This is a genomic window from Hydrocarboniphaga sp. (assembly GCF_965279055.1).
Classification (GTDB): domain Bacteria; phylum Pseudomonadota; class Gammaproteobacteria; order Nevskiales; family Nevskiaceae; genus Hydrocarboniphaga.
Genome location: NZ_OZ257125.1, coordinates 2,675,613 through 2,906,298, shown reverse-complemented (window position 1 = coordinate 2,906,298; position 230,686 = coordinate 2,675,613). Strand labels below are relative to the sequence as shown.

Annotated in this window: 206 protein-coding genes, 4 tRNA genes, 1 other RNA gene and 1 pseudogene (2 of these 212 only partly in view); 120 read left to right on the top strand and 92 right to left on the bottom strand. The window is 65.8% G+C overall.

Annotated elements, in window-relative coordinates; translation table 11 throughout:
* Positions 1-1,164, bottom strand: partial view of a tetratricopeptide repeat protein gene (locus tag ACQZF9_RS13115; RefSeq protein WP_428309418.1) — the 5' portion only. Its footprint begins 576 nt before the window's first position; only the first 1,164 of its 1,740 coding nucleotides appear in the window; it begins with the start codon at positions 1,162-1,164; its stop codon lies off the left edge, out of view.
* A 239-nt stretch (positions 1,165-1,403) separates the two neighbouring features.
* Between ACQZF9_RS13115 and hemA the strand changes: the two genes are divergently transcribed.
* The 6 genes from hemA to ACQZF9_RS13085 all read left to right on the top strand — a co-directional run bounded on the left by hemA (position 1,404) and on the right by ACQZF9_RS13085 (position 7,088).
* The gene (gene hemA, locus ACQZF9_RS13110; RefSeq protein ID WP_428309417.1) at positions 1,404-2,666 is read left to right on the top strand and encodes a glutamyl-tRNA reductase; all 1,263 of its coding nucleotides are present in this window, start codon (positions 1,404-1,406) and stop codon (positions 2,664-2,666) included.
* A gap of 149 nt (positions 2,667-2,815) precedes the next feature.
* Positions 2,816-3,898: a peptide chain release factor 1 gene (gene prfA / locus ACQZF9_RS13105; RefSeq protein WP_428309416.1), complete on the top strand. Its 1,083-nt coding sequence runs from the start codon at positions 2,816-2,818 to the stop codon at positions 3,896-3,898.
* The gene (prmC, locus tag ACQZF9_RS13100; RefSeq protein WP_428309415.1) at positions 3,895-4,722 is read left to right on the top strand and encodes a peptide chain release factor N(5)-glutamine methyltransferase; all 828 of its coding nucleotides are present in this window, start codon (positions 3,895-3,897) and stop codon (positions 4,720-4,722) included. Before prfA ends, prmC begins: the two co-directional genes overlap by 4 nt.
* Positions 4,719-5,462, top strand: coding sequence for a HesA/MoeB/ThiF family protein (locus ACQZF9_RS13095; RefSeq protein WP_428309414.1), 744 nt, complete (start codon positions 4,719-4,721; stop codon positions 5,460-5,462). The genes prmC and ACQZF9_RS13095 overlap by 4 nt, the downstream gene beginning before the upstream one ends.
* A gap of 73 nt (positions 5,463-5,535) precedes the next feature.
* A complete protein-coding gene (locus ACQZF9_RS13090; RefSeq protein ID WP_428309413.1) occupies positions 5,536-5,880 on the top strand; it encodes a hypothetical protein in 345 nt (114 codons plus the stop codon).
* A gap of 119 nt (positions 5,881-5,999) precedes the next feature.
* A complete protein-coding gene (locus tag ACQZF9_RS13085; RefSeq protein WP_428309412.1) occupies positions 6,000-7,088 on the top strand; it encodes a hybrid sensor histidine kinase/response regulator in 1,089 nt (362 codons plus the stop codon).
* 88 nt (positions 7,089-7,176) lie between these two features.
* Here ACQZF9_RS13085 and ACQZF9_RS13080 read toward each other — a convergent pair whose 3' ends face one another.
* The 13 genes from ACQZF9_RS13080 to ACQZF9_RS13020 all read right to left on the bottom strand — a co-directional run bounded on the left by ACQZF9_RS13080 (position 7,177) and on the right by ACQZF9_RS13020 (position 19,324).
* Positions 7,177-8,217 (bottom strand): ATP-binding protein, encoded by a 1,041-nt coding sequence (locus tag ACQZF9_RS13080; RefSeq protein WP_428309411.1) that lies wholly within the window; start codon positions 8,215-8,217, stop codon positions 7,177-7,179.
* Positions 8,218-8,224: 7 nt separating this feature from the next.
* Positions 8,225-9,802 (bottom strand): bifunctional phosphoribosylaminoimidazolecarboxamide formyltransferase/IMP cyclohydrolase, encoded by a 1,578-nt coding sequence (gene purH / locus ACQZF9_RS13075; RefSeq protein ID WP_428309410.1) that lies wholly within the window; start codon positions 9,800-9,802, stop codon positions 8,225-8,227.
* Positions 9,799-10,068: a helix-turn-helix domain-containing protein gene (locus ACQZF9_RS13070; RefSeq protein ID WP_428309409.1), complete on the bottom strand. Its 270-nt coding sequence runs from the start codon at positions 10,066-10,068 to the stop codon at positions 9,799-9,801. The genes purH and ACQZF9_RS13070 overlap by 4 nt, the downstream gene beginning before the upstream one ends.
* 263 nt (positions 10,069-10,331) lie before the next feature.
* A complete protein-coding gene (prmA, locus tag ACQZF9_RS13065; RefSeq protein ID WP_428309408.1) occupies positions 10,332-11,207 on the bottom strand; it encodes a 50S ribosomal protein L11 methyltransferase in 876 nt (291 codons plus the stop codon).
* A gap of 67 nt (positions 11,208-11,274) precedes the next feature.
* Positions 11,275-12,633: an acetyl-CoA carboxylase biotin carboxylase subunit gene (accC, locus tag ACQZF9_RS13060; protein ID WP_428309407.1), complete on the bottom strand. Its 1,359-nt coding sequence runs from the start codon at positions 12,631-12,633 to the stop codon at positions 11,275-11,277.
* 10 nt (positions 12,634-12,643) lie between these two features.
* A complete protein-coding gene (gene accB / locus ACQZF9_RS13055; protein ID WP_428309406.1) occupies positions 12,644-13,105 on the bottom strand; it encodes an acetyl-CoA carboxylase biotin carboxyl carrier protein in 462 nt (153 codons plus the stop codon).
* A gap of 21 nt (positions 13,106-13,126) precedes the next feature.
* A complete protein-coding gene (aroQ, locus tag ACQZF9_RS13050) occupies positions 13,127-13,570 on the bottom strand; it encodes a type II 3-dehydroquinate dehydratase (RefSeq protein ID WP_428309405.1) in 444 nt (147 codons plus the stop codon).
* Positions 13,571-13,722: 152 nt separating this feature from the next.
* Complete coding sequence (locus tag ACQZF9_RS13045; RefSeq protein ID WP_428309404.1) at positions 13,723-14,262, bottom strand: TlpA family protein disulfide reductase; 540 nt, start codon at positions 14,260-14,262, stop codon at positions 13,723-13,725.
* On the bottom strand, positions 14,262-14,729 hold the full coding sequence (locus ACQZF9_RS13040; protein WP_428309403.1) for a protein-disulfide reductase DsbD N-terminal domain-containing protein: 468 nt from the start codon (positions 14,727-14,729) through the stop codon (positions 14,262-14,264). Before ACQZF9_RS13040 ends, ACQZF9_RS13045 begins: the two co-directional genes overlap by 1 nt.
* Positions 14,726-15,052 carry a divalent-cation tolerance protein CutA gene (gene cutA / locus ACQZF9_RS13035; RefSeq protein ID WP_428309402.1) on the bottom strand — a complete coding sequence of 109 codons (327 nt, stop codon included), beginning with the start codon at positions 15,050-15,052 and terminating at the stop codon, positions 14,726-14,728. Before cutA ends, ACQZF9_RS13040 begins: the two co-directional genes overlap by 4 nt.
* Before the next feature lie 105 nt (positions 15,053-15,157).
* Complete coding sequence (locus tag ACQZF9_RS13030; RefSeq protein ID WP_428309401.1) at positions 15,158-16,483, bottom strand: UDP-glucose dehydrogenase family protein; 1,326 nt, start codon at positions 16,481-16,483, stop codon at positions 15,158-15,160.
* Positions 16,484-16,582: 99 nt separating this feature from the next.
* Positions 16,583-17,773 (bottom strand): hypothetical protein, encoded by a 1,191-nt coding sequence (locus ACQZF9_RS13025; protein WP_428309400.1) that lies wholly within the window; start codon positions 17,771-17,773, stop codon positions 16,583-16,585.
* Between the two features lie 309 nt (positions 17,774-18,082).
* Entirely contained in the window at positions 18,083-19,324 is a 1,242-nt protein-coding gene (locus ACQZF9_RS13020; protein WP_428309399.1) for a sulfotransferase family protein, read from the bottom strand.
* A gap of 96 nt (positions 19,325-19,420) precedes the next feature.
* Here ACQZF9_RS13020 and putA point away from each other — a divergent pair, with 96 nt between their 5' ends.
* Entirely contained in the window at positions 19,421-22,600 is a 3,180-nt protein-coding gene (putA, locus tag ACQZF9_RS13015; protein ID WP_428309398.1) for a bifunctional proline dehydrogenase/L-glutamate gamma-semialdehyde dehydrogenase PutA, read from the top strand.
* A 55-nt stretch (positions 22,601-22,655) separates the two neighbouring features.
* On the opposite strand, the gene ACQZF9_RS13010 is transcribed toward putA, so the two are convergent.
* A complete protein-coding gene (locus ACQZF9_RS13010) occupies positions 22,656-22,937 on the bottom strand; it encodes a hypothetical protein (protein ID WP_428309397.1) in 282 nt (93 codons plus the stop codon).
* 220 nt (positions 22,938-23,157) lie between these two features.
* Between ACQZF9_RS13010 and ACQZF9_RS13005 the strand changes: the two genes are divergently transcribed.
* The 10 genes from ACQZF9_RS13005 (at position 23,158) to ACQZF9_RS12960 (ending at position 45,423) form a co-directional block, all read left to right on the top strand.
* Positions 23,158-24,591, top strand: coding sequence for an MATE family efflux transporter (locus ACQZF9_RS13005; RefSeq protein WP_428309396.1), 1,434 nt, complete (start codon positions 23,158-23,160; stop codon positions 24,589-24,591).
* 67 nt (positions 24,592-24,658) lie between these two features.
* Positions 24,659-25,294 (top strand): peroxiredoxin, encoded by a 636-nt coding sequence (locus ACQZF9_RS13000; RefSeq protein WP_428309395.1) that lies wholly within the window; start codon positions 24,659-24,661, stop codon positions 25,292-25,294.
* A 471-nt stretch (positions 25,295-25,765) separates the two neighbouring features.
* Positions 25,766-26,554 (top strand): sulfatase-like hydrolase/transferase, encoded by a 789-nt coding sequence (locus ACQZF9_RS12995; protein WP_428309394.1) that lies wholly within the window; start codon positions 25,766-25,768, stop codon positions 26,552-26,554.
* A gap of 63 nt (positions 26,555-26,617) precedes the next feature.
* Entirely contained in the window at positions 26,618-35,659 is a 9,042-nt protein-coding gene (locus ACQZF9_RS12990; protein WP_428309393.1) for an SDR family NAD(P)-dependent oxidoreductase, read from the top strand.
* A 142-nt stretch (positions 35,660-35,801) separates the two neighbouring features.
* Entirely contained in the window at positions 35,802-40,736 is a 4,935-nt protein-coding gene (locus ACQZF9_RS12985; protein WP_428309392.1) for a beta-ketoacyl synthase N-terminal-like domain-containing protein, read from the top strand.
* Between the two features lie 183 nt (positions 40,737-40,919).
* Positions 40,920-42,533 carry an alkaline phosphatase family protein gene (locus tag ACQZF9_RS12980; protein WP_428309391.1) on the top strand — a complete coding sequence of 538 codons (1,614 nt, stop codon included), beginning with the start codon at positions 40,920-40,922 and terminating at the stop codon, positions 42,531-42,533.
* Positions 42,534-42,686: 153 nt separating this feature from the next.
* The gene (locus ACQZF9_RS12975; RefSeq protein WP_428309390.1) at positions 42,687-43,466 is read left to right on the top strand and encodes a CatB-related O-acetyltransferase; all 780 of its coding nucleotides are present in this window, start codon (positions 42,687-42,689) and stop codon (positions 43,464-43,466) included.
* 21 nt (positions 43,467-43,487) lie between these two features.
* Positions 43,488-43,769, top strand: coding sequence for an acyl carrier protein (locus ACQZF9_RS12970; RefSeq protein WP_428309389.1), 282 nt, complete (start codon positions 43,488-43,490; stop codon positions 43,767-43,769).
* Between the two features lie 9 nt (positions 43,770-43,778).
* On the top strand, positions 43,779-44,627 hold the full coding sequence (locus ACQZF9_RS12965; RefSeq protein WP_428309388.1) for an alpha/beta fold hydrolase: 849 nt from the start codon (positions 43,779-43,781) through the stop codon (positions 44,625-44,627).
* 97 nt (positions 44,628-44,724) lie between these two features.
* Positions 44,725-45,423, top strand: coding sequence for an SIR2 family NAD-dependent protein deacylase (locus ACQZF9_RS12960; RefSeq protein ID WP_428309387.1), 699 nt, complete (start codon positions 44,725-44,727; stop codon positions 45,421-45,423).
* A gap of 58 nt (positions 45,424-45,481) precedes the next feature.
* On the opposite strand, the gene ACQZF9_RS12955 is transcribed toward ACQZF9_RS12960, so the two are convergent.
* Positions 45,482-47,740 carry a glycoside hydrolase family 3 N-terminal domain-containing protein gene (locus ACQZF9_RS12955; protein WP_428309386.1) on the bottom strand — a complete coding sequence of 753 codons (2,259 nt, stop codon included), beginning with the start codon at positions 47,738-47,740 and terminating at the stop codon, positions 45,482-45,484.
* Between the two features lie 133 nt (positions 47,741-47,873).
* On the opposite strand from ACQZF9_RS12955, the gene ACQZF9_RS12950 reads away from it, so the two are divergent.
* Positions 47,874-48,509 (top strand): outer membrane beta-barrel protein, encoded by a 636-nt coding sequence (locus ACQZF9_RS12950; RefSeq protein WP_428309385.1) that lies wholly within the window; start codon positions 47,874-47,876, stop codon positions 48,507-48,509.
* Between the two features lie 43 nt (positions 48,510-48,552).
* On the opposite strand, the gene ACQZF9_RS12945 is transcribed toward ACQZF9_RS12950, so the two are convergent.
* Positions 48,553-49,314 (bottom strand): hypothetical protein, encoded by a 762-nt coding sequence (locus ACQZF9_RS12945; RefSeq protein WP_428309384.1) that lies wholly within the window; start codon positions 49,312-49,314, stop codon positions 48,553-48,555.
* 213 nt (positions 49,315-49,527) lie between these two features.
* Between ACQZF9_RS12945 and ACQZF9_RS12940 the strand changes: the two genes are divergently transcribed.
* The gene (locus ACQZF9_RS12940) at positions 49,528-51,825 is read left to right on the top strand and encodes a CoA transferase (protein WP_428309383.1); all 2,298 of its coding nucleotides are present in this window, start codon (positions 49,528-49,530) and stop codon (positions 51,823-51,825) included.
* A gap of 187 nt (positions 51,826-52,012) precedes the next feature.
* Here ACQZF9_RS12940 and ACQZF9_RS12935 read toward each other — a convergent pair whose 3' ends face one another.
* From ACQZF9_RS12935 to ACQZF9_RS12795, 29 genes are all read right to left on the bottom strand, one after another.
* Positions 52,013-53,512, bottom strand: a complete 1,500-nt coding sequence (locus ACQZF9_RS12935) for a hypothetical protein (RefSeq protein WP_428309382.1) — start codon at positions 53,510-53,512, stop codon at positions 52,013-52,015.
* Positions 53,509-55,839, bottom strand: coding sequence for an HlyD family secretion protein (locus tag ACQZF9_RS12930; protein WP_428309381.1), 2,331 nt, complete (start codon positions 55,837-55,839; stop codon positions 53,509-53,511). The genes ACQZF9_RS12935 and ACQZF9_RS12930 overlap by 4 nt, the downstream gene beginning before the upstream one ends.
* Positions 55,840-55,882: 43 nt before the next feature.
* Complete coding sequence (locus ACQZF9_RS12925) at positions 55,883-57,328, bottom strand: TolC family protein (RefSeq protein WP_428309380.1); 1,446 nt, start codon at positions 57,326-57,328, stop codon at positions 55,883-55,885.
* A 232-nt stretch (positions 57,329-57,560) separates the two neighbouring features.
* On the bottom strand, positions 57,561-58,760 hold the full coding sequence (locus tag ACQZF9_RS12920) for a molybdopterin molybdotransferase MoeA (protein ID WP_428309379.1): 1,200 nt from the start codon (positions 58,758-58,760) through the stop codon (positions 57,561-57,563).
* A gap of 130 nt (positions 58,761-58,890) precedes the next feature.
* A complete protein-coding gene (gene moaCB, locus ACQZF9_RS12915) occupies positions 58,891-59,823 on the bottom strand; it encodes a bifunctional molybdenum cofactor biosynthesis protein MoaC/MoaB (protein WP_428309378.1) in 933 nt (310 codons plus the stop codon).
* Positions 59,823-60,317: a molybdenum cofactor biosynthesis protein MoaE gene (locus ACQZF9_RS12910; RefSeq protein WP_428309377.1), complete on the bottom strand. Its 495-nt coding sequence runs from the start codon at positions 60,315-60,317 to the stop codon at positions 59,823-59,825. The genes moaCB and ACQZF9_RS12910 overlap by 1 nt, the downstream gene beginning before the upstream one ends.
* A gap of 11 nt (positions 60,318-60,328) precedes the next feature.
* Positions 60,329-60,571, bottom strand: a complete 243-nt coding sequence (locus tag ACQZF9_RS12905; protein WP_428309376.1) for a MoaD/ThiS family protein — start codon at positions 60,569-60,571, stop codon at positions 60,329-60,331.
* A gap of 151 nt (positions 60,572-60,722) precedes the next feature.
* Positions 60,723-61,730, bottom strand: a complete 1,008-nt coding sequence (gene moaA, locus ACQZF9_RS12900) for a GTP 3',8-cyclase MoaA (protein WP_428309375.1) — start codon at positions 61,728-61,730, stop codon at positions 60,723-60,725.
* Positions 61,723-62,340 carry a molybdenum cofactor guanylyltransferase MobA gene (gene mobA, locus ACQZF9_RS12895; RefSeq protein ID WP_428309374.1) on the bottom strand — a complete coding sequence of 206 codons (618 nt, stop codon included), beginning with the start codon at positions 62,338-62,340 and terminating at the stop codon, positions 61,723-61,725. The genes moaA and mobA overlap by 8 nt, the downstream gene beginning before the upstream one ends.
* Before the next feature lie 73 nt (positions 62,341-62,413).
* The gene (locus ACQZF9_RS12890; RefSeq protein ID WP_428309373.1) at positions 62,414-65,143 is read right to left on the bottom strand and encodes a molybdopterin-dependent oxidoreductase; all 2,730 of its coding nucleotides are present in this window, start codon (positions 65,141-65,143) and stop codon (positions 62,414-62,416) included.
* A 158-nt stretch (positions 65,144-65,301) separates the two neighbouring features.
* A complete protein-coding gene (locus ACQZF9_RS12885) occupies positions 65,302-66,507 on the bottom strand; it encodes an NAD(P)/FAD-dependent oxidoreductase (RefSeq protein ID WP_428313425.1) in 1,206 nt (401 codons plus the stop codon).
* A gap of 50 nt (positions 66,508-66,557) precedes the next feature.
* Positions 66,558-66,920 carry a nitrite reductase small subunit NirD gene (gene nirD / locus ACQZF9_RS12880; protein ID WP_428309372.1) on the bottom strand — a complete coding sequence of 121 codons (363 nt, stop codon included), beginning with the start codon at positions 66,918-66,920 and terminating at the stop codon, positions 66,558-66,560.
* Between the two features lie 33 nt (positions 66,921-66,953).
* On the bottom strand, positions 66,954-69,500 hold the full coding sequence (gene nirB, locus ACQZF9_RS12875) for a nitrite reductase large subunit NirB (protein WP_428309371.1): 2,547 nt from the start codon (positions 69,498-69,500) through the stop codon (positions 66,954-66,956).
* 115 nt (positions 69,501-69,615) lie between these two features.
* On the bottom strand, positions 69,616-70,986 hold the full coding sequence (locus ACQZF9_RS12870) for an MFS transporter (protein WP_428309370.1): 1,371 nt from the start codon (positions 70,984-70,986) through the stop codon (positions 69,616-69,618).
* A complete protein-coding gene (locus tag ACQZF9_RS12865) occupies positions 70,983-71,363 on the bottom strand; it encodes a hypothetical protein (RefSeq protein ID WP_428309369.1) in 381 nt (126 codons plus the stop codon). The genes ACQZF9_RS12870 and ACQZF9_RS12865 overlap by 4 nt, the downstream gene beginning before the upstream one ends.
* Positions 71,364-71,529: 166 nt before the next feature.
* Positions 71,530-72,567: an FAD:protein FMN transferase gene (locus tag ACQZF9_RS12860; RefSeq protein WP_428309368.1), complete on the bottom strand. Its 1,038-nt coding sequence runs from the start codon at positions 72,565-72,567 to the stop codon at positions 71,530-71,532.
* Complete coding sequence (locus ACQZF9_RS12855) at positions 72,567-73,469, bottom strand: PepSY domain-containing protein (RefSeq protein WP_428309367.1); 903 nt, start codon at positions 73,467-73,469, stop codon at positions 72,567-72,569. Before ACQZF9_RS12855 ends, ACQZF9_RS12860 begins: the two co-directional genes overlap by 1 nt.
* A gap of 8 nt (positions 73,470-73,477) precedes the next feature.
* Positions 73,478-74,026, bottom strand: coding sequence for an FMN-binding protein (locus tag ACQZF9_RS12850; protein WP_428309366.1), 549 nt, complete (start codon positions 74,024-74,026; stop codon positions 73,478-73,480).
* A gap of 498 nt (positions 74,027-74,524) precedes the next feature.
* Positions 74,525-74,995 carry a group I truncated hemoglobin gene (locus ACQZF9_RS12845; RefSeq protein ID WP_428309365.1) on the bottom strand — a complete coding sequence of 157 codons (471 nt, stop codon included), beginning with the start codon at positions 74,993-74,995 and terminating at the stop codon, positions 74,525-74,527.
* A 78-nt stretch (positions 74,996-75,073) separates the two neighbouring features.
* Positions 75,074-76,150 carry a DUF3034 family protein gene (locus ACQZF9_RS12840; protein WP_428309364.1) on the bottom strand — a complete coding sequence of 359 codons (1,077 nt, stop codon included), beginning with the start codon at positions 76,148-76,150 and terminating at the stop codon, positions 75,074-75,076.
* 499 nt (positions 76,151-76,649) lie between these two features.
* On the bottom strand, positions 76,650-76,805 hold the full coding sequence (locus ACQZF9_RS12835; protein ID WP_428309363.1) for a hypothetical protein: 156 nt from the start codon (positions 76,803-76,805) through the stop codon (positions 76,650-76,652).
* Positions 76,806-76,861: 56 nt separating this feature from the next.
* Positions 76,862-77,851 carry an AgmX/PglI C-terminal domain-containing protein gene (locus tag ACQZF9_RS12830; protein WP_428309362.1) on the bottom strand — a complete coding sequence of 330 codons (990 nt, stop codon included), beginning with the start codon at positions 77,849-77,851 and terminating at the stop codon, positions 76,862-76,864.
* Between the two features lie 190 nt (positions 77,852-78,041).
* Positions 78,042-78,542, bottom strand: coding sequence for an ExbD/TolR family protein (locus ACQZF9_RS12825; protein ID WP_428309361.1), 501 nt, complete (start codon positions 78,540-78,542; stop codon positions 78,042-78,044).
* Positions 78,539-79,108: an ExbD/TolR family protein gene (locus tag ACQZF9_RS12820; RefSeq protein WP_428309360.1), complete on the bottom strand. Its 570-nt coding sequence runs from the start codon at positions 79,106-79,108 to the stop codon at positions 78,539-78,541. The genes ACQZF9_RS12825 and ACQZF9_RS12820 overlap by 4 nt, the downstream gene beginning before the upstream one ends.
* A gap of 1 nt (position 79,109) precedes the next feature.
* Positions 79,110-79,754 (bottom strand): MotA/TolQ/ExbB proton channel family protein, encoded by a 645-nt coding sequence (locus tag ACQZF9_RS12815; protein ID WP_428309359.1) that lies wholly within the window; start codon positions 79,752-79,754, stop codon positions 79,110-79,112.
* 146 nt (positions 79,755-79,900) lie between these two features.
* Positions 79,901-80,203 (bottom strand): hypothetical protein, encoded by a 303-nt coding sequence (locus tag ACQZF9_RS12810; RefSeq protein ID WP_428309358.1) that lies wholly within the window; start codon positions 80,201-80,203, stop codon positions 79,901-79,903.
* The gene (locus tag ACQZF9_RS12805) at positions 80,200-80,868 is read right to left on the bottom strand and encodes a tetratricopeptide repeat protein (RefSeq protein ID WP_428309357.1); all 669 of its coding nucleotides are present in this window, start codon (positions 80,866-80,868) and stop codon (positions 80,200-80,202) included. Before ACQZF9_RS12805 ends, ACQZF9_RS12810 begins: the two co-directional genes overlap by 4 nt.
* The gene (locus ACQZF9_RS12800; RefSeq protein WP_428309356.1) at positions 80,852-83,713 is read right to left on the bottom strand and encodes a tetratricopeptide repeat protein; all 2,862 of its coding nucleotides are present in this window, start codon (positions 83,711-83,713) and stop codon (positions 80,852-80,854) included. Before ACQZF9_RS12800 ends, ACQZF9_RS12805 begins: the two co-directional genes overlap by 17 nt.
* Positions 83,710-85,521, bottom strand: a complete 1,812-nt coding sequence (locus ACQZF9_RS12795) for a tetratricopeptide repeat protein (protein ID WP_428309355.1) — start codon at positions 85,519-85,521, stop codon at positions 83,710-83,712. The genes ACQZF9_RS12800 and ACQZF9_RS12795 overlap by 4 nt, the downstream gene beginning before the upstream one ends.
* A 463-nt stretch (positions 85,522-85,984) precedes the next feature.
* On the opposite strand from ACQZF9_RS12795, the gene ACQZF9_RS12790 reads away from it, so the two are divergent.
* Positions 85,985-87,391 carry an OmpA family protein gene (locus ACQZF9_RS12790; RefSeq protein ID WP_428309354.1) on the top strand — a complete coding sequence of 469 codons (1,407 nt, stop codon included), beginning with the start codon at positions 85,985-85,987 and terminating at the stop codon, positions 87,389-87,391.
* A gap of 189 nt (positions 87,392-87,580) precedes the next feature.
* Here the strand turns inward: ACQZF9_RS12790 and ACQZF9_RS12785 are convergent, their stop codons facing one another.
* From ACQZF9_RS12785 to ACQZF9_RS12765, 5 genes are all read right to left on the bottom strand, one after another.
* Positions 87,581-88,744 carry a CmpA/NrtA family ABC transporter substrate-binding protein gene (locus ACQZF9_RS12785; protein WP_428309353.1) on the bottom strand — a complete coding sequence of 388 codons (1,164 nt, stop codon included), beginning with the start codon at positions 88,742-88,744 and terminating at the stop codon, positions 87,581-87,583.
* Between the two features lie 6 nt (positions 88,745-88,750).
* Positions 88,751-89,320: an ANTAR domain-containing response regulator gene (locus tag ACQZF9_RS12780; protein ID WP_428309352.1), complete on the bottom strand. Its 570-nt coding sequence runs from the start codon at positions 89,318-89,320 to the stop codon at positions 88,751-88,753.
* A 222-nt stretch (positions 89,321-89,542) separates the two neighbouring features.
* The gene (locus ACQZF9_RS12775) at positions 89,543-90,322 is read right to left on the bottom strand and encodes an ABC transporter substrate-binding protein (protein ID WP_428309351.1); all 780 of its coding nucleotides are present in this window, start codon (positions 90,320-90,322) and stop codon (positions 89,543-89,545) included.
* 9 nt (positions 90,323-90,331) lie between these two features.
* Positions 90,332-90,775 carry an SRPBCC family protein gene (locus ACQZF9_RS12770; protein ID WP_428309350.1) on the bottom strand — a complete coding sequence of 148 codons (444 nt, stop codon included), beginning with the start codon at positions 90,773-90,775 and terminating at the stop codon, positions 90,332-90,334.
* A 31-nt stretch (positions 90,776-90,806) separates the two neighbouring features.
* On the bottom strand, positions 90,807-91,403 hold the full coding sequence (locus tag ACQZF9_RS12765; RefSeq protein WP_428309349.1) for an NUDIX hydrolase: 597 nt from the start codon (positions 91,401-91,403) through the stop codon (positions 90,807-90,809).
* A 229-nt stretch (positions 91,404-91,632) separates the two neighbouring features.
* On the opposite strand from ACQZF9_RS12765, the gene ACQZF9_RS12760 reads away from it, so the two are divergent.
* The 5 genes from ACQZF9_RS12760 to queA all read left to right on the top strand — a co-directional run bounded on the left by ACQZF9_RS12760 (position 91,633) and on the right by queA (position 94,693).
* Complete coding sequence (locus tag ACQZF9_RS12760) at positions 91,633-92,400, top strand: hypothetical protein (protein ID WP_428309348.1); 768 nt, start codon at positions 91,633-91,635, stop codon at positions 92,398-92,400.
* Positions 92,401-92,468: 68 nt separating this feature from the next.
* A tRNA-Leu gene (locus ACQZF9_RS12755) sits at positions 92,469-92,556 on the top strand.
* A 347-nt stretch (positions 92,557-92,903) separates the two neighbouring features.
* Entirely contained in the window at positions 92,904-93,083 is a 180-nt protein-coding gene (locus ACQZF9_RS12750; RefSeq protein WP_428309347.1) for a carbon storage regulator, read from the top strand.
* Positions 93,084-93,145: 62 nt separating this feature from the next.
* Positions 93,146-93,310 (top strand): hypothetical protein, encoded by a 165-nt coding sequence (locus ACQZF9_RS12745; protein WP_428309346.1) that lies wholly within the window; start codon positions 93,146-93,148, stop codon positions 93,308-93,310.
* A gap of 336 nt (positions 93,311-93,646) precedes the next feature.
* Positions 93,647-94,693: a tRNA preQ1(34) S-adenosylmethionine ribosyltransferase-isomerase QueA gene (gene queA, locus ACQZF9_RS12740; RefSeq protein WP_428309345.1), complete on the top strand. Its 1,047-nt coding sequence runs from the start codon at positions 93,647-93,649 to the stop codon at positions 94,691-94,693.
* Between the two features lie 31 nt (positions 94,694-94,724).
* Here the strand turns inward: queA and ACQZF9_RS12735 are convergent, their stop codons facing one another.
* A complete protein-coding gene (locus ACQZF9_RS12735) occupies positions 94,725-94,940 on the bottom strand; it encodes a hypothetical protein (protein WP_428309344.1) in 216 nt (71 codons plus the stop codon).
* A gap of 130 nt (positions 94,941-95,070) precedes the next feature.
* On the bottom strand, positions 95,071-97,224 hold the full coding sequence (locus ACQZF9_RS12730) for a S8 family serine peptidase (protein ID WP_428309343.1): 2,154 nt from the start codon (positions 97,222-97,224) through the stop codon (positions 95,071-95,073).
* Between the two features lie 138 nt (positions 97,225-97,362).
* Between ACQZF9_RS12730 and ACQZF9_RS12725 the strand changes: the two genes are divergently transcribed.
* The 4 genes from ACQZF9_RS12725 (at position 97,363) to ACQZF9_RS12710 (ending at position 99,854) form a co-directional block, all read left to right on the top strand.
* A tRNA-Ala gene (locus ACQZF9_RS12725) sits at positions 97,363-97,438 on the top strand.
* A 311-nt stretch (positions 97,439-97,749) separates the two neighbouring features.
* Entirely contained in the window at positions 97,750-98,112 is a 363-nt protein-coding gene (locus ACQZF9_RS12720) for a hypothetical protein (protein WP_428309342.1), read from the top strand.
* Positions 98,113-98,273: 161 nt separating this feature from the next.
* On the top strand, positions 98,274-98,993 hold the full coding sequence (locus ACQZF9_RS12715) for a Crp/Fnr family transcriptional regulator (protein ID WP_428309341.1): 720 nt from the start codon (positions 98,274-98,276) through the stop codon (positions 98,991-98,993).
* Positions 98,994-99,155: 162 nt separating this feature from the next.
* Positions 99,156-99,854 carry a Crp/Fnr family transcriptional regulator gene (locus ACQZF9_RS12710; RefSeq protein ID WP_428309340.1) on the top strand — a complete coding sequence of 233 codons (699 nt, stop codon included), beginning with the start codon at positions 99,156-99,158 and terminating at the stop codon, positions 99,852-99,854.
* Here ACQZF9_RS12710 and ACQZF9_RS12705 read toward each other — a convergent pair.
* Together ACQZF9_RS12705 and ACQZF9_RS12700 are read right to left on the bottom strand one after the other, a co-directional pair.
* A complete protein-coding gene (locus tag ACQZF9_RS12705; protein WP_428309339.1) occupies positions 99,843-100,139 on the bottom strand; it encodes a hypothetical protein in 297 nt (98 codons plus the stop codon). The genes ACQZF9_RS12710 and ACQZF9_RS12705 overlap by 12 nt on opposite strands.
* 395 nt (positions 100,140-100,534) lie before the next feature.
* A complete protein-coding gene (locus ACQZF9_RS12700) occupies positions 100,535-100,675 on the bottom strand; it encodes a hypothetical protein (protein ID WP_428309338.1) in 141 nt (46 codons plus the stop codon).
* Between the two features lie 111 nt (positions 100,676-100,786).
* Between ACQZF9_RS12700 and ACQZF9_RS12695 the strand changes: the two genes are divergently transcribed.
* Positions 100,787-101,095 (top strand): Mpo1-like protein, encoded by a 309-nt coding sequence (locus tag ACQZF9_RS12695; RefSeq protein ID WP_428309337.1) that lies wholly within the window; start codon positions 100,787-100,789, stop codon positions 101,093-101,095.
* Here ACQZF9_RS12695 and ACQZF9_RS12690 read toward each other — a convergent pair.
* Complete coding sequence (locus tag ACQZF9_RS12690; protein WP_428309336.1) at positions 101,032-101,733, bottom strand: acyltransferase family protein; 702 nt, start codon at positions 101,731-101,733, stop codon at positions 101,032-101,034. The two genes, ACQZF9_RS12695 and ACQZF9_RS12690, sit on opposite strands and share 64 nt — an antisense overlap.
* A 161-nt stretch (positions 101,734-101,894) precedes the next feature.
* Here ACQZF9_RS12690 and ACQZF9_RS12685 point away from each other — a divergent pair, with 161 nt between their 5' ends.
* The gene (locus ACQZF9_RS12685) at positions 101,895-102,764 is read left to right on the top strand and encodes a DUF1295 domain-containing protein (RefSeq protein WP_428309335.1); all 870 of its coding nucleotides are present in this window, start codon (positions 101,895-101,897) and stop codon (positions 102,762-102,764) included.
* 15 nt (positions 102,765-102,779) lie between these two features.
* Positions 102,780-103,295 carry a hypothetical protein gene (locus ACQZF9_RS12680; RefSeq protein WP_428309334.1) on the top strand — a complete coding sequence of 172 codons (516 nt, stop codon included), beginning with the start codon at positions 102,780-102,782 and terminating at the stop codon, positions 103,293-103,295.
* Positions 103,296-103,298: 3 nt separating this feature from the next.
* On the opposite strand, the gene ACQZF9_RS12675 is transcribed toward ACQZF9_RS12680, so the two are convergent.
* From ACQZF9_RS12675 to smpB, 5 genes are all read right to left on the bottom strand, one after another.
* On the bottom strand, positions 103,299-104,528 hold the full coding sequence (locus ACQZF9_RS12675; protein ID WP_428309333.1) for a diguanylate cyclase domain-containing protein: 1,230 nt from the start codon (positions 104,526-104,528) through the stop codon (positions 103,299-103,301).
* Between the two features lie 111 nt (positions 104,529-104,639).
* The gene (locus tag ACQZF9_RS12670) at positions 104,640-104,990 is read right to left on the bottom strand and encodes a hypothetical protein (protein ID WP_428309332.1); all 351 of its coding nucleotides are present in this window, start codon (positions 104,988-104,990) and stop codon (positions 104,640-104,642) included.
* Positions 104,991-105,002: 12 nt separating this feature from the next.
* Positions 105,003-105,359: a transfer-messenger RNA gene (gene ssrA / locus ACQZF9_RS12665) on the bottom strand.
* A 52-nt stretch (positions 105,360-105,411) separates the two neighbouring features.
* Positions 105,412-107,298 (bottom strand): hypothetical protein, encoded by a 1,887-nt coding sequence (locus ACQZF9_RS12660; protein ID WP_428309331.1) that lies wholly within the window; start codon positions 107,296-107,298, stop codon positions 105,412-105,414.
* A 224-nt stretch (positions 107,299-107,522) separates the two neighbouring features.
* On the bottom strand, positions 107,523-107,999 hold the full coding sequence (gene smpB / locus ACQZF9_RS12655; RefSeq protein ID WP_428309330.1) for an SsrA-binding protein SmpB: 477 nt from the start codon (positions 107,997-107,999) through the stop codon (positions 107,523-107,525).
* Positions 108,000-108,063: 64 nt separating this feature from the next.
* Between smpB and ACQZF9_RS12650 the strand changes: the two genes are divergently transcribed.
* The 3 genes from ACQZF9_RS12650 to ACQZF9_RS12640 are packed head-to-tail and all read left to right on the top strand — an operon-like array spanning position 108,064 to position 110,224.
* Positions 108,064-109,446, top strand: coding sequence for a sodium-dependent transporter (locus ACQZF9_RS12650; RefSeq protein WP_428309329.1), 1,383 nt, complete (start codon positions 108,064-108,066; stop codon positions 109,444-109,446).
* A gap of 36 nt (positions 109,447-109,482) precedes the next feature.
* Entirely contained in the window at positions 109,483-109,935 is a 453-nt protein-coding gene (locus tag ACQZF9_RS12645) for a type II toxin-antitoxin system RatA family toxin (protein ID WP_428309328.1), read from the top strand.
* A gap of 10 nt (positions 109,936-109,945) precedes the next feature.
* Positions 109,946-110,224: an RnfH family protein gene (locus tag ACQZF9_RS12640; RefSeq protein WP_428309327.1), complete on the top strand. Its 279-nt coding sequence runs from the start codon at positions 109,946-109,948 to the stop codon at positions 110,222-110,224.
* 138 nt (positions 110,225-110,362) lie between these two features.
* Here ACQZF9_RS12640 and bamE read toward each other — a convergent pair whose 3' ends face one another.
* Positions 110,363-110,818, bottom strand: coding sequence for an outer membrane protein assembly factor BamE domain-containing protein (gene bamE / locus ACQZF9_RS12635; protein WP_428309326.1), 456 nt, complete (start codon positions 110,816-110,818; stop codon positions 110,363-110,365).
* Between the two features lie 140 nt (positions 110,819-110,958).
* Between bamE and fur the strand changes: the two genes are divergently transcribed.
* Positions 110,959-111,402, top strand: coding sequence for a ferric iron uptake transcriptional regulator (gene fur / locus ACQZF9_RS12630; protein ID WP_428309325.1), 444 nt, complete (start codon positions 110,959-110,961; stop codon positions 111,400-111,402).
* A 79-nt stretch (positions 111,403-111,481) separates the two neighbouring features.
* Here the strand turns inward: fur and recN are convergent, their stop codons facing one another.
* Complete coding sequence (gene recN, locus ACQZF9_RS12625; protein ID WP_428309324.1) at positions 111,482-113,164, bottom strand: DNA repair protein RecN; 1,683 nt, start codon at positions 113,162-113,164, stop codon at positions 111,482-111,484.
* A 77-nt stretch (positions 113,165-113,241) separates the two neighbouring features.
* Positions 113,242-114,171 (bottom strand): NAD(+)/NADH kinase, encoded by a 930-nt coding sequence (locus ACQZF9_RS12620; protein WP_428309323.1) that lies wholly within the window; start codon positions 114,169-114,171, stop codon positions 113,242-113,244.
* Between the two features lie 136 nt (positions 114,172-114,307).
* Here ACQZF9_RS12620 and hrcA point away from each other — a divergent pair, with 136 nt between their 5' ends.
* From hrcA to ACQZF9_RS12550, 14 genes are all read left to right on the top strand, one after another.
* A complete protein-coding gene (gene hrcA / locus ACQZF9_RS12615) occupies positions 114,308-115,345 on the top strand; it encodes a heat-inducible transcriptional repressor HrcA (protein WP_428309322.1) in 1,038 nt (345 codons plus the stop codon).
* A gap of 187 nt (positions 115,346-115,532) precedes the next feature.
* Positions 115,533-117,815: a glycogen debranching protein GlgX gene (glgX, locus tag ACQZF9_RS12610; protein ID WP_428309321.1), complete on the top strand. Its 2,283-nt coding sequence runs from the start codon at positions 115,533-115,535 to the stop codon at positions 117,813-117,815.
* A complete protein-coding gene (gene treZ / locus ACQZF9_RS12605; protein ID WP_428309320.1) occupies positions 117,812-119,635 on the top strand; it encodes a malto-oligosyltrehalose trehalohydrolase in 1,824 nt (607 codons plus the stop codon). Before glgX ends, treZ begins: the two co-directional genes overlap by 4 nt.
* Complete coding sequence (gene treY / locus ACQZF9_RS12600) at positions 119,632-122,448, top strand: malto-oligosyltrehalose synthase (protein WP_428309319.1); 2,817 nt, start codon at positions 119,632-119,634, stop codon at positions 122,446-122,448. The genes treZ and treY overlap by 4 nt, the downstream gene beginning before the upstream one ends.
* Before the next feature lie 143 nt (positions 122,449-122,591).
* Complete coding sequence (gene grpE / locus ACQZF9_RS12595; RefSeq protein WP_428309318.1) at positions 122,592-123,125, top strand: nucleotide exchange factor GrpE; 534 nt, start codon at positions 122,592-122,594, stop codon at positions 123,123-123,125.
* Between the two features lie 115 nt (positions 123,126-123,240).
* Entirely contained in the window at positions 123,241-125,169 is a 1,929-nt protein-coding gene (gene dnaK / locus ACQZF9_RS12590; protein ID WP_428309317.1) for a molecular chaperone DnaK, read from the top strand.
* Positions 125,170-125,446: 277 nt separating this feature from the next.
* Complete coding sequence (gene dnaJ / locus ACQZF9_RS12585) at positions 125,447-126,571, top strand: molecular chaperone DnaJ (RefSeq protein ID WP_428309316.1); 1,125 nt, start codon at positions 125,447-125,449, stop codon at positions 126,569-126,571.
* 260 nt (positions 126,572-126,831) lie between these two features.
* On the top strand, positions 126,832-127,314 hold the full coding sequence (gene bcsD / locus ACQZF9_RS12580) for a cellulose biosynthesis protein BcsD (protein ID WP_428309315.1): 483 nt from the start codon (positions 126,832-126,834) through the stop codon (positions 127,312-127,314).
* A 22-nt stretch (positions 127,315-127,336) separates the two neighbouring features.
* Positions 127,337-128,182: a BcsR/BcsP family cellulose biosynthesis protein gene (bcsR, locus tag ACQZF9_RS12575; protein WP_428309314.1), complete on the top strand. Its 846-nt coding sequence runs from the start codon at positions 127,337-127,339 to the stop codon at positions 128,180-128,182.
* A gap of 20 nt (positions 128,183-128,202) precedes the next feature.
* Entirely contained in the window at positions 128,203-128,979 is a 777-nt protein-coding gene (bcsQ, locus tag ACQZF9_RS12570; protein ID WP_428309313.1) for a cellulose biosynthesis protein BcsQ, read from the top strand.
* Positions 128,980-128,988: 9 nt separating this feature from the next.
* Positions 128,989-133,503, top strand: a complete 4,515-nt coding sequence (bcsA, locus tag ACQZF9_RS12565) for a UDP-forming cellulose synthase catalytic subunit (RefSeq protein WP_428309312.1) — start codon at positions 128,989-128,991, stop codon at positions 133,501-133,503.
* A 37-nt stretch (positions 133,504-133,540) separates the two neighbouring features.
* Entirely contained in the window at positions 133,541-134,683 is a 1,143-nt protein-coding gene (bcsZ, locus tag ACQZF9_RS12560) for a cellulose synthase complex periplasmic endoglucanase BcsZ (RefSeq protein ID WP_428309311.1), read from the top strand.
* Positions 134,668-139,626, top strand: coding sequence for a cellulose synthase subunit BcsC-related outer membrane protein (locus ACQZF9_RS12555; RefSeq protein WP_428309310.1), 4,959 nt, complete (start codon positions 134,668-134,670; stop codon positions 139,624-139,626). Before bcsZ ends, ACQZF9_RS12555 begins: the two co-directional genes overlap by 16 nt.
* On the top strand, positions 139,623-140,126 hold the full coding sequence (locus tag ACQZF9_RS12550; RefSeq protein WP_428309309.1) for a tetratricopeptide repeat protein: 504 nt from the start codon (positions 139,623-139,625) through the stop codon (positions 140,124-140,126). The genes ACQZF9_RS12555 and ACQZF9_RS12550 overlap by 4 nt, the downstream gene beginning before the upstream one ends.
* Before the next feature lie 105 nt (positions 140,127-140,231).
* On the opposite strand, the gene ACQZF9_RS12545 is transcribed toward ACQZF9_RS12550, so the two are convergent.
* Positions 140,232-141,002 (bottom strand): ParA family protein, encoded by a 771-nt coding sequence (locus ACQZF9_RS12545; RefSeq protein ID WP_428313424.1) that lies wholly within the window; start codon positions 141,000-141,002, stop codon positions 140,232-140,234.
* Between the two features lie 140 nt (positions 141,003-141,142).
* On the opposite strand from ACQZF9_RS12545, the gene ACQZF9_RS12540 reads away from it, so the two are divergent.
* Positions 141,143-141,598, top strand: coding sequence for an acyl-CoA thioesterase (locus ACQZF9_RS12540; protein ID WP_428309308.1), 456 nt, complete (start codon positions 141,143-141,145; stop codon positions 141,596-141,598).
* A gap of 44 nt (positions 141,599-141,642) precedes the next feature.
* Here ACQZF9_RS12540 and ACQZF9_RS12535 read toward each other — a convergent pair whose 3' ends face one another.
* Both ACQZF9_RS12535 and ACQZF9_RS12530 read right to left on the bottom strand, forming a co-directional pair.
* Positions 141,643-142,077: a DUF3293 domain-containing protein gene (locus tag ACQZF9_RS12535; RefSeq protein ID WP_428309307.1), complete on the bottom strand. Its 435-nt coding sequence runs from the start codon at positions 142,075-142,077 to the stop codon at positions 141,643-141,645.
* Positions 142,074-142,604 (bottom strand): alpha/beta fold hydrolase, encoded by a 531-nt coding sequence (locus ACQZF9_RS12530; RefSeq protein WP_428309306.1) that lies wholly within the window; start codon positions 142,602-142,604, stop codon positions 142,074-142,076. Before ACQZF9_RS12530 ends, ACQZF9_RS12535 begins: the two co-directional genes overlap by 4 nt.
* 40 nt (positions 142,605-142,644) lie before the next feature.
* On the opposite strand from ACQZF9_RS12530, the gene ACQZF9_RS12525 reads away from it, so the two are divergent.
* The 4 genes from ACQZF9_RS12525 to ACQZF9_RS12510 all read left to right on the top strand — a co-directional run bounded on the left by ACQZF9_RS12525 (position 142,645) and on the right by ACQZF9_RS12510 (position 146,006).
* Positions 142,645-142,938 carry a hypothetical protein gene (locus tag ACQZF9_RS12525; protein ID WP_428309305.1) on the top strand — a complete coding sequence of 98 codons (294 nt, stop codon included), beginning with the start codon at positions 142,645-142,647 and terminating at the stop codon, positions 142,936-142,938.
* Positions 142,935-143,231, top strand: coding sequence for a hypothetical protein (locus ACQZF9_RS12520; RefSeq protein ID WP_428309304.1), 297 nt, complete (start codon positions 142,935-142,937; stop codon positions 143,229-143,231). Before ACQZF9_RS12525 ends, ACQZF9_RS12520 begins: the two co-directional genes overlap by 4 nt.
* 30 nt (positions 143,232-143,261) lie before the next feature.
* The gene (locus ACQZF9_RS12515; RefSeq protein WP_428309303.1) at positions 143,262-144,692 is read left to right on the top strand and encodes an alpha/beta hydrolase family protein; all 1,431 of its coding nucleotides are present in this window, start codon (positions 143,262-143,264) and stop codon (positions 144,690-144,692) included.
* 192 nt (positions 144,693-144,884) lie between these two features.
* A complete protein-coding gene (locus tag ACQZF9_RS12510; RefSeq protein WP_428309302.1) occupies positions 144,885-146,006 on the top strand; it encodes a beta-ketoacyl-ACP synthase III in 1,122 nt (373 codons plus the stop codon).
* Here the strand turns inward: ACQZF9_RS12510 and ACQZF9_RS12505 are convergent.
* Entirely contained in the window at positions 145,970-146,248 is a 279-nt protein-coding gene (locus tag ACQZF9_RS12505) for a hypothetical protein (protein WP_428309301.1), read from the bottom strand. The two genes, ACQZF9_RS12510 and ACQZF9_RS12505, sit on opposite strands and share 37 nt — an antisense overlap.
* Positions 146,249-146,394: 146 nt before the next feature.
* Between ACQZF9_RS12505 and ACQZF9_RS12500 the strand changes: the two genes are divergently transcribed.
* From ACQZF9_RS12500 to ACQZF9_RS12420, 17 genes are all read left to right on the top strand, one after another.
* A complete protein-coding gene (locus ACQZF9_RS12500) occupies positions 146,395-147,054 on the top strand; it encodes a CoA pyrophosphatase (protein ID WP_428309300.1) in 660 nt (219 codons plus the stop codon).
* Positions 147,051-147,422: a MazG nucleotide pyrophosphohydrolase domain-containing protein gene (locus ACQZF9_RS12495; protein WP_428309299.1), complete on the top strand. Its 372-nt coding sequence runs from the start codon at positions 147,051-147,053 to the stop codon at positions 147,420-147,422. The genes ACQZF9_RS12500 and ACQZF9_RS12495 overlap by 4 nt, the downstream gene beginning before the upstream one ends.
* A gap of 197 nt (positions 147,423-147,619) precedes the next feature.
* On the top strand, positions 147,620-148,405 hold the full coding sequence (gene dapB / locus ACQZF9_RS12490; protein WP_428309298.1) for a 4-hydroxy-tetrahydrodipicolinate reductase: 786 nt from the start codon (positions 147,620-147,622) through the stop codon (positions 148,403-148,405).
* A 67-nt stretch (positions 148,406-148,472) separates the two neighbouring features.
* On the top strand, positions 148,473-149,795 hold the full coding sequence (locus ACQZF9_RS12485) for an amidohydrolase (protein ID WP_428309297.1): 1,323 nt from the start codon (positions 148,473-148,475) through the stop codon (positions 149,793-149,795).
* Between the two features lie 154 nt (positions 149,796-149,949).
* Positions 149,950-151,023: a PA0069 family radical SAM protein gene (locus tag ACQZF9_RS12480; RefSeq protein WP_428313423.1), complete on the top strand. Its 1,074-nt coding sequence runs from the start codon at positions 149,950-149,952 to the stop codon at positions 151,021-151,023.
* 180 nt (positions 151,024-151,203) lie between these two features.
* Positions 151,204-152,352 (top strand): glutamine-hydrolyzing carbamoyl-phosphate synthase small subunit, encoded by a 1,149-nt coding sequence (carA, locus tag ACQZF9_RS12475; RefSeq protein WP_428309296.1) that lies wholly within the window; start codon positions 151,204-151,206, stop codon positions 152,350-152,352.
* 7 nt (positions 152,353-152,359) lie between these two features.
* Positions 152,360-153,088 carry a leucine efflux protein LeuE gene (gene leuE / locus ACQZF9_RS12470; RefSeq protein WP_428309295.1) on the top strand — a complete coding sequence of 243 codons (729 nt, stop codon included), beginning with the start codon at positions 152,360-152,362 and terminating at the stop codon, positions 153,086-153,088.
* A 7-nt stretch (positions 153,089-153,095) separates the two neighbouring features.
* Positions 153,096-156,320 carry a carbamoyl-phosphate synthase large subunit gene (gene carB, locus ACQZF9_RS12465; RefSeq protein ID WP_428309294.1) on the top strand — a complete coding sequence of 1,075 codons (3,225 nt, stop codon included), beginning with the start codon at positions 153,096-153,098 and terminating at the stop codon, positions 156,318-156,320.
* Positions 156,321-156,400: 80 nt separating this feature from the next.
* The gene (greA, locus tag ACQZF9_RS12460) at positions 156,401-156,877 is read left to right on the top strand and encodes a transcription elongation factor GreA (protein ID WP_428309293.1); all 477 of its coding nucleotides are present in this window, start codon (positions 156,401-156,403) and stop codon (positions 156,875-156,877) included.
* Positions 156,878-156,897: 20 nt separating this feature from the next.
* A complete protein-coding gene (gene rlmE, locus ACQZF9_RS12455) occupies positions 156,898-157,527 on the top strand; it encodes a 23S rRNA (uridine(2552)-2'-O)-methyltransferase RlmE (RefSeq protein ID WP_428309292.1) in 630 nt (209 codons plus the stop codon).
* A 69-nt stretch (positions 157,528-157,596) separates the two neighbouring features.
* On the top strand, positions 157,597-159,531 hold the full coding sequence (gene ftsH / locus ACQZF9_RS12450; protein ID WP_428309291.1) for an ATP-dependent zinc metalloprotease FtsH: 1,935 nt from the start codon (positions 157,597-157,599) through the stop codon (positions 159,529-159,531).
* An 82-nt stretch (positions 159,532-159,613) separates the two neighbouring features.
* Positions 159,614-160,453, top strand: a complete 840-nt coding sequence (folP, locus tag ACQZF9_RS12445) for a dihydropteroate synthase (protein WP_428309290.1) — start codon at positions 159,614-159,616, stop codon at positions 160,451-160,453.
* Between the two features lie 3 nt (positions 160,454-160,456).
* A complete protein-coding gene (gene glmM / locus ACQZF9_RS12440) occupies positions 160,457-161,794 on the top strand; it encodes a phosphoglucosamine mutase (protein ID WP_428309289.1) in 1,338 nt (445 codons plus the stop codon).
* Between the two features lie 40 nt (positions 161,795-161,834).
* Positions 161,835-162,605 carry a triose-phosphate isomerase gene (gene tpiA / locus ACQZF9_RS12435; protein WP_428309288.1) on the top strand — a complete coding sequence of 257 codons (771 nt, stop codon included), beginning with the start codon at positions 161,835-161,837 and terminating at the stop codon, positions 162,603-162,605.
* A 42-nt stretch (positions 162,606-162,647) separates the two neighbouring features.
* Positions 162,648-163,022 (top strand): preprotein translocase subunit SecG, encoded by a 375-nt coding sequence (gene secG / locus ACQZF9_RS12430; RefSeq protein WP_428309287.1) that lies wholly within the window; start codon positions 162,648-162,650, stop codon positions 163,020-163,022.
* 122 nt (positions 163,023-163,144) lie between these two features.
* Positions 163,145-163,229, top strand: a tRNA-Leu gene (locus tag ACQZF9_RS12425).
* Positions 163,230-163,325: 96 nt separating this feature from the next.
* A tRNA-Met gene (locus ACQZF9_RS12420) sits at positions 163,326-163,402 on the top strand.
* On the opposite strand, the gene ACQZF9_RS12415 is transcribed toward ACQZF9_RS12420, so the two are convergent.
* The 15 genes and pseudogenes from ACQZF9_RS12415 to ACQZF9_RS12345 all read right to left on the bottom strand — a co-directional run.
* Positions 163,359-164,924 (bottom strand): recombinase family protein, encoded by a 1,566-nt coding sequence (locus ACQZF9_RS12415; RefSeq protein WP_428313422.1) that lies wholly within the window; start codon positions 164,922-164,924, stop codon positions 163,359-163,361. The genes ACQZF9_RS12420 and ACQZF9_RS12415 overlap by 44 nt on opposite strands.
* A gap of 184 nt (positions 164,925-165,108) precedes the next feature.
* Positions 165,109-165,372, bottom strand: coding sequence for a hypothetical protein (locus ACQZF9_RS12410; protein WP_428309286.1), 264 nt, complete (start codon positions 165,370-165,372; stop codon positions 165,109-165,111).
* The gene (locus tag ACQZF9_RS12405) at positions 165,351-165,647 is read right to left on the bottom strand and encodes a hypothetical protein (RefSeq protein WP_428309285.1); all 297 of its coding nucleotides are present in this window, start codon (positions 165,645-165,647) and stop codon (positions 165,351-165,353) included. Before ACQZF9_RS12405 ends, ACQZF9_RS12410 begins: the two co-directional genes overlap by 22 nt.
* A 2-nt stretch (positions 165,648-165,649) precedes the next feature.
* A complete protein-coding gene (locus tag ACQZF9_RS12400) occupies positions 165,650-166,078 on the bottom strand; it encodes a hypothetical protein (RefSeq protein WP_428309284.1) in 429 nt (142 codons plus the stop codon).
* Positions 166,075-167,169, bottom strand: coding sequence for a hypothetical protein (locus tag ACQZF9_RS12395; protein WP_428309283.1), 1,095 nt, complete (start codon positions 167,167-167,169; stop codon positions 166,075-166,077). Before ACQZF9_RS12395 ends, ACQZF9_RS12400 begins: the two co-directional genes overlap by 4 nt.
* Positions 167,166-168,713, bottom strand: a complete 1,548-nt coding sequence (locus ACQZF9_RS12390; protein ID WP_428309282.1) for a ParB/RepB/Spo0J family partition protein — start codon at positions 168,711-168,713, stop codon at positions 167,166-167,168. Before ACQZF9_RS12390 ends, ACQZF9_RS12395 begins: the two co-directional genes overlap by 4 nt.
* A complete protein-coding gene (locus tag ACQZF9_RS12385; RefSeq protein WP_428309281.1) occupies positions 168,706-168,927 on the bottom strand; it encodes a hypothetical protein in 222 nt (73 codons plus the stop codon). Before ACQZF9_RS12385 ends, ACQZF9_RS12390 begins: the two co-directional genes overlap by 8 nt.
* Before the next feature lie 8 nt (positions 168,928-168,935).
* Complete coding sequence (locus ACQZF9_RS12380) at positions 168,936-169,334, bottom strand: hypothetical protein (protein WP_428309280.1); 399 nt, start codon at positions 169,332-169,334, stop codon at positions 168,936-168,938.
* The gene (locus tag ACQZF9_RS12375) at positions 169,331-169,525 is read right to left on the bottom strand and encodes a hypothetical protein (RefSeq protein WP_428309279.1); all 195 of its coding nucleotides are present in this window, start codon (positions 169,523-169,525) and stop codon (positions 169,331-169,333) included. The genes ACQZF9_RS12380 and ACQZF9_RS12375 overlap by 4 nt, the downstream gene beginning before the upstream one ends.
* Positions 169,522-169,812, bottom strand: coding sequence for a hypothetical protein (locus ACQZF9_RS12370; RefSeq protein ID WP_428309278.1), 291 nt, complete (start codon positions 169,810-169,812; stop codon positions 169,522-169,524). The genes ACQZF9_RS12375 and ACQZF9_RS12370 overlap by 4 nt, the downstream gene beginning before the upstream one ends.
* Complete coding sequence (locus ACQZF9_RS12365) at positions 169,809-170,024, bottom strand: hypothetical protein (protein ID WP_428309277.1); 216 nt, start codon at positions 170,022-170,024, stop codon at positions 169,809-169,811. The genes ACQZF9_RS12370 and ACQZF9_RS12365 overlap by 4 nt, the downstream gene beginning before the upstream one ends.
* Entirely contained in the window at positions 170,021-170,347 is a 327-nt protein-coding gene (locus tag ACQZF9_RS12360; protein WP_428309276.1) for a hypothetical protein, read from the bottom strand. Before ACQZF9_RS12360 ends, ACQZF9_RS12365 begins: the two co-directional genes overlap by 4 nt.
* Positions 170,347-170,847 (bottom strand): hypothetical protein, encoded by a 501-nt coding sequence (locus tag ACQZF9_RS12355; RefSeq protein ID WP_428309275.1) that lies wholly within the window; start codon positions 170,845-170,847, stop codon positions 170,347-170,349. The genes ACQZF9_RS12360 and ACQZF9_RS12355 overlap by 1 nt, the downstream gene beginning before the upstream one ends.
* A gap of 112 nt (positions 170,848-170,959) precedes the next feature.
* Positions 170,960-171,697: a S24 family peptidase gene (locus tag ACQZF9_RS12350; protein ID WP_428313421.1), complete on the bottom strand. Its 738-nt coding sequence runs from the start codon at positions 171,695-171,697 to the stop codon at positions 170,960-170,962.
* Positions 171,698-171,721: 24 nt separating this feature from the next.
* Positions 171,722-171,826: pseudogene (locus tag ACQZF9_RS12345) on the bottom strand (helix-turn-helix domain-containing protein); the annotation flags it as partial.
* A gap of 83 nt (positions 171,827-171,909) precedes the next feature.
* Here ACQZF9_RS12345 and ACQZF9_RS12340 point away from each other — a divergent pair.
* Entirely contained in the window at positions 171,910-172,173 is a 264-nt protein-coding gene (locus ACQZF9_RS12340; RefSeq protein WP_428309274.1) for a Cro/CI family transcriptional regulator, read from the top strand.
* A gap of 206 nt (positions 172,174-172,379) precedes the next feature.
* On the opposite strand, the gene ACQZF9_RS12335 is transcribed toward ACQZF9_RS12340, so the two are convergent.
* Positions 172,380-172,625 (bottom strand): hypothetical protein, encoded by a 246-nt coding sequence (locus tag ACQZF9_RS12335; RefSeq protein ID WP_428309273.1) that lies wholly within the window; start codon positions 172,623-172,625, stop codon positions 172,380-172,382.
* Between the two features lie 282 nt (positions 172,626-172,907).
* On the opposite strand from ACQZF9_RS12335, the gene ACQZF9_RS12330 reads away from it, so the two are divergent.
* The 9 genes from ACQZF9_RS12330 (at position 172,908) to ACQZF9_RS12290 (ending at position 180,396) form a co-directional block, all read left to right on the top strand.
* Positions 172,908-173,495 carry a hypothetical protein gene (locus ACQZF9_RS12330; protein ID WP_428309272.1) on the top strand — a complete coding sequence of 196 codons (588 nt, stop codon included), beginning with the start codon at positions 172,908-172,910 and terminating at the stop codon, positions 173,493-173,495.
* A 2-nt stretch (positions 173,496-173,497) separates the two neighbouring features.
* The gene (locus tag ACQZF9_RS12325; protein ID WP_428309271.1) at positions 173,498-173,674 is read left to right on the top strand and encodes a hypothetical protein; all 177 of its coding nucleotides are present in this window, start codon (positions 173,498-173,500) and stop codon (positions 173,672-173,674) included.
* Positions 173,671-173,898, top strand: coding sequence for a hypothetical protein (locus ACQZF9_RS12320; RefSeq protein WP_428309270.1), 228 nt, complete (start codon positions 173,671-173,673; stop codon positions 173,896-173,898). Before ACQZF9_RS12325 ends, ACQZF9_RS12320 begins: the two co-directional genes overlap by 4 nt.
* Positions 173,892-174,122, top strand: coding sequence for a hypothetical protein (locus tag ACQZF9_RS12315; protein WP_428309269.1), 231 nt, complete (start codon positions 173,892-173,894; stop codon positions 174,120-174,122). The genes ACQZF9_RS12320 and ACQZF9_RS12315 overlap by 7 nt, the downstream gene beginning before the upstream one ends.
* Complete coding sequence (locus ACQZF9_RS12310; RefSeq protein WP_428309268.1) at positions 174,119-174,571, top strand: hypothetical protein; 453 nt, start codon at positions 174,119-174,121, stop codon at positions 174,569-174,571. Before ACQZF9_RS12315 ends, ACQZF9_RS12310 begins: the two co-directional genes overlap by 4 nt.
* Positions 174,568-176,793: a VapE domain-containing protein gene (locus tag ACQZF9_RS12305; RefSeq protein ID WP_428309267.1), complete on the top strand. Its 2,226-nt coding sequence runs from the start codon at positions 174,568-174,570 to the stop codon at positions 176,791-176,793. Before ACQZF9_RS12310 ends, ACQZF9_RS12305 begins: the two co-directional genes overlap by 4 nt.
* A gap of 469 nt (positions 176,794-177,262) precedes the next feature.
* Positions 177,263-177,976, top strand: a complete 714-nt coding sequence (locus ACQZF9_RS12300; protein WP_428309266.1) for a hypothetical protein — start codon at positions 177,263-177,265, stop codon at positions 177,974-177,976.
* Entirely contained in the window at positions 177,969-180,098 is a 2,130-nt protein-coding gene (locus tag ACQZF9_RS12295) for a terminase gpA endonuclease subunit (RefSeq protein ID WP_428309265.1), read from the top strand. The genes ACQZF9_RS12300 and ACQZF9_RS12295 overlap by 8 nt, the downstream gene beginning before the upstream one ends.
* 28 nt (positions 180,099-180,126) lie before the next feature.
* Positions 180,127-180,396 (top strand): helix-turn-helix domain-containing protein, encoded by a 270-nt coding sequence (locus ACQZF9_RS12290; protein WP_428309264.1) that lies wholly within the window; start codon positions 180,127-180,129, stop codon positions 180,394-180,396.
* 14 nt (positions 180,397-180,410) lie between these two features.
* On the opposite strand, the gene ACQZF9_RS12285 is transcribed toward ACQZF9_RS12290, so the two are convergent.
* Positions 180,411-180,902, bottom strand: coding sequence for a hypothetical protein (locus ACQZF9_RS12285; protein ID WP_428309263.1), 492 nt, complete (start codon positions 180,900-180,902; stop codon positions 180,411-180,413).
* Between the two features lie 125 nt (positions 180,903-181,027).
* Between ACQZF9_RS12285 and ACQZF9_RS12280 the strand changes: the two genes are divergently transcribed.
* The 13 genes from ACQZF9_RS12280 to ACQZF9_RS12220 are packed head-to-tail and all read left to right on the top strand — an operon-like array spanning position 181,028 to position 190,950.
* A complete protein-coding gene (locus ACQZF9_RS12280) occupies positions 181,028-181,597 on the top strand; it encodes a hypothetical protein (RefSeq protein ID WP_428309262.1) in 570 nt (189 codons plus the stop codon).
* Positions 181,597-183,246, top strand: coding sequence for a phage portal protein (locus ACQZF9_RS12275; protein ID WP_428309261.1), 1,650 nt, complete (start codon positions 181,597-181,599; stop codon positions 183,244-183,246). The genes ACQZF9_RS12280 and ACQZF9_RS12275 overlap by 1 nt, the downstream gene beginning before the upstream one ends.
* 2 nt (positions 183,247-183,248) lie before the next feature.
* Positions 183,249-185,261 (top strand): phage major capsid protein, encoded by a 2,013-nt coding sequence (locus ACQZF9_RS12270; protein WP_428309260.1) that lies wholly within the window; start codon positions 183,249-183,251, stop codon positions 185,259-185,261.
* 37 nt (positions 185,262-185,298) lie between these two features.
* Positions 185,299-185,694, top strand: a complete 396-nt coding sequence (locus ACQZF9_RS12265) for a hypothetical protein (RefSeq protein WP_428309259.1) — start codon at positions 185,299-185,301, stop codon at positions 185,692-185,694.
* A complete protein-coding gene (locus ACQZF9_RS12260) occupies positions 185,694-185,999 on the top strand; it encodes a head-tail joining protein (RefSeq protein WP_428309258.1) in 306 nt (101 codons plus the stop codon). Before ACQZF9_RS12265 ends, ACQZF9_RS12260 begins: the two co-directional genes overlap by 1 nt.
* Positions 185,999-186,586 carry a hypothetical protein gene (locus tag ACQZF9_RS12255; RefSeq protein ID WP_428309257.1) on the top strand — a complete coding sequence of 196 codons (588 nt, stop codon included), beginning with the start codon at positions 185,999-186,001 and terminating at the stop codon, positions 186,584-186,586. The genes ACQZF9_RS12260 and ACQZF9_RS12255 overlap by 1 nt, the downstream gene beginning before the upstream one ends.
* A complete protein-coding gene (locus ACQZF9_RS12250) occupies positions 186,583-187,050 on the top strand; it encodes a hypothetical protein (RefSeq protein WP_428309256.1) in 468 nt (155 codons plus the stop codon). The genes ACQZF9_RS12255 and ACQZF9_RS12250 overlap by 4 nt, the downstream gene beginning before the upstream one ends.
* A complete protein-coding gene (locus tag ACQZF9_RS12245; protein WP_428309255.1) occupies positions 187,047-187,523 on the top strand; it encodes a hypothetical protein in 477 nt (158 codons plus the stop codon). The genes ACQZF9_RS12250 and ACQZF9_RS12245 overlap by 4 nt, the downstream gene beginning before the upstream one ends.
* Positions 187,524-187,525: 2 nt before the next feature.
* Complete coding sequence (locus ACQZF9_RS12240) at positions 187,526-187,930, top strand: hypothetical protein (protein ID WP_428309254.1); 405 nt, start codon at positions 187,526-187,528, stop codon at positions 187,928-187,930.
* Between the two features lie 6 nt (positions 187,931-187,936).
* Positions 187,937-188,890: a phage tail tube protein gene (locus ACQZF9_RS12235; RefSeq protein ID WP_428309253.1), complete on the top strand. Its 954-nt coding sequence runs from the start codon at positions 187,937-187,939 to the stop codon at positions 188,888-188,890.
* Positions 188,891-188,894: 4 nt separating this feature from the next.
* Positions 188,895-190,184, top strand: coding sequence for a phage head spike fiber domain-containing protein (locus ACQZF9_RS12230; protein ID WP_428309252.1), 1,290 nt, complete (start codon positions 188,895-188,897; stop codon positions 190,182-190,184).
* A gap of 8 nt (positions 190,185-190,192) precedes the next feature.
* Positions 190,193-190,447: a hypothetical protein gene (locus ACQZF9_RS12225; RefSeq protein WP_428309251.1), complete on the top strand. Its 255-nt coding sequence runs from the start codon at positions 190,193-190,195 to the stop codon at positions 190,445-190,447.
* Positions 190,448-190,449: 2 nt separating this feature from the next.
* Positions 190,450-190,950, top strand: a complete 501-nt coding sequence (locus ACQZF9_RS12220) for a hypothetical protein (RefSeq protein WP_428309250.1) — start codon at positions 190,450-190,452, stop codon at positions 190,948-190,950.
* 177 nt (positions 190,951-191,127) lie between these two features.
* On the opposite strand, the gene ACQZF9_RS12215 is transcribed toward ACQZF9_RS12220, so the two are convergent.
* Positions 191,128-191,337: a hypothetical protein gene (locus tag ACQZF9_RS12215; RefSeq protein WP_428309249.1), complete on the bottom strand. Its 210-nt coding sequence runs from the start codon at positions 191,335-191,337 to the stop codon at positions 191,128-191,130.
* On the opposite strand from ACQZF9_RS12215, the gene ACQZF9_RS12210 reads away from it, so the two are divergent.
* The 18 genes from ACQZF9_RS12210 (at position 191,336) to pnp (ending at position 213,970) form a co-directional block, all read left to right on the top strand.
* On the top strand, positions 191,336-195,772 hold the full coding sequence (locus ACQZF9_RS12210; protein ID WP_428309248.1) for a phage tail tape measure protein: 4,437 nt from the start codon (positions 191,336-191,338) through the stop codon (positions 195,770-195,772). The genes ACQZF9_RS12215 and ACQZF9_RS12210 overlap by 2 nt on opposite strands.
* Entirely contained in the window at positions 195,772-196,791 is a 1,020-nt protein-coding gene (locus ACQZF9_RS12205) for a hypothetical protein (RefSeq protein ID WP_428309247.1), read from the top strand. The genes ACQZF9_RS12210 and ACQZF9_RS12205 overlap by 1 nt, the downstream gene beginning before the upstream one ends.
* On the top strand, positions 196,788-197,411 hold the full coding sequence (locus ACQZF9_RS12200; protein ID WP_428309246.1) for a hypothetical protein: 624 nt from the start codon (positions 196,788-196,790) through the stop codon (positions 197,409-197,411). The genes ACQZF9_RS12205 and ACQZF9_RS12200 overlap by 4 nt, the downstream gene beginning before the upstream one ends.
* Positions 197,411-197,821, top strand: coding sequence for a DUF6950 family protein (locus ACQZF9_RS12195; RefSeq protein ID WP_428309245.1), 411 nt, complete (start codon positions 197,411-197,413; stop codon positions 197,819-197,821). The genes ACQZF9_RS12200 and ACQZF9_RS12195 overlap by 1 nt, the downstream gene beginning before the upstream one ends.
* A complete protein-coding gene (locus ACQZF9_RS12190) occupies positions 197,822-201,223 on the top strand; it encodes a phage tail protein (RefSeq protein ID WP_428309244.1) in 3,402 nt (1,133 codons plus the stop codon).
* On the top strand, positions 201,223-201,666 hold the full coding sequence (locus ACQZF9_RS12185; protein ID WP_428309243.1) for a hypothetical protein: 444 nt from the start codon (positions 201,223-201,225) through the stop codon (positions 201,664-201,666). The genes ACQZF9_RS12190 and ACQZF9_RS12185 overlap by 1 nt, the downstream gene beginning before the upstream one ends.
* Positions 201,667-201,695: 29 nt before the next feature.
* Entirely contained in the window at positions 201,696-202,061 is a 366-nt protein-coding gene (locus ACQZF9_RS12180) for a hypothetical protein (protein ID WP_428309242.1), read from the top strand.
* Positions 202,054-203,334 carry a hypothetical protein gene (locus tag ACQZF9_RS12175; RefSeq protein ID WP_428309241.1) on the top strand — a complete coding sequence of 427 codons (1,281 nt, stop codon included), beginning with the start codon at positions 202,054-202,056 and terminating at the stop codon, positions 203,332-203,334. The genes ACQZF9_RS12180 and ACQZF9_RS12175 overlap by 8 nt, the downstream gene beginning before the upstream one ends.
* Positions 203,313-203,492 (top strand): hypothetical protein, encoded by a 180-nt coding sequence (locus ACQZF9_RS12170; protein ID WP_428309240.1) that lies wholly within the window; start codon positions 203,313-203,315, stop codon positions 203,490-203,492. Before ACQZF9_RS12175 ends, ACQZF9_RS12170 begins: the two co-directional genes overlap by 22 nt.
* Positions 203,489-204,031 carry a hypothetical protein gene (locus ACQZF9_RS12165; protein WP_428309239.1) on the top strand — a complete coding sequence of 181 codons (543 nt, stop codon included), beginning with the start codon at positions 203,489-203,491 and terminating at the stop codon, positions 204,029-204,031. Before ACQZF9_RS12170 ends, ACQZF9_RS12165 begins: the two co-directional genes overlap by 4 nt.
* Positions 204,032-204,039: 8 nt before the next feature.
* Positions 204,040-204,621: a hypothetical protein gene (locus ACQZF9_RS12160; protein ID WP_428309238.1), complete on the top strand. Its 582-nt coding sequence runs from the start codon at positions 204,040-204,042 to the stop codon at positions 204,619-204,621.
* A 584-nt stretch (positions 204,622-205,205) separates the two neighbouring features.
* Positions 205,206-205,670, top strand: a complete 465-nt coding sequence (gene rimP, locus ACQZF9_RS12155; RefSeq protein WP_428309237.1) for a ribosome maturation factor RimP — start codon at positions 205,206-205,208, stop codon at positions 205,668-205,670.
* The gene (nusA, locus tag ACQZF9_RS12150) at positions 205,667-207,154 is read left to right on the top strand and encodes a transcription termination factor NusA (protein ID WP_428309236.1); all 1,488 of its coding nucleotides are present in this window, start codon (positions 205,667-205,669) and stop codon (positions 207,152-207,154) included. Before rimP ends, nusA begins: the two co-directional genes overlap by 4 nt.
* A gap of 31 nt (positions 207,155-207,185) precedes the next feature.
* Positions 207,186-209,966: a translation initiation factor IF-2 gene (gene infB / locus ACQZF9_RS12145; protein ID WP_428309235.1), complete on the top strand. Its 2,781-nt coding sequence runs from the start codon at positions 207,186-207,188 to the stop codon at positions 209,964-209,966.
* A gap of 18 nt (positions 209,967-209,984) precedes the next feature.
* Complete coding sequence (rbfA, locus tag ACQZF9_RS12140) at positions 209,985-210,389, top strand: 30S ribosome-binding factor RbfA (protein WP_428309234.1); 405 nt, start codon at positions 209,985-209,987, stop codon at positions 210,387-210,389.
* Complete coding sequence (gene truB / locus ACQZF9_RS12135; protein WP_428309233.1) at positions 210,386-211,309, top strand: tRNA pseudouridine(55) synthase TruB; 924 nt, start codon at positions 210,386-210,388, stop codon at positions 211,307-211,309. Before rbfA ends, truB begins: the two co-directional genes overlap by 4 nt.
* A gap of 80 nt (positions 211,310-211,389) precedes the next feature.
* Positions 211,390-211,659: a 30S ribosomal protein S15 gene (gene rpsO / locus ACQZF9_RS12130; protein WP_428309232.1), complete on the top strand. Its 270-nt coding sequence runs from the start codon at positions 211,390-211,392 to the stop codon at positions 211,657-211,659.
* Positions 211,660-211,858: 199 nt separating this feature from the next.
* Complete coding sequence (gene pnp, locus ACQZF9_RS12125) at positions 211,859-213,970, top strand: polyribonucleotide nucleotidyltransferase (RefSeq protein WP_428309231.1); 2,112 nt, start codon at positions 211,859-211,861, stop codon at positions 213,968-213,970.
* Positions 213,971-214,669: 699 nt separating this feature from the next.
* On the opposite strand, the gene phaR is transcribed toward pnp, so the two are convergent.
* Both phaR and gluQRS read right to left on the bottom strand, forming a co-directional pair.
* On the bottom strand, positions 214,670-215,131 hold the full coding sequence (gene phaR, locus ACQZF9_RS12120; RefSeq protein WP_428309230.1) for a polyhydroxyalkanoate synthesis repressor PhaR: 462 nt from the start codon (positions 215,129-215,131) through the stop codon (positions 214,670-214,672).
* A 66-nt stretch (positions 215,132-215,197) separates the two neighbouring features.
* On the bottom strand, positions 215,198-216,094 hold the full coding sequence (gluQRS, locus tag ACQZF9_RS12115; RefSeq protein ID WP_428309229.1) for a tRNA glutamyl-Q(34) synthetase GluQRS: 897 nt from the start codon (positions 216,092-216,094) through the stop codon (positions 215,198-215,200).
* A 220-nt stretch (positions 216,095-216,314) separates the two neighbouring features.
* Here gluQRS and ACQZF9_RS12110 point away from each other — a divergent pair, with 220 nt between their 5' ends.
* Entirely contained in the window at positions 216,315-217,100 is a 786-nt protein-coding gene (locus ACQZF9_RS12110) for an HAD-IA family hydrolase (RefSeq protein WP_428309228.1), read from the top strand.
* A 113-nt stretch (positions 217,101-217,213) separates the two neighbouring features.
* Here ACQZF9_RS12110 and queF read toward each other — a convergent pair whose 3' ends face one another.
* Positions 217,214-217,639, bottom strand: a complete 426-nt coding sequence (queF, locus tag ACQZF9_RS12105; RefSeq protein ID WP_428309227.1) for a preQ(1) synthase — start codon at positions 217,637-217,639, stop codon at positions 217,214-217,216.
* Between the two features lie 130 nt (positions 217,640-217,769).
* Here queF and smc point away from each other — a divergent pair, with 130 nt between their 5' ends.
* The 4 genes from smc to ACQZF9_RS12085 all read left to right on the top strand — a co-directional run bounded on the left by smc (position 217,770) and on the right by ACQZF9_RS12085 (position 225,896).
* Positions 217,770-221,330: a chromosome segregation protein SMC gene (gene smc / locus ACQZF9_RS12100; protein ID WP_428309226.1), complete on the top strand. Its 3,561-nt coding sequence runs from the start codon at positions 217,770-217,772 to the stop codon at positions 221,328-221,330.
* Between the two features lie 54 nt (positions 221,331-221,384).
* Positions 221,385-222,422: a cell division protein ZipA C-terminal FtsZ-binding domain-containing protein gene (locus tag ACQZF9_RS12095; protein WP_428309225.1), complete on the top strand. Its 1,038-nt coding sequence runs from the start codon at positions 221,385-221,387 to the stop codon at positions 222,420-222,422.
* 150 nt (positions 222,423-222,572) lie between these two features.
* Positions 222,573-224,633 (top strand): NAD-dependent DNA ligase LigA, encoded by a 2,061-nt coding sequence (ligA, locus tag ACQZF9_RS12090; RefSeq protein ID WP_428309224.1) that lies wholly within the window; start codon positions 222,573-222,575, stop codon positions 224,631-224,633.
* A 126-nt stretch (positions 224,634-224,759) separates the two neighbouring features.
* On the top strand, positions 224,760-225,896 hold the full coding sequence (locus ACQZF9_RS12085) for a hypothetical protein (RefSeq protein ID WP_428309223.1): 1,137 nt from the start codon (positions 224,760-224,762) through the stop codon (positions 225,894-225,896).
* Positions 225,897-225,953: 57 nt separating this feature from the next.
* Here ACQZF9_RS12085 and ACQZF9_RS12080 read toward each other — a convergent pair whose 3' ends face one another.
* Positions 225,954-227,585 carry an alpha-D-glucose phosphate-specific phosphoglucomutase gene (locus ACQZF9_RS12080; protein WP_428309222.1) on the bottom strand — a complete coding sequence of 544 codons (1,632 nt, stop codon included), beginning with the start codon at positions 227,583-227,585 and terminating at the stop codon, positions 225,954-225,956.
* Between the two features lie 136 nt (positions 227,586-227,721).
* Here ACQZF9_RS12080 and ACQZF9_RS12075 point away from each other — a divergent pair, with 136 nt between their 5' ends.
* Positions 227,722-228,237: a DUF1249 domain-containing protein gene (locus ACQZF9_RS12075; RefSeq protein WP_428309221.1), complete on the top strand. Its 516-nt coding sequence runs from the start codon at positions 227,722-227,724 to the stop codon at positions 228,235-228,237.
* A gap of 96 nt (positions 228,238-228,333) precedes the next feature.
* Here ACQZF9_RS12075 and ACQZF9_RS12070 read toward each other — a convergent pair whose 3' ends face one another.
* Positions 228,334-229,689, bottom strand: a complete 1,356-nt coding sequence (locus ACQZF9_RS12070; RefSeq protein ID WP_428309220.1) for a phosphomannomutase — start codon at positions 229,687-229,689, stop codon at positions 228,334-228,336.
* Positions 229,690-229,808: 119 nt separating this feature from the next.
* Between ACQZF9_RS12070 and ACQZF9_RS12065 the strand changes: the two genes are divergently transcribed.
* The gene (locus ACQZF9_RS12065) at positions 229,809-230,327 is read left to right on the top strand and encodes a gamma carbonic anhydrase family protein (RefSeq protein ID WP_428309219.1); all 519 of its coding nucleotides are present in this window, start codon (positions 229,809-229,811) and stop codon (positions 230,325-230,327) included.
* A gap of 44 nt (positions 230,328-230,371) precedes the next feature.
* Here ACQZF9_RS12065 and ACQZF9_RS12060 read toward each other — a convergent pair whose 3' ends face one another.
* Positions 230,372-230,686, bottom strand: the 3' portion of a protein-coding gene (locus ACQZF9_RS12060; protein ID WP_428309218.1) for a SixA phosphatase family protein. Its footprint extends 180 nt past the window's final position; 315 of the gene's 495 nt are visible here — the last part of the coding sequence; the start codon falls outside the window, past its right edge; its stop codon occupies positions 230,372-230,374.

The window sequence follows — 230,686 nt, the reverse complement described above, 5'->3', positions numbered from 1 at the left end:
GCGCATTTCGGCGAGCATTTCGCGCGCCTCGCCGCTGCGGCCGAGTTGCGCCAGCACTGCGGCGCGGCGCACGGCGGCGTCGAGCGCGGCGTTGCCGGTGTTGACCTGCTTGTACTCGGCCAGCGCGTCTTCATAGCGCTTCTGACGCTCGGCGATGCGGCCGAGCTGGAAGTGCACATCGCTGGCGCGCTCGATGTTCTTGGTCAGGCCCTGAAACTGCTTTTTGGCGACATCGAGTTTGCCGTCGTTGACGTTGAACACCGCCAGCGCATATTGCGCGTCCTCGTTCTTCGGATTGTCCTTGAGGATTTTTTCCAGCTGCGCGCGCGCGCGATCGCGCAGGTTCGATTCCAGCAGCAGCTTGGCGTAGGCCAGGCGCAGGTCGCCGCTCTCTTTCTTGTTGCGCCTGGCCAGCGCGTCCATCGTCGAGTCGGCCTCGTCGATCTTTTGCTGCTTGACCAGCACGCCGACCAGCAGCAGCGTGTTTTCGCGCGATTCCGGCCGCAGCCGCACCGCTTCGCGCGCCGCGGCTTCAGCGGCGTCGGTCTGGTCGTAGCGCAGGGTCACCAGAGCGGTCGCGTAGTAGGCGCCGGGCTCTTTCGGATACTGCTCGACCAGGCGCTTGAGCACGCCCAGCGCGGTGTCGGGCTTGCCCGGCTGCTGCGCCATCAGCAGCGCGACGTGGCGGAAGCCGTCGTCGCGGCCGCCGGCATGGCCGTTGATGATCGCGTCGGCCTGGGTGTAGGCCTCGTCGGCGTCGCCGCGCTGCAGGCCCAGCTGCAGGATCACTTCGCGCGGGTCCATGTTGTTCGGCTCGATCTCGAGCCAGCGCCGCGCGGTCAGCTCGAGCAGGCCGCCATTGCCGGCGCTGATCGCCAGGCTGGTGGCGCGCGCCGCCAGTGCCGGGTCGGGCACGGTCTTCAGCGCGGCCAGGAACTCGGTCGCCGCCAGGCCCGGCTGGCCGCGATTGGCGGCCATTTCGCCGGTCATGATGTGGAACTGCGCTTCCGGGTCGCTGACGCCGACGGCGTCGTCCGGCTCGGCCGGTTCGGCTGCATCGGCGGCCGGCGCCGCGGGCGCCTTGCCCTGGGCGAAAGCCGATGCGGTCGACAGCAGGCCCAGGGCCAGGGCGGGGAAGGCGAGCTTGCGGAAGTTCAGGGTCACTTTTTGGGCCGTAAGACGAATCGGGGCAAACATCGGGCTGATCGGGGAGACGTCGCAACCGCCGCCCGCCGCGAAAGCGGCCGGGCGTCGTCACACTGGGACTGCGCAATGGTAGCGCGGTTCCTTGCACAGCCCGTGTCGCAGCCGGATCGCCGCGCGGCGGCTCGCCGCGGCACGGGGCTTGCACTTGTCGCTGCGGAACCGGTGCAGGACAATGCCCCGGCTAATACAGGTAGCTCATGGCCTTGATAACACTAGGGCTCAGCCACCACAGCGCGCCGGTCGAGGCGCGCGAGCGGCTCGCCTTTACCGATGCAGACCTGCCCGCGGCACTAGCGCGGCTGCGGGCGCTGCCGGGTGTGGAAGAAGCCGCGATCCTGTCGACCTGCAATCGCACCGAAATCCTCGCGATCACCACCGCCGACGACGAAGGCCGGCTGATGGAATGGTGGCGCCGCGAGCTGAATGCGCCGCAGGACTACCTCGAACAGTTCATCTATACGCACCGCGATCAGGCCGCGGTGCTGCACAGCCTGAGAGTCGCCGCGGGCCTGGATTCGATGATCGTCGGCGAGCCGCAGATTCTCGGCCAGATGAAGCAGAGCTTCGCCACCGCGCAGAGCCAGCGCGTGCTCGGGCCGGTGCTGTCGCGGCTGTTCCAGCACGCGTTCCAGGTCGCCAAGCTGGCACGCAGCCAGACCCAGGTCGGCGCGCATCCGGTATCTGTGGCCTACGCCGCGGTGCAGATGGCCAAGCGCATCTTCAGCGACTTTCGCGAAACCACGGCGCTGCTGATCGGCGCCGGTGAAACCGTGCAACTGCTGGCGCGCCATCTGCGCAGCCAGGGCGTGCAACGCCTGATCGTCGCCAACCGCAGCCTCGACAAGGCCGAGAAACTCGCGCGCGAAGTGCAGGGTTATGCGATCCCACTGACCGACCTGGCCTCGTATCTGCCGGACGTCGACCTGCTGGTGTCGTCGACCGCGGCGCGTGGCCATATCATCGAGCGCAGCACGATGGAGGCGGCGGTCAGGAAGCGCCGCCGCAAGCCGGTCTTCATGATCGACCTGGCGATGCCGCGCGACATCGATCCGAAAATCGGCCAGCTCGAAGACGTCTACCTGTACACGCTCGACGATTTGCGCGATGTGGTGCAGGACAACATGAAGGCGCGCAGCGCCGCGGCCAAGCAGGCCGAGGTGCTGATCGCCGAATACGCGCTGGAATTCGCACACTGGCTCGAAGGGCGAGACGCCGGTGCGACCATCGCGCAAATCCGCGCCGCGGCGCGCACGCATCGCGACCAGGTGCTGGCCAAGGCGCGCAAGCGCCTCGCCAACGGCGCCTCCGCCGAAGACGTCATCGCCTTCGTCGCCGACACCCTCAGCAACAAGCTGCTGCACGCCCCCAGCAGCCAGTTGCGCGCCGCCAGCAGTGTCGAGCAGGCGATGCTGGTGACCTCCGCGCGCAAGCTGTTCGATCTGCCCGACGAAGAAAATTAGCGGGCGTCCGCGTCCCTCGATACGCCCGCAAAAGCGCGGACGGCTCGGGAGGAACGGGACGCGCTCCCGGTCTTCCGGTTCTCACTGATCCGCGCTTGCGAGCTCTCGAAGGGACTGCGCCGACCCGCGTCTCGACCGATAATGAGCCAATGAAAGACTCCCTTCTCAACAAATTGCAGCAGATGGTCGATCGCCGCGAGGAAATCGCCGGCGAGCTGTCGTCGCCGCAGGTGCTCGGCGACAACGACAAGTTCCGGCGGCTGTCGCAGGAATATGCGCAGCTTGGGCCGCTGGTGGACTCTTACAACACTTATGTCGCCACCCGGTCCGAGATCGACGGACTCAAGATCATGCGCAACGACAGCGACACCGACCTGCGCGAAATGGCCGAGGCCGAGCTGCCGGCGGCGGAAGCCAGGCTCGCCGAAGTCGAGAGCTTCCTGCAGGGCTATCTGGTGCCCAAGGACCCGCTGGACGCGAACAATGTGTTCCTCGAAATCCGCGCCGGCACCGGCGGCGACGAGGCCGCGATTTTTGCCGGCGACCTGCATCGCATGTACAGCAAGTACGCCGAACAGCGTGGCTGGCAGATCGAGGTGCTGTCGATGAGCGAAGGCGAGCACGGCGGCTACAAGGAAATCATCAGTCGCGTCGCCGGCTTCGGCGCCTATTCGCAGCTCAAGTTCGAGTCCGGCGCCCATCGCGTGCAGCGCGTGCCGGAGACCGAGGCTCAGGGTCGCATCCACACCTCGGCGGCGACCGTCGCAGTGCTCGCCGAGATCGAGGAGGCGCAGGCGATCGACATCAATCCGGCGGATCTGAAGATCGATACCTATCGCAGCTCCGGTGCCGGCGGTCAGCATGTCAACAAGACCGAGTCGGCGATTCGCATCACGCATATCCCGAGCGGCCTGGTCGTCGAATGCCAGGAAGAGCGCAGCCAGCACAAGAACCGCGCGAAGGCGATGGCGCTGCTCGCGTCGCGCCTGCTCGACGCCGAACGCAGCAAGCAGCAGGGCGATGTCGCCGCCACGCGCAAGAAGCTGGTGGGCTCGGGTGATCGCAGCGAGCGCATCCGCACCTACAATTTCCCGCAGGGCCGCATCACCGATCACCGCATCAACCTGACCTTGTACCAGTTGGAGCGCGTGATGCAGGGCGAGCTCGACGGCGTGATCGTGCCCTTGCTCAACGAGCACACCGCCGAGCTGCTGGCGGAGCTGGGCGAGTGACGATTGCCGAGGCGCTGATCGCCGGCACGCGGCACCTGGCGCCGCACAGCGATACGCCGCGCCTCGACGCCGAGCTGCTGCTCGCCTCGGTGCTGAAGCTGTCGCGCGGCGCCTTGTTCGCGCGCACCGACGAGCTCGTCGATGAAGATCCTGCCCAGCGTTTCGACGCATTGGTGCAGCGCCGCGCCGATCACGAGCCGATCGCGTATCTGCTCGGCACGCAGGGCTTCTGGACGCTGGATCTGCAGGTGAATGGCGACGTGCTGGTGCCGCGTCCGGAGACCGAACTGCTGGTCGAATGGGCGATGGAAATCCTGGCGCGCGACAAGCCCGTGCGCGTCGCCGATCTCGGCACCGGCAGCGGCGCGATCGCGCTGGCGATCGCCAGCGAGCGGCCTCTGGCGCAGGTGTCCGCGACCGATGTGTCGGCGGCGGCGCTGCGGATCGCGCAGGCGAACGCGCAGCGCCATCACCTCGGCAACCTGCGCTTCGCGCAAGGCTCCTGGTATACGGCTTTGGATGCGGGCTTCGATCTGATCGTGTCGAACCCGCCGTACATCGCCGCGGGCGATGCGCATTTGCCGGCGCTGAAACACGAGCCGCTGGATGCCTTGAGCGACCATGGCGATGGCCTGAGCTGTCTGCGCGACATCATCAACGGCGCGCCGCCGCATCTGCTGCCGGACGGCTGGCTGCTGGTCGAGCACGGCTACGATCAGGGCGCGGCGGTGCGTGCGCTGTTCGAGCAGGCCGGTTTCGTCGGGGTGGTCACGCGTCGCGATCTCGGCCGGCAGGAACGCGCCACCGGCGGGCGCCTGGCATGAGCGAGCTCGCGCGCTACCGCCGTCAGATCGTGCTGCGCGAAGTCGGCGTCAACGGCCAGCAGCTGCTGCGCGATTCCAGCGTGCTGATCGTCGGCGTCGGCGGCCTCGGCAGCGCTGCCGCGCCCTATTTGGCCGGCGCGGGCATTGGCCGGCTGGTGCTGAGCGATATCGACCGCGTCGACCTCAGCAACCTGCAGCGTCAGCTGCTGTATCGCCAGGCCGATGTCGGCCGCGACAAGCTCGCCGCCGCCCGCGATGCGCTGCGCGCGCTGAATCCGGACTGTGAGATCGAAACGCTGAAAGGGCCCCTGGACGACACGGCCCTGCTCGCCGCCGCGCGCAGCGTCGACCTGGTGCTGGACTGCAGCGACAACTTCCCGACGCGCTTCGCAGTGAACCGCGCCTGCGTCGCCGCGCGCCGGCCGCTGGTGTCGGGCGCGGCGATCCGCTTCGAAGGCCAGCTCGCCGTGTTCGACCTGCGCCGCGGCGGCCCCTGTTATGCCTGCCTGTACCCCGACGACGCCGGCGCCGACGCCGCGGAGACCTGCGAGGAGGCCGGCATCCTCGGGCCGGTGGTCGGCACCGTCGGCAGCCTGCAGGCGCTGGCCGCGATCAAGCTGCTGCTCGGCCTGCCGAGCGAGGCCGGCACGCTGCGCCTGTGGAACGCACTGGATTCACAATGGCGCACGCTGAACCTGCGTCGCGACCCGCAATGCGCGGTCTGCGGAAAGCCCGCGTAGCCCGGATCGCAGCCCGTTTCTTCGACCATCACTGCACAACGGCGGCTCAACGACCGCCCTAGGGAAGCATCCAATGACCGATTTGCTCCTTGTTCCACGCCGTCTCGCAATTCAGATCCTGCACGAGGCGCAGATCGCGCAGCCGGCGGCGATGCACGGCTGGGTTTACGAGCGTGATGGCAAGCCGGCGGTGTTCCGCCTGGCGGCCGCCGACATGGGCACGCACCGCGCCGACGAAACCCTGTGGGCGCGGTTGTGGAGCAAGCCGACTGAGCCGGCGGTGCCGGCTCCGGCCGAATTGCGCGAAGGACTGGTGAACCTGCTGGTGTCGCTCAACACCAAGGGCGTGCTGGAGATGCGCGCCTGGGAGCTGGTGGGCGGCGCTGCGGTCGAGCGTGAGCTGCGCGTCGAAGATTAGACGAAGATCAAACCGGACCAACTTGGCACCGGGAGAGCGGGGCAGGACGCCAGCTGGGTTATCCTCGCTGCTCTGCCGCCAAGGCTGGCGAGCTGTTCCCCGGGGTAATTCAGGAATTCATGGATAAAGACCTGATCTTCGTCGTGGACGACCAAGCGTCCAATATCGAAGTCGTGACGGCGCTGCTGGAACGCGCCAATTACGAAGTCGTGCCTTCGCTGTCCGGTGAAGAGGTGCTGGAGCACTGTCTCGAGCGCACGCCGAGCCTGGTGCTGCTGGACATGCGCATGCCGGTCATGGACGGCTTCGAAGTCTGCGAGCATCTGCGCGCCAACCCGCGCACCGCGGACGTACCGATCATCTTCCTGACCGCCGCACGCGAGCGCGAAGGCGTGATGCAGGCGTTCCAGCACGGCGCGGTCGACTACGTGACCAAGCCCTTCGTCGCCGAAGAGCTGCTGGCACGCGTCAAGACGCATGTCGAACTCAAGCGCGCCCGCGATCACCTGGCGCTGATCGCGCAGGAGCGCGCCGACCTGACGCAGATCGTCGCGCATGACCTGAAGAACCCGCTGTCGAGCATCCTGTTCGCGCTTGACCTGATGGACCGCGGCCAGGACACGCCGGAGCGCATGGTCGGCGAAATTCGCGAAAGCGCGCAGCATTGCCTGAAGTTCATCGACAGCTATCTGGGCCGCTGGGCCAAGTCCACCGATCTGCGCAAGGTCGAGATCAGCGCGCTCAAGCTGGCGCCGGTGATCAAGGCCACGCTCGACGGCTTCAAGCTGCTGGCGCAGGAGCGCGGCATGGAGATCGTCGCCGACATCGTCGACGATCCCGAAGTCATGGCCAACGCCACCGCGGTGCGCCACGTGCTCGAGAACCTGATCTCGAACTCGCTGCGTTACGCGCCTGCCGGCGGCACGATCACGGTGCGCTGCGAGACCGGCCGCTCGGGCATGGCGCGCGTGTCGGTCGCCGATCGTGGCCCGGGTGTGCCGCGTGACCGCCAGCAGCAGCTGTTCAAGCGTTACGTGCGGCTGCAGGCGAACTCGGAAGTGCAGCATGCCAGCGGCCTGGGCCTGGCGATCTCCAAGGAAGAAATCACGCGCATGTCCGGCCACCTCTGGTACGAGGATCGCGAAGGCGGCGGCTCGGTGTTTTCGTTCGTGTTGCCGCGGGTCGGTTTCGAGCCGCCGGGGAATTAGGCGGCTGCATTGTCGTCGTCGCCGCGCAGCACTGCGCGGGAATGACGCCTGCCGGCAAATGATCGGCGGCGTGAGCCGCCGTCGCGCTTCAGCCGGCCAAGGGCAATCGCAGCGTGAACCTCGCGCCCTTGCCGATGCCGTCGCTGTGCACCGCCAGGCTGCCGCGATGCAGCTCGGCCAGATGCACGGCGATGCTCAGGCCCAGGCCGAGACCGCCGCCGCGCGACTTGTCGCCGCTGCCACTTCTTGCCTGGCTCAGCAGCAGCGCCAGCTTGTCGGCGGCGATGCCGCGGCCGCTGTCGCTGACGCTGATCTGCAGGCTGTCGCCGTCGCGACGCAGGTCGACACCGACGCTGCCGCCCTTGGCGGAAAACTTGATCGCGTTCGACAGCAGATTGCCGACGATCTGCTGCAGCCTTTCCGAGTCGCCTCGCACCGCCGGCAGGCCGGCTTCGACCTGGCGCGTGATCGTGATCTGCCGCGGCCTTGCCGCCTCGGCCGCGCTCTTGATTGCGCCGTCGATGACGAAGCCGAGATCGTCGATCGGCGACAGCTCGATCTCGAAGCGGCCCGCCAGCATCCGCGAGGCATCGAGCAGGTCGGCGATCATCTGCGCCTGCAGCCGCGCATTGCGTTCGATCGACGCCAGGCCCTGCGTCGCATCGGCGTCGCGCGGCTGGCGCATCAGGATGTCGGACCAGCCGAGGATGGAATTCAGCGGCGTGCGCAGCTCGTGCGATACCGTCGACAGGAAATCGTCCTTCAGCCGCTCGGCGCGCCGCGCGCTCAGCAGCGCCGCGATCATCGACAGCAGGGCCGGCGTCTGCGCCGAGGCATTCAGGCAGGCATCGTCGGCGTGGAACGCTTTGCCTGACAGATCTGCTGCGATATGCAGCAGCGGCGGCAGTTTCAGCGAGGCGTCGGTGCGCAGTTGCGCGGCGAAAGCCAGGCCGTCGGCTTCTAGATGATCGTGATCGATCAGCAGCAGATCGCTATCGGCGATCTGCGCGCGCGCCTGCTCGACATCCCCTGCGCTGCTGAGCGTGTACTGCGCCGCCTCGAGCGCGGCGACGAGAGCGGATTGCGCTGCCGGGGTCTTGCTCGCGACCAGCAGGCGCGCCTTGCTCATCGAGCGGCTAGTGGCGGAAGTGACGCATGCCGGTGAACACCATCGCCATGCCGGCCTCGTCGGCGGCGGCGATGACTTCGCTGTCGCGCATCGAGCCGCCCGGCTGGATCACCGCGGAAATGCCGGCCTGAGCGGCCGCATCGATGCCGTCGCGGAACGGGAAGAAGGCGTCGCTGGCCATCACCGAACCGCGCACTTCGAGCTTCTCGTCGGCGGCCTTGATGCCGGCGATGCGCGCGCTGTAGACGCGGCTCATCTGGCCGGCGCCGATGCCGATGGTCTGGCGCTCGCGCGCATAGACGATGGCATTGCTCTTGACGAACTTGGCGACTTTCCAGGCGAAGATCAGATCGTGGATCTCGGCTTCGGTCGGCGCGCGGCGCGTCACCACTTTCAGATCCTCGGCGGTGATCATGCCGCGATCCTGATCCTGCACCAGCAGGCCGCCGGCGATGCGCTTGTAGTCGAAGCTGGCGACCGGGCTTGAAGGCCAGCTGCCGGCTTCCATCACGCGCACGTTCTGCTTGGCGGCGAGCACCGTGCGCGCCGCGGCGCTGATGCTCGGCGCAATGATCACTTCGACGAACTGGCGGCCGACGATCGCGGTGGCGGTGGCTTCGTCGAGCTCGCGGTTGAACGCGATGATGCCGCCGAAAGCCGAAGTCGGATCGGTCTGGTAGGCCAGTTCATAAGCACGGCCGATGCCGTCGAGGCTGACCGCGACGCCGCAGGGGTTGGCGTGCTTGACGATCACGCAGGCCGGCTTGACGAAGGACTTGACGCACTCCAGCGCGGCGTCGGCGTCGGCGATGTTGTTGTACGACAGCTCCTTGCCCTGCAGCTGTTTCGCCGCACCCAGCGTGCCGGGCGCCGCATCGCGCTCGGCATAGAACGCGGCGGCCTGGTGCGGATTTTCGCCGTAGCGCAGGTCCTGCTGCTTGTGGAACTGCAGGCCCAGGGTGCCGGGAAAGCGTGCGGCTTCGGCGCCGGCGACGCGGCTGCTGAAGTAGGCAGCGACCGCGGCGTCGTAACGCGCGGTCAGCGAATAGGCCTTGGTCGCGAGCTGTTCGCGCAGCGCCAGTTGAGTACCGCCGTCTTTCAGCGCAGCGAGCACCTGCGCGTAGTCGGCGGGATCGACGACGACGGCGACGTCGGCATGATTCTTCGCTGCGGCGCGCAGCATCGCCGGACCGCCGATGTCGATGTTCTCCACTGCCTCGGCATGCGTGAAGCCGGGGCGGGCGACGGTTTGCTCGAACGGATACAGGTTCAGCACGACCAGGTCGATCGGTGCAATCGCGTGCTCGACCATGACCGCATCGTCGACGCCGCGGCGGCCGAGAATGCCGCCGTGAATTTTCGGATGCAGCGTTTTCACGCGGCCATCCATGATTTCCGGAAAGCCGGTGTGCTTGCTGACTTCAATAGCCTTCAGGCCCGCGGCGATCAGCTGTTTGAACGTGCCGCCGGTGGACAGCAGCTCGATGCCCAGCGACTGCAGCTCGCGCGCGAACTCGACGATGCCGGTCTTGTCGGAAACCGACAGCAGTGCCCGCGCCACCGCGGTCCTGTCGGTGCTGCTCATCGTGCCGGCTTCGCGGTGATGCGGTGGTGACGCAGCTTTTTGCGCAAGGTCGCGCGATTGAGACCGAGCATCTCGGCCGCGCGCGACTGGTTGTTGTCGCAATAGCGCAAGGTCGCGCGCAGCAACGGCGGCTCGACCTGGTCGAGAATCATGTCGTACAGCTCGGCCGGGGAGTGGCCGTTAAGACTACGGAAGTAGTCGTCCAGACATTCGGATACGGAATGGCTCAGGGGCTTTGAATCGGAAGCCGCGCGTTGTGCAGACATACAAGCCCTCGGTGCCTCGGTGCGTCACGACCTCGCCCTGGCGGCATGCATCGCCCGAGGTCTTGTTCTTTGGGGGCGCGAATCATAGCGCCAAGCCCGGCGCGAAAAAAGCGCGTTGCGGACGATGGCCGATAGCCGGGACGCAGTTGCCTGCGCTGATTGCAAAAGTTTTTATCGGCCGCCGCGCTGTCAGCGCCGTCGCAGGTACTTTTTGATTTCGTCAAGTCCTTGGTCGGCGCGCCGACGAGCTGCCATCCAGCTGACTAGCGGCGCTGTGCGGCGAGCCGCGTCCAGCCTTCGCGCCGACCGTCGGCAGCAAAATCGAACCACGGCGCATAGGCGGCGCGCACGTCCTCGGCCTGGCGATCGAGCAGGCCGGCGAGCACGATCCAGCCGCCCTGGCGGATCGTGCCGGCCAGCAGCGGCGCCAGATCGATCAGCGGCCGCGCCAGGATGTTGGCCAGCACCAGATCGGCCGGGAAGGGTTCGACGCTCAGTTCCGGCGCGACCGTGGTCAGTCGCTCGGCGACGCCGTTGGCCTGCGCGTTGGCCAGTGTCGCCTGGATCGCCTGCGGGTCGATGTCGTAGCCGACCGCGCTGGCCGCGCCGAGCTTGAGCGCGGCGATTGCCAGAATGCCGGAGCCGCAGCCGTAATCGAGCACGTTCCAGCCGCCGATTTCGTTGGTTGCCAGCCATTCCAGGCACATCGCGGTGCTCGGATGCGTGCCGGTGCCGAAGGCCAGGCCCGGATCGAGCAGCAGCGTGACGGTGCCGGGTTCGTCGACACGCTTCTCGACAGGACAGACCCACAGGCGCGCGCCGAACTTCAGCGGCGGGCAGTCCTTGAGCCAGACACGCACCCAGTCCTGATCCTCGACCAGTTCGGTTTCGCAACGCAGGTCGTCGCCGTCGGGCAGCTGCTCGCGCAGGGCTTCCAGTGTCGGCGCGATGTCGTGTTGCTCGGGGAACAGACCGAGCGTGACCGTGTTGGTCCACAGCGGCGTCTCGCCCGGCGCGGGCTCCAGCACCGGATCGTCCTCGGCGTCGATGAAGCTGACCGCACTGGCGCCGGCGCTTTGCAGGATTTCGTCGACGAATTCGGGATAGCGCGAATGCACGCGCAGCTGCAGCCAGGCCATTGGGGAGCGCCAAACAAAAAGGGGAGCGATTATCGCTCCCCTTGAGTGCCACGTCTTGTCGTGCGACCTACTCGGTCTGCCATTCGGCCAGCATGTCCGACAGATAGTGAATGTTGTGCTCGCCGCGCTGAAAGGTCTTGTCCGACATGATCCGCTTCTGCAGATTGATGTTGGTATCGATGCCCTCGATGATCATTTCCGACAGCGCGTGCTGCATGCGCTCGATCGCCGACTTGCGCGTATTGCCCCAGGCGATCAGCTTGCCGATCATCGAGTCGTAATGCGGCGGCACGCGGTAACCCGCGTAGATATGCGTGTCCATGCGAATGCCCGGACCGCCGGGCGCGTGGTACTTGGTGATCAGGCCGGGCGAGGGGATGAAGGTGCGCGGATGCTCGGCATTGATGCGGCATTCGATCGCATGGCCGCGCATGCGGATATTGCCCTGCTTCTTGGTCAGCGCCTTGCCGCTGGCGATGCGGATCATCTCGCGGATCAGGTCGACGCCGGTGACCATTTCGGTGACCGGATGCTCGACCTGGATGCGCGTGTTCATTTCGATGAAATAGAAATGACCCTGGTCGTACAGGAACTCGAACGTGCCGGCGCCGCGATAGTTGATGCGCTTGCACGCGGCCACGCACAGCGCGCCGATTTCATCGCGCTGCTCGTCGCTGACGCCGGGCGCGGTGCATTCCTCGACCACCTTCTGGTTGCGTCGCTGCATCGAGCAGTCACGTTCACCCAGATGGATCGCATTGCCCTGGCCGTCGGCGAGCACCTGCACTTCGACGTGACGCGGCGTCTCCAGGTACTTTTCGAGAAACACCGTCGCGTCCTTGAACGCGTTCAATGCCTCGGTGCGCGCGATCTGGATTTTCTCCAGCAGCTCGCTTTCGACCCGCACCACCTGCATGCCGCGACCGCCGCCGCCGGAGGCGGCCTTGATCAGCACCGGGTAGCCGACGGATTCGGCGATGCGCAGGCACTCGGCCTCGTCTTCCGGCAGCGCGCCGTCGGAGCCGGGCACACAGGGCACGCCGGCGGCGATCATCTCGGCCTTGGCGTTGGTCTTGCTGCCCATCAGGCGAATGGTTTCCGGGCGCGGGCCGATGAAGATGAAGCCTGAGCGCTCGACGCTTTCAGCGAAGTCCGCGTTCTCGGACAAAAAGCCGTAACCGGGATGGATCGCGTCGGCCTGGGTGATTTCGGCGGCGCTGATGATCGCTGCCATGTTCAGGTAACTTTTCTGCGCCGAGGCCGGGCCGATGCACACGGCTTCATCGGCCAGCAGCACGTGCTTCAGATCGCGGTCCGCCTGCGAATACACGGCGACGGTCTTCAGCCCCATCTCGCGGCAGGCGCGCAGGATACGCAGCGCGATCTCGCCGCGGTTGGCGATCAGGATCTTCTTGATTTCCGCCATGATCGCGGCCTTATTCGATTACGAACAGAGGCTGATCGAATTCCACCGGACGTTCGTTATCGACCAGGATGTCGACGACCACGCCAGCGCGATCCGACTCGATCTGGTTGAGCATCTTCATCGCCTCGATGATGCACAGCGTCTGGCCGACCTTTACGGTCTGGCCGACTTCGACGAAGGGCTTGGCGCCCGGCGACGGCGTGCGGTAGAACGTGCCGACCATCGGCGCGCGCACCACGTGGCCGCTGGGTTTGGCCGGCGCGGCGGGGGCTGCGGGCGCAGCAGCGGCCGGAGCGGCGGCAGGCGCCGGAGCGGCGATCGCGGCCGGAGCAGCGGCGGGCGGCAGCGCGTAGTGCAGCTGCTGCGTCTGACGGCTGATGCGAACGGATTCCTCGCCTTCCTTGACCTCCAGTTCGGAGATGCCGGACTGTTCGACGAGTTCGATCAGCGTCTTGATTTTGCGCAAGTCCATTGTGATTTGAGTTCCCCTGTCCTAGTTAGAGATCAACCGCGCGTGCGCGGCCTGCAGCGCCAGGCCGTAACCCTGGGCTCCCAGGCCCAGGATCACACCCACCGCAATGTCGGAAAGATAAGAGTGATGCCGGAAGCTTTCGCGTGCGTGCACGTTCGAGAGATGCACTTCGATGAACGGGATCGCCACCGCCAGCAGCGCGTCGCGCAGCGCCACGCTGGTATGAGTGAACGCGCCCGGGTTGATCAGTACGAATTTCACGTCTTCTGAACGCGCCTGATGCAGCCTGTCGATCAGTTCACCCTCGTGATTGCTCTGCAGGCAGCTCAGCCGGTGACCGAGATCGGCAGCCTGTTGAACCAGCGCCGCTTCGATTTCGGCCAGGGTCGTGCTGCCATAGACACCGGGTTCACGGGTGCCGAGCAAATTCAGATTGGGGCCATTCAGCAGCAGCAGATGGCTCACGGAGCGTTTCCGATGACGGGAGCGTCGATTCTGCCCCAGTCGGCCGCGAAGAACAACTTTGTAAGATTTTGCCGTCGGGTTAGGCGATGATGCGGGCGGGTTGTGCTCAATTGGTCTGAGTGATTACCCGCATTGCCCTACTGACAGTGTAATCAGCTCGACGGCAGATGCTGCTCCACCAGTTTCTGCAGCTCGTCGTGCTGAAACTCGCCGTGCTTGCGGAAGACGATACTGCCATTCGCATCGATCAGGACGGAGTATGGCAGGGCGCCAATGGTATCGCCAAGTGCCTGCATCGCGTCGACGATTTCAGTGTCGCCGACCAGCACCGGGTAATTGATGCCGAGTTGCGGCGCGCCGTTTTTCACCGCCTCCAGATCGTCCATCGCCGCGCCGACGATCTGCAGGCCGCGCGCGCCGTATTGCTGCTGAAAGTCCAGCAGCATCGGGATTTCGTGCAGGCAGGGCGCGCACCAGGTGGCCCAGAAATTCACCAGCACCAGCTTGCCACGCCACTCGCTGAGCTTGCGCGGCTGGCCGGTCAGATCGTTCAGCGTGATCTCCGGCGCGAGGCTCGGCGTCTGGTCGATGACCGTCGGTTTCGCCAGATGACGATAGACCGCGAAGCCGCCGCCGGCCGCGGCCAGGCACAGCGCCAGAATCAACAGACCTTGCGTCGCAGCTTTGCGCATCAGCGTACCGTCTCCACGTCCAGCACTCGTTCCTGCGGTGGGTAACACACCAGATTTTCGGCGCAGCCCTGGTAACGGATGCGCACTTTTTTCGGTGCCGCCGAAGCCGCGGTCTTGTAGCGCACCAGCAGGCGATCGCGAATGATTTTGACGTCGCCGAAATGCTCGTCGTGATGCGTCTCGCCGGCCGGCAGATCGGCGGAGATCAGGCTCAGCGATGCGGGCTCGACGACGCTGAGCTTGAACTTGTCGCGATACAGATAGCAGTTCGGCGCCGCGTCGATGCCGATCACCAGTTGGCCGTTCTCCCACAGCGCCGGTTGTACGCGAAAGGCCTCGTCGACCGCGAGAATGCCACCGGTTTGTTCATGCGGTTTCAGCAGCAGGCCGCTGCCGCCGGCGAACGCCGCGGGCGCTGCGAGCACAAGCATTGCAGTGGCGACGCAGGAGATGACGCGGGTGATCATGCCAATGGCCGGGAGTTGTCGACGACCCACTGACGGTAGGGCTCGTGTGCCGCGTCCCATCGGACCGCGACGATTTCCGGAAGTTCGTAGGGGTGCTGTGCCAGAACCAGATCGCGCAACGCGTCGAAGCGCGACTGCAGCGTCTTGATCATCAGCATCGATTCCTCGTCATGCTGCACGCCGCCTTTCCAGCGATACACCGAGCGCACCGACGGCAGGATGTTGACGCAGGCGGCGACGTGCGCGTCGACCAGCGCGGTCGCGAGCACCTCCGCGCTGGCCGGTGGACAGGTGACGTAGACGAGGAGGGCGGTTTCGCTCATGTGGGTGTGTCCCGCTGTAGGAGCGGATCCTATCCGCGACTCTGCTCTTCAAGTTTACAGTCGCGGATAGGATCCGCTCCTACAACAGCGGAGGGATCGTCTGGGTCAGCTCTCGCCGCGCCCGATGGCGAAGTACCGGAAGCCGGCTTCCTTGAGCACGCTGGGCTCATACAGGTTGCGGCCGTCGACGATCACCGCGTTCTTCAGCAGCGACTTGAGCCGCGCGAAGTTCGGCGAGTGGAACACGCGCCATTCGGTGACGATCGCCAGCGCGTCGGCGCCGTCGCAGGCGGCCTCCGGCGTGTCGACCAGGATCAGATCGTCGCGCTTGCCGTACAGGCGCTCGCACTCGTGGCTGGCCACCGGATCGTGCGCGCGGATCTTGCCGCCGGCGGCCCAGACCGCTTCCATCAGGTCGCGGCTCGGCGCCTCGCGCATGTCGTCGGTCTGCGGCTTGAACGCCAGACCCCACAGCGCGATGGTCTTGCCCTTGAGCGAGCCGAGCGACTTCTCCAGCTTGGAGAAAACCAGCGTCTTCTGCCGCGTATTCACCGATTCCACCGCCTGCAGCAGCTGCGCGTCGAAGTTCGCGCCGCCGGCGGTGTGCACCAGCGCCTTGACGTCCTTCGGGAAACAGCTGCCGCCGTAGCCGCAGCCCGGGTAGATGAAGTGATAGCCGATGCGCGGATCGGCGCCGATGCCGACGCGCACTTTCTCCACGTCCGCGCCGAGCGCTTCGGCCAGGTTGGCGATCTCGTTCATGAAGCTGATCTTGGTCGCCAGCATCGCGTTGGCTGCGTACTTGGTCAGCTCGGAGCTGCGCACGTCCATGACGATGAGCTTGTCGTGGTTGCGATTGAACGGCGCATACAGCGCCTGCATCGCCGCCGTGGCGCGATCAGACGAAGTGCCGCAGATGATGCGATCCGGCTTGTTGAAGTCGGCCACCGCGGCGCCTTCCTTCAGGAATTCCGGGTTGCTGACGACGTCGAACGGCACCTCGACGCCGCGCGCCTTCAGCTCGGCGGCCAGCGTCTGCTGCACGCGATCGGCGGTGCCGACCGGCACCGTCGACTTGCTGATGACCACGCGATACTCGGCCATGTACTGGCCGATGGACTTGGCCACGGCGAGCACGTACTGCATGTCGGCGGAGCCGTCTTCGCTGGGCGGCGTGCCGACGGCGATGAACTGGTAGACGCCGTGGGCGACGCCCTCGCTGGCCACCGTGGTGAAGCGCATGCGGCCGCTGCGCACGTTGCGCTGGAGCATGTCCTCCAGGCCGGGTTCGTAGATCGGGCATTCGCCGCGGCGCAGCCGCTCGACCTTGGCCGGATCCACGTCCACGCACAGCACATCGTTACCCGCGTCGGCAAAACAGGCGGCCGTGACCAGGCCGACGTAGCCCGAGCCGAAAATGGTGACGTTCACGCGTGATCCTTGGGTTTGTACCGGGAGACAGGCGCGGATTGTAGTCGATGACTAACGGCGGGGGCCTGCTCGGACAGCGTCATCCGCGCGCCGCCGTGGCTAGTCGCGCGTATCGCCGAATGGCATCTCGACCGACACGCCGACGCTGGCCGAGCCGTCGCGCGGTTTGTCCGGATCGGTACGCGGGAAGCTGTAGCCGGCGGTCCATTCGGCGAACAGGCGCTCGCGCAGGAACGGATGGCGGAACAGCACGCGGCCGCCGTATTCGTACAGCGGCTCGGGCTCGTCGGTCTCGCCGCGGATGAAGGCCTCGTAGGCCAGGCCGCGCTTGTGTTCGAGGTTGTGATAGAGGATCGCCGAGTTGCGCCAGTTCAGGCCGACGGTGTGTTGCGACAGCGTGCCGACCGAGTACAGCCGCGCCAGGTAATGCCGCGACAGCACGTGGCTGTAGTCGAAGCTCTGGGTCACGCCGAAGCCGTCGCGGGTGTTCCAGAACGGTGTCGACTTGATGTATGCGACATCGTTTTCGTCCGAGTACAGCGTGTAGCGCAGCCGCCCCTGCAGGAAGCCCATCGGAGGGCCGAGGCCGCGCACGCCGACGCGGATACTGGTCTGCAGGTTGCGCGTGTCGGGCAGGCTGTAGCCGAGGCCGGCGAGCCATTCGTTCTGTTCGCTGAGCGTTGGAAACGTGCCGCGCAATTCCGAGGCATCGGTACGGCCGCGGACGAAATCCTCGTCGTTCTCGCGGCCGACGAAGGCCGACAGCTGGTTCTTCGCAACGGGCAGATCGAACTCGACATGCAGCCGCGCGCGCGAGTCGAAGCCTTCGAACTGCGAATAGACGTTGGACAGTTCGACGAAGCCGCGCGTGCGCCGCGCCGCGGCGACATCGCCGGTCTTGCCGAACAGCCCGTCCATCCACAGCGCGGTCTTGCAGCTGGTTTCTTCCAGCCATTCGCGGCTGTCGTCGACCAGCATGATCTCGTCGGGGCGTTCGGCGCGGTCGCAGGGGTCGGCCGCCGATTCCACCGGCAGCGGTGGCTTGCTCGGGCCAGCCGTCTCGTCCGGCTCGGGCTGGACTGCGGCTTCCGGCGTCGCTTGGGACGCCGCCGCCGCATCGGTGACGATCACCGACTGATCGGTGTTCTGCTTGGCGGCCTTCGGCGCGGACCCCTGCGAATCCCCGGCCGGCAGATCGTTGTCGGTGGGATGCTCGATTTCGCCGAGTTCGCCGCTGGCGCTGCGCGTTTCCGGCGGCTTGGTTTCGTCGATCGGGGTCTCCAGCGACACCGGCGGCGCGGGCGCAGGCCCGGGGTCAGACCCCGGTTCAGGCGATGCCGCCGGTGGCGGCTCGTCGGCGGCCGCGGGCGGAGCCTGGTTGGCTGCGCAGGAGCACAGCAGCAGCAGGCCGGGCAACAGGCTCAGTCCGGTATTGGCAGCGCGCCGTCGCGCTGCGCTTGCGGAAAGTCCGATTGCCCCTGCCTGCTTCATCCCCAGCATTCTCCTGCCGCCGATCTATGTCGCGACCCATCCCTTGTAGCGCGAGTCTTGCAGCGCCGGCTTGCCGCGGGCTGAAGACAGCGCAGACGCTTCAAGGCTTCATAGATGCTGCTGGAAGCGCTCCTTGTAGCGCGCGAAATGCCGATCGACGGCGGCTCCGGTCAGGCCGAACTGCTCGAGTGTGTACTGGTGTTTGCCGCGCTTGTGCTGCGGATTGGCGTCCTTCCAGTCGCGCATCGCCTGCTGTGCGGCCGGCGTGAAGTCGTAGCCGAAGCGCTCGTAGATTTCACCGACCGCTTTCAGCGGATCGCTGATCAGCGCGCGATAGCCGATGTCGACGAAGCGCGCGTCGCCGATGCGCTCGCGCAGATCGATCGTGCGATCGTTGACCGCGCTGGTGCGCGCCAGCGTGTGCGGGCCGAGCTCGGTCATCGAGGCGTGGTCGCTGGTCAGGCTGTGCATCACGCTGTACAGGCTGCACAGCGACGGCAGTACCTGCGACGGATCGCGATGGGTCTGCACGATCACCGCGTCGGGGAAGGTCGCCAGCAGCGCTTCCAGCCCGAAGATATGGAACGGTGACTTCAGTACCCAGTGATCCTTGGGATGCTGCCATTGCAGATGCTGCAGCTGCGCTCGGTAATCGGCGTAGGCCTTGCGCAGATCCTGCTGATCGAACCATTGCTCGTACGACGGAATGCGCGCCATCAGCTCGTAGGCCGACGTCGCCATCGTCGTCTGCAGCAGGCCGACGCATTCTTCCGGCTCGCCGGCGACCAGTTCGTGCGCGGTGGCGAAGTCCGGTGCCATCCAGTCCAGCGTCTTCAGGCGGCGCGCAACCTGCTTGATGCGCGGGTCGCTGTCGTAGGTCGCGGCTTCCGGCGGCGGCGAGGGATGCATCATTTCCCAGGTCTGCAGCGAGCGCACCGCAGGATCGCGCGCGAGCAGGCGCTGCAGCATCGTCGAGCCGGTGCGTGGCAGGCCGACGATGAACAGCGGCCGCTTGATTTCGACCTGCGCGATCTGCGGGTTGGCGAGCAGGTCGCGGCGCAGCAGCAGGCGATTGCTGATGGTGCGATGCAGGTAGTCGCGCAACATCAGCCTGCCGATGGTGTTGAGCTGCGCTTCCTGCTCCAGCGAACGCGTCAGCACTTCCAGGCCTTCGCGGAACTCGTAGTCGCCCCAGTCGCGCAGGCCGGTGGCGCGCTCGGCGCGGGCGATCAGCGCGCCGGCGTCGAGGCGGGGTCTGGCGGCGGCGCGGCCGACGCGATTGAGTGCCCGCAGCAGCAGCGGACGCGAGGCGCCCGGCTCACCCCCGACAGCGTTTGGCGCGGCGCTCATGAGCAATAACGCGGGCTGCGACTGGGTTCTTTCCCCGGGGGCGATACCTGGTATCCCGCTTCTACAATGACCCACATTCTGTCTGGACTCCCCGACATGACCGATTCACCCTCGTTCGTATTCGCTGACGCCCTGCCGACACGCGACGCGCGCTTCGCGGCCATCACCGGCCAGTGGCTCGCCGACGAGACCAGCCTGGTCAACCGGCTCTGCGCGCTCGCCGAGCTGCCTCCCGAGCCTGCGGCCAGCGTACAACGCAGCGCTGCCGAATGGGTGCGGCGCGTGCGGGCGCTCAGGAGCGGCCAGAGCCCGCTCGATGCCTTCATGCGCCAGTACGACCTGTCGTCCGAGGAGGGCGTGCTGCTGATGTGCCTGGCGGAGGCGCTGCTGCGTATCCCCGACGACGAGACCGCCGAAGCGCTGATCGCCGACAAGCTCTCCGGCGCCGACTGGGAGCAACATCTGGGCCGCAGCGATTCGCTGTTCGTCAATGCGTCTACCTGGGGGCTGATGCTTACGGGCCGCATCGTACGGCTGTCGCCGCAAACCGCTAACAACTTCCGTGCCGCGATCAACCGCATGGTCGGACGCTCCAGCGAGCCGGTGATCCGCCTGGCGGTGCGCCAGGCGATGAAGCTGATGGGTCATCAGTTCGTCATGGGGCGCAATATCGAGGAGGCGCTGAAGCACTCGCGCGAGCGCGATCAGCGCGCCTACCTGCATAGCTTCGACATGCTCGGCGAAGCCGCGCTGACCCAGGCCGACGCCGACCGCTACTTCAAGGCCTATCGCGACGCGATCGCCGCCATCGGCGGCTATCCCGACCCGAATCACGACGGCGATGTCGCGCAGCGGCCGGGTATTTCGATCAAGCTGTCGGCGCTGCACCCGCGCTACGAATTCGCGCATCGCGGCCGCGTGCTCAAGGAGCTGACGCCGCGGCTGCTGGCGCTGGCGCAGATGGCGCGCGCGCAGAACATCGGTCTGACCGTCGACGCCGAGGAGGCCGATCGGCTGGAGCTGTCGATGGACATCATCGCGCCGGTGTTCGCCGACGCCTCGCTGTCCGGCTGGGGCGGCTTTGGTCTGGCGGTGCAGGCTTTCCAGAAGCGTGCGCCGGCGCTGATCGACTGGCTCGAAGAGCTGGCGGCGACCACGCGGCGCCGCCTCGCGGTGCGCCTGGTCAAAGGCGCGTACTGGGACACCGAGGTCAAGCGCAGCCAGGAGCAGGGGCTGGCTGGCTACCCGGTGTTCACGCGCAAGCCGAATACCGACGTAAGTTACCTCGCCTGCGCGCGCAAGCTGCTGAGCCGCCGCGAGCAGTTCTATCCGATGTTCGCCACGCACAACGCGCACACCATCGCCGCGGTGCGTGCCTACGCGGGCGACGAGCATTCGCTGAAAGCCGGCGCCGGTTATGAGTTCCAGCGTCTGCACGGCATGGGCGAGGCTTTGTACGACGTGGTCAAAGAGGATTGGCCGGCGCCGTGCCGGGTCTATGCGCCGGTGGGTTCGCACGAAGACCTGCTGCCGTACCTGGTGCGGCGCCTGCTCGAGAACGGTGCGAACACCTCGTTCGTCAATCGCATCTTCGACGAACAGGCCGAGCCGGAAGTGCTGGTCGCCGATCCGGTCGCCGCGGTGCAGGCGCTTCCGGTCAAGATCAATCCGGCGCTGCCGCTGCCGCAGGATCTGTACGGTTCGGCACGGCGCAATTCCGCCGGCCTGAATCTGGCCGACGAGTCGGCGATGCTGGAACTGTCGCAGGCGCTGGCATCGGCCCAGGTGCCGACGCGCGCCGAGTCGCTGATCGCGACAGGCAAGCCGCCGGCAGGCAAGGCGCGGCCGATCAGCGATCCGTCCGATCGCCGCCGCGTGCTCGGCGAGTGGATCGCGTTCGATCCGGCCAAAGTGCCGGCGGTGATCGAGGCCGCGGCGGTGGCGCAGCCGCGCTGGAACGCAACCCCGGTCGCGGTGCGCGCCGAAATGCTCGAACGCGCCGCCGACAGCCTGGAAGCGCGTCGCAGCGAGTTCATGCAGCTGCTGATACGCGAAGCCGGAAAAACCATCGGCGACGCGATCGCCGAGGTGCGCGAAGCTGCCGATTTTCTGCGCTATTACGCAGTGCATGCGCGCCGGCTGCAGGCGACGCCCGAAGTCATGAGCGGCCCCACCGGCGAGCACAACGAGCTGCAGTTGCACGGCAAGGGTGTGTTCGTGTGCATATCGCCGTGGAATTTTCCGCTGGCGATTTTCACCGGCCAGATCGCCGCCGCTCTGGTCACCGGCAACACGGTCGTCGCCAAGCCCGCCGAGCAGACCAACCTGATCGGCGTGACGATGGTGCAGCTGCTGCGTGATGCCGGCATTCCGGCTGAGGTCCTGCAATGCGTGCTCGGCGAGGGCGATGTCGGCGCCGCGCTGTGCGGACACGCGCAAATCGCCGGTGTCGCGTTCACCGGCTCGGTCGACGTCGCGCAGGCGATCAATCGTCAGCTCGCCGCGCGGCGCGGGCCGATCGCGACGCTGATCGCCGAAACCGGCGGCCAGAACGCGATGATCGTGGATTCTTCGGCGCTGCCCGAGCAGGTGGTCAAAGACAGCATCAGCTCGGCATTCCATTCCGCGGGTCAGCGCTGCAGCGCACTGCGTGTGCTGCATCTACAGCACGAAATCGCCGACAAGGTGCTGCACATGCTCGGCGGCGCGATGCACGAACTGGTGATCGGTGATCCGGCCTTGCTCGGCACCGACATCGGACCGGTGATCGACGAGGCCGCGCGTACGCGGCTCGCCGGGCACGCGGCGCGACTGCACGCCAAGGGCAACGTGCTCGAGCAGTTGTCGCTGCCGGAGCACTGCAAGCATGGCACTTACTTTCCGCCGACCGTGGCCGCGATCGACGATATCGCGCAGCTCGACGGCGAATACTTCGGCCCGATGCTGCACGTGGTGCGCTATCGCGCGCGCGATCTCGACGAGGTCATCGCCGGCATCAATCGCAGCGGCTATGGTCTGACGCTGGGCGTGCATTCGCGCGTGGAAAGCACCTGGCGGCGCGTGCAGGAGCAGGCGAGAGTCGGCAACTGCTACATCAACCGCGGCATGACCGGCGCGGTCGTCGGCTGCCAGCCTTTCGGTGGCGAAGGCCTGTCCGGCACCGGCCCGAAAGCCGGCGGGCCGCACTATCTGCTTCGCTTTCTCGCCGAACGGACCCTGACGGTCAATACCTCGGCTGTCGGCGGCAACGCGCGCTTGCTGGCCGCCAGTGGTTGAGGAACCTCTGATCAAGCCAGCGTAGCCCGGGTGCAACCCGGGATCTACGAAACCTTCAGGACTGCGGCGCGAGGCTCAGGCTGCAGTCCATCCGCAGCCCGCTGCGCGACAACTGCGGGCATGGCGAAGCGGACGGCTGCGGTGCCGAGACGGCCTGCAGCTGCTCGCGCGCCACGGCGCGATCGAGCGAGGTCTGTGCCGGCGGCGCCGGATCCCGGGCCTCGCTGAGCAGGGTCGCCGCCAGCCAGCCCAAACCGATCAGGGCCGCGACATGGGCGCGGCCCAGCCACTGGCGACGACGTAGTTCGGACAGGCTGACGATTCGAAACTCGCTCACGGGTCGCTCTTTGGCCATGGTGTCGATGACGGCTGTCATCATCGCGATGCAGGCAGCGCAACCGCGTGCCGGCCGACTGGCGGCCGCGTCTGGCCGATCAGCGCAAGCGCTCGGCTTGGCTTGTCCGGCGCGTGGCACTAGCATTGCCGCCCCGTCGCGCGCCCCTTGCGCCTGCGACTCTTTCGTCCGCCTGCGCCCGGGCGGCCGGGATCACCTTGCGATGACGATCATGAAGACCGCAGACGGCAGCGCCGTTGCTCCTGTCCTGCCCTCGGCGGCGAGCCTGCGTGGCGAGCTGCGCCACAACCTCAAGCTCGCGGCGCCGCTGATGGCCGCGCAGCTGTCCTTCGTCGGCATGCACACCGTCGACACCCTGATGGCGGGTCGTCTCGGTGCCAGCTCGCTGGCCGCGGTCGCGGTCGGCGCCAACATCTGGTTCCTGGCCTTCATCATCTTCATGGGGCTGTTCATGTCGGTGTCGCCGATCGTCGCGCAGAGAGTGGGCGCCGGCCTGCCGGCTGCCGCGACCGGCGCGCTGCTGCGCAATGCGCTGCTGCTGGCGGTGATGCTGGGTGCGCTGTGGACGGCGGCGCTGAACCTGGTCGCCGATCCGGTGCTGGATCTGCTCGCGCTGGACGTCGACACGCGCACGCTCGCCGAAGGCTATTTGCGCGCGATTTCCTGGGCAGCGATTCCGTTCTGCCTGTGCTTCGTGATGCGTAACGGCTGCGAAGGCACAGGCGCGACACGCGCGCCGGTAATCGCCGGCATCGTCGCGCTGCTGGTCAATGCACTGGCGAACCTGCCGCTGATGTACGGTTATCTCGGCTTTCCGGCGCTGGGCGCGGTCGGCACCGGCTGGGGCACCGTGGTCGCGGTGTGGGCGATGACGCTGGTCTACGCGCTGCTGTACCGGCTCGATCCGCGGCTGCGCGCGATGCAGCTGTTCGCCGGACGGCCGCGGCTGACGCGCGAGCTGCGCGAGATTTTCACGCTCGGCATTCCGATCTGCGCCAGCGTCGTCGCCGAAGCCTGGCTGTTCAATCTGGGCGCGCTGCTGATGGCGCATTTCGGCGGCAGCGTCGTCGCCGCGCATCAGATCGCGATCAACGTCGCCTCGCTGGTGTTCATGGTGCCGCTGTCGATCGGTCTCGCAACCGCGGTGCGCGTCGGCCAGGCCGTCGGTGCCGGCGATGGGCTCGCCGCCGTGTTGCGTGGCCGCACCGGCATTGCGCTGGGAGCGGTGTTTGCGCTGTTGTCGGCGGCGTGCATGGCCTTGTTCTCGCGGCCGGTGGTCGCGCTGTACACGCAGGCGCCGGACATCACCGATATGGCGGTGCGTTTTCTGATGCTGGCGGCGATTTTCCAGCTTTTCGACTGTCTGCAGGCGACCACCAATGGCGCACTGCGCGGCTTCAAGGACACGCGCGTGCCGATGGCGGTAACGGTGTCGGCCTACTGGCTGGCCGGTCTGCCGGTCGCGGCCTGGCTGAGCCTGGGCACGAGCGTCGGGCCGGCGGGTGTATGGTGCGGTTTCATCGTCGGCCTGGCGATCGCGGCTTTCGGTCTGGGCCTGCGCTTCCGCCGGCGTGTGCAGAAAACGCGGCGTCTGACGACGACGTCGACGGTGAATCCGTCTGTGCTTATGTCCTGAACTTACTTGAACTTCGCAGTGCAGCCGGCATCCTAAAACCCACACAACACGAACCCGGAGAAACCTCATGGCACTGCAACTCGGCGACATCGCGCCCGATTTCGAGGCCGACACCACGGCGGGCCGTCTCAAGTTCCACGACTGGCTGGGCAGTTCCTGGGGCGTGCTGTTCTCGCACCCGAAGAACTACACCCCGGTGTGCACCACCGAGCTCGGCTACACCGCCAAGCTGAAACCGGAATTCGACAAGCGCAATGTGAAAGCCATCGGCCTGTCGGTCGACAAGCTGGAGGATCACGAAGGCTGGAGCCGCGACATCGCCGAAACCCAGGGCACCGCCCTGAATTTTCCGCTGATCGCCGACCCGGAGTTCAAGGTCGCCAACCTGTACGGAATGATCCATCCCAACGCCAGCGACCGTTTCACCGTGCGCTCGGTGTTCGTGATCGACCCGAACAAGAAGATCCGGCTGAGCCTGACCTATCCGGCCAGCACCGGCCGCAACTTCGACGAGATCCTGCGCGTGATCGATTCGCTGCAGCTGACCGACCAGTACAAGGTCGCCACGCCGGTGAACTGGAAGCAGGGCGAGGACGTGATCATCGTGCCGGCGGTCAGCGGCGAAGACGCCAAGAAGCTGTTCCCGAACGGCTGGAACGAAATCAAGCCCTATCTGCGTATGGTGCCCCAGCCCAAGGGCTGATCAAGTTGAGCGGTGCCGGGCCGATATGCGGTAGCGCATATCGGCTTTTTTTCGCCGCAGCACTGCGTTGTCGAATTCACGTGGAGATGAATCGGTGCGGAAACCTCTATTTCTGACCCGCGGATCAGAGTGACAGGCGCTGGGTTCTGTGGTTCAGAAGTGACCGGTTTTTTGGCTTACCCTCGGCTGGCGGCTGCCTGCTACCGCAGGGCGGCATGAGCGCCCTGGCATAAGTAACAAGCCTGATATTTCAATACGCTGCGGCTGCTTGATGCAGCGTATGGTCAACAAGCGGCAATGTAGGAATATTGATATATCGATGCGCTGCATCGCGTGCTAGCCTGAATCTGGTGAACTAATTCACGCACCGTTCAGCGGCCAAGACGCAACGGTTGTCGGCTGACATCAGGCCAAATAGCGCTACGGAGAGCTACCCCTTTTATGGCTGCGAACAATCTTGTATTCATCGTCATGGATAGCTGCCGCTTCGACAGCTATCAGCGCGCAAAACGGCCGAACATGGACCGCCTGGCCGAGGGCAGCCTGCGCTATTCCTATGCCTCGTGGACCTCGCCGTCCCATTACACCTATCTGATGGGCATGGTTCCGCATCAGAGCCCCAAGGGGGTATTCGCCTCCGAGGTCTACAAGAACGAGTTCTCGCAGTGGGTCGACCGGCTCGGCATCAAGGACCTGTCGTTCAAGAGCTTCGTGCCGCAGCTGTCGCTACCCAAGGTACTGAAGGACAACGGATATCGCACCGTCGGCCGGGTGTCGATGCCGGTGCTGAACCCGACTTCGCACCTGAACAAGTATTTCGACGACTACAAGCTGATGGCGAATCACAACGACTTCGCCGGCATGGTCGACGAAATCGAGTTTTACGACGACGAACCGAGCTTCCACTTCCTGAACCTCGGTGAGACGCATTACCCGTACATGCTGGACCCGAAAGGCCTGCCGCACATCTCCGGCGTGCACGGCGTGTTCAAGCGCATGGACGACGAGATGGGCCAGGCGACGTCCGACCAGTTCTTCGACGACGACCAGATGCAGCAGCTGCACAGCCAGCAGGTCAAGACCGTCGAGTACGTCGATCAGGTGCTGGACGCACTGATCTCCAAGGCGACTACCAACACGCATTTCATCATCACCGCCGACCACGGCGAGTGCTTCGGTGAAGGCGGCTACTTTGGTCACGGCCCGATCGTGCACGAGAAAGTGCTCGAAGTGCCGTTCCTGGAAGCGCGTAAACCTTAAGCAGACGAGGCGTCGGTCCCTGGCATCCGCCAGGGTCTGTCCACACTGCACCGGCGGGTCGTTATGAACAGCATCATCAGCAGCCAAGCATTCGAAATCATCGCGCTGGCCCCGGCCGCTTGGGCGCATCCCGGCGTGGCAGTGGCCGCCGCGCGGGCGGGCGGCCTTGGCCTGCTCGATCTGGAGTTCTGCACCGACGAAGCGCGCGCTCTGGCGAACTTCCGCCGCTTGCTCGCTGCCACCGACGGTCGCGTCGGCATCCAGGCGAGCCCGGCGCATCTGCCGCTGGTCGACAAGCTGCTTGCGCTGGCGGGCGAGCGGCCGCTGACGCTGGTGATCGCGCCGCGCGGCGGCTCGCAGTCCGGAATCGAGGTGCTGCGCCGCGGTGGCCAGCACCGCCTGCTGATCGAGCTCAGCTCGGCCGATGATCTGGCCACGCTGAGCTTCACGCCGGACGGCATCGTCGCCAAGGGCCACGAATCGCCGGGCTGGGTCGGAGAAGACTCCAGCTACATTCTCGTGCAGAAGCTGCTGCGCAAGACCCGGCTGCCGGTCTTCGTGCGCGGCGGCATCGGTATCAACACCGCGGCCGGTTGCCGCGCCGCCGGCGCCGCCGGCGTGGTGCTCGACGACCAGCTGCTGCTGATGGACGACAGCGCGCTCAGCGAGGCAACCAAGACCGAGCTCGCGCGCCTAGTCGGCGCCGAGACGCGCCTGTTCGGCGAGCTGCTCGACATGCCCTGCCGCGTCTACGCCAGGCCCGCCGCAGCGGCGCTGAAGCTGGCCGACGCGGACAACCGCGCCGCCGAAGCCGGCACGATGGCGCTGGACGTGTGGCGCAGCACCACCGATGCGCGCGTGGGCTGGGACGAGAACTCGCTGATGCCGGTAGGCCAGGGCATCGGCGCGGGCGCGATTTATCGCCAGCGCTATCAGCGCGTCGGCAAGCTGGTGCAGGCGCTGCGCAAGATCAGTTTCGAGCAGATGCGCCAGGCCGCCGAACTCGGCCATCTTGCCGAGGATGCGCCGCTGGCCAAGTCGCAGGGCACGCGTTATCCGCTGGCGCAGGGCCCGATGACGCGCGTCTCCGACAGCCCGGCCTTCGCCGCCGCGGTCACCGAAAACGGCGCGCTGCCGTTCCTGGCGCTGGCGCTGATGCGCGGTGACCAGGTGCTGGAAATGCTGCAGGAAACCGCGCGCCTGGCCGGTGACAAGGTCTGGGGCGTCGGCATGCTCGGCTTCATTCCGCAGGCGCTGCGCGACGAGCAGTGCGAAGCGATCTGGAAGTGCAAGCCGCCGTATGCGCTGATCGCCGGCGGCCGTCCCGATCAGGCCGCGGCGTTCGAGCAGCGCGGCATCAAGACCTATATCCACGCGCCGGCACCGGCGCTGCTGAAGATGTACCTGGAGCAGGGCGCGCGGCGCTTCGTGTTCGAAGGCCGCGAGTGCGGCGGCCACATCGGCCCGATCACCAGCTTCCCGCTGTGGGAGCAGATGATCGAAGTGCTGCTGGCCTTCGTCACGCCCGGCACCGAATCCGAAGTCCACCTGATGTTCGCTGGCGGCATCAGCGACGCGCGTTCCGGCGCGATGCTGGCCGCGCTGACCGCGCCGCTGGCGGCGCGCGGCATGAAAGTCGGCGCGCTGATGGGCACGGCTTACCTGTTCACGCACGAGATCGTGTCCAGTGGCGCCATCGTCCAGGGCTTCCAGGACCAGGCCGTCGCCTGCGCGCGCACCGTGAATCTGGAGACCGGCCCCGGCCACGCGACGCGTTGCGCCAACACGCAGTTCGCGCACGACTTCTTCAAGGCGCGCCGCGAACTGATGGGCGGCCAGCACAGCGCCGACGAAATCCGCGACACGCTGGAAGACCTCAACATGGGTCGCCTGCGCATCGCGTCGAAAGGCAAGAATCGCGACGAGAGCGGCAAGGTCGTCGACATCGCGCCGGAGCAGCAGCTGACCGACGGCATGTACATGATCGGCCAGGTCGCGACCCTGACCGACGAGCCGATGTCGGTCGCCGAGCTGCATGCGCGCGTCTGCAACGAATCGCAGGAGATGCTGGCGAACTTCGACGAGGCGGTGCACGCCAAAGTCGAAAAAGCCGCGCCCTCGGACATCGCCATCGTCGGCATCGGCGTGCTGCTGCCGAAAGCGCCGGACGTCGAAAGCTACTGGGACAACGTGCTCGGCAAGGTCAGCGCGATCACCGAAGTGCCGCGCGAGCGCTGGGACTGGCGCCTGTATTTCGACGCCGACCGGAACGCGCGCGACAAGATCTACAGCAAGTGGGGCGGCTTTCTCGACGAGCTGATGTTCGACCCGACGCGCTACGGCATTCCGCCGAACTCGATGAAGTCGATCGACCCGATGCAGTTGCTGACCCTGGAGACGGTGAATCGCGCGATCGAGGATGCCGGCCTGACCGATTTCGATCGCGAACATACCAGCGTGATTCTCGGCGCCTCCGGTGGCGCTGGCGATCTGGGTCTGCAATACGGCGTACGCAGTGAATTGCCGCGCTTCGTCAGCGATATGAACGACGGCGCCTTCGAGCGCCTGCCGGAATGGACCAACGAATCCTTCGCCGGCGTGCTGCTCAACGTCACGGCGGGCCGCGTCACCAACCGCATGGATTTCGGTGGCCTGAACTTCACCGTCGATGCGGCTTGTGCTTCGTCTCTGGCCGCTTTGTCGATGGCGGTGAATGAGCTGGAGAGCGGTCGTAGCAATGTCGCCATCGCCGGCGGCGTCGACACCGTGCAAAGTCCTTACGGCTTCATGTGTTTCAGCAAGACCGGCGCGCTGTCGCCCAACGGCGTGTCCAAGGCTTTCGACAAGAAGGCCGACGGCATCGTGATTTCCGAAGGCGTCAGCATGGTCGTGCTGAAGCGGCTCAAAGACGCAGAAGCGGCCGGTGATCGCATCTACGCGGTGATCAAGGCCGTTGCCGGTTCCAGCGACGGCAAGGCGCTGGGCATGACCGCGCCGCGTCCGGACGGCCAGATTCGCGCGCTGAATCGCGCTTACGGCAAGGCCGGCTTCACGCCCGCCACGCTCGGCATGATCGAAGCGCATGGCACCGGCACCGCGGTCGGCGACAAGGCCGAGGCGGAGACCATCACGCGCGCGCTGAAGAGTTTCGGCGCTGAGCCGAAGAGCGTCGCGCTGGGTTCGGTCAAAACCATCCTCGGCCACACCAAGGCCAGCGCCGGCATGGCCGGCCTGATCAAGCTGGCGATGTCGCTGTATCACCGCGTGCAGCCGGCGCACGCCAATGTCGATGATCCGCTCGACGCGATCGCCGATCCGACGTCGGCCGCTTTCGTTCTGAAGCAGCCGCGCGCCTGGCTCGCCAATCCGGACGGCACGCCGCGTCGCGGTGGCGTGTCCGCGTTCGGCTTCGGCGGCACCAATTTCCATGCGGTCGTCGAGGAATATCGCGACGGCATGGCCAATGCGGAAATCAACGGCTCGCGCAACTGGACGCAGGAACTGATCGTGTTCCGCGCCGCCGACGCGGCGGCGCTGCGCACGGAAGTCGAGCGCGTGCTGGCGCTCGCGCAGCAGCCGAAATCACGGCTGAAACTGGCGGTGCTCGCGCGCAGCCTGGCGAAGGAAGCGGATCGCCGTCGCGGCGCCAAAGCCAGTCTGGCGCTGGCCGCGCGCAGCATGGCGTCGCTGGCAACCGATCTGGAAGCGGTGATCGCGCATCTGAACGCGCCGACCAAGCCCTTGGCGCCGCACATCAAGCTCGCGCTCGATCGTCCTGGCACCGCGCCGCAGATCGCGTTCGTGTTCCCAGGACAGGGAGCGCAGTACGTCGACATGGGCGCGGAGGCCGCGATGTTCGTCGACGAGCTGCGCTCGGCGATCGAACGCGCCGACGCGACGTTGAGCAGTGAACTGCCGGAGCGCCTGTCGCGTCGCATCTGGCCGGAATCGGCCTTCAACGCCGACACCGAAACCGCGCAGCTGAAGCGCCTGACCGACACGCGCTACGCGCAGCCGGCGATCGGTGCGCTCGAAGTCGGTTACCTGAATCTGGCGCGCCGACTCGGCATCAGCGCGGTGGCCACCGCCGGCCACAGCTACGGTGAATTCGCCGCGCTGCATGCGGCCGGCGTGATCGACGAAACCAGCTTCCTGAAGCTGTCGGCGATACGTGGCCGGGTGATGGCCGAGGCCGCGAGCAGCGGGATCAAGGGCGGCATGGCCGCGGTACAGGCCGCGCGCGACGTGGTGCTGACCCGGATCGCGCCGTTCGCCGGCGTCGTCGTCGCCAATCACAACGCGCCCGAGCAGACCGTGATTTCCGGTCCGGCCGAGCAGATTGAACAAGCCGTCGCCGCGATCAGCGCCGCCGGCCTGCGCGTGACCCGGCTGCCGGTGTCCGGCGCGTTCCACACCGAGCTGATGGCGAGCGCCAAAGGCCCGCTGTCGGCGGCGATCGCGACCACCGAGTTCAGCGAGCCGACGCTCGCGGTCTATTCCAATGGTAGCGGCGCCCAATATCCGGCCGGCGTCGACGCGATGCGGGCGCAGCTCGACGCGCACCTGCTGTCCAGCGTCGAGTTCGTCAGCGAGGTGCAGGCGCTTTACGCCGACGGCGTGAGGCTGTTCCTCGAACTGGGCCCGAAGAGCATTTGCAGCAACATGATTTCGGCAACGCTGGCCGGTCGCGATGCGCGCAGCGTGTCGCTCGACGGGCAGGGCGGCGGTCTGCGCGGCCTGCTGAGCGGCCTGGCCGATCTGATCGCGCTCGGCGTCGACTTCGAGGTCGCGCGCCTGTTCGAAGGTCGCACGGTCGAGGCGCTGTCACTGGCGCAACTCGCCGAGCGCGCGCAGCCGGCCAAGATTCCGGCCACGGCGTGGTACATCTCCGGCGGCTACGTGCGGCCGCACAACGATCCCATCCTGCGCACCGGACAGCATCCGCCGATGACGCTCGAAAAGGCCGTGGAAGTGAAGGCCGCGGTGGTGCAGAAGATTCTGGATAGCGCACCGAAGCCCGAGCCGACCGTGATTCATGTGCCGGCGCCGGCCGCTGCTGCTGCCGCACCGATGCAGGCCTACGCGCCGCAGCCCGCTGCCGCGATGGCCGTGCCGAGCGCGCAGGGCGGCGAAGCGCTGATGGCGTACCACGAAACCATGCGCCAGTTCCTGAGCCTGCAGGAGCGCGTGATTTCGCAGTTCCTCGGCGGTGCGCCGGCGACTGCGGCGGCCGCGGCGCCGATGCCGTCGTATGTTCCGCCGATGCCGAAGGCTGCGGTCGTTGCGGCGGCACCGGTACCGGCTCCCGTGGCGGCGCCGATAGCGGCTGCTGCTGCCGTTGCGGTCGCAGCCGCGCCTGCTGCGGTGGCCGCACCGGTTGCTGCCGGCCTCGACGCCGCCGCGCTGTCGGCGATGCTGCTGCGCATCGTCGCCGATCGCACCGGCTATCCCGAAGACATGCTGGCGCTGGACGCCGATCTGGAAGCCGAACTCGGCATCGACTCGATCAAGCGCGTCGAAATCGCCGGCAGTCTGCAGAAGTCCCTGCCCGCCGAACTCGGCGCCGCGATGCAGGCGCAGATGGAGCGCTACACGCGCGCCAAGACGCTCAACGCGATCCTGCAGCCGCTGGTCGAAATCGCCGCGACGATGACGCCGGCTGCCGCGGTTGCCGCGACGATCGGCACACCGGTGGCACCCCCCGCGGTCGCCATCGCCGCGCCGGCGATCGACGTCACGCCGCTGCTGCTGAAGCTGGTCGCCGATCGCACCGGTTATCCGGAAGACATGCTGTCGCTGGACGCCGATCTCGAGGCCGATCTCGGTATCGATTCGATCAAGCGCGTCGAAATCGTCGGCGCGTTCCAGAAAGCGCTGCCGGCTTCGGTGTCCGAAGCGCTGCAGTCGCAGATGGAAAAGCTGACGCGCGCGAAGACGCTGCGCACGATCGTCGACGTGGTCCAGCCGCTGGTGGGCGCGACCACCGCAGCTGCCGCGCCGGTCGCTGCCGCCGCTGTCGCCGCCGCTCCGGCGATCGACTACCGCGCGACGCTGCTCGACATCGTCGCCGATCGCACCGGCTACCCGGCCGAAATGCTGGCGCTGGACGCCGACCTGGAAGCCGACCTCGGCATCGACTCGATCAAGCGTGTCGAAATCGTCGGTGCGCTGCAGAAGAAGCTGCCGGCGGATATCGCGGCCGCGATGCAGGCGACGATGGAAAGCTTTACGCGAGCCAAGACGCTGGCGGCGATTCTCGACAACCTCGCCAAACTCGGCGGTGCTGCTGCCCTGCCGGTCGTGGCCGCACCGACGCTGGCTGTCGCGGTTGCTGCGCCGAGCGTCGCGGTCGATTACCGCAGCCTGCTGCTCGAGATCGTCGCCGACCGCACCGGTTATCCGGCGGACATGCTGGCGCTGGATGCCGACCTGGAAGCCGACCTCGGCATCGACTCGATCAAGCGCGTCGAAATCGTCGGCGCGCTGCAGAAGAAGCTGCCTGAGTCGCTGGCGGCCGCGATGCAGGCGTCAATGGAAAGCTATACGCGCGCCAAGACCCTGGCGGTAATTCTGGATCAGCTCGGCGCCGCACAGGCGCCGATGGCCGCAGCTGCGGCGCCGGTCGTTGCTGCAACGATCGCTGCAGTCGCGGTAGCTCCAGTCGCGCCGGTCCCCGCGGTGCTCAGCGAAGTGCCGCGCTACGTGATCCGCCCGCGCGCCGCGCCGCTGACCGCCAAGCGCGTGACGATGTCCGGCGCGGTGATCGTGGCCGGCGGAGCCGACGCGATCGTGCTGCCGCTGCTGTCGCACCTGCACAAAGCCGGTGTCACGCCGCTGCGCATCGACGCGATCGACGCCGCCAGTATCGAGGCGGGAATCGCCGAGGCGCAGGCGGCGCATGGCAAGGTTTCCGGCGTGATCCATCTGCACGGCCTCGCCGAAGACGAGCCGCAGACCCTGCTCGCCTGGCAGCAGCTCGGCGAGCGTAGCGTGCTGTCGCTGTTCCGCATGCTCAAGCCCTTCGGTGCGGCGCTCGGCGACATGCGCGTGATCGCCGCGAGCCGTCTCGGCGGCACGTTCGGCCGCGACGCGGTCGGCCCGGGCACGCCGCTCGCCGGCGGCCTCAACGGTATGTTGAACTGCGTTCGCGACGAGTATCCGAGCGCGACGCTGCGCGCGGTGGACTTCAACGGCCAGACCGACGAAACCATCGCCTCGCATCTCTGCGACGAGCTGCTCGCCGACGATCGCGCGCCGGAGGCCGGCCACACCGGCGACGCGCGCTACAGCGTCAGCACGGTGGAGGAAGCGCTGGCCGACACGCCGTTCGCGCCGCATCTGCAGCCGTCGCCGGAATGGGTGGTGGTCGCCACCGGCGGCGCGCGTGGCATCACCGCCGAGCTGCTGGAAGAAATGGCGGTGCCGGGTATCAGCTTCGTGCTGCTCGGCCGCACGCCGGAACCGGCGCCGGAATCGGCGGAAACCGCGATCGCGGCCGACGCCTCGACGCTGAAGAAAGTGTTGCTGGCTCAGGCCCGCGCTCGCGGGGAAACGCCGAAGCCGGTCGACATCGAACGCGCCACGCAAAAAGTGCTGACCGAACGCGAAATCCGCGGCAATCTCGATCGGCTGCGCGCGCGCGGCGCCAACGTCGGCTACTTCTCCTGCGACGTACGTGACGAGGCTGCGTTCGGTGGTGTCATCGACGGCATCTACCAGCACTACGGTCGCATCGATGCGGTGCTGCACGGCGCCGGCGTGATCGAAGACCGGAAGATCGCCGACAAGACCGACGAGTCCTTCGCCCGCGTGTTCAACACCAAGCTCGATTCCAGCTACATTTTGAGCAAGAAGCTGCGGCCGGATTCGCTGAAGCTGCTGGTGTTCTTCACCTCGGTCGCGGGCCGTTACGGCAATCGCGGCCAGATCGATTACGCCTCCGCGAACGAGGCCTGCAACCGCCTTGCGTGGACGCTGTCGCGGCGCTGGCCGGAGACGCGCGTGATCGCGGCCAACTGGGGCCCCTGGGACGCCGGCATGGCCAGCGAGGCGGTCAAGCAGCAGTTCCGCGAACGCGGCATCGAGCCGATTCCGGTCGCTGGCGGTCGCCGATATTTCCTGCGTGAACTCGCCTGCGGGCCGAAGCACGAAGTCGAAATCGTCATCGGCGCCGGTCCGTGGAAAACCATGGAAGCCAGTGATGCGCCGGAAGCGGCGGCCACGGTTTCGCAGTACCCGCTGGTGCGCTCGGCGCTGCGCATGGGCGCCGGCGGCGCACTGGTGCTCAACCATCGTTTCGGCCTGGACAGCGATCCCTATCTCGGCGATCACGTCATCGACGGCCGTCCGGTGTTGCCGGCGGCGGCGGCGACCGAATGGGTCGCGCAAATGGTCGGGCAGGGCTGGCCGGGCTGGCAGGTCGCCGAAGTGCAGGATCTGCGCACGCTGGCCGGCGTGGTGCTGGAGCCGGGCGCGACGCGCGAGATCGAAATTCGCGCCAAAGCCACCAGCCATTCCGGCCCCGGCGAACAGACCGTGACCGTCGACATCGCCGACCCGAGCCGCAAGGCGCCGCTGTATCGCGCCTCGGTGCGCCTGGTCGAGCGCCTGGAAGCGCCGATCGTCGAGGTGCCGGCCGCGATCAGCGGCACACGCATGAACGCGCTGCAGACTTACGAGCGCATGCTGTTCCACACGGGCCGCTTCCGCCTGCTCACCGATATCACCGCGGTCGCGCCGGAGGGTGTCGATGCGCTGGTAGCCGTCAGCCATCCGAAGGACTGGATCGGCGTGTCCGGCGACTGGTTGTTCGACCCGGGCCTGATCGACGTGGCCGCGCAGCTCGCCTGGATCTGGGGCCGCGTGCATCGCCAGCAGAGCGCGCTGCCGAGCCGCTTCGGCCGCGTGCTGCGCGTGCCGAGCCTGCCGCCGCCGACCGGTGCCTTGAGCCTGCGCTTCCGCATCAAGCCGGCGGCGCACGAGCAGGCCGTGGCCTACGACGCGACGTTCACCGACAGCGAAGGCCGGCTGCGCCTGGCGATGCTCGATGCGGAAAGCACGCTCAGCGCGGCGCTGAACCGCATCGGCACCGAGAACGCGCAGTGATGGCGGGCTTCGACTTGCCAATCGAAATTCCCTCCGCCGCTTGCGGGGGAGGGCCAGGGTGGGGGCGAGTCGTCGCGGCGCAGGCCTTTCCGCATGCCCCCATCCCGGCCTTCCACCGCGTGCGGGGGAAGGGGAACAACTCTTGAGCGAGAACCTGCAGGTCGCCATCGTCGGCGTTTCCGGCTGCTATGCCGGCGCGCGCGACGTGCGCGCCTACTGGCAGAACATCCTCGACAAGGTCGACGCGGTCGCGCCGGCCGACGACGAGTGGACCAGTTACTTCATGGACAAGGAGAACTGGGCGCAGCGCAACGATCGCATCTACACCAACCGCGGCGGTTTCCTGCGCGACCTGGCGATCATCGATCCGACCGAATACGGCGTGATGCCGAGCCAGGCCGACGGCGGTGATCCCGACCATCTGCTGGCGCTGAAGCATGCCGGCGACGCGCTCGCCGACGCCGGCTACAAGAAGCGCGATTTCGATCGCAGCCGCGCCGGCGTGATTCTCGGCCGCGGCACCTACACCAATCGCGGCCAGGCGAACGTGCTGTTCCATGCCTTGTTCGTCGACGAGATGATGAAGGCGGTGACCGGCCTGCGCCCGGATTTCACGCCGGCGGAACTCATCGAACTGCGCGAGCGTTTCAAGGCGCAGCTGCCGCCGTACAGCGGCGAACTCGTCGGCCAGCTGACGCCGAACGTGATCACCGGCCTGATCTGCAACCGCCTCAACCTGATGGGGCCGAATTACATCGTCGACGCCGCCTGCGCGTCGACGATGATGGCGCTGGACCAGGCGGTGCGCGAGCTGGTCACCGGCCGCAGCGACCTGATGATCACCGGCGGCAGCCAGGCGCAGATTCCGCCGCAGCTGTTCGTCCAGTTCACGCAGATCAAGGCCCTGTCCAAGGGCCAGCTGCGGCCGTTCCAGAAAGGCCACAGCGGCACGCTGCTCGGCGAAGGCGTCGGCATGCTGGTGCTGAAGCGCCTGGCCGACGCCGAGGCCGCCGGTGATCGCATCTACGCGGTGATCCAGGGCATCGGCGTCGCCTCCGACGGCCGCGCCAAGGGCCTGCTGACGCCTCGCCTCGAAGGCCAGGTGCTGGCGATGCGCCGCGCCTACGACAGCAGCGGCATCGATCCGCATACCATCGATCTGATCGAAGCCCACGGCACCGGCACCGACGTCGGCGACGCCACCGAAATCGAAACGCTGGAGATCACGTATCGCGGCCGCGGCGCCGGACCGCAGATCGCGGTCGGCTCGGTCAAGTCGATGATCGGCCACTGCCTGCCGGCCTCCGGCTCGGCCTCGCTGATCAAGACGGCGCTCGCGCTGCACCACCGTATCCTGCCGCCGACGCTGTGCGACGAGCCGAATCCGGATCTGCATCTGGACAAGACGCCGCTGTACATCAACACCGAAACCCGGCCATGGATACACGGCGGCAATCACGCGCGTCGCGCCGGCGTCAATGCTTTCGGTTTCGGCGGCATCAATGCGCACGTGATCATGGAGGAATATCGCGGGCCGTCGAAGTTCCAGGTACAGGTGCTGCATCGTCCGGCACCGACCGAGCTGGTCACGCTCGCCGCGGATTCGATCGCCGGGCTGGTCAAACTCGCGCAGGCGACGCTGGTGCATCTCGACGCGACGCCGGCAAGCGATCTGGCCGCGATCGCTCGCGCCAGCAGCGCGTATGCGCGCGGCGAACATCGCCTGGCGATCGTCGCCGACAACGCCGGCGATCTGCACAAGAAACTCGAGCAGGCGATCGACAAGCTGTCGCGCGCCGATGCCAAACCGTTCAAGACGCGCAGCGGCCTGCACTACGGTCGCGGCGCGGTGCCGGGCAAGCTGTGCTTCCTGTATCCGGGCGAAGGCGCGCAGTACAGCAACATGCTCGCCGACCTGTGCCTGCATTTTCCGCAGGTACGCGACTGGTTCGATTTCATCGAGGCCACCGCACTGCGACATGGCGCGGCCGGGCGCGCGGCGGCGCTGTTCCCGGTGCCGACCGGCCTGGACGATGCGCAGCGCAAGGCGCTGGAGGCGCGCCTGTACGAAATGGACGTCGCCGCCGAAAGCGTGTTCGCCGCGAGCATGGCGATCCAGACCCTGCTCGACGATCTCGGACTCAAGCCCGACGCGATGCTCGGCCACAGCACCGGCGAGAACACCGCGATCACCGCTTGCAAAGTGCGCCGCTTCGACAGCCGCGACGAGATCGCCGAGTCGGTGCGCGATCTGAACCGGATCTTCCGCAAGCTCGAAACCGAAGGCCGCATCGCCGAAGGCACCTTGCTGTCGATCGGCGCGTTGCGTCCCGAGATGCGCGCCGAACTGCTGGCCGGCAGCGGCAGCATGCAGGTGGCGATGGACAACTGCCCGAACCAGCTGGTGATGTTCGGGCCGCCGGCCGAAGCGCAGGCGCTGGCCAAGCGCCTGAATGAAGAAGGTGCGATCTGCCAGGAGCTGCCTTTCGGCCGCGCCTATCACACGCCGCTGTTCAAGCCGCTGGCCGATGCCTACCGCGAATATTTCGCGGCGATGGATTTCGGCCCGGGCCGCACCGCGCTGTATTCGGCGCGTTCGATCCAAGCGTTCCCCGACGAGCCCGACGCGATACGCGAACTCGCTGCGCAGCAGTGGGAAAACCCGGTGCGCTTCACCGAGACGCTGCACAAACTCTACGACGACGGCTATCGCGTGTTCGTCGAAGTCGGCCCGAGCGGCAACCTGACTTCATTCGTCGGCGATACGCTGCGCGATCGCGACGACATCGTCGCCGTCTCCAGCAACAGCCGGCGCAAGAGCGACATGGCGCAGCTGCACGCGATGCTGGCGCAGCTGTTCGCCAGTGGCGTCGGCTTCGAGCCGGCGGCACTGTACGCGCATCGCGAAGTCGCCGAGATCGATCTGCTGGTCGAGCCCAGGACCGTCGCGCGGCGCAGGCTGCAGATCAAGCTGCAGATGCCGACGATGCGCCTGCCCGAGGACTGGGCGCCGGCGCATCGTGCGCCGCAGCAGCCGCAGGTCGTGGTCAAGGAAGTGATCAGGGAAGTGGTGCGCGAAGTCGATCGCGCCGCTCCGGGCGCGCCGCCCTCGTCACCGGTGCACGCCAGGCCCGGCGATCCGCGCATGAACGCGCTGAAATCGCATTTCTCGCTGATGCAGGCGTTCCTCGACAGCCAGTCGCGCGTGCTCGGCGGCCTGCCGGCCGGCGGCACGATGCCAGCGGCGGCGATGCCGGCTGCGCTTGCGAGCAGCGGCAACTCGATCCAGATGCCGGCGGCGCTGAGCGCCGATCCGTCGCTGGACCCGAACTATCCGATGCTCGGCCAGATCCTGTCGCTGGATGCGCAGCAGCTGGTCAGCGAGCGCCTGTATACCGCGCACACCGATCTGTTCCTGCTCGATCACGCGATCGGCCTGCCGCCGTCGGCGCGCGCGCCGGAGCTGCTGCCGCTGATCGTCGTGCCGTTTACTTTCAGCATGGAGATCATTGCCGAGGCCGCGTGCAAGCTCGCCGGCGACGCGCTGAAAGTCATCGCCATCGAATCCTGCCGCGGTCATCGCTGGCTGAGCCTGGACAACGACAAGCGCCTCGGCCTGCGCATCGTCGCCGAGCGGCTGCGTTCGCCGATGGAATCGCCGCGGGTCGCGGTCAAGCTGTTCCAGCTCGATCCTTATCACGACAACGGCACTCCGACCCTGGTGTTCGAGGGCCAGGTGACGATGGCCGAGCGCTATCCGGCGCCGCCGCCGCCGCGCGCGCTCAGCGCCGGTGCGCTGCAGCCGGCGCGCACCAATCCGCCGGGCGAGCTGTATCGCCACGGCATGTTTCACGGCCCGCGACTGCAGGGCGTCAAGCATCTGCGTGGCTGGAACGAGGACGGCATCGAGGCCGACGTGGCGACGATCGCGACGCGCGATTATTTTTCGTTCACGTCCACGCCGAAATTCCGCATCGATGCGGCGCTGCTCGACGCCGCCGGACAGCTCGCCGGCTACTGGCTGACAGAAAAACTCAGCTGGGGCTTCAAGTGTTTTCCGTACAACCTCGGCCATTACACGCAGTACGCCGACCCGCTGCCGGCCGATCGCTCGCTGCTGTGCCGCGCCGACATTCGCATCGCGCCGCACAAGGTCGATTGCCAGTTCGACCTGATCGATTCCGAAGGCCAGCTGATCGCGCGCGCGGCGAACTGGGAAGACGTCAAATACTCCGCGCCGCAGAATCTGTATCGCTTCCGGCTCGCGCCGATCGAGCGCTACCTGTCGGTGCCGAACCTGGAACGGGAGCTGGCCGGCAGCGGCCTGGCCGCGCGTTATCTCGAAGCGTTCGAGGCCGGCTATCTGGACCAGGGCAGCGCGGTGTGGAAGCGCATGCTCGCCGCGCTGGTGCTCAACGAGGACGAGCGGCGCGTGTTCAGCGGCGAACTGCCGCCGACGGGTCCGCGCCGCGAGGAATGGCTGGTTGGCCGCGTCTGCGCCAAGGACGCGGTGCGTGCCTGGGCCGCGGAGCATCTGAAGCTCGCGGTTGCGGCCGCCGACGTGCACATCGGCAATCGCGACAACGGCGCGCCCTATGTCGTCAACGTGCTCGGCTGGCCGGCGGGCGTGCTGTACCCGGCGGTGTCGATCAGCCACAGCCGCCGTGCTGCGGTGGCGGTCTGCGGCCCGGCCGAATCCGCGCCGGGCATCGACTTTCAGCATTTGAATCGCGTCGATGCCGAGGATCTGATCGCCGGCGCATTCAGTGCCGCCGAATCGGAGCGCTATTTGCGTAGCCTGCCGCGTGAAGAGCTGCGCCGCGCCGCGGTCGCGCTGTGGTGCGCCAAGGAAGCGGCGGCCAAATCCGCCGGCACCGGCCTCGAAGGCCGGCCGCAGGACTGGCAGATCAGCGGCGCCGATCTGGGAAACGCGAGCGGCCGCTGGGTGCATGTGCGCCGCGGCGCCCAGCAGTTCGAGATCGAGCTGCACTACAACGGCGACGACATCGTCGTCGCGCTGTGTCGCGGCGCCGCGGTGGGTGGCGCGGCGGCGGTCACTTTGGGGCGAACGGCTTAGTGTTATGCGGACCACCTTACACACTCCGTTGGTCCCGATTAGCCGCTTGCGGCGTGGCCAGGGATATGATCGCGATCCGGTCCCGCGATACGCTCACTGTGTGAGCTACTCGGGACGAACGGGGTTTGTGGTGGCTTTAAAAGTATTCAACGGCAGTACAACAGGCACTTACTGAGCACACTCATGGACTCGCAGAACACGAAGACCAAGACGCTATTCATCGGCCTCGACGGCTGCACTTTCACCGTGCTCGACGAGATGTTGCGCGAGCTGCCCGATGTCGGCGTGACGATGCCGTATCTGGCCAAGCTGCTCAAAGGCGGCACGCGCGCCAAGCTGCGCTCGACGCCGAACCCGCTGACGCCGCCGGCCTGGACCTCGATCATGACCGGCAAGAATCCGGGCGCGCACGGCGTGTTCGATTTCATCCGCGCCGAGGACAAGGGCGGGGAGGTCTACTGGACCTTGTACGACAGCCGCGACGTCGACTCCGAAATGATCTGGCAGATCGCCAATCGCAACGGCAAGAAGATCGCCGCGCTGAATTTTCCGCTGACCGCGCCGCCGCCGCCGGAAACCAACGGCACCGTCGTGCCGGGCTTCATCCCGGCCAAGCATCTGCGCCGCAACAGCCACCCGGCCGGCCTGTTCGAAAAGCTCAAGGCGGAAATCGCGGGCTTCGATCCGAAGGAACTCGCCTGGGATTTCGACAACGAAAAGCAGGCCACCGAAGTGCTGTCGCCGGAAGACACTTTCAAGTGGGTCAGCTACCACCTGCCGCGCGAGCAGCAGTGGTTCAAGGTCGCCGAGTACGTGCTGAAGAACGAGCAGCCCGACCTGATGGCGGTGATGTTCGACGGCACCGACAAGATCCAGCACCAGGCCTGGCCGTATCTGGATCCGGAGCTGCTCAAGTCCAACCCTTCGGCGCATGACCTGAAGATGCGCGAGGTCTGCCTGGAATATTTCCGCAACGTCGATGACTACATCGAGCAGCTGGTCAAGCTCTGCGGTCCGGACGTGCAGGTGTTCTTCGCCTCTGACCACGGCTTCACCGCCTCGGTGGAAGTGCTGCGCATCAACGTGTTCCTCGAAGAGAAGGGCTATCTCTCCTGGGCCACGCACGACGGCAGCGAGCAGGCGCTGCGTCGCGAGGCTTCGGACTTCGCCAATCTCGACTGGTCCAAGACCACCGCCTACTGCCGCACGCCGTCGAGCAACGGCATCCACATCCGCGTGTCGACCAAGCCCGGCGAGCCGGGAATCCAGCCGAGCGAGTACGAGGCTTTCCGCGAGAAACTCATCGCCGATCTGAAGTCGCTGCGCAATCCGCTAGGCGAGCCGGTGGTCGTCGACGTGCTCAAGCGTGAGGAATGGTTCCCGGGTGCGCACATGGAGAAGGCCTGCGATCTGACCCTGGTGCTGCGCGACAACGGCTTCGTGTCGATCCGCAACATCCAGCCGGCGGTGGCGATGCGCGACACGCCGGCCGGTACCCATCATCCGGACGGCATCTTCATGGCCGCCGGCACCGGCATCCTGCCGGCCGACATGACCGACCGCTGCGACATCCGCGACGTCTGCCCGACGCTGCTCTACAGCCTCGGCCTGGCCGTGCCCAAGGACATGGAAGGCAAGGTGGCGACGCACTTCTTCACGCCGGAATATTTCGCCGCCAACCCGATCAAGAAAGGAGCGCCGACGCGCAAGGTGCAGCGCGAGGCCGGCGAAGAGATGGACGAGGCCGAAAAGCAGCAGATCATCGAGCAGCTGCAGATGCTCGGCTACATGGAATAACCGCAGGAGGAAAGCTCGATTGTCAGCTGTCCGGTACCAGTTCTCGGATGGCTGACCGTTCAAACGGCGATTGCGACCGTTCGGCTGGCAGCCTGGGTGATTGCGGCATAGGTAATGCAACTTGTCTGGCAACGGAATTGCCGGAAGATGAGCATGGATATGCCGAACGAGTTTGGTCAGCGGGCGCTGACGGAAAGAGGGCTGTGCGCGGAAGAGGGGCAGGGCATCCATGGTCGGCTGCTTTACGAGCGTCCGGCCTGGCCGCAGGGGCACCGCTTGAAGGACTGCAGCGTCGGCGCGTTCGGATTCTTCAATGCGGCGGGTGTGACCAGCGCTTATCGCACGCATTTCGGCCGCTATACGCAGATCGGCGAGTCTTCGATCATCGGCCCGCCGGAGCATCCGCAGGACTATTTCAGCACGCATCCTTTCGCTTTCACGCGGCCGCAGTATCTGCCGGGCATGTACCAGATGCCGGAGTTCGCCAGGTTGGCGCCGGAGCAGCAGCCGGGGCCGTCGTATGTGGATACGGTGCCGAGCGAGACGTTTTTGGGGCATGAGACCTATGTCGGTGCGCGCACCTTTATCAAGCGCGGCGTGACCATTGGCGACGGCGCCTCGATTGGCGCCGGTTCGGTGGTGACGCGGGATATTCCGGCGTACGCGATCGCAGTCGGATCGCCGGCGCGGGTGATACGCCTGCGCTTCGACGACGCGATCGTCGAGCGCTTTATGAAGTTGCAGTGGTGGCGGTACGATCTGGCGCCTTACAAGAAGCAGGTCGACTTCACCCAGGTCGAAGCGACGCTCGAGTTCTTCGAGCAGCGCGTTGCAGAAGGACAGCTGGCGGTGCTGCGGCCCGACAGCTATAGCGTCACGCGTCAGCCGTCGGGCCTGGTGGTCGAAAAGCTGGCGGAGCCCTTATTTGATTGAAACTTGAATACACGGAGTCCCATGCCTGCATCCAGCGACCAGCTCGTCGGCCAGTTGTCCGAGCTGCTGAAAGATTTCACCCAGGACTGGGACAACGAGTACGAGGGCGAGATGACGCGCGACACCCGGCTGCTCGGCGATCTCGGCTTCGAGTCGATCGACATCATCCAGCTGGTCGTCGCGATCGAGCAGATGGTCAAGAAGAGCAAGCTGCCTTTCAACGAACTGCTGATGCGCGATGGCCGCTACGTCGACGACCTGTCGATCGGCCAGATCGCCGACTTCGTCGCGACCAAGCTGTAGGCGCTCGCGGTGGGTGAAACCGTGGTCGGCGGCGTCAAGCTCGCCTGGCAGCAGATGGGCGAGGGGCCGGACCTGGTCTTCGTCCACGGCCTGGCCGCGAGCCGCGCGTTCTGGTTCGCGCAATACGCGCTGCCGCTGCAGCACCGCTATCGCTGCACCATGTACGACCTGCGCGGCCACGGCTACAGCGACAAGGCCGCGAGCGGCTATTCGTCGACCGCGCTGGCCGGCGATCTCGCCGGCCTGCTCGACAGCATCGGCATCGAGCGCTGCCATCTGGTCGGCCACAGCTATGGCGGCGGCGTGGCGCTGGAATACGCCGCGGCGCAGCCGCAGCGCGTGCAATCGCTATGTGTGATGGACACCAAGGTCAACGCGTTGCAGCCGCGGCAGATGCTCGCCGACATGCCCTATCTGTCGCCGTTCGAGATCGACGTCGCCCGCCAGTCCGGTATCGACTGGGCCGTGGAAGAACAGATCGGCCTGCGTTTTCTCGAAGTGGTCGCGCGCCTGAAAGCCGGCAATGCCGAGCTGCCGAGCCGCGACGCGGTGACGCCGTTCGGGGAAGGCCGCGGCGCCGCGCGCACCGCGCGCGCCTGGGTCGATCTGATCGATACGCCCGGCGTGCGCGAGCAGCTGCTGCAACCCGGTTACGGCGCCGACGTGCTCGCCGAAAAATTGCGCGATACGCCGCTGCTGCTGATCTATGGCGAGCTGTCACGCTGCATGCCGTCCTGCCGCAGCCTCGGCGCGCTGCTGCCGCAGGCCGAAGTCGAAGTCGTGCCCGGCGGCGGGCATTTCTTCCCGCTGTCGCATGCGGCCAGCGTGCGGCCGCGGCTGGAGCATTTTCTGCGATAAGAGCTGCACCTGTAGGAGCGGACCCTGTCCGCGACTTCGCAATCACCGACACAGTCGCGGACAGGGTCCGCTCCTACAGGTTGAGGATTGAAGTTCAGTGAAAATTTCGATCGCCGACTACGCCTCCGTCGTCTTCTTCACCGGCGCCGGCCTCTCCGCCGAATCCGGCGTGCCGACCTACCGCGGTGCCGGCGGCATCTGGTCGCAGTACCGCTACGAGGACTACGCCTGCCAGCGCGCTTTCGATCGCGATCCGCAGCGCGTGATCGACTTTCACCAGCTGCGCCGCGCCAGCGTGCTCGGATGCACGCCGCACGCCGGCCATTTCGCGCTCGCCGCGCTGCAGGCGAAATATCCGCAAGTGCAGGTCGTCACGCAGAACATCGACGGCATGTTGCAACGCGCCCGCGTGCGCGTCGATGCCGAGCTGCACGGCTCGATGTGGCGCCAGCGTTGCGAGCAGCACGGTGTGCGCGACGATCTGGCGGCCGGCGCTTATGCGCGACACAAGTGCGAACACTGCGGCGCCTGGCTGCGGCCCGACATCACCTGGTTCGAGGACCCGGTAGACGAGGTGGTATTCGCGCGCGCCGGCGAGTTGATCGCCGGCTGCGACCTGTTCGTCGCGGTCGGCACCTCGGCCGTGGTCTATCCGGCGGCAGCCTTCGTGCCGCTGGCCAGGCGCGCCGGCGCGCAGCTGATCGAGATCAATCCGGAGACCACCGAGGCGTCGGCGATGTTCGATCGATGCGTGGCTTTGCCGGCGAGTGCGGCGCTGACGACGCTGTTCTTGTAGGAGCGGATCCTATCCGCGACTGCGGCTTCAACGGCGCATTCGCGGATAGGATCCGCTCCTACAATGGCGGCATCAGCGTGAAAGTCTGTGCTTCACCCGCAAGCGCCGAAGGCGCGATCCACAGCTCGAAATCCCCCGGTTCGGCGACCGGCTTCATCTGCGCCCCGATGAACTCCAGATCCGCGCGCGACAGCTCGAAACTCACTTCGCGACTTTCGCCCGGCGCCAGCGACACCCGCCGGAAATCCTTCAGCTCGCGCACCGGCCGCGTCACGCTGGCGACCTTGTCGTGCACGTAGAGCTGCACGGTCTCGTCGATCGCGCGGCTGCCGCTGTTGCGGATCGTCGCTTTCGCCTTCAGCCGCCCGTCCCAGGCCAAATTCGGCGTACTCAGCGTCGCGGAAGAATATTCGACAGGCGAATACGTCAGCCCGTATCCGAACGCATACAGCGGCGCCGCCGTCAGTTCGCGGTAGCGCGCGGTGTATTCCTTCAACGGCCCCGGCGGTGGCGGCCGCCCGGTGGATTTGTGCGCGTAGTAGTAAGGCACCTGGCCGGCGGCCTGCGGAAAACTGACCGGCAGACGGCCGCTGGGGCTGACCGCGCCGAACAGCACATCGGCGATCGCATGGCCGGTTTCGGCACCGAGAAACCAGGTGACCAGGGTCGCATCGGCATCGCGCACCGCGCCGCTCAGCGCCAGCGCGCGGCCGGTGCGCAGCAATACGACGACCGGCTTGCCGGTCGCGGCGACGGCTTCGGCCAAGGCCTGCTGCGCGGCCGGCACGATGACTTCGGTACGCGACTGCGCCTCGCCCGACATCGATTCGCTTTCACCGATCGCCAGCACGACGACATCGGCCGCGTTCGCTGCGCCGACCGCGGCGTCGATGCCGCCGGCCAGCGGCGTATCGATGTCGCTGCCGCGCGTGACGCTGAGCAGCGAGGGATCGCTGAGCGCCGCGCGCAAGCCGGCTTCGACGCTGATCGCGTCGCGCCGGTCGTCGAACACCGTCCACGGTCCATTCAGATCGGCCGGGCCACCGGTGAACGGCCCGATCAGCGCGATGCGTTTTCCGGCACGCGGCAGCGGCAGCAGATCGTGTTCGTTCTTCAGCATGACGATCGCGCGCTGCGCGGACTCGCGTGCGAGCGCGCGCATCTGAGCGGTGTACGAGTCGCGTTTCTCGCGGCGCGCATCCATGCGATCGTAAGGTTTGTCGAACAGGCCGAGATCGCGCTTGGCGCGCAGCACGCGGCGCACCGCCTCGTCGAGCCGCGCCATCGGCACGTCGCCGCCGGCCACCAGCTGCGGCAGATATTGCTGATACAGCCGGCTGGTCATGCTCATGTCGACGCCGGCCATGAACGCGAGCTTCACCGCCGCGCGATCATCCGCAGCGACACCGTGCTCGACCAGCTCGTGATCGGCTGCGTAGTCGGACACGACCAGACCGGGAAACTTCCACTCGTCGCGCAACACGCCGCTGAGCAGCGCCGTGTTGGCCATCGCCGGAATGCCGCCGATTTCATGAAAGCCGGCCATCACCGCACCGGCGCCGGCGTCGAAGGCGGCCTTGAACGGCGGCAGATAGACCTCGCGCAACGTGCGTTCGGACAGGTCGACGACGTTGTAGTCGAGGCCGCCTTCGGCACCGCCATAGCCGGCGAAATGCTTGGGCGTGGCCATCATCGCGTCGCGGTCGGCGAGACGGCCGTTCTTCTGGTAGCCGCGCACTCGCGCTGCAGCGAAGCGCGACGCCAGCAGTACGTCCTCGCCGGCGCCTTCGACGCCACGGCCCCAGCGCGCGTCACGCGCGATGTCGACGTTCGGCGCCAGGTTCCAGGCCGCACCGGCGGCGGTGGCTTCGACCGCGGTGGCGCGTGCGACGCGTTCGGCCAGCGCCGGATCCCAGCTCGCGGCCTCGGCCAGCGGCACCGGGTAGATTGTGTGAAAACCGTGAATCGCGTCGACCGAAATCAGCACCGGAATCTTCAACCGCGACTGCTCGACCGCGGCGCGCTGCAGCTTGCGCGCCCAGTCGGCGCCGATGCCGTTGAATACCGCGCTGATCCTGCCGGCGCGGATTTCGTCGAGCTGGCGCTGCATCGCCGTCGGCTCGCCGGGCTTGCGCTCGTTGTCGGAGGGCTCGTGCTCGTAGACCGCGGCGACGAGCGTCAGCTGGCCGGCTTTTTCGTCCGGCGTCATCTTCGCAATCAGCGCCTCGATCTGCGCGTCGTCGAAGGCCAGCAGTCGGGGCGCTGCACACAGCAGCAGGGCGGCGACGAGGCCGCGAGTCATCCGTGATTTCGCCATTCGCCGATTTTAGTGGCTTGTGATGGGCTTCGCCGCAGGCGACCGGCTCTTCGTTCCTATCGGCAGCGAAATACGGCAGCATCACGCGCCGGCGCAACAGACGCCGGTATTACAGAGGGATAACGGGAGATTTATGAATTATCGAGCTTTATTGCTGTGCATCGGTTTTGTGGGGCTGCTGGGGAACAGCCTGCAGGCGCAGGCCACGGGCAGTTTGCGCGCCGCCATCGGCGGCGGCGGTTTCGATCTGGACGACGACGAGGCCGCGCTCGACGCGGAGGCCGATCTGAACAGCGCGGATTTTCGCGCGACGTTCCAGGTCGACAACCATGTGTTCCTGCGCGGCGAGTACACGCACAACTGGGCCGACCAGATCAAGATCGACCACGTCGAGTACGACACCGATATCGACTTGAACACGCTGCGTCTCGGTGTCGGTTACGGTGGCGATGTCGGCAGCATCCGCATGTATGGCGTGGCCGAGTACGTCAAGCTGGACTTCAACATCGAAGACGAGGGTGACGACGGCAATGGCTGGGGCCTGACGTTCGGCATCGGCAACCAGCTCCAAGCCCAATGGATCTGGAACGCCGAGCTGTCGTTGCTCGACGTCGAAGGCACCACCGGCGCCGCACTGGACGCCAGCGTCGGCTACCGCTTCACGCCGATGTTCGCCGGCCTGGTTGGCCTGCAGAGCTATGCCTTCGAGGACGACGGCAGCGAGGTGAGCTTTGGCAACGCCTATATCGGCCTGCAGTTGATGTTTTAGCCTGCAGCGGATCACCGGGTGCGGGGCCCGGTGATCCCCGCCGCTAAGCCGGCTCGCCCAGCAAGGCCGCTTCCAGCGTGGCGATGTCGGCGGGTTTCTGGAACGATGCAGACGGCCGCCCGGCACGTTGCGTCAGCAGGTCCAGCGAGGCCTGTGCGTCGGCGCCGTCGATGACGGCGCGACAATGACGGATGCCGGCTGCCTCGCTCAGAGCCTGGCTCAAGGTGCGATGCACCTGGAACCAGGCCAGGTCCGGCGCGAACTGCGGCGCCTTGTTGAGCACGCAGTAGTCGCGGAAGTCCGGCGGTACGAACAGCCGCCCGGCGTAGTGCTGGTTCGCCGCTTCGCCGAATTTCGCACGGGCTATCAGCGTGTGCACGAACAGCGCCTGCGGCAGCGCCCGCAACCAGCGGTCGACCTGGCCGATGCGGAAGCCCGCCGAGGTGTCGGAGAACACCACGCTGGCCCCGGCCACACTGTCGATCAGCAACTGCAGCAGTTGCGCAAAGCTCCAGTCCTTGCGTTGGTTCAGAAACGCGCCGGGATCGGCCGCAGCGTCGGCGACATGGGCCCTCAGGAACGCGAACAGCGGCTCGTGCACCGGCGTCTGCGACAGCTCGTAGACCTGCAGCAGATCGCCGATGGTGCGGCCCAGGCTCAGGTTGAGATCGCCCAGGTAAGCGCCGCGGCTGCCGGCCGCCAGCTGCTCGCCAAATACGTCCAGCGGCGTATGCGGCGTGCCCAGCAGCACGATCACGGTCTTGTCCACGCTCGCCGCGGTGGGCAGGCTGCTGTTGCTGTTCATGGAGCTCCTGTACGGGCCTGGCAAGGCGGCCGGCTATGGCAGATGATGACCGCGGATGACTGCCGCGTCACGTCGCGCTTGGCTCTTACAGACCGCAGCGTCGCGACGCGGTATATAGACGACAAAGGGGGGCTTGGATTGCAGCGTCGCGCCGTCGATTCTGCAAAGTCTAATCGCCCACCGTCGCATAAACCATGAGGAGCATGAGCACGGATGGCCACATTGCAGAAGCTGCGCGTATTGCAGATCGGAAGCCGCATCGCGAGTGCCTATTGCAGCAAGCTGCTGCGCGGTTTCGGTGCCGCCGTCGAGGTCATTTCCGCGCCGGGCGAGGTGCCGGCCTGGCGCAGCCCCGAAGAAATCCTGTGGTACGAAATCGGCCAGGGCCTGCGCGCGTTCGACTGGCAGTCGCCGGGCGCGAAGCCGGCGCTGCAGGCCCTGCTCGCGGACACCGATCTGCTGATCGACGCGCGGCCGGTGGGCGCCTCCGATGCGGAATTCGGCCTCGATGCGGCAGCGCTGTTGCAGCAGCATCCGAAGCTGATCACCTGCCGCATCAGCTCGTTCGGCATCAGCGGCCCGTATCGCGACTACCAGGCCGAAGACATCACGCTGTACGCGATGAGCGGCCTGATGCAGAGCACTGGCGACGGCAAGCGCGAGCCACTGAACTCGCAGCCGAAAATCTGCGAGCAGACCGCGGGGCTGAGTGCGTATTCGGCGTGCATGATGGCGCTGATCCGCCGGCTGCGAGACGGGCAGGGCGATTTCATCGACCTATCGGTGCAGGAAGCCTCGATCGAAAATTACGAGAACGCGGTCGCCGACCACCTTCATGCCGGCTCGGTCGCGCGCCGCAATGGCGACGAGCATGGCATGGTGCCCTGGCGCACCTATCGCTGCGCCGACGGCGAGGCGACCATTGTCGGCGGACCGACGCGGCGCTGGCGCAACGCGGTCGCCAAGTTCGGCGACGACGCCTTCAAGGAGCCGCGGTTTCTGGATCTGGAACAGCGGCTCGGCAATCGCAAGGATTTCGAAGTGCTGCTGCGCGGCTGGCTCGCCGACAAGAGCCGGCGCGAGCTGCTGGCGTTCGGGCAGGAAGCCGGCCTGGCCTGGTCGTATCTGGCGACAGTGGGCGAAGCGCTCGCCGATCAGCAGCACCAGGCGCGCGGCTTCTTCGTCGATGCCACGCTGCCAGATGGCCGTAAATGCCGCATGCCGGGCCGGCCTTTCGTCAGCAAGCTGTCGCGCTGGAACAGTGATGCGACTGCGAGCGTAGCGGCGGCGCCAGCGCCAGCGAAATCGGCAAAGGAATCCGTCAGCGGCAGCGGCCCGCTCGCGGGCTTTCGCGTACTCGATTTCTCGCACGACTGGGCCGGCCCGCACGCCGCACGCGTGTTCGCCGACTACGGCGCCGAAGTGATCAAGATCGAATATCCGAAGCACCTGGATTCGATGCGCGGCGGCCGCAAGAAAACCATCAACGGCTTCCCGCGCTTCTGGCAGCTGCATCGCGGCAAGCATTCCGTGACGCTGGATCTGAAGCGCAAGGATCATCTCGAATTCGCTCAGCGCCTGGTCAAGGACACCGACCTGGTACTCGAGAACTGCCGCGCCGGCGTGATGGAGCGCCTGGGCCTGGGCTATGAAGCGCTGCGCAAGATCAAGCCGGACATCGTCATGGTGTCGATGTCGGCCTTCGGCATGGATGGGCCGTATTCGAAATGGGCCGGTTACGGCGGCACCATCGAGGCCTTCAGCGGCCTGCAGGCGCTGACCGCGTACGACGAAGCCAGCCCGCGTTATCGCGTGCGCGAAGTCGACGTGCTCAACGGCATCTTCGGCCTGAGTGCCGCGCTGACCGGCCTGTATCACCGCCAGCTGACCGGCGAAGGCCAGTTCATCGACGTCTCGGAAACCGAGACGACGTGCTGGCTGATCGGCGAGTTCTTCGCGGCGGCTTCGGCCAGCGGCGCCGAGCCCGCGGTGCACGGCAATCGTCATCCGCACTACGCGCCGCAGGGTTGCTATGCCTGCGCCGGCGAAGACCGCTGGCTGACGATCAGCGTCACGAGTGATGCGCAGTGGCGTGCGCTGGCGAGCATCATCGGCGGCGAGGCGCTGGCGCGCGATCCGCGTTACGCCAGCGCAGACGATCGCCGCGCGCAGCACGATCACCTCGACTCGCTGATCCAGGCCTGGGCGGCGCAGCAGGATCGCAACGAGGCGATGCAGCAACTGCAGCGCGCCGGCGTCGCCGCCGGAGCGGTGTTCAGCTCACGCGATCTGGCCAACGACCTGCACCTGTGCGAACGCAACTGGGTGCAGATGGCGGAGGGCGTGCGCTTCCCTGGCTTCCCGTTCCAGATGCATCGCGGCGGCGCAAAGGTACGCAGCAAGGGCCCGGACCTGGGTCAGCATAACGCGATGTTCGCCGAGCGCAACGGCGGCCTCGATGTCGGCGATCTGCTGGAGATGGAGAACATCGGCACGTCCTACGATCCGTAGACGCGCGGGAAAACCGGAGGCGGATATCGCCGCCTCCCGTTCGTCCCGAGTAGCCGCAACGCGGCGTATCGAGGGAGGTGACGGCGATCGCGCTCATCTCCCTCGATACGCGGGCAAGCCCGCTACTCGGGACGAACGGAGTGTGAGGGATCGTTGACGAAAGCCGGCGGCTTGTGACCGACCCCCGTCATTCTTCGCCGGGCCGATGCCCCAGAAACACTTCGCATCCACCACGCGGATTGTGCACATACCGCCACTTGCCTTCGCGCTGGATCGCGACCTGCGGGCCGTAGGGGTTGGCGGTGCCGATGAACAGGCCGTGCGGTGTCGAGGCGAAGTTGCGGATGCCCCAGTTGTAGCAATTCTCGAAGCCGGAGCGGGTGACGTTTTCCCAGCGGATGCCGTCCTGCGTGCGCCACAGATCGAAGCCGCCCATCTCGCGATTCAGGCGATCCAGGCCCCAGCGGCGTATCAGCTGCAGCACGTCTTCGGGCCAGATCTGCATCGGCACGTAGGGCAGGGCATTGGCCCATGAAAAACTGCCGACATACAGCCAGCCGGCGTGTTCGCACATGCGCCAGATGTAGCCATTGAAGATGTTGTCGAAGCCGGCGCTGTAGCCCGACAGCGGGGTCTTCATGCCGTCCGGCGTATCGCGCGGCAGGCCCATCAGCAGTTCCCAGGAATCGTCCGCGTGCACGCGGATGATTTCCGCCGCTGCCGGGCCGATGCGGAACTGGCGATGGAAGCCGCCGTTGGCGACGCCGGTGCCGACATACAGCGCGCCCTTGAACACGTAGAGGCTGGCGATCGCCTCGTTGTGCGGGCCGCGATACGCGCCGCGCGTCAGCACGCGCTTCCAGGTGTACGGCGGCGCGTCGGCGGTTTCGGTGCGCCACAGCTGGAAGCCGCGCGGATTCACCGTGCCGGCATAAAGCCGGCCGTTGAACTCGCACATCTCGAACACGGTGACGTTGGCGCGCTCGCCGAAGCCTTCCTGATTCGCCGCGGTCCATTTGCCGCCGGCGATGTTGTCGGTGCAGTAGATCGTCGAATCGCTGCCGACCGAATCCTGGCCGCGGCGCACGCCGCCGACGACGACGCTGGTGCTGGTCGGCGTGGTGTGCACGCGGCCGCCGAACTGCTGCAGCGTGCGGAACGAGCGCACTTCTTCACCGAACGGCGGACGCTGCGCGGATTCGAAGCGGTCGCCATCTTCGCTGCGCAGGATGTCCGGCGGCTCCGGCGCCATCGACGGCGACCAGGTCGACACGTAGAGGCAGGGTTTGCGATCGTCGGCGCCCTTGAACACGGTCATGCCGCGAAAGCCGATGTAGCGCGGCACCTGGCGCTGGTTGCGGCCCGGCACCCATGGCGACTGGTAGACGCGCGTCCATTCGCCGAGGCCGTCCAGCGCGGTCGGATCGTAGCGCCAGATTTCGGCGCGCCGGTCGTAGTCGTAGACGTCCGGCTTGGAATCACTCGGCCAGGGCTTCATGTTCGGCACCGGCACGTTGACCTTGTGCACCTGCAGTACGCCGCGCGTGGTGCCGACGTACAGCCGGCCTTCGAACCAGGCCATGCTGTGCGCGTACGAGTTCAGGCCATCGCCGAAACCGCTGCGATTGATCTGGCGAAAATCGCCCGCTTCCAGGCCTTGCGCGTCGCCGGCCAGCGCCAGGTTCACGGCAGCCAGGACCAGACTTCGATCATCGCGAAGCGCACCAGCGCGCGGGTGAAAGCGAAGCCGGCCAGGGTCCAGTGGCTGCGCACCTTGCCCTGGCCGGTCATCTCCGGCTTGAGCTGCGAGTTGCTGTCGTCGAGCAGCATGCGCACGCGCACGATCTTGCCGTAGTCGCCTTTCTCGGCGTCCGGCGCGATATGCGTGACCTTGCCCGAGAAACTGCTGCCCGGGAACGCCCAGACCCGCACCCAGGCCCTGGAATCGAGCGCGACCTTGCCCATCGCCGATTCCGGCAGCTCGATTTCGGCCTGCAGCTGCGTGGCGTCCTCGATGAACGCGATCGGCGCGCCCACCGGCAGATAAGCTCCCTTGGCGAACAGCAGGCGATCGGAGACGACGCGGCCGGCAATCGGCGCACGCACGTGCGTGTTGGCGAGCTGCTCCTTGTGATAAGTCAGCTCGGTTTCGGCTTTCAGCACTTCGGCCTGTAGCGCCGCAACGCGCTCGTCGCGCGCCGGATTGACGATCACCTTGACCTGCTGCTCGGCCTCGATCACTTCCTGGCGGCGCACCGCGGCGGCACCGCGCGCGGTGTCGTACTCCTGCGGCGAAACCGCCTTGCGCTTGAACGCATTGGCCAGGCGATCGGCCTCGGCCTGTGCGAACTGCTGGCGACGGCGTGCGGTCTCCAGCTTCTCGCGTGCCAGCTGCACTTCACCGGAGGCGCCGCCGGTCTTGACGATCGAGAGCTCGGCCTGTGCGCGTCGCAGCGTGGCTTCGGCGGCGGCGACTTCAGCCTGGCTCTGGACGTCGGAAATCTGCATCAGCTCCTGGCCGGCCTGGACCATGTCGCCTTCCTGCACCAGGACCTGCTTGACGTCGCCGGCGACCAGCGCGCGCACTTCGGCGCGATCGCGCGGCAGCAGCACCGCGGCGCCGCTGGGCTCGTAGGGATAGGGCATGAAGAACAGCAGCGCGACGACGCCGATGACGATCCACGTCGTCCTCGACCAGCTTTTCGGATAATTCAGGATGCTGAGGAGTTTCACGCTGAGAGGCTCCATGGAAATGCGCGAATCGAGGCCGCGCCGGCTTTGCTGATAAATCGATAACGCCAGGGAGACGCCGAACACGACGACGCCCGCACCACCGTAGACGCGCTCCATCCAGCGCGCCGGGAATAGCAGATACAGCACGATGACCGCCACCAGATAGGCAATCGCCAGCGCCGCATAGGTGTAGCGCACGCGGCGCGACACCAGCGGCCCTTCGTTCCACGGCCGGTCCCAGCGGGCCAGCAGCAGCCAGCCCTGTTCGCGCAGGTCGGGCACGCCGAGGCGGTTGCTGAGCCAGTAGTAGCCATCGCGGCGCGCCAGCGGATTGGCGTTGTACAGGAAGCTCACCAGCGCCACGCCGGCCAGGCCAATGCAGAACTGCGGCAGCACGCTGGAACCATGACGCGTCAAAAACCAGCCGAGTTCGCCGAGGAAACACAGCAGCAGGCGCGCGATCAGCGGCGCCGCCAGGATCTGCGAGCGCACCGCGTGCGTCGCGCGCTCGGCGGCGCCGGCGGTATCGGTGAACAGCCGCGGGATCAGGTGCATCGCAAAGTTGAGGCCGAAGCGCGGCCATTCGCCGGTGCTGCGGCGTATCACCCACAGCCGCGCGCTCTGCGCGGCGAGGTTGACCATGGCCGAGGCGATCAGCGCGATCAGCACGAAGTTGGACATCGAGCCGACCTGTCGCACGTTTTCGGCGACGCTGAGCCGCGTGTTCCAGAACGCGATCAGACCGATGACCACCAGCAGCATCAGCGCAATGCTGGTTCCCTGGGTCGCCGCCGGCGCCGCGAACCAGCGGCCGATCGCACCGAAGGCGCGCGGCGGCAGCCTGATGTCGATCTCGCTCTCGCCCCCGCGATAGGAGCCGCCCAGGGCGCCGGCGATCGCGCCGGGCAGGCCCGCCGTGGCCATGTTGCCGGGCAGCAGGCTGGTGACCTCGACGCTGCGCGCATAGCCGTAGTGGGCGCTGCCGCCCCAGGGATCGCGATCCAGCTGGTGTGGCGACGGCAGGCTCTCGATGCGCCCCGGCATCAGCAGGCCGGCGAAGCTCAGCTCCAGCGCGGCGTCACGCAACGTGGAGGCCGTGAGTGTCGGGTCGATGCGCCGTCCGGCCTGCAGCCGCTGCTCGGCGCTGCTGTGGCCGTCGAACAGCGGCGCCAGGCGGCGCGACACCGCGTCCAGCTCGCGGTCCGCGGCCAGGGCGGCGGCGTCGACCGCGCAGTACGGCTGCGTGCCGGGATTGGCGACGCGGTTGGGATCGGCGCTCATGCGGATTCGCTTGCGGTCGGCGAGGGTGGGCGGCGCGCGGGCGTCAGTTCTGTTCGAATTCGGTCAGGGACGGCATCGTCACGCTGCTGGTGTCCGGCGGTGTCGGCCAGCCGGCTTCCGGAAACTTCAGCAGCAGTTCGACGCGCGCCATGTCCTCGCGCTGCAGCACGCCGGCCGCGGCCTTGAGCTGGATCAGCGAGCCCAGATAAGCCAGACGCTCGCGTGCGTAGTCGCGTTCGGCCTCGTAGCGACGGCGCACGGCGGACAGCCAGTCGGCAGTGGTTTCGGTGCCGACTTCCAGGCCGACCTTGGTGCTGTTTTCGGAGTCGGTGGCGGCCTCGACCGCGCGTCGCCGCGCGTCGATCTGCCGATACGAGGAAGCCGCGCTCGACCAGGCGCGCTGTACTTCGATCTTGATCTGCAGCTCGGCGCTGGCGAGCTTGGCTTCGGACTGCGCCAGCTGCGCGTTGGCGCGGTCGATGTCGGCGGAGATCGCGCCGCTGGTGAAGATCGGCACGGTGACCGTCACGCCGACGCGCTGGTCCAGATCGCGCCGCGCGCCGGAGATGCCGCCGTCGGCGTCGAAATAGGCGTGGCTGGCGTTGAGGTCGACCTTGGGCATGCGCCGGCTCTTGGACAGCTCGATGCCGACCCGCGCCGCCTGCACGCCGGCGCGCGCCGCCGCCAGCGCCGGCTGCTTGTCCAGCGCGGTTCTGATCCAGCTCTGCATGTCCGGCGGATCCATGCGCGGTAGCGGCGTCTGGGGCTGCAGCACGCCGATGCGCTTGAAGTCGCCGCCGACGGTGAGCCCGAGCTTGAGGCGGGCCGATTTGACGTTGTCCTCGGCGTCGATCTTGTCGGCCTCGGCCATGGCCCGCGCCGCGCGCACCAGCGCGACGTCGGATTCCTTGACCAGGCCGGAAGCTTGACGATTCTCGATCTGGCGCTGCTGCTCGATGGTCGCCGACAGTTCGGCGTACTGGCCGCGCAGCACTTCGAGCGCGTCGATCACCAGGAAATAATCCTTGGCCAGGCCGACCGCGACCTTGGTTTCGGCCACGTCCATCGCCAACTCGGCGGCGCTGACATTGAGCTTGGCCAGATCGACGGTCTTGAACAGGTCCGGGCGGTACAGCGCCTGGGTCAGGCCGATGCCGTACATGTATTTGTTGAACGTGTCGGAGCGGTCGATGTCGGCGACGCCGTAGTAGTCGCCCTCGACCGACTGGTGCGCCCAGTCGTATTCACCCTTGAGGCCGAGCTGCGGATATTCGGCGGCTCGCGCGGTGCTCTCGGCGCTGCGCGCCACCGCGACCGCGGAGTTGGCCACGTTCAGATCAGGCGACAGACCCAGCGCACGCACATAGGCGGCGCCGAAACGCAGATCCCCCAGATCGCCGTCCTGGGCCAGGGCGGCGGCGGATGCGCCGGCCCAACAACCGAGCAGCATCAGACCCTTGACGCTCCATGCAAGCGTGCGCTGACCCACCTTGTGCTCCCCCAGTGAAGCGCCCGAACGCGCCTTAAACCGCCGATATCAACCCGACATGCCACTCACGTAAAGCTTCAGCCGGAACGCCGGAAGCGGGTTTCCCGCTGCCTCCGGTCTTTCTATATAACGATAAGCCGCTGACTTTACTGAAACAAAACGCGGGCGTCCACGATCGTTACCTGCTGTTTCGACGCTGTCGCGATCCCAGAAATCAGATGTAAGACAGAGCCTACAGCAGGCTCCATTCGAGGATGCTGCCGGCCGAGCAACGGCCGTCCGCAGCCGCCGGAATGCGTACCAGCACCGAGGCTTCCGCCAGATTGCTGAGCATGTGCGATCCCTGTTTGCCCAGCGGCGTCAGCACGGACTGGCCCCGCTCGTCGCTGGCCTCGCGCATGCGCAGCCACTGGGTCTTCGCGGTTTCGGCGCGCACCTCGGCCGCCAGGCGGCCGCGACGCCAGGCGGGCAGGCTGTGCAGGCCTTCGTAGCGCGCCAGCGCCGGACGCACGTAGACCAACAGGTTGACCAGCACCGAGGCCGGATTGCCGGGCAGGCCGAACAGCCGGCTGCGACCGGTGCTGGCCACGTACAGCGGCATGCCCGGCTTCTGCGCGACTTTCCAGAACAGCGTGCGCGCGCCGGCCGCCTGCGCCGCCTTGGGCACGTGATCGTGATCGCCGACCGAGACGCCGCCGGTGGTCAGCACCAGCTCGGATTCGGCGAAAGCCTGCTGCAGCGCCTCAACGACGCTGTCGTAGCGGTCGTCGATGTAACGCAGGGTCACGTCGCGATAACCCCATTGCCGCAGATGCGCCAGCAGCAGCGGACCATTGGCATCGGCGATCTGGCCGGGCTTGAGCGCGACGCCGGGCGGCGCGACTTCGTCGCCGGTGACCAGAACGCTGACGCGCGGTGGCACGTGGATCGATACGCGCGACACGCCGGCCATCGCGATCGCACCCAGCAGGCCCGGCGTAATGCGTGCGCCGGTGCTGCCGACGGTGTCGCCGCGGCGCAGCTCTTCGCCGCGGCGACGCACGTCGGTGCCGATGTCGACGGCCTGCTCGACATGCACGACATCGCCGTCGCGGCGCGTCAGTTCCTGGCGCAGCGACGTATCGGCATTTTCCGGCAACCAGCCGCCGGTGAAGATGCGCGCCGCCGTGCCGGCCTGCAGCACTGGCGTGCCGTCACGCGCCGCAGCGGCGATGGTCTGCGAAATCGGCAACTGCAGCGGCGCGCCGGCGATGTCGGCGTGGCGCACCGCATAGCCGTCGACTGCGGACTGGTCGAATGGCGGCAGATCCAGCGTCGACAGCACCGGCGCGGCGAGCACACGGCCGAGCGCATCGGACAGCTCGCGCTGTTCGACGCGCGGCGCCGGAATGTCGGCCAGCGCCAGGCGCAGAGCTTCGTCGACGGGGATCATTGGGAATGGGTCCGACAGTTGGATGCGCTGATAGTAGCCCGGGTGAAACCCGGGGCAATACAAACCCGGGTTTCACCCGGGCTACGAAACCTGCGTCATTCCCGCCTTCGCGGAAATCGCGCTTGGACAGTCAGGCGTAACCACCCTGGTGTGCGGCGCTGTGCTGGGCGCGATGCACTTCGATCAGATGCACCAGGCCGGGTAATACCGCGGCCAGGGTTTCTTCCGCGCCCTTGCGCGAGCCCGGAAATGTCGCGATGAAACTGTTCTTCGCCATGCCGGCGATGCCGCGCGACAGCATCGCGTAGGGCGTGCGCGCCTGGCCGAAAGCGCGCGCGGTTTCCATGAAGCCGGGCAGGTCGGTGTCGATCAGACCGTGCAGCGCTTCGATGGTCTTGTCGCGCGGCGACAGGCCGGTGCCGCCGACGGTGATGATGCAGCTGATGTTCGCGGCGACGTATTTTTCGACGCAGGCGCGCAACAGCGCGGGCTCGTCGGGCAGGATGTCGTAGGCGGCGATGTCGAAGCCGGCGCGCTCCAGGCCGTCGCGCACCGAGGCGCCGGCGGTGTCGTTCTTGCGGCCGGCGGCAACGGTATCCGACAGCACGATGATCGCCGCGCTCCCTGTCTTGGACTGGCGCTGGAACTGCGTCTTGCCGCCTTTTTTCTCGGCCAGGCGGATGTCGCCGATGCGCATCGCGATCGCCGGCGCGTGTGGCTTGAGCATGTCGTAGGCGCACAGCAGGGCGATCGACACTGCGGTCAGTGCTTCCATCTCGACGCCGGTGGAGGCGATCGTGCGCACCTGCGCGCTGACGTGGAGGCCATCGTCGTGCGTGCTGACGTCGATGTTCGCATCGAGCACCGCCAAAGGATGGCAGTGCGGCAGCAGCTCCCAGGTTTTCTTCAGGCCCATCAGCGCGGCGATGCGCGAGGCCTCGGCGACGTCGCCTTTCTTGACCTCGCCATTGCGCACCATCGCCACGGTTTCCGCCGGCAGATAGAGCTTGCCTTCGGCGATCGCGCTGCGCAGCGTCGTCGGCTTGAGGGTGATGTCCTGCATCAGCTGTTCGCCTTGATCGGCAGCTGTTTCAGATAATCCGGCGGCTCGTGTCCGTCGGCGATGCAGCAGCCGGTGACGAAGGACGAGCTGCCGTCCGGGTAGAACTCTTCTTTCCAGATCGGCGCGCGATGCTTGGTCGCATCCACTGCGTAACGCAGTGCGGCGAATGCCTCGGCGCGATGCGGCGAGCGCACCACCGCGTAGATCGCGATGTCGCCGATGCCCAGGCTGCCGGTGCGATGCACGATGCGGCACTCGGGAACCTTGAACTGCTCACGCGTTTCCTGCTCGATCGCGGCGATGATCTTGTCGCACAGCGCCGCATGCGCGGTGTAGATCAGATGGCTGACGGCGGCGCCTTCGTGATGATTGCGCACCGCGCCGGCGAAGATCGCCAGCGCGCCGCAGTCGGGGCGTTCGCTGGCCAGCAGCAAGGGCTCCAGCGCCAGCGGCTGGTCGCTGATACGGGAAAAATGCAGGGTTTCCGGCAGCATGTCGGTCGCTCTCAGCCGCCGGATACGGGCGGCAGCACCGAAAGCTCGTCGCCTTCGGACAATGAATGATGTACCGACACCAGGTCCGCGCCGATCGCGTAGGCGCAGCGCGGCAGCTCCCCGGCCAGCGCGGCGTCGTTGCGCAGCAGCTCGATCGCGTCGGCGACGGTGGCGGCATCGGACAGGCTCACGCGCCGACGATCGCCGCCGGCGAGACGCGCGGTGACGCCCCAGAAGTGGATGTCGATGTTCATCGTGAACCGGAACCCCTCTCCCTCCGGGAGAGGGGCAGGAGTGAGGGACTTGCCGGCTCAAGCGGCATTGCGATCCCAACGCCCTCACCCGGCGCTTCGCGCCACCCTCTCCCGAGGGGAGAGGGGAAACAGAATGCGTCGCGCGACTCCATCAACCACCGAGCCTGTGCATCGTGATCGGCCGCTCGACATAGCCGCGCGGTGCGGCGAAGCCGGCCTCCTTGTTCCAGACGCCGCTGCGGATCATCGTCAGCAGCGCGGCGTCGGACTCACCGCCGCGCAGCGCGTCGCGCAGTTTGCTGCCGCGCGCCGAGAACAGGCAGGCGAACAGCTCGCCGACCGCGGTCAGGCGCACGCGATCGCAGGAGCTGCAGAACGGATCGGACACGGTGGTGATGATGCCGAGCCGGTGCTTGCCGCCGAGCAGGTACTCGGTCGCCGGGCTGGCGCTGCTGCGCGGCAGCTTTTCGATCTTGCCGAAGCGCGTGCCCAGGCGCTGCAGGATTTCGCTTTCGGTCACGACGCGCTCGCGGCTCCATTGCTGCGCATTGTCCAGCGGCATGAACTCGATGAAGCGCATCTCCACCTGCTGCTCGAAGGCCCAGGCGGCCAGCGATTCGATTTCGCCATCGTTGTAGTCGCGGATCACCACCGCGTTGAGCTTGAACGGCAGGCCGGCGTCACGCGCGGCGGCAATACCTTCCAGCACCGGCTCGATCGGGCCGCGCGTCAGCTTCTGGAACAGCGCCGGGTCGCGGGCGTCGATGCTGATGTTCAGATCGTCGAGGCCGGCGGCTTTCAGCGCCGGCGCGAGCTCGGCCAGGCGCGTCGCATTGCTGGTCATCGACACGCGCTGCAGGCCGCGCGGCCGCAGCAGCTGCAGGCCTTCGATCAGTTCCGGCAGGCCGCGACGCAAGGTCGGTTCGCCGCCGGTCAGGCGCACGTTGGTGATACCGAGCTGGATCACGAACAGCGCGGTCAGCCGCAGCAGTTCCTCGATCGTCAGCAGCTGTTCGCGCGGCAGCCAGCTCGGGTTCTCGGGCATGCAGTAGGCGCAGCGCAGGTTGCAGCGGTCGGTCACCGACAGGCGCAGCTTGCGCTTGCGCCGGCCGTGCTGGTCGACGAGTTCCGGCGGCGTAGAGGCGATGCCGTCAGCCATGGGCCGGCTCCTGCAGATCCATTTCCAGCTCGCTCAGCCGCGCGGCGTCGTTGACGTTGATCAGCACGCCCGCGCGCTGCGCCCGCGCCACGCGGTGGCGCGCCTGCCAGCGCTGCACCGACGAGCCGCCTTCGCGCAGGAAGGTCTCGATGTCCGGCGCCAGCGCGCGCCGGGTCAGCGCGACGATCGGGTGCAGGCCATCGTCGTCGCAGAGCACGACGACATCGGCGTTTTCGGCGCGCTGCACTTCCACCAGGTGCCGGGCCAGGTCGGCCGGCAGATCGAGCGCATCGCAGGGCACGCTCAGCAGCCAGTCCTGCGCAGCCGATTCCAGCAGCCGCAGCAGCCCGGCCAGCGGCCCGGCGCCGAGACGGTCACTCACAACCGGGTAGCCGAGCGTGGCATAGCGACCGAGGCTGCGGTTGGCGGAGATCGCGACATCGTCGACCTGGGGCGCCAGCTGTGCCAGCACGTGCTCGATGAACGGGCGGCCGCGATAGGCGATCCAGCCCTTGTCCAGGCCGCCGAAGCGCCGGCCTTCACCGCCCGCGAGCACGCCGCCGCTGAGGCGGATGCCGGCCTGGCCGATGGGGCTGGTGGGTTCAGACATGGGCAGCATTGTAGCTTCGACCCGGCGGCGCCGTGGCGGTTCGGAATCGGTGCAATTCAGCCGATGGAAACCTTCAGGCCGCGACCCGGTTCTGTGCCAGCAAGACTTTCAGCTCCGGAATGCAGGAGCCGCAGTTGGTGCCGCACTGCAGCTTGGCGCCGAGCGCGGCAACGCTGTCCAGCCCCTGCTTGCGAATGCCGTCGACGATGCGGTTGCGGCCGACGCCCCAGCAGGAGCACACGGTCGGCCCCTGGTCTTCGCCGGCTTCCATCGGCTCGCCGACCAGCAAGCCGATGCGGTCGGTCTCGGCCAGCGTGTCCTTGGCGAACAGGCCCGCCAGCCAGGCGCGTGACGGCAGATCGCTGCGCCTGGAGACGAACAGGCAGGCGGCAATGCGATCGTCGACGACCAGCGCGGCGCGGTAGACGCCGGCGCTGCGGTCTTCGTATTCGAGCCAGTCGGCGCTGTCGTGCTTGGCGCCGAGCGCGATGCGCGCGCGCGTCGCCCAGTCGGTGTCGCTGTCGCGGCCGGCGAGTTCGTAGCGGTTGAACTGCGCACCGGTGACGCGCGTCCACCAGGTGTCGAGCAGCGCGGCGGCGCTGATCGGCAGGGCTTCGCGGCTGAGCACGAAGCCGTGCCAGGCGACGTCGAAAGGCTCGACCTTGGCCGGCGTGTGCTTGAACTCGGGCTCGCCCGACACCGGATCGATCACCGGGTTGACCAGGCCGCCGACGCGCGCGTCGGAGGCGTACTGCGCGTTCCAGTGGATCGGCACGAACAGCGTGCCGCGCGGCATTTCGCCGCTGATCCTGACGCGTGCGACCAGGCTGCCCCAGCGCGTGCTGACGCGGGCGAGCGCGCCGTCGGTGATCCCGCCGGCCAGCGCGTCCTGGGCATGCAGATCGACGAAAGGCTCGGCGATGTGCGAGGCCAGCGTCGCCGACAGGCCGGTGCGCGTCATCGTGTGCCAATGGTCGCGCACGCGGCCGGTGTTGAGCACCAGCGGATAGTCCTCGCTGACCGGATTCACCGGCGCTCGCGGCGCGGTCGCGACGAAGCGCGCGCGGCCATCGGCGTGGTAGTAGCGGCCGTCGCCGAACACCTGCAGCTGCGCTTCGACCGTGGCCGGCGCAGCGCCGGCGACCACCGGCCAGCGCACCGGCTGCAGCGCGTCGTAGGCGGCGCTGTCGAGCCCGACCAGGCCGCCGATGTCGAAGTAGCGCTGGCCGTCGTTGCGCCAGGCCGACAGCCGCGCGTGCTCGTCGAAAATATCGGCCGCGTTGTCGTAGGCGAACTGCTCGGCATAACCCCAGCGGCGCGCGACTTCGGCCAGCATCCACCAGTCGGCGCGCGCCTCGCCGAGCGGCGCGACGAACGCGCGCTGGCGCGAAATGCAGCGCTCGCTGTTGGTCACCGTGCCGTCTTTCTCGCCCCAGCCCTGGGCCGGCAGCAGCACGTGGGCGAAGGCGGTGGTGTCGGTTTTCTCCATCACGTCGGAGACGATCACCAGCTCGCACCTGGCCAGCGCGCGCTTGACCTTGTCGGCGTCGGGCAGGCTGACCACCGGATTGGTCGCCATGATCCACACCGCCTTGATGCGGCCCTCGTCGATCGCGTCGAACAGCTCGACCGCTTTCAGCCCCGGTTTGTCGGCGATGCCGGGGCTGTTCCAGAAACTCTGCACCGCGTCGCGGTCGGCGGCGCTGTCCAGCTCCATGTGCGCGGCGAGCATGTTGGACAGGCCGCCGACTTCGCGGCCGCCCATCGCATTGGGCTGGCCGGTCAGCGAAAACGGACCGGCACCGGGCTTGCCGATACGCCCGGTCAGCAGATGGCAGTTGATGATCGCGTTGACCTTGTCGGTGCCGGCCGAAGACTGGTTGACGCCCATCGAAAAGCAGGTGATCACGCGCGGATTCAGCGCAAACAGCTTGTAGAACTCGGCCAGCTGCGTCGCATCCAGGCCGCATTGTTCGGCGATGACGGCGACATCGTCATTGCCCTGTTCGGCCGCTGCCAGCGCCTCGGTCAGGCCGCTTGTCGAGCTGTCGACGAACGCGGTGTCGACGATGCCGTGCCGGTTCAGGTACGACAGCAGGCCATTGAACAGGTGCACGTCGGTGCCGGCGCGCAGCGGCAGATGCAGGTCGGCCATCTCGGTGGTCGCGGTGCGGCGCGGGTCGATGACGACGATCCGCATCTGCGGCCGCTGCTCTTTGGCGCGGACCATGCGCTGGAACAGGATCGGATGGCACCAGGCCGTGTTGCTGCCGACCAGCACGATCAGGTCGGCTCGCTCCAGGTCGTCGTAGGCCACTGGCACGATGTCTTCGCCGAACGCGCGCTTGTGGCCGGCCACCGCCGAGGACATGCACAGCCGCGAATTGGTGTCGATGTTCGCGGTGCCGACGAAGCCCTTCACCAGCTTGTTGGCGACGTAGTAATCCTCGGTCAGCAACTGGCCGGACACGTACCAGGCGATGGACTCGCGGCCGTTCTGTTCGACGATGTCCTGCAATTTATTGGCGACGTGGTCCAGCGCCGTGTCCCAGCTGACGCGCGCCATCGCGCCCTGCTCGTCGAGCATCTGCGGATACAGCAGGCGGCCATGCGGCACCACGGTGTCGCCGAGCGCGGTGCCCTTGACGCAGAGCTTGCCGGCGTTGGTCGGATGCTGCTTGTCGCCGGCGACTTTGGCGCGCTCGCCGTCGACGACCACGTCGACACCGCAGCCGGTGCCGCAGTAAGGGCAGGTGGTCTTCACCACGGCCGGGTCGATCGAATTGTTGTCTCCTGCGGCCATCAGCGTTCGAGACTCGAAGCCTCGAGCAAAACTCCGTTCCTCCCGAGTAGCCCGCCATAGCGGGCGTATCGAGGGAACGATGCGAGCGTCGATGCGTCCCTCGATACGCCGCAAGCGGCTACTCGGGAGGAACGGAAGGTGAGGGGACGGGCCATGCGCTACGCCGCCTGCCCGGAGGCCTCGCAGAACGCGCGGCCGAACAGCAGCTTGTTGCGCATCGCGCTGACATCGGTGTGTTTCTGCATCAGCTCGAAATACCAGGGGCCGTCGGCAACATCGCCGTACAGCACGGCGCCGATCACGCGGTCGCCGCCGTCGCTGTGGCGGATGATCAGGCGCTTGTAGACGCCGCGTCGCGGATCGCGGAACACCAGATCCTCGGTGTCGGCACCACCGACGAAATCACCGGCCGAATACAGATCGATACCGGTGACCTTGAGCTTGGTCGACGTGACCGAGCCCGGATAACGCCGGTGGCCGAGGCGCGCCAGGTGGCCGGCGCAAACCCTGGCCTGCTCCCACAGCGGCGCCACCAGGCCATAGACCGCGCCCCGATGCTGAACGCATTCGCCGACCGCGTAGACGCGCGGATCGGTATGCGTCTGCAGGGTGTCGTCGACGACGATCGCACGATCGCACAGCAGGCCGGCAGATTTGGCCAGCTCGAAGTTCGGGCGAATGCCGACGGCCATCACCACCAGATCGGCGTCGATCTGCGTGCCGTCCTTGAAACGGATGCCGGTGACCCGATCGCTGCCGGTGATTTCGGCGGTCTGCGCCGACAGCAGAAAGCGCATGCCGCGCTGCTCCAGCGCCGCGCGCAGCAGCGCCGCGGCCGGCTTGTCGAGCTGGCGCTCCATCAGCGAATCCATCACGTGGATCACGGTGACGTTCATGCCCTGGCGCATCAGGCCGTTGGCGGCTTCCAGGCCGAGCAGGCCGCCGCCGATGACCGCTGCATTCTTGTGGCTACGTGAAGCGGCGAGCATCGCCTCGACATCGGCGATGTCGCGGAACGCGATCACGCCAGGCAGCTGGTGGCCCGGCACCGGAATGATGAAAGGCTTGGAGCCGGTGGCGATCAGCAGCCGGTCGTAAGGCAGTTCCAGCCCGGATTGCGAGACGACGATGCGACGATGGCGGTCGATCTTCACGACCGGATCGCCCGCGTGCAGGGTGATCTTGTTGGCTGCGTACCATTCGCGCGTATGCAGCATGATGTCGGCGAATATCTTGTCGCCGGCCAGCACCGGCGACAGCAGGATGCGGTTGTAATTGCCGTGGGCTTCGCTGCCGAACACGCTGATGTCGTAGTGGTCGGGGTCGATCTTCAGCAGTTCTTCAACCGTGCGCATGCCGGCCATGCCGTTGCCGACCACCACCAGGCGCGGTCTGCGGCGCAGGCTCACGACGGTCAAACCGCGACCCAGATCTGGCCGTCCTCGACGCGGACCGCGTAGGCGCGCACCGGCGTCGTCGCGTCTTCCAGGCATTCGCCGGTGACCAGATCGTAGTGCTGCTTGTAGATCGGTGAGGCCACGACCAGGCGCCCGCCCAGCGAGCCGGTCAGGCCGCGCGACAACACGTTGGCGTCGGACTGCGGATCGTAATTGTCGATCGCGAAATACCGGTCGCTGCCGTCGGCGTCCTGCAGCCGGAACACCGCGATCTGCCGCTCACCCAGCAGCGCGCAGACGCCGATGTTCGGCCAGATTTCCTCGGCCGCGCAGACCCGGACCCAGTCCGCGGCCGCGCTGCCCGAGCTTCCACCATCCATCTTCTGATCCTCCACTCAGACCTCTATTCGCGCCTATGCATCGACGACCGCAATACCCTTGAACCGGCTCTTCTTCTCGTCCGCAGTCGCCGGCCGGATCTGGCCGCGCTCCTGCACGAATACCACGTTGTTGTCGCCGGCCTCGCTGTTGACGAAAGTGCGGAAGCGCTTCGCGGTCTCCGGATCGGTGATCGCCTTTTTCCACTCGTCTTCGTAATGCTCGATGTTGTAGGCCATCTCGGCCTCCAGTTCCGCGCAGATGCCGAGCGAGTCGTTGATGATCACGTTTTGCAGATATTCAAGACCGCCTTCCATGTTGTCGCGCCAGACGCTGGTGCGCTGCAGGCGATCCGCCGTGCGGATGTAGAACATCAGGAAGCGATCCAGGTAGCGGATCAGCGTGTCGTCGTCGAGATCGCCGGCCAGCAGTTCGGCGTGGCGCGGCTTCATGCCGCCGTTGCCGCAGACGTAGAGGTTCCAGCCTTTTTCGGTGGCGATCACGCCGAAGTCTTTCGACTGCGCCTCGGCGCATTCACGCGTGCAACCCGACACCGCCGACTTGAGCTTGTGCGGCGAACGCAGGCCCTTGTAGCGATGCTCGAGCTTGATCGCCATGCTCACCGAATCGAGCATGCCGTAGCGGCACCAGGTGGAGCCGACGCAGCTCTTCACGGTGCGCAGCGACTTGCCGTAGGCGTGGCCGGTTTCGAAGCCGGCGTCGGTGAGTTCTTTCCAGATCGCCGGCAACTGATGCACCTGCGCGCCGAACATGTCGATGCGCTGGCCGCCGGTGATCTTGGTGTAGAGCTGGTATTTCTGCGCCACCTGGCCGAGCACGATCAGGCCTTCGGGCGTGATCTCGCCGCCGGCGATGCGCGGCACGATCGAATAGGTGCCGTCTTTCTGGATGTTGCCCAGGAAATAATCGTTGCTGTCCTGGACCTGCGCGTTGCTCCTGGTCAGCACGAACTCGTTCCAGCACGAGGCCAGGATCGAGGCGATGGCGGGTTTGCAGATGTCGCAGCCGCGGCCCTGGCCGTGCGCGCTCAGCACTTCGCCGAAGCTCTTGTGTCTATTCACGCGCACCAGGTGGTACAGCTCCTGGCGCGAGTACGGGAAGTGTTCGCAAAGATGATGGTTGACCGCGACACCCTGCTTCAGCAGCTGCGCCTTCATCACCTGCGTGACCAGCGCGGTGCAGCCGCCGCAGCTGGTGCCGGCCTTGGTACAGGCCTTCAGATCGCCGATGGTATGCGCGCCGCCTTCCACCGCCGCGCAGATCGCGCCCTTGGAGACGTTGTTGCACGAGCAGATCTGCGCGTTGTCCGGCAGCGCGTCGACGCCGAGCCCGGGCCTGGCCTTGCCGTCGGACGAGGGCAGGATCAGGAACTCCGGTGAATCGGGCAGCGCGATGCGGTTCAGCATCATCTGCAGCAGCGTGCCGTACTCGCTGGCGTCGCCGATCAGCACCGCGCCGAGCAGGCCTTTGCCGTCCTCGGACGTGACCAGCTTCTTGTAGACCTGCTTGCGCTCGTCGGTGAACACGTAGCTGCGCGCGCCGTGGGTGCTGGCATGCGCGTCGCCGATGCTGGCGACATCGACGCCCATCAGCTTCAGCTTGGTGCTCATGTCGGCGCCAAGGAATTCGGCCTGGCCGCCGTTCAGATGCTGCGCGACCACGCGCGCCATTTCGTAGCCGGGCGCGACCAGGCCGTAGATCCTGCCGCCCCACAGCGCGCATTCGCCGATCGCGTAGATGTCCGGATCCGACGTGCGGCAATGATTGTCGACCTTGATGCCGCCGCGCTCGCCCATCTCCAGGCCGCAGGTGCGTGCGAGTTCGTCGCGCGGGCGGATGCCGGCGCTGAACACGATCATGTCGGTCTCGAGCTGGCTGCCGTCGGCGAACTTCATCGCGTGGCGGCCGCCGATGCCCATGCCGCTGCCGTCGACGATTTCCAGCGTGTTGCGCTGCGTGTGCACGGTGACGCCGAGCGCCTCGATCTTGTTGCGCAGCACCTTGCCGGCGCCGTCGTCGATCTGCACCGCCATCAGCCGCGGCGCGAACTCCACCACATGCGTCTGCAGGCCCATGTCGACCAGCGCCTTGGCGCATTCCAGGCCGAGCAGGCCGCCGCCGATGACGACGCCGACCTTGGACTTGGCGCCCCAGTCGGTCATCGCCTCCAGATCCTCGATCGTGCGATACACCAGGCAGCCGGGGCGCTCGCGGCCCGGCACCGGCGGCACGAACGGATAGGAGCCGGTGGCGAGCACCAGCTTGTCGTATGTGACGCGCTCGCCGTTGGACGTGGTGACGATTTTCGCCGCGCGGTCGATCGCCACGCCCTTGGCGTTGAGCTTGAGCAGCAGGTGGTCCTGATCGAAAAAGCCCGGCGTCACCAGCGACAGTTCCTCGGCGCTGCTGCCGCTGAAATACGAGGACAGGTGGACGCGGTCGTAGGCCGGCCGCGGTTCTTCGCAGAGCACGGTGATTTCCAGATCCGGCGCGGCCTGGGCGCTGAGTTCTTCGAGCAGCTTGTGCCCGACCATGCCGTTACCGATGACAACGAGCTTCATGTGTTACCTGATCTTCCCGTTCCGATGACGAGAGCTGGGGTCGACGGGTGTCGAACGATGCGGGCTTTAGCAGCGGCGGCTTGCACGCGTCGGACGAGTTTGGGGCGAAGCCCGCTCAGCCGGCGGCCACTTCGGCGGCGCTGCTCAGCGCCGCACCGGACTGGCGCGAGGCCACGGCCTCGTCGTAGAGCTTGGCTTCGCGCGCCTTGTGATCGGCGCTGAAGCGCACCGCGATCGCGCAGGCGGCGCCGACCAGCACGCAGACGCCGAGATAGAAAAAAGTCCGCTGCACGTCGCCGAGGCCTTTCAGCAGAAAGCCCGCGGCGACCGCGCCGACATTGCCGCCGGCGCCGATGATGCCAGCGACGCCGCCGAGGGATTTGCGGTCGATGAAGGGCACCAGCGCGTAGGTCGCGCCGCAGGCCATATGCGTGAACAGGCCGAACACGATCATCGCGAGAATCGCGATGCTGGCGACCTGCACCGACGAGAACCAGATCAGGCCGATGCCTTCGCCGAGCATCAGCACGAACAGCAGCGCGGTGCGGCCGTCCAGGCCCCGCGCGCGCGCGATGCGGTCCGAGACGATGCCGCCGAGCGCACGCGCGAACAGCGCCAGCAGGCCGAAGCTGCCGGCGGCCATGCCGGCATGCGCCAGGTCCATCTCGAACTTGTCGACGTAGTAGCTGGCGGCGACGTTGTGCACGAACAGCTCGATGCCGAAGCACAGGCCATAGGTCACGAACAGCATCCACACGCGGTAGTTCGCCATCGCCGACTTGAACACGGCCCAGCCACCGCCCTTGCCGCCGGACTCCAATACGACGCCGGCGGCGCGCAGATCCTTGTAGTTGCCCTGGGGGCAGTCCTGCGTGTACTTCCAGTACAGGAAGCCGACGATCACCATCATGATGCCGGGCACGAACATCGAGATGCGCCAGCCGAACGTCTTCTCGACGCCGAAGCTCAGCACCGCCGCCAGCACTAGCGGCATCAGCGTCTGGGTGACGCCGCCGCCGGCGTTGCCCCAGCCGGCGGTCGCCGCGTTGGCGGTACCGACCACGTTGGGCGCGAACATCACCGAGGTGTGGTACTGGGTGATGACGAAGCTGGCGCCGATCGCGCCGATCGCCAGGCGGAAGAACAGGAAGGCTTCGTAGCTCTTGGCGAATGCGATGCCGAATACCGGGATCGCACCGATCAGCAGCAGGCCGGTGTAGGTCTTGCGCGGGCCGTACTTGTCCGACATCGGGCCGATCAGCAGGCGCACCAGGATGGTGATGCCGACCGCGGCGATGTTGATGTTGGCGATCTGGTCCTTGGTCAGGCCGAATTCGCCCTTGATCACCGGCATCAGCGGCGCCACCGCGAACCAGGCGAAGAAGCAGACGAAGAACGCCAGCCAGGCCAGGTGGAACGCGCGCATCTGCGGCGTCGAGAAGCTGAACAGGTTGATCGAAGTCGCCTTCGAAGTTTGCGGTTTCATCGCGGGATCTCGCACGTGGCCTGAACTGCGGGGTTGATAAAAGTCCAGCGGGACCTAGGAGAGGAGGGGAAGATCGCGCCGGAAAACGTCTGGCGATCGCGCTGCACAGCGGCAGCAACGTCGCCCAATGGAGTCAGCAGCGCCGCGCGGCAGGCGGCCAGACGCTGCTGTGATGTGATGTGAGGCAAGCGGTTCATCGGGTTCATCGATCCGTATCGATTTCCTTGAGGCGAAAAAAAAGGCGTCTCCATGAGAAAACCCATGGATGGACGCCTTTGCCCGAATGACGATGTGTCGTGGTACGTGGAGGTGCCGCCTTTGGCCCCGCCGGCCATGGCCGGATACTCGTACCGCAACTTAGTCAACGCAATGGACATGCCACATCGCGGTGCAGATTGTGACAGCCGTCCGCGGCCACTTGGCGGCGCCGGGAGCGGCGACAAAATCAATCGCTCTCAACATGCTTTCACCGCCGAGGCGCCCTGTGCTTGTTTCGCGGCGGCGCCCGGTCGCGGTGCGCTTCGCACCAGATCGGCGCGTTGTTCAGTCAATCGCGATTTCGCTTTCTTTCGCCAGATCGACCACGTCGATATTGACACCCGGCTCGACGCGCAAACGCGCGGCGAGCGCGACAGTGGCCTGGATGCGGCCGTCGCTGTGCACCGCGAAAACCTGATCGATGCCGAGCTTGGCGGCCAGCGTCGGCCAGGCCTGCGGTCCGGCGACGAACAGCGCCGCGCCGCCGGCTTCCGCGAGCATGCCGTCGCGATGCACCACGGTCAGCGAGCGCAGGCCCTGCACCGGAACGCCGCTGCGCGGATCGAGCAGATGCCCATAGCGCCGTCCTTGGAACATGAAAAAGCGCTGGTCGTCACCATGCGTATTGACCGCCTCGTTGTTGACCGCCAGCGAGGCCAGCAAGCTGGGTGCGTCGGCGTCGTCGCCCAGCTCCAGCGGCTTGCGAATGCCGATCAGCCACGAGCGATCATGCTTGCGTCCGCGCGCCGATACATTGCCGCCGGCGTCGACCGTCGCATCGCCGAAGCCGGCGTGGGTGAGCAGATCGAGGGCGCGATCGACGATGTAGCCCTTGGCGATGCCGCCGAAATCCCAGCCGGTCAGCGGTGCCGGGCCGTAGTGATCGGATGTCGCGTCGTAGTCGGGCGCGCGCTGCATCGCCTGCACGCGCTGCTCGATTTCTTCGTGCGTCGGCGGCGTGTCGCGCAGCCGCATCAGGTCGTCGAAGCCCCACAGATGCACCAGCTGCGCGATCCGCGGCTCGTAGTGTCCGCCGCTGGCCAGGCTGATCGACCAGGCGCGGTCGAAAATCGGTTTCAGCGCCGGCGGAATCGCGGCGCGCTCGCCGACGGCGAGCTGGCGGTTGAACGTGCCGAGATCGCCATCACCCCAGGCCCAGCCGTCGCGGCCGAATTCGCGAATCATGATCTGCACGTCGACGATGGCGTCGCGCGCCTTCTTGATCAGGTGACGCCGGCGCGGTGCCAGCGTCACCATCACGTCCGTGCCCATCGCCAGGAACGAATGACGTACCAAAGTCCTTGGCGTGAACAAAGACCTCATCAGCGACGCGCCTGGCGTCTCTGCTTGTTGGTGCGCACCACGATCCAGACACCGCTGATCGACAGCAGGATCGCGGCGATGCCGACGAAGTTGATCACCCAGGCACCGAAGGCGCCGAAGATGCGGCCGCTGTGCGCGTCCACCAGCACGTGCTCCAGCGACACCGACGGCCGCGAGTAGGGCAGGGCCTTGGCCTTCTGCGCATCGGTCAGCGGCACCTGCTCGGACCATTTCACGTCCGAGTTGATCGGCAGCTTGTCCCAGGCCAGGCCGTCGGTGGTCGCGTAGGCGTCCAGATCCTGGATCACGACCTTGTTCGGCTTGCCCTCGACCACGCCGATGCGGCGGATCGCCTGGATCGGCAGCGTGTAGCCGCTCATTTCGTCGACGATGCTGCCGTCGGGCCCGAGCACGAAGACCTTGTCCGGCTCGGCGACGAACAGCAGCGGCTTATCGGCGCTGCCGCCGATGGCCATGCCGAGCTGCCTGGGAATACGCTGCGCCAGCGGCTTGCCGTCGAGCAGGCTCGCATCCATGGTCTCCGCCAGCCAGTGACCGCCGGCCATCAGGCCGGTGCCTGGCGGCTCCGGATGCAGGCCGTACAGCGCCATCACCCACGACAGCTTGACGCGTGCCACGTCGTAGCCCCAGGCCGGGCTCTGGTTGATCAGAAAGCCGCTGAAGCCGAGCCAGCCCATGAACACGAACGCGAACAGGCCGGCGCGCTTGTGCCAGGTGCGCAGAAACATGCTGAAGTTGGTCTTCGGCTTCGGCGGCTTGGGCACATGCTTGTTGCCCGGCAGATAACGGATCCGCCAGGCCCGAAACGCCGCCGCGATACGCTCGTCGAGCGGCGTCGGCGCGTGCTTCGGTGGCGGCTTGATGGAGGGTTGAACCGACATGGTGGTGATCAGCCCGGCACGGTTTTATCCAGCTGCAGCGCCGCGCCGGCCATGCGCTTCATCATGTCCACCGAGTAGGTCGCGCCGGAGATGTTGTCGACTTTCTTGTCGATACCGTTGCCGGCGGCCCTGGCGCCGACCAGCTGGTTCAGGAACGACGGCGTGCCGACCTGGTCCGCACGCGACTCGCGATACACCAGCACCTTGGCCGATTCGATCGCGCCGCCCTTGACGACGAAGCCGCAGGTGGTCGGCGCATAACCGACCTTGCCGATTTCGTCGAATATCCACGCGGTGTGGCCGTTGGCGCGCCAGTAGCGCACGCGGCCCGGCAGCGGCTGCAACAGGCCGAAACTGCCGCCTGCGGCGACCTGAGGAGCCGGCACCTGGCCGCCGAACACTTCGGCGAGCCAGGTTTCCGGCTTGATGTTGTACTTGTAGAACTGCTCGATGCCGCCGCCGGCGTCGGCATGGGCGCGGCCCATACCCAGGCCCAGCAGCGACAGGCCGAGGCCGGCGCGCAGGAACGAGCGCTTGGAAGAGGATTCGGGGTTCATCGGCGTTCCTTCCATGAAATCGTCTGAAGCGGAACGGTCTGAAGTGGAAGGGTTTGGATAGGGGGTCTGCGATTTGAGGTTCTTGAACAGGTTCATGGTCTATTTGGTAGTGCGAACGTTCTGGCCCAGAGGGAACAACGAGTCTTGAAGCAAACGCAACAACGAACTGCTGCAAGTCGGGGCGCAAAAGACGGTCCCCGCACTCATAGTGTTACTGCAGGTCGCGTGCCGCCGACCTGAACACCGGCGCGCTGCGTGAATGCCCGTGCAAAAAAAATGCGCGAGTCGCGACGAAAACCACGGGCGTGTGGTTGGCATAGCCGCCATTGGCCGCCCGGAGTTTTCGCGCGAATCGCGCATCATTACGTCATTCGCAGCGAAACGGTCGCTTGCTCCGTTGTTCGACGAAACAGCCGACCGCCTTGCCTACAACAAACATCGAAGTTCGAATATAAGTTCAACCGCCGGCCGATGTGACCGGCGGTCAAACGATGCCGCTTAACGCGTGACGATGTCCTTGGTGAACGGCGCCAGTGCGTTGATCAGCTGGTTGCAGCTGTGATACGGGATCACGTTGCGCTCGCAGGCGTTGTACGCCGCTTCGACCACCGCGTTGAACTGCGACATGGTGATGCCGAGGTCGGCATGCGCGGCGCTCATGCTGGCGCCCTGATACTCGTTCGGGCCGCCCAGCACCATGATCTCCAGCTGAGTGTTCAGGAACGTCTGACGCTCGACGTTGCCGAATTCGCGGAAGATCGGAGCAATGCGGTTGTCGAGCATGATGTAGTAGAACAGGCTTTCCACCCAGGCACGGACGCCGTCACGGCCGCCGAACTCTTCGAGCGCGGACGAGGTGATGCCCATGATCGGGGAGGTCTTGGTTTCGCCGGCAAACGACGGCGCGGAAGCCAGAGCCGCCATGCCGAGCGCCGCTCCCACCACCAGATTACGCGTGAATGATTTCATGTGAATCTCCATCAGATATGTGTGCAGATAGAACGACGACAGCGCGTTGCCAACCGGATGCGTCTTTACGGATGCAGCTTAGAACGTGGCGTGCAGTGCCAGATACAGGCCGTTCTGCTCGTGTGCGATCGCGATGTCGCCGAGGAACAGGTAGGCCAGCGTGATCGAGTAGTTCTTGTTCGGAGCATAAGCGGCGAACACATCGAACCAGTCGCTCTCGTTCTGCACCAGCGAGTCCTGCAGCGAGGTCGCGCCGATGACGCCGCCGACGACGGAGCCGATGGTGCTGTTGAGCAGTCCGCCGTTGCCGTCGCCGGAGAGCAGGTCGCCGGTGTCGACGGCCTTGTGCTTCTGGTTGTTGCCGTGCTGCTGCCACTCGCCACCGATCGCGAAGTTCTTCTGCAGCAGGTAAGCGGCCGAGAATTCCATGCGGAATTCCTTGTCGTTGTCGCAGTTGGTGTGGCCCGCATCGCAAGTGCCGAAGCCGGTCAGACCGATCTGGTTGGCCGAGGTGTAGCGAACGGTCAGGTTGATCAGCGTGCTGTAGCGGAAGAACACCTTGGTGAACGCCGCATACAGTTCGTAATCCTTGGCCTTGTCAGCGCTCAGGGTCTTGACGAACTCCTTGGTGCTGTTGACCTTGTAATACGCGCCGATCGCGGTCTGCGGCAGGAAGCTGTCCGAGGTGTAGACGGCGTCGCCGAACAGGCGGACCTTCACACCGTAGGTCTCCATGTGCAGGTTGCTGCCGTTCGGGTCGAGGCCCAGGTTCTTGTCGAGGTTGAGCAGCGAAGCCGCCAGCGCCACCGTGTCGACGTTGCCGAGGTTGGTCGACAGCTTGGTGTTCATGTACGACAGTTCTGCACGGTCGAACAGACCGACCGACGCGCCGAGGAAATTCAGCGTGTAGTTCGGCAGGCTCACATAGGTAAAGCCGATGCCTCCGTTGATGCCGTCACGGGTTTCATAGCCAGTGATGGTCGCCCACGGCACCGCACCGCCGCCGCCACCGCCGTCGACAGTGAACACGCCGCCGGTCAGGAACACTTTGCCATCGTCGTAAATACCTGCCCACGAATGGCTGGACACCATGCTCAGCGCCGCAAAAACAGCGCCCTTGACCCAGCGCGCTCCACTCCCTTTAGACCCTTTCATGCCTCAACTCCTTGGTTTGTAGATGGGTACTGCTATTTCGTTTAAAAAGTGAAAGCGCCCCGCCTCCGGAGCTTGCTTCGTGTTTTAACCGTCTTGCTGCTTGTCGCTTGCATCAAAAAACAATCCAACCAGACCGCTTTTGAAAACCGCCGCAAAATCGTCTTTCAAGCCTGTGTTTTTGCCCGCGCTCCATCGGCTTGCGGTGCTTCGGGCAAAAAAAAATCCACGTGCCGGCACTGGGCCAGGACGTGGACGTCGATATCCGTAGAAGCGAGCGTCTTTGCTCGACTCCTTCAAGCGACTTTGGTCGCATCACTTATAAAGCAACCGCTGTGCCAACCATTGTTACGACAAAAAAGCTATAAATATTAGCTGCTTGTAACATTGCTGCGGGCTTTGCAGAAAAACCTTACTGACAGTTGAACCAGCTTTGGGCGTGACTGTCATGAAGCTCGTGCATGTCCTGTCATATTTAGTGCACGGTGCACGTGTCTTTTACTTACATTTCGGATAGCGAAGTGGAAGGCTCGACCTTTTCGCCATGCGCCAGCGCCAGCGGCACGATCTTGATGAAGCCGTAGACGCAGGCGCTCGCCGCTAGCAGCAGCACCGCGATGCCCATCAGCAGATCGCGTCTGGCATGGTTGGATGTCATGGCGGATTCCTCCCTCGGATGACGCGGCAATGCCGCAGCAGGCTGGAGTCTCGGGTTCATGAGGCGATGAAGTTCATCGGATAGTTCGGATAGGTGTAGGCCGGTACGTTTTTGGCGCCGAAGTTCATAAGGCGCACGCGCTGCACGATTTTTTCTTCCAGCGCTGCATCGTTGAAGCTGCTCGACACCACGCTGCATTGCGACACCGAGCCGTCCGGGGCAATGGTCAGGCTGAGCACGATCTTGCCGGCATCCATGCCCGGCGTTTCGCGCGCGGCGCGATTGAAGATCGACGAGAACGACGACTTGCTGCGATCGAAAGCCAGCTGCAGTTCCTGCAGCGAACGGGATGCCGCTGCGCCGGAGCCAGTACCGCCGTTGCCCTGGGCTGCGCCACTGCCGTAGCCGATGCCGCTTTGCACGCTGGCGGTGCGGCGGTTTCCCAAACTGGTGCCGTTCTGCGCGCCGACGACGCTGCTGCCGCTGGTGGAGCCGATACCGCCGCTGCCGCTGGCCGACGCCAGGCGCTCCCCTTTGGGCGTGCTGTTGGTGGTCGAGCTGATGGAAGACTCGACCTGCAGCGGCTGATCGTTGCTGGCGCTGAGCGCGTTCTGGCTGCGTACCGCGGCGAGCTGATCGCGGAACTGCATCAGGCCGGACTGTTGCGCGATCTCCCGGGCGCTCGGTGCCGGTGCCGCAGCGGCCGCGGCCGGTGAGGGCTGTTCTTTTTTCGGCACGACCGGCTTCGGCGCTTCGGCTTTCGGCACCGGTTTGACTTCGGCCTTCTCGACCGGCGGTTCTTCGGGCTTGATCTCCGGCTTGGGTAAGGGCGGGGGATCGGGCAGCAGCTCGATCACCTGCACCGTCGGCGGCTTGTCCGCTGCTTTTTCAATTTGCAACTGCACCCAGGGAATGATCATCGCCAGCGCGATCACCGGTGCGAAGGTGCGCACCAGGATGCGTTTGAAGCGGCGATCGGTTTCTTCGGCGATGCCCCAGGCATCGACGCCGATGATGGCGTTGTAATTCATTGCGGTGGCGCTCATACGCCTCCTCCTGGTGCGGCATGGATTCGGCTGGTGCGATCCGCTGCCTCGATACGCCTCGCCAGCGAGGCTACTCGGCACGAACGGGGATTCGGTGGGGATTCACCTGATGGCGAAACCCCGTTCGTACCGAGTAGCCCGCAACGCGGGCGTATCGAGGTACCGGAGTGCGATGTCATCAGCGAGTGGCTCACGATCCCTTCTTCTCGACCACGGCCAGCGAGATGCGCGCGAAGCGCGTATCGGTGCAGGTGGCCATGACTTTCTTCAGCAGGGAATACGGGATGCTCTTGTCGGCGACGATGTTGACTTCGCCGCGGGTGAGCCGGTTTTGCGTATCGCCCTCGACCTGCATCAGCGGCGCCAGCAGCAGCGCGGACTTGAGCGGCGCCAGCAGCTTGACGTCGGCCTTGAGCGCCTGCTGCGTCGACATCACCGCGCGGTTGTCGACCAGCACGTCCTCGGCGGTGACGATGATCGTCACCGTCTGCCGCGGCTGTTCCTTGATCGCCGATTCCGGCAGCTTGAGCGAGCGCGGAGAGGGGATGACTTCCACCACCAGCGCATTGACCAGCAGGTAGAACACCAGGATCGCGAAGATGTCGATCAGCGAGACGATGTTGATCACCACCGCGCTGTTCTTGCGCTTGACCGTGCGCTCGGCGCGCCGCTCCCTGCGACGCGAGCTCATGGCGCGGCTCCGGCCGACACCGGCGTGTCGCCGATGGAGATCAGCGGATACAGCTCGCGCGGCAGGCCGAGATTGCGCGCCTCGGCCGGCGTCAGCCGCGCCGCGTCCATCACCTTGACCACGTCCTCGTAGGGCACGTCGGGCGAAATCAGCAGCGTGATCGTGTTTTCGGTCGGCGCCGCCTTCTTGGTTTCGACCAGGGTCTCGGACAGCGCCTGGAGGTTGTAACCGGCCGGCGTGTTGTCGAGACGGCGCACCGCGCCATTGCGATCCGAAATCAGCAGCGCATCCGGCAGCAGGCTCACCGACAGCTGCAGCGGCTGCTTGTCCGGCGGCGCGGCGGCATCGTTCGACGGCAGGTTCAGCGACAGCACGTTGAGCTTGGCCGCGGTAATCGACGAACTCACCAGCAGGAAGAACACCAGCACCGCGAACACGTCGATCATCGAGGCGATGTTCAGCTCCTCGCTGCCGCCGCGCTTGAGATGACGCGCCAGGCGACGGCTGCGCCGCGCCTTGCGCGGCGCCTCCTCGCCCGTGTCTTCGGTCAGGTCGACCGCGGTCATGCTAGCGAATCACTTGCTTGCGGTTGCACACGGCCGACACAAAGCGCGAGCACACCGACTCGAGCGTGTCGACCAGCTCCGTCGTGCGGCTCTGCAGCCAGGCGTGGATCAGCAGCGACGGAATCGCCACCATCAGGCCGAAGGCGGTGCAGTTCATGGCCTCGGAAATGCCGGCGGAGAGCAGGTCGGCCTTCTCGGCCGGATCGGCATTGCCCAGCGCCGCGAAGGCGCCGATCAGACCCAGCACCGTGCCGAGCAGGCCGAGCAGGGTCGACATGTTCGAGAAAGTGCCGAGGTAGTGGGTGCGGCGTTCGATCGCCGGCAGCACTTCCATCAGGCCTTCTTCGGTGGCGATTTCCACTTCCGAGCGGCGGTTGTCGATCTTGGCCTGGGCGAAGCCGGTCTGCAGCAGCTTGCCGACGGCGCTCTCCGAACCCGCGGCCAGCGACTCGGCCTGGGCCAGGTCACCGGACTTCAGCAGCGGCGCCACCTTGGCCCACAGCGCGCGATTCTCCGACTCGGTCTTGCGCAGAAAAATCATGCGCTCGATCGCCACCGCCACCGCCATCGCCAGCACCAGCGCGATCGGATACATGAAATAACCGCCACCTTGGAAAAAACGGATGACGTGATTGAAAAACTCCATGAGGCTGGTTCTCTGATGAAAGAAGCGGGTTTTGTCATTCCCGCGAAAGCGGGAATCCAATGTTGTCAGTGCAGCGCTGGCTGTCCTGGATTCCCGCCTTCGCGGGAATGACGACATGCAGCGTGTGGCGTGTTGCGAACATCGGACTAGTTGCGGTTGACGCCGGCGCGGCGATACGCGGCGATCGAGGCGTCGGTTCGCACCTGGCCTTCGAACTGCGTGGTGTCGACCGGCGCCAGTGCTTCGCTGACACGCGAAGGCGGCCGATCGGCGTCGCCAGCGGCCTCTTCCTGCCAGGGCATCAGGTACAGGCCGACCGCGGATTCCTGCTCGCCGATGACGTTGGTGCCGACCGGCGTCTGTGTGTCGACCGCGGGCTTTTCGCCGGGCGCGGCGTCGGCATTCATCGCGGCCAGGCTCAGCAGCAGAGCGGCGGGAAACAGCTTCATTTCGGCTCTCCGACCAAGGCGGTGCGCTGCGTCGAGCTGGCTTCGAGTTCCTTGATCCAGACGCTGACCATCAAATTATCGCTGCCGGCGATGCGCTGGTACTCGCGGTATTCCTTGATCGCATCCTGCGGCCGGCGCATGGAGACGTCGTACAGGATGCCGAGATTCAGATGCGGCGCGGCGTAGTCGGCCTTGGCCGTCAGCGCCCTGCGATACGCTTCTTCGGCCTGCTTGTAATTGTTGTTCTCGCGATACAGCGAGCCCAGCCAGTTCCAGGCGACCGCGTTGTTCGGATTCGCCGACGCGGCCTTGGCAAAACTCGCCAGCGCCTGATCGCGCTGCTTGCCCTGCGCATACAGAATGCCGAGCGCGGTCAGGGGGCCGGAATATTCGGGAAAGTCCGCCGCTAAAGCCTGGAATGCGGCCTGCGCTTCCTTGGGCTGCTTGTCCTTCATCAGCTTCAGTGCGGCGTTGAAGCGGCGATCGGCGTCGGCGCTGTCTCGTGCCGGCGTCGTCGCCTTGGCCGGCGTCGCGGCGACGGTTTTCCTGGTCGTAGTGGTCGTGGCGCCGTCGCGCACCGGCGGGCCGTTGGTGCAGGCGGCGAGCGCCGCGATCAGCAGCGCCACGATCGTCGCGCCTGCGCTGTGGTTAAAGGAGCGAGTCATAGGTGGTCTCGCGCTGATCGTGTTTGCCGTACTTGCCCGGCGCCAGTTCGACCAGCGCCGTGGCGCTTTTGTGGATCCAGTCATTCCAGAGGCCCTGCTTCATGCGGCCGAGATTCGCCTCGTAGGTTTGGATGGCTTTCTCTTCAAACGGATTGGCCTGCTCCTCCAGCAGCAGTTCGTACTGCTCCAGCGGCTCGCCCTTGAGATTGGCCGGGCGCGCGGAGTCCATGATCGCCTTGCCAAAATCGCGATAGACGCTGCCGAGTTCGAAGGTCGCCGCGGTAGTGACTTCGGCGTAGCCGTAACCGGCCGCGCTGGACAGGCTGGCGATCGCCGCGTCGGTGGCGGACTTGCGCAGCGCCAGGCTTTTTTCGATCGGTTGCGCCAGCGCCAGTTGCCTTGCTTTCTGCGCCTGGCCGCGGCCAATTTCCAGGCTCGCCTGCGCCGCCATCAGCTTGGACGCGTCGTTGCGCGCACTGCCGGCATTGCGGTCGGCGATGACGATTTCGTTCAGATAGCGCTCGTATCGCGCGTTGTCGTGCAGGTCGTCGCGGGCGATGTCGGCAATGCGCCGCCGCGCCTGCATGCCGCGATCCAGCGGCGGATTGAACGTGCTCAGGTAGAACTCGTAGGCCTGCGAACTCTGAGCCGGCTGCTTGCTGCCGTCGTACAGCGTCGCTGCGGCCCAGGCCGCTTCGCGGCGCGTGTCGACGGTTTCCGCAGGACGACGCGCGACACGCGTGTAGGCATCGGCCGCCTGGCGCGGCTTGCCGTTTTTCTCGTAGGCGGCGGCGAGGCGCTTGTCGACGTCGGCGGCGAGCGGGTGCTGCGGATAGCGCGTGCGGAAATCTTCGAGCACGGTTTCCGCGGCGGTCCAGTTCTTCAGCTCGTAGTACGCGCTGGCGGCGTCGTAGTCCGCATTGACACGAATCGCCGACTGCGGCGCGACCTTGCCCACGCGCAGGAAGCTGGTCGCCGCGGCGGCCAGATCGCCGGCGTCGCGCGCCTTTTCGCCCTGCTTGTAGACCGAAGCCGCGAGCTGGTCGATCGTGACCGCGCGCTCCGGCGCGTCGGCCGGCATCACCTTGAGCAGGTCGACGTAGGCGACTTCGGCTTCCGGATATTGCTGCTTGGCAAACTGCGAATCGGCGACGACCGCCAGATTCTGCCGGCGCAGGTCATTGCTCAGCGGCAGCTTGGACTGGAGCACGCGTGTGGCGACGGTGATCGCCTGATCGTGATCTTTCAGCGTAACCAGATCCTGCGCGGCGCGGGTCAGCGCGGTGCTCGCCTGCGGATGGCCGTTGAACGTGTCGGCGAGCTTCAGGCTCGCGGCAACCGATTCGCGCAGCGCCGCGTCGTGAGCCGCGCCCTGGGTTTCACCGGCCAGGCGCTGGTAAGCCTGCACCGAGGCATAGGCCGCTTCCGGCGCTTTCGCAAAGCCCGGACGGTTGTAGGCGGTGTTCGCATACTGCTGCGCCGCCAGCTGGGTCTGGCCGCCGTCGTACAGTGCGTCGGCGTACAGCAGATTCAGATCGGCCACTTTCGGATCGTTCGGAAACAGCTCGATCGTGCGCTGATACCAGTTGGCCGCCGTCAGGAAGCGCTCGCGGCGTTTCGGATCGGCTGCTGCGGTGCTTTGCGCGAACGCCTGATAATGGTGCGCGATGTCGTCCATATGAGTGCGCACCTGCGCCAGGACTTCCGGCTTCGGCGTGCCGCTCCAATACGGACTGCCCGGCGCATAACGCTTGGCGTAGTTCTCTTTGGCCTGTAGCACCAGGTCGTTGAAGCCGCCCTGTTTGTAGGCGGCGATGACCTGGGTCTGGAAGTCCGGCGCCCGCTCGCTGTTCGGATGACGCTCGACGAAGGCGGTGTAGACGCCGGCCGCATCGGTGTAGCGCTGTTTTTCGAGTAGACGGGCGCCGACCGAGTTGTACAGCAGTGTCGAATAGCGCGGCTCGCCGGATTTGGCGAAGTAATCGTTCAGCGCTCGGCCGCCGCCGAGTGCGGCGAACGACAGGCTCGCCACACGCAGCGAATCCTGCGCAACTTCGACGCGGCTCCTCGATACGTCGTCGAAAGCATGCGCCGGATCGGCGATGTCGCCCTGCGGCAATTCGCGATCGAGGATGCCGAGAAACACCGGCAATGCCTGCGGATAATGGCCCTGCTGGTAGATGGCCCAGCCATACTTGTATTCGGCGGGTTGGAAATAGGGCGTGTCCGTGCCCAGGTTCAGCACGGTGCGGTAATTGGTTTCGGCTTCGGCGTAACGCTCGCGCGAGTACAGCAGTTCGGCGACGCGGAACACGCCGTCGCCGGTCATCGCCGAATGCGGATAGCGACGGCCGAGATCCTGCAGCTGCGCGATCGAATTGTCGGTTTCGTTGACCAGCTGATACGCGCGCGCCAGCTGATACAGCGTGCGATCGTTGCCCGGATCGTTGGGTACGTCGAGCAGCAGCTGCTGGTAGATCGCGATCGCGCGGCGCACTTCGCGCGCATCGAACTCGCCGCTGTCGGCGCGCTGCACGCGCAGATAAGCCGTGCGGCGCATCGCCTCGGCGCGCAGCTGCGGATCGACGATCGGCAGCGCGATGATGCGGTCGTAGTGCTCGATGGCGGTCTGGATATTGGCCGGTACTTCGTCCGACAGCTCGATGCGCAGGATGCTGGTGGTCTTGATGCGCGCCCAGCCATCCTTCTTCAGGCCGTTGTCTTCGGCGACCGAGCCGACGGTGCCGCTTTCGTCGCTGGCAGCCAGCGCGTTGCCGGTGACCGTCAGGCTCAATGCGGCCAGCAGCCAGAGTGCAAGACGCTGGTTCATCGTGCGCGACTTCATTTGCTTTTCTTGCCGACGGCGGGCGCATTGCCGATCGCGTTCGGCGGCCGGTCGTTGAAACGTGCCATCGCGAAATGCGCCTCGACCAGGTACTGCTCGGTCTGCTTCTTCAGCATCTGCACCTGCTCGGTGGCGATGCGCGCCAGCAGCTGGCGCTGCGTCGTCGCCAGTTGCGCGATGCGTGGCCGCAATGCGGCGATGCGCGCGCTCAGCGCCGGATCGCGGTCGCCGATCTGCGCGCCGCGGCGCAGCAGCAGGCGGTCGAGTTCATACAGCCGGTGACAGTTCTGCAGCTGGCTGCGGAAGGCGTCGTTGTCGAACAGGCGCTCGACGTAGAAGTTGTCCGGCGCGTTCGGCGGTGCGGTCAGCCACCAGCGCGGCTCCGGTAGTGCGACGAACCACCAGGCCCAGCCATTGCCCGGCTCGTCGTCGCGGTCGACCACCAGCTGCGCCATGCGGCCGCTGCTGATGTGCGTCAGCGCGCCCTCCAGGTGGGTGCGCGTGTGTTCGAGCTGATCAATCGCGCGCTCGGTGTAGGTGACGGCCTGCTTGTGCGCGCCGAGATGATCCAGCGCATACGGGATCGCCAGGCTGCCTTCCTGCACCGCGGCCTCGGTCGGGTCGCGGCCGATCAGCTCGGTCCACGGCACCAGTGCGCGGCGCAGCTGATCGGCCTGGTCTTCGTCGGCGACCACCCAGGACGAGGAGAACGGCGAGGGTGAGTTGCCGATCGAGGTCTTCACCGCGCCGGCCGCTTGCGGCGCTGCGCTTGCGGCGGCGCCCTTGGCCGGCACCAGCTGTGCCCAGCCCAGGCCAAGCAGCGCGGTCTCCGAATACGGGCCGGGGCTGCGCACGCGGCGGAAGGCGGCGTCGGCGGCGGCACCGAACTGCTCGTCGAGCAGCTTGTAGCCGAGCGCGGTGTTGGCCTCGTCGCGCAAGGCCAGCGCCTCGGTGTCGGTGGTCTTGCTGTCCTTGCCGATGCGCTCCAGTGCGGCGACGTCGCCGGACGCGGCGGCGGCCTGGTATTCGCCGACCAGTGCCGAATTGCCCTGAGGCGCGGCCAGTGCCGGGGAGCGCAGCGCGCCGGTCGCACGGGCCAGTCGCTGGGCGAAGTCGGCCGGCAGGCTGCCGCCGCTGCGCGTCTGCAAGGCCAACAGGTCGCTGGCCGCGGCAAGCTCGCGACCGGTGGACAGCAGCAGATCGATCGCATGCAGCTCGGCGCTGTCGAGGCCGCCCGGCGCCGGCGTCCACTGGCGCAGCTTGACTGCCGGCTCGCGCGCCCAGCCCTGCGGAGCCAGGCTGATTTCCATCGCGCTGGCACCGGCCGGCTGCTCGAAGCTCTGGTTGATGCGCGAACGCAGGCGCGGCGTGCCGGGGCGATCTTCGGGATAGCGCGCGACGTATTCGGCGTACAGCGTGTGCTGGCCGGGCGCGATCGCGACCTCGGCGAGACGCTGCACCGCATCGGTCTGCAGTGCCAGACCTTCACCCTCGCCGTAGGTGTAGCGGATCGGCTTGTCGGTATCGATCTGCACCGTCATCTGCAGCAACAGCAGCCGCGGCTGCTGGTTGTCGACGTAGAGCGTGGTACGGGCGCTGTCGGCCGGCTGCGCGGCGTCGAGCTGTGACCGTGCGCCCTGGTCGATGGCCAGCGCCTCGTTGATCAGCTCGGCGGGCAATTCGAGCGTGGCGGGTGTTGCCGGCAGCGGCGCAGTGTCGGCCTGGGCGAGCGCGGCGGGCAGCGCCAGTGCAGCGGCTAGGCCGAGGCCGGCGACAAAAAGCGAACGTGTGTTGTGCTTGACGCGCATGGACTGCTGTTGCCGATGGCCCCGAATGTCGTACGAGCCGCTGGCTCGAATCTCCCGTGGCCGCTGCATCGCAGCCCGTAGAGGGGTGACGTCACGAGGACCTTCATTAGTCCGTATTCACCTGGGCCGCGATGCAACCGGACCTGGGTGACAGTTCACGATCGAGCAACCATCGTGCCAGCCGCGACACCTGCCGGAATTCGCTGGCGTATGCAGGTCTTTGAAATGGCATGTTGTTTGCTGCCGCTACCTGAGCCATTATTCACAGGCAACGCGACAGCCGGAAGGTTGTCGCTGGACCAACGGCGGTCCGATCAGGCAATGACGTCCACCCCCATTTCGAACTCAGGTTTCGAGATGACGGTGGATTTTTTTTGGCCCTAGGCGAGCCGCTGGGTTGTAAAGAGAAAACTCGAAATCAGTCACAAACAGCAGTAACTAATATAGAGAGAAGGGACCACGCATGAAAGCATTCCGCCTCGCCCTGATTCCACTGGTGATCGCGTCGACGTATAGCCCGGCTTACGCACTCGACGACAATCGCATCTATGTGGCCCCGATGTTCTCCTATGCGCTGGCCGACGACGATCGCGACGCCGACGACGGCATGGGCGGCACGCTGGCGGCCGGCGTCATGCTGACCGAGCAGGTGGCGTTCGAATTGCGCGGCACTTACCTGAACTATGGTGAGCCGGATTCGAACACCGGTTCCAAGAAAGAAAACTGGATGGGCGGCGCCGGTATCAACGCCTACCTGACGCCGTATGGCAGCGGCCCCTACCTGCATGCCGACATCCAGGCGGGCGACGGCACCAACTTCAACGCCGGCCTCGGCTGGGATCTGGCCTTCAGCCCGGGCGGCTGGGGCATCCGCGCCGAAGCGCTGTATCACGTGCAGAAGACCGACGACAACCGCGAGCGCGATTTCAACGAGCCGCTGTTCAACCTCGGCTTGCGCATCCCGTTCGGCGCGCCGCCGGTGGCGCCGCCGCCGCCGCCCGAGCCGGTCGTCGTGGTGCCGCCGCCGCCCCCGCCGCCGCCGCAGTGCAGCGACGGCATCGACAACGACGGCGATGGCCAGATCGACTTCCCGGCCGACAAGGGCTGCACCGACGCCAACGACAACGACGAGTACAACCCGATCTGCAAGGCGCCGGAACCGGGCCAGCCGATGACGCTGGAAGGCTGCGGCGTCGGTGACACGATCGTGCTGCAGGGCGTGACCTTCGAGTTCGACAAGGCGCGTCTGACGCCCAATGCCAAGGTGATCCTCGACGGCGTCGGCACCGCGCTCGACAGCCGCCCGGACATCAAGGTCGAAATCGGGGGCCACACCGATTCCAAGGGCTCCGACGCCTACAACCTGAAGCTGTCCGATCGTCGCGCCGCCTCGGTCAAGACCTATCTTGAATCCAAGGGCGTCGCGGCGGCTCGCATGAGCTCGCATGGTTACGGCGAAGCGGTGCCGGTTGCCGACAACGCCACCGACGAAGGTCGCGAGCTGAATCGTCGCGTCGAGCTGAAGGTCACCGAGTCCGCCGGTGGCGTCACGGTCGCGCCGACGGTTCGCACCGCCGAAAACGCGGCACCGCTGCCGGCCGAAGCTGCACCGGCCGCGCCTTCGGCTGCCGTGCAGACGGTGACGATCAAGGACTTCGCCTACACGCCGAACACGCTGACCGTGCCGGTGGGAACGACGGTGACCTGGACCAATGACGACGGCAGCAACCACTTCGTCGCCTTCCCGGATCAGAAGAGCGATCGTCTGAAGATGGGCGCGACGTACACCCGGACGTTCTCCTCGCCGGGTGTCTACGAGTACGCCTGCACGCTGCACCCGGAGATGAAGGGCAAGGTGGTGGTGCAGTAGCGCTTAGCTGCTTTAAGGTAGCAGACGTACGAAACCCGCCGGCTGAAAAGCCGGCGGGTTTTTTGTTGAACGCTTTCCCGGGTTTCACCCCGGCCACCCGATCACCGTAGCCCGGGTGAAACCCGGGATTATCCATCACTACGCATACGAAAAAGCCGGCTTTCGCCGGCTTTTTCGTAACTCTACCGATCAGTGCGGATCGTAAGTCGCGCCGTCGAAGAAGCGATCCGATCCGACTTCGATCACCTGTTCCGGTGGCAGCAGGCGAGGTTCGGAGTGATGGCCTTCGCTCTTGATGTTGGCCGACGGAACCGCCTGGCCGAGCCTGGCGGCCGCGGCACGATACAGATCCGGCCGGTAGCTGGCGTCGGCGATCGCGCGTGCATCGATATCCGCCGGCAGCTGGTTCCAGCGGCGCATCTGGCCGATGAACCACATCGCATGCGACACCCAGGGGAAGGTCGCGGCGCCGGCATGGAACACCAGGCCGGCATTCTCGGGCTTGGACGGCAGATCGACATGCAGCGACTCGTGAATGGTTTCGGGCGTAGCGTCCAGATAATGGCCTTCGACGATCAGGCGCGCGGCTTCCGCGCGATGTTCGGCCTTGTCCAGCCAGCGCGCGGCTTCGATCAGCGCGGCCAGCAGCGCCAGATGCGTTTGCGGATTCGCCGCGGCCCAGGCCTGTGTCACGCCCAGCACTTTTTCCGGGCTGTTGTTCCAGATCTGGTATTTGTTGACCACCACCCGGCCGATGCCGGCGGACTGCGCCACCGCGCCCCAGGGCGCGCCGACGCAGAAGCCGTCGATGCTGCCGTCGCGCAGCGCGCTGACCATCTGCGGTGGCGGAATCACTACCAGCTGCAGATCGCGGTCCGGATCGATGTCGCAGCCGGCGAGCCAGTAGCGCAGCTCGTAATAGTGCGGAGAAAACGGGAAAACATGCGCGAAAACACGCGGCGGCGCGCCGGCGGCGCGATCCGCGTCGAGCACGCGCTTGAGGCGCTCGCCGACGGAGCGCGGATTCAGATCGTCGAGCTGCATGCGCCAGTACAGCGATTGCGAAACCGTGATCGCATTGCCGTTCAAGTTCAGCGATAGCGCGGTCAGCATCGGCACGCCGACACCGTCGACACCGGCGGTGGCCGCGATCGGCATCGGCGCGAGCATGTGCGCCGCGTCGAGCAGGCCAGCCGCGACCTTGTCGCGAATGCTGGCCCAGGAGGCTTCGATCGACAGCGTGACGTCCAGACCCTGCGCTTCAAAGAAACCTTTTTCTTTGGCGATGATCAAGGGTGCCGCGTCGACCAGCGGTACCAGGCCCAGCTTTATGTTTTTCTTTTCGAGTGCCATGACGGTCTAGAGCAGTTCGGCTGCAGCGATCAGCGTGCGCGCGGCGTCGCCGAGTTTGAGATTGCGATCCATCGCCATGCGCCGCAGCAATTCGTAGGCGCCGTTTTCATCCAGACTGCGGCGCTTCATCAACAGACCTTTCGCTTTCTCGATGTCGCGGCGATCAGCCAGCTTGTTCTTGGTTTCCTCGAGTTCGTTACGCAGGGCCTGAAACTCTTCGAAGCGCGCGATGGCGACATCGATGATGGGTTTGAGCCGCGCCGGATTCAGGCCGTCGACGACATACGAGGTGACGCCGGCCTGCAAGGCCTTGCGGATGGTGTCGGGTTCGCTGCGGCTGGCAAACAGCACGATCGGCCGCGGCCGGTCACGCGTGACCTGGCCCAGCGATTCGAGCGTGTCGCGGCCGGGCACTTCGACGTCGATCAGGATCACGTCGGGCTGGTGGCGCTTGACGGCGGCGGCCAGATCCGAACTGGATGTACTGAAGCCGACGACCTCATGGCCGAGCATGCGTAACGGTGCCTCCGTGGCCGCGCGCCGTTCCGGCTCGTCGTCGACGAGCATCACGCGCATGGGTTGAGAGTCCTGGGTCGATGCACCTGGGCTGCCTCGCTGCGAAAAAAAGTCCGGCCAGTACGGCTTTTGCCGGATGCCATAAATCCGCAGTATTCATGCCACGAGCCGCCAGTTCGTTGCCCAATTTACACGCCGCAGACAAGCCTGATTTTTTTCTGGGAGCCCGCGCTTTGCAGAGAACGGGTAGCCCGGGTGAAACCCGGGATCATCGCAACGCGATCAGCCGCGCGCCGCGCCGGCTTCGACACTCTGGATGATGCGCCTGAGCGCCGCGTAGCCTTCGACCAGCCGCGGTCCCGGCCGGCCGAGCCAGGCTTCGGTGATCGGATAGATGCGCTCATCGCGCAGTGCCGGCCAGTGCTGCCATTGTTCGCGGCGGCGCACGATTTCGGGACGGTACTTGTCGACTTGCACGCCGCACCAGGACATCACCACCGCGTCGGCGATGTACGGCTGCGCATCGTCAGGCAGCGAAAAACTCTTGGCGTCGATATCGCCGCAGGGATTGCGGCCGCCGGCGAGTTCGATCATGTCGTTGACCCAGGACCGCCGCGCCGGCGCGATCACCGGCTTGGGCCACCATTCGACCAGAATCCGTGGCCGCTGCTTGGCGACCGTGACGGCCGGCATCTGCGCACGCATTTGCGCGATCAGCTGCGCGCCGCGCTCGCGCACATCGAGTGCCTCGGCAATGGTCGCGATGTCGTCGAAAACATCTTCCAGGCTTTGCGGATCGCAGGTGATCGTGCGCAGGCCCAGCGCGGTGAACTCATCGACGATGCGTTCGTGGCCGGGGACTGTCAGCGAACTCAGCACCAGATCGGGTTTCAGCGCGAGCACCGCTCGCGTATCCAGATCCAGATCGCGGCCGGGTTGCGGCAGGCGCGAAACAATCTCGGGCGGATAGTCCGAGTCCGCATCGACGCCGACCAGTTGATCGCCGCAGCCCAGCGCGCAGACGATTTCGGTGTTCGAGCAGGTGTGGCTGAAGATCCGCAACAGCCTTGCTCAGGCGCTACGCGATGCCAGCCGGTCGACTGCACCGGAGACGCCTCGCAGCCATGCCGTGTGCAGCACGCCGGCGACGAAGTTGCCGACCATCGGCCAGCGTGAATCGAACTCGATGCTGTAGTCGAGCTGGGTGCCGCCGGGCACTTCGCTGAAATGCATGCGGCCGACATGATTCTTGAAGGGGCCGCCCTGCGTCACCCGATACTCGATGCTGCGCTCAGGCTCGAACGCGGTGATGGTTTCCTGAAAACGGATCGTGCCGATGCGCATTTCACGCACCGAGCCGACGCCGCCGGGCTCGTTGCTCGCGGCCAGCTTCAGTACCTTGCAACGCGCCGGCCACCACAGGCGGCCGAAGTGTTCGTGGTCCGAGAAATAGCGGAACACCACGCTGCGGGGCGCGGCGAAGAACTGCTGCAGTTTGATGTTTTGCTGGGCCATCACGCCGACTCTAGCACCGCAGCGTGTCGAATCAAGACGGCGTCAACGGCTCGCCGGTGCTGATCTCCTGAGCGCGCGGGTCGCGCGGCTTGCGCTCCAGGCTCAGCGTGTGGATCTGCTCGCGGCCCGCGGCGCGATCGGCGAAGAAATATTGGAGGCTGTGCCAGACCGTCGGAAAGGCGATCTCGTCCCAGGGGATTTCGTCCTCGCGCATCAGGCGGGTTTCGCTGCTCTCCGGCGTCACGCCGTGATGCGCGCTGCGCATGCGGCCGCGATGCACCATGTACACCTGCGACACATAGGGCACGTTGATCACCGCGACCAGTTCGCCAACCTCGACATCGGCCTGCGATTCTTCGAACGCCTCCCGAGCGGCACCCTGCGCCGTGGTTTCTTCCAGTTCCATGAAGCCGGCCGGGAAAGTCCACAGCCCCAGCCGCGGCTCGATGTTGCGCCGGCACATCAGCACGCGGCCGTCCTCCCATTCCGGAATCACGCCGACGATCACGCGCGGATTGAAATACTGCACGTGCTCGCACGATGGGCAGATCGCGCGTGGCAGGTGATCGCCTTCGGGCACGCGATGTTCGACGGCGTGACCGCAGTTGTTGCAGAAATTGGCCTTCATCTCGACTCGTGGTCTGCGGCGTGTTGCGCCAGGGCGGCAGCCGGTGCTGCGATGGTGCCGGCGGGTTCGCTATTGTGCACCACGTGGCCGGCGCGACGGCCGCTCGCGGCGCGGCGGGCGCATACCTTGTCGAATGGCCCGCGTATGCTGCGGCCGCCATGCCGCTGACAGTAGAATCGCGACCAGAGCCGCCCGACAGGCGGACGCCGAAAATATTAGGGAGGAGTGCATGTCGAAGATCATCATCAGCCTGGGCCTGGCTGCGTTGCTGGCCGTCGCACCGTTGAGCGTGCTGGCGCAGAACGAGAGCACCGCGAGCGGCGACGAGCCGCCCCCGACCGGCGATGTCGCGCCGGCGGACGCCGCGCCCCCGGCTGATGCCGCTGCCAGCGATGCTTCGGCGCCGCCGCCCGATTCGGTCTCTGCCGACGCGACGGCCGATAGTTCGTCTTCCGGCAGCGGCGAATCCACCGAAGGCGGCGAGGCCGCGAGTTCCGGTAGCGAAGACGGCTTCAAGATTTACTTCGGCGCCGAGCGCGTCGAGGCGACGCTGGACCTGTCCGACGATTCCCTGCAGCAGCGCTATGGCGACGACAAGCTCGACGGCGCCTTCTACCGCGGCCGCGTCGGCCTGCGCCTGGCGCCGGGTATCGCGATCGAGGGCCATGGTGGCTTCCTGCCCGACGACGACAAGGCCAGCAACGACGCCAAGTTCAAGCACCTGTGGGCGGTCTACCTGGTGACCACCGGCACCGTGCTCGACACGGTCGAACTCAGCGGCCGGGTCGGCTGGGCCTGGGTCGGTGTCAAGAACCCCAATGCCGACGAAAGCTTCAACAGCGTCAGCTATGGCCTGGAAGCGGCGCTGCCGCTGCGCGTGTTCGGCGAGTCGCTTCCCGATATCCGCCTGGTCGCGGGCGCCACCGTGTTCAACCAGGAGCGCCAGGAACGCAGCTACGGCTGGTCCTACGGCCTGCGCTACGACTTCACGCTCTGAGCCGATGCCGGTCACCGAGCCGCGATTCATTGCTGCGCGGTAAGCGGCCCGTTATCATCGCGCGCCTTGCCTGAGTGGCGGAATCGGTAGACGCAGCGGACTCAAAATCCGCCGAGGTAACCCCTCGTGAGAGTTCGAGTCTCTCCTTAGGCACCAGTGGCAAGTGTTTATAGACGTTCTACAAAGACGTCTAGCGGAAAGCCCCTGCAAAAGGGGCTTTTTTGTGTCCGTTTCCATGCCTGGCCCGCGATCACGCCATCATCTGGCCGTGCCGGAAGCCGCGATCGGCCGCACGCTTCGACAGGCCCAACGGCACATGAGATCGCGGCCGGCGACAAGCGGTTGCCGGTTTTGCCGCGATTTCCCGTCTGCCTATGACGGGTAGAGCTTTGCGTCCCGGCACAGCGGTGCGGCTGGCCGCACAGACCGGGGCGGGGTTCGGCCAGCCATTATTTTTAGCGATCGAAAGGCACGTAATTGCGTGCCTAACCGGAGGAGCACGCATGCTCGTTTTGACGCGGCACGTCGGCCAGACCATCTGCATTGGCAAGGACGTACGGATCACGCTGACGAAGGTAAAGGGCGGCAGCGCCGTGACCCTGGGGATCGACGCGCCCAAGGAAACGGTGATCAAGCGCGACGAACTGCTGCGCCGCGACAAGCTCGTTTCGGCAAATCCCTGATCAGCCGACATCGGCTGCTGCAGTTTTTGCATGCCGGGTGCAACCCAAGGATATTCCGCAACATGAAAGACAATCTGGCACTGTCTCAAGCCGATCTGCAGCTGGCGGCGCAGCAGGCGAGGGCGGCTGCGCGGGCGAAGCGGCCGGTGGTGCCGGCGCTGCGCGAGGTGGTCAGGGCGGAGCCGGAAGAGCGCCCGATCCCGTACTTTCTGCGGCTGCGCAAGTAGCGGCCGGGCTGGCCAAAACAGAAGCCGCCTCGATTGCTCGGGCGGCTTCGACAACGTGAATCTCTTTTAAGACTCTAGGGTGCTGCATCTCATCCTTGTTAGGAGCTGCGTTGCCCCGGTGCGGTCAGCGCTTCTTTGCGCCGCTGCCCGATGAGTGAGCGGAATTTTAGCCCGCCGGTATGAATTAGCAATGACATTCGCTGCAATTTGGTGCGGCGGTGCACTGTATCGGTAATCGCGAGTTTACTTCCGGCCGATCCTGAGCACGGTTCATCGGGCGGCCGCTACAATCGCGGTTTTCCTGCGACTGCCCTGGTCGCATAGCGGATTGAAGCGATGCGGCGTTCCGATTTCAGTTACGAGCTACCGGCGGAATTGATCGCCCAGTATCCAGCCGAGCGCCGCAGCGGCAGCCGGCTGCTGGACCTGGGCCTGTCGGCGGACGCGGGCTTTGCGGACCGGGCGATGCTCGACCTGCCGACGCTGCTCGACGCCGGCGACCTGCTGATCTTCAACGACACGCGGGTGATCCCGGCGCGGCTGTTCGGACGCAAGCCCACCGGCGGCAAGGTCGAGATGCTGGTCGAGCGGGTGCTGGGCGAGCACGAGGTGCTGGCACAGATCGGCGCGTCGAAGACGCCCAAGCCCGGTGGCGTGATCCTGGTCGACCTCGGCGAGGAGGCGCCGGCCGAAATCGTGATGCTCGGGCGCGACGACGATCTGTTTCATCTGCGCCTGCTGACGCCGGGCACGTTCATGCAGCTGCTGGAGCGTGCCGGCCGGCTGCCGCTGCCGCCGTACATCGAGCATGTGCCGGGCAGCGACGACGGCGAGCGCTATCAGACGGTGTTCGCCGCCAAGCCCGGCGCCGTGGCGGCGCCGACAGCCGGCCTGCACTTCGACGAGCCTCTGCTGGCGCAGCTGCGCGGCAAGGGCGTGAACACCGCAACGCTGACCTTGCATGTCGGCGCCGGCACGTTCCAGCCGCTGCGCGTGGACGATCTGAGCGAGCACCGCATGCACGCCGAGCGCTACGACATTCCGGCCTCGCTGGCCGAGGCCATCGTCGCCACGCGTGCCGCCGGCAGGCGCGTGGTCGCGGTCGGCACGACGGTGGCGCGCGCGCTAGAGTCGGCGGCGATCGGCGACGGCGTGGTGCGGGTCGGCGAGGGCGAAACGCGCCTGTTCATCACGCCGGGCTACCGCTTCCGCATCGTCGACCGGCTGCTGACCAACTTCCATCTGCCCGAGAGCACCTTGCTGATGCTGGTCAGCGCTTTCGGTGGTTACGAGTATTTGATGGCGGCGTACCGGCACGCGGTGGCGCAGCGCTACCGCTTCTTCAGCTATGGCGATGCGATGCTGATCAGCCGCGCGATGTGAGAGCCCTGCCGCATTCTCTGGCGACGCCGGCTCAGTCGATGTCGAAGAAGTCGTCGCCGACGCGTTTGCGCAGCTCGCGCATCTCTTTATAGCGCTCGACATCGCGCCAGTCGCGTGAGCGGCCGGAGCTGACGACTTCGACCGGTTCGGCCACGGTCTCGTCGTCCATGGACTCGCCTTCCTCGGCGAATTCGTCGAAGGATTTTGCCGGCTCGGCTTGGGGCTTCGGTTTAGGCTTTCGGGCCATCGAGGTCTCGTGAAAAAACGGTCGCCAGTTGCGCACGTTTCGCTTGCGTGCGGCGCCTATTTAGCAGGGTTTTTTCCGAGCGGGAAGTGCCCCCGCGAGAACCCGCCGTCAGTACGGTGCGAAATGCACGCTAAATGGCCCGTGTGATGGCGGTTTTGCGTTGTCGCGCGCGCGTCATCTGGCGGCGCAGCAGCGCCGCCAGCGCCAGTAGCAGCGAGGCGGGCGCGCCGAAACTGCCGCCGCCGCCACCGCTGTCGCTGGTGCTCGGCCCGCAGACGTTGGAGGTATAGGCGCTGAGCTGGTAGCTCAGCGGCGCCGCCAGCTGCGCGAAGTTCACCGCGACGATGTGGTAGGTGCCGGCAGCGGGACTGGCGATGCAGATGCGCTCCAGGCCGGTCTTGGTGTCGCCGCCGATGTAGGTGTCCGGATCCTCGCACTTGCTGGCGGTGCCGCTGGTGCAGAAGAAGCCGTCGTCGTCGGAATCCGGATCGATGCCGACGGTGATGTCGTACTGCGGCGGCGTGCCGCGCTTGACCAGCAAGTCGACGTCGTCGTTGGCATTGCTTTCGATCACCAGGTAGCGCGGTGCGCCGCCGGTCGGCAGCTCGACATGCCAGGCCTGGTATTCGTCGTAGAGGTTGGCATTGCTGCCGGCGAAGCCGGCGCTGACCGGGCTGCCCAGCGTGAGTTTGCCGACCTCGTCCTGATAGCTGCGCGTCGCGCTGTAGCCGCCGTCGGCGGTCAAGGTGAACGTGAAGTTCTCGTACTGGTGGCCGCTGAGGCCGGCCGGTACGGTCACGGTGAAATCGGCGCTGGCGCTGCCGTTCTGCGCGATCGCGCCGAGCGCGATGGTGCCGCCGCCGATGCTCAGGCCATTGCCCGCCACCGCGCTGATGCGCACGTTGGTCGCCGCCTGCCACAGGTTCTGCACGACCACGCGCATCGTCGCGGTTTCGCCGGGGTCGAGCACGTGATTGCCGGCGGCGTCGAGCGTGACGCTCTTGACCACCAGCGACGGCCGCGCCGTCATGTCCAGCGCAGCGTCGGCGTCGACGCGGCCGCCGATGGTCAGCTGCTTGGCGTTGTCGCCGTTGACACCGCTTTCGATCAGCCGCGCTTTGACTTCGCGATAGTCCGCGCTCGGATACTGCGAGCGGATCAGCGCGGCGACGCCGGCCACATAGGGCGCCGAGAACGAGGTGCCGGAGATGCCGGTGGTGGTGTAGCTGTTGTGGATCGCGGTGGTGACGATCTGCAGGCCGGGCGCGGCGACGTCGACGCTCAGCGGGCCGTACTGGCTGAAGCTGGTGATCTGGCCCTGGCGGCTGATCGAGGCTACCGAGACGATGTTGTCGCTGTCGTAATTGGCCGGGTAATTGAGCTGGCCGCGGTCGATGTTGGAATCGTCGTTGCCCGCCGAGGCGACGTAAAGGATGTCGTGCGCGGCCAGATCCTTGATCGCGTTCAGCTCGGTCTGCGAAAAACCCGGGCCGCCGAAGCTGGCGTTGATGATCTTGGCGCCATGATCGCGCGCGTACTGCAGGGCCTCGACCTGGGTCGCGACGTCGTAGTCGAAACGAAGCGGCATGATCTTGGAGTTCCAGGCGACGCCGGCGACGCCGATGCCGTTGTTGCCGACCGCGGCGATGCAGCCGGCGACCGCGGTACCGTGGCCGTCGTCGTCATAGTCGTCGCCATTGCCGCCGGGGCTGGGATCGGCGTCGTCGCCCTTGAAGTCGTAGCCGGTGACGAGGTTCGCCTCCAGGTCCTCGTGCGATATCTCGACGCCGTCGTCGACCACGGCGACGATCACCGAGGCGCTGCCGATGCGGCTCGCGCTGCCGTTGTCGGCGCCGTCCCAGGCGTTGAGCAGATTGAGGTCCGCGCCCGGCGTGCCGGCCTGGCCGCCGGCAACGAAGTTCGCCTGCCCGGTGTTGTACAGGCCCCATTGCTGCGGAAACAGCGGATCGTTCGGCGTGAACGTGGACTTGCGGCGGCGGTAATTCGGCTCGGCGTATTCGACGCGCGGATCCTGGCGCAGCAGCTCGGCGCTGGCCTGCGCGGTGGTGAAGCCGGGCAGCGACAGCAGCTCGACACGGCCGCGCATCAGGCTGCGCTTGGCCACCATGCCGAAGCTGCTGCGCACCTGCGCCGGCGACTCGCCGTCGCGGTACTTCACCAGCAACTCGTCCTGGCGATAGTCGACGCCGGGCTGGATCGCCAGCGCCGCAGTCGAAGTCAGGCCGAGCAGGGGCAGCAGCAGGCAGGGAGCGAGGCGTCTCATGGTGATTCCGCGGCTTAGGTGCACAAAGCATCATACGTCGCAGACTTTGCTCCGGACGCGGTCTGTAACAAGCCGGCACATGGTTTTCGTCAGGGCTGTTATCCGCCGCGGCCACTGGTTATACTGCGCGCCCTCGAAGGGGCGGTAGCTCAGCTGGGAGAGCGCTGCGTTCGCAATGCAGAGGTCGGGAGTTCGATCCTCCTCCGCTCCACCATTCGAGAATATTCAGCAGGTGTCGGGACGTACGATAACCCTACGGTGACGTGGGGTTTTTTCGTTTCTGGGGGCACCCGATCCGCAGCCTTGCCAACGCGCCGGGCGGGGTAAGTTCGTTACCGAACCGACGGCCTTTTAACCACTGACTAAGCTGGAAAACCGAGGCTCCCGGGTCAGCTGTTTTCGCGCCATGCCGGGCGGCAGGTTCGAGACGATGCGCCGGTGGCCGGGGCAGCGTGTCGCGGGTCGCCGGGTCTGGCGGCTCTCGATTTCGCCAGCGCCCATACCGCATTGCAACCAGGAGTCCCGGTGAAGCCAGCCTATCCTCGATCAGATTCGTTTTCGGCACCGCTGCGTGCCGACCATCGGGTTCGCCATGCAGACGATTGGCTGGTCGCGGCGATGAAACCCGAGCCCTTGCAGGCTGCCCGGGGCGACGACGATGTGATGAGCCAGCCACCGCCGACCATCGCCAACATCGACATCGGCGTGGTGGCCTGGAACCGGCAGGTCATCGCCGCACAAAGACGATGGAGCAAGCTCAGCGCCGCCGATCTGCTCAAGGTGGAAGGCCGCTCCGACCGGCTGGCGGAGCTGCTACATCGGCACTACAGCTTGGGAAAGTCGCAGGCAGACCGCGAAATCGGCGCATTTTTCCTGGGCACAGTCTAGTACGGCGTTGCCGGAAAAAATATTCTCGGAAGCCGTAGCTTCGGGCCCAATGTTCGTTGTCGTACATACAGCGGGTGGCGATGCCGGTATGCTCGCCGGCATCCTTGAGCTTCGACTGCTCCCTCACGATGACGTCGTGTTGATCGAAAACGGAGAGCGTGTTGCCCGGCGATCATCATCCGCAGCAAAACCTGTTGTTCCTTGCCCTGCCATCCGAAGCCAAGCAGCGGATTTTTCCTCGTCTGGAACTGGTTGCGATGCCGCTGGGCCACGTGCTGTACGAGTCGGGATCGACACTTCAGCACGTTTACTTTCCCACCGATTCGATCGTCTCGCTGCTCTACGTGATGGAAGATGGCGCGTCGGCGGAAATCGCCGTCGTCGGCAATGAGGGCATGGTCGGAATTGCGCTTTTCATGGGCGGCGAGACCACGCCGAATCGCGCGGTCGTGCAGAGCGCCGGCCATGCTTATCGATTGCCGGGCGGTCTGCTGAAAGAAGAGTTCAGCCGGGCCGGATCGCTTCAGCATCTGCTGCTGAAATACACCCAGGCACTGCTGACGCAGATGTCCCAGACGGCGGTGTGCAATCGACATCATTCGGTCGATCAGCAGTTGTGCCGCTGGCTGCTGCTGAGTCTGGACCGGCTGCCCACCAACACCTTGACGATGACGCAGGAATTGATCGCGAACATGTTGGGCGTGAGGCGTGAGGGCGTGACCGAATCCGCAGGCAAGCTGCAGGCCGCAGGCCTGATCCGATATAGCCGAGGCCGTATCACCGTCATCGATCGGCCGGGTCTCGAAAAGGCTTGCTGCGAATGCTATGCGGTGGTCAAAAAAGAATTCGATCGTCTTCTACCGTACATAGCGGAAATTTAGACCGGCATCCGACGGCGCGGGCCGGGCCGGGGCAAAAATTGAATGGGTGCTTGAGCGAACAGACCGGCGTCGCGCATTGGTCTATCCTGAGACGCAGCATTCAATTCGGCACCAACCCTAGTCCCCGTATATCTGGTGCCGTCGTCGCTGCGGGAAGAGTCAATGCCCTCCGTGGCGCGCATCCCCGCTATCAATCGACTACTCGACGCCCTACCCAAAAAGATCACTCAGCGCATTCAAGGCGAATGCGAAATGGTGGAGCTGAGTTTCGGCGATGTGTTGTGCGAACTCGGCAGCCCCATTCGCGATGTCTATTTTCCGACGCAGAGCTTCATCTCGTTGATGGCCGGGGCCGGCGAAGCCAGGCTGGAAGCTGCCTTGGTCGGCAATGAAGGCATGCTCGGCGTGCCGCTGGTGCTCGGCGTCGATCGCTCGCCGATCCGCGCCCTGGTCCACGGTGCGGGCGGCGCCTGGCGAATGCAGGCTGCCAATTTCCGCAAGACGGTCGAGAACGTGCCCTCATTGAAGCGGGAGCTGGATCGCTATATCTACGCGCTGCTCGTGCAAGTCGCGCAAACCGCTGTCTGTGCCCGGTTCCACAACATCGAGGCGCGTCTCGCGCGGTGGCTGCTGACCGCCGATGATCGCGTGCAGGGGCATCATCTTCAGCTCACTCATGCACTGCTTGCCGGCCTGCTGGGCGTTCGGCGAAGCGGCGTCACCGTAGCGGCTGGCAGCTTGCAAAGCAGGCGCCTGATTCACTACAGCCGGGGCGGCATATCGATACTGGACCGTCCGGGTCTGGAGCGCGCGGCCTGCGATTGCTACCGATCCGTTTCGTCCGCGGTGCTAGGGCTGTAGGGTCCAATCGGAATAGGCGGCGTTGAAGGCCCATCGGCGACCGCAGGAAGAGCAGGCGAATAGCGCTATGTCGCGATGCGGCCCTTGAATCATCGGGTCGTCAAACGAATAGAGCACAGGCTCCAGGTTGTGCGGAATTTCCGGGCTCGACTCGGCGACGGCCAGGCAGGCGCACACCGCGCAATGCCGACGTTTGACCCAGGCAGAAACACTCTCGTCGGCGTGACGGGCCGGGTCGGAAACAGCGGGTGGGACAAGCTGCAGTTGGTCCATCAGCGCTTCCATTCAAAACGCCAGGCCATCTGGTCCGAATGCCTTCGATGGTACTGCGCAGGATCGCGCCACTTATAGCCCAAGCGCATGGGCGGCCACCGTGCGCCAGCGCACGCAACACAATGTGCGCGGCCGTACTGAACCAGGCCCGAAATCGGCGCAGGCTCGGTCGGTTCGTTTTCCTAAAACAGTAAACGCCTGGCCCCCCGACCCGCCCAGGCACTCGCCCCGCATCGCCTCCGATGTGGGGCTTTTTTTGCCTCTCAACCCGGTAATGGATCGTCGGCCTTGTCTTAGGTTCGGACCGCAGCGTGCTGCCTGATGCAGCCGAACACAGCCGCTAGGTCATGTAGTCAAGAAAAAATCGCGTGGCGATATGGAGTCTTTGGTTGCGACCTTCCTGCTGATCAGGTGCAGCCGCGCAGCAGGAAGAAGACGAACAGCAAGGGGATCGGCACGCCGACCAGCCACAGAAAAATGTAGCCGATCGCGCCTTCCTGTTTTTTCGGCAAGGTCTTAGGCGGCTTGCTGGGGAAGTCGTATTTCATCGCGTTCTCCTCGTTGGAGACCGCATTGCGCGCCTTGCGTGATGAACGACTCGTGACCGCGTAACATCGCCGTCAACCTGTCCCCATTCGGCTATTCACGGAAGGCATGCGATGGTCAATACCCGGTTCACATCATTCGCGGAGTTCTATCCGTTCTACCTCAGTGAACATCGCAATCGCACCGGCCGCCGGCTGCACTTCATCGGCAGCAGCCTGTCGCTGCTGTTGCTCGCGACCGGCATCTTCAAAGGCGGCGGGTTGTGGTTCGTCGCGGCGCTGGTCTGCGGTTACGCCTTCGCCTGGGTCGGCCATTTTTTCTTCGAGAAAAACCGGCCGGCGACGTTCCGCTATCCGTTCTATTCCTTCGCCGGCGACTGGCGCATGTGGTGGGAGACGCTGACCGGCAAGCGCGCGTTCTGACGCGGCGCAGCCTGCTGCTTGCGCGCCGACAGCATCGCGCGCGCCGGCTTCTCCAGCCAACGATAGCTGGCCGCCGAGAGGACTATTGACAGTGCTGTGGCGGCGACGCCGTAGACCAGCAGCGCCAATGCTTGCGGCATCTTCGGCATCGCGTCGAAGCCGCCTTTCAGACCCAGCAACACCACCGGGTGGATCAGGTACAGCGAGTAACTGATGTCGCCCAACCACACCGCGACGCGGTTGTTGAGCCAGCCGATCCTGCCGTCGTTGGCCGCAAGCGCGTAGATCAGCGGCGGATACACCGGTAGCAGAAACCAGGCGTCACTGCCGCTGATCGCCGGCGCGGCGTAGATCGCAACAGCGATGACCAGCAGCAACGCCTGGGTCATCGTCGGCGACACGCCAATGCAGGGGATAGATGCGAGCGAAGCGCGCTCGGAAGAAGCCGCTCCAGTCGCATCGTGGCCAAGATAGGTCAGGCTCATCACGAAGCCGGAGAGCACGAAGAACAGGTCGACGAAAGTCTGCCCGCGCAGCCACACGGTACCGCCGACGACGAAGATATTGACATGATGATTGATCACGCCGAGCGCGGCAAGGCCGCGCAGGCCGGTCAGCGTGCGGATCTCCTGAGCCATGCTTCCTTGCCGGGCCGGAAAACCAGCAGCCTAAAGGCTCCGCCTGAAGCGCAGCGGACTCGGCGCTCGCGCGCCATCTCATCCGCTCAGAGTAGGCCCGCTGCACAGGGCGCCAGCATAGTTCTGCATGCGCCAACTCAGCGCGTGGAGAGGCGAGGGCGATGGCCGGTAAAGCTGATTTCGGGCCGATTCTGGCGGCATATCTGCTGTGCATTGCGGCCGCGGCCGTGGTGTTGTACGGGCTCGACATCGCGCAGCCCTGGAACGCGCTGCTCGCCGACGTCGTCGCGACGCTGGTGATCTTCGCCTACAGCCGCCGCTACCGGAATTCGAGTTTCTACGACGCCTACTGGAGCGTGATTCCGCCCTTGCTGGCGCTCTACTGGATGGCCAGCCACCCGCAGGCTGCGAGCGATCCGCGCGCCTTGATCGTCAGCGCGCTGGTGTGGCTATGGGCGATCCGGCTGACGACGAACTGGTCGGTGCACTGGGGCGGCCTCACCCACGAGGACTGGCGCTACCCTCTGATCCGCGCGCGCGCCGGCCAACGCGGCGCGTTCTGGGCCGATCTGTTCGGCATTCACCTGTTCCCGACGGTGCAGGTGTTTCTCGGCTGCCTGCCGATTTACGCGGTGATGTCGCGCGGCGACGTGCCGTTGGGCTGGCTCGACGCCGCGGCCTGTATCGTCACGCTGGCTGCGATTGCGATCGAAACCATCGCCGACCTGCAACTGCACGCCTTTATCGCGCGCAAGCAGCCGGGCACGTTCATCGCCACCGGCCTGTGGTCGTGGTCGCGGCATCCGAATTATTTCGGCGAGCTCAGTTTCTGGTGGGGATTGATGCTGTTTGGCCTGGCAGCCGCGCCGGAGCACTGGTACTGGGTCGTTCCGGGCGCGCTGGCGATGACCGCCATGTTCGCGTTCGCCAGCATTCCGTTCATGGATCAGCGCAGCATCGAGCGCCGCCCTTCGTATCGAGAGCACATGCTCAAGGTGTCGGCGTTGATTCCACTGCCGCCGCGGCGCTAAAAAAGGAGTCACACGATGGCTGGACAATGGAATCGTTTGTTCGCAATGGCGGGCCGCGACGCGCTGCTGATCGCGATCACACTCGTGTTGTGGAAACTGACCGTCGATGTCGGCGAGCCTCACGACATCGGCGGCTACGCGCTGCATCTGGGCACTGCCGTGCTGACGGTGCTGTGCGGCTATCTGATTCACGAATGGGGGCATTTGATCGGCGCCTGGCTGATCCACAGCCGGTTTTTCCTGCCGGAAAGCATCGTCGCCAGCCCCTTCCTGTTCCGCTTCGACAACCTGCGCAACACGCGCCGGCATTTCACCTGGATGGTCTGGGGCGGCTTCATTTCCAGTGCGCTGCTGGTGATTTTTCTGTTGCTCGTGCTACCAAAGGATTTGCTCGCGGCACAGGTCGCGCTCGGCCTGACCGCGCTCGGCGTGCTGGCGACTTTCGTGATCGAAGTGCCGGAGTTCTGGCGCGTGCTGCGCGGCGCGCCGCTGCCCAATGGCGCGGCCTTCATGTCGCCGCCGGAACCCTGAACGCTAGACGAACACCGCGCGGTCGCGGCCTTCGAGCTTGGCTCGATATAGGCCGTGGTCGGCACGACGCAGTGCCTCGTTGAGCAGCATGTCGGTCGGTACAGCGACGCCGCCGGCGCTGCAGGTGACGATGCCGGCCGGGTGTTCGCGATGCTCGATGGCCAGCGCGCGCAGATCGCTGAGGATGTTGTCGACGCGGCGATTGCCGTCTTCCGCCGAACAGCCGTAGAGCAACAGCGCAAACTCTTCGCCGCCGATGCGCGCGGCCATGTCCAGCGGCCGCCGCGCGCAGCCCGACAGCAGCACGCCGACCTTGGCCAGCACGCCGTCGCCGTGATCGTGGCCGTAGCTGTCGTTGATTTTCTTGAAGTGATCCAGATCGATCAGCGCCAGATACAGGGGCCCCGCGTTGTTGCGCTCGGCTTGACGCGCGAGGCGCTCGAAGTGCTCGTCGAGTGCGCGGCGATTGGCCAGCCCGGTCAGCGCATCGCGATAGGCCAGCACGCCGAGCAAAATCGTCGCGGCCCAGATGCGCTTGGCCGATAGCCGCCACCAGATCGCCGACATCACCACCGTCGCCAGCAGGATGGTTTCGACCAGCCAGTCCGGCGGCGCGCGGTTGCTGAGTGGATCGTCGAACACCATCTCGATCAGCCGCACGACGACGATATAGGCGACCACGAATAGCGCCGAGCGCAGGATCGACAACCGCCCCAGCACCAGCACCGCCACCGGAATCGACACCGCGACCGATGGCGTGAACAGACTGCGGTCGATGTGCGCCTGATGGCGCAGCCATTCCGTGACCATCAGGTCGAGCAGAAATACCAGGCAGAACAGCCACTCGATATGCCGGTAAGTCGGGTTCTTCAGCAGCAGCACCTGCATGCCGGCGAACACCAGACTCAGCGGCAGCGTGCTGGCCAGGATCGTGCCCGGAGACATGATGTAGCGGCTGTCGATCAGCAACGGCAGCCACAGCGGCGTGCTGAGGAACAGAATCAGCGGGATCGCACAGGCACTGAGCCGCACCATGCGGCTGCTGCGCGCGACGTCGTCTTCGAATTGCCGGGCGAGGTCTGGCGGCAGCCACAACAGCCGCCAGCCGTCACGCGTCGCCGCGTCGAGCTGCTGCACGACCTCGGCCGGCAGATCCATGGCGTAGGCGGACGAACGCCAGCCGCGGTCGGATTCCCGCTGGATGTCGCCGCCGTCGGTGTTGTCGCGCCGCATCGATCCGCCCCCACGAACCGGTCCCCTACCGGTCGGCGGCTAGCATAACGGGCTGGCCCGTACGGTGTCGTATCGAACAGCGGCTTGCGCTGATTTTCCTATCGCGCCGCGTCAGGAGGCGGGCCGTGGCTCGGGCTGGGCGGCGGGCGCCGGCTCGTCGAGCTGCGGCATCGCCTTCTCGTCGAGCGGGAACAGCTTGGGGAAGAACACGCTCTCCGGCATCTTGCCGCGATTGACGTAAAGCACCGCCAAGACCAGCAGATGGATCAGCACCGTCGCGGCGATGCCGACATAGGGCAGGCGGCGATTGCGCGGCAGCCGCGTATGCAATGCCTGCGAGCGCAGCAACGGCGGCAGGTGATCGACGTTCTTGCGCTGCATGTTGTCGTTCGGCTTGCTGATGATCGGGTCCTGCCTGGCAAAAAGAAAAGGGCCGGTGATGCCGGTTGTCCGGTGGATCACGGGCCCCTGGTTTGGTGGAGGCGGGGGGAATTGAACCCCCGTCCGCCAATGCTCCGCCTTCGGTTCTACATGCGTAGCCTAGTCTTTGGTTTTCATCCCCAGCTGCCGAACAGGCACGGAACGCTGAAGCCTATCCCCTTGAGGTTTTCGAGCATCGGCGAAGGGCGCGCGTCAGCCTTATTCGGTAAGAGTCGACGTTTGATTCCGGAGTACCGACACTGCCGGGTCAAACGCTCACCGGAGTTTAGGCGGCGAGGGCGTAGTTGGAGTCGTTCGCAACTAGCTTGTTTGCAGACCGTTTAACGAGCAGATCTGCAGCTCGGCATGCCCCTCGGGTTTTGCGATCGACGTCGAAACCATGTCGCCCCCGTGAAGTCCCGATAAGACTACCACGCGCGGTTACAGTTCCGCTGACTTGACTTCAAGGGACGATCGCAAATTGCACGGCGGGGCTTTCGCTTAACGTATTGCTCGGCGAGCCAGACGCGCTGCAGTAGATCAAGGCGACGCCTGTGGCGCCGGATTTGAGCTGGCTGCCCAGCGGCAGGCTCTGAGTCATGGACACGGTCGCCCCAGCCGCCAAGGTCAGCGTGATCGGCTTGTTGCCACCGTTGCTGCCGATGTCGTAGATCGAGGTGCCGTAGGGCGACCCGGTAGCGGACGCAAAGACCGTGGTCCAGACGTCGACGGTCTGGGCGACGTCGGTGTTGTTCGTCAGCTCGAAACTCTGGTCGCAGGCGCTGCCGGCCGGCAGCGCCGTCACGTTTCTGCAGAGCATCACGTTGCCGATCGCCATGGGCGGTAGCTGCGCGTAGATGGCCTGGCGCGTGATGCTGTTGCCACTAACGAAGTCGAAAGCTCCCGCATACGAGTAGGTTTTGCCGCGATACGCCCACAACTGGTAGCGCCCGCTCGCCAAGCCAGAGGCGTCGAACGAAAAGGCGCCGTCGCTGCCCGGCGTCATGCTGGCGATGTAGCCCGTACACAGGTCATAGCTGGGATCTTCGCAGCGCTGCAGCGAGACAAAGGTGCTGCCGTCGCCCAGCGGCTGGCCGGTGCTGGCGTCGTATTGGGTCCCGTCGATCACCGCGCTCGCCTGCGTGTCCGCCGACATCGGTGCGGACTTGCCGGCGTGGTAGCGCGTTTGCGCAATGGCGTTGCCGGTTGCGATGTCCAGCGCGCCGTTGCTGCCGACAGTGAAAGCGAAGCTGTTGGCATGGCCGATGGTTTTGCTCAGCTTGCTGCCGTTGGCCGCAAATATTTCCACCATGGCCCGCGCTCCCGACGGCATGCTGGCCACGGACAGCGATTGCGTCACCGTAGCCGATGCGCCCGCATCGAGGGTTACCGAAAGCGGCTTGCGTGCCTTGTTCTGGCCGCCCATGAATCTGCTGAAGCCGCTGGCCGAGCCGGTTGGCGCCGCATAGGTGGCCGACCATAGCGACGCGTTGAGGCTGCTCGTCGTGGTGTTGGTCACCTTGTAGTGGTAGTCGCAGCTACCGCCGGCAGCGGTGCCGGTGCAGGGCTGCAGCTCGCTGATCTGCAGCGGCAGCGGCGTCACCTTGAAGTTGATCCCACCCAACACTGTGGTGTCGTCGACCGTGAATTTGGCCGAGTACTGGTTCGCGTAATTGCTGGCCAAAGCCCATAGCTGGTAGGTGCCCGGCGGCTGATCCAATAAGGGCATGTGGTAGTTGCCCGCGGCGTCGGGCGAGACCTCGGCCACTATCGAGCTGCAGAGCTGCGCATCCGGCACAGCGCAGTACATCAGCTGGATCTGCCTAAAGCCGTCGACCGGCAGCGGCGCCTTGGTCGCTGCGTCGATTAGCTTGCCGGAGACCATCGGCGTGGTCGGTTTGCCGACGCTGACCTGGTAGCTGCCGAAATTGCCGGCATCGCCGCTGAAGGAATAGTCCGGCGAGCCTGCCACGGCGATCGTGACAATGCCATCGTCGGGCACAGTGAACAGCAACAGCGATTCATCGACTAGGCCGTCGTCGTCGTCCAAATCGATCTGGTCGCAGAGCGAATCGAACAGGCCGACGACCGAGTCGTGCAGCGTGCCAGCGCCCGAGGCCGCTCCTTTCAGATCGACCTGCAGCAGCACGCCGGGCTTGGCAGTGAAGCGGTAGTAGTCGACGTCGCCGTTCCCGATCGAACCGTCGACGGTGAATTTGCTGGCGGCATCGAGATCTTGTGCGGTGGCGCAGCCGTTGTTCGGTTCGGATTCGCTGATGTTGCCGGCCCAGACCGCTGGGCTGAGCAGCGCGGCGCAAAGCAGCAGAAAACTACGCAATGACGGGTTCATGGTGGCCAGGCTCTTCCCTGATCATTCGTGCCCGGCGGCTGCCGGAGTCGCGCTGGACCTGCCAGCCGTCGCAACATGCCGGAAGCTGCGCGGGTCCGTGATATGCAGGCGACGATGCGCGTTTGAGGCAGGACCGGCGGTGCGCGATCGCACTCAGAACTTGCTTGGTTGGCCGCGTGGGGGCGGCCGATTGGGACAGCTGCTGCGTGGTGTTACGCCGCGACTCAGCGCGCGCGCATGATCCGGTCTTTCTGCCGGTCCCACTCGCGCTCCTTGAGCGTGGCGCGCTTGTCGTGCTGCTTCTTGCCCTTGGCCAGGCCGATTTCGACCTTGGCGAAGCCGCGGGTCCAGTGCAGGTCCAGCGGCACGATCGTATAGCCGGCGCGCTCGACCTTGCCGATCAGCTTGGACAGCTCGCCGGCGTTGAGCAGCAGCTTGCGCGTGCGGGTCGGATCGGTGACGACGTGGGTCGACGCCGACAGCAGCGGTGAGAACTGCGCGCCGATCAGCCAGGCCTCGCCTTTTTTCAGCACCACGTAGGCTTCGGCGATGTTGCCGTGGCCCTCGCGCAGGCTTTTGACTTCCCAGCCGACCAGCATCAGCCCGGCTTCGTAGGTTTCCTCGATGAAGTAGTCGTGCCGCGCGCGCCGGTTCAGCGCGATGATGCGGTCGGCGTCCTTCTCGTCTTTCTTCTTGCTCATTTGTCCATTATAGGGGCGGCTGTCAAGGCTCCGTCGCGACGACAACAGCCCTTACACTAGCGTCGTGAACATCCGCGAGAGCAGCTACGGTTACTGGAGTTCCGCACGCGCCTTCGTCTGGGTGGCGGCGGGCGGCTGTATTGGTATCGGCAACATCGCGCGGCTGCCGTACCTGATGGGCCAGTACGGCGGCTGGGTGTTCCTGCTGGTGTACATCGCGGCGCTGCTGCTGCTCGGCCTGCCGCTGCTGGTCGCCGAATGGGCGCTGGGCCGCTGGATGCGCGACGACATCGTCAGCGGCTTTGCGCGGCTGGCGCAGACCGCCGACGCGAGCCGTCGCTGGCGCCTGCTCGGCGGCTGTTCGCTGCTCGGCGCTTTGATGCTCCTGTCGTACTACAGCGTCGTCGCCGGCTGGAGCCTGGGTTACGTGTTCCGCGCCGCGGCCGGCGGGCTCGGCGGCGACGCGGCCACCGCCGCCGGCCGCTTCCTGGAGCTGGCGCAGGATCCCGAGCGCTCGCTCGCCTGGCATACGCTGTTCATGGTGATGAGCTGCGTGATCGTCGCGCAGGGCTTTCGCGAGGGCATGGAGCGCGCGGCCGGCTACTTCGTGCCGGTGGCCTTCGTCGCGCTGGTCGCGATCGTGCTCGCCGCCGGTCGTTACGGCGACACCGTCAAGGCCGCGAATTACATGTTCCTCGGCGATCCCTCCAAGCTCGGCTGGCGCGGCGTGCTGGAGGCGCTGCAGCAGGCATTTTTCACGCTGGCATTGGGCTTCGGCTCGATGATGACACTCGGTGCCTACCTGCCGGCGAGCATGCCGCTGGGCCGGCTGGCGCTGACCGTGATCGTGCTCGACACGCTGTTCAGCCTGCTCTGCGGCCTGGTGCTGCTGGCCTTCGTGCTCGGAGCGGGGCTGCAGCCGTCGCCGGGCATCGGCATGATCTTCCAGAGCTTGCCGCAGGCGCTGCCAACCGGCTGGACCGGCATCGCGGTGGCGACACCGTTCTACCTGGTGATCTTCATCGTCACGCTGCTGTCGGCGGCGGCGCTGCTGGAGCCGCTGACACGCTATCTGATGGAACGCTTGCGGTTGACGCGTGTGTTTGCCGCGACCGCCGCGGCGATCATGGTCTGGTATCTCGGCCTGGGTTCGATGCTGAGCTTCAGCGTGCTCGCCGAGCTGCGGCTGTTCGGCCAGAACTTCTTCGAATGGATGCAGCTGCTCAGCGCCACGCTGATCGCGCCGCTGTCGGGCCTGATGGTCTGCGTGCTGATCGGCCACGTGCTGCCGAACGAGCTGGCGCGCTCGGTCGCCGGCCCGCGCGAGGAGCGCTGGACGCCGCTGTGGATTTTCATGCTCAGCTATCCGGCGCGGGTCGGGCTGCTGGCGATCCTGCTGTACGCGCTCGGCGCTTTCGACTGGCTCGCGGCGCTGTGGGCCAACTGACGTGCGGACGTCGACGACGCTGGAGGCTTCAACATCATGAGGACGCTGGAGCGCTCCGCGCTGATGCCGTTCGCCGCGGCCGGGCTGTACGGCCTGGTCGCCGATGTCGCCGCCTATCCCGAATTCCTGCCGGGCTGCGTGTCGGCGCAGATCGAGTCGGACGAGGCCCTCGATGACGGCCAGCGCCTGGTGCGCGCCAAAGTCGGTTTTCGCGTCAGCGCGCTGTCCGACAGCTTCGCCACCGAAAACCGCATGCGCGTCGGCGAGCGCATCGAAATGCGGCTGCTCGAAGGCCCGTTCCGCAAGCTCGAAGGCGTCTGGGAGTTCAAGGTGCTGGACGCGCACGCCTGCAAGGTGTCGCTGGCGCTGACCGTGGACTTTGCCAGCCGCATCATGGAAGCGACCCTGGCGCCGGCGATGGATCGCGCGGTCAACGGCATCATCGAGGCCTTCCGTCAGCGCGCCGAGCAACGGCTTGTGCGCGGCTGAAAGCGCGCCGATGAAAGTGCAGGTGGTGTATGCGGCCGAGCAGGAACCGGCGCTGGTGAGTCTGCAACTGCCGGCCGGCGCGACGCTCGCCGATGCGATCGAGGCCCCGGGACTGCGTCAACGCTTTGGCCTGCAGGACCAGGATCTGAACGGCCGCACCGGCATTCACGGCCGGCTGCGGCCGCTGACCGAGCCGCTACGCGAGGGCGATCGCGTGGAAATCTACCGGCCGCTGCTGGCCGATCCCAAGGATGCCCGGCGCAAGCGGGCGAGGGTTCGCCCGCGCTAAGGAATATGGCTTGACTGCCCGTTCCTCCCGAGTAGCCGCTTGCGGCGTATCGAGGGACCGATCGTGCTCAAGTCCCTCGATACGCCTCGCAAGCGAGGCTACTCGGGAGGAACGGAGCTTGTTCTGAGCCTAAAAAAGCTAGGGCGCGCCGGCCGGCGTCGGCGTCTGCGCATCCGGCGGCGGCTGCGCGCGGTCTTCGCCGCGGGTGGCTTCGAGCGCGTCCTTCTTTTCTTCGGACTTGACGAAGTTCAGGTCGGGCTTGGCCAGTTCGTCGACCTTGCCGGCCGCGGCCTGCTCGATGCCTTCCATCTTCGCCAGGCGATTGCCTTCGTCGAAGTACAGGCTGACGGTACGGCTGACGACGTCGCCGCGCGGCGACTTGTAGTAGCCGAAGTAATCCCAGCGATCGTCGCGGAACGGGTTGCCGGCGACCGGCGTGCCCATCACGTACTTGACCTGGTCGCGGGTCATGCCGACCTGCAGCTTGGCCAGGTCGCGCTGGTCGATCACGTTGCCCTGGCGGGTCGGCAGGCGGTACAGCAGCGAACAGGCGGAAAGACTCAGGGCCAGCAGGCCGAGCAGCAGAATGCGCATGAGGGGGCGGAGGCTCGTTGTTTGCAACGGAATAAACGCTGGAAGACAGCTAGAAGACTGCGATAATACCGAATCGTTCAGGGCGGCGGGCAGCCGGCGCCGGCTTCAGCCTCCCGGGCTGACCCCAAGGAGTGGTTTACGTGGAATCATCCGATCTCAGAAGCGCCGGCCTCAAGGTCACGCTGCCGCGTCTCAAGATCCTCGAGATGCTGGAGAACAGCCCGACCCGGCATCTGTCGGCGGAAGACATCTATCGCCGGCTGATGGACGGCGGCGAAGACATCGGCCTGGCCACGGTATACCGCGTGCTGACCCAGTTCGAGTCGGCCGGCCTGGTCACGCGCCACCACTTCGAAGGCGGCCACGCGGTGTTCGAGCTGGAACGCGGCCAGCACCACGACCATCTGGTGTGCATGAACTGCGGCCGGGTCGAGGAGTTCGAGGACGAGCTGATCGAAAAGCGCCAGCGCGACCGCGCCAAGGAGCTGGGCTTCAAGATGACCGAGCACAGCCTGATCATCTACGGCGAGTGCCAGAAAGAGAATTGCCCGAATCTGAAGGGTGTCGCGCGGCCGGGGCGCTGATCTGACCCTGTAGGAGCGGGCTTGCCCGCGACTGCGCGCTTCATGGTCGCGGGCAAGCCCGCTCCTACAACACGCAGGCTCAGCTGCCCGCCCGCTCCAGCAATTCCCTTGCATGTGCCTGCGTCGACGCCGTGATCTCGACGCCGCCCATCATCCGCGCCAGTTCCTGCACACGCTCGTCCTGATCCAGCGGTGACACGCGGGTGAAGGTCTTGCCGGCGCGCACTTCCTTGGCGATGCCGTGATGGCTGGCGCCCTGGGCCGCGACCTGCGCCAGGTGCGTCACGCACAGCACCTGGCGGTCCTGGCCCAGCGCGCGCAGCTGCTGGCCGACGATTTCGGCGACGCCGCCGCCGATGCCGGCATCGACTTCGTCGAAGATCATCGTCGCCGCGCCGCCGCTGGCCTTGCTGCCGGCAACCTGGATCGCCAGCGACAGCCGCGACAGCTCGCCGCCGGAGGCGACCTTGGCGATCGGGCGGGGTGGCTGGCCGGGGTTGGCGGAGAAATCGAAGCGCACGTCGTCGGCGCCGTGGGCGCGCGGTATTGCCTCGGCATCCGGCTCGACCGCGACGACGAACTCGGCGTTGGCCATGCCCAGCCCGCGCACGCCGCGCGTGACTTGTTCGGAGAATTTCTTCGCGGCCCTGGTGCGCGCCGCGCTCAGCTTTTGCGCCGCGGCGCGCCATGCCGTTTCGATTTCGCGCTGCTCGGCAAGCAGCTTTTCGGCGCCGCCGGCGGCGAGTTCGGCTTCGTCGAGTTCGGCGCGCAGCTCGGCCACTCGTGCCGGCAGATCGTCGGCCCGCAGCCGGTGCTTGCGCGCCATGTCGTGCACGTCGGACAGTCGCTGCTCGACCAGTTGCAGCTGCGCCGGATCCAGGTCGAGCCGGTCGAGCAGGCGCTGCAGTTCCTGCGCGGCTTCGCGCAGCTGCGCCTGCACCGAAGCGACATTGCTCTCGACGTCGCCGAAGCCGGCGTCGACGCCGCTGAGCGAGGCGAGCAGGGAACTGGCGGCCGACAGCTGGTCGTAGACGCTGGCTTCGCCGCCGTAGAGCAGCTCCAGCGCGCGGCCACCGTCTTCGAGCAGCTTGCCGGCGTTGGCCAGGCGCCGATGATCGGCGTCCAGCTGATCGAGTTCGCCGGGCTGCAGGTTCAGTGCCTCGAGTTCGCGAATCTGATGGCGCAGATAGTCCAGCTGCGCCGGATCGCGCGCATGCGCCTTGCCGAGCTTGTCGATCTGCGCAGCGAGCGCGTGCCAGCGCCGCGACAGCTCGGCGACCTTGTCCAGCTCGCGGCCGAGTTCGCCGTAACTGTCGAGCAGGCCGCGCTGCGTGTCGACGCGGACCAGCGTCTGGCTCTGGTTCTGGCCGAAGACCTCGATCAGCGTTTCGCCGAGCTCGCGCAGCGCGCTGGCGGCGACCGGCGCGTTGTTGACGAAGGCGCGGGTGCGGCCTTCGGCATAGACCACGCGACGCAGCACGCAGGCGTCGGCATCGTCGCCGTCGATCATTTCCTGCGCTTGCAGCCAGGCTTTGGCCGCCGGCGCGTCCTTCAGCGAAAACTCGGCGCTGATTTCGGCGCGCTCCTGGCCGCTGCGCACCAGCGAGGCTTCGGCGCGCGTGCCGATGGCCAGGCCGATGGCGTCGATCAGGATCGACTTGCCGGCGCCGGTTTCGCCGGTGAGCACGGTGAAGCCGGGCCCGAACTCGAGGTCCAGGGCGTCGATGATCGCGAGGTTCTTGATCGAAAGGCCGAGCAGCATGGGAGCGGTGTGCGGGACTCAAGGGAATGCGGCGTCATTGTAGGGCGCTGCCCGCCGGTTTGGCCTGCGATTGCGCCTCAGCGATCGAGCAGGTTTTCCGGGCCCTGGCCCCAGCGCAGCTTGTTGCGCAGGATCGCGAAGTAGCTGTACCCGGCCGGGTGGATCAGCCGCAGCGGCTCGGGCGCGCGTGTGACTTCCACCGCGTCGCCCGGCGCCAGCGATTCGCTGAGCTGGCCGTCGATGGTCATCATCGCCTGCAGCGCGGTCGGCGGCAGCGTCTCGTCGCCGCGCACCACCAGCCTGACGCGCTGCTCGCCGCCGACGACGATCGGACGGTCGGACAAGGTATGCGGGCAGATCGGTACCAGCGCCATCGCCTGCAGGCTCGGATGCATCAGGGGCCCGCCGCCGGACAGCGCATACGCGGTCGAGCCGGTCGGCGAGCAGATGATCATGCCGTCGGCGCGATGCAGGCTGATGAAGTCCTCGTCCATCCAGCTTTCGAACTCGAGCATGCGGATCGAGGCCTGGTTGCGCAGTACCACGTCATTGACGGCGATGCGCGGCGCCGCGTCGGCGGCATCGGCGCCGGCGTCGTCGCCCGGCGTGGCGCGGATCACGCGCGCGCTCAGCACCATGCGCTCTTCGCTCTCGTACTCGCCGCGAATCACCGCCGCAAGCGAATCGGCGATCTGCTCGGGCAGCAGGTCGGCCATGAAGCCGAGCCGGCCCTGGTTGACGCCGAGCAGCGGCACACCGGCTGGCGCCAGCGAGCGACCGGCGTCGAGCAACGTTCCATCGCCGCCGACGACGATCGCCAGCTCCACCGAGCGCGCCAGCTCGCTGCGCGAGACGCGGCGGCCGGCCGGTGCGTCGGACAGTGCCGGATTGTCTTCGACCAGCACTTCGCAGCCCTGCGCGCGCAGCGCCAGGCACAGGCTCGCCAGGGTCGGCAGGTGCGGCTCGCGCCGTTTGCCGATCACGCCGATGGTGCGGAATGGTTTCATGGAGGTGCTATCGGGAAGATAACGGACGATACAGGATGCCACGCCGCGAGGCGTGTCCGTACGCCGGCCGCATACACCTGTCTTGACAGCGATTTTTGCAGTCTCTAGCGTCGGACGTGAATCTTCTGAGAAGCCCATGGCCGAACCCCTGGAACAACGCGCCGCCGACCTGCTCAAGCTGCTGGTCGAGCGCTACATCGCCGATGGCCAGCCGGTCGGCTCGCGCACGCTGTCGCGCGCCGCCAGCCTGAACCTGTCGCCGGCGACGATCCGTAACGTGATGGCCGACCTGGACGAGCTCGGCCTGGTCGTGTCGCCGCACACTTCCGCCGGGCGCGTGCCGACCACGCGCGGCTATCGCTACTTCGTCGACTCGCTGCTCGCGCCGGAGCCTTTGTCCGACGCCGAGCGCGATCGCATCGCCGAAGATCTGGTACCGCGCGGCCGCAGCCCTCAGGACATGGTGCAGGCGGCGTCGGCGCTGATCTCGCGGCTGTCGAAGATGGCCGGCGTCGTCACCACGCCGCGGCGCAACCTGGCGATCCTGCGTCGCATCCAGTTCATGCCGCTGTCGGATCGCCGCGTGCTGGTGATCCTGGTCGTCAACCAGAGCGAAGTGCAGAACCGCATCGTCGCCACCGACCGGCCCTACGGCGCCGACGAGCTGGAGCGCTACGCCAATGTGCTCAACGAACACTTCGCCGGCCGTGATCTGGTCAGCCTGCGCACCGCGCTGTGGCAGGACGCCAACGACACGCAAGTGCGCGTCAATCAGACCTTGAAAGACGCGGTGTTCATGGCCGAGCAGGCGTTCAAGGGAGATGAGCCGAAGGGCGGCGATTACGTCTACGCCGGCGGCGGCAACCTGCTTGGCTTTCAGGAACTCGGCGACGTCGGCCGCCTGCGCGGGCTGTTCGACGCGCTCGACCGCAAGCGCGATCTGCTGCAGCTGTTCGACTCCTGCCTGGCGGCCGAAGGCCTTCAGATATTCATCGGCGAGGAATCGGGCTATCGCGTGCTCGACGAGGTCAGCGTCGTCACCGCGCCGTACTTCGTCGAAGGCCAGGTCGCCGGCGTGCTCGGCGTCATCGGCCCGACGCGGATGGCCTACAGCCGCATCATTCCGCTGGTCGCGGAAACCGCACGGCGCCTGACGGCGGGGCTGGATAACTGAGGTTTGAGGCTCGCAGGCGAGCCTGCTCCCGCGAAGATGCCGGATCTGCGTTCTTCGAGGAGCTAGACCGCGGCAGCGGGACAGGTTGAATTCAGTTCCTGCCGTTAAGGTTGAACCGGTTCCGCCGAGACCTGAGCGTGTCGCGATCTTCGCCGCGCCATCGGCGGACGACAGGGAACGCCCTCGAATGGAATCGACCGTTGCAAACAAGGCCCGCACCACGGTGTGGCCGGGCCGCTCGTATCCGCTGGGCGCCAGCTGGGACGGCGAAGGCGTCAATTTTGCGCTGTTTTCCGCCAACGCCGTCGCAGTGGATCTATGCCTGTTCGATCCGAGCGGGCAGCACGAAGTGGCGCGTGTGCGCCTGCCGGAATACAGCGACCAGGTCTGGCACGGCTATCTGCCGGATGCGCGGCCGGGCCAGCTTTACGGGTACCGCGTGCACGGACCTTACGAGCCGGAGAACGGGCATCGCTTCAATGCCAACAAGCTGTTGCTCGATCCTTATGCAAAGTCCATCGCCGGCGATCTGCATTGGGCCGATGCCAACTTCGGTTACAAGATCGGTCATGCCAGGCAAGACCTGAGTTTCGACAGGCGCGACAACGCGCGCCACATGCCCAAGTGCCGCGTCGTCGACACCTCTTTCAGCTGGGGCGAGGACCGGCGGCCGCGTACCAGCTGGGAAGAAACCGTGATCATGGAAACCCATGTCAAGGGCTTCACCAAGCTGCATCCGGGTGTCGACCAGAACAAGCGCGGCACGTTTGCCGGCCTGGTCGCGCCGCCGGTGCTGGATCACCTGGTGCGCACCGGCGTCACCGCGGTGGAGTTGCTGCCGATTCATCATTTTTTGAACGACCGGCATCTGACCCAACGCAACCTGACCAATTACTGGGGCTACAACAGCATCGGTTTTTTTGCGCCCGATCCGCGGTTTCTGTCCAGCGGTCTGGTCGAGGAATTCAAGACCACGGTCAAACGCCTGCACGGCGCCGGCATCGAGGTGATTCTCGACGTGGTCTACAACCACACCGCCGAAGGCAATCACATGGGGCCGACGTTGTCGCTGCGCGGCATCGACAACGCCAGCTATTACCGGCTCACCGACGATCCACGCTACTACATGGATTACACCGGCACCGGCAATACGCTCAACGTCGATCATCCGCGCGTGCTGCAGATGGTGATGGACTCGCTGCGCTACTGGGTCAGCGAGATGCATGTCGACGGCTTCCGCTTCGATCTGTGTTCGACGCTGGCGCGCGAGCACGGCAACTTCGATCCTGGTGCGGCGTTTCTCGATGCGGTGCGTCAGGACCCGCTGTTGAACACCGTCAAAATGATCGCCGAGCCCTGGGATTTAGGGCCTTACGGCTATCAGGTCGGCGGTTTTCCGCCGGGTTGGGCGGAGTGGAACGGTGCGTTTCGCGACACCGTGCGCAAGTTCTGGAAAGGTGACGGCGGTCTGCTCGCCGAGATGGGCAACCGCGTCACCGGCTCGTCGGATATCTACGATCACAACGGCCGCCGGCCCTGGTCGTCGATCAATTTCGTCACCGCGCACGACGGCTTCACCTTGCAGGACCTGGTGTCGTACAACGACAAGCACAACGAGGCCAACGGCGAGGACAATCGCGATGGCACCGATGACAACCTGTCGTGGAACTGCGGCGTCGAAGGCCCGACCGACGACGCGGCCATCCTGAAAATCCGCGACCAGCTCAAACGCAATCATCTGGCGACGCTGATCCTGTCGCTGGGCGTGCCGATGCTGCTGGCCGGCGACGAAATGGGACGCTCGCAGGGCGGCAACAACAACGCCTATTGCCAGGACAGCGACATTTCCTGGACGCAGTGGGAAAACCTGCGTCCCGAGGACCAGCGTCTGCAGGATTTCGTGCGCCGGGTGATTGCGCTGCGGCGCAAGCATCGCGTGTTTTCGCGGCCCGGCTTCTTTCGCGGCAAGGTCATGGCCGCCGACGGACTCAAGGACATCACCTGGCTCGCGCCCAGCGGCAACGAGCAGACCATTGATGACTGGAACAACGGCATGGCGCGCTGCTTTGGCTGGGTGCTCGGCGGCGCGGCCGGCGAGTACTACACCACTGGCGGCCAGCGCGACATCGACGACAGCTTCATGGTGATCATGAATGCGCATCATGAGGAGCTCGAGTTCTGCATGCCCGACATGAAGACCGAGCTGCGCTGGGAGCTGCTGATCGATACGGCACTGGACAGCGGCTTTGCGACGGAAGGGCAGTACTTCGCCGAGGGCGAGTGCTACAAAATCCAGGGTCGGTCGATGGCACTGTTCATCAATCGCGCTGAGCCGGCCGGTTTCGCGCGGATGACGCATGTCGAGCTGATCGATATTCCGACCGCGATCGCAGAGGAGTCGGCCAACGACGAGAGCATCCGGCCCGAGCCCGAGCCGGCGGTCGCCAGCCGCAGCGGGAGCGCCGCATGAAGCGGCATCGCGCGCTGCCGTTCGGAGCCGAGTGCGTCGACGGCGGCGTGCGTTTCCGGCTGTGGGCGCCGGGCGTCGATCAGGTCGAGCTGGTCATCGACGGTGGCACAACGTTGGCGATGAATCGCAGCGAGAACGGTTTTTACGAGCTCACCACCGATCGGGCGAAAGCCGGCACGCGTTATCGCTATCGCGTCGCCGACACACTGATCCCCGATCCGGTGTCGCGTTACCAGAGCGAGAGTGTCGCGGGACCGAGCGTCGTCGTCGATGCCGGCAGCTTCGACTGGCAGGACGCGGACTGGCGCGGCCGTCCCTGGCACGAGGCGGTGGTTTACGAGCTGCATGTCGGCACATTTTCGCAGGCCGGCAGTTTCGACGGCGTGATCGAACACTTCGATCACCTGCTGTCGCTGGGCGTCAACGCGGTCGAGCTCATGCCGGTGGCCGAATGCCCGGGCCGCTGGAACTGGGGCTATGACGGCGTGCTGCTGTTCGCCGTCGAGGAACGCTACGGCGGGCCGGATGGCCTGAAGCGCCTGGTGCAGGCCGCGCATGCGCGCGGCATCTCGGTGATTCTCGACGTCGTCTACAACCACTTCGGCCCGGATGGCAATTACCTGTCGCTGTACGCGCCGGACTTCTTCACCGACAAGCACCAGACGCCCTGGGGTGCGGCGATCAATTTCGACGATACGCATTCGGAAGTGGTGCGCTCGTTCTTCATCGAAAATGCACTGTACTGGCTGCAGGAATATCACCTCGACGGCCTGCGCTTCGACGCGGTGCATGCGATCAGGGACGACAGCCGGCCGGACATCGTCGTCGAACTCGGCGAGCGCATTCGCGAGGCGATCAAGGAGCGGCCGATTCATCTGATTCTCGAGAACGACGGCAATCGCAGCAGCGTGCTCGGCTACGGCTATCAGGGTCCGGGCCCGCATACCGCGCAATGGAACGACGATTTCCATCATGTGCTGCGTGTGGCCATCACCGACATGCGCGGCGGCTACTACGACGACTACACCAAAGGCGAAGGACAGCCGCAGACGCTGGTGGCACGCGTGCTCGCCGAGGGTTTCGCCTACCAGGGCGAAGTTTCCGAGCATCGCGATGGTGCCAAACGCGGCGAGCCCAGCGCGAGCCTGCCGCCGACCGCTTTCGTCTCCTTCATCCAGAACCACGATCAGGTCGGCAATCACGCCTACGGCTGGCGTCTTGGCAAGTTCGCCAAGCCCGAGGCGATTCGCGCCGGTACTGCGGTGCTGCTGCTGGCGCCGCAGATTCCGATGCTGTGGCAGGGCCAGGAGTGGAACAGCGATCAACCGTTCCCGTTTTTCTGTGATTTCAGCGGTGATCTCGCCGACGCGGTGCGCAAGGGCCGCATGGAAGAATTCAAATCCTTCCCCGAATTCCAGGACCCGGAAGCGGTCAAGCGCATTCCCGATCCGCTGGCCGAGGCGACGTTCCGGAGCGCGGTGCTGGACTGGTCCGAGCCGGCGCGCAAGACCGACTGGATCAAGCTGCATCGCGATCTGCTCGCCGTACGACGCGAGCACGTCATTCCGCGCATGGCGACGTCCGGCGGCGGATCGGGCACCCGCGCCGTCGACGCGCAGGGCACGATCTACGTGCATTGGCGCTTCGGTGATGGCGCGGTGCTGCAGCTGGTGGCCAACCTCAGCGATAAGGCCGTCGATGGTGATGCCGGTGACATTCTCGGCCGCACCGTTTACGCCACTGCCGATCTGGATAACGGCAAGTTGCCGCCGTGGTACGTCGCACTGAATCTGCTCGATCAGGAAGGAGCCGTCGGATGAGGCAGCCACCGACGCTGCCGCGCGCGACTTACCGCGTCCAGCTGCACAAGGACTTCACGTTCGACGATGCCGCGGCGCTGGCCGGCTATCTGGCCGACCTGGGTTTCTCGCATCTGTATGCCTCGCCGATCATGGCGGCGACGCCGGGCTCGACGCATGGCTACGACGTCACCGATCACAATCGCTTCAATCCCGAACTCGGTGGCGAAGCCGGTTTTGAAAGACTGATCGCCGCGCTGGACGAGCACGGCCTGGGCCTGATCCTCGACATCGTGCCGAATCATGTCGGCATCGGCGTCGACAACCCGGCGTGGATGGACGTGCTCGAATGGGGGCCGCGTTCGCCGCATGCACTGGATTTCGACATCGACTGGAAATCCAGCCGGCGCAATCTCGAAGGCAAGGTGCTGCTGCCGGTGCTCGGCGACCAGTTCGGCCTGGTGCTGGAGCACGGCGAAATCGCGTTGAAGCTCGACGAGCGCACAGGCTCGATCAGCGCCTGGTACTTCGACAACCGCCTGCCGATTTCGCCGATGGACTATGCCGAGCTGCTGGCGCCGGCGCTGCAGACGGCGACAGGCGAGGGCGCCCGCCGGCTGGCCAATCTGCTGCGCGATTTCGAGCAACTGGCCGAGCAGCAGGGCAGCGATGGCGCGCTGCGCGAAACCGCGGCCTCGCTGAAGCAGCATCTGGCCGAGGTGCTGGCAGACGAGCCCGGCCTGATCGACGCCATCGCCGCCGCGCTGGCGACGTTCAATGGCGTGCAGGGCGATCGACCAAGCTGGGATCGCCTCGGCACCGTGCTCGATCGTCAAAGCTATCGCGCCGCTTACTGGCGTGTGTCTTCGGACGAAGTGAACTACCGACGTTTTTTCGACATCAACGAACTCGCCGGCCTTCGAGTCGAGCGCCGCGAGCTGTTCGACGCGATGCATCGCACGACGCTGCGGCTGGTTGCCGAAAACAAGGTGCAGGGCCTGCGCATCGATCATATCGATGGTCTGTTCGATCCGCGCCAGTACGCGATCCGGCTGCAGCAAGCCGCCGGCAAGGCGGAGGCGCCGGCCTACATCCTGCTCGAAAAAATCCTCGCGCATTACGAAGAACTGCCGGCCGAATGGCCGGTCGCCGGCACCACCGGCTACGACACGCTGAATCTGGTCGGCGGCCTGTTCGTCGATCCGGATTCCGATAAGGCGCTGAGCACGATCTATCGTCGATTCAGCGGCGAGCGCAAGCCGTTCGACGAGATCCTGTACGAGTGCAAGAAGCTCATCGTTCAGAACAATCTCGCCAGCGAAATGGGCGTGCTCGCCAACGCGGTGCAGACCCTGAGCGCGAGCCAGTGGCGCTCGCGCGATTTCAGCTACGCGGCGATCCGCAAGGCGCTGGAAGAACTGGTTGCCTACTTTCCGGTGTATCGCACCTACCTCGACGAAGAGGGGCGGCTGTCGCCGGCCGACCGTCGCTACATCGACTGGGCCGTTGGCCTGGCGAAGAAGAATGCCGGCCCCATCGATCCGTCGATCTTCGATTTCATCGGCCGCATCCTCAGCGGCGAACTGGCGGCCGAAGGCTCGCCTTACGACGCACAGCAGGTGTACCGCGCGGCGATGCGCTTCCAGCAGCTGTCCGGCCCGGCGATGGCGAAAGGTCTGGAAGACACCAGTTTCTACCGCTACTTCCGGTTGCTGGTGCACAACGAAGTCGGCGGCGATCCGCGCCGCTATGCGGTATCGCCGGCCGCGTTCCACAAGGCCAATGCGCTGCGCCTGCAGCAGCATCCGCTGGACATGATCGGCGGCAGCACCCATGACACCAAGCGCGGCGAAGACGCGCGCATGCGCATCGCGTGCCTGAGCGGCATGACCACCGAGTGGGCGGCGCGGGTGCGCGCCTGGTCGCGCAGCAATCGCCGCCTGGTCGCCGACGTGGCCGGCGAGCCGGCGCCGGACTTCAATCATCAGTACTACTTCTATCAAACCCTGGTCGGTGTCTGGCCGGCGCACCAGGCCATCGACGATGCGGCCGGTCTGGCGACGCTGGCCGAGCGCGTCGACGGCGCGATGCTCAAGGCCGTGCGCGAAGGCAAATACCGTTCGAACTGGACCCAGCCGAACCAGGCCTACGAACAGGCGCTGGGGCGTTTCGTCAAAGGCGCGCTGACGCCGGGCGCCGGTAATTTGTTTCTCGCCGACTTCCAGCGCTTCATCGGACGCGTCGCCTGGCTGGGCGCGCTGAGTTCGCTGTCGCAGACGCTGCTGCGGCTGACGATGCCGGGCGTGCCCGACATTTATCGCGGCTCGGAGCTGTGGGAGCTGTCGATGGTCGATCCGGACAATCGTCGGCCGGTCGATTACGAGGCGGCGCGCGCCAAGGCCGCCACGCTCACCGACCTCGCCGGCGCCGCCGTCGGCGAGCTGGTCGCGGGCTGGCACGACGGCCGCGCCAAGATGTACCTGATCCGCCAGATTCTGCGGCTGCGCCGCGAGCTGCCGACGCTGTTTGCCTCCGGCGGCTACGAGGCGATCACGGCCAGCGGGGCGAAAGCCGAGCAGCTGTTGGCGTTCCGCCGCACCCAGGGCCAGGCCGAGCTGATCGTGCTGGCGCCGCGGCTGTGGCCGCAGCTGGCCGGCGAGACGCAGACGGCGGCGGGCGCGGCTGCCGGCTGGGCCGATACCGCGGTGACGTTGCCGGCGGGCGGTTACCGCAGCGTGCTGACCGGCTCCCGCCTGCAAGCGGAGGCCGACCGGCCGCTGCTGCTGGCCGATCTGCTGGAGGAATTTCCGCTGGGACTGCTGCTGCGGGCCTGAAGCTCGTTACAATCGCGGCCCCGCAGGGCCCGGCATCTGCTGACAGCCAGGCCCGGGAAGGCGTTTTGGGGCTTGAACGGCCTGTTTATGGCCCCAAAACAAGCGGCACGCAGCGTTTTTACTCACTTTTACCCGACGAACCCATGACGGCAAGCCCCGAACCGACAGTAGACGAGACCGCAGCCGCGGCCGACGCCCAGCCCGATCTGGCCGCACTGAGTGCGCAGATCGAAGAATTGCGTGCCCAGGCCCAGTCCGCCAAGGAGGCGCAGCTGCGCGCTTTGGCCGAGCTGGACAACGTGCGCAAACGCGCCGAGCGCGAGATCGACCAGTCGCGCAAGTTCGGCGTCGAGAAGCTGCTCAACGAGCTGCTCGGCATTTCGGACTCGGTCGAGCTGGGCATCCAGGCGGCGGCGGCACCGGACGTGCAGGTGAAAACCATCGTCGAGGGTCTGGAGCTGACCCGTCGCCAGCTGGTGGCGGTGCTGGAAAAGCAGGGTGTCAGCCAGGTCGACCCCAAGGGTCAGCCGTTCAACCCGGATTTCCACGAGGCGGTGAGCATGGTGCCCTCCAGCGAAGTGGCGCCCAACCACGTGCTCAACGTGATGCAGAAAGGCTACAAGCTGCACGACCGGCTGCTGCGCCCGGCGATGGTCATCGTCGCCCGCGCTCCCTGATCGGCAGGGTTAGAAAAACTGATTTGACACCCCTTGAAACGGCGCCGATGGGCAATAGATAGCCTGCATCGTCGCAATTGAAAATTTCTGTAAATATTTTTGGAGCACCGGAAACATGGCAAAGATCATCGGCATCGACCTCGGCACCACCAATTCCTGCGTCGCCATCATGGAAGGCGGCAACGTCAAGGTCATCGAGAACAGCGAAGGCGAGCGCACCACGCCGTCGATCGTCGCTTATGCCGATGACGGCCAGGTCATCGTCGGCCGCGCCGCCAAGCGCCAGGCCGTGACCAACCCGCACAACACGATCTTCGCGGTCAAGCGCCTGATCGGCCGCCGCTTCGATGACTCCGTCGTGCAGAAAGACATCGGCATGGTGCCGTACAAGATCGTCAAGGCTGGCAACGGCGACGCCTGGGTCGACGTCAAGGGCAAGAAGCTGTCGGCGCCGGAAATCTCCGCGCAGACGCTGCTGAAGATGAAGAAGACCGCCGAAGACTACCTCGGCGAAACCGTCACCGAGGCGGTGATCACGGTGCCGGCGTACTTCAACGACAGCCAGCGCCAGGCGACCAAGGACGCCGGCAAGATCGCCGGCCTGGACGTCAAGCGCATCATCAACGAGCCGACCGCGGCCGCGCTGGCTTTCGGCCTGGACAAGGTCAAGGGTGACCGCAAGATCGCCGTTTATGACCTCGGCGGCGGCACCTTCGACGTGTCGATCATCGAGATCGCCGAAGTCGACGGCGAGCACCAGTTCGAAGTGCTGTCCACCAATGGCGACACCTTCCTCGGTGGCGAAGACTTCGACATGCGCGTCATCGAATACATCGCCGACGAGTTCAAGAAGGAGCAGGGCATCGACCTGCGCAAGGACCCGCTCGCGCTGCAGCGCCTGAAAGAAGCCGCCGAGAAGGCCAAGATCGAGCTGTCGAGCACCACGCAGACCGACATCAACCTGCCGTACGTGACCGCCGACGCCAGCGGTCCGAAGCATCTCAACCTGAAGATGACGCGCTCCAAGCTGGAGTCGCTGGTCGACGAGCTGATCGCCAAGACCATCGAGCCCTGCAAGATCGCGCTCAAGGATGCCGGCCTGAAAAACACCGACATCCAGGAAGTGATCATGGTCGGCGGCCAGACGCGCATGCCCAAGGTCCAGGACGCGGTCAAGGACTTCTTCGGCCGTGAGCCGCGCCGTGACGTCAACCCGGACGAAGCGGTCGCCGTCGGCGCCGCGATCCAGGGCGCCGTGCTGTCCGGCGACGTCAAGGACGTGCTGCTGCTCGACGTCACGCCGCTGAGCCTGGGTATCGAAACCCTGGGCGGCAAGATGACCAAGCTGATCGAGAAGAACACCACGATCCCGACCCGCAAGAGCGAAACCTTCACCACCGCCGACGACAACCAGACGGCGGTGACGATCCAGGTGTTCCAGGGCGAGCGCGAAGTGGCCTCGGCCAACAAGCTGCTCGGCCGCTTCGACCTGTCCGACATCCCGCCGGCCAGCCGCGGCATGCCGCAGATCGAAGTGACCTTCGACATCGACGCCAACGGCATCTTGAACGTCGGTGCCAAGGACAAGGCCACCGGCAAGAGCCAGAGCATCGTCATCAAGGCGAACTCGGGCCTGTCCGACGCCGAGATCCAGCAGATGATCAAGGACGCCGAGGCCCACGCCGAGGATGACAAGAAGTTCAACGAGCTGATCACCGCGCGCAACCAGGCCGACCAGCTGATCCACGGCGTCGAGAAGTCGCTCAAGGACCTGGCCGACCAGGTCCAGGCCGACGAGAAGACCCAGATCGAGGCCGCAATCAGCGAGCTGCGCGAGGCGATCAAGAGCGGTGACAAGGACGCGATCGAAGCCAAGAGCGCGACGCTGTCCGAGTCCGCCGGCAAGCTCGCCGAGCGCGCCTATGCCAAGGCCGGTGCGGCCGAAGGCGGCGCCGGCAGCTCGCCGAACGCCAAGAACGCCAACGCGAAGGACGGCGACGTGGTCGACGCCGAGTTCACCGAAGTCAACGACGACAAGAAGTAAGTCGCAGCGGTAAAAGGGGAGACGGGCGAGCAATCGCCCGTCTCTTTTTGCGTCTGTGGCGGTCCCGCTGAATATGCATGGCAGTAACAAACCTCCGTTCGTCCCGAGTAGCCTCGCTTGCGAGGCGTATCGAGGGACCGGATCGCAGTTCGGGTCCCTCGATACGCGCCTGAGGCGCTACTCGGGACGAACGGGGTGTTTTGGGTACTACGCTCGTTGCGGTCGCTAGCGCGGTCCTTGCTTCCCAGCTTTTAACCCTTTCGGATGTCCCCGTTTTATGAGCAAGCGTGACTACTACGAGGTTCTCGGCGTCAGCCGCCAGGCCAGCGACGACGAACTGAAAAAGGCTTATCGCCGGCTGGCGATGAAGCTGCACCCGGACCGCAATCCGGGCGACGCCGGCGCCGAAGAGAAGTTCAAGGAGGCCAACGAGGCCTACGAAGTGCTGACCGACGCGCAGAAGCGCGCGATCTACGACGAGCACGGCCACGAGGGTCTGCAGCGCGGCGGTGCCGGCGGCGGTTTCGGCGAAGGCGGCTTCAGCGACATCTTCGGCGACGTCTTCAGCGACATTTTCGGTGGCGGCGGCGGCCGTCGCGCCGGGCCGCGTCGCGGCTCCGACCTGCGCTACATGATGGAGCTGACGCTCGAACAGGCCGTGTTCGGTTCGGCCGAAACCATCCGCATCCCGACGCTAGACGACTGCGCCACCTGCAACGGCCATGGCACCGCCGACGGCAAGGCGCCGCCCAAGTGCAAGACCTGCGGCGGCTCCGGCCAGGTGCGCGTGCAGCAGGGCTTCTTCGTGCTGCAGCAGACCTGCCCGCATTGCCGTGGCCGCGGCACCCAGGTCAGCGACCCGTGCAAGACCTGCCGCGGCGGCGGCAAGGTGCGTCGCGAAAAGACGCTGGAAGTGAAGATCCCGGCCGGCGTCGACACCGGCGACCGCATCCGCCTGACCGGCGAAGGCGAGGCCGGCGAGAAGGGCGCGCCTCCGGGCGACCTGTACGTGCAGGTCAACGTCAAGCCGCACGAATTCTTCGAGCGCGACGGCTCCGATCTGTATTGCACGGTGCCGATCGACTTCGTCACCGCCGCGCTCGGCGGCGAACTCGACGTGCCGACCCTGGCCGGCAAGGCGCAGCTGAAGCTGCCGGAAGAAACCCAGACCGGCAAGGTGTTCCGCCTGCGCGGCAAGGGCGTCAAGTCGGTGCGCGGCGGCGCCGTCGGCGACCTGCTGTGCACCGTGGTCATCGAGACGCCGGTCAGGCTCAACAAGAAACAGCGCGAAACGCTGCGCGAGTTCGGTGCCTCGCTTCAGGGCGACGGCAGCACCCGGCACAATCCGGAAGCGGCGGGCTGGCTGGATCGGGCGAAGAAGTTCTTCGGGGCAGCGGATTGAGGAGCTGAACCTGTAGGAGCGGGCTTGCCTGCGACCTTGGCGTCGCGGGCGAGCCCGCTCCTACAGGCGGGGATCGCTTCGGTTCTTGTGGAGCAAATTGCCCATCCGCGCGCACGCCGTCGATGGCCGGTTCATTATTGGTCGAAGCCAAATCCGGTTATCGGAGGCTTTGGCATTGATATCAAGGTTTTTCCCGATTAAGTTAACCGTATAAGGCAGCGCGTCCGCCCGGCCCGGGCGATTCGCTAATAAGGGAACGCATGAGCGATTTGGAGCAGGGCAGTCTCCAGTATTTTCACAGCCGAGCGTCCCACAGTCAGTGGTTGCCTCTGCTGCGCGCGCTGGCCGATGAATTGAATGCCCAGATGCCGCCGGAGGAGTTGCGCTCTTTCTTCTATGCCATCGGCGGCCGCATCGCCGCCGCCGATCCTTTGCCGGTAGGCACCTCGCTGGCCGATCTGGAACGCAGCGCCAACGACTGGTTCGGCCGTCTCGGCTGGGGCTGGGTCAAGGTGCGCGATCTGCAGACTTCCCTGGAATTCGTCCATGCCTGCGCGCCGCTGCGCCAGGCTTTCGGCGACGCCGCGCTGGCCTGGTCGCCTGCCGTGATCGAGGGCATTTACGCGAGCTGGCTGAAGCGCCTCGGCGCCAGCGGCGCGCTGGAGCTGCATCAGGTCGGCGGCGTCGAGACGCCGGTGGACGCGATGCGCTTCCGCCTGGCCCACCCTAGCTACTTCATCTAGAACGCCGCAGCGCCCGCCCGCCATGGCCGCCGATCGTAGCGACGACATCAAGCAACTGTTCTCCCACCTCGGCCTGAACCCGGGCGACTACCAGGAGATTCGCGAAAAATCGCGCGCCGCGCCGCGTGGTGAATCGCTGATGCCGACCGCCGCGAAGCCGACGCCGCCGACGGTGATACCGGCTGCCGCGCCGCCGCCAACGGTGCAGATCGCGCCGACGGTTCCGGTCCTCGCTCCGGTGCCGACGGTCGCACCGCTACCGCCGGTGCACCAGGCTCCGGCAGTGGCGAGCTTCGTGCCGCCGTCGCCGGCTGCAGCCACCGCAGCCGCTGCAGCCGGCGCCGACCTGTCGACGCGCTGGTCGCTTTTGCGCGCAGCGGTGGAGACGCCGACCCGCGTCGCCCAGATCGCGCGCAGCCCGACCACGACGGCGCCGGTCGACATGCCGGCGCCGGCCGAAGACGCGCCGACCCGCCGCCTGTTCCAGGAGCTCAGCCGGCGCCCGGTCGACGAAGCCGTGGACCAGCTCACCGAAGCCGCGCGCCGTCGCTGGCAGCAACCGCCGCAAGCGCCGCCGCCGCAACCCGCTTCGGCCGGCCCGGGTGAAACCCGCGTCTGGCAGCAACCGGTCCAGTCGCCGCCGATCCTTGCCGCTGAACCCGAAGCCGCACCGCAGCCCGTCGCCAGCGGCGAACTGCTGAGCACGTTCCAGCGCCTGGTCGCACCGTCAAGCGTGCCGCAACAGAAGCCGGCGCGGATGCGCTTCAACTATCAAGCCGACGCCAAGGCGCCTCGTGCGATGCAAGCGCGCGAGGAGAATCTGGACGACGTTTTCAGCCGGATTTCCGACCCGCGTTTCCCGCGCTGAACGGTCGGCGGCGCCTCTCGATGACAGCACGCTCAACGGTCGTGGCCGTGGTTTCGCCCAAGGGCGGCGTCGGCAAGACCACGGTCGTCGCCAACCTGGCGATGGCGCTGACCGATCGCCGCCAGAGTGTGCTGGCGCTCGACCTGGACCCGCAGAACGCGCTGCGCCTGCACCTGAAAATGCCGGTCGCCGACTCGCGCGGCCTGGCGGTGCAGTGCCTGCAGCAGGCGAGTCTCGACCACGCGGAATTCCTCAGCCCCTACGGCATGCGCCTGCTGCCTTACGGCTCGCTGGCCGAGGACGATCGCCGCGAATTCGAGCGCATGCTCGACCGTGACCCGCAGTGGCTGCGCCGCCAGCTCGACGCGGTGCCGATCGCGCCGGGCACGATCACGCTGATCGACACGCCGCCGGGCGGCTCGGTGTATCTGCAGCAGGCCCTGCTGGCCGCAGACCTGGCGCTGATGGTGCTGTTGCCCGACGCCGCCTCGTTCGTCACCATCGCGAGTATGGAAAGATGGCTGGCCGACTACTGCCGTTCCCGGTCAGAGTTCGCCGGCTCCTACTACGTGGTCAATCGCATGAATGCTGCCCGCCCGCTGTGCCGCGATGTGCTGGGCGCCATGCAGCGCGAACTCGGCTACCGGCTCACACCGACGGTGCTGCGTTTCGACGCGATGGTAGAGGAGGCGATGGCCAGCCAGGCACCGGTGTCGCGTTACGCACCGGATTCGCTGGCCGCACAGGACGCCGCCGCGCTGGCGGACTGGCTGCTGGCGCAGGTTGAGATCGCTTAGGGATCATTGATGGCCTTGCTCAACAATCTGGACCGCAACATCGAGAACCTGATCGAGAAACCGATCTGGGAACACCGCTGGGCGCTGTGGGGCGTGCTGCTGATCTGTCTGCTGCCGATCTACGTGGTGATCACGGTGCCGCTGTCGCTGAGCTGGCAGCTGGCTTTCGGCGCCGCGATGTTTCTGTCGGCGACCTGGCTCAACCGCATCGAAGGGCGGCTGGTGTCACTGATGATGATGGGCATCTCGGTGCTGGTGTCGACGCGCTACCTGTACTGGCGCGTGACCGAATCGGTGGGCTTTTCGCAGCATTCGCTGCTCGACAACGGCTTTGCGATCGGCCTGATCCTGGCCGAGTTCTACGCCTACGTGGTGCTGGTGCTGGGTTATTTTCAGGTGCTGTGGCCGCTGCAGCGCAAGCCCAGCCCGCTGATGACGCCGCCGACCGAATGGCCGACCGTCGACATCTACATCCCGACGTACAACGAGCCGCTGAAAGTGGTGCGGCCGACGGTGCTCGCGGCTCTGGCGATGGACTGGCCCAAAGACCGTTTCAACGTCTACGTGCTCGACGACGGACGCCGCCAGGAATTCAAGGATTTCTGCGCCTCGGTCGGCGCCACGCACATCACGCGCAACGATTCCAAGCATGCCAAGGCGGGCAACCTGAATCGGGCGATGGAGAAGACCCACGGCGAATACATCGCGATCTTCGACTGCGATCACGTGCCGACGCGCTCGTTCCTGCAGATCACGCTCGGCTGGTTCCTGAAGGACAAGAAGCTGGGCATGCTGCAGACGCCTCACCACTTCTTCTCGCCGGACCCGTTCGAGCGCAACCTCGGCACCTTCCGCAAGGTGCCCAACGAGGGCGAGCTGTTCTACGGCCTGCTGCAGGACGGCAACGATTTCTGGAACGCGACGTTCTTCTGCGGCTCCTGTGCGGTGCTGCGCCGCACCGCGCTGATGGAAGTCGGCGGCATCGCGGTGGAGACCGTCACCGAAGACGCGCACACCTCGCTGAAGATGCACCGCCGCGGCTGGAACACCGCGTACATCAATCTGGCGCAGGCCGCGGGCCTGGCCACCGAATCGCTGTCGGCGCACGTCGGCCAGCGTATCCGCTGGGCGCGCGGCATGGCGCAGATTTTCCGCGTCGACAATCCGATCCTGAAGGGCGGCCTCAAATGGGGCCAGCGGCTTTGCTACACCAACGCGATGCTGCACTTCTTCTATGGCCTGCCGCGGCTGGTGTTCCTGACCGCGCCACTGTCGTATCTGTTCTTCCAGGCGCACATCATCCAGGCCGGCGCGCTGCTGATTCTCGCCTACGCGGCGCCGCACATCATGCACGCCAACCTGACCAACTCGAGGTTGCAGGGGCCGTTCCGGCACTCGTTCTGGGCCGAGGTCTACGAGACCGTGCTGGCGACCTACATCCTGGTGCCGACGCTGCTCGCGCTGATCAACCCGAAGCTGGGTACGTTCAACGTGACCGCGAAAGGCGGTCTGGTCAGCCACGAGTATTTCGACCGCGACATCGCCAAGCCCTACGTCACGATCCTGGTGCTGAACATGCTCGGCCTGGTGGTCGGTTTCGTGCGGCTGTTCGTCTGGAACACCCACGAACTCGACACCGTGGTGCTGAACATCCTGTGGACCACGTACAACATCATCATCGTCGGCGCGGCGCTGTCGGTGGCCTGGGAATCGCGGCAGATCCGGGCAGCGATTCGTGTCAGCACCGACATCAGCGCGCGCGTGCGCGTGCCGGGCGGGCCGGAAATCGCGGCGACGACCATCGACCTCTCCGAAGGCGGCACCGCGCTGACCCTGAGTCAGCCGCTGCATCTGCCGCTGGAGTCGCACGTGCAGGTGGCGCTGGCACCGGAATACAAGCTGGTGTGGATCGACGCGCACGTGACGCGCTCCACCGGCGACACCCTGGCGATGCAGTTCGCCGAGATGAACCTGCGCCAGGAGAGCCAGCTGATCTACGCGATCTTCGGCCGCGCCGACGCCTGGGTGCACTGGGCCGAGAATCGTCCGATGGACGACATGAAAGAATCCTTCAGACAAGTGTTGACACTGGGCGTGGTCGGCACGCTCAGGATGGCCAACGTGGGTTTTGCTACGGCGGGAAGTGAAATGAAACAGTATTTCAAGAAGTTCATCCGGGTGCTGCGACCGCGCAAGGCGGTCACCGCCGGTGTGCTGATCGGACTGGCCTGCGGCAGCGCCGGCTACAGCCAGCACGCCCGGGCTCAGGCGCCGGACACTTACAACGCGCAGGCGCCGGGCATCTCGCAGCCCGCCGGGCTGGTGCCGTCCTCGGCGGTGCAGCCGGTGCTGGCGCAGCCGACCGCGCTGGCCTCGGCGACGCGCACCGAAACGCGCTCGCTGAGCTTCAAGGACCTGGGCGTGCAGAAGCCGATCCGCCTGCGCGGTTCGCAGGGCGAATACGCGATCCCGCTGTCGGTGCGCGACGACGAGGTCGTCACCAAGGCCAGGCTGAAGATCAAGTTCGCGCACTCGCCGGCGCTGCTCTACAACATCAGCCATCTGAACGTGCTGGTGAACAGCGAACTGGTCGGCACGATCCGCATCAACGACGACACCGCCGGCGGCGCCGAACGCGAAATCGACGTCGATCCGCGGCTGTTCGTGCAGTACAACCAGATCGGCCTGCAGGCGATCATGTCTTACACGATGGACTGTCAGAACCCGGTGGATTCCAGCCTCTGGACCATCGTCAGCAACACCTCGTCGCTGGATGTCGAAGTGCAGCCGCTGGCGCTGCCGAACGATCTGAAGACCTTGCCGCAGCCGTTCTTCGACGCGCGCGATTCGCGCAAGCTGACGCTGCCGTTCGTGTTCACCTCGGTGCCCGGCCTGGCCGAGCTGGAAGCGGCCGGCGTCATCGCCTCGTGGTTCGGCTCGATCGCGACCTATCGCGCGGCCAGCTTCCCGGTTTACATCAACCAGCTGCCGCCGGGGCATGCGGTGGTGATTTCCGCCAATGGCGCATTGCCCGACGGTCTGCAGATTCCGGGCGGCAACGGCGGCGCCAAAGTCAGCATGCTCGACAACCCGCGCGGCCGCGGCGCCAAGTTGCTGGTGGTGTCGGGCAGCGACGGCGCGGCGCTGAACATGGCGGCGCGCGCGCTGACGCTGAGCACCCAGGCGCTGGGCGGCGACACCGTCGCCGTGCGCGAACTCACCGAGCCGAAAGAGCGCCGCGCCTACGACGCGCCGCGCTGGATCCCGACCGACCGGCCGGTACCGGTGGGCGAGCTGGTCGAGCCCTATGCACTCGAGGCCACCGGCCTGTATCCGGAGCCGATCCGCATCCCGTTCCATGCACCGCCCGATCTGTTCACCTGGCGCGGCGACGGCATGAAGCTGAAGCTGAAATATCGCTACACGCCGACCGTGGGCTCCAAGTCGACGCTGAACATCAACAGCAACGGCGAGTTCGTCTCGGCCGTGGCGCTGTCGTCCACCGGCGAAGACCAGGCTTCGGCCGACCGCATCAACCTGCCGTTCGTGGGCACCACCGACGCGATCAACAAGGCCACCGTCTACGTGCCGGACTACAAGTTCGGCGCCGACAATGCACTGCAGTTCCAGTACTACTTCGAGCGCAAGAAGGAAGGCCCCTGCAAGGACGTGGTGCTGGACAACCTGCGCGGCTCGATCGATGAGGACTCCACGATCGACCTGTCGGCCTACCCGCATTACACGCATCTGCCGGAGCTGGCGCTGTTCGCCAACGGCGGCTTCCCATTCAGCAAGTACGCGGACCTGTCGCAGACCGGCATCGTGCTGGCGGACTCGCTCGGCGCCAAGGATGTCGAGGCGTACCTGACGGTGATGGGCCGTATCGGCAACGCCACCGGCTATCCGGCGTATCGCTTCAAGCTCGGCCATGCCGCGGACGTCGGCAGCATGTCGGACCGCGACATCCTGGTGCTGGGTTCCGGCGCCAGCCAGCCGCTGCTCGACCAGTGGGCCGAGCGGATGCCGATGACCTTCTCCGGCGGTGTCACGCGCCTGCGCATCATCGGCCCGGTCGAGCGCCTGCGCGCGCGCTGGGAAGGCCGTGACATCGACGCGGCGATGGATCATGCCGGCAACGTGATCCTGCAGGCCGGCCGCACCCTGGCGGCGATGATGAGCTTCGAATCACCGCTGTCTTCGGGTCACACCGTGGTGGTGCTGACCGCCGGCGACGGCGATCGCCTGGCCGAGCTGGCCAGCATCCTGTCGGACAGCGGCAAGACGCAGTTCCTGCGCGGCGACCTGGTGCTGCTCAACGGCGACGAGATCAACCACTACGTGATGGGCAGCCAGTACACCGTCGGCCATCTGCCGTTCTTCACCGCACTGCGCTGGTGGTTCGCGCAGCAGCCGGTGGTTTTGGCCTTCGTCGCGCTGCTGGCGGCGCTGCTGGTGGCGACGGTGCTGTTCCGCACGCTGCGTCGCATGGCGGTCAAGCGCAAGACCGGCGGCGGTGGTCACTGATCCGATAGCGAACAGCAGGCGACCGGGAACGGCTGGCGTGAGAGCGGCCTTGGTGACGCTGACGGTGGTGGTGCTCGCAGCCGCCGCTGGCTTCGGCTGGTTGTGGAACCGCGCCTACGGCCCCTGGCCGCAGTGGCAGGCGTACGCCGAGCACTTCGTCCAGCCCGACGGCCGGGTCGTCGATATCACCGCCGGCGCGCGCACCACGTCGGAAGGGCAGGTCTACTCGCTGTTCTTCGCGCTGGTCGCCAACGATCGGCCGCGTTTCGACGCGATCCTGAAATGGACTCGCGACAACCTCTGCGGAGGTGACTTCGCCGCGCAGCTGCCGTCGTGGCTGTGGGGGCAGAAGCCGGACGGCAGCTGGGGCGTGCTCGATCCGAACCCGGCGGCGGATGCCGACCTGTGGCTGGCCTACACGCTGCTGCAGGCCGGGCGCCTGTGGAACGACGCGGCGCTGAGCCAGAACGGCCGCGTGTTGCTGTGGCAGATCAAGGAGCACGAGATCGCGGCAATGGGCGCCGCCGGCAAGCTGCTGCTGCCGGCGCCGAACGGTTTCGTGCTCGACGCGACGCACTGGAAGCTCAACCCGAGCTACTACCCGCGCTTCCAGTTCGCCGGGCTGGCCACCGAAGATCCGTCCGGCCCGTGGAACGAGCTGTGGCAGAACTACCAGCGCCTGCTGCCGCAGGTCGCGCCGATCGGCTTGGTTCCGGACTGGTTTTTGCTCGACGAGAAAGCCCAGGTGTCGCCGGACATCGGCAACGCCAACCTCGGCAGCTACGACGCCATCCGCAGTTATCTGTGGGCCGGGCTGTCGACGGCGATGGATCCGGACGGGGTTCGCCGCTACGGCGGCTTCCTGGCCGCGATCAAGGCCAACCGGACGCCGCCGGAGAAGATCGATGTCGCCTCGGCGGCCGTGATTAGTACGAACACTCCAGTCGGGTTCAGCGCGGCTGTATTGCCTTGGCTCAAGGCCTTGGGCGAAGATGTTGCAGTAGAAAATCAACAACGGGAATTGCAGAGCCATCGCACGGATGGCCTGCTGGGGCGTCCAGCCCATTACTACGATCAGGTGCTGGCGTTGTTCGGCGAAGGCTGGATCTCCGGGCGCTACCGGTTTGAAGCGGACGGGCGCGTAACGCTGAGATGGGAGAGCCTATGGTTCGGACTGTGAAATCGACGGCTGCAAAACAGCGCGCGGTGCTGACAGTGATGCTGCTGTCCGCCACGACGTGGCTGATGCCGTCTGTTGCACAGGCGCAGGCCTCCACCGACCAGCTCGCCACGCAGGCGCATTACTGGGAAGACAAGGGCCGCTACGATCTGGCGCGCGAATCCTGGCTCAAGCTGCTGCGCGTGTCGCCGGACAACCCCGACGCGCTCGGTGGCCTGGCGATGGCCGAGGCCAAGAGCGGCCGTGGCGCTGCCGCCCAGGTCTATCTGGACCGTCTGAAAGCGACGAATCCGAACGCCGGCACCAGCCGCATCGAAGACGCGATCCGCACCGGCAGCTTCGACCAGGACAAGTTGCAGGCGCCGCGCGCCCTGGCGCGCGACGGCAAGTACGACGAGGCGGTGGCCTCGTATCGCCAGATCTACAACGACGATATTCCCGACGGCCGCCTCGGCCTGGAGTACTACCAGACGCTGGCCGGTGCGACCAATGGCTGGGAGCCGGCGCGCGCCGGCATCGGCAAGCTGGCGACCGCGCATCCCGACGAGCCGCTGTATCAGCTGGCGCTGGCGCAGCATCTGACCTATCGCGAGGAAACCCGCCGCGACGGCATCGCCAGCCTGCAGAAACTCGCCGGCCAGCCGGGCATCGCCGCGCCGGCCGAGCAGGCCTGGGCGCAGGGCCTGATCTGGCTCGGCGCCAAGCCCGGCGACGAGCATCTGTATCAGGCCTACCTGGCCAATCACCAGAACACCCAGGTTTCGGCCAAGCTCGAGACACTGCGCAGCGGTCAGGCCGCTGCCGCCGCCGCGCCGGGCAAGTCCGGCTACCCGGGGCCGGGCAGCGCGCCCAAGGCGCTGACCGCCGAACAGATCCGCGGCCAGCAGGTGCAGGCCGCCTACGAAAAGCTCAACGACAACGAGCTCGTCGAAGCCGGCTCGATGTTCGAGCAGATCCTGTCCGGCTCGCCGGACAGCGACGACGCGATCGGCGGCCTCGGCATCGTGCGGCTGCGCCAGGAGCGTTACGGCGAAGCGCGCCAGTATCTGCAGCAGGCATCGAGCATGGCGCCCAAGCGCGCCGCACGCTGGAAAGAGGCGCTGAGCAGCGCCCGTTTCTGGGAGCAGGTGCGCGCCGCGCAGGCCGCGCGTACCGCCGGTGATCTGAGCGGCGCCGAGAGCATGCTGCGCCAGGCGATCGCCACCGATCCGGCGCTGGCGGCCAAGGAGACCTCGGTCAAGGGCTCGCTCGCCGATATTCTCAGCGAAGGCGGCGACGTCGACGGCGCCGAAAAGCTGTATCGCGAAATCCTCGCCTCCAAGCCCGACGACATCAGCGCGACGCGCGGCCTGATCGCGGTGCTGGTCAAGCGCAACCGCCTGCCGGAAGCGCTGAACCTGGCCGACCGCCTGCCGCCGGACCAGAAGGACGAGCTCGGCAATCTCGGCACGCTCAAAGGCCAGTACCTGCGCGACCAGGCCAAGCTCGCCACCGATGCCAAGGACGACGCCCAGGCCGAGACCCTGCTGAAACAGGCTTTGCTGGAAGATCCGGAAAGCCCGTGGACGCGCCTGGACCTGTCGCGCATCTACCAGCGCCAGCACCGCACGCGTGAAGCCAACACCCTGATCGACGGCCTGCTGACCGGCGGCAGGGCGATGCCCGAGGCCCTGTACATCAAGGCGCTGCTGGTCGCCGAGCAGGAGAACTGGCTAGAAGGTCTGCAGATCATGGAGCAGATCCCCTACGAGCAGCGCACCCAGCCGATGGCCGATCTGCAGCGTCGCCTGTGGGTGCGTTACCAGACCACGCGCGCCGGCGTTTACACCAAGTACGGCCGTCCGCAGGAAGCGGCCGCGATCCTGCAGCAGGTCGAGCCGTTCGCGCAGGACAATCCGGAAATGCTCGGCGCGCTGGCCACCGGCCTGGCCGAGGTCGGCGAAGACGGCCGCGCGCTCAACTACATCCGCCAGGCGCTGTCGCGCCAGTCCACGCCCGATGTCGGCCTGCGCATGCAGTACGCCGGCCTGCTGTTCAAGCTGCGCCAGGACGCCGAGTTCGAAGTCGTCATGGAAGAGCTGATCAAGGTGCGCAACCTCGACGAGCAGCAGTCGCTGGACCTGGCCAACCTGCGCATCGCGTATCGGCTGCGTCAGGCCGACCTGGTGCGCGAGGAGGGCAACCTGGCGCGCGCCTACGAGTACCTCGAGCCGCTGCTGCGCGTGAACCCGAACGATCCGCGCCTGGTGATGGCGCTGGCGCGCCTGTACAGCGACGCCAAGGAATACGATCACGCCGCCGAGTTGTACAAGAAGGCGCTGCAGACCGATCCGAACAACCTGGACGCCTACAAGGGCGCGGTCAGCGCGGCGCTGTCGATGAACCAGCCCGAGCAGGCGCAGTCGCTGCTCGACGACGCGATCCGGCTCGATCCGCAGAACCCGCGCCTGTACGCACTGGCCGCCCGCACCGCGCGTGCCCGCGGCGAAGACGGCCGCGCCCTGCAGCTCTACCAGCAGGCGCTGCGGCTGGATCAGGAACACGGCGGCGACAGCGAATTCGGCGACGGCCGCTACACGCCGCAGCTGTATCTGCTCGATCCGACCAGCAGCCCGGTCAACAACCCGTTCTATGGCCCGACGCCGCCGACCCAGGTGCCGCGCGCGCAGACGCCGTTCATGGGCTCGCTGGATACGGCGCCGGTCGTGGTGGCCGCAGCGGCGCCAAAGCCGCTGCCGGCGAAAGCGGTCAAAGCGGCGCGCCTCGACACGGTTCCGGTCTCCGCGGCCGAAAAAAAAAAGCAGCTGACGCGGGCGCCGGCACGCGCGCCTGAACCCGTCGCGGTTTCGAGCCGCGCCGCGCCACGTCATCGCCCGCCGCCGCGCGGCGACTACGTCATGACGACGATGCCGCGCTGGTGGAAGAGCGGCCGTCTGATCAAGGTTTCGACCTATCCCGAGGGCACCGTCGTGCAGATCCCGGCGGCGCCGGTGTCGACCACGCAAGGCTGGGTGCAGACCGCGCCGGATCGCTACAGCTACGGCGTGCAGACGGTGCAGCCCTCGGCCGCGCCAGTGCAGCCGCAATACGCGCAGCCGGTGACGTCGTTGCCGTCCTATGTGCCGCGCCAGCTGGCGCCGAGCACGCAGCTGACGCAGCCGCGCGCCAGGCCCCAGCCGCGCTCGACCCTGCGTGAAGAAGTGCAGCGCGAAATGGGCGAAATCACCGGCCAGCCAGCCGAGCCGTATATCGCGCCGTCTCCGTCGAGCGCACCGCGTCTGCAGACCATGGGTGTGCCGCAGCAGCAGCCGGCGCAGCCTTCCGGCTACCCGGCCGGCGCGCTGCGTGCGCAGCAACAGATGCAGCAGCAGTACGTTCAGCAGCAGGTGATCGTGCCGCAGCAGCCGTACATCGTCTCGGCGCCGGCGCAGACCCTGGCGCCGCCGGGTGTCGGCGCCACCGAAGCGGAGTACGCGCGCCAGGGCCTGCGCGTGCTGCCCGGTCCGCCCGCGCCGGTTTACAACGCACCGGTGCAGGTGCAGACCTACGTGCTGCCGGCGCCGCCGGTGCAGCAGGTTCAGCAGGTTCAGCAAATCCAGCCGATGCCGAGCTACCAGCCGGCACCGGTGCAGGCCGCGCCGGTCTATGGCGTGCCGATCGCGCCGAACTACGGCATGCAGCTGCGCTCCGATCCGGCGCTGCAGACGCCGGACTTCGTGCTGTCGCGTCGCCGGCCGACATCCGACCAGCCCAACGAAGTGCTGCGCGAAATCGCCGACATCAATGCCAAGCGCACGACGTACGCGAGCTTCGGCCTGAGCCTGCGCAGCCGCGACGGCCAGTCCGGCCTGGACAAGCTGACCGACCTGGAAACGCCGGTGGAATTCAGCGTCGCCGGTGTCAGCGCCGGGCGCTTCAAGCTGCGCGCGGTGCCGGTGTTCCTCGACGCCGGCACGGTCTCGGGCCAGCAGATCCCGCTGTTCGGCGCGATGGCCCTGGTCGATCCCAACGACGGCTACAGCTTCAGCCAGAGCGAGTCCGGCATCGCCGTCGGCGCGGCTTACGAAGTCGGCGATTTCAAGGCCGATTTCGGCTCGTCGCCGCTGGGCTTCCCGGTCGAAACCCTGGTCGGCGGCATCAACTGGCGGCCGAGCATGGACAAGGTCAGCTTCAAGCTCGACCTGTCGCGGCGCGCGGTCACCGACAGCCTGCTGTCGTATGCGGGTACGCGCGATCCGGCCACCGGCAATATCTTCGGCGGCGTGACGAAGACCGGCGGCCGTCTCGACGTCGCCTACGATCTGGGCCAGTTCGGCGTCTATGCCGACGGCGCCTATCACGTGCTCGACGGCCAGAACGTTGCGCGCAACAGCGTCTACGAAATCGGCGGCGGCTTTTATGCGCGCGCGCTGGAGCGCCGCGACATGCGCATCACCTACGGCGTCAATGTCACCACCTTGTTCTACGACAAGAACCTGCGCCGCTTCACTTACGGCCAGGGCGGCTACTTCAGTCCGCAGAGTTATTTCTCGGTGGCGATCCCGGTGGAGTGGAGCGGCGGCCGCGATCGTTTCTCGTACAAGCTCAACGCCGCGATCGGTATCCAGTCGTTCAAGGAAGACGCCAGCGCCGCGTTCCCGAACAACTCCGACCTGCAGTCGGCGATCGAGACGTTCGTGATCGACAATCCCGACAGCACCGCGGTCGCCGGCTATCCGTCGCAGAGTTCCACCGGCATCGGCTTCAACTTCGGCGGCGCTTTCGAATACCTGATTTCACCGAACCTGATCGCCGGTGCGCGCTTCGGCGTCGACAATGCGCGCGACTACGAGGAGGCGCAGGCGCTGGGCTACATCCGCTTCAACTTCAGCGGTCAGCGCGGCGTGATGAGTCCGCCGGGGACCCTGATGCCGTTCTACGATTTCGGAGACCCGACCCAATGAAGCCCGTCCTGATGTCGCTGCTGCTGTCGGCTGCGGCCAGCCTGGCCGCCTGCAGCATGGACGGTGGAGTGTCGCCGTCCTCGTCCGGTGCCTATGTTCCGTCGCCGAGCGCCGGCCCGGCCTATGCCGCCGGCGGTTTCGACAGCACCGCCAAGAACAGCCTGGCCAATGGCGACATCGCCGGCGCCACCGCCGGCTTCGGCCAGGCGGTCGACACCAATCCCTTCGATCCGATCGCGCTGAACAATCTGGCGGTCGCCAAGACCGAGGCCGGCGACTTCCACACCGCGCTGGACCTGCTGGAGCGTGCCGAACGGCTGGCACCGCAGAACACCGAAGTCGCCGCCAACCTGGCGCGCCTGCGCAGCTGGAATCAGAACTACGCGATGCAGGACGGCAGCACCCTGGGCGAGGCCGGAGTGCCCAGCGGTACCACGTTCAAGAACCTGCCGCCGGAACCGCCGCAGCTGTGGGATACGCGGACCAGCGCGGAGAAATGACATCCGGACGTCGTCCGGATTCATCCCCTGTAGGAGCGGACCCTGTCCGCGACCGTGCCGTCTGGGCCTCAGTCGCGGACAGGGTCCGCTCCTACGGTTGAAGCCTCAAGCCTCGCCGCTCAGCGCATCGAACAGCGCCAGGTACTCCTTGGTCACCCGATGCGAGCCATCGAGATAGATCATCGGGCAGTGCTTCTCGTGGCTTTCCTTGACTCGCACCGAGCTGGAGATGGTTTGTTCCAGCAGCGGCCGGCCTTCGGCCTTGAGTTCGCCCACGACCCGCTGTGGCAGGTTGCTGCGTGACTGGAACTGGTTGACGACGATGCCCTCGATCGCCAGGTCCTCGTTGTGGTCGCCGCGGATTTCCTCGATGTTGTCGATCAGCGTGTACAGCGCCTGGCGCGAGAACTCGTCGCAGTCGAACGGGATCAGCACGCGGTCGGCGGCGATCAGCGCGCTGCGCGCGTAGAAATTCAGCGCCGGCGGCGTGTCGATGAAGATCGCGTCGTAGCCCTTGATTTTCTTCAGCGCGTCGCGGAACTTGTAGATCTTCTGCTTGGCTTCGAGCTTGACCGTGAGTTCCTCCAGCCGCGGATCGGCCGCGACCACGTCGAGGTTCTCATACGGGCTATTGGTCGCGTAGCTGACGAAGGGCGGAGACTGCAGCGAGAACGACAGGGTCGACTCGAAGAAGTCCGCCACCGTGCGATCCGGCTTGGCCGCGCCGGCGCCGAGCAGGTATTGCGTCGAATTGCCCTGGGTGTCGAGATCGATCACCAGCGTGCGCAGGCCGCGCGAGGCGGCGATTGCCGCCAGGTTGCAGACGATCGTGGTCTTGCCGACGCCGCCTTTCTGGTTGAACACGACCCGCTTGATCATTCGGCTAGTCCTGATGGCTGGAACCTAAGGGTAAGGCGCGCGCAGCTTGCCCAATGCTAGCCCGATGTTCCTTGGCTGCGCAGACAGGCGCATGACAGCCCACGCAGAAAGCTTGCCGATGCGGCGATAATCCGCGCATGACCGACGAAAACACCGCCGCTGCCTTGCCCTGGGACGTCGCCGCGCCGTTCACGCAGCGTGTCCTCGTCGGCCCCGAGCATCTGGACGCGTTCCAGCACACCAACAACGTCATTTACCTGTCCTGGCTGGAGCAGGTCGCCTGGGGCCATTCGCAGACCCTGGGTCTGGACTTCGACGATTACCAGCGCCTCGGCGCCGGCTGCGTCGCACGTCGCCACGAGCTGGATTACCTGGCCGCGACCTTCGAAGGCGACGTGCTGCACCTGGCGACCTGGATCGCCGAGACCGACGCGCGGCTGACGATGTGGCGCGCCTACCAGGTGATCCGCGAAAGCGACCAGCGCACGGTGCTGCGCGGCCGCACGCAATGGGTCTGCGTGGATATGGTCAGCGGCAAGCCCAAGCGCATGCCGCCGGAATTCGTCGCGGCGTATCGCGTCAGTGGTGGCTAGCGTGTGTTGCCCCTCTCCCGCACGCGGGAGAGAGGAAGCAAAGCCTAGTTATTCAACCAGAGCAGCCGCGGCGCCTCGCCGATCTTCGCCGTGACCAGCGCGTTCTGGTAGAAGCGCTCGCCCAGGTCCATGACCCAGACGCGGTCGGCGTCGGCCAGCAGAAAGCCCGGCTCGTCCGGCCATTCGGCGCTGGGGTCGCAGTTCAGCGCCTGGAACCAGTTGCCGGAGCGGGTTTCGACTTCGTAGCGCAGCTCGTTGAAGTAGTACAGGTTCAACTCGGCGCGCGCCTGTTCCGAGCGTGGATTGCAGGGCGTGATGATGTACCACTCGCGCTTCAGGTTGGTGTGCTCGCGCAGCTGTCGCTCGGCTTCGGCATCGTACTGGCCGATGCGCAGCGTGATCGTTCCTTCGTCCAGCATCACCTTGTACTCGGTCTTGCGGTAGACCGATTCCCAGCGGCTTCTGACCGTGTCGTTCATGGCGACGAGTGTAAGCCCTGGGTGGTCTGCAGCGCGCGGTCCAGCAGGTCGGCGAACAGCACGCCGAGTTCGGGCAGGCGGTCGTTGAGCGAGTGATCGGAGGCTAGCAGGTGCAATGCGGCGCGGTGGCGCTCGGCGAAGCGCAGCGCCCGCTCGCGCGGCACGATCTCGTCGTCCCAGCCATGGACCACCGAGCACAGCGTCGGGATGCCCTCGGGCTCCTCGTCGTACTGGGGGAAGTACAGCGCCGGCGCCATCAGGAACAGCGCCGCGGGTTTCAGCGCGACGCAGGCCTGGGCCGAGACGTAGCCACCCATGCTCGAACCGGCCAGCACCAGGGTACGCGCGGCGGGGGCGAGCGTATGCAGCTGGGCCACGCGCTGCCGCGGATCATGCGTGTGACTATAATCCGGACTGATCACGTCGAAGCCGCGCGCCCGCGCGATCGTCGCCAGATGGTTGATCTTGATCCCCCAGGGACCGCTTTCCTTGCCATGGGCGAAACAGACCAGCTTGTCGGGAGTCATGAGCCTGGTGGGGTAGAGCTGAGGATGAGGAGCGGCGACCATGATAGCCAAAGCCCGCCGCAACGCCGCTGCAAAACGCCGCAAGGAGCCGCTGGACATCAAGCTCACGGTCGCTTTCCGTTTCGGTGACGAGCCGGAAGACCGTGTCACCGTGATGAACGATCGCGCGATCCCGCTGGTCGGAACGGTGTTCGAGTCGCGTGACAAGATCCTGCGCGGCTTTTCCAGACTGTTGTTCAAGGCCGCCGCGATGCAACCGAAAGTTGCGTCCGAGCTGGTGCCGATTTTCAAACTCGTGGGCGGCGTAGGCCGCCGGAAGAAAAAAACGAAATGAAGACGCTGTTGATGATCATCGATGCCTCGATCGCCTGCCTGGGCCTGACCATGGGCCTGGTGCAGGCGGTGGTCTGCATCCTCTACGGCTTCGTGCTCGACATGTCGCCGGCGCTGGTCAAGCAGCTGCCGATGCTGCTGTGGAGTACCGCGATCTTCACCGGCGTGGGCCTGGCATTTCTCGGCGTATTTTTCATGCTGCTGCGCGGCCGCAACTGGCGCTGGCCGGCGCAGGGCCTGGTGCTGGTGTCGCTGGCGCCGGCCGGCCTGGTGCTGACGCGTGTGTTCGCGTAACGCTCAATTGGTTCGTTCTGCGGAGGCTTCATGTCGATGCAAATAGCGGCACCGCGTCAATGGGAGTGGATGGCGCTGATTCCGCTGCTCGCCGGCCTGTACGCGCTGGTTTCGCACGAAGGCTTTCTGTGGTGGGTCTTCGCCGGCATTCCGGGAACGCTGGTGCTGGCTTCCGGCGTGGCCTTGCTGATGATGCCGGGCGATCCGCGCGTGACCGCGTACATGAGCCTGGGCTCGCTGGTCGGCGTGCTGTTCGCGCTGCCGCTGATCCTGGCGCATGGCTTCGGCGCAGCGCTGGTCGCGGCGCTGCTGTTCGTCGGCTCGTTCCTGGTCGCCGGCCGCACCGGGCTGCGCAATGAGCCGGTGTACGAGGGCGCGGCCGACCTGCATCTGGATGTGAAGATGGATGCGAAAGCGGCGCTGGACGAAGCCGTGCTCGGCTACTTCCTCGCGTCCGCCAGCGTGCCCAGCGGCGAGACCGCGGCGCGCATGAGCGAGGACGCGGTCAAGCTCGAGGCGATGCTCGACGCCAACGGCTGGCAGCAACACCCGGAGACCTTCCACAAGGAACCGCCGCCGCCGGAGCGCGTGCAGATCCACAAGGCGCGGCTGTTCGGCGTCGAGTACGAGCGCGCCAGCTTCGACAGCGGCTTCACGCTGCCGCCGGAACTGCCGGGCGCGCAGGTGTGGATGGGTTACGAGAAGAACAACCGCTGCGTCGCCAACGTGCTGCGCCATCCGGGCGCGCCGCGGCCCTGGCTGGTGTGTATCCACGGCTATCGCATGGGCGAAACCTGGCTGGATTTCAGCCTGTTTTCGCCGCAGTACCTGCATCATCACCTGGGCCTGAACGTGCTGATGCCGACCTTGCCGCTGCACGGCTCGCGCAAGATCGGACTGCGAACCGGCGACCATTACCTGGACGGCGATCTGCTCGACTTGCTGTATGCCGAGAGCCAGGCGCTGTGGGACCTGCGCCGCTGGCTGGCCTGGCTGCGCACGCAGGAGGAAAACCCGGCGATCGGGGTCTACGGCATCAGCCTCGGCGGCTACAACGCCAGCCTGCTGGCGGGCTACGCGGAAGGCCTGGACTTCGTCGTCGCCGGCATTCCGATCGTCGACCTGGCGATCGGCCTGTGGCGCTTCGTGCCGTCCATGCACCAGCGTTATCTGGCCTGGCGCGGGCTCGACGAAAAGCGCTACCAGGACATCCTGCGCGTGGTCTCGCCGCTGGCGCGGCCGCCCAAGCTCGACGAGCGCAACCTGCATATCTTTGCCGCGATCGGCGACCGCATCGTCGCGCCGCGCAACCCGGTGATGCTGTCGCATCACTGGAAAGTGCCGGTGACCTGGTACCAGGGCTCGCATCTGTCGATCCGCAACGAGGCCGCGCCGCGCCAGGTGCTGGAAGAAGCGATGGGCCGCGCCGGCTGGCGTTCCAGCGCCTACGCGACGATCTGAGTTGAACCCCTCCCCCTCCGGGAGAGGGGCAGGGGTGAGGGCCCATCAGTCGCATCGCAGTTTCCTCGTGTCTCGCAGTCCCTCACCCGGCGCTACGCGCCACCCTCTCCCGAAGGGAGAGGGCAATGCACTGCGCGGCTCAGCGGTTAGAATGTTGCCAATTCAAGAACGCTAAAGATGGCGGCCCATACGATGAAATCCGTCTGCATCAGCGGCACCGGCCTGTTCACGCCGGCCGAATCGATCTCCAACGACGAGCTGGTCGCCTGCTACAACGCCTACGTCGCCGAATACAACGAGCAGCATGCGGCCGACATCGCCGCCGGCGCGCTCAATCCGCTGCCGCCGTCGAGCTCGGAATTCATCGTCAAGGCCTCGGGCATCCAGGCGCGCTACGTCGTCAACAAGTCTGGCGTGCTCGACACCGCGCGCATGCGGCCGACGATCCGCACGCGCGGCAACGACGAGCCCTCGCTGATGGCCGAGATGGGCGTCGCCGCTGCGAAGCAGGCGCTGGAAGCGGCGAAGCTGCAGGGCAGCGACATCGACTGCGTGCTGGTGGCCTGCTCGAACATGCAGCGCGCCTATCCGGCGCTCGCGGTGGAAATCCAAAGCCTGCTCGGCGCCGGCGGTTACGGCTACGACATCAATGTCGCCTGTGCCTCGGCCGCGTTCGGCGTGCAGGCCGCGGTCGACGCGCTGCGCAACGGCAGCGCCACGCGCGCGCTGGTGATCAGCCCGGAAATCTGCTCGGGCCATCTGAACTTCCGCAATCGCGACTGCCATTTCATTTTCGGCGACGCCGCCACCGCGGTGGTCGTCGAGTTCACCGAAACCGCGAAAGGTCAGCGCAACTTCGAGATTCTCGGCACGCGGCTGCAGACGCAGTTCTCCAGCAACATCCGCAACAACGCCGGCTTTCTGAATTCCGCCGAAGTGCCGCCGCGGCCCTGGGACGACGTGCTGTTCCGTCAGGAAGGCCGCAAGGTGTTCAAGGAAGTGGTGCCGATGGTGTCCGAGCTGATCGCCGCGCATCTGGCCGATCTGAACATCGAGGCCAGCGGCGTCCGGCGCTTCTGGCTGCACCAGGCCAATCTGTCGATGAACGAATACATCACGCGCAAGCTGCTCGGCCGCGACGCCGAACGCTCCGAAGCGCCGGTGATCCTCGACGAGTACGCCAATACCAGTTCGGCCGGTTCGGTGATCGCATTCCACAAGTATCAGCAGGACCTGGTGCCCGGCGACATCGGCGTGCTCTGCGGTTTCGGCGCCGGTTACTCCGCCGGATCCGTGATCATGCGGCGCATCTGAGCGCGCACCGCGGTGGCCAGCGCCGGAGACAGCAGCAGCAGATTCACCGTCGAGGCGTAGATGCGCTGCTGTTCGCGCAAGGCGTCGATCACGGCGCGATCCGCCTCGTGATGCAGCACGCGAAAATCCTGGGCCTCACGCCATTGCGCTGCAATGCGCTTGAACGCACGGAACGCGCTGCCCTTGGCTGCGGCTTCCGCCTCGTCGCATTCGCGCAGCGTAGTCCAGTGCTGATCTTCCATCGCGCCATCTTAAAAGCTTCCCCTCTCCCCTTGTGGGAGAGGGTGGCCCGCAGGGCCGGGAGAGGGGTCGGGCGCCTCAACCGCGCAACCCCTCTCCGGTCGCTTCGCGACACCCTCTCCCACAAGGGGAGAGGGAAAGGCGTGCTGTGAACGACAGCGCCGATCGCATCGCTCACGGCGAACGCGGCTGGGAGCAGCGCCTGCGCGAAGCGCTGGCCGGCAGCACCGACGTCGAGCCCCGGCCGATGAGCCGCCTCGATCTGCCGCTGCGCATGCACCAGCTGATCAGCTCCAGCGAATGGCTGGCGACCTTGCGCCGCGCCGCAGTGCTGGTCCCGGTGGTCGATCGCGCCGAAGGCCCGAGCGTGGTGCTGACGGTGCGCTCCGAGCAGCTGCGCAATCACAAGGGTCAGATCAGCTTTCCCGGCGGGCGTCGCGACGACGATGACGTCGACGCGGTCGACACCGCGCTGCGCGAGGCTGAAGAAGAAATCGGCCTGCCGCGCCAGCAGGTCGAAGTGCTGGGCTATCTCGACGACTACCCGACGATGACGCGCTACCGCGTGACGCCGGTGGTCGGCGTGATCCGCGATCTGCCGGCGCTGCGCATCGACGCCGCCGAAGTCGCGCAAGTGTTCGAAGTGCCGCTGTCGCTGCTGCTGAATCCGGCCTCGTTTACCCAAAAGCATTTCTTCCGCGGCAAGCTGCGGCTGCCGTTCTACGAAATCCAGCATGGCGACTACCGTATCTGGGGCGCGACCGCCGGCATGCTCTGGGATCTGTGCCGCAAGGTGAACGAGCTGTGAGTGATGCGCTGCGCGAGGCCGAGCGCCTGCAAAGCGAGGCGGCGCTTCAGGGTTTCGATTGGGCGAATCTCGCCGATCTGTGGCCCAAGCTGCAGGAAGAAATCCTCGAGCTGCAGCAGGTGGTCGAGCAGGAGCAGGGCAGCGCCCGCCGTCTCGACGAGCTGGGCGATCTGCTGTTCATGGCCGTGAACATCGCGCGCCACCTCGGCGTCGATCCGGTCGCGGCGCTGGCCTCGTCCAACGACAAGTTCCGGCGGCGTTACGGGCATGTGATCGCGCATGCGGATTCGCTGCCGGCTATCGGTACGCCGCAGCGGCTCGATGCGATGGAAGCGCTGTGGGTCGAGGCGAAAAAGCTCGGGCTGTGATTTCTGTTGCGCCACTGGATACGCCCGCGAAGACCGGCGCTCGGTAGCAAACGGGGGTTGTTCGATGCGGACATCACGCCCCTCCGTTCGTCCCGAGTGGGCCCACTCACGGGTCGTATCGGGGAAGCTGATTGCAAGCGAAGGCAGAAACTTTCCCCGGCATTGCCTAAACTCCGCAGCCTTTTCCGGAGCCCGACATGACCAGCCCTGTCCGTATTGCGATTCTTGGCGCCGCCGGCCGCATGGGCCGCGCGCTGATCGATGCCTTGCCGCAGCACGGCTCGTTGAAGCTGGGCGCAGCGCTGGATCGCGCCGAGGCCGCGGGGCAGGGCAAGGAAATCGCGCACGGTGTCGCGCTGTCGGCCGAGCTCGCGGCGCAGACCGCGAACTTCGACGTGCTGATCGACTTCACCCGCCCCGACGGCACGCTCGCCGCAGTCAAGCAATGCGTCGCCGCCGGCCGCGGCATCGTCATCGGCACGACCGGCTTCACGCCCGAGCAGCGCGAGGAAGTCGAACTCGCTGCGCAGCAGATCCCGGTGTGCATCTCCGGCAATTTCAGCATCGGCGTGAACCTTTGCCTGGCGCTGGCCGAACACGCGGCGCGCGTGCTCGGCGACCGCTTCGACATCGAAGTGGTCGAAGCGCATCACCGGATGAAGGTCGACGCGCCCAGCGGCACCGCGCTGATGCTAGGCGAAGCCGCCGCGCGCGGCGCGCAGCTGAGCCTGAAGGATGCCGCGGTGTACGCGCGCGAGGGCCACACCGGTGCGCGCGAGGCCGGCACGATCGGCTTTGCGACGATCCGCGGCGGCGATGTCGTCGGCGATCACACGGTGATGTTCCTCGGCGACGGCGAGCGCGTCGAGATCACACACAAGGCCAGCAATCGCGCCAATTTCGCCAACGGTGCGCTGCGCGCGGCGGCCTGGCTGAGCGGCAAGCCGGCCGGGCTGTACTCGATGAAGGATGTGCTCGCCTGAGGCTTTTCCCCGTTTGACAGCGCCGGCCGCCACGGCGAGCCTGCGCGCTCGAACCGGGAGCGCGCGCATGAAGCTGGGATGCTGGATTTCGACGGGACTGCTGCTGGCCTCAACCTCGCTGCCGGCGCTCGCCGCCGAAGCCGATCTGCACGCGCAGATCGATGCGCTCACGGCCGGAATCAACGGCACGCTGGTCGATGACCGGCGCTGGCTGCATCAGCATCCGGAGCTGTCGAACCGTGAGGTCAACACCGCGGCCTATGTTGCCAGGCGGCTGAAGAAGCTCGGCCTGAAAGTGCAGACCGGCGTCGCCCACAACGGCATCGTTGCCGTCCTCGAAGGCGGCAGGCCCGGCCCGGTGGTCGCGCTGCGCGCGGACATGGACGGCCTGCCGGTGGTCGAGGAAGTCGACGTACCGTTCAAATCCAAAGTGAAAAGCACTTACGACGGCAAGGACGTCGGCGTGATGCACGCCTGCGGCCACGACGGCCATATGGCGATCCTGATCGGCGTCGCCGAGGTCGCATCCAGGCTCAAAGCGCAGTGGCCCGGCACGCTCAAATTGATTTTCCAGCCGGCAGAAGAAGGCGCACCGGAAGGCGAGGAGGGCGGCGCCGAGCTGATGGTCAAGGAAGGCGTCATGAGCAGCGCGCCGAAGCCCGAGGTGATCTTCGGCCTGCACCTGTTTTCGCAGTGGGATGTCGGCCAGCTCGCAGTGCGCAGTGGCGGCGCGATGGCCAGCTCGGACGATCTGAATATCGTTGTGCACGGCAAGCAGACCCATGGCGCGCGGCCCTGGGCCGGCATCGATCCGATCGTGGTCAGCGCGCAGATCATCGAAGGGCTGCAGACCATCACCAGCCGGCAGATGGACATCAGCGCAGCGCCGGTTGTCGTCACCATCGGCAAGATCGAAGGCGGTGTGCGCAGCAACATCATTCCGGACAGCGTGACCATGCGCGGCACCCTGCGCGCGCTCGACACGACGATGCAGCAGGACCTGCAGCAGCGCGTGATCCGCACCGTCACCAAGATCGCCGAAAGCGCCGGCACCACGGCGGATGTGAGCATCGGCAGCGACCACGCTTATCCCGTTACCTACAACGATCCGGCCTTGACCAAGGCGATGCTGCCGACGATGCAGCGCGTGGTCGGCGAGAGCAACGTGCTCGACGTGCCGCCGATGCTCGGCGCCGAGGATTTCTCGTTCTTCGCGCGCGAAGTGCCGGGCCTGTTCGTGTTCGTCGGCGTGCGCACGCCGGGCCAGCCGGCGGGCGATTGGGCGGCGAACCATTCGCCGCGTTTTCATATCGACGAAGGCGCGCTGGGCGTTGGCGTGCGCGCCTTGAGCAATCTGGCGCTGGACTACGCGCTGGCGCATCCGAAGTAAGAATTCGATTGTCGGAATTCACCAGCCCATCCCGTTCCTCCCAAGTAGTCGCGCAGGGACTTATCGAGGGACGCATCGCGCTTGTGTCCCTCGATACGCCCGCGAAAGCGCGGGCTACTCGGGGAACGGGGTTTTGTTGGTGCGGATGTGAGTAATCGTGGCCACGATTAGCGGTCCGCGCAAAGGCCAGGGCGCCGGATCCAATCCGGCGGGCCGCTTCGAGTCGCGGCGCACCGAGGTATTTCACGATGACTGGGATCTGGTCGAGGAGGAAACGCCGCGGCTGAAGATCGAAGTGCGCGAGGACCGCGCGCGCAGCATCATCAGTCACAACGATTCGCCGGACATCGGCTTCGACCAGGCTATCAACCCGTATCGCGGCTGCGAGCACGCCTGCATTTACTGCTTTGCCCGGCCGACGCACTCGTATCTGAACCTGTCGCCGGGCCTGGATTTCGAAACCAAGCTTTTCTACAAGGGCAACGCGGCGCAAGTGCTGGACGCGGAGCTGCGCAAGCCCGGCTACCAGCCGAAAATCATCGCGCTGGGTACCGCCACCGATCCGTATCAGCCGATCGAGCGCGAGCACCGGGTGACGCGCTCGATCCTCGAAACGCTGCTCGCGTTCCGCCATCCGGTCGGCATCATCACCAAGGGCGTGCTGATCGAGCGCGATCTGGACCTGCTCGCCGAAATGGCGCGGCTGAACCTGGTCAGTGTCGGCATGGCCTTGACGACGATGCGCGACGAGCTGAAGCGCGACCTGGAGCCGCGCGCCGCCTCGGGCCGCGCGCGGCTGCGGGTCATGCGCCAGCTCGGCGACATCGGCGTACCGCTGAGAGTGATGTTTTCGCCGGTGATCCCATTCGTCAACGATCACGAAATGGACCAGGTGCTGGAGCTGGCCGCCGCGGCCGGTGCGCGCTACGCGTCCTGGGTGATGCTGAGGCTGCCCTACGAGGTCAAGGACCTGTTCCGCGAATGGCTGGCGCAGCGCTACCCGCTGAAAGCCGAGCACGTGATGAGCTTGGTCCGGGAGGTCCGCGGCGGCCGCGACAACGACCCCAACTTCGGCACGCGCTTTCGCGGCAGCGGCGAGTACGCCAACCTGACCGCGCAGCGCTTCCGGCTGGCCTGCCGGCGCAATGGCTACCTCGAAGGCGGCCCGGCGCTGGACTACCGCCAGTTCCGGGTCCCGGGGCGGGGCGGGCAGATGTCCCTGCTGTGACGGCTGCTGACGACAACGCCGCTCATCGCCCGTGCTCAGGCCGCATTTTTTGCCACATCGTCGTGGACGCCGCAGGCTTCGGCCGGTAAACTACGCTCCTAATCACGCGAGGGGGGCGCAAGCCCCCTTTGCTTTGTCTGCAACGCGGATTAGCGCATAAACAGTATCCAAAGAGAGCCGATGACGAATCACAGACCGGCCCTGCTCGCCCTCGCCGACGGCAGCATTTTCAAAGGTGTATCGATCGGCGTCGACGGCCAGACCGTTGGCGAAGTGGTTTTCAATACCGCGATGACCGGCTACCAGGAGATCATGACCGATCCCTCGTACCGCGAGCAGATCGTCACGCTCACCTATCCGCATGTCGGCAATGTCGGCAGCAACCCCGAAGACTGCGAATCCGACCGCGTACACATCGCCGGCCTGGTGCTGCGCGAAGTGCCGCGCAAGCACAGCAGCTGGCGCTCGCAGATGGACTTCAGCGACTACCTGAAGACCAGCAAGGTCGTCGCGATCGCCGATATCGACACGCGGCGCCTGACGCGCATTCTGCGCGACAAGGGCGCCCAGAACGGCTGCATCGTCGCCGGCGACCATATCGACGAGGCCGCGGCGCTGGCCGCGGCGCGCGCCTATCCGGGCCTCAAGGGCGCGGACCTGGCGAAAGTGGTGTCGGTGAAAGAGGCCTATACCTACACCACCGGTTCCTGGGCGCTGGAAACCAATCGCGAAGTGCCGCTGAAGGACGAGCAGTTCCACGTCGTCGCCTACGATTTCGGCGTCAAGCGCAACATCCTGCGCATGCTGGTCGATCGCGGCTGCCGCGTCACCGTGGTGCCGGCGCAGACTTCGGCTGCCGAGGTGTTCAAGCTCGAGCCGGACGGCGTGCTGCTGGCCAACGGTCCCGGCGACCCCGAGCCCTGCGACTACGCGATCGCGGCCGGCCGTGAATTCATCGCGCGCAAGTTGCCGCTGTTCGGCATCTGCCTCGGCCACCAGATTCTCGGCCTGGCCGCCGGCGCCAGGACGCTGAAAATGAAGTTCGGCCACCACGGCGCCAACCACCCGGTGCAGGACGTCGAGTCCGGCCGCGTGCTGATCACCAGCCAGAACCACGGCTTCGCGGTCGACGAGGCGACGCTGCCGGGCAATGCGGTGGTCACGCACCGCTCGCTGTTCGACGGCTCCAACCAGGGTTTTCGCCTGCTCGACGCGCCGGCCTTCAGCTTCCAGGGCCACCCGGAAGCCAGTCCCGGCCCCCATGACGTGGACTACCTGTTCGACCGCTTCGTGCAGTCGATGACGCCCGCCGCGGCGCCGACCGCGTAAGCGCAGCATGAACAGTTTTGGCCTCATCGACCTGCCGACTTATCTGCTCGGCACGTTGATCATCGTGCTGCTGCCCGGCCCGAATTCGCTGTTCGTGCTCGGCACTGCCGCGCGCAGCGGCGTCGGCCCGGCGTATCGCGCGGCCGGCGGCGTGTTTCTCGGTGACGCGCTGCTGATGGTGCTGGCCGCCGGCGGCGTGGCCTCGCTGCTGAAGACCTATCCGGCCGCGTTCCTGGTGTTCAAGTACATCGGCGCGGCGTATCTGCTGTGGATCGGCGCGAACATGCTGCGTGGCGCCTTCATTGACAATCCCTCTCCCTCCGGGAGAGGGGCAGGGGTGAGGGACTCGATGGCGCGGCCGACTGCCGAGCAGGCTGAGACACCCTCATCCGGCCCTTCGGGCCACCTTCTCCCGGAGGGAGAAGGGAAAAAGGAGCAGCCCTTCCTCCGTGCGCTGCTGATCAGCCTGCTGAACCCGAAGGCGATCATGTTTTTCATGGCGTTCTTCATCCAGTTCGTCGATCCGGCATACCCGCACACCGCGTTGTCGTTCGCGCTGCTCGGCGCGATCGCGCAGATCATGAGTTTCATCTACCTCAGCACGCTGATTTTTGCGGGCGTCCGGCTGGCGGCGGGTTTCCGCAGCCGCAGGCGCCTGTCTGCCGCCCTGAGCGGCGGCGCCGGCACCCTGTTCCTGGGTTTCGGCGCCAAACTCGCAACCGCCAGCCTCACCTAAGACTCCGATGCCCAAACGCACAGACCTCAAAAGCATTCTGATCATCGGCGCCGGTCCTATCGTCATCGGCCAGGCCTGCGAGTTCGATTACTCCGGTGCCCAGGCCTGCAAGGCGCTGCGCGATGAGGGCTACCGGGTGATCCTGGTGAACTCGAATCCGGCGACGATCATGACCGACCCGGAAATGGCCGACGCGACCTACATCGAGCCGATCCGCTGGCAGACGGTGGCCAAGATCATCGAGGCCGAGCGCCCCGACGCGATCCTGCCGACGATGGGCGGCCAGACCGCGCTGAACTGCGCGCTGGACCTGGCCAAAAACGGCGTGCTGGCCAAGTACAACGTCGAGATGATCGGCGCCAACGAGCACGCCATTGATCTGGCCGAAGACCGCCAGAAATTCCGCGACGCGATGACCGAGATCGGTCTGGGCTCGGCGCGCTCGGGCGCCGCGCATTCGATGGAGGAGGCGCGCTACATCCAGCAGCAGATCGGCTTCCCGGTGATCCTGCGGCCGAGCTTCACGATGGGCGGCAGCGGCGGCGGCATCGCCTACAACATCGAGGAATTCGAAGAGATCATGACCCGCGGTCTGGACCTGTCTCCGACCAAGGAAGTCCTGATCGAAGAGTCCTTGCTGGGCTGGAAGGAATTCGAGATGGAAGTCGTGCGCGACCGCGCCGACAACTGCATCATCGTCTGCTCGATCGAAAACTTCGATCCGATGGGCGTGCACACCGGCGACAGCATCACGGTGGCGCCGGCGCAGACGCTGACCGACAAGGAATACCAGCTGCTGCGCGACGCCAGCATCAAGGTGCTGCGCAAGATCGGTGTCGACACCGGCGGCTCCAACGTGCAGTTCGCGATCAATCCGGTTGATGGCCGCATCATCGTCATCGAAATGAATCCGCGCGTGTCGCGCAGCTCGGCACTGGCGTCCAAGGCCACCGGCTTCCCGATCGCGAAAGTCGCGGCGAAACTTGCCTGCGGCTACACGCTCGACGAGCTGCGCAACGACATCACCGGCGGTGTGACGCCGGCGAGCTTCGAGCCGAGCATCGACTACGTCGTCACCAAGATCCCGCGCTTCACGTTCGAGAAATTCCCGCAGGCCGATTCGCGCCTGACCACGCAGATGAAGTCGGTCGGCGAAGTCATGGCGATGGGCCGCAATTTCCAGGAGTCGCTGCAGAAAGCGATGCGCGGCCTGGAGACCGGCTCCGACGGTTTCGATCCGCAGGTGCCGGATTTCCGCGTCTCCAACATGGCCAAGATCCGCGAAGAGCTGATCACGCCGCGCGGCAAGCGCCTGTGGTTCGTCGGCGACGCGTTCCGCGCTGGCCTGAGTGTCGACGAAGTGTTCGCGCTGTCGAAGATCGATCCCTGGTTCCTCGACCAGATTCACGAGCTGATCACGGTCGAAACGCGCATCGCCGAATCCAGCCTCAAGCAGATCAAGGCCGATACCCTGCGCCGATACAAGCGCCTCGGCTTCAGCGACCGGCGCATCGCCAAGCTCACGGGCAGCCACGAAAACGACGTGCGCGCGCACCGCCACGCCAACGGCGTGCGCCCGGTTTACAAGCGCGTCGACTCCTGCGCCGCGGAGTTCTCGTCGAGCACCGCGTACATGTATTCGACCTACGACGAAGAGTGCGAAGCGCGGCCGACGACACGCAAGAAGATCATCGTGCTGGGCGGCGGCCCGAACCGCATCGGGCAGGGCATCGAGTTCGATTACTGCTGCGTGCATGCGAGCCTGGCGCTGCGCGAAGACGGCTACGAGACCATCATGGTCAACTGCAATCCGGAGACCGTGTCGACCGACTACGACACCTCGGATCGCCTGTACTTCGAGCCGCTGACCTTCGAGGACGTGATGGAAATCATCGACCTCGAAAAGCCGGTCGGCGTGATCGTGCAATTCGGCGGGCAGACGCCGCTGAAACTGGCGCGCGCGCTCGAGGCCGCCGGTGCGCCGATCATCGGCACCACGCCGGACGCGATCGATCTGGCCGAAGACCGCGGCCGTTTCCAGAAGCTGGTCGAAGAACTCAAGCTGCTGCAGCCGCCGAACGGCATCGCCACCTCGGAAGCCGAAGCCCTGGCCGTTGCCGAGCGCGTCGGCTATCCGCTGGTGGTACGCCCGAGCTACGTGCTCGGCGGCCGCGCGATGGAAATCGTCCACGACGACGAAGACCTGAATCGCTACATGACCGAGGCGGTGAAAGTCAGCAACGACTCACCGGTGCTGCTCGACCGCTTCCTCAACAACGCGATCGAAGTCGATGTCGACGCGCTGTCCGACGGCGAGCGCGTCGTCATCGGCGGCGTCATGGAGCACATTGAGGAAGCTGGCGTGCATTCCGGCGATTCCGCCTGTTCGCTGCCGCCGTATTCGCTGCCCAAGTCGGTGGTCGACGAAATTCGCTCGCAGATGGAAAAGCTGGCGCGGGCGCTGAACGTGGTGGGTCTGATGAATGCGCAATTCGCCGTGCAGGACACCACGGTTTATCTGCTGGAAGTCAACCCGCGTGCATCGCGCACCTCGCCGTTCGTGTCCAAGGCAACGGGCCGGCCGCTGGCGAAGATCGCCGCGCGCTGCATGGCCGGGCAGAGCTTGGCCAGCCAGGGCGTGACCCGCGAAATCATCCCGCCGTATTTCTCGGTCAAGGAGTCGGTGTTCCCGTTCGGCAAGTTCCCCGGCGTCGATCCGCTGCTCGGCCCGGAAATGCGCTCGACCGGCGAGGTCATGGGCGTGGGCGCGCATTTCGGCGAGGCCTTCAACAAGGCGCTGCTGGCCGCCGGCATGATCGTGCCGCGCCAGGGTACGGCCTTCATCTCGGTGCGTGACAGCGACAAGCCCAAGGCGATCGAGCTGGCCAGGCTGCTGGCGGCGAAGAACTTCCGCGTGACGGCCACGCATGGCACCGCGGCGGCGATCCGCGCCGCTGGCGTCGAATGCGAAGGCGTCAACAAGGTCAAGGAAGGCCGGCCGCACTGCGTCGACATGATCAAGAACGGCGAGATCCATTTCATCGCCAACACCACCGAAGGCAAGACCTCGATCGAGGAGTCGCGCTCGATTCGCGCGGCCGCGATCCAGCACAAGATCTGCTACTTCACGACCATTGCCGGAGCCTATGCCGCGGCGATCGCGATGGACCATCTCGACGCACTGGACGTCAACCGGCTGCAGGCCCTGCATCAGCAGCTGGCTGCCGTTTGAGGTAGTTTTGAGGTAGCTTCGTTGCCCGTGCCGCCGGTGGCGCGCACGGGTTTTTTCATTTTTGACCGAACAAAAAACTCATGAGCAAAACGCCCCTCACCGTTCGCGGTGCCGACAAGCTGCGCGAAGAACTGCGAGTGCTGAAGTCCGAAACGCGGCCGCGCATCATCGCCGCCATCGCCGAAGCGCGCGCCCACGGCGACCTCAAGGAAAACGCCGAATATCACGCCGCGCGCGAGCAGCAGAGCTTCGCCGAAGGGCGCATCTCGGAGCTGGAAGCCAAGCTCGGCGACTGCCAGATCATCGACGTGACCCAGCTCGACCAGAACGGCAAGGTGGTGTTCGGCACCACCGTGACCCTGGTCGATACCAGCAGCGAGGACGAGTCGCGCTACAAGATCGTCGGCGAGGACGAGGCCGACTCCAAGGCCGGTCTGATCTCCTACAACTCGCCGATCGCGCGCGCGATGATCGGCAAGGTCGAGGGCGATGTCGTCGAAGTGCGCACGCCGGGCGGCTCGCGCGAGCTGGAGATCATCAAGGTCGAGTACCTCTAGGCTGCGGCCTGGGCCTCGGCATGAGCCAGAAGCGCAGTAACAGCAGCTCGCGCTGGCTGGCCGAACACGAGGCCGACGAGTACGTGCTCAAGGCGCGCAAGCTCGGCTACCGCTCGCGTGCCACCTTCAAGTTGCTGGAAATCCTGGAGAAGGACCGGCTGATCAAGCCGGGCATGGTGGTCGTCGACCTCGGCGCCGCACCCGGCGGCTGGAGCCAGGTGGCGCGGCCATTGCTCGGCCACAAGGGCCGGCTGATCGCGCTGGACATCCTGCCGATGGAGCCTTTGAAGGACGTCGAGTTCATTCTCGGCGACTTTCGCGAGGAGTCCGTGCTGCATCAGCTCGAAGCGGCGGTCGGCGAACAGGCGATCGATCTTGTTTTGTCCGACATGGCCCCCAACATCAGCGGCATAGGGGCGGCGGATCAGGCGTCATCCCTGTATCTCTGTGAACTGGCACTGGATTTTTGTGGCGCTCACCTGAAAAAGGCCGGCGTCATGGTGGTCAAAGTGTTCCAGGGCGAGGGATTCGACGAATACCTGAGGGTGGTCCGGGCGAGTTTCGAGAGCGTTACGATCCGTAAACCCAAGGCTTCGCGGCCCAGAAGTAGGGAAGTTTATCTGGTAGCGCGAAACTATAAGCGGGTGTAAGGTTCAAACGAAGCGGTCTGCCCGAGGCCCTAATAAGTTGATGAATCCGTTGATGGATAAGGAAATAGCTTGAACGATCTGGCCAAAAACCTCCTGCTCTGGGTGGTCATCCTCGTCGTGCTGATGAGTGTGTTCCAGAGCTTTGCCGGCCGCGGGCGGGCTCAGCCGGAAATTCAGTACTCGGACTTCCTCGACCAGGTCAAACAGGGCAATGTCTCCGAAGTCACCATCGCCGGCGACCAGCTGCATGGTGAATTGAAGGGCGGCTCGCGCTTCGTCACGGTCAGCCCCGAGACGATCAATTCCGGCCTGATCAAGGACCTGATCGAGAATCGCGTCAAGTTCACCGGCGAGCGTCCCAAAGAAACGCCGATGCTGATGCAATTGCTGTTCAGCTTCGGCCCTATCCTGCTGCTGATCGGCGTCTGGGTGTACTTCATGCGCCAGATGCAGGGCGGTGCCGGCGGCCGTGGCGCGATGAGCTTCGGCAAATCGCGGGCGCGCATGCTCAATGCCGACCAGGTCAAGATCACCTTCAACGACGTCGCCGGCGTGGAAGAGGCCAAGCAGGAGGTCTCCGAACTCGTCGACTTCCTGAAAGATCCGGGCAAGTTCCAGAAACTCGGCGGCAAGATCCCGCGCGGCGTGCTGATGGTCGGCTCGCCGGGTACCGGCAAGACGCTGCTGGCCAAGGCCATCGCCGGTGAAGCTGGCGTGCCGTTCTTCACGATCTCCGGCTCGGACTTCGTCGAAATGTTCGTCGGCGTCGGCGCCAGCCGCGTCCGCGACATGTTCGAGCAGGCCAAGAAGCACGCGCCCTGCATCATCTTCATCGACGAAATCGACGCGGTCGGCCGTCATCGTGGCGCCGGCATGGGCGGCGGTCACGACGAGCGTGAGCAGACCTTGAACCAGCTGCTGGTCGAGATGGATGGCTTCGAGGGCAGCGAGGGCGTCATCGTCATCGCCGCCACCAACCGCCCTGACGTGCTCGACCCGGCGCTGCTGCGTCCGGGCCGCTTCGACCGCCAGGTGGTCGTGCCGCTGCCGGATGTCCGCGGCCGCGAGCAGATCGTCAAGGTGCACATGCGCGCGCTGCCGCTGGCCGAGAACGTCAAGCCGGAAATCATTGCCCGTGCGACGCCTGGTTTCTCCGGCGCCGATCTGGCCAACCTGGTCAACGAGGCGGCGCTGTTCGCCGCCCGCGCCAACAAGCGCCTGGTCGACCACGATGATTTCGAGAAGGCCAAGGACAAGATCATGATGGGCGCCGAGCGGCGCTCGATGGTGATGTCGGAGAGCGAGAAGAAGCTCACCGCCTATCACGAAGCCGGTCACGCGATCGTCGGCCTGACCGTGCCGGATCACGATCCGGTCTACAAGGTCACGATCATCCCGCGTGGCCGTGCGCTCGGCGTCACCATGTTCCTGCCGGAAGAGGATCGCTACAGCTACACGCGCGAGCGCCTCAACAGCCAGATCTGCTCGCTGTTCGGCGGTCGCCTGGCCGAAGAGATCATCTTCGGCATGGACAAGATCACCACCGGCGCCTCCAACGACATTGAGCGTGCGACCGAAATCGCCCGCAACATGGTCACCAAGTGGGGCATGTCCGACAAGATGGGGCCGCTGGCCTATTCCGACGACAGCAACGAAGTGTTCCTGGGCAAGAGCGTGACTCAGACCAAGAACGTGTCGGACGACACCGCCTATGCGATCGACCAGGAAGTGCGCGGCCTGATCGAGCACAACTACGGTCGTGCCAAGCAGATCCTGGAAGACAACATCGGCAAGCTGCACATCATGGCCGAGACCCTGCTGAAGTACGAAACCATCGACAGCGAGCAGATCGCGGCGATCATGGCCGGCCGTACGCCGGGCCCGCCCGAGAGCTGGAACGACGGCAACGGCCGCTCCAATCCGCCGCCGCGCAGCAGCGGCTCGGGTTCGGCCAGCGCGATCCCGCCGACCAGCACGCCGCGTCCGGCCGGCTCGCCCCCCTGATCCGGCGATCGTCATCTGTGGCACAGCAGAGGCCGGCCCAGCGCCGGCCTCTTTTTTGTGGGCAGCGGGTCTGACCGCGACGATGCAACTGCGTACTCGTGATCGCTTGCTGGACCTGAGCGAGCCGCTGGTCATGGGTATCCTCAACCTGACCCCGGACTCGTTCTCCGACGGCGGACGCTTTGCCGCCCGCGACGCGGCGCTGCGCCATGCCGAGACGATGATCGGCGAGGGTGCCGCGATCATCGATGTCGGCGGCGAGTCGACGCGGCCTGGCGCCACTCCGGTGCCCGTAGACGAAGAGCTCGCCCGCGTCGTGCCGCTGATCGAGTCGCTGCGGGGCAGCAGTGACGTGCTGATCTCGATCGATACCTTGAAGCCCGAGGTGATGGACGCGGCCTGCACGGCCGGCGCGGATCTGATCAACGATGTGCTCGCGCTGCAGGCACCGGGTGCGCTGTCGGTGGCGCGGCGTCACCGCGTCGCGGTGTGCCTGATGCACATGCAGGGACAGCCGCGGACGATGCAGGCGGCACCGCATTACGACGACGTCGTCGCCGAAGTCGGCGCTTTTCTCGAGCAACGGCTGCAGGCCTGCATCGCGGCGGGCATGCCCGCCGAGTGCGTCGCGCTCGACCCCGGTTTCGGCTTCGGCAAGTCGCTGCAGCACAACCTGCAACTGCTCGCCGACCTGCCGCAGATCCGCGCCGGCGGCCGGCCGATCCTGGCCGGCTTGTCGCGCAAGTCGATGTTCCAGAAGCTGCTCGGCCTGCCGGTCGAGCAGCGCCTGCATGCCAGCATCGCCGCGGCGACGCTGGCGGTCTGGCAGGGAGCGTCTATCATTCGCGCCCACGACGTGCGCGCCACGGTCGAGGCGGTGCGGGTCGCCGCGGCGGTAAGTCAAAGCAAGAGAAAACAGTAAGGGATGAGCAGACAGTTTTTTGGAACCGACGGCATTCGCGGCCTGGTCGGCAAGGCGCCGATGACGCCGGAATTCGCATTGAAGCTGGGCTGGGCTGCCGGCCGAGTGCTGGCGCGCGAGCCCGGCGCCCACGTGCTGATCGGCAAGGACACGCGCCGCTCTGGCTACATGTTCGAATCCTCGCTGGAAGCCGGTCTGTCGGCCGCCGGCGTGCGCGTCAGCCTGCTTGGACCGCTGCCAACGCCGGCGGTGGCCTTTTTGACGCGTGAAGTCGGGGCCCAGGCCGGCGTCGTCATCAGCGCCTCGCACAACCCGCATCACGACAACGGTGTGAAGTTCTTCTCCGCCGAAGGCGACAAGCTCAGCGACGCGATCGAGCACGAAATCGAGGACATGATCGAGCGTGACCTGGAATGCGTCGCGCCCGAGCAGCTCGGCATGGTGCGGCGATTGAACGACGCGCCCCAGCGTTACATCGACTACTGCGTCTCCACTTACAGCGGCGCGCCGCTGGCGGGCCTGAGCATCGTCGTCGACTGCGCCAACGGCGCTGCCTACCAGGTCGGCCCGGAAGTGCTGCGCCGCCTCGGCGCCGACGTGCATACCATCGGCGACGCGCCGGACGGCTTCAACATCAACCGCGAATGCGGCTCCACGCATCTGGCCGGCCTGCGCACCGAGGTACTGGCCCGCCAGGCGACGCTCGGCATCGCTTTCGACGGCGACGCCGATCGCTGCCTGATGGTCGACGAGCGCGGCGAGACCGTCGACGGCGACCAGATCCTGTACATCATCGCGCGCCATCGGCTGGCGCAAAACGCGCTGCAGGGGCCGGTGGTCGGCACGCTGATGAGCAATCTTGGCCTGGAGCAGGCGATCCGCAAGCTCGGCCTCGGTTTCGAGCGCGCCAAGGTCGGCGACCGCTACGTGCTGGAGCTGATGCGCAGCAGCGGCGCCAGCCTCGGTGGCGAAACCTCCGGCCACACCTTGTGCCTGGACCGCTCGCGCACCGGCGACGGCATCGTCACTGCGCTACAGGTGCTGGCGGCAGTGAAGGAGGCCGACTTGCCGCTTTCGGCGATGGTCGCCGGTCTGCAAAAATGCCCGCAGGTGCTGATCAACGTGCCGGTGACCGGCAAGGCCGCGCCGGTGCTGGCGCTGGCTGACGTGCAACAGGCCGTCAGGCAAAGCGAATCGCGATTGGGCAACGATGGCCGCGTATTGCTGCGCGCCTCGGGTACCGAGCCGCTGATTCGCGTGATGGTCGAGGCCACGCGCGCCGCTGCCGCGCAGGCCGAGGCCGAGGCGATCGCCGATTGCGTGCGTGCCGCCTGCGCCTGAGTTTTAAACCCAACAACCCACGGATCGTCCTGGAAGCGCTATGACCCGCAAATATCTCGTCGCCGGCAATTGGAAAATGAACGGCTCGCTGAAGGCCAACGCCGAGCTGCTGGCCGGTATCGCGGCGCAGGCGGCGTCGGTGCCGGATGTCGATCTGCTGGTGTGCCCGCCGTCGGCCTATCTGGAATCGGTGGGCAAGGCCTTACCGGCCGGCGTCCAGCTCGGCGCGCAGAACCTCAGCGACCAGCTCAAGCCGGGCGCGTTCACCGGCGAGCTGCATGGCGCGATGCTGACGGAGCTCGGCTGCCGCTACGTGCTGATCGGCCATTCCGAGCGCCGCGCGCTGTATCACGAGACCGACCTGAAAGCCGCCGAGAAATATCGCACGGCGCAGGCGCTGGGCCTGATCCCGGTGCTGTGCATCGGCGAAACCCTGGATGAGCGCGAAGCCGGCAGCACCGAGGCGGTGTTGCGCCGTCAGCTCGAAGCCGTGATCGATCTGTGCGGCATCGAGTCGTTCAAGTCGGCCGTGGTCGCCTACGAGCCGGTCTGGGCGATCGGCACCGGCAAGACCGCCAGCCCCCAGCAGGCGCAGGCCGCCCACGCTTTCCTGCGTGGTCTGCTGGCCGAACGGAATGCTAATATCGCCGGCTCGACGCAGCTGCTGTATGGCGGCAGCTGCAAGCCGGATAACGCTCACGAGCTGTTCTCCTGCGCCGACATCGACGGCGGGCTGATCGGCGGCGCGTCGTTGAAGGCCGCGGATTTCATGGCCATTGCCGCCGCGGCTCAGGCGCTGGCAAAGGCCTGATCGGCTTCCCAATCTTTTGTTGCTTTGACGGATATAGAGAAAATGCACACGTTTCTGGTTGTTGTTCAGGTATTGGTGGCGGTTTCGCTGATCGGCCTGGTGCTGATTCAGCACGGCAAGGGCGCCGACGCCGGCGCTGCCTTCGGCAGCGGCGCTTCGGGTACGGTGTTCGGCTCGCGTGGTGCGGCCAATTTTCTGTCACGCCTGACCGCCGGCCTGGCCTTCGTGTTCTTCGTCTCCAGCCTGGCGCTGGCCTACTGGGTCGGCGGCCGCGGTGCCGCGCCGACCAGCGTCACCGACTCGATCCCGGTGGAAGCTGCGCCGGCTGCTCCGGCAACCAGCGTGGTGCCGGGCGACGAAGCCAAGCCGGCCGAGTCCACGCCGGCTCCGGCCGAAGCGCCGAAGGTTCCGGAATAAGTCCTCGCCGACAGCGGCAAAACGGCCCGAGACCGGCCGTTGGCGGAAAGTCTTCAAAAGTTAAAAAAAAGCGAAGACAAATGACAAATCAGGGGGTAAGATGCGCGCCCCTGCCGGCTCGGGCCGACGTGGCGGAATTGGTAGACGCACTACCTTGAGGTGGTAGCGGGGAAACCTGTTCGAGTTCGAGTCTCGACGTCGGCACCATGATTTGGCTGGGTTTTTTAGGTTGTTGCGGTAGCTTGCAAAGCGGTTTCAGATTGCGGTAAAGGGCACAAGGCCCTATACTAGTCGTCTGTCTGGTGCGGGGTGGAGCAGTCTGGCAGCTCGTCGGGCTCATAACCCGAAGGTCGTAGGTTCGAATCCTGCCCCCGCTACCATTTTTATCTCACTATCGGTTTCTCCCCCGATAGTCGCGATCAGGACCCCATTCTCGGGTTTTACCCTGATCTCCCCAAGCAAATCCCGTAGTGCCCCCTTCGCAGTTTTCACGTCCTCGATCTGCTCGATCGCGTTGACCAGGCGCCGCCATGTCTCGCGAGCTCTCGGCAGGATCTGGGACGGCTGGATGCTCTCGGCCTGGCGCAGCTCGAGCTGTGCGGCGTCGACGCGCGCCTCGGCGCTCTCTAGGGCTGCCTTGGTCGACGGGGTGATGATGCCGGCCCGAAGGGCGGCCATGATGTTCTCGCGCTCCCGCGACGCCTCGGCAAGCGCCTGGCGCGCTCGCTGCGGCACGTTCTGGGCGTCCTTGAGCAGCAGGCGCGCTGCGAGCTCAAACGAGCGGTAGGCCTCGTCGCTGAGCAGATCCTTTTTGACGATCGCCAGTAGGCGCTGCTCGACGATCTTGCGCGCCACCTTCACGCCGTTGCTGCAGGCCGTATCGCCGCGGTCCTTGTTCGTGCCGCAGCCGTAGCGGTAGTAATCGACGATCACCATCGATCCACCGCACTCGTCACAGCGCAGCAGGCCGCTGAATAAATACTTGGGCTCCCGGCCGGTACGTGCGTTGCGGCCGAGCTTGGCCTGGATCGCCTGGCTCTTGGCCCGGGTTTGCGCAGTGCGCCGCTCGGCGGCCGCGAAGATGTCGAGCTCGACGATCCGCAACTCGGGCTGCTCGCTGTGCACCCATTCGGACGGCGGCCGCTCCTGGCGTGTGCGCTTGCCGGTCTCTGGGTCCTTGCCCCAGCGGCTGCGGTTCCAGATGACGCGGCCGGCGTAGGTGGAGTTGGCCAGGATCCCCATGCCTCGATCGTCCGGATAGATCGCGCTCATGCGCCACTCCGGACCGCGCGGCGCCGGCACGCCGTCGCGGTTCAAGCCGGCCGCGATCTCGCGCGGGGACCGGCCGTCGACGTACTCGGCGAATATGCGGCGCACTACGCAGGCCTGGTCCTCGTCGATCGCGCGAGCGTTGCCGTCCTGGCAGGCTGCGATCCGGTATCCATAGAGCAGGCCGCCGGCGCTGTATCCCTTGAGTGCTTGCCCCATCAGGCCGCGATGGGTGGCCTTGGCCAGATCCTTGTTCTGACGGTTGCCCATCATCGCGTCAACCCAGCCGCGGATCTCGGCTCCCTCTTGCGCGCTGTCGAAGCCGTCGCAAGTGATCACGCGAACGCCCCAGAATTTTAGCTGCGCCAGGATCTGCGGCAGATCCTCGCCGCGCGACAGGCGCTTGAGATCCCATAACACGATCACGTCGATCTGCTGTGACTTGGCGGCCGCGAGCAGCGCCACGTAGCCTGGTCGGTCGCGGCGTTCGCCGCTGATGCCCTGGTCGACGAACTCCTGCGGCCGCGGCAAGCCGTCGCGGTGGCACAGCTCGCCGACCGCCCGGAGCTGGTCGTCGATGCTGGCCTCGCGCTGGGAATCGCTGCTGTAGCGGGCGTAGGTTGCGGTTCTCACTTTGGGAAGCTAGCCGCTTTTGTGTTTGCGCTGTAGTACCCGCTCTGGGCGCTCCGGCGCATCCTGCTGATTCGCCGGCTTAACTTGGGTTAGATACTCGCGGACAGCCTGTGCCGCCAGGAGCTGCAGTAGGCGCTGGTGAGCCGGCGTCAGCATGGTTTCGCCGGCGAAACTATTAGGCCGTTCATAGCAGCGGCATTTGCGGCGCAGGCGCAGCCGGGGGCTGCGCTGCGATCCACGCCTGCACGTCGCGCGCGGCCCGGATGTATTCGGGCGAGGGATCTTTCGTGATCTCTTGGCCAGCGCGGTACGTTGCCCAGATGCGATCACGCAGGTACTTGGGCAGCGCGTACCAATGCGGCCGGCAGCCCCAGACGCGGGGCTGCACGGCCTTGGGGCAGCCGGGCCAGTGGCAGGTATGAACCGTCATGTCGACCAGTGCATCCACGGCGCCCGCGGAAAGCGACCGCTGAACGGACAAAAGTTCGACGGCTGTCTCTCGCAGAACCGCCAGGTGATGTCGGCCGGCGGCGTGTCGAACGACTCGCATACCAGCTTTTTTGCGTGCTCCTCGTCCCGAGCGATGATCGCGGCACACACCGTTCTGGCGCCGTCTTCGCGCGAGCCGGTGACCCACCACGGCGAGTAGAGCTCGAATGAGCCGGCGTCTTTTGTCCAGTACCAGCTGAGCCAGTAGGGCCTCAAATATTTTGCTTTGGCCATGGCTACTCCATGAGCTCAACGCAGCCGGCGGTGTCGCATCGCGCCGCCACGTGGCCGTTCGTCGCAGCCTGCGAAAGGTGCAGCGTGCCGCCGCAGATTGGGCAGGCGACCGTGCCGACCTTGCCGCGCGGCGGCGTTTTCTTCCATGCGCTGATCACCGGCATCGCCTTCGTGATCTCGTCAAGCTTGCGCTGCCACTGCGCCTCTTCGGCGGCTAATTCCTCGGCGGTGGGCGCTCGATAGTGAGGGCAATGCACTACTGTCTCGGCGGCGCGATCCTCGAAATTCACGCACGGCATGCGCTTGACCCAACCTATCGGGCGCGCATGTCCATCGCCCAGCTCACGATAGTTAATGCCTGCATCGCAGGTCGGCTTGCGCGGGTTAAGCATGCCGGTGTCGTGGACGCAGCTGTCGGGGAGGCGGCTCATTCCACGCGCCTCAGAAAGTCGCAATTCCGCGCCGCGATCGAGAACGCGACGATGCGTTGCGCATCGTGTATCGCCTTGCGGAAGTCGTTGAGGTCGTCGCGATCTGCAGCCGCTGCAGCGGGCAGCTGCAGAAACAGATTCCAGGCCGAGCCTAGCGCGTGGATAACGTCGAACTCCGGGCCTTTGTCGATCGGCGCCGTCGGCTTCGTGTGGGAGACGTAGTCGACCAAGCTCTCGAGCATGCGGAATTCGCCTGGCTCTGGCGCGCGCGGCCAGAGCGGGCAAGCTGCGCAGCGATCGTCCACGTCGACGGTATGGCAGGGCTTGCCGCTGTGACGTTCGCAGCAGTTAACGACTTCCGCGAACGTTCGGCCGGCACCGCTCAGGTAGTAGCCGACGCTGAGAGGCAGCGGCGCGACGCGCTGCAGGGCGCTGGGATCTGCACCGCGCTGATGCAACATCATCGCGAAGTTGGCGATGTCCTCGAACGTGCCGGCGTTACCTTTGAACAGGTGCTCGAGGAGCTCGCGCGCCAGGTAGCCGTTTATATCCCGGGACAGATCGTCCCATCCGCCACGGCCTTTCGCGCGGGCCTTTGCGAGCTTTGCTTTCATCGCCGCGGCGAAGCGGTCGACTGCCTCGTCATCGGCGTGCGGGAACGGAGTGTCAGGGTTGCCGATCGATTCTCCGTCGAACACTCGATTGATGACCACGTCGAGCTGCTGCAGGTGCTGCAGGCCGCTCGCGAAGTATTCGAGCCGCTCGCTGTGTTCGCCGGACGCGCACTGCCAGAACGAGCTGTCGAGGTTCGCGGGATCGTCGGCGAAGAACCCAAGCTTCTGCAGCTCGGTGATCGCCGGCACGGCCTCGCGCATATCGACGGCCGCCCAGTCTTGGTGGTCGCCATTGTCGGCGCCCATGACGAGCATTAGCTCGAGCCAGATGTGCTCGGCCGAAGTCGCGAAGCGGTCGCCAGTGGGGACGTCGTGCTGCGGATCGGTGTGAGCGCCAGGAGCGCCTGGCTTGTGGTGGGGCGCTGCGACATCGTTCGCCATGTAGGCGTCCGGATCCACCTGCAATTCGCGACTCATGAGGCCTTCCCCTGTTTCTTCGGGGCCGGCTTCAACTTGCAGCCGAGGTAGTGCACGCCGATGTTCAGGCGCTTGCGTTCGATGCCCTGGGCCTCGAGCGCCAGCGCCAGGTTGTTGCCGCTCAGCGGCTTGAGCTTCTCCGACTTGCACCAACGTTCGTAGCGCTCGAACAGCATGGCGCCCTTAAGCTTTGCGCCCTCGTCGCTGCGGTCCACATTGATGCGAAGGAACCATTCGATGTCGGTTTCTTCGCCCTGTTCCGTCGCCGGCTTTGCTGGCTTTGCCGGCCTGGCGGGCGCTAGGCCTTCGATGAGCTGGCGCAGGCGCGACAGCGGAAAGGTGATGTGCAGCGACACCTCGCAATCGTCCAGCTTCTTCGGCACAAGCTTGTTAGTCCACGACAGCGTGTACTCCGACGGCAGTTCGGAGGCGATACATGCCGGCAGTTCGTGGCTGTTGTCGATATCGTCGTTGACGAGTACGCCGCCTTCGCCGAACAACTCCTCTTCGGTCGCGTTGGCTGGCATCGGAATGCCGAGCGCTTGATAGAGCAGCTTGGTCAGCCTGACTTGCTCTGGCAGCAGGTCGGCTTTCAGCTTACGCAAGCGCGCGAGCGTGGCGTCCCGTGCCGCGGACTCGCGCTTCTCCTCCTTCTCTTCGCGGCGCAACTCTTCCGAGCGCTCGTTGATCTTGTCCTGCAGGCCCTCGATATCGACGCCGGCCGGGGCCTCGTCGAGTTCGTCAATCTCTTCCTGGAGCTTCTGCAGCACTTCGTGACTCAGCGTATCGAAATTGCGCGTGCCGCCTGCAACCTGTTCGAGCAACGTTTGCTGTCCCGACTGGGCGCGAGCCTCCGCCGCCGCCGCCTCGTCCTTACGCCGCTGCGCTTCGCGGTGCGCCTGATCGAGATAGTCGCGCATTGCTGCGCGGGTGAGGCTGCCTTTGGACGCGTCATCGATTGCCTCGTCGACGCGCCAGCTGCTGCCTTTCAGTTCGATCAGCGTGGCCAGGTCGTGCGCGATATCGACGCTGGTGATTAGCCCGTCGACGACCAGCTCGTAAACCTTGCCGGGCAGCTTGAGCAGGCGGTTGTGCTTGCTGACCCATGCTTCCGAGCGCTTGGTGGTGGCAACGGTCTCATCAAAGCCGATGAGATCGACAAGGCTTGTGATGTGCGCGCACTTTTCAGGCAGCGACAGATCCTCGCGCTCTAGATTCTCCGTCAGCTGCAGCACGCGCACCTGGGCCTCGGACAGATCGGAGCGCAGGATCGCTGGTAGTTCCTCGACCCCGGCTGCGACACTGGCACGCCAACGACGCTCGCCGGCGATGATCATGTAAGGGCAGATATGCAGCGAGCCGTCGGCAGCTGCGGGCGTGGGGCGGACCACGATCGGCTGCAGCAGGCCGTGCTCGCGAATTGAGTCGGCGAGGGTGGCGAGGGCTGCGGTGTCGAAGTGTTTACGCGGCTGCAGCGGATCCGGCGTGACCTGGCCGGGTGAGACGATGATTGCGGCCGCGCGGTGCGAGGATCCGTCAGCCATTGCACACCTCCGCCTTGGCGTTCTCGACGCTCAGCACGCGGGTGTGCGCGAAGTCGCGCGCCGGCTTGTTCTTGGTGAAAACCAGGTCGCCGTTGCGCAGCGGGGCGTCGCCGTCCCAGTTCTCGACGATGCGCAGGCACTTAAAGTGGTTGAGGAACTGCTGTTGCCGGCGAGGGCCGCAGTCGTGGGATCCGTAAACAATAACGAGGGGCACAAGAACTCCTAGCCGGCCTGCTGGCCAGCGTGGTGGGAAGAAAAAAGGGAGGGTTGCGGGCCGGTGTCGTCGCAGCGGCTGCAGAGGCCGGTGCCGTCGCCGTAGAGCACGCGCCAGCTGCAGGTGCCGTCGGCGGAAACGCAGGCCTGCAGGTCTGTGCACGCGCAGCCGCGGCAGGTGCGAACGTCCTGGCCAGGTGCGATCGGGTGATCGGCGATCACCAACATGCCCTCGGCCTGCGAGCCGAGCACAGTCAGGCAATCGGGGTTCCAATGAAACCGGCGGCCGCCGACGGGCAGGTGCCGCACCTGGCAGGCGTGCATGAGCATGCGCACGCGCTGCAGGGCGTCGAGCTGTAGATTTAGCTCGGCAGCAGCGGCCTGCAGCTCGGAGAACAAGCCGCTCACTGGCCTTGCTCCTGTTCCACCTGGCGCAGCGTCGCGAGCACGGCGCGCATGTTCCGGAGAATGTTCTCCATGTGCTCCGGGCTCATGTGCGCGCCGTTGACCAGCTTCTGCAAGCGGGTCTGCGAGCGCGCCAGCTCGGCCGCGTAGAACGCGACCTGCTGACTGATCGGTACGGCCGTGCGCGCGGTCACAGCCAGTCCCCGTCGTCCCTGACGGCCACCGCGCCCGGCGGGGCGACGGCGAGGTTGACGATCAGCGCGACGAATTCGCGCCATTCGCTATCCAGCCATTCGGCGGCGGCCTCGGCGGTCTCGAAGTTGCGGCGGAAACGCAGATCCGGCACCTGCGCGAAAGCCAGCCAGCTCGTCGTTTCGCCGGACTTGGCGACGCGGCAGACGCGCCCGACCAGGCGATCGGCGACTTTCGCGGCGAGCTCGCCCGTCGCGTTCTCTACGTGCCACGTAAGCGGCGCGCTCATAGCAGAGAGTCCACGGCGCTTGTGGATTCGCGCCGCTGGAAATCACAGACCAAGTCGACATCGTCAGCGCTGCGCTCGATCGCCACGCACTGGGTGCCGTCGGCGAGTTCGATGGCGTAGACGGCGGGAAGCGGCGCCGGCTCTTCCGCGACCGACAGGGAGCAGCCCGTGGCGATGAGCGCGGCGATCAGCGCTATCCAGCGGGCGGTCACTGCCGAGCTCCTGCCGCTGCCAGCGCAAACTCCGACAAGCCGAAGAGGGTCGGATCCAGTAGTTTGTCAATCGAGGCGAAAATCACCCGGCGGCCGTTCTTGCCACCGAAGCCGATCGGCAGCCGCTCCGGATACACGTAGCGCAACCGCAGTACCGGCAGGCCGGTGTACTGGCAGGCTTTGGCCTTGCCGATCACCCGCAGCAGGCAATCGGCCTCTTTGCCGTCGGCCTCATGCAGAACGAGCGCGCCTTTCGGCCATACGCGTGTGTTGGGCTCGCGAGGATCCGCTGGTTTCGCCGGCGAAACTTCCGGGGCGGCCATCAGGCGAACTCCCCGACCGTGCGCAGCTCGGGAACGAAAGCGCGTTTCCAGTACGTCAGCCAGTTGCAGGGCTGCCGTTTTGCCGCGGCCTGGAGGACGCCGAGAAACTTGTGCTGGCGGGAGCAGACCGGCTTGACCAGCACGCGGTCACCGGGTGCGATATCCGGGCCGAGCTGCTCGCTCTCGCTGTGCTGGAGCAGGGTGGTGATGGGCGCGCCGCTGCCGACACGGCAAACGATCGCAGGGCCGTCAATGCCGGCGTCGGCGTCGATCAGCCATAGGCCGGCGATGACCATCGCCTCCATGGATCCATCGGGCCGCGTCACTTTCGCCGGCGAAACCATGGCAGCGGCGAGTGCCGCGGCCTCGTCGATGCGGCCGTGCTGAAAGCGCAACTCTGCCGCTTTCAGGGCGGCTTTCGCAGCTTTGAGGCGGACGCGCAGCGCGGGCGTGCGCCGAGGGGTTGCTTTAGTGGGAGAGCTGCGGCTGCTGCGAGTCATGACAAGGCCTCGTTAGCCGCTCAATCCGAGCGGCGACGGGCCTAAAGTACACGTAACGTGTCAATAACGTCAACACACAACGTGTGATTCCGGGTTTACCTACCCTTGCTGCTTACAAATTCTTCGCATTCCAAACCAAAAGAACACGGCCACGCACGAAAAAATCTCGACCCATTGCCTCGCGCGGGATCTTCTCCGGGTAGGGGTGCTCTTCCTTGTTGTCCGAGATCATCAGCAGCGAACCGTCTGTGATCATTCGCTGCATGCGTTTGACGTAGAGCTCCTGACCCCGCTCGAGGACGTAGACGCCTTCCCGATCGATGAGATCCACGCCTATATCGACCAGCAGCGGATCGCCATCGTTAAACGTCGGCCGCATCGAAGTGCCATAGGCGGTCAGGATTCGCAGATTTTCAGGCGAAGAGATCGGCCCGCGAACCTGCCGGCGCAGCTCGGCCCAGCTGACTCGCATTAATCGAACGACGTCGATGTGCTCTTGTATTGCAGCGCCGTAGCCCATCGATGCTTGTGCGCTTATCTGGGGGAGGAGCAATACGTCGCCTCTCAGCTGTTTTCCCGAGCTCAGCGCTCGCTGTTCGCCGACGCTTAGTTCGCCCTCGTACTGGCCGGGCTCGTCGACGTCTTCGGCCCCTGATACAACGGAATCGCCAGATCCTGCCCACGGCGAGATCAGGGCCGACTTGAGATGGTTGGTGGGGTAGTCCTCGACCAACAGCACGTCGTTCTCGACGCGATAGGCGCCGCCGGAGATCGGTGTGAGGCTGCCCGTCATCAGCCAGCTCTCAGCAACCCAAAGCGCGCCACCGATCGCCTTAATGTCGGCCAGCATCGGTTCCCGCGTGCCCTGTTCATAGTTGCCAATTCGGCTGGCCGAATTCCAGCCGCATGAGGCTGCCAGGGCTTCTTGGGAAAGCCCGCGGAGTTTCCGGGCTTTGCGAATGCGCTCACCTAAGGTCATACGACGATGATTGCACGCAGTGTGTTGAACGTCTCGCACGTTGCGTGTTGCTAGATAACCACGTTTCGTGTAGTTTTTGCCGAATGGATAGCCCACTCGACAAAGCCATCAACGCCGCCGGCGGTGCCGCTGCCTTGGCTCGCTACCTCGACGTAGCCCCATCTGCCGTGACCAATTGGCGCCTCCGTAAGCAAGTGCCGGCCGAGCGGTGTAGGGCGATCGAGGCCGCGACTCAGGGCGCGGTCACTCGATATGCCCTGCGGCCAGATGTGTTTGGGTCGGCTCCGGCTGACGTTTTCTCTGTGGAAGATTTCCAAAGCCAGGAACCGCAGCAGGCGGGTGCCTGACGTGCGCGACCCCGATCCCGCAGAGGTTGTCCAGGCGAACTGGCTGGAGCAGGTCGGCGGCATGGCCCCGCCGATCAAGGTGTGGATAGATGAGGACGGACGCGAGACTGTTGACGGTCGCGGCTGTGACCCGGCCGAGGTCGGCCGCCTTCTCGGCTTGTTGCGCGATGCGCGCCCTGCTGCGTGGCGCCTTTCGGAGACCGCGTTCAGCCTTCTGGCAGCCAGTGTTTCGCCCGCTCTATCAGGTCCTTCGCGGCGGCAACGAAAGCCTGCTCTACCGCGGTCCTCGCTGCGCTTTCGGGCTGTTTTGCGAGCGGCCCGAGGTAGTGAACTAGCAACCCGTGGTGGATGTGGTCCAGCGGGCGGTTCTCGGTGACGCTCAGGTTCGCCAGGAGGCGTGCTGTGACGTCCTTCAGGAGCATGAGCTCCGCTTCTATCTGCAGTTTTTCCATGCTGGTCTCCGGTTTGGTGTGCGTTGGTTCGTTTGGCGACGGCCAGCGTACCAAACCGGAGACTGGCTCCCTTTTTTGCACCGCGCACCTGGCTACGATCAAGCACGGTCAACCGGACTTCGTTCGGCCCCGGCCCGATCACCGCAATGCATCTGGTGATGTGCATTCCCCGCTCCCTGTAGCTGCAGCCTATTGGGGCGGCGCCGACGTTCTCCCCCCTGTGCGGCGCCGCCTTTCTTTTTTGCAGCCTACGCAGCGGCACGCGGTGGCGGTATGAGGAGTTTGGATCAGGAAACGCGGCCGGAGACGATCGCGCGCTGGACGATCCTGATGATGCAGGAGACGCGCATCACCTGGCCGGTGTTCGCCACCAATGTGATCGCGCGCTATTACGCGCGCACTCCTAAGCCTGCCAGGCGTATCGAGTTCAAGACCGTTGGCGAGGTGTTCGCCGTGGCCAAGGTCAACGGTACGCGCCTGGAGCGCATGGTCAAGCCAGGCGCGAGCTCGCACCTCTGGTCGGAGCTCGAGGAGTCGTGGGTCATGGAGCTCCCTGGCCGCTACTACATCGGCTGCCGGCGCGATCTCGCGCGCCGCTATGACTTGCTCGACGTGCAACTGCCGTCGTCGGCGCCCAATTCGGATCCGGGCCTGTGGGCCGCGTTAAGCCGCTCGTTCGCCAGCTCGATCGAGGCGGTGGTGCCGGTGCTTGCCGACCATGTGATCAACGAAAAGGACGAGCGGCATCTGCCCGGCGCCATCGAAGTCATCACGCAACACATAGCGGCCGCGGAAGGACTCCGGGCCCGAATGATCGAAGAGCTGGCCGCGCTGGATAGCGCAGGCAAAGCCGCAGAGCGGGGGAGTTGATCATGGATATCGGTCGGCGGTGGCATAGCGCCATCGCGTGGGCGCTCGCGCACGCACTCGACACAGCGAGCCGTCGCGTCGATGCGGACGCGGCGCGCCTGGCGCGTGATCGCAAGCGGCTGGAGCGAATCGCGGTGGCGTATCGCCGTCGTGCGCTCAAGGCGCAGCGCTACGCATGAGCCGCGAGGACGTAGCGCTCGATCAGCAGGTCGCCGAGCACGAAGCGCTGCAGCAGTTCCTGATCGAGCGTGCCACGCGGCCGGTGCCGGCGTCAGCGCGCACGGTTTGCGCGTGTGGCGAAGAGATCGACCCGCGGCGGCGTAAGGCAATGCCGGGCTGCGGCACGTGCATTCGCTGCCAGCGCATGCTCGACGGCGCTAGCGTGAGGCGCAGCAGATGGTGACGCTCTGCCAGATCCTGCGGCGCGTCTGTCGCAGCTTTGCGGCGGCCTGGGCGATGACGAATGCCGACATCGCGCGCATGCACGCGCGCGAATGCCTGCGCGAGGCGATCAGGTTCAAGGATCGTGGCGAGTATGCGCAGGCGTGGCACGCAATCGAGGCCGCGCGGCATCTTGCCGACGACGCCGACGCGCTGGAAAGGCGCGCCGAGGCGATGCGCAAATGACGATCTTGCAACTGCAACCCGGTGAAGTCGTCCCACGTGGAACACCGCTGCCGAGCGGCCTTATCCAGTGGAAAACGCCGCAGGATCGCGCCGCGTTTCTCGACGTTTACTGTGCCGAGCGGCTGGAGTGCCGCATCCACGCAATGGTGTGCCATGGCGATTGGGGCGTGCGTAACGAGCGCTTGCAAGGCATCGGCCGCAAGGTCGGCAAGGAACTCGCCGACAAGCTGCGCGGCCTGGTCGAGGATCGCATCGCAGAGCTTGAGCGTCGCTGCGTTGCGCTGGATAGCGATGTCGATCGCGCCACGCTGCTCGCCACTATTTCTGCCGCCTATACACCGGAGTTTGCGCGCGAGCTGCGCTCGGTGGTCTGGGCGACGATCCAGCGACAAAAAATGGCCGACGCCCAGCCGGAGCTGGAGCTCGCGCATGAGGACGATCCGTTTTGACTGACGAGAGCTTAGACCCCGTCAACGATGCGCTGCGCGAGATGCAGGCCTTTGGCCTGCTGATCGACCGGATCGACTTCGGCCCGCCCAAGAACGGCAAGGCGCATCGCGTCGACGTGGAGGGCCAAAAAAAGGGCAAGAGGGCCGGCTGGTACATCTGCCATGAGATCCGGCTCAACGACGGCCGTACGATCGTTGTCGGCAGCTATGGCATCTGGCAGGGCACGTCAGAGCGCAATGCGCAGCGTCTGAAGCTACGCGGTGCGAAGCTCGACGACTCGGCCCGCAAGCTGGTCAAGGAACGGCAGCAGGAGCTGTCGCGCCAGGCCGAGCTCGCCGAGGTGGAATTGCTGGTCGGTGTCCAGCAGCGCGCGAAAGGCATCTGGGACAAGCTGCCCGGCCTGATAACGACTGAGTATCTCAAGCGTAAGGGCGTGCGCGCTTATGGCCTGCGCGCGGGCCGCGATGGCACGGTGGTGATTCCGCTCCGCAACGCTGCAGGCTTGATGACGCAGCTGCAGTTCATCAGCGCCGATGGCGGCAAGAAATTCCTCACTGGCCCTGGCAAAAAAGGCTCTTATCACCTGATCGGCGAGGTGACCGACGAGCACCCGCTGGTGTTCGCGGAGGGCTACGCGACGGGCGCCTCGATCCATGAGGCAACGGGCTGGCCGGTGGTCGTGTGCTTTGACGGCGGCAACGTGGCTACGGTGGCCAAGGCGCTGCGCGTTGTGTATCCGTCGGCGCGTTTCATCTTCGCCGGCGACGAGGATCACGAAAAGAAAGAAAACGCCGGCCGACGCGTCGCCACCGAATGCGCTAAGCGGTTCAGCGCCAAGGCTGTGCTGCCGTCGTTCAAGGAACCAGGCGGCCGCACCGACTTTAACGATCTGCACGCTGAACAGGGCATTGAAGCCGTGCGGCAGCAGATGCTGGCGGCGTGGACGCCGTTGGTGCAGGCCGCGTCTGCAGGCTCGGACGATGCGCCGTGGGCGCGGCAGCTGGTCTGGGGCGACAAGGGCCTCAAGGTCATGCCGTACAACGTCATGCTGGTGCTCGAGAACCATCCGGAGTGGAAAGGCCTGTTCGCCCTGGACGAATTCTCGAAACGAGTGGTCAAGCGTCGCAATGCGCCTTATGGCGCGGAGGCCGGCGAGCTGAGCGATGCGGACGAGATCGAGATTGCGGCGTGGTTCGGCCGTCGTAATACCTACGGTGCGGCGATCCCGACGATGATTGCGCGCGAGGCGTGTATTGCGCTCGCACGACGCAGCAAATTCCATCCGGTGCGTGAGTATCTCGACAGCCTGGAGTGGGATGGTATCGAGCGCATCGCGGAGTTTTTTCCGGATTTCTGCAAGAGCGCGCGCGACGATGTCACTGCATGCTTTGCGCTCAATTTCTTCATCAGCGCAGTGGCTCGCGTGCGCCAGCCGGGATGCAAGGCTGACTTAATGCTGGTTCTCGAAGGCGAGCAGGGCACGCACAAGTCGTCGCTGCTCAACGCGCTGTGCAGCGATGCCTGGTTCGCGGACTTGGGCACCTCGCCCAGCGACAAAGACTTCTACGTGATCATTCAGGGCCGCTGGATCGTCGAGATCGGCGAGCTCAGCAGCTTTGCCAAGTCGGAGTCGTCGCATATCAAGCGCGCGGTATCGGCGCGCATAGACCGCTTTCGCTCGCCCTATGGGCGCAACGCGGAGGACTTCCCACGCGAGTGCGTGTTCGCCGGCACCGTCAACAACATGGAGTGGAACCGCGACGAGACCGGCGGCCGGCGCTACATGCCGATCTGGGTCGACACGATCATTGACATTGCCGGCGTACGCAAGGTGCGCGACCAGCTATGGGCAGAGGCCGTGTACCGCTATGACCAGGGCGAGAGCTGGTGGAAGTTGCCGCCTGGCGCAGCCGAGGAGCAGGAGGCCCGGTACACGGAGGATATCTGGGCAGAGAAGCTCTACCTATGGCTGCAGGGCAAGGACAAGCCTGCGCGCTACAAGGGAGGCAAGCCGGCCAAGGTCGACGTGACGACGGCCAGCCAGATCCTGTTCTGGGCGTTCGATGTCGAGCACAAGAAACAGGACAAGGCGCAGCAGACGCGCATCGGCATTCTCATGCGCCGGCTCAAGTGGCAGCGCGCGCTCAAGCGCATCGGCGGCACGCGTATCTGGCAGTACACGCGCCCAGCCGGTGCCGATACGGAGGAGGCAGCCGAATGAATGTCACCACCTCTGTCACCACGTTGTCACCACCTTGTCATCACCTCAAAACGCCGCTAGGACGGGCATTGTCACCACCGTCACCACCTCCCTCGCATGCGCATGCACACGTGAGGCGGGCGGGCGTGCACACACGCACCCGCCCGCGTGTGTGTGTGTATGGGGGTGATGAGGTGGTGACGGTGGTGACAGTGGTGACAAGCCCTGTTGCAGCAGCGTTTCCAGCCGTGACCACCTGCCGTCACCACCTCGGAGGTGGTGACGGTCGGGCAAAACGCAGGGGCCGGGCAGGGGGCACCCCCTCCCCCCTCCTCAACGGGTCCTTCCCAGCGGTTTCGGGATACGGGTACGAAGAGCCCCCTTTTTTTCCTACCCGTGAAATTCACAGGACTGGTTCACAGGGTCGGGCTGTGATGCACCGAATGGGGGCGTGAACGTGGCCGGAAACCTCCTCACAGGCCGTGAATTGGTGGGCGAACTGGCCCGTCTGCAGGTTGGCAGCTGGGGACCGGAGGCGGTCCGCAAGTGGATCGCTGAGGAGCCGCCTTGCCCGATCGCGCAGCCGGCCCTCAACGGCGCGCCGCATCGGTATCAGATCGAGGACGTGTTGGCCTGGCTGCGGCTTCGTGGCCAGCGCGAGCTCGCCAAGGGCTTCGTTCCGGCTGACGGCGTCAGCCTGGTGGATCGCGTAGACCAGGCCTTGAAAATTCGCGCGCGACCACCCGGCGGAGCCGACACCCAAAACGCGCAGGGCGACGCGGAGCCGCAGTCGCTGTTCGATCAACCGGCTGCAGCCGAGCCGGCGACGCGAGTTTCGCCGGCGAAACCGGAGCGAATGACGCCGACGGAGATTGAAGGCTGCACCGACGTGGAGATGCTGCTCAACATCATCATGGACCGCGTCGCGCCGCAGGACTGGCGCGCGACGGAGCAGGCACTAGCAGCGCGCACTGAGCGTCTGGTTGCCGAGGGTAAGCTGGTGCCGGTGGCCGATCTGCGCCGCGCCGTCGAGGCGATCGTGATGCTGGTGCGCGCAGCCCTAGAGCAGCTCGGGCCGTTGATCGCGTCGCGAATCTCCGACGGCGCGACCTACAACGAGCGATTGGCTGCGGGCCAGCGTGTCGGCAACGAGCTGCTGGAGCGGCTCGCCAACAAGCCGATTCAGGGTGCAGGCAATGGGTGACTTCTTTGTGCTGCCGGCGCTTACGGCGCTGCTCTTGCAGCTCAGCGACCTTGCGCGTAGCGCCTGGCAGCAGACGCGCCTGCTCTTCGCGCCTGCCGAGCGGCTGACCTGCGTCGAGTGGTCGGAGACATACCGCGAGGTCGCGGGCGGCTTTAAGCAAGGCAAGTTCAGCTTTTACGATCAGCCCGTGTTCAAGGCGATTGTCCGCGCGTACGACGATCCGGCCGTCGAGGAGGTTTGCTGCCAGAAGCCGACGCAGATCGGTTGGACTGCCGGCGTCGTGCTCAACGTCCTGGGCTTCCATATCCATCAGGATCCTTGCGCGATCGTCGCGGTGTTTGCGCAGGAAAAATCGGTGAAGAAATTCGTAGCCGAAAAGCTAGATCCGACAATCAAAAGAACGAAGGTGCTGGCGGAGCGTGTCCCGATCGAATCGCGGAACGCTGAGAACACCATTTTTCACAAGGGCTTTCCATTGGGTTACATCGCGCTCGGCGGCGCGAATAGCCCGGCCAACATCAAGTCCACCGATGCGAGGGTGGGTATCGTCGAGGAGCCCGACGACGTCAGTAAGGACGTCAAAAACCAGGGCGACGCCATTGCGCTGACCAAGGCGCGCACGAAGGGCTCGCCCAACCGCAAGCATCTGATCGGAGGATCCCCGACGCTCGACGAGGCCAGCAACATCGCCGAGGAAATGCTTAAGAGCGACCAGCGGCGTCTCTACGTCGCATGCTGGCATTGCGAGCACCTGCAGACACTCCGCTGGTCGCAGGTCAAATGGCGCGACGATGCTGACCAGCACCATCCGGTGTACGGCCGCGCCCGGCCCGAAACCGCGCGATATCACTGTGAGGCCTGCGCCGACGAAACGACGGGCAAAGGTCTGTGGACCGACGCGCAGAAAGAAACCGCGATCCGTGAAGCATGCGCCGCCGAGGAGGCTGAGCCGGGCTCGCGCTGGAAGGCTCACGCACCGTTTTCCGGCATCGCGGGCTTTTACTTGAACGAGCTGTATAGCGTCTTTGCGACCGCTCGCATGGAGGCTCTGGTTCGCACGCGGCTTGTCGCCGAGCTCGCCGACTCGCGCGGCGACGACGGCAAGATGAAAGAGTTTGTGAATGGCACGGAGGGCGAGGTCTACCGCCGTAAGAATTCCGAGATGCCGGACCTGGACACGCTCAAACAGCGCCAGGAGCCGGAGAACTACGCGGAGTGGACCGTACCCGCCGATGGCCTGGTCGCTGAGCTGGCCGTCGACGTGCAGCGCGGCGGTGCCACCAGCGGCGAGTCTCGCCTGGAATATCGCGCGCGAGTGTGGGGCCGCGATCGGGAAAGCTGGCTCACTTCGGTGGGCATCCTTGTCGGCAACGTGTTGGAGGAGCCTGTCTGGGAGCAGCTCGACCGCACGATCCAGACGCCTATCAAAAACTTGGGCGGTGGCACCGTGTATATCGGCGCCGTGTCGATCGATGCCGGCGACGGTATGACAGCAGACGCGGTGCTGGCGTACATCCGCAGTCGCAAGCGCAAGTTCCCGAACGTCAAATTCTCGCCTGTTAAAGGCGCGCCTGAAAGCGCTCGGATGCGCGAGGTTTATACGCCGCCATCGCCATCGGTCGACGTGGCTGCAAACGACAAAGCAAGCAAGTACGGCCTGCGGCTGTACATCGTCGGCACTGGCCGGGCTAAAGATTGGATCTTCGTTCACCTCAAGCTCGGCGCGGATCGCGGGCGCGGCCGTATGCACACCTATGCCGGCGTGCCGGAGATTTACTGGGAACACATGACCAGTGAAGTGCTGGTGCCGGGCAAGGGCGGTCGCATGGTTTACAAACGCCGCGCCGGCAAGGCCAATCACTGGCTCGACTGCGAGGTGTACGGCCTGCACGGAAGCCTGCGCCTTCGCGTGCACACGATGAGCGCGGCCGAATGGGCGATGACAGAGGCCCTGGTGCGCCAGCGCAACCTCGACCTGGCGCCGGTGCTAGCGGATCCGGATCCGGCTATTGCGCCGCCAGCGTTGTTCCCTGTGGCGGAGCCACCAACAGCGGAGCCCGTCGATGCCAACAATTTTTTACTCGAGCTGCAGAAGCTGAGGCGGAAAAATGCACGCGCCTAAGAAAGTCGTTTTCGTAACGATCAGATCCTTGCGTGAACTTACCGCGGCCGACGTGGACTTGATCGAGCGAAAGCTTGCCGATGCCTTGGGCGGCGCGCAATACGCGCTGCAACTGCTCGAGCTCGACGGCGGCAGGCGCTACATCGGCGCGCGGCCCGACAAGCGCCAGCGGATCGATGCTATCGCGGCAATCCCTCAGCTGACAGAGGCGCAGGTTGCCGAGCAGTTAGGCATGTCGCCTCGGCAAGTGCGTCGATATCGTGCTCTGTTGAAAGTATTGTCCGGAGAGGCCCGGTGATGTGCGGCCCGGCATCATCGGGTAACGATCACTTCAACCCTCTGGTCGTCGTGAACGGCGACTCTCTTGGCGACGAATCCGCCCTGTTGTGCGAGGCCGGACGTGTAAGCGTTGGGGGCTTCCCAGATTATCCTGGTGACGACGAAATACTCGCCTGCGGGGACGCCATCGAACGTGAACCTGCCATCTGCATCGGCAATCGTTTTGCGCAAGTACGGCTCCAGGCGCGGGTCGTAGGCTTCCAAAAGCACGTTGCGCTGATACGCATCTTCGTACCACTGCAGACTGTACGAGGTCACGGGATTCAGCAGAACATCGCTACCTGCTGCGGTTTTGACGTCGCCTCCGCGAGTTCTGAGAAACCCTTGGCCGGAAATTACACCGGTGCCGATGCGGGGCAGGGCCAGATACTCGGCTTCGGGGAACGCAATGCGTTTAAGTGGAGCAGGCGGAACGGGCGCGCACGCCGATAGCAGGCTGGCTGCGAGGACGATGTGGGCTTTCACGGAAGCTCCCTCTCTAAGAACGCTGTGAGCTTGCCTTCACCGCTGTACGGGCGCAACTTCCGCAAGGAAGGGGGGGACATTTTGGGGGTAGATATGTCCCCCCTCTCCTGATTGATATTCTCGGCGTGAGCACCACGCCTGAGCCGACTTCCATCATTGCCGGCGACTCCGTCTCTTGGACGAAGTCGCTTTCGTCGTATGCGCCGGCGGATGGCTGGGCCCTGCAGTATCGGCTTGCGCCGCGCAATGGCGGTACCGCCATTGCTGTCGGTGCGACGGCGGCGGGCGCTGACTTTGTGGTCGCGGTCGCGGCGAACGCCTCGGCCGCCTGGGCTCCCGGCGAGTACACGCTCACTGGCGCCGTCATCAAAGGCAGTCAACGTGCGATCGTTTATCAGGGCGAGTTGCAGCTACTGCCGGATCCGATGGCGCAGACCGCGGCCGACGGCCGCAGCATGGCGGAACGCATCGTCACCGCGATCGATAGCTGGCTCGTGAGCAAGGATAGTTTCGCCGGCGAAACTCAGTTGGCCAACATTCACGGCGCCGACCGCATCCGCGATGTCGAGCCGGAACAGCTGATCAAGCTGCGTAGCTACTATGCAGCGCAGGCGCTCTCCGACCAGGCCGCGCGTCGCCTGGCGCAGGGCCTGGGCGAGGGCGGCACTCCGGGCCGCGTTGTGGTGCGGATGTAATGGGCATCTTCGATCGCTTCCGCCGGCAGCCAGAAGTGCCTGCGCGCGTCGCGCCGCTGGCTGATGTTGCCACCGTTGCCGCGCTCGATCGCCAGCTGGCAGAGATCCTGGACGCCGCTGCAGCGCGCACGCTGACGCAGTTCCGCGCGTTCGAGGCCGCAGAGACGCCGCACTACCTCGAGAGTTGGACCGGCGCCGCCGGCGGCATCAATCAGGACCTCGAGCGCGCGTTGCCGATGTTGCGCAAGCGCTCGCGCGACCTGGCACGGAACAACGACTGGGCTCGCCGGTTCCTCTTTGCGCTGCGCAACAACGTGCTGGGCGCCAGCGGTGTCCGACTGCAGATGCAGTTCGCCAAGCGCAGCGGCGATCCGAACGAGACCGTCAATGCGTTGGTCGAGGCCGGCTGGAAGGCCTGGGGCAAGCGCGGTGTCTGCGAGGTCTCTCGCAAACTCAGCTGGCAGGACTTGGAGCGCGTCGCGCTCGAGACGCTCGCTCGCGACGGCGAGATCCTGATCCGCAAGCGTCGCGGTCTGGGCCCGCACGGTTTCCAGCTGCAGTGCCTCAACCCCGATGTGCTCGACATCGGGAAGAACTACGCCGGCCCCGGCAACCGCATCGTCATGGGCGTCGAGATCGACGACAACGGCGCGCCGGCCGCCTACTGGCTCCGAGCCGCGCTGGCAGGCAATCCCACGGATGCGAATTCGCTGATTAGCCAGCGTTCGGTTCGTGTACCGGCGAGCGACATCATCCACATTTTCATCGCCGAGGAATTCGATCAGGTTCGCGGCTATCCCTGGCTGTCTTGCGGTGCGCGTCGTCTGCGCCTGGTCAAAGACTACGAAGAGGCGGCCGCGGTGGCCGCTTCCAATGCTGCCAAGCGCGCCGGCTTTTTCATCAGCCCGACGGGCGAGGCGCCGCCGGGCTTTGCCGACACCATCGTGTCGGCTGCGCTCGAAGCCGCGAAGGCCTCCGGACGCACGCTGTCGGCGCAGGAGATCTCCGCGATCACGTCGGCCGCGGCCAAGTATTCGACCACCGTCGCCGGCCAGTTCGACACGCTGCCGCACGGCTATGACTTCAAGCCGTTTGAGTCAAAGCACCCGCACCAAAACCACGGCGAGTACGTCAAGGAATGCCTGCGCGGCTTTACGGCTGGCCAAGGCATCAGCTACGTCACCGGCGGAAACAATCTCGAGGCCGTCAATTATTCGAGCGCGCAGGTCGGCATCCTTGATGAGCGCGAGACGTTCCGCTGCCTGCAGGCCTATCTCGCCTCGATGCTGCACGAAGTCGTGTTCGCGGAGTGGCTGCAGCAGGCGATGCTGTACTACGCGAAGTTCGCGCAACTCAATCCGGCCTGGCTCGACGACCTGATAGAGGCGGCTGTGTGGCAGGGCCGCCGCTGGCCGCCGCTGGATCCGCTCAAAGCCGCGAACGCGAACACGCTCAATTTGGCCAACCGGACCACCAGCCGGCGCCGAATCATGATCGCCAACGGCGACGACCCCGACGAAGTCGAGGCCGAGCTCGCGAAGGAACCGCCGACCCCGGCCCTCGCCTCTAGCGGCGATCCCGACGATGACGGCGACGACGACAACGGCAGCAAACCCAAGCGGCACCTCTATCTCTACAAGGCCCAGTGACCATGGCTAAAACCGCCCTGCGCAAGCTCGACGCCAAGCGCTTCGCACTCGACGAGGACCAGCGTCGCGACTTCGTCGTGCGCAAGGACGCGATCGATGTCGAGGCTCGCACTGTCGATCTCGCGTTCGCGTCCGAAGAGCCCTATTCCCGCTGGTGGGGTGTTGAGCGGCTGAGCATCACCAGCGACGCCATGCGCATGGAGCGCTTGGCCAACGGTGCGGCGCTGCTGATGGACCACGACACGCGTGACCAGGTCGGCGTGGTCGTGCGCGCCTGGGTCGGCGCTGACAAGGTCGCTCGCGCGGTCGTTCGCTTCGGCCGCAGTGCGCGCGCCGAGGAAATTTTTCAGGACGTGCAGGACGGGATCCGCAAGTTCGTCTCCGTCGGCTACCGCATCCACGAGATGTTGCTCGAGAAGTCGAGCGACGACGGCGACAGCGAGTACCGCGTCACTGACTGGGAACCCTTTGAACTTTCTTTTGTGGCCGTGCCGGCCGATGCAACCGTGGGCGTCGGTCGCGCCCGAATCCCCGTAAAACCCCTGGAGCAGCGCATGGAACCCGAAGTTATCGACAAGAAAGACGAGGCGCAGCAGCGCCAGGAGCAGCAGACGCAGCAGCAGCCGAACATGGCCGAGCACAACCGCAAGCTTCTCACGGCCGAGCGCGAGCGCTGCAACGCGATCCGAGCGCTGGGCAAACAGCATGGCCAGGGCGAGATCGCGGAACGCGCAATCGAAGAGGGCACGGATCTTGAGAAGTTCCGCGCCACGCTGCTCGACAAGATCAGGCCGAGCGAGAACATGCGCGTCGCCGATGATCCCAACCTCGGCATGAGCCAGCGCGAGATCGAGCGCTTCTCGTTCCGCAAGGTGCTGCTCGCGGCGATGGAACCGCACAATCACGACTATCGCAAGGCGGCCGCGTTCGAGTTCGAGTGCAGCGAGGCGGCGCGCGGCAAGCAGGTGGGCCGGGCCGTCGTGCGCGATGGCGGTCTGACCATTCCGGCCGACGTGCTCAGTTCCCCGGTGGCTTACGACGGTGCGGCCGCGCAGTCGGCGGTGCGTCTGTTGACGCAGCGCGCGATGGCGGTCGGCGGGGCTTATCGCGACCTGGTCGCCGGCACGCCGAGCGCCGGCGGTAACACGGTGGCCACCAATCTGCTGGCGTCGAGCTTCATCGATCTGCTGCGCAACAAAGCGCGCGTGATCGAGATCGGCGCCACGCTGTTCCGCGATCTGTCGGGCAATCTCGCGATCCCGCGACAGAACGGCACGGCGACCACCTACTGGGTCGGTGAAAACACCTCGCCGACCGAAAGCCAGCAGACGATCGACCAAGTGACGATGACGCCCAAGACGCTGGGCGCATTCACCGACTACTCGCGCCGCCTGCTGCTGCAGAGCTCGATCGATATCGAGGTGTTCGTGCGCCTCGATCTGGCCACGCTGCTCGCCCTCGGCATCGACTTCGCGGCGCTGTTCGGCACCGGTACCAGCAACATGCCGCTCGGCATGTTCAACACCAGCGGTATCGGTGCGGTGATCGGCGGCACCAACGGCGCGGCCCCGACCTGGGATCACGCGGTGCAGCTCGAGGAGCAGGTCGCTGTCGCCAACGCCGACAGCGGCCGCCTGGCGTACCTCACCAACGCCAAGGTGCGCAGCAAGCTCAAGCGCACTCAGAAGTTCAGCGGCACCAACGGCCAGGAGATCTGGCTGCGCGGCCGCGATCCGGGCAACGGAATCGGCGAAGTCAACGGCTATGACGCCTTCGCCACGCAGCAGGTGCCGAGCAACCTCACCAAGGGCACCTCTACCGGCGTCTGCTCGGCAATGGCGTTCGGCAACTGGTCGGATCTGCTGATCGGTCTCTGGGGCGGCCTGGACGTGATGCTCGATCCGTACACCGGCTCGACCGCCGGCACCAAGCGCGTCGTCGCCCTGCAGGACTGCGACGTGACGCTGCGGCGCGCCTCCAGCTTCGCCGCCATGGTCGACGTGCTCACGACCTGAGCGCGTCACCTCCCTAAACGCAACAGAGGATTTAGCAATGCCCAAGATGTTGATCATCGATCACACGATCGTGAATTTCGGCGACGACCGCGGGGGGCAGGGCGCCGAGGCCGGCGACCTGGTCGACGTGCCGCGCGAGCAGGCCGCCGCGCTGGTGACCTGGAAACGCGCGATGTACACGCGCAAACAGGACGATCCCAGCAAGGGCGGCCTCGACACCGCCCCGGAGAACATCGTTGCGGCGGCCGAGCAGGCGCAGAAGGCACGGGCCGAAGGCAAGACACGCGCTGACCTGGACGCGGCGCTCGCGCAGCTGCCCGGCGACCAGGCCGACGCCGATTACGTGGTCAAGAGCATGCGGTCGTTCTACGGCAGCCTGTTCACGGCCAAGGACGAGGCCGCGGTGCGCGCTGCGGTGAAACCGAAAGCCTGATGTTCACCGCCGCCGCCATGCGTGCCTCGTTCAAGGCCATGGGCGCCAAGCCCGCTTTGTACGCGCCGGTTTCCGGCGCGGCAAAGCCGACGCTTGCCCTGGTCCGGAGCGGCACGCTTGTCGTCGGCGGTGAGGTCAAGCTCAACGAAAAGCGCCGGCACGTGCGCTTGCTGGTGGAGGACGTGCCCGATTCGCGCAAGGGCGAAACGATCACCATCGACGCGTGCACGCCTGCAGAGCAGTTTTACACCGTCGACGCGGTCGTGACGCGCGACGAGCACACGATCACGGTGTTGGTGCGCTGATGCCCGTCGAATCGAACATCGCCGAAGTACAGGCCGGCATGGATCGCCGGGCGGCTGAGATCATCATTGCGGCGAAGCTAGCGCTGACGGAAGCCGTCACCGAAATGCGCAAGCGGATGATCGACCTGGTCGTTGCGCGCTATAACCTGCGCCGCACCTACGTGGCCGAGCAGTTCGAGCTCGACAAGGCTCGCGAAGTCGACGGCGTGCTGCAGGCCGATGTCGGGGTGCGCCATCGCAATATCCAGCTGCGCCGCTTCGATCTGCAGCAGCTCACTGTGAACGGCCGCCCCGGCGTGTCGGTGGAAGTGCTCGCGGCAGGCAGCCGCAAGATCGTGCGCCAGGGCTTTCTCGTCGAGCTGCGCCGCGGCAAGGTCGACGGCGGGCAGGGCGAGGGCATCGCGGTGCCGGTCGATCGCAGCGACAAGCGCTGGGGCCGTCCTTATAAAATCGCTTACGGCCCGTCGCCGAGCCAGCTTATTCGTCGCCTGCGTGATCATCAGCAGGCGGAGCTCGACGACATCGCCAGCGAGCGCCTGCAGATCCGGATCGGTCGCGTCGTTGGCGCCTGGGGCGGTGCCTGGTGAGCAGCCTACTGTCCTGCGCGCAGATCGTTCTGGCTCGGCTCAGGCTGATCACGACGGCGAACGGCTACGAAACCAACGCCGGCCAGCGCGTGGACACGTTCTGGGAGGATCTCTCGGATGCCGAGGATTTTCCGCGGCTGAGCCTGCTGCAGCCGGAGCGCTCTTACACCGTCAAGGCCCTGATCAACACGCCGGGCCTGATTCGCCTGCGCAAGGGCGCGGAGCTGTTCATCAGCTGCGCTACGGCCGCAGAGATCAACGAAATCGACACGATCGCCAGGCTCGACGCAATCGAGCGCGATGTGCTGCGCGCGTGTTTCCGCAGCGATGCGGGCCCTGCCTGGGCGCCGACGATCCAGCACATGGAGTGGGTCGGCTCCATGCCGATGCCGCGCCAGGCCGGCGGCGAGCACGCGACCAACGATGTCGTCATTCGTATCACCTGGGAGCAAGACCTCGTATGACCCCGCAAATTCTCGCGACCGCGATCATTCCGGCCGCTCTGCAGTTGCTGCCCGCCGCACTGGATTCAGCGCGTGCGCGTCTGCTGTTGGTCGCGATCGCGATCCAGGAGTCGGCGCTGCGCTATCGACAGCAGGTCGGTGGCCCGGCGCGTGGCTTCTGGCAGTTCGAGCAGGGCGGCGGCGTCAACGGCGTGCTGACGCATCCGGCGACGCGCCCGCTGGCTCTCGCGGTATGCGAAACGCTCGTCGTCACGCCGACCGCCGGCGAGGTGTACGCCGCGATCGCGCAAAACGATCTGCTCGCGTGCTGCGTCGCGCGCTTGCTGCTCAAGGCTGACGCCGCGGCGCTGCCTGACATCGGCGACCGCGACGGCGCCTGGGCGTACTACCAGCGCAACTGGCGCCCTGGCAAACCGCATCCTGACAAGTGGCCGGCGAACTACGAAGCCGCGCGCCAGGCGCTGGGGCTCTGATCATGGCGCGCAAGTCCAAGCCCGCCACTTTCGCCGGCGAAACCATGCAACCCGCTGACTCGTCGGCGGAGCCGATGCCGCTCGAAATGCCGGGCGCCGGCGGCTCCTACGTCCGCTGCCCGGTCACGGGCGCGCTGACGCCCGACACGGTGACGCCGGCGCCCGTCGATGCCGAGGCCTTGCCACCGATGCTGCCGGCCGGCTCCTACGTCGTCTGCCAGGAAACCGGCGAAACGCTGCCGGCGCCGGAGGACCAGGCGCCGGAGTTGCCGCCGCCGGCCGAACTGCTCGAGGCCGGCGAGTACGTGACCGACGAACCGACGGGCGAACGCATCACCGTGCAGGAGGCGCGCAGCCGTCGTCTGCAGCGTCTCGCCGATTCCACCAACACCAACACCCCGGAGTAACCCCGCATGGCTCAGAACATCACCCGCGCGGCCGTGCTGGCCAAGATCGAAACCACCTACGGCGTGGACGCCGCGCCGACCTCCGTTGCCGATGCCGTGCTGCTCGCCGGTGAGGAGGGGCCGCTCTGGGAGTTTGTGCAGAAGACGGTCGAGGCCAAGGTGGTTACGCCGTATTTCGGCGCGTATACGCAGCTGCTGGGCGACCAGTACGCCAAGACGACGATCCAGCAGGAGCTGACGGGTTTCGGTACCGCCGGCCCGGCCTCGCCGATTGCCGGGTATGACGCGCTGCTGCAGGCGTGCGGCCTGGCGCGCACGACCACCACCGGCACCAAAACCGATTACACGCCCATCAGCACCGGCCACAAGGGCGCGACGATTTACGATTACATCGACGGCTCGCTGTGGAAGATGCCCGGCTCGCGCGGCAATCTGAAACTGCGCATGGCCAACGGCGAAAACCCGCTGCTGACCTACGAAATGATGTCGCTGTTTGCGGCGCCCTCCGATGCCGCGCTGCCGACGCCGACGGTGTCGGCATACCAGCGTTCGGTGCTGGTGCATCCGCGCAACACGACTTCTTTCACGCTGCACGGCTATGGCTCGGCCTGCCTCGATTCCTTCGATTTCGATATGGGGAATCAGATGGAGTATCGCTGGCCGATCAACTGCGCCGAGCAGATCTGGCCCAAGGGCGCCAGCCGCAGCGGCAAGGTCAAGATCGAGGCCAACACCGTCGCGCAGAAAGACTGGGTCACCAGCGTCAAGAACGGCGTGACGGGCGCGTTCTCGATCACGCACGGCCAGACTGCTGGCAACAAGATCGTGTTCACCGGCGGCAAGGTGCAGTTGCTGAACCCCAAGTACAGCAACGGCGGCGACAACTCGCTGTGGCTGGAAATGGACATGGTCTGGCAGCCGACCAGCGGCAACGACGACTTTACGCTGTCGATTCAGTAAGCCGATGGCCTGGGACCTCAACACGCAGGGCAACTGCTGCGGCGCTCCGGTGGCGGACGTGCCGTATCTGCTGATGGATTTTCGGCGCCGTCTGCTGAACCCCATCGTCGGTGCGGCCGCTGCGCAGTTCTCTCGCGCCGGCAGCGGCATCTATCGCGGCATCGATCGCGTCATTACACAGTCGCCGGCGAATATGCCGGATTGGGAGAGCGGCCCGAATGGCGATGTTCGCGGTCTGTTGATCGAGAGCTCGGCCACCAATCTCTGCTGGCCAAGTTCTGATACGACGCATGCGAACTTCAGTCTCACGGGTGTAACGTCGTCAGCGCCTGCCGCGAATTCGCCAGACGGCGGATCCAATGCGTGCATCCTGACTGAGGACACCTCAACGGGCACGCATCGCGCGCAGGCGTCCATCGCGGCCACGGCCGGTGTCACTTATATTTTCACTGTCTACGTGCGTGCCCTGAATCGCACCCGCGTCGCGTTGTTTGCGTCCGGGGCGGCTGTGACCGCGGGGCGCACCGCAACGTTCGATCTTACCGCCGGCACGCTGGCCAACTCGTCCGGCGTTCTGCGCGGCGCGATGATCGAGGCCGTCGACGCTCTTGGCGGCGGCTGGTATCGGATCGGCATGTCGTTGGCGCCGGAGAACACTGGGACTCTGAACCTGTTTGCCTGCGGCGATGACGGCACGGGTCTCACCTACACCGGCAGCGGCACCGGGGCTTTCCGCACCTGGGGCTGGGACATCCGTGTCGGCGCGTTCTTCGGCTCGCATATTCCGACGACAAACGCACCTGCGGCAAGCGCATCCGAGTTCTGCTCGCTGTCCTCTGTGGTCGCTGGCTTTACGTCCGGTTCGGGCACGATCCTGGTCGAGGCTTTCGCGCCGCGCGCTACCGCGTCGACGGATCTGACGCTGCTGGCGATCGATGACGGCACGGCAAGCAACCGCCACATATTGCGAGTCAACAATAGCGGCCTGCTGCGCTATGCCGTCGGCCGGGCTGGCGTCACGCAAGTTGGCGATATCAACAGCGCTGCAACGGCCATCACGGGCGGTCTGCGCTTTGCCGCGGCGATTCGTTACAACGCCAGTGATTTCGCCCTGTGCGTGAACGGCAGCGCGCCTTTGACGCTGGCGAGCGGTACTCCGCCGAGCGCACACAACACGATCACGATCGGCGGGGCCTCCGGAGGCCTTACGTCCTGGGCCGCGCCGATCAGCCGCGTCGCGATGTTCTCGCGCGCGATGAACGACGCCGAGCTGCAGCTGCTGACCGCGGCCTAGGGGATCTCATGGACTTCTATCTGAAATTCCCTTCGGTCGGCGTCATGTGGTCCGCGCTTGCGAGTGTCGGCCTGGCCACCACCGACGGCGACGGCGCGCCGATCGATAGCAGCGCGCCTGGCCGCCAGGTGCTTGCGCCGGTTCCGGGCTGTGTAGACCCCTGCGCCAATGTGCGCCTTTCCGATGGCGAGGACCTCCCGGACGAGCTGCTGCCGTTCGAGATCGTGCCGCCGCCTGCTACCCCTGCTGTCGTCTGGTTCTGAATATGGAAACGAAAGACCAAGCCCTAGCCGATCTGCGCGCGCTGCTCGGTGATGACGCCGGCGACAACGCGCCCACTTTCGCCGGCGAAACCATCGCTCTCTCGCCCATGCGCGCCGCCGCGCTGGCGCAGGCGCTGGAGCTGTGCGAGCCGTTGATGAGCGACGCCCCGACGCTGGTGACGCTCGTTGGAGACGGCGAGATCGATCTCAACATGACGCGCCTGATGGCGCGTCATGCAACCCGCGTTCTCAAGTTCTGCGCATTGGCCACCGGCAAGCCGCAGCCGTGGGTCGACGATCTGCCTGGTCCGGATCTGTTTCGCTTGTTCGTTTGCTGCATCCGAGGCAACCCCGATTTTTTCGCCCTGGTGCTGGGCCCGGCCGCCCAGCAAGCCGCAAGCCTCGTCGAGGGTTTCAGGTCGTCATCCAGGTCGACGACGACGAGTCCGGCCGAACCGCCGTCACCCGCGCCGGATACTGGCTCGACACCCTCAAGCTCCTGATCGAGCACAGGCATCCGTGGCCGGGGCTTCTGCAATACACGCTGCCGCAGATCCGCATCTTTGCGGCCGAGGCGCGCGAGGTGGATCGCCGGCGCTTATTCGAGCTGGTGATCGCGGCGTGCGCGCCGTATATGGACAAGGACGCGCGCCGAAAGCTGCTCGAATCGCTGCGGTGACTCAGGACAGGGTGAAGAACCCGAAAATCAGGCCGAGCACCGCGACCACGGGAAGCAGGATCAGCGGGGCCACGAAGATCCAGGACCAAAGCGTGTGGTCCATCCCCAGCGCGTATGCCGGAAACGCGATCGCACACCAGGCGATCACCAGCTGCCGGACCACGGGCTGCGGTCGGCGAGTCGCTAAACCTTTGCGGGTTGGCTGAGTCATGGCGGATGTCATCCTACGCGTTAAGGTCCCGACAGGGGAGGCCATTGCCTCGCTCCGGGGGCTGTCGCAGCAGTTTGTCGCGCTGACATCCGGTGCGCAACGGGACCTGGCTCGCATCGATGGTTTCCGGCAACTGCAGTCGCAGATCGTCGAGGCCGGTACACGCCTGCAGAATTTGAAGGGCCAGGCCTCCGGCGTCGCCGGCGATCTGCAGGCGGCGATCGGCAGCCAGAAGATGCTCGAGCAGACGCGGGCGCTGATCGCAGAGCAGGAGAAGCTGGCGGCCGTCGAGGCGCGCAACGCCGCTGCCAGGCAGCGGTTGTTCGATGCGGGCGAAAGCCTGAGCACGCGCAACAGCCGAGGCGAGCCAGTCGGGAACCTCAAGGATTTTTCGGCGGCGGAGCGCGACGCCGAAAAGGCCAATGCCGCGCTGGCCAGGCAGGCGGCCGTCGTGCAGCAGCTGCGGACGCAGCTCGCCGGCGCCGGCGTGGATCTGAGCAAACTCGGAGTTGAGCAGCAGCGCCTGGCGCAGGAGGCCGCGCAGATCGCGCCGCTATCCGATCGGTATCAGCAGCTGCAGCGCGAGATCGGCCAAGTGCAGCGGCAGCTCGACAACGCGAACGCAAGCGCGCAGAGGCAGCGCGCCGCGTTCAACGCCGCCGGCGTCGAGACGGGCCAGCTGGTCGCCGAGGAGGCGCGCCTGCGCCGCGAGCTCGAGCAGACGGCGAACGCGCTGCAGCTGGAATCCACGCGTCTGCGCGAGCGCAACCGCATCGCCTCTGCGCGCCAGGTCCTGGACCTGACACCGCATCGCGAGGTGCAGCGCGAGATCGATCGCACCCGCGCCGCCTATGAGCGCCTACGCGCTTCCGGCACGCTGACCAATGCCGAGCTCGCGCAGGCGGCGCTGCGCGTCAAGCTGCGGATCCGCGAGCTGCACGAAGAGCAGAACGGCTGGGTCAATGCCTTGCTCGGCGCTAAAACGCAGCTGGCGGCCGCTGCGGCTGCCTTCGCGCTGCCGGTGGTCAGTGTGCGCAGTGCCACCGTCGACCAATCGTCGCTGACCGCTGTGCAGAAGCTCGGCAACCTGAGTGATCAACAGATTCGGCAGCTCGACGCGGATCTGCGGCGGCTGTCGGACAGCACCATTCCGCTGACGGCAGCCGAGCTGGCCAAGATCGCGCAATCGGCGGGGCAGCTGAATCTGCCGGTCGATCAGTACGCGCGCTTCGTCGAGCTCGTCGGCAAAAGCGCGTCGGCCTTCGATATCTCGTCGGAGGAGGCGGGCAACTATTACGGCCAGCTGATCAACAATTTCGGGCTGACGATCGACGAGGCCGCGGCGGTTGGCGACGCGGTCAATCAGCTGGCCGACAGTATCAGCAACGTCGCCGAGCGCGACCTGCTCAACGTCGAGTCGCGCTCGGCCGCAGCCGCCAAGAGTTTCGGTCTGACGGCGCAGCAGCTCGCCGCGCTCGCGGCGACGATGCTGAGCACCGGCAAGGCGCCGGAAGTCGTCGCGACCGGCATCAATTCACTCACGCAGAAACTCGCCGCCGCGACGGCGCAATCGCCGGAGTTCCGGCAAGCGCTCAACGGCATGGGCCTGGACGCGCAAAAGCTCGCGGAGGCGATCGACACCGACGCGCAGGGCGCGCTCGATCTGTTCCTTGGCAAACTCGCCGAGCTGCCCAAGCTAAAACAGCGCGTCGCGATCGACCAGCTGTTTGGTACCGGCGAAGACAGCCAGGCGCTGCAGGTGCTGGTGCAGCGCCTCGATGCCTACCGCGCCGCAGTGCGCTCGGCGACCGATACGCAGGGCAACGCAGGATCGGTAAATCGCGCCGCGTCGCGCGATCTGCAGGATATGTCCAAGCAATGGCAGCTCCTGCTCAATTCGCTCAACGACATCACGACGCAGATCGGCAAGGGCCTGCTGCCGGTGCTGACACCGATGGTGGCAGGGCTGCGTTATGGCGCGACGGCCGTCGCCGACCTGGCGCGGGAGTTTCCGTATCTCGCATCGGCGGTGACGATCCTGGTGTCGGTGGGGATCGCCAGCCGAGCGATGTCGACAGCATTGTCGATCGGTGCCGTAGCGTTGACGCAGCTCGGCGTGCCGGTGCCGGCGCTAATCGCGGGACTGCGTGGATTGATCGGCGTGCAGACCGCTGTCGGCGCTGCTGCCGTAGCGTCGTCTACGAGGATGCTGGCAGCGTCGCGCTTGCTCGGTGTGCTTGGCGGGCCTTGGGGTTTGTTGATCACGGCGCTTACGACGATCGTTGGGCTGTATGCGCTTGCCGGAGAGAAGAGCGTCGAGAGTGCCAAGGACCAAGCACAGGCCGCTGCCGCGACCGGCGATGCGGTAGCAAGCGCAGCCGCAAAAATTGAGCGCATCAACGCTGCTCGTGCTGATGCGTCCAGGCTCGAGGCAGAACTGCTGGCGATGCGGACTGAGTACAACGGGCGGGCCGGTACGCGCCAGCTGAGCCCTGATGAGATCGACGAAAAGTACAGCAACCAGTACGTGCCTCGCGTCGGCACCATCAATACCTATCGGGCAAAAGAGGCCGAGCTCGACAAGCTCCGCCAAGCAATTGAAAAGCTGGCGGCCGCCCCTGCAGTCGCCGGTGCGCCTGTCGCCGACAAGCCGGCGTTGCCGGATCTGTCGCCCGGCGCAGCCCCGGCCGTGGGGCTCGTTAGCGGCGCGCAGCGTGCCCAGCTCGAGGCCGATCGATCGGCGCTGGAGCAATCGCTCAAGGATGCGCAGATCGATCTGCAGGCGTATTTCGCGCAGCGCCAGCAGCTGATCGAGCGCTCTTTCCAGATCGAGGCCGCGCAGGCCGCTTCTGATCTGCAGCAGGCTCAGCAGAAGCTGGCCTCGGCGCAGAAGAGCGGCCAAAGCGGCGAGCAGACGCTGTCACTGCAGCAGGACCTGGCCAAGGCGAACGCAGCCGTCGACGAGGCTCGCATTCATCGCGCGCAGGCCAATGCCGAGCTGCAGGCCGAAATCCGCAATAGCGACCGGACCACGATTCAGGACCGCCAGAAGATGGAGGCTGATCTGCTGCGGGCGCAGGGCCAGGACTACCGGGCGTCGCTGGCGGATCTGTTGATCGAGTATCAGCAGATGCTGGATCGGGCCGGTCAAGATGCGGAGGAGGCGGACCTAGCCGGAAAGCTGTTCGACGCGAAGCGAGCGCAGATCGAGCTGCAGCGTATTGAGGACCTGATCAATAAGGCCCGTGACGCCTATGAGCGTCGGCGGGATGACATCACCTCACAGCGTCAAAGCGGCGCAATCAGCAGCGACAGTGCGGCCCGCGGGCAGCAAAACCAGAATCTGGCCGAGTACCAGCGCAAGCTCGCGGACATCGGTCGATTGCAGCAGCAGCTCGCGCAGGAGAATCCGGATCTGTTCTCGGAGGAGGACCTCAAAAAACTGCAGCGCTATTTCGCGGAGGCAGACCGCGGCCTGGCGCAGATCCGGGGACCGCTGGGTGACTTGGCAAGCGAATGGGCCAATAGCACCGACAACATGGAACAGGCCGCGGTGAATTGGGCCAACGGTTCTATTGACGCTATTACGTCCCTGGTGACGACAGGCAAGGCCAATTTCCGCGACTTGGCCAACAGCATCATTGCGGAGCTCATCCGGATACAGCTGCAGAAAGAGTTGTCCGGCGTGCTGGCCGGTTTTACCGGCTTTGGTGGGTTTGGCGGGACGAGCACAACGCCGGCTCCGACTCCTTCTGGCCCCGGGTTCGCAGCGGAGGGCGGGCCCATCCCGGGTTATGCGGCGGGCGGCTCGGTCGGCGTGCGGGCGATGCCGGCCGGTGGTGACGTGGTGGGCCCGGGTACCGGCACTAGTGACAGCGTGCCGGCTTACGTGCCGGCCGGCAGCTACGTGCTGCGCGCTGCCGCCGTGCAGCGGCTGGGGCGCTCCGTGATCGACAGAATCGTGAACGGCGCTGCGCCGTTTCAGTCCGCGGTACGCAGCATGAAAAACGCGGTACGCGTGCAGTTGAGCAATGGTGAGCGCGTGATAGGGCCGGAGGCCGCTCGGCGCATTGGCGGGCCGCTGCTCGACGCGATGAACGGCGCGCTGGATCTGGACTGGAGCCAGGTCGGTGGACCTTTGACAGATCCGCGTACCGGCATGTCGCTGGCGGAGACGGCGCCGCAGACGGCAATGCGCGCTCTGGGCTACGCCGCCGGCGGCGCCGTAGGCGGCATGTGGTCTGGATCCAACTCGCTGAGCGACGCCGGCGCCCGGCGCGACAGCGGGTCACCCCACATCGTGATCGAGGGTGACCATATCGACGCGAGGGGTGCCGATGCTGGTGCGATCGCACAACTGATGCGCGAGCAAGACGCCCGCGACGATCGACTCATTGCGCGAATGGCGGACCTCATCCGCAGAGGGAAAATCTGATGGGCATGATTGCGCTGCCGCCTGGCCGGGGTATTGGCCTCGGTCAAAAGGTCACGCTCACGCTCGAGCGCAACGGCGTAGTGAACGAGTCGCCGCTGTCGCGTGCGGTCCAGCGCATCGTTCGCCAGGGTGACCGCTGGCGCGCAGCGATCAGTTGGCCGCCGCAGCAGGGTGTCGACGCTGGGCTGATGGCGGCGTTCCTTGACCAAGCGAGCGACTTCGGTAACTGGTTCTGCGTGGATGCGCCTCGCCTGATTCAGGGGGCCTGGTCGACGCCGAACCTGGTGCCGGAAGGCGATTTCCAGTCGGGGCTGTCGACTTGGAATAAATCCGGAGATGCGACCGGCAGTCTTTCGATCAACGCGCGCAAGTTGCGCATAAGCAACGGCACCGCCGAAACCTTCGCGCGCCGCAATGGTATCCCCTGGGTGGCGGGAAAGCCGCTGGTTGCGATGGCGGACCTGGTGCAACCCTGGACCACGTCGAGGTGGGGGATCCGGGTTCAGGAAACCGCCGGCGGATCGGCGACGGCCGCGTTGAGTTTTTCGGCGTCGACGCGCGGCCTGTTGACGTACACGCCGGCAGCCGGCGTGACCGGAGGGCGTTTGGATCTTCGCACGCAGACGGCCACTGCCGGCGACAGATCTGTGTTCGCCAACGCCAGCCTCGCTCGCTGTTTGCTCGTCTCCGGCGCGGGGCAGTCGGGATCGCAGATTAACGTCAACGGGTGCGATCCGAACATTGCGGGCGCACTGGCTGCGGGTCAGTTCGTGACGATCGTTACGCCGGCAGGCTTCGAGCTCAAACGCTTGACCGATGATTTCGATGCTGACGGCAATGGCGCTGGAATCTTGTGTTTCTCGCCGTCGCTGCGGCAGTCCCCTGCAGACGGAGCGGCGATCGTCGTCCACGCTCCGTTTATGCGCGCCTATATGCCGGCGGGTGTCAGCGCTGGCGATATCGATGCGCCGATGAATTATGGGTTCTCGATCGAGGCGCTCGAGGATGTCACGCCATGACGCGCTCAACGCTCACCAGCGCGGTGCGCACCGCCTCGGCGGCTTCTGTCGTACGCATGATCACGCTGACGGATATTGCGTTTCCGAGTGGCACCATTCGGATAACCGATGGCGATCGGCCGATTTTGTTCAATGGATTTACTTACAGCGTTACCGCTGTTCCGATGGCGCCGCCGGGTGATGTTGAAGAGTCGCTCGATGGCCAGCTCGCCGCGATCCGTATCGTGCTCTCCGGCGTGGATGCCGCGCTCAAGAACGCGATCATGACCGACGCCTATAGCTTTGCGACGGTCAATCTTTATCTGTTGTTTTGCGACGAGGCATGGAACCAGCTCGGCTCTTACACGCTGGCCGCCGGCCGCTTGTTGAGCAACTGCTCCCTCTCGCTCGACTCAGGCAGTGCCGATATCGAGCTGATGGCCGAATCGCCGCAAGTGCTCGATACCCGCGACAGCGCTGTGCTGGCGTCGCCGGAAAGCCAGCGCCTTCGCTATCCCGGGGACGCCGGGCTCGATCGCGTCGCCGCGATCAATGGCATGCAGATCGAATGGGGTACCGAAACCGTGAGCTTTAGGGACCAGTGGAAAGCGAAAGTCGCTTCGATCAAGGGGGACGGTTGATGGCCCTGACGAGGACAAGCGATTGGCTGGAGCAGTTGCATTCGTACATCGAAGCGCAACGCCTCCGCCGCTATCACGCAGTCCGTAACAACTGCTGCACGTTCGTCGCCGGCGGCATCCTAGCGATGACCGGAGCCGACGTGGCGCGTCAGCAGAACTGGTCCGCGCGCAGCCTCAGAGCGGTCGCCGAGCTGCTCGAACGCCAGGGCGGCGTGCGGGGCATGGCGACGGCCGTACTGGGCGAGCCGAGGCCACCGCTGTTGGCGCGCCGCGGGGACGTGGTGCTGTTCGCCGGCGTCGACGGCGAGGCGATCGCCCTGTGCGTGGACTCGGACGCGGTGATGGTGACTCGCGATGGCCTCGCGCGCTTGGCTCTGACCGACTGTATCGCGTCTTGGCAGGTGGGCTAAATGTCGTCCGGCGTAAAAAAGACATTCGGCGCAGTGCTCGTTGTTGCGGGCGCTTTGCTGACGGCGACGGGCGTAGGCGCGCCGATAGGCCTGATCCTTACAGGTGCAGGCGCGGCGCTGATGGCTGCGGGCGAAAAGCAGCAGGCGAAGGCCGCGCAGCGTCGCGCGCAGCGTGACCAGTATTCGCGCGCAATCAAAGGCAACTGGAGTGGCGGCGCCGAACATCATTTGATTTGCTTCGGCCGGGTCCGAGTCGGCGGCCTGCTGATGACGGTGGGCAGTGGCGATACGCTGTACCTGGCCATTGGACACAGTATTTGCCATCCAGGCGGTTGCGACGGCATTGATGGCGTCTATGTGGACGAGACGTTTTGCACGCTCGATGGCAGTGGCTACGTCACGCTCGCGAAGTACGTCAGTGGCACCAAGAAAATGGTACGTGCCACCTTTTATCCGGGCACGGCGACGCAGTCGGCCGATCCGGTGCTGGCGACCAATGGCTTTGATCCCGGCAGCGCCTATCGCCGCGGCATCGCGTGGACGCGCTTTGATCTGCTGCGAACAAACGACGAGCAGTTCTCCAAGGCATTTTCCGGAATCCCGGTGCTGGGCGTCGTGCTTCGCGGGCTCAAGTGCTATGACCCTCGAAAGGACAGCACCAACGGCGGGAGCGGCTCGCACCGCCTGGCGACGCCGACGACTTGGGAGTTTTCGACTAACCCGGCGCTGATCGCATCGACCTATCGAATCATGGTGGTCATGGACGGCGGCATGGGCTATGACCCTGTGCGCGTTGGCTGGCCCTCCGTGATCGCGGCCGCCAATATCTGCGATGAGACAATTAGCGCGCCCAGCGGCACGATCAAGCGATACGAATGCAACATCGCGTTGCGGTCGGAGGATCCTCGCGACGATAACCATTCTAAGCTGCTGGAGACGATGGCCGGCAGCTGCGCCGAGATCGGCGGCGTCTGGGTGTACTACGCCGGCGCATATCGCACGCCTACGCAAACCATCGATGCGAGTTGGCTGCGAGGGCCTGTTTCGCTGAGCACGCGGGCGGCACTGCAATCGACTTACAACGCGGTGCGCGTCACGTTCGATGATGCGAGCGGGGATTGGGCCAGCAAAGAGGCGCCGGCGATCATCAATGCAACGTACGAAGCGCAGGACGCAGGCGGCCGCCTTTTCAAGGATGTGTCTCTCGATGGCGTAACCAATGTCTACCAGGCTGAATACCTGGGGATGATCGAATCCGCGCGCAGCCGCTATCAGGCGCGTGGGGTGATACCGCTAAATTTAAAGGGGCTGGACGTTGGGCCCGGCGATACGCTTCTGTTCGATCTGCCAGAAGTGCCCGGGCTGAACTCGCGAGTGATGCGGGTTACGGGCTGGACGTTCCAATGGGCGCGAGAGGCCTGCGGCCCTGTGATCGAGCTGCAGGAGGAATCGAGCACGATCTATCAGCCGTTGACCTTCATCACGCCTAATTCTTTGGGCAGTGCGACCGTCCAGCAGCAGGTGCCCGCGGCGCCCCTGACGATATCCGCCACCAGCGTCGCCGATGCAGTGGTACTGGCATGGGGGGCGTCGGATACGCCGAATCTCGCGGTGCAGGCTCTTGTCGAGCGGTCCGCGTTACCGACATCGGGATTCGCGGAGCTGCCGGTCAAGATATCGGGCTCCACGCTCACCTATACGGATCCGATCACCGACGGCTCCACGTGGTACTACCGCGTTCGTTACAAGTCGCCATTCGGCATGTATAGCGGCTACTCGCCGACCATCAGCAGCCGCGGCAAGATCGTGGCTGATGGCGCTGATGTGAGCTCGCTCAATGTTCAGAGCGCGCTATCAAACCCCCGGTTCCTGGCTGGCGACACGGGCTGGAGCAAAGAGCCGGGCTGGGACATCGTCAGCGATGCGAGCAAGTCACGCACGTCGAGCGCGCCGTACGTGGCTCGGTTCACGGGTGGTACCGCTGCGATTAGAAACACCTCTTTAGTTCCCGTAAATGCGGACGATCGCCTGTCGGCGTACGCGTTCGGCAAATGCGATGCCAGCTCGACTGGTTACATGGTGGCGCGGTTGAACTGGTACAGCGCCGCGATGGGATTTATCTCGACCAGCTATAGCAGCAACCTGACGCCGACGACGACGTACGCACAGGTATCTGTTACCGATGGCGCTCCCACTGGCGCCGCCTACGTGCAGTTTGATATCGCAGTATTCAATCGCACCGCGGGAACCTGGTATTGCGACGATGCTTGGCTGACCGTGTATCCGCGATCGCAGGACGAGGTTCCGGATGGCCCAACCTGGGGACGCACGTTGATCGGTTGGCTGAGCGGCGGCCGTGCGCGTGTTGACTTCAACGACGTGTTTCACAACAACAAGAACCTGGACTACATCGGCGACGGTGGAAGCTGGGGACGCACGCTCATAACTCGCCTCAATGGCGGGCGGCCGGTGCTCGACTTCTCGGAATCAATCCACGCCAATAAGAACCTGGACTATATCGGCGATGGTGGTAGCTGGGCTCGCATCCTCGCTAGCCAGCTGAGCAGTGGCCAGCACAAGCTGACGGTCGCCGGGAGTGGCATGCGCCTGGGCGATCAGCGGAACGCGCCAGCGATCACGATCGCGAATCAGCGCAGCAACTTCAACGGCCTGTCGATCAGTAGTTCATACAGCAGCGGCTCTCCGTCGACGGTCACCATCAGCACATCGGCCGCGACACTGCCCGCAGGTAGCGTCACGCCCAGCTATGGCGCGGCGAGCGTCAGCGTGTCGCAGACTCGCGGCACCACGGTGACCTACTACCTGTATTGGGACGACCCCGATCTGCAAGGTGGCTCGCGCACGCTGGTGGCCACTACCAACAAGTTCGATCTGCTGGCGGCCGACGGACGTGTGAATGTGGGCTCGGTTTCGGTGACTGTGCCGACCACGGGTAGCGGTAGTGGCGGGGGCGGAAACCCCGGCGGCTGCCCCAGTGCCGATGCGGTTACTTCGGAGAATCTGAGATTCAGCGACGTGGGCGCCGGCACGGAGCTCGAACTCGCGGACGCGCTGACGCTCTCCCATGATCGCGGCCCCGTTCTGGGCGCTGCCTGGCGCTGGGCCGAGTGCGTGCGAGTGATCGCTCAGAACGGCGCATCGGGACCGTGCTCGGTGACTGCCCAGCTCGCCACGCGCGGCGGCCGCTATGTGGTGGTGAGACTGCTCGGGGTCGGTGACGAGATCGCCACCAAGGTCGACGGCGTCGCGGGCTGGTCACCCGTTGCGGATATCCAGCCTATCGGCCTGCGCCTGGTGCGCCAGGTCTATGTGGCGAATCGCGCGTTCTGGTTCGGTGACCGATCGGGCGCCTGCCTGCTGCACCACAATGAGAAACCCTGATGCCCTACACGAAGCGGCCCGATATCACTGTGCGCGTCGCCGGGTTTGTGGCGCTCGAGCTCGACAGCGGCGAGCTCGTCGCTGCGGCCTGCGAGCTGATGCGCTGCCCGAACTCCCATAACGTGGTCGTGCGACCGATGGCGATCGCGATCGATGCGTACGGCGATCCGATCAGCGATTCGCACGGCGAAATCATCGCCGTCGAGCACCGTCACAGCTGTTGCGATACGGAGCTCGATCGGGCCGGCGAGGCTGCCATCAAGCGCGAGGCGCTGCTGTTGGTACTGGGAGAGCCACCGACGCTTGTGACGCCTGCAGATGGCGGCGAGCCCGAACAGCTGATTCCCTGGCCAGGCGAGATCCGCGCAAGCGCCTCAATCCGTCGCGCCCTTCGTGCGTCCGCGGCCGCCGGCATCGCCGGCGATGTCTCGGAACTCCTCTAACACTTTCGCCGGCGAAACCAGGAGCCGACATGGTGCAAATTTATAACCCGCCGTCTTTCAAGGTCGGCGACACGATCGACGCAATCGGTATCGCTCTGCAGGCGGAGGACGACGCCGGCAACGTCACCGGGCCTTTCCTCCTGGCGCCTGGTGCGACTGCTCGAGCGCAGTGGCGCATCGCGGCGACAGATGCCTTGGTGCACGACTACGCGTGCACGATCACGACGACCGTCGACGCTACCGTCGTCATGCTGCCTGAGGTGGGATATGCGGATTCGGTGAATTTCCCGCCGGATACGCTGCTGACGTTCGAGGTCGAGGTTTTGAGCGACGGCAAGAACGCCACGCTGGTCACGGGCAAGACTTACACGATGCCGGACCTTTGCCATGTCTAAGCTCCGGATCACGATCACGCAGGGCAATTGGGTTGTGCGCCTGGTCGACGGCTTGCCGCCGCCGGCGGTGCGGATATCGCCGCTGCAGTTGCTTAAGGGGGACAAAGGCGCCGACGGCGCACCGGGTTACGCGACGCTGACAGCGCTGGCGAGCGTGCCTGCTGTTGGCCAAGCGGTCGACCTCAGCGTGAGCAGCAACGCGTGGGCGACTGTCGGGGGCTTTGTGCTGGTTGGCGCGACCGACTTCTACAAGGTCACTGCATTACCTGCCGGCAAGATCACCGCCAAGAACATCGGCCACGCAAGCAACACTGCGATCGGCGGCGCTCTCGCAGGCGGCGCTAAGGTGATGCCGATCGGCGCGCCGCCGCAGTCGGTCGCGACGTTTTCTGCATCGGGCACCTGGCTCAAGCCGACCGACGCGACATCGCATCGCGCAGTTCTGATCGGCGGCGCGGGCGGCGGCGGTAGTGGCGCGCTCGCGCCTGCGGCTACTGCTAGCTCCGGTGGTGGCGCAGGCGGCGGCGGTGCTCGCGTCGATCGCACGATGCTGGACGTCGATCTGCCACTTGCAAGCTATCCCGTCGCGGTTGGCGCCGGAGGTGCCGGCGGCGCGTCAGTTACGGGTGCCACTGCGGACGGCAACAACGGCCTAAGCGGCGGCAGCACGACGATAGGCGGCGCGAATCTGCTGTACGCGGGCGGCGGCGGCGCAGGCAGCGGCGGCAGCACCAGCCGAGCGTCCGCTGGCGGCGGTGCCGGTTCGATTCGTTCGCAAGGCACGACCGCGAGCGGCGCTACTGCGGGCACGGGCTCGTTCGTCAGTGGCGTGAGTGGATCCGGAGGCAACAGCTCAGGCTTGCTCACGACGGGCGCGGGCGGCGCCGGCTGCAGCGCGACAGGCACTGCGGGGGCGGGCGCTACCGCACTGGACGGCGGATCGTCAGGCGGCGCAGGCGGCGGACATAACGCCGGCGGCAGCGGCCAAGCTGGCGGGAGTGGCCGTGCGTCTGGGCAAGCTGCCAACGACCCCGCCGGTGGCGTCGCTGGTGGCGGGGCTGGGCCGCAGAACGGCGTGGACTTGCCTGGCTTCGTCTGCGGCTCATCCGGCGGCGGTGGCGCGTCTGCAGCGACTATCGCAGGGCAAAACGGCGGTAATGGCGGTCGAGGCGCTGGCGCCGGTGGTGGTGGCTCGTCCGCGTCGCTCGCGAACGGCAGCGGCGCCGGCGGCAAGGGCGGCGACGGCTGCGCATGGGTGATCACGACATGGTGAAAAGATACGTAGTCGTTAATGAAGCAGGCGAGACGATCAACGTCGTGTTGTGGGACGGCGAAACCGACTTCGATCCGGGCGAGGGCATGCGCCTGATTCCGCAGGCTGAGGCCCCACCGTCGCAGTACGTGCCCGCTCCGACCGAGCAATCGGAATGAGCGCGTGGCTGCAGGCGTGCCTATACGCAGTCGTGCTCGGCTTCGGTTACTTCCTTGGCCAGGTCCTGCACGGCGATACGCCGGTGGCGGAGATCGTGACGCCGGCGCCGGCCGTCAAGCAATCAGACGGCAGCGTGATCGCGGAGCGCGCGCCAGATCCGGCTCCGCCCGCTGCGCCACACGTGATCCCGCCGAAAGCAAAAGAGGTGCGCCGCATGGGCGTGACGGTGCAGCCGGCTCGCGAGGACTGCCCGCAGGTCCACGTCGATATGTCGCTGGTCGACGTGGACGGCGGCCGCCGCGTGATCGCCAGCAGCCCGGATGGTGTTGTCACCAGCGCGATCGACATTCCGATCGTGCCTGACCAGGTCGCGGCCGCGCCGCGTCGTTGGGCGGCCGGGCCGAGCGTAGATCCATTCGGCCGCAACTTCGGCGCCTGGGTAGAGCGGGACCTCGGCCGCATCCGGCTTGGGGCGGAGCTGCGGCAATCAGACAGCCAGGCTCCGGAGGCCTGGCTGCGCGTCGGTATCACTTTCTAGGAGCGGCCATGGGCGAAGGTGCGGTGGTGGAACAGTCGTTGACGTACGCCGGCCTCGGCATGGCGGCGCTTGGCGCTCTCGGATGGCTTGTCTGGGTGGTTATCAGGGCTACGGGCAAGAGGGTTCAGACGGACGGCAGCGTTGATGATCGCGCCGTGGCCTGGCTGGACGCGATCCAGAAGGCGTACTCACTGATGCAGGCCACGGCCGACCAGGGCTATCAGAAAGTGATCACCGTTCAGGAGACCACGATCGAGGCCTTGCGCGTCCGGCTGGAGAAAATCCAGGACGAGCTGTCGCAGGCATACGGGCGCATCGCGGAGATGCAGGATAAGCACCACGCAGCGATGACAGAGACCGTGGGCAAGGTGCGCGAGGAGAACCTGGTCTCGAACCAGCGGCTACATAACCGGCTCGACCTGGCCGAGGAAAATCACCGCGCTTGCGAGCAGCGCCTGCAGGCGCAGGCGATCAAGATGGAATTGCTCGAGAAGATTTATCTACCGGCCGGCGTAACTCTGCAGCTCGGCGCCGGCGCTACGGTGACCTCGGCGCCGCCGGCGGCCGCCGCGACGGCGCCCGCGGTCTAGTAGGGCCGCTCCGGATGTCCCAATCGCACGGGATGGGGGCTGCCACGGCGGCCGCCCCGGCCGATCCTGGCGGTCATCCGGGCTTTCAATTCGTGCCGCTCTTCGTGGCCAAGGATCCGCTCCAGCTCGAGCATGGCCTCGCTGGCGGCTTGTACGATATCCGAGGCCCATTGCCTGCGCTGGGCCGCGTCCATACCCCTGTCGGCGCTATTGCGGTTCCGATACGCGGAGACCAGGCTCGACAGGTCGTCACAGAGATCGCGACGGTAGAATACTTCGCTCGGGGGCAGGGGGCGCATGTGAGCCATGCGCTAAAGCATACTGCCATTAGTGGTAGGGGTGAAGTTGAGGCGGTGTTACAAAACCTTAAATTAATGCCCTAAACCTGTGGACTAAAACTAACCTCATGCCTATAATCCGCCCCCGGCTGTGAGGGCGATGCGTAGGGGCCGGGACGTTAGACTGGCCATGTAGCGTGCCCCCGCTACCAATTTGATTGTGTTGGAGCCAGGCCCCTTGTGGGCCTTTTTTTATTTAGAAATTTGGTTTTTGTGGTCGCTGCGGCGACGCAGGAGAGTCTGGGTTTGCTGAAAGATCGTTTACAGGATCTGCTGGAGCCGTTGATTACGGATCTGGGCTATGAGCTGGTTTTGCTGGAGTTCGCTCCTTCGACCGGCCACGCGATGCTGCGCCTGTTCATCGATTCTCCCGAAGGCATCACGCTCGACGACTGCAGCACCGTCAGCCGCGAAGTCGCCGGGTTGATGGATGTCGAAGATCCGATCAGTACGCCCTATCAGCTCGAAGTGTCATCGCCGGGCGTTGATCGCCCGCTTACGCGTCCCGAGCATTTTGAGCGGTTCGCCGGCGAGCAGGCGCGTATCCAGTTGCTGGCACCGTTGAACGGCCGCAAGCGCTACTCCGGAACGATCGCCGGATCCAGCGACGAAGCCGTCACTCTTACTACTGAACTTGGCGACGTCGAGCTGCCGTATTCGACGATCGAACGAGCCCGACTGATCCCGGATTTTGACAAGGGGAAGCCGTGAACAAAAATATCCTTCTGATGGCCGATGTCGTCTCCAACGAGAAAGGCGTCGACAAAGAGACCATCTTTGCCGCCCTGGAAGCGGCGCTGTCCTCTGCCACCAAGGAACGCTACGGCGACGAATCCGACGTTCGCGTCGCGATCGACCAGTCCACCGGCGAGTACGAGTCGTTTCGCCGCTGGACCGTGTTCGAGGACGACAGCGAAGACTTCGAATTCCCCGAGCGCCAGATCAAGCTGACCTACGCGCAGAAAGACTATCCGGACATCCAGCCGGGCGAGGTCATCGAGCAGAAGATCGAGTCGATCGACTTCGGCCGCATCGGCGCGCAGCGTGCCAAGCAGGTCATCGTGCAGAAAGTGCGCGAGGCCGAACGGGCGCAGGTGGTAGAAGCCTACAAGAACCGCATCGGCGAGCTGCTGACCGGCCTGGTCAAGCGCCTCGAGCGCGGCGCGGTGATCGTCGACCTCGGTGGCAGCGCCGAGGCGATCATCCCGCGCGAGCACATGATTCCGCGCGAGCCGGCGCGTCCGGGCGACCGCATTCGCGGCTATCTGTACGACGTCGGCCCGCAGGTCCGCGGCCCGCAGCTGTTCATGTCGCGCACGCTGCCGCAGTACCTGATGGAACTGTTCAAGCTCGAAGTGCCGGAAATCGCGCAGGGCCTGATCGAACTCAAGGGCGCCGCGCGTGATCCGGGCCTGCGCGCCAAGATCGCGGTGCAGGCGAAAGACAAGCGTATCGACCCGGTCGGTGCCTGCGTCGGCATGCGCGGTTCGCGCGTGCAGAGCGTCAGCAACGAACTCGCCGGCGAGCGCGTCGACATCGTGCCGTGGGATGAAAATCCGGCGCAGTTCGTCATCAATGCGATGGCACCGGCCGAAGTCGAGAACGTCGTCATCGACGAAGACGCGCACAGCATGTCGATCGGCGTTGCCGAGGACAAACTGGCGCAGGCGATCGGCCGCGGCGGCCAGAACGTGCGGCTCGCCTCCGAGCTGACCGGCTGGACGCTCAACGTGATGACCACCGGCGACCTCGAAACCAAGAAGGACGAGGAAAACCGCGGCATCCTCGACATCTTCATGCAGGCGCTCGATGTCGACGCCGAGCTGGCCGGCGTGCTGGTCGACGAAGGCTTCACCAGCCTTGAAGAAGTCGCCTACGTCCCCACTGAAGAGCTGCTGCAGATCGAAGAGTTCGACGAGAGCATCGTCGAAGAGCTTCGCAACCGCGCCCGCGACGTGCTGCTGACGCAGGCCATCGCCAAGGCCGAGCGCGCTGCTTCGGTCAAGCCGGCCGACGACCTGCTGGCCGTCGACGGCATGGACGAAGAAACCGCCTACCGCCTGGCCGAAGTCGGCGTCATCACTGCCGAAAACCTGGCCGATCTGGCGACCGACGAGTTGCTGGAAATGATCCAGCTCGACGAGGCTTTTGCGCAGTCGCTGATCATGTCCGCCCGCCAGAAGCTGTACGCCTGAGCCCGGCGCCCCCGATACGAGACGAGGATTCATGTCCATTACCGTTCAAGATTTCGCCGACGAGCTGAAGCGGCCGGTCGCCGAACTGCTCACGCAGTTCAAGGAAGCGGGCGTCTCGGTTGACGGCGCCAAGTCCGCGATCAGTGGCGCCGACAAGTTGGCGCTGCTGAGCTACCTGCGCACCAAGACGCGCGCGCCGGTCGGCGGCACCGTCGGTGCCGCAGCCGGCCCCGCGGGTGCTGCTGCTGCCGCGGGCCGCGGCTCGATCACGCTCAAGCGCAAGGAAACTTCCGAGTTGCGGCTCGGTGGTGCGCGCGGTGCGCCGACCAAGACCGTCAGCATCGAGGTCCGCAAGAAGCGCACCTTCGTGCAGTCCGATCTGGAAGAGATGGGCACGCCGGCAGCGGCCGTCGAGGACGTCGCCGTCGGTGTGTTCGAAGAAGAGATTCCGCCCCAGGCGCCAGTTGAAGCCGCGCCGGCCGAAGAAACGGCTGCGCCGGCGGAAGCCGCTGCCGAGCCGGTGGTCGAGGTTGCCGCAGATCCCGAAGCCCAGGCCCGTGCCGCTGCCGAGGCCGAGGCTGCGCGCGAGCGCGCCGAAGCGGCCGAAGCCGCTCGTGTCGAGGCCGCTGCCAAGCTGCAGGCCGAGAAGGAAGAGGCCGAGCGTGTACGCCTGGCCGAAGCCGAGCGGATGAAGACCGACCCGATCTATCGGGCGCGCATGGATGCCGAGAATTCGCGCAAGCGGGCTCAGGAAAACATCGCGCGTGCGGCCGAAGCGGTGCGCCAGATGGCGGCGAATCCGCCGCCGGTGGTCGCGCCCGTGGTCGCCAAGAAGCCGGCGGATCGCCCGGCGCCGACCAGCGCGCCCGGCAACGATCGCGGCAGCGACAAGGATCGCGGCCGCGGTGGCCGCACCGAGCTGCATATCGCCGAAGGCAAGGGCGGCAAGCGCGACAAGAAGAAGCGCAAGCCGACCGGACAGGTGCGTGTCGACAATGCGCACACCTTCGAGCGGCCGATGGCGCCGGTGGTGCGTGAAGTCGAAGTGCCGGAAGCGATTTCGGTCGGCGAACTCGCCAACCGTCTCGCGGTGAAGGCCACCGAACTCATCAAGATCATGATGAAGAACGGTGTCATGGCGACGATCAACCAGACGATCGACCAGGACACCGCGGCGCTGATGGTCGAGGAACTCGGCCACAAGGTGCGCCTGACCAAGACCAGCGACGTCGAGGACAGCCTGGTGCAGGCCGTCGCCGGCGTGCAGCTCGATGTGCCGCAGGTGATCCGTGCGCCGGTGGTGACCATCATGGGCCACGTCGATCACGGCAAGACTTCGCTGCTCGATTACATTCGCAAGACCCGCGTCGCCGCAGGCGAAGCCGGTGGCATCACGCAGCACATCGGCGCCTACCACGTGAAGACGGACAAGGGTGTCATCACCTTCCTCGACACGCCGGGCCACGCCGCATTCACGCGCATGCGTTCGCGCGGCGCGCAGATCACCGACATCGTCATTCTGGTCGTCGCTGCCGACGACTCGGTGATGCCGCAGACGCGCGAGGCGATCCAGCACGCGCGTGCGGCGAAAGCGCCGATCGTGGTCGCGGTGACCAAGATCGACAAGCACGACGCCAAGGTCGACCGCATCAAGAACGACCTGCTCAAGGAAGAAGTCGTGGCCGAGGATTTCGGCGGCGATATCCAGGTGGTCGGCGTTTCGTCGGTGACCGGCCAGGGCATCGACGATCTGCTCGAAGCGATCCTGCTGCAGGCCGAAGTGCTGGAACTCAAGGCGCCGATCGACGTTCCGGCGCGCGGCACCATCGTCGAATCCTCGCTGGAGAAGGGCCGCGGCCCGGTTGCCACCGTGCTGGTTCGCGCCGGTACGCTGAAGCAGGGCGACGTGATCCTGACCGGCCCGCATTTCGGCCGCGTTCGCGCGATGTTCGACGAAGCCGGCCGCCCGGTGAAGGAAGCGGGCCCGTCGATTCCGGTCGCGGTGCTGGGTCTGTCCGGCGTGCCGGATGCCGGTGACGACGTCGTCGTCGTCGCCGACGAGCGCAAGGCGCGCGAACTGGCGCTGCTGCGCGAATCCAAGCTGCGCGAGCAGAAGCTGGCCTCGTCGCAGGCTGTGCGCATGGATCAGATCTTCGCGCAGATGGGCGATGGCACCGGCCCGGATGCGAAGTCGCTGAACCTGATGATCAAGACCGACGTGCAAGGCTCTGCCGAAGCCCTGTCCGACGCGCTGCGCAAACTGCCCAGCGCCGAGGTCAAGGTCAACGTGCTGGTGTCCAGCATCGGCGGCATCAGCGAATCCGACGTCGATCTCGCGCTGGCGTCGAAGGCGATCATCATCGGCTTCAACGTGCGCGCCGACAGCCAGGCGCGCAAGCGCATCCAGGATTCCGGCGTCGACGTTCGCTACTACTCGATCATCTATGAAGTGATCGACGACGTGACCAGCGCGATCGCCGGCCTGCTCGGAACCGAAACGCGCGAGCAGATCGTCGGTATCGCGCAGGTTCGCAACGTGTTCCGCAGCTCGCTGCTCGGCGACATCGCCGGCTGCCTGGTCATGGAAGGCTCGGTGCAGAAGAATCTGCCGATCCGCGTGCTGCGCAACCAGACCGTGGTTTACGAAGGCGTGCTCGAATCGCTGCGTCGTTTCAAGGACGACGTCGCCAAGGTCGAGGCGGGTACCGAGTGCGGTATCGGCGTGAAGAACTACAACAACGTCCAGGCGGGCGACCAGATCGAGTGCTTCCAGCGCGTCGAAGTGCGTCGCACGGTCAAGGCCGAAGCGTAGTAGCGGTCAGGGAATCGAGTGCCGAAGGAATTTTCCCGCAAGTCGCGGATCAACATCCAGCTGCAGCGCGAGCTCACTGGCATGATCCGCGACGAGCTGACCGACCCGCGGGTCGCCAACGTCACCGTCACTCGCGTGGACTGCTCGCAGGACATGCGCAACGCCAGCATCTTCATCAGCGTGATGGGTGAGGACGAGCGTATTCCGGAAGCAGCGAAAACGTTGAATGGTGCATCGGGGCGCCTGCGCCATGGCCTCGGTCAGCGGCTCAAGCTGCGGCATATTCCGTCGCTGCACTTTGTCGGCGACATGCAGCTGGTGCAGGCAACGCGCGTCAGCCAGGTGATCCGCGACGCGATCCGCAGCGACGAGGGCATTGCCCGCAGTCGCGACGGCGACGGCGACGACTCGACCGAGTCGTGAACCGCAGGCGGGACCGGCCTAGATGGCGTCGTGTCGACGGCATCGTGCTACTCGACAAGCCTTTGGGTCTGAGTTCCAACGACGCTCTCCAGCGCGTCAAGAAGCTCTTCAACGCCGAACGCGCCGGCCACACCGGCAGCCTCGATCCGCTGGCCACCGGGCTGTTGCCGATCTGCCTGGGCGAGGCGACCAAGCTCTGCGGCATCCTGCTCGACGGCGACAAGCACTATCACGCGGACGTCGTGCTCGGCGTCAGCATGACCACCGGCGATCTGGAAGGGCAGGAGCGGGCGCGTTCCGATGCGTCGCAGCTCAAGCGTGAAGACATCGAACGCGTTTTGCCGCAGTTCCGCGGCCCGCTGTCGCAAATTCCGCCGATGCATTCGGCGCTGAAGCAGCAGGGGCAGGCGCTGTACAAGCTGGCGCGATCGGGCCAGGAAGTCGAGCGGCTGCCGCGCGACGTGTACATCCACAGGCTCGACATTCTGTCTTATGAACCGGGCCGGCTCGAACTCGACGTGATCTGCTCCAAGGGCACCTATATCCGCACGCTGGCCGAAGATCTGGCCGCGGCGTTCGGCCAGCAGGCCCATCTGGGCGGCCTGCGCCGCGTCGGCGCTGCGCCTTTCGATGCCGGCGTGAAGATGACGACTTTCGAAACCCTGCAGCAGGCTGCGGAGCAGGGGCTGGCGCTGATCGACGAACTGCTGCTGCCGCCGATCAGCGGCCTGGTCCATTGGCCGCGCTGGCAGGCCAGTGAAGAGCAGTTGCCGCTGCTGGCCGGTGGGCGCCGCATCAAAACCGCTGGCTTGCAGCCTGGCAAGCTGGCGGTCGTCGACGCCCGAAACCGGCTTTGCGGTATGGCCCGGGTCGACGTCGATGGCGTCGTTGCGCCCGAGCGCTGGCTGCTGCCGGAATGAATGACTTGTGACCTCCCGCCGGGGAGGATACAATTACGGACTTTGTTATAGCTTTAGACACGTTTTCGGAGTTTTTTAGAATGACCCTCACTGTTGAACAGAAAGCTGGCGTGGTTGAGAAGTACGCGCGCGGCAAAGGCGATACCGGTTCGCCGGAAGTGCAGGTGGCTCTTTTGTCCGCTCGCATCGCCGACCTCTCCGGCCATTTTGAAAAGAACGCGAAGGATCATCACTCTCGCCGCGGCCTGCTGAAGATGGTCAACACGCGTCGTAGTCTGCTGGACTACCTGAAGCGTAAAGACGAAGCACGCTACACCAAGCTGATCGGTGATCTGGGTCTGCGTCGCTGATCTACACGATCGCGCGCTCCAAGCTCCAGTTTCACTCGTGGGGTCATGCGGTGTCCGGTTCGACAGTCGGTTAAGTCCGAGTCGCGCCGTACCCGTCATGGCCCCATTGTTGTTTCGGTAGATGTAACGGATTTGGTTGTTCCAACAGGCGCAGCGCAATGCGCTCCTGAGCTTTCAAACTAGAAAAGTGAGCACTCCTATGGCGATCCCCGCCACCCCCGCGACACCGATCAAGAAGAGCTTCAAGTACGGCTCTCATAACGTCACCATCGAAACCGGCGCGATCGCCCGCCAGGCGACTGCCGCGGTGATGATCAATGTCGACGACACCGTGCTGCTGGTCAGCGTCGTCGCCAAGAAGGAAGCCAAGGCCGGCCAGGACTTCTTTCCGCTGACCGTCGATTACATGGAGCGCACCTACTCGGGCGGCAAGATTCCGGGTGGCTTCTTCAAGCGCGAAGGCCGTCCGACCGAGCGTGAGACGCTGACCTCGCGTCTGATCGATCGCCCGATCCGCCCGCTGTTCCCGGAAGGCTATTACAACGAAATCCAGATCGTCGCGATGGTCGTGTCGCTGAATCCGGAAGTCGAAGGTGACATCCCCGCGATGCTCGGCGCCTCCGCCGCGCTGGCGCTGAGCGGCGTGCCGTTCGCCGGTCCGATCGCCGCCGCCAAGGTGGGCTACCTCAACGGCAACTACATCCTCAACCCGACCGCCACGCAGCTGAAGACCTCCGAGCTCGAGCTGGTCGTCGCCGGCACCGCCGACGCGGTGATGATGGTCGAATCCGAAGCCGCGCAGCTGTCGGAAGAAGTGATGCTAGGCGCGGTGCTGTTCGGCCACGCCGAAATGCAGGTGGCGATCAACGCGATCAACGAGCTGGTGGCCGAAGCCGGCAAGCCGCGCATCGAATGGAAGCCGGCAGCCGAAGCCAGCGAGCTGACCTCCGCGATCAATGCGTTCGAAGGCCGCGTCGTCGAAGCCTACGCCGTGACCGACAAGGGCGCGCGTCATGGCGCGCTCGACGTGGTCAAGAAAGACATCTTCGCCGCGCTGTGCGCCAAAGACGCGCCGCGCTTCGAAGAGGCCGCGGTCAAGGACGCATTCTTCAACCTCGAAGCGCGCGTCGTGCGTAACCGCATCATCGACGGCCATCCGCGCATCGACGGCCGCGACACGCGCACCGTTCGTGCGATCAGCATCAGCGCCGGCGTGTTGCCGCGCACCCACGGCTCCGCGCTGTTCACGCGCGGCGAAACCCAGGTGCTGGCGGTGGCCACGCTGGGTACCGGCAAGGACGCGCAGCTGGTCGACAGCATCGAAGGCGAATGGCGTGACGCGTTCATGCTGCACTACAACTTCCCCCCGTACAGCGTCGGTGAAACCGGCCGCCTGAATGCCCCGAAGCGCCGCGAAATCGGCCACGGCCGTCTCGCCAAGCGTGGCGTCGCCGGCGTGATGCCCGACCTCGAGAACGATTTCCCCTACGTCGTGCGCGTGGTGTCCGAAGTCACCGAATCCAACGGCTCGTCGTCGATGGCCTCGGTCTGCGGCTCCTGCCTGGCGCTGATGGACGCGGGCGTGCCGATCAAGGCGCCGGTGGCCGGCGTCGCGATGGGCCTGATCCTGGAAGGCAGCAAGTTCGCGGTGCTGACCGACATCCTCGGCGACGAAGATCACCTCGGCGACATGGACTTCAAGGTCGCCGGTTCGCGCAACGGCATCACCGCGCTGCAGATGGACATCAAGATCACCGGCGTCACCGGCGAGATCATGAAGCAGGCGCTGAGCCAGGCGCTGGAAGCGCGTCTGCACATCCTCGACCAGATGGACCAGGTGCTGCCGGCGCCGCGCAAGGAGATGAGCAGCTTCGCGCCGCGAATCACCACGATCAAGATCCACCCGGACAAGATCCGTGAAGTCATCGGCAAGGGTGGCGTCACGATCCGCAGCATCACCGAAGAAACCGGTACCTCGATCGACATCAACGACGACGGCACGATCAAGATCGCCGCGATCACCAAGCAGGCTGCCGACGCCGCCATCGCGCGCATCGACTCGCTGACCAAGGACGTCGAAGTCGGCGCGATCTACGAAGGCAAGGTCGCCAAGCTGATGGACTTCGGCGCCTTCGTGACGATCCTGCCGGGCAAGGACGGCCTGGTACACATCAGCCAGCTCGCCGACAAGCGCGTCGAGAAGGTCGAGGACGTGGTCAAGGAAGGGCAGGTGGTTCGCGTCAAGGTGCTGGAAGTGGACAAGCAGGGTCGCGTTCGCCTGTCGATGAAAGCGGTCGATCTCGCCGAGTAGTTCGCGCGCGAAGTCGTAAAAAAGCCCCGCCATCGAAAGATGCGCGGGGCTTTTTGTTGCCTGTCTCGGTGATGGCGGCCAGCGCGAAATAAAAAACGCCGTACAAAAAAAAGAACCCCCGGAGACCGGGGGCAAGGTGCGAGGAAGGCGCGAGGCCTTCCTGGAGGAGACTCTGAAACCGGACTTCGGCGCTTGATCCTTGAGATCCCTGCCGCCAGAAGTGCGTTTCGTGTTGCAGTGCAATATACGGATATCTTACCTAGGCGTCAATAAATAAATCGGCTGAATTCGTTAGATGCCTGAATAACTTTCAAAAAAGTTCCAGGCTTAGCTCTAAAAAGCTTGCGTCATCTGGATGGACTAGGCAGAATCACTGCAGCCTATCGCGGGTATCAACTAAATAGATATCTCGGCCTAACAGCACGAGAAACGCCCCGCAAAAAAAGAACCCCCCAAGATTGGGGGGCAAGGTGCGAGGAAGGCGCGAAGCCTTCCTGGAGGAGACCCTTAGCCCGGCACATCGCCCGATGTTGTCGGGCTTTGGCGTTTCTGGGCTGCGATGTCGCTACTATAGGTCTAACTTACCTTTGCGTCAATAAGTAGGTTCACCATTAGCTAGCTTTACATCGACCGATTTCGTCGATCGCCGGTAAAAAAACCAGTGATCTACTGTTCACTGGAACGCACGCTCCGTGCCATCTAGGGCTTGGGGCGGCTGAGGTTCTTCAAGAATTCCTTGCGTACGCTGCGCCAGATCGGCACTTGCCGATCGGCCAGCTCCTTGAGAATGGACAGCGGCTGCTGCGCCTGGCCGAGCATGCCGCGCAGCTGCTCGGTGAAGTTGCCCTGCTGATCCAGGAACATGCGGATCGACAGCTCCAGGTAGCGGCCGATGCTGCTCTGCATCGGGTTGCCGTAGAAGCGCAGCAGGAAGCTTAGGATCTCGGTGGTGAAGATCGGATCGCCGCCTTGCTCCTGCTCGGCGATCACCTGCAGCAGGATGCTGCGCGTGATGTCTTCGTGGCTGCGCTTGTCCTCCACGCGGAACCGGATGTTCTGCAGCACCAGCTGGCGAATCTCTTCCAGCGTGATGTAGCGGCTGATCTCGGTGTCGTAGAGACGGCGGTTGGGATACTTCTTGATGATGCGGACGTCGGTCATTACGGCGAGTCGCCTTATGTTGCAGTGCGTGAAGAATAGGCCACAGGCGGCCTGCGCGACAAAGGTCTACAGCGTTCGCATCTCGATCGAGGCGCGGCGCGGCAGCTTGTCGGCCCGCCAATGCGGTGCCGCCCAGGCCAGGATTTCCGCCGGCAGCGCGCGGCTCAGCGCCGGCGGCGGCGACTGTCCGAGCAGGCTCAGACAGCGCAGCAGGTTGGCGCTGGCCTGCGCGGTGGCTATCGCCAGCGAGTGATTCTGCTTGCTGAACTTGCGCTGCTCTGAATCCACCAGCACCGGCAGATGCCGATAGCGCGGCTCGCGTAGGCGCAGCAGCTGCATCAGCTGCAGCTGCATGAAACTGGAGCCGAGCAGATCGGCGCCGCGCACCACGTGAGTGATCGTCTGCGCATGCTCGTCGATCGCGCAGGCGAGCTGGTAGGCGATGACGCCGTCGCGACGGCACACGACGAAGTCGCCGATGTCCATCGCCAGATTGCGCCGCTGCAGGCCCTGGCCGGCATCGTCGAAGCTCAGCTCCTGGTCGGGCAGGCGCAGCCGCAGCGCCAGGTCCGCATCGCTCAGCTGCTTGTCGCGGCAGGTGCCGGGATAGATCGCGCCGTCGAGGCCGGGCAGCGAACTCTGCGCCAGCAGCGCACGGCTGCAGTTGCAGCGATACAGCAGCTGCCGGCGGCTCAGGCCATCGAGCGCCGCGCGATACTCGTCCAGATGCTGCGACTGGCGGCGGATCGGGCCGTCCCATTGCAGGGCATGACTCTCGAGCTGACGCAGGATTTCGGCCTCGGCGCCCGGGCTGACGCGCTGGGTGTCGAGATCGTCGATGCGCAGCAGCCACGCGCCCTGTTGCGCACGCGCATCGAGAAAGCTCGCCAATGCGGTCAGTAGCGAGCCCAGGTGCAGCGGGCCTGAAGGCGTCGGCGCAAAACGGCCGCGATAGCCGCTCAACGGCGTTCCAAAGCCCGGTTCCGGGCCGCCACCGACAGGCGGTAGTTAAACCATTCGTACGAGGATGTTTTCACTACTGAAGGCAAGCCCTTGTTAAGCCGATTTGTTCTAGTATGCCGCCCATATTCACAAGTGATGTTCGCATGCCTTCCTCTACGGAGGGGCAAAGTAGCGGCTTAGGCCGCTTTGCTCCCGAATTGTTTCGCCAGAAGACCGCGCCGTGAAACTTCGAGCCCTTTTACTCGACGTCGACGGCACCTTGGCCGACACCGAAAGCCACGGACATCGTCCGGCTTACAACCAGGCTTTCCGCCAGCTCGGCCTCAAGTTCCGCTGGAGCCCGCGCCTCTACCGCAAGCTGCTAGCCCAGCCCGGCGGACGCGAGCGACTGACCTATTATCTGCGTCACTATCACCCCGAGCTCGGCGCACAGGCCGATGCGGCGCGCAGCGACCAAGCCGCCTGGGTCGACAGTGTCCACGAGCTCAAGAGCCGCTATTTCCGTGCCTATGTGCGCAAGGGCAAAGTGCCGCTGCGTCCTGGAATCGCGCGGCTGATCGCCGAGGCCAAGGCCGCCGGCGTCAAGGTCGCATTGGTCAGCAATGCCAGCCGCGAGAGCCTCAATGCGGTGCTGAATCACGGCATGCCGGGGCTGGCGGCGCAGGTCGACCTGATCGTCAGCGGTGCCGACGTCGCGGCGAAGAAGCCGTCGCCCGATCCGTATCTGCATGCGCTGCGTGCACTGAATTTGAGCGCCGGCCAGTGCATTGCGCTAGAAGATTCCGCGATGGGTCTGAAGGCGGCGACTGCGGCCGGCATCACCACGATCATCACGCGCAACGAAAACACGCTGGACGACGACTTCAGCAGCGCCTCGCTGGTGCTCGACTGCCTGGGCGAGCCCTCGCTGCCGGTGTCCGCGATTCGCGGCAAGCTCGAAGGCGGCTGGCTGACGCTGGCCGACGCACAGGCGATGCTGAGCATCGCCTACCCGCAGGCCGCCTAAACACACACCACGAACACCCGCCGGTCGTTCCGGGTAGGCCCGCTCGCGGGCCGTATCCAGAGAGCGGACCGACGTTCGATGCGTTGCTGGCCGGGCCGAGCGGCGTTCCTCTGCTACTGCTTGTGCCACTCCGCCGCCGGCAGGATCACGGGCGGCGCCGGCGACCAGTCCGGCGCGCGATGTTCCGCCACCACGTGAGTGTAGATGCCGCCGCGGACGCCGAAGTCCGAGGTCAGGCGGGCGTAGCGCGGCTGCAGCAGGCCGACGAGGTCGTCGAGGATCCGGTTGGTCACCGCCTCATGAAAGCTTCCCTGGTCGCGGAAGCTCCACACATACAGCTTCAGCGATTTCAGCTCCACGCAGCGCGCTTCCGGGATGTATTCCAGGTAAAGCGTGGCGAAATCCGGCTGGCCGGTGATCGGGCACAGGCAGGTGAATTCCGGCATGCGCATGCGGATGATGAAATCGCGGCCGGGATTCGGGTTGGGGAAGCTTTCCAGCGCCGTGCTGGGCAGGGTGCTGTTCGGGGTCAGGGGCATGGGGTCGATTCAAAGGCGCCGCGAGGGAGCCAAACAAAAAGGGCCGCGTAATTTACACTATGGTCCCGGCCCTCGCGGCGCCCCGCGCCCCGGCTCCCATACCTAAAACAAAGCAGCACCACCGCACTCAATGCGCTTATCCGGTATCAAGCTGGCCGGCTTCAAGTCGTTTGTCGACCCCACCCAGCTGCCACTGCCCGCCAACCTGACCGGCGTCGTCGGTCCGAACGGCTGCGGCAAATCCAACATCATCGACGCGGTGCGCTGGGTGCTGGGCGAAGCCAGCCAGAAACAGCTGCGTACCCAGGAATCCGAAGACGTCATCTTCAACGGTTCCAAGTCGCGCAAGCCGGTCGGCCGCGCGATGGTCGAGCTGACCTTCGACAACAGCGACGGCCAGATCACCGGCCCGTTTGCCGCGTACACCGAAATCGCGGTGCGCCGCGAGCTGCTGCGTGACGGCAACTCGCAGTATTACCTGAACGGCCGCAAGTGCCTGAAGCGCGACGTCACCGACCTGTTCCTCGGTACCGGCCTGGGCGGCAAGAACCAGTACGCGATCATCGAGCAGGGCATGGTGTCGCGCATGGTCGAGGCCAAGCCCGAAGAGCTGCGCACCTGGCTGGAGGAAGCCGCCGGTATTTCCAAGTACAAGGAACGCCGCCGCGAAACCGAGAGCCGCATCCGCCAGACGCGCGAGAACCTGGCGCGCCTGTCCGATCTGCGCAGCGAGCTGCAGGGCCGTCTAGACGTACTGCGCAAGCAGGCCGCCAACGCCGAGAAATACCGCGAGTTCAAGCAGCTCGAACGCAATCTCAAGGCCGAAATCCTGGTGCTGCGCGAGCGCGCGCTGGTCGAGCAGAGTCGTGGCTTCGAGGCCAAGATCGCCGAACTCGCGGCGGATCTGGAAGCGCGCCGCGTCGCGGTCACCGAAGCCGACGGCGCCCGCGCGCTGGCCGAAACCGCGCAGCGTGATGCGCAGACACGGCTGTCGCACGAGCAGACCCAGGTCTACGAGGCCGAAGCGCGTCTCGCGCGCCAGGAGCAGAGCCTCAGCCACGCCAAGGAGCTGAAGTCGCTCAAGCTCAAGGAGCTGGACCAGCTGACCCAGCAGCTGCAGGACCTGGAGCGTCGCCGCAACGCCGAAACCGCGCGCATGGAGTCGCTGGCGCGTGAAGTGCAGCAGCTCGAGCAGCAGGCCGAGCAGACCGAGGCCAACGCGCTCGAGATGCAGCGCCAGCTGGCGCAGGCCGAAGCCGAACAGCAGGAACAGCAGGCGATCTGGGAAGACTTCCAGACGCGGTCCGAAGAGCCGCTGTTCCAGACCGAAGGCGAGCGCGTGCGCCTGCAGGGCCTGGAGCGCGCACTGCTGCAGGTCGAAGAACGGCTGAAGCGCCTCAACGGCGAGCGCGCCACGCTGGATGCGACGCCGATCCAGGAATCGGTCGAAGAAGCCGACATCGATCTCGAGCGCCTCGGCGCCGAGCAGGCCGAATATCAGACGCGTCTGCAGACCGTGGACCGCGAGCTGCAGACCCTGCGCGAACAGCGCTCGGGTCTGGAAGCCTCGCTGCACGAAACCCGTCAGCAGCTGCAGTCGGCGCGCGGCCGTCTGTCGTCGCTGGAGACTTTGCAGCAGGCGGCCTTGCGTCAGGACGACGCCGAACTCAATGGCTGGCTGAAGCAGCGCGGTTTCGATCAGGCACCGCGGCTGGCGACGGTGCTGAACGTCGAATCCGGCTGGGAATCCGCGGTCGAGCACGTGCTCGAAGGCTGGCTGCAGGCGCCCCTGCTCGGTCGCATGCAGCAGCAGACCGAAAACTCCGCGAGCCTGCCCAAGACCGGTGCCGCGCTGCTCTACGAACACGCTGGAGCCGCCGGCAGCGACGCGCGTCAGCTCGCCGCAAAAGTGCAGGGGCCGTCGGCGCTGCTCGAACTGCTGCACGGTATTTACGGCATCGAGGACTCCGAGCTGACGCCGGACCGCCTGAACGCGCTGGCGCCGGGCCAATCGGTGGTGACGCGTTCCGGCATCTGGGCCGGGCAGGGCTGGAGCCGTTATCCGCGCCGCGATTCCGATCGCGGCGGCGTGATCGCGCGCGAGCAGTTGCTCAAGCAGCTGCGGCTGCAGGTCGAAGAACACACGCGCCTGCTGACGACGCGCGAGCAGGAGCTGCTGGAACTGCGCGGCAAGCAGCAGCAGCTCGAGACCGAGCGCCGCGAACTCGCGCCGCGCTTCGAGCACACGCGCAGCCGTCATGCGCAGCGCCTCGCATTCCGCCAGGCGCAGCAGGTACGTCTTGAGCAGACGTTGTCGCGCATCGACACCCTGGTCAAGGAGATCGACACGCTGACCCAGCAGCGCGATCAGAACGCGGCCGAGCTCAATGCCTCGCGTGCCAAGCTCGGCGAGCTGGAAGCGATCGCGCAGCGTCTGCGCGAAGAGCGCGTGCAGCTGCAGCAGACCGTCGCGAAAGCGCGCGAAGCCGTCGGCCGCCTGCGCAACGCGGTCGCGCAGGCCACCCAGTCACGCAACACCGTACAGGTGCATCTGGCCGGCCGCCGCAGTGCGATCAGCGCGCTGAATCAGACCTTGCACGATCTGGCCGAAGCCCAGGAAATGCTGGTCCATCAGCGCGGCGGTCGCGAGCGCGAGGCCGAAGAACTCGATGCGCCGCTGGGCGAACAGACCGACGAGCTGGAAGCCGCACGCGCCGGCGTCGTGCAGACGCGCGACGCGCTGCGCGCCGCGCGCGAAGCGCTGGCCGCGCTGGAGGCGGCGACGGGCACGGCCAGTCAGAACCTGCGTCTGGCCGAGCAGGCGAAAGAGGCGGCGCAGGAGGCCTTGCAGCAGGCTCGCCTGGATTTCGAAAATCTGCGCGCGCGTCGCGAAGGCATCGAACAGCAGATCATCGAGGCCTGCACCGAGGGCAATCTCGAGCGCGACGTGCTGATCGCCGGCATCGACGAAAAAGCCGAACTCAGCGCCTGGGAGGAAAAACTCGCTTCGACGATCCGCCGCATCGAGCGCCTCGGCGCGATCAACCTCGCCGCGATCCAGGAGCTGGAGGAAGCCGAGACGCGCGAGCAGTATCTGTCCGAGCAGAATGCCGACCTGACCGGCGCGCTCGACACGCTGGAAGAAGCGATCCGCAAGATCGACATCGAGACCAAGGACCGCTTCAAGAACACCTTCGACCAGGTCGACACGATTTTCCGCGACCGCTTCCCGAAGCTGTTCGGCGGCGGAGAAGCCTATCTGGAGCTGACCGGCGACGACCTGCTCGACGCCGGCGTGCGCGTGATGGCGCGCCCGCCGGGCAAGCGCAACAGCTCGATCCAGATGCTGTCGGGCGGCGAGAAGGCGATGACCGCGGTGGCGCTGCTGCTGGCGCTGTTCCAGCTCAATCCGGCGCCGTTCTGCCTGATGGACGAAGTCGACGCGCCGCTGGACGACGCCAACGTCGTGCGCTTCTGCGACATCGTCCGCGAGATGTCGCAGAACGTGCAGTTCATCATCATCACCCACAACAAGATCACGATGGAGCTGGCCAGCCATCTGCACGGCGTGACCATGCAGGAGCCGGGCGTGTCGCGGCTGGTCAGTGTCGACGTGTCGCAGGCGGTGGAGATGGTCGGCTCCGACATCAAGGCGCCGTCGGCTCCGGAAATTCAGGCGTTTCAGACCTGACGGCTGTGGTGCCACAATGAGCAAGACCCTGACCATCGAGCGAGGCGGACCGGCATGAGCGCATTGCAATGGGCGCTGCTCATCTTGAGCGTGGCGATCGTCATCGCCGTGGTGGTGATCAGCCGCCGCGACCGCGAGCCGGTCGAGCCGAGCGAGCCGAAGCGCCGCCGCGAAAAAGCGGCACGCCGGGACCCGGCCCCGCGCACGGCGCCGGCCGAGCCGGTGCGCGAGCAGCTCGACATCTTCGACACGCCGCCGGCCGCTGATCCGGATCCGCAGTTCGAGCAGGAATTCGAGCGCAATTTCGAGCCTGCGCCGGAAGTCGAGACGCAGCCCGAGCCGGAACCGCCGCCGTTGCTTCGTCCGTCGCTGCCAGCTGCCGCTCCGCGCGAGCCGCTTGCTACGCCGCGCCGCATCGAGCCGGTCGAGTCCGCGCCGCCGCAGGACCCGATGATCAACCCGCTGTCGGGCAAGCAGTACGACGAGTTCGGCGTCGGCCGTCCGCGTCGCCGCACCATGCCCTCGCTGGACGCCAGTCCCGCCAACGACACGCGCCAGACCGAGCCCTCCGCGGTACCCGGCGCGGGCGACAAGCCGACCAGCGTGCCGCCCTGGGTCCGCACCGCGCCGAGCGCCGCGCCTTCGGCTCCGAAAGCGGCCGCGGCCGCGCCGCCGAAAGTCGAGCAGAAGATCGTCGCGCTGCTGATCGTCGAGCGCGACGGCGGCATGATCACCGGAGCCAAGCTGCATCCGGCGCTGGCCGCCCAGGGGCTGCAGTTTGGCGCCAAGCAGATCTATCACCGGCTGTCGCGCGACGAGTCGGTGTTCGCCGTCGCCAGCCTGACCAAGCCCGGCATGCTGATCCCGACCGAGGCCGCGCAGTTCGCGACGCCCGGGCTGTCGACGTTCATGGTGTTGCCCGGCCCGGTGAAGCCGTTGAACGCGCTGCACGACCTGCTGGCGACCACGCAGGCGCTGGCGCGCGCGCTCAATGCCGAGGTCTACGACAGCAAGAAGCAGCCGCTGACGTCGGAGACGATGCGCGCCTTGCAGGCCGACGTCGAAGCCTGGGCGCGCGCGGCGCAGCTCTAATCGCATGAAGCCGAAGTTCGGAACGGACATCCGTTCCTCCCGAGTTGCCGCTTGCGGCGTATCGAGGGACGCAACTGCGGTCGGTCCCTCGATACGCGCACGTGGTGCGCTACTCGGGAGGAACGGGGTGCGATTGGAGTCAAGCGGTCGATGAAACCCGCGACTCGCGCAGCGCAACTGCGCCAGCAACTCGCCGAACACAATCACCGCTACTACGTGCTGGATGATCCGAGCGTGTCGGACGCCGTCTACGACGAGCTTTTCAGCGAGCTTCAACAGCTCGAAGCCGAACATCCCGAGTTGGTCGCCGCGGATTCGCCGACGCAAAGAGTCGGCGGCGCGCCGTCGAAGGAATTTCTGCCGGTACGACACAAGCAGCCGATGCAATCGCTGCGCAAATGCGCCGACGAGGGCGAACTGCGCGACTTCGATCGCCGCGTACGCGAGGCATTGAATGTCGAGTCCGCGGACTACGTCGCCGAACCCAAGCTCGACGGACTCGCGGTTTCTCTCACTTATGAAAACGGCGTGCTGATGCGCGGCGCGACGCGCGGCGACGGCGAAACCGGCGAGGACATCACCGAGAATCTGCGCACGATCCGCCGCATTCCGCTGAGCCTGCGCGGCAAGTCGCCGCCGCTGATCGAAGTCCGAGGCGAAGTCTATCTTCCGTTGGAAGGCTTCCGCCGCATGGTCATCGATGCGACCGCCAAGGGCGACAAGCCGCCGGTGAATCCGCGCAATGCCGCCGCGGGCAGCCTGCGCCAGCTCGATTCGCGCATCACCGCGCAGCGGCCGCTGGCGTTCTATGCCTACGCGGTCGGTTACAGCGAAGGCTGGACGCCGCCGAAAAAACATTCGCAGGTGTTGAAGCAGCTCGCCGAATGGGGGCATCCGGTTTCCAGACTGATCGAAACGGTTTCCGGCGTCGACGGCTGTCTGCAGTATTTCGCCGGCATCGGCGAGCAACGCGCCAAGCTCGGTTTCGATATCGACGGTGTCGTGTTCAAGCTCGACGATCTCGCCGGCCGTGAGGAACTGGGCTCGGTATCGCGTGAGCCGCGCTGGGCCTGCGCCTACAAATTTGCCGCCGAAGAAGCGACGACCGTGCTGGAAAACGTCGAGTTCCAGGTCGGCCGTACCGGCGCGATGACGCCGGTCGCGCGCCTGAAGCCGGTGTTCGTCGGCGGCGCCAACGTGTCCAACGCGACCCTGCACAACATGGACGAAGTCGAGCGCAAGGATGTGCGCGTCGGCGACACCGTGATCGTGCGCCGTGCCGGCGACGTGATTCCGGAAGTCGTCGGCATCGTCGTCAGCGACGACGCGGCGCGCGCCGACCACGAGGCGCGCGCCAAAGTCGAACTGCCGCCGGCCTGCCCGGTTTGCGGCGGCGCGGTCGAGCGAGTCGAAGGCGAAGTCGTCGCGCGTTGTACCAACGGTCTGTCGTGCCGCGCGCAGTTGCATGGTGCGCTGGTCCATTTCGTATCACGCAAGGCGATGGACGTGGAAGGTTTGGGCGAAAAGCTGCTGGCGCAGCTGATCGATATCGGTCTGGTCAAGTCCCCGGCCGACATCTACAAACTCGATGCGACGACGCTCGCCGACCTCGACCGCATGGGCGAGAAGTCCGCGGCCAACGTCATCGACGCGATCGCCGCGAGCCGCGACACCACGTTCCAGCGTTTTCTCTATGCGCTCGGCTGCCCGCAGATCGGAGAGACCACGGCGCGCGATCTGGCGCGGCATTTCGGCACGCTCGAAGCGCTGTACGCCGCAGCCGAATCCGACGCGCCGACCGAGCACGACGCAGCGCTGAAAGACAAGGATCGCTTCCCGGCGCTGCGCGCAGTGCCCGATGTCGGCCCGACGGTTGCCGCGCATGTCGCGCACTTCTTCACCGAGCCGCGCAACCTCGACGTGATCCAGGCGCTGACCGATGCCGGCATTCGGTGGCCGGCGCCGAAAGCCGCCGCCGTCGGCACCTTCACTGGCCAGACTTTCGTCATCACCGGCACCTTGCCCGGTGTCAGCCGCGAGGAGGCTTCGGCGCTGATCGAAGCCAACGGCGGCAAGGTTTCCGGCAGCGTGTCCAAGAACACCGACTATCTGCTGGCCGGTGAAGCGGCGGGCTCGAAGCTGGCGAAGGCCGAGAAGCTCGGCGTCGCGATTCTGGATTGGGCGGCGTTGCAGAAGCTGCTGGCGGGATAGAGAACCTGTGGGAGCGGACCCTGTCCGCGACCGGCTCGTTGAGGCCTGAGTCGCGGACAGGGTCCGCTGCTACAGGTGCAGTAATCTCGATTCACGCCGCAGAAGAATTCAGGCACAGTCCAAAGCATGCGCTACCTGCTCGCCATCCCGTTCTCGCTGCTGCGTATCGCGTTCGCCGCGCTGCTGGTCTGGACCTGCGTACAGGCGGTGCCGGCCTGGGATGCGCGCGCGGCGTTCGACGCGTTGCCGAACTACGACTATCTGGTCGAAGCCGAGCGGCTGCGCACGCAGGAGAAGTACTCCGAAGCGCTGCTGGTGATCGATGCCGGGCTCGTGGTCGAGGCCGATCCGGTGGCGCAAACGAGGCTCGAACAATCGCGTGCCGGCATCGTCGCCGAGCGCGACGACTTCATGCGCCGGCTCGGCGATGTCGGGCAGGGTGCGTTGACCGGAACCGGTGATTCGGTCGAGGCGCTGGCCGGCGCGGTGACCGCGGATCTGTTCGTGTTCGGCGACGTGCGCGATCTGGTGATACAGAGCGGCAAAAGCCTGCGCGGCGAAGATGCCGACGAGCTGATCGTCGCGTTGTCGGCGGCCGGCATCGCACTGACCTTCGCGCCGGAAATCGACTTCGGCACCGCGGTATTGAAGTTCGCACGCCGTGCCGGCGCATTGACGGAGGCTTTCGCCAGGCGCCTGGCGCGGCTGGCACGCGACGCGGTCAGTGAGCGCAACATCACGCCGTTGGCCGATGTTGCCGGTGACGTGGCAACGCTGGGGCGCCAGGCACGCCCGGCAGCCGCGATCACGATCCTGAAGCACGTCGACGATCCCGAGACGCTGCGCGCCGCCGCGAAAATCTCGACGAAGCCGGGCGGCAGTTTCGCGCTGTGGGTCGGCGAAAGGCCGGCACTGGACCTGGCCAGGCATGGCGCCGACGGCGAAGCGCTGTTGCTGCGCGCGGCGCGAAAAGGCCGTGCCGGTGTCGACTACGCAGCGAGTCATCTGCGGCTGCTGACGCGAGCGCATCCGCTGCTCGGCCTGATCAAGAGTTTCTACAAGGGCAGCCTGCCGGCGCTGTTCGGCGACTGGCTGATGCAGCAGGCGCCGGCCGTGCTCGGCCTGCTCGCCGGCTGGCTGCTGTTCGAATGCTGGTTGTTCGCGCGGCGTGTGGGCCTGGCGGTTCGTGGGACCAGGGACGAGAGCCCCGTCGAAGAACAAGCGCCGCCGCCGAAGCCCGGCCGTGTCGCGCCGACCGCCTGAGTCGAGGCCCTCACTCCTAGCCCCTCTCCCGGAGGGAGAGGCGGATTGCGATCCGCCTCAGGTCACCACGTCCGGTGATTTACGCCCGGTGATCTCGCTGATCTGCACCAGCCTGTCGGCGATCGCGGCCAGCGGCGCCAGCGCATCGCCGGTCTTCCAGGCCAGCTTGTCGGCGGCGGTCTCGTAGCGCTCCAGATACAACCGCAGGGTCGCGCCCTTGGTGCCGGTGCCGGACAGGCGCACGATGATGCGCGCCGCGTCGCCGAACACCACGCGCAGGCCCTGCGCGGTCGCCTTGCTGCCGTCGACCGGATCCAGATAGCCGAACTCGTCCGCCTGGCTCACGGTCCAGTCGCCGTGCTTCTGGCCGACCAGCTTGGGCATGCCCGCGATCAGCGTCTGCATGACTTTCTGCGCGACCTCGGTCGGCAGCTCGTCGTAGTCGTGGCGCGCGTAGTAGTGGCGGCCGTACTGCTTCCAGTGCGTGTCGGCGAGCTGCTGCACCGATTGCCCGGTGACCGCGAGCACGTTGAGCCAGGCCAGAACCGCCCAGACGCCGTCCTTTTCGCGCACGTGGTTGGAGCTGGTGCCGAAGCTTTCTTCGCCGCACAAGGTGATGCGGCCGGAGTCGAGCAGGTTGGCGAAGAACTTCCAGCCGGTCGGCGTCTCGTAGCAATCCAGGCCACGGCCCTGCGCGACCTTGTCGAGTGCGCGGCAGGTCGGCATCGAGCGCGCGACGCCGGCCAGGCCCTTGCTATAGCCCGGCAGCTTGTCCAGATGCGCGGCGAGCATCGCCAGCGAATCGCCGGGCGAGATGAAGATGCCGCGGCCGAGAATCATGTTGCGGTCGCCGTCGCCGTCGGAGGCGCCGCCCAGATCCGGCGCTTTTTCCGAGTACATCAGGTCGACCAGCGGCTTGGCGTAGATCAGGTTCGGATCGGGATGGCCGCCGCCGAAGTCCTCCAGCGGCGTCGCGTTCATCACGCTGCTCTGCGGCGCGCCGAGCATTTCGACGAAGATGCGCTGCGCATACGGGCCGGTGACCGCGTGCATCGCGTCGAAGCTCAAGGAATGGCCGCGTCTGAACCAGTCGCGGATGCGGTCGAAGTCGAACAGGCTCTGCATCAGCTTGGCGTATTCGTCGACGCAATCGACGACCTCGACTTCCATCGCGGCGACGCTCTGCACGCCGCGGCGATCGAGATCGACATAGACGCCTTCCTCGATCGAATACCTGCTGATGGCCTTGCTCGCATCAAAGATCCTGTCGGTCAGCGCTTCGCCGGCCTGGCCGCCGCCGAAGATGTTGAACTTGATGCCGAAGTCGCCGTCTTCGCCGGCCGGGTTGTGGCTGGCGGTGAAGACGAAGCCGCCGGCCGCGCCGCTCTGGCGGATCAGGTGGCTGGACGCCGGTGTCGACAGGATGCCGCCCTGGCCGACGATGACCTTGGCCACGCCGTTGGCCGCGGCCATCGCGATCGCGGTCTGGATCGCAGTGCGGTTGTGGTAGCGGCCGTCGCCGCCCATGACCAGGGTCTTGCCGCGCAGCGTGGGCTCGACGTCGAAGATCGCCTGCAGGAAGTTCTCGAGATAATGCGGCTGCTGGAACACCGCCACCTTCTTTCTCAAGCCCGCCGTACCGGATTTCTGATCGGGGTAGGGCTTGGTGGCGATCTCGCGGACGGGCATAGGTTCTCGAAAACTCTTTGGGGCGGTTGTGGACTGTAGCCCGGCTCTCGGGGGGATTGGAAGCGGGCCGCAAAGACCGGAAATCAATCGAAAAGGCAAGACTTGAAAGCCCGCGGCCAGGCCTTATAGTCCCGCCATGCCTGTGACTTCACACCCCGACGCCGGCTCTTTCCATAGCGGTGGCCAGACGCGGCGCCTTGCGCAGCTGCTGGATCTGTATGAGCGCAACTATCGCCTGGTCGAGCGGCTGATCCCCGAACTGGAGATGCCGTTCGAAGAGGCGGTGTCCAAGTCCGCCTCGGACCTGCCCTTGCACCTGACCGTGCGCGAGCGCGACCGGTACACGGTCACGTTCAAGCTGACCTACGAGTTCGTCGACGCCGATGGCGTGCGCCGCCAGCCCGACATCTGGGTGCGGGTCTACCGCGACGCGACCATGGCCGAAGCGCTGGAATGCAGCCACAGGCCGCCCTGGCAGGGCGAGGATGACGCCGATCCCAAGGCCTGGGCGTTCCTCAACGAGCAATGGCGCCGCAACCTGATGCTCGGCAAGTGGCTGGAATACCTGCTAGAGCACGGGCATGGGTTCAGCCTGACAGCGCGGCCGCGGCAGCGCGGCAAGAGCGGCGCGGCCGCGGCCGCCGCCAGCTAGATTGCCGGAACAGTAGGAGCGGATCCTATCCGCGACTGTGCTCTGGCAGGCCTCAGTCGCGGATAGGATCCGCTCCTACAGGCGACGCGAGCGCCTTCAGGCGGCGTCGATCAGCGCCAGAATCTCCGCGGTCTTCGCTGCCATCAGCGACTCGTCCCCGCGCGATTCCACATTCAGCCGCAGCACCGGCTCGGTGTTGCTGCCGCGCAGGTTGAAGCGCCAGCTGCCGAAATCCAGCGACACGCCGTCGGTCTTGTCCGACGCCTTGGCCTGAGGAGCGTAGGCGGCTTCGATCTTGGCGATCGTGCCCTTCACGTCCTTGACGTGGCGATTGATTTCGCCGCTGGCCGGAAAGGCTTTCATGCGCTCCTCGACCAGCTTGCTCAGCGGCTTGCCGGTTTCGCAGACCAGCGCCGCCGCGAGCAGCCACGGAATGTTGCCGTTGTCGCAATAGGCGAAGTCGCGAAAGTAGTGGTGAGCGCTCATTTCGCCGCCGTAGATCGCGTTTTCCGAGCGCATGCGCTCCTTGATGAACGCATGTCCGGTCTTGCTCATCACCGCCTGGCCGCCGACCGCGGCGACCATGTCGACGGTGTTCCAGGTCAGGCGCGGGTCGTGGATGATCTTGCCGCCCGGCTCCAGCCGCAGCAGCGCGACTGCCAACAATCCCACGATGTAATAACCCTCGATGAAGCCACCGCTTTCGTCGAACAGGAAGCAGCGGTCGAAGTCGCCATCCCAGGCGACGCCGAAATCGGCGCCATGCTTCTTGACGGCTTCTGCCGTCGGCGCGCGCATTTCCGGCAGCAGCGGATTCGGAATCCCGTTCGGGAAGTCGCCATCCGGCTGGTGATGCACCTTGATGAATTCGAACGGCAGGAACGGCTCGAGCGCATCGACCACGGCGCCGGCGACGCCGTTGCCGGCGTTGACGACGATCTTCAGCGGCTTGAGCTTGGCGACGTCGACGTAGCCCAGCAGATGCTTGACGTAGGCATCACGATAATTCACCGGCGTCATTTTCGGTTCGCCGGGAGGGCATTTCGCATCCGAGGCGGCAACCGCTTCCTCGATCTCGCGCAGGCCGGTATCGCCGGACACCGGGATCGCGCCGCCGCGCACCAGCTTCATGCCGTTGTAGTCCATCGGGTTGTGGCTGGCGGTGACTTCGATGCCGCCGTCGACACCCGGCTGCTGCGCGGCCCAGTAGATTTCCTCGGTGCCGCACAGGCCGACATCGAGCACCTCGACGCCGCGCGCGTTGAAGCCGTGCGCCAGCGCCTTCAGCAGCGGCAGCGACGAGTGACGGATATCGCGGCCGAGCGCGATTTTTTTTGGCTTGAAGCGGTCGGCGTAGGCAATGCCGAGGCGATACGCGATGTCCGGATTGAGTTCGTCTGGCACGCGGCCGCGAATGTCGTATGCCTTGAAAGCGGGCAGGCGAGTGCTCATGGGTTTTGACTTCTCTTCATGGATTCGCGCCCATGCTATGCGAACGCCCGTCGCCGGACACCTGTCTCCAGGCTGCGACACCGTGTCGGGCTGTGGAGTCGCAGCGTTATACTCGCCCCATGCTCTATCAACTCGACTCGCATGCGCCGCAGCTGCTCGGCGAAAATTTCGTTGCCGAGAGTGCGCAACTCATCGGACGCGTGGTACTCGAGCGCGGCGCCAGCGTCTGGTTCAACTGCGTGCTGCGCGGCGACAACGACGAAATCCGCGTCGGCGAAGACAGCAACGTGCAGGACGGCAGCGTGTTGCACACCGATCCCGGCATCAAGCTGCGCGTCGGCCGCGCGGTCACCGTTGGCCATCTGGTGGTGCTGCACGGCTGCGACATCGGCGATCACACGCTGGTCGGCATGAAGTCGGTGGTGATGAACGGCGCGAAGATCGGCAAAAACTGCATCGTCGGCGCCAACAGCCTGGTCACCGAAAACAAGCATTTTCCAGACGGCGTGATGATTCTCGGCGCGCCGGCCAAAGTCGTGCGCGAACTGTCGCCGCAGGAAATCGTCGGGCTGCAGGCGCCGGCACGGGTTTATACCGCGAATGCGCAGCGGTATCTGAAGGGTTTGCAGAAGCTGTAGTGCGAAGTCGCGGACAAGGTCCGCGACTGGGTCCTAAGACGAAACTACTGCCGCTCTTTCGGATAGCTGTACGCCATCAGCCGTCCGCGTCCCGACGCGACATCACGCCAGTGCTCGACATCGAAGTCGATACGCGCGACCGCGCAGGTCGGCATTTCGGTGAAGTCGCAGCGCGCCAGCGCGTGGCACAGGTCGGTGAAGCCGGGGTTGTGGCCGAACAGCACCGCGTTCGGCACTTCATCGCTGAGGCCGCGAACGACAGCCAGCAAAGTCTCGACGTCGGCCTCGTAAATCTGCGGCTCATAGCGGATCGAATCGGCCGGCACGCCCAGCGCCTCGGCAAACACCAGCGCGGTGCT

Coding starts and splice junctions, on each gene's coding strand:
- ACQZF9_RS12825 (WP_428309361.1), bottom strand. CDS start 78,542: ATGAGCTCGCGTCGCAGGGAGCGGCGCGCCGAGCGCACGGTCAAGCGC.
- ACQZF9_RS12760 (WP_428309348.1), top strand. CDS start 91,633: ATGTCGAAGATCATCATCAGCCTGGGCCTGGCTGCGTTGCTGGCCGTC.
- glgX (WP_428309321.1), top strand. CDS start 115,533: ATGGAATCGACCGTTGCAAACAAGGCCCGCACCACGGTGTGGCCGGGC.
- ACQZF9_RS12395 (WP_428309283.1), bottom strand. CDS start 167,169: ATGAGTCGCGAATTGCAGGTGGATCCGGACGCCTACATGGCGAACGAT.
- ACQZF9_RS12400 (WP_428309284.1), bottom strand. CDS start 166,078: ATGAGCCGCCTCCCCGACAGCTGCGTCCACGACACCGGCATGCTTAAC.
- carA (WP_428309296.1), top strand. CDS start 151,204: ATGACGAATCACAGACCGGCCCTGCTCGCCCTCGCCGACGGCAGCATT.
- secG (WP_428309287.1), top strand. CDS start 162,648: ATGCACACGTTTCTGGTTGTTGTTCAGGTATTGGTGGCGGTTTCGCTG.
- ACQZF9_RS12350 (WP_428313421.1), bottom strand. CDS start 171,697: ATGCTGGCCGACATTAAGGCGATCGGTGGCGCGCTTTGGGTTGCTGAG.
- ACQZF9_RS12525 (WP_428309305.1), top strand. CDS start 142,645: ATGATAGCCAAAGCCCGCCGCAACGCCGCTGCAAAACGCCGCAAGGAG.
- dnaJ (WP_428309316.1), top strand. CDS start 125,447: ATGAGCAAGCGTGACTACTACGAGGTTCTCGGCGTCAGCCGCCAGGCC.
- ACQZF9_RS12485 (WP_428309297.1), top strand. CDS start 148,473: ATGAAGCTGGGATGCTGGATTTCGACGGGACTGCTGCTGGCCTCAACC.
- ACQZF9_RS12750 (WP_428309347.1), top strand. CDS start 92,904: ATGCTCGTTTTGACGCGGCACGTCGGCCAGACCATCTGCATTGGCAAG.
- ACQZF9_RS12870 (WP_428309370.1), bottom strand. CDS start 70,986: ATGAAACCGCAAACTTCGAAGGCGACTTCGATCAACCTGTTCAGCTTC.
- ACQZF9_RS12195 (WP_428309245.1), top strand. CDS start 197,411: ATGGCCCTGACGAGGACAAGCGATTGGCTGGAGCAGTTGCATTCGTAC.
- ACQZF9_RS12075 (WP_428309221.1), top strand. CDS start 227,722: ATGCCTGTGACTTCACACCCCGACGCCGGCTCTTTCCATAGCGGTGGC.
- ACQZF9_RS12335 (WP_428309273.1), bottom strand. CDS start 172,625: ATGGAAAAACTGCAGATAGAAGCGGAGCTCATGCTCCTGAAGGACGTC.
- ACQZF9_RS12765 (WP_428309349.1), bottom strand. CDS start 91,403: ATGAAGGCCAATTTCTGCAACAACTGCGGTCACGCCGTCGAACATCGC.
- ACQZF9_RS13040 (WP_428309403.1), bottom strand. CDS start 14,729: ATGATCACCCGCGTCATCTCCTGCGTCGCCACTGCAATGCTTGTGCTC.
- ACQZF9_RS13085 (WP_428309412.1), top strand. CDS start 6,000: ATGGATAAAGACCTGATCTTCGTCGTGGACGACCAAGCGTCCAATATC.
- ACQZF9_RS12795 (WP_428309355.1), bottom strand. CDS start 85,521: ATGCGCGTCAAGCACAACACACGTTCGCTTTTTGTCGCCGGCCTCGGC.
- ACQZF9_RS12505 (WP_428309301.1), bottom strand. CDS start 146,248: ATGGAAGATCAGCACTGGACTACGCTGCGCGAATGCGACGAGGCGGAA.
- ACQZF9_RS12220 (WP_428309250.1), top strand. CDS start 190,450: ATGGAAACGAAAGACCAAGCCCTAGCCGATCTGCGCGCGCTGCTCGGT.
- ACQZF9_RS12180 (WP_428309242.1), top strand. CDS start 201,696: ATGGTGCAAATTTATAACCCGCCGTCTTTCAAGGTCGGCGACACGATC.
- ACQZF9_RS12640 (WP_428309327.1), top strand. CDS start 109,946: ATGAAAGTGCAGGTGGTGTATGCGGCCGAGCAGGAACCGGCGCTGGTG.
- ACQZF9_RS12315 (WP_428309269.1), top strand. CDS start 173,892: ATGGTGACGCTCTGCCAGATCCTGCGGCGCGTCTGTCGCAGCTTTGCG.
- ACQZF9_RS12355 (WP_428309275.1), bottom strand. CDS start 170,847: ATGACTCGCAGCAGCCGCAGCTCTCCCACTAAAGCAACCCCTCGGCGC.
- ACQZF9_RS13005 (WP_428309396.1), top strand. CDS start 23,158: ATGACGATCATGAAGACCGCAGACGGCAGCGCCGTTGCTCCTGTCCTG.
- ACQZF9_RS13045 (WP_428309404.1), bottom strand. CDS start 14,262: ATGCGCAAAGCTGCGACGCAAGGTCTGTTGATTCTGGCGCTGTGCCTG.
- ACQZF9_RS12405 (WP_428309285.1), bottom strand. CDS start 165,647: ATGGCCAAAGCAAAATATTTGAGGCCCTACTGGCTCAGCTGGTACTGG.
- ACQZF9_RS12515 (WP_428309303.1), top strand. CDS start 143,262: ATGTCGATGCAAATAGCGGCACCGCGTCAATGGGAGTGGATGGCGCTG.
- queF (WP_428309227.1), bottom strand. CDS start 217,639: ATGCCCCTGACCCCGAACAGCACCCTGCCCAGCACGGCGCTGGAAAGC.
- bcsA (WP_428309312.1), top strand. CDS start 128,989: ATGGCCTTGCTCAACAATCTGGACCGCAACATCGAGAACCTGATCGAG.
- ACQZF9_RS12770 (WP_428309350.1), bottom strand. CDS start 90,775: ATGGCCCAGCAAAACATCAAACTGCAGCAGTTCTTCGCCGCGCCCCGC.
- ACQZF9_RS12370 (WP_428309278.1), bottom strand. CDS start 169,812: ATGAGCGCGCCGCTTACGTGGCACGTAGAGAACGCGACGGGCGAGCTC.
- ACQZF9_RS12975 (WP_428309390.1), top strand. CDS start 42,687: ATGGATATGCCGAACGAGTTTGGTCAGCGGGCGCTGACGGAAAGAGGG.
- ACQZF9_RS12955 (WP_428309386.1), bottom strand. CDS start 47,740: ATGGCGAAATCACGGATGACTCGCGGCCTCGTCGCCGCCCTGCTGCTG.
- treY (WP_428309319.1), top strand. CDS start 119,632: ATGAGGCAGCCACCGACGCTGCCGCGCGCGACTTACCGCGTCCAGCTG.
- ACQZF9_RS12175 (WP_428309241.1), top strand. CDS start 202,054: ATGTCTAAGCTCCGGATCACGATCACGCAGGGCAATTGGGTTGTGCGC.
- ACQZF9_RS12805 (WP_428309357.1), bottom strand. CDS start 80,868: ATGACTCGCTCCTTTAACCACAGCGCAGGCGCGACGATCGTGGCGCTG.
- queA (WP_428309345.1), top strand. CDS start 93,647: ATGCGGCGTTCCGATTTCAGTTACGAGCTACCGGCGGAATTGATCGCC.
- ACQZF9_RS12245 (WP_428309255.1), top strand. CDS start 187,047: ATGACCCCGCAAATTCTCGCGACCGCGATCATTCCGGCCGCTCTGCAG.
- ACQZF9_RS12680 (WP_428309334.1), top strand. CDS start 102,780: ATGGCTGGACAATGGAATCGTTTGTTCGCAATGGCGGGCCGCGACGCG.
- hemA (WP_428309417.1), top strand. CDS start 1,404: ATGGCCTTGATAACACTAGGGCTCAGCCACCACAGCGCGCCGGTCGAG.
- ACQZF9_RS12270 (WP_428309260.1), top strand. CDS start 183,249: ATGGCTAAAACCGCCCTGCGCAAGCTCGACGCCAAGCGCTTCGCACTC.
- ACQZF9_RS12230 (WP_428309252.1), top strand. CDS start 188,895: ATGGCCTGGGACCTCAACACGCAGGGCAACTGCTGCGGCGCTCCGGTG.
- ACQZF9_RS12855 (WP_428309367.1), bottom strand. CDS start 73,469: ATGTCGGTTCAACCCTCCATCAAGCCGCCACCGAAGCACGCGCCGACG.
- ACQZF9_RS12790 (WP_428309354.1), top strand. CDS start 85,985: ATGAAAGCATTCCGCCTCGCCCTGATTCCACTGGTGATCGCGTCGACG.
- ACQZF9_RS12260 (WP_428309258.1), top strand. CDS start 185,694: ATGTTCACCGCCGCCGCCATGCGTGCCTCGTTCAAGGCCATGGGCGCC.
- ACQZF9_RS12820 (WP_428309360.1), bottom strand. CDS start 79,108: ATGACCGCGGTCGACCTGACCGAAGACACGGGCGAGGAGGCGCCGCGC.
- greA (WP_428309293.1), top strand. CDS start 156,401: ATGAGCAAAACGCCCCTCACCGTTCGCGGTGCCGACAAGCTGCGCGAA.
- ACQZF9_RS12265 (WP_428309259.1), top strand. CDS start 185,299: ATGCCCAAGATGTTGATCATCGATCACACGATCGTGAATTTCGGCGAC.
- ACQZF9_RS12645 (WP_428309328.1), top strand. CDS start 109,483: ATGAGGACGCTGGAGCGCTCCGCGCTGATGCCGTTCGCCGCGGCCGGG.
- ACQZF9_RS12800 (WP_428309356.1), bottom strand. CDS start 83,713: ATGAAGTCGCGCACGATGAACCAGCGTCTTGCACTCTGGCTGCTGGCC.
- ACQZF9_RS12160 (WP_428309238.1), top strand. CDS start 204,040: ATGGGCGAAGGTGCGGTGGTGGAACAGTCGTTGACGTACGCCGGCCTC.
- accC (WP_428309407.1), bottom strand. CDS start 12,633: ATGGCGGAAATCAAGAAGATCCTGATCGCCAACCGCGGCGAGATCGCG.
- ACQZF9_RS12520 (WP_428309304.1), top strand. CDS start 142,935: ATGAAGACGCTGTTGATGATCATCGATGCCTCGATCGCCTGCCTGGGC.
- ACQZF9_RS12085 (WP_428309223.1), top strand. CDS start 224,760: ATGCGCTACCTGCTCGCCATCCCGTTCTCGCTGCTGCGTATCGCGTTC.
- ACQZF9_RS12945 (WP_428309384.1), bottom strand. CDS start 49,314: ATGAACAGCAACAGCAGCCTGCCCACCGCGGCGAGCGTGGACAAGACC.
- ACQZF9_RS12530 (WP_428309306.1), bottom strand. CDS start 142,604: ATGACTCCCGACAAGCTGGTCTGTTTCGCCCATGGCAAGGAAAGCGGT.
- ACQZF9_RS13070 (WP_428309409.1), bottom strand. CDS start 10,068: ATGTCTGCACAACGCGCGGCTTCCGATTCAAAGCCCCTGAGCCATTCC.
- ACQZF9_RS12170 (WP_428309240.1), top strand. CDS start 203,313: ATGGGTGATCACGACATGGTGAAAAGATACGTAGTCGTTAATGAAGCA.
- ACQZF9_RS12540 (WP_428309308.1), top strand. CDS start 141,143: ATGACCGACGAAAACACCGCCGCTGCCTTGCCCTGGGACGTCGCCGCG.
- hrcA (WP_428309322.1), top strand. CDS start 114,308: ATGGCCGAACCCCTGGAACAACGCGCCGCCGACCTGCTCAAGCTGCTG.
- ACQZF9_RS12555 (WP_428309310.1), top strand. CDS start 134,668: ATGGTTCGGACTGTGAAATCGACGGCTGCAAAACAGCGCGCGGTGCTG.
- accB (WP_428309406.1), bottom strand. CDS start 13,105: ATGGACTTGCGCAAAATCAAGACGCTGATCGAACTCGTCGAACAGTCC.
- nirD (WP_428309372.1), bottom strand. CDS start 66,920: ATGGATGGTGGAAGCTCGGGCAGCGCGGCCGCGGACTGGGTCCGGGTC.
- ACQZF9_RS12700 (WP_428309338.1), bottom strand. CDS start 100,675: ATGAAATACGACTTCCCCAGCAAGCCGCCTAAGACCTTGCCGAAAAAA.
- ACQZF9_RS12920 (WP_428309379.1), bottom strand. CDS start 58,760: ATGATCCCCGTCGACGAAGCTCTGCGCCTGGCGCTGGCCGACATTCCG.
- ACQZF9_RS12095 (WP_428309225.1), top strand. CDS start 221,385: ATGAGCGCATTGCAATGGGCGCTGCTCATCTTGAGCGTGGCGATCGTC.
- treZ (WP_428309320.1), top strand. CDS start 117,812: ATGAAGCGGCATCGCGCGCTGCCGTTCGGAGCCGAGTGCGTCGACGGC.
- ACQZF9_RS12970 (WP_428309389.1), top strand. CDS start 43,488: ATGCCTGCATCCAGCGACCAGCTCGTCGGCCAGTTGTCCGAGCTGCTG.
- ACQZF9_RS12165 (WP_428309239.1), top strand. CDS start 203,489: ATGAGCGCGTGGCTGCAGGCGTGCCTATACGCAGTCGTGCTCGGCTTC.
- ACQZF9_RS12840 (WP_428309364.1), bottom strand. CDS start 76,150: ATGAAAGGGTCTAAAGGGAGTGGAGCGCGCTGGGTCAAGGGCGCTGTT.
- ACQZF9_RS12255 (WP_428309257.1), top strand. CDS start 185,999: ATGCCCGTCGAATCGAACATCGCCGAAGTACAGGCCGGCATGGATCGC.
- nirB (WP_428309371.1), bottom strand. CDS start 69,500: ATGAAGCTCGTTGTCATCGGTAACGGCATGGTCGGGCACAAGCTGCTC.
- ACQZF9_RS12710 (WP_428309340.1), top strand. CDS start 99,156: ATGCCCTCCGTGGCGCGCATCCCCGCTATCAATCGACTACTCGACGCC.
- ACQZF9_RS12390 (WP_428309282.1), bottom strand. CDS start 168,713: ATGGCTGACGGATCCTCGCACCGCGCGGCCGCAATCATCGTCTCACCC.
- moaCB (WP_428309378.1), bottom strand. CDS start 59,823: ATGCAGGACATCACCCTCAAGCCGACGACGCTGCGCAGCGCGATCGCC.
- putA (WP_428309398.1), top strand. CDS start 19,421: ATGACCGATTCACCCTCGTTCGTATTCGCTGACGCCCTGCCGACACGC.
- cutA (WP_428309402.1), bottom strand. CDS start 15,052: ATGAGCGAAACCGCCCTCCTCGTCTACGTCACCTGTCCACCGGCCAGC.
- ACQZF9_RS12730 (WP_428309343.1), bottom strand. CDS start 97,224: ATGAGACGCCTCGCTCCCTGCCTGCTGCTGCCCCTGCTCGGCCTGACT.
- ACQZF9_RS12310 (WP_428309268.1), top strand. CDS start 174,119: ATGACGATCTTGCAACTGCAACCCGGTGAAGTCGTCCCACGTGGAACA.
- ACQZF9_RS12080 (WP_428309222.1), bottom strand. CDS start 227,585: ATGCCCGTCCGCGAGATCGCCACCAAGCCCTACCCCGATCAGAAATCC.
- ligA (WP_428309224.1), top strand. CDS start 222,573: ATGAAACCCGCGACTCGCGCAGCGCAACTGCGCCAGCAACTCGCCGAA.
- ACQZF9_RS12660 (WP_428309331.1), bottom strand. CDS start 107,298: ATGAACCCGTCATTGCGTAGTTTTCTGCTGCTTTGCGCCGCGCTGCTC.
- ACQZF9_RS12325 (WP_428309271.1), top strand. CDS start 173,498: ATGGATATCGGTCGGCGGTGGCATAGCGCCATCGCGTGGGCGCTCGCG.
- ACQZF9_RS13000 (WP_428309395.1), top strand. CDS start 24,659: ATGGCACTGCAACTCGGCGACATCGCGCCCGATTTCGAGGCCGACACC.
- ACQZF9_RS12850 (WP_428309366.1), bottom strand. CDS start 74,026: ATGAACCCCGAATCCTCTTCCAAGCGCTCGTTCCTGCGCGCCGGCCTC.
- pnp (WP_428309231.1), top strand. CDS start 211,859: ATGGCGATCCCCGCCACCCCCGCGACACCGATCAAGAAGAGCTTCAAG.
- ACQZF9_RS12845 (WP_428309365.1), bottom strand. CDS start 74,995: ATGAAATCATTCACGCGTAATCTGGTGGTGGGAGCGGCGCTCGGCATG.
- ACQZF9_RS12295 (WP_428309265.1), top strand. CDS start 177,969: ATGGGTGACTTCTTTGTGCTGCCGGCGCTTACGGCGCTGCTCTTGCAG.
- ACQZF9_RS12275 (WP_428309261.1), top strand. CDS start 181,597: ATGGGCATCTTCGATCGCTTCCGCCGGCAGCCAGAAGTGCCTGCGCGC.
- ACQZF9_RS12735 (WP_428309344.1), bottom strand. CDS start 94,940: ATGGCCCGAAAGCCTAAACCGAAGCCCCAAGCCGAGCCGGCAAAATCC.
- phaR (WP_428309230.1), bottom strand. CDS start 215,131: ATGACCGACGTCCGCATCATCAAGAAGTATCCCAACCGCCGTCTCTAC.
- bcsR (WP_428309314.1), top strand. CDS start 127,337: ATGGCCGCCGATCGTAGCGACGACATCAAGCAACTGTTCTCCCACCTC.
- rpsO (WP_428309232.1), top strand. CDS start 211,390: ATGACCCTCACTGTTGAACAGAAAGCTGGCGTGGTTGAGAAGTACGCG.
- ACQZF9_RS12885 (WP_428313425.1), bottom strand. CDS start 66,507: ATGGCCGGCATGCGCACGGTTGAAGAACTGCTGAAGATCGACCCCGAC.
- folP (WP_428309290.1), top strand. CDS start 159,614: ATGCAACTGCGTACTCGTGATCGCTTGCTGGACCTGAGCGAGCCGCTG.
- ACQZF9_RS12065 (WP_428309219.1), top strand. CDS start 229,809: ATGCTCTATCAACTCGACTCGCATGCGCCGCAGCTGCTCGGCGAAAAT.
- ACQZF9_RS12910 (WP_428309377.1), bottom strand. CDS start 60,317: ATGCTGCCGGAAACCCTGCATTTTTCCCGTATCAGCGACCAGCCGCTG.
- smc (WP_428309226.1), top strand. CDS start 217,770: ATGCGCTTATCCGGTATCAAGCTGGCCGGCTTCAAGTCGTTTGTCGAC.
- ACQZF9_RS12360 (WP_428309276.1), bottom strand. CDS start 170,347: ATGGCCGCCCCGGAAGTTTCGCCGGCGAAACCAGCGGATCCTCGCGAG.
- ACQZF9_RS12535 (WP_428309307.1), bottom strand. CDS start 142,077: ATGAACGACACGGTCAGAAGCCGCTGGGAATCGGTCTACCGCAAGACC.
- moaA (WP_428309375.1), bottom strand. CDS start 61,730: ATGGCTGACGGCATCGCCTCTACGCCGCCGGAACTCGTCGACCAGCAC.
- grpE (WP_428309318.1), top strand. CDS start 122,592: ATGACGGCAAGCCCCGAACCGACAGTAGACGAGACCGCAGCCGCGGCC.
- ACQZF9_RS12685 (WP_428309335.1), top strand. CDS start 101,895: ATGGCCGGTAAAGCTGATTTCGGGCCGATTCTGGCGGCATATCTGCTG.
- ACQZF9_RS12785 (WP_428309353.1), bottom strand. CDS start 88,744: ATGGCACTCGAAAAGAAAAACATAAAGCTGGGCCTGGTACCGCTGGTC.
- leuE (WP_428309295.1), top strand. CDS start 152,360: ATGAACAGTTTTGGCCTCATCGACCTGCCGACTTATCTGCTCGGCACG.
- glmM (WP_428309289.1), top strand. CDS start 160,457: ATGAGCAGACAGTTTTTTGGAACCGACGGCATTCGCGGCCTGGTCGGC.
- ACQZF9_RS12940 (WP_428309383.1), top strand. CDS start 49,528: ATGGCCACATTGCAGAAGCTGCGCGTATTGCAGATCGGAAGCCGCATC.
- ACQZF9_RS13090 (WP_428309413.1), top strand. CDS start 5,536: ATGACCGATTTGCTCCTTGTTCCACGCCGTCTCGCAATTCAGATCCTG.
- rlmE (WP_428309292.1), top strand. CDS start 156,898: ATGAGCCAGAAGCGCAGTAACAGCAGCTCGCGCTGGCTGGCCGAACAC.
- dnaK (WP_428309317.1), top strand. CDS start 123,241: ATGGCAAAGATCATCGGCATCGACCTCGGCACCACCAATTCCTGCGTC.
- ACQZF9_RS12210 (WP_428309248.1), top strand. CDS start 191,336: ATGGCGGATGTCATCCTACGCGTTAAGGTCCCGACAGGGGAGGCCATT.
- ACQZF9_RS12990 (WP_428309393.1), top strand. CDS start 26,618: ATGAACAGCATCATCAGCAGCCAAGCATTCGAAATCATCGCGCTGGCC.
- ACQZF9_RS13080 (WP_428309411.1), bottom strand. CDS start 8,217: ATGAGCAAGGCGCGCCTGCTGGTCGCGAGCAAGACCCCGGCAGCGCAA.
- ACQZF9_RS12995 (WP_428309394.1), top strand. CDS start 25,766: ATGGATAGCTGCCGCTTCGACAGCTATCAGCGCGCAAAACGGCCGAAC.
- ACQZF9_RS12690 (WP_428309336.1), bottom strand. CDS start 101,733: ATGGCTCAGGAGATCCGCACGCTGACCGGCCTGCGCGGCCTTGCCGCG.
- ACQZF9_RS12070 (WP_428309220.1), bottom strand. CDS start 229,689: ATGAGCACTCGCCTGCCCGCTTTCAAGGCATACGACATTCGCGGCCGC.
- ACQZF9_RS12860 (WP_428309368.1), bottom strand. CDS start 72,567: ATGAGGTCTTTGTTCACGCCAAGGACTTTGGTACGTCATTCGTTCCTG.
- ACQZF9_RS12320 (WP_428309270.1), top strand. CDS start 173,671: ATGAGCCGCGAGGACGTAGCGCTCGATCAGCAGGTCGCCGAGCACGAA.
- ACQZF9_RS12675 (WP_428309333.1), bottom strand. CDS start 104,528: ATGCGGCGCGACAACACCGACGGCGGCGACATCCAGCGGGAATCCGAC.
- ACQZF9_RS13020 (WP_428309399.1), bottom strand. CDS start 19,324: ATGAGCGCCGCGCCAAACGCTGTCGGGGGTGAGCCGGGCGCCTCGCGT.
- ACQZF9_RS12695 (WP_428309337.1), top strand. CDS start 100,787: ATGGTCAATACCCGGTTCACATCATTCGCGGAGTTCTATCCGTTCTAC.
- bcsQ (WP_428309313.1), top strand. CDS start 128,203: ATGACAGCACGCTCAACGGTCGTGGCCGTGGTTTCGCCCAAGGGCGGC.
- smpB (WP_428309330.1), bottom strand. CDS start 107,999: ATGAGCAAGAAGAAAGACGAGAAGGACGCCGACCGCATCATCGCGCTG.
- ACQZF9_RS12950 (WP_428309385.1), top strand. CDS start 47,874: ATGAATTATCGAGCTTTATTGCTGTGCATCGGTTTTGTGGGGCTGCTG.
- prfA (WP_428309416.1), top strand. CDS start 2,816: ATGAAAGACTCCCTTCTCAACAAATTGCAGCAGATGGTCGATCGCCGC.
- ACQZF9_RS12510 (WP_428309302.1), top strand. CDS start 144,885: ATGAAATCCGTCTGCATCAGCGGCACCGGCCTGTTCACGCCGGCCGAA.
- infB (WP_428309235.1), top strand. CDS start 207,186: ATGTCCATTACCGTTCAAGATTTCGCCGACGAGCTGAAGCGGCCGGTC.
- recN (WP_428309324.1), bottom strand. CDS start 113,164: ATGCTGCTCGGCCTTTCGATCAAGAACCTCGCGATCATCGACGCCCTG.
- ACQZF9_RS12185 (WP_428309243.1), top strand. CDS start 201,223: ATGCCCTACACGAAGCGGCCCGATATCACTGTGCGCGTCGCCGGGTTT.
- ACQZF9_RS12930 (WP_428309381.1), bottom strand. CDS start 55,839: ATGAGCGCCGATCCCAACCGCGTCGCCAATCCCGGCACGCAGCCGTAC.
- carB (WP_428309294.1), top strand. CDS start 153,096: ATGCCCAAACGCACAGACCTCAAAAGCATTCTGATCATCGGCGCCGGT.
- ACQZF9_RS12865 (WP_428309369.1), bottom strand. CDS start 71,363: ATGTCCATTGCGTTGACTAAGTTGCGGTACGAGTATCCGGCCATGGCC.
- prmA (WP_428309408.1), bottom strand. CDS start 11,207: ATGGCCTGGCTGCAGCTGCGCGTGCATTCGCGCTATCCCGAATTCGTC.
- ACQZF9_RS13095 (WP_428309414.1), top strand. CDS start 4,719: ATGAGCGAGCTCGCGCGCTACCGCCGTCAGATCGTGCTGCGCGAAGTC.
- purH (WP_428309410.1), bottom strand. CDS start 9,802: ATGAGCAGCACCGACAGGACCGCGGTGGCGCGGGCACTGCTGTCGGTT.
- ACQZF9_RS12340 (WP_428309274.1), top strand. CDS start 171,910: ATGGATAGCCCACTCGACAAAGCCATCAACGCCGCCGGCGGTGCCGCT.
- ACQZF9_RS12200 (WP_428309246.1), top strand. CDS start 196,788: ATGACGCGCTCAACGCTCACCAGCGCGGTGCGCACCGCCTCGGCGGCT.
- dapB (WP_428309298.1), top strand. CDS start 147,620: ATGACCAGCCCTGTCCGTATTGCGATTCTTGGCGCCGCCGGCCGCATG.
- ACQZF9_RS12780 (WP_428309352.1), bottom strand. CDS start 89,320: ATGCGCGTGATGCTCGTCGACGACGAGCCGGAACGGCGCGCGGCCACG.
- ACQZF9_RS12980 (WP_428309391.1), top strand. CDS start 40,920: ATGGACTCGCAGAACACGAAGACCAAGACGCTATTCATCGGCCTCGAC.
- mobA (WP_428309374.1), bottom strand. CDS start 62,340: ATGTCTGAACCCACCAGCCCCATCGGCCAGGCCGGCATCCGCCTCAGC.
- bamE (WP_428309326.1), bottom strand. CDS start 110,818: ATGCGCATTCTGCTGCTCGGCCTGCTGGCCCTGAGTCTTTCCGCCTGT.
- ACQZF9_RS12810 (WP_428309358.1), bottom strand. CDS start 80,203: ATGAAGCTGTTTCCCGCCGCTCTGCTGCTGAGCCTGGCCGCGATGAAT.
- bcsD (WP_428309315.1), top strand. CDS start 126,832: ATGAGCGATTTGGAGCAGGGCAGTCTCCAGTATTTTCACAGCCGAGCG.
- ACQZF9_RS12205 (WP_428309247.1), top strand. CDS start 195,772: ATGGGCATGATTGCGCTGCCGCCTGGCCGGGGTATTGGCCTCGGTCAA.
- ACQZF9_RS12190 (WP_428309244.1), top strand. CDS start 197,822: ATGTCGTCCGGCGTAAAAAAGACATTCGGCGCAGTGCTCGTTGTTGCG.
- ACQZF9_RS12815 (WP_428309359.1), bottom strand. CDS start 79,754: ATGGAGTTTTTCAATCACGTCATCCGTTTTTTCCAAGGTGGCGGTTAT.
- ACQZF9_RS12745 (WP_428309346.1), top strand. CDS start 93,146: ATGAAAGACAATCTGGCACTGTCTCAAGCCGATCTGCAGCTGGCGGCG.
- tpiA (WP_428309288.1), top strand. CDS start 161,835: ATGACCCGCAAATATCTCGTCGCCGGCAATTGGAAAATGAACGGCTCG.
- ACQZF9_RS12235 (WP_428309253.1), top strand. CDS start 187,937: ATGGCTCAGAACATCACCCGCGCGGCCGTGCTGGCCAAGATCGAAACC.
- ACQZF9_RS12620 (WP_428309323.1), bottom strand. CDS start 114,171: ATGAAACCATTCCGCACCATCGGCGTGATCGGCAAACGGCGCGAGCCG.
- ACQZF9_RS12890 (WP_428309373.1), bottom strand. CDS start 65,143: ATGGCCGCAGGAGACAACAATTCGATCGACCCGGCCGTGGTGAAGACC.
- ACQZF9_RS12240 (WP_428309254.1), top strand. CDS start 187,526: ATGGCGCGCAAGTCCAAGCCCGCCACTTTCGCCGGCGAAACCATGCAA.
- ACQZF9_RS12905 (WP_428309376.1), bottom strand. CDS start 60,571: ATGAACATCGACATCCACTTCTGGGGCGTCACCGCGCGTCTCGCCGGC.
- ACQZF9_RS12215 (WP_428309249.1), bottom strand. CDS start 191,337: ATGACTCAGCCAACCCGCAAAGGTTTAGCGACTCGCCGACCGCAGCCC.
- ACQZF9_RS12225 (WP_428309251.1), top strand. CDS start 190,193: ATGGACTTCTATCTGAAATTCCCTTCGGTCGGCGTCATGTGGTCCGCG.
- ACQZF9_RS12705 (WP_428309339.1), bottom strand. CDS start 100,139: ATGGAAGCGCTGATGGACCAACTGCAGCTTGTCCCACCCGCTGTTTCC.
- ACQZF9_RS12830 (WP_428309362.1), bottom strand. CDS start 77,851: ATGAGCGCCACCGCAATGAATTACAACGCCATCATCGGCGTCGATGCC.
- ACQZF9_RS12550 (WP_428309309.1), top strand. CDS start 139,623: ATGAAGCCCGTCCTGATGTCGCTGCTGCTGTCGGCTGCGGCCAGCCTG.
- ACQZF9_RS12835 (WP_428309363.1), bottom strand. CDS start 76,805: ATGACATCCAACCATGCCAGACGCGATCTGCTGATGGGCATCGCGGTG.